The sequence below is a fragment of the Paenibacillus oralis genome (genome assembly GCF_003863965.1).
Taxonomy (GTDB): domain Bacteria; phylum Bacillota; class Bacilli; order Paenibacillales; family Paenibacillaceae; genus Fontibacillus; species Fontibacillus oralis.
In genome coordinates, this window is sequence record NZ_RRCN01000002.1 from 179,911 (window position 1) to 410,596 (window position 230,686).

The window sequence follows — 230,686 nt, forward strand, 5'->3', positions numbered from 1 at the left end:
GTAGAATGGAGATGGCATCTCGAGTTTACATATTTATTATTATGTAAACCTAACGATTTTCAATGTACAATTGGAAGAGTTCTGATAAACTGATGGGAGTAATTAGTTTTCTCAAGGGAATGAATAGTCGTGGATGAAAAGGCGTTTCTAATCGATATTTATAATAGATTTCCAAAATATTCTTCGAATCGGTCCTTTCTTGAACGAATGATGCTGGATGCCCGCAGTGAACCTGGAATACTTCTTAATTGTGCCGTAAAGTTCGGTTTGTCTTTCAGTGATATGAGTTCAATTTTGGATGAAGAAGGAGTTTTCACGGAAGATGGGAATCTCAACGAGACTCGGCTTATTGAATTAGCAGCATCATTCTCTAAGTGGCGAAGAAAACGCGAGGAATTCGCAAAGAGGCACTACCATCAAGCCATGAATCGTGGTGATTCGACGGAAAGAAGAAGGTCGATAATAAAGATTTCAGAAGTTCCAAAGATATTGGTAGGAAAGATGGATGTTAATTCTTATATTGAGTTGTTAGGTAAGCCCTACGAACAGATACTTGAAGTTCTTGTTCCAGAACAATCAATGGTTAGTGGCTATACAAAACTTTTTGATAAATTTACGATTAACTACCGCGTCCCGGACGATGTTATCACGGCAATGATCCATTTTATGCTAAGTGAACAAAGAAGATGGTCATATGCATATTTCGAAGCACTAGCCACAGATTTGTTATTGCATCGTATTGAAAAATTTGAGGCAGCTCTTCAACATTTTCATACCCGAGTTAACAGGTACACCGATCAGATTCATGTTAATGGGAATAATAAACGTTACCCCAAATGAGAAATGCTCAATATTTTAGCCGTCTAACATCAGTAGGCGGCCTTGTTGGATTTATTATTTTAAATGCTTCTGTTTCGATTTGATCGGAATCGTCTATTGGGTTGATTCCTTCTCCTGATTTTTATATTTCCATATCGATGAAACATATACGAAAAAAGCACAGCTCCTAAAATATTGATACCTATTCGCATAAATAATCCTCCTATTATAACCGCACAAATAATCAATATCAAAGACCCAATACCAATAAGAGCTTTTAATCTTTTAAATTTAAAAACCTCATATTTTATCATTAAAATTATAAGAGCGAAAGTTAATACCAAACCCATCAGAAACATGACCAGTTCCTCAAAGTCCCCCAAATTCAGCCCGTTCAATAATACTTATACTACCTATGGTTTTAAGGATGCACGTAATGAATAATTCATTTTCATAAATTCTCGTTGGCTAATAACCTTTTTAACCTGATTTTTAAGAGATATCTTAAGTAACTCACTTTCCTTATCACTATCCTTTTTAAATACTTCATCAATTAAATGAAGATGGTTATTGAGTTGTATGATAGACATATCCCAGTACAAGCGTTCCAGTATATCGTCAATTTCAATTGCATCGCCCTTTCGATCTTGGGGTTCAAGCTTAATTTTCATTCTAATGTCTACCTTTCAGTGATTGATTTAAATGATACTTTATTTGGATAAGTAGTTTTTCCTTTTGTTCAGGTGAATTGTTGCTGTTCATGCGATTTCGATTTCCCTTTTTTCAAGCGCACAAATTATATCATCTAAGATAATTGTATCAGTCTTTAGTGGTTTACCTCTAAGAGTCTTTATCTTCCTAATTGCTATTTTATCTTATCTTAGAGATCTTGGCGAAACAAATAGTGGCATATTTGAATTTTAGATACCGGTAAGAAAACCGATTCAAAAACCGTCACCAGAGTCATAATCTCACACTCCAACCATTCTCCGCTCACTTTTGTTCAATGGATATTTTTAAACATTTACAAGAACATATGTGCTATAATAAGTACGCAAAAGACGGATTTTGCGTACTTTCGATTCTAAGCGATTTCTCATGCTAATTTAAGGGGGGTATATCGATGTATTCCAATTTAAAGGAGCTCCCAGATGGAGTAATTGAAATCAAAGCTGATCTCTATGACGTAATAAATGATGTAGCTAAAAAAGCAGGAAATATAGAGGATGCAGCGAATCGCTTACTCCAGGTATATATTCAAGATGGCATTCTATATATTCAGTTGAAAAAGGAGAGTTGAATGAAATCGAGTACAGGGTATTTTGAAAAGAATAAAGCAGAACTCACAGAAATGCGCAAGTTAGATCTTTAAGACCTTAAGTTAATGAGGTTAGCTGTAGAGGTAGATCACTTCAATAAACAAGTTAGTGAGAATGCGTCTGCTCTTTTGTGATTTTGGGTGCGTTCAATATTTAGTTTGTTTGGTCGTTCGGTATGAGGATGATTCGTGCCATTCAGCTCATATAGCTAACCCGATACGTTTGTCGATATAGTTTGGAGACAATTATAGCCGAAAAAGTGGTTTGGACTTGATAGAACTTTTTCAAATGGAGTGTGGCGACCGATGGAAAAGGGGTTAATCGTTCGTGACCCTTGGATTGAAATGCTACTCTCTGGGTTCAAAACTTGGGAGATTCGAAGTAAACCGACTTCGATCAGGGGGAAAATTGGTCTTATTAAAAGTGGGACTAAGAAAATATTTGGGGAAATCAACATTATTGATTGCGTAGAAATTCCGGTGACAGATTTTAACCGCTACTTTGAGTTTCATCATGTACAGGATATTTCGAGTTTTGGCTATTCAAAGATTTTTGCTTGGGTGATGCAGAACCCAATACGGTATGCAGAACCAAAACCATATATACATCGGCCGGGTTGTGTGGTCTGGGTCAACTTTAAAGATAATCGTGGACAATCTGAAGGTGATACAAAACATGTTTCGTAGTATCTTCAAAAAAGAAGGAACGGCAAGTTTCAAAAATACATGCCTTTAAGGAACCTGGATTAAACCCCTTTGAGGATTTGGATTTGAATGAGCATGAAGGATAAAGGGCACATACACACCTCACGTTACTCAGTTTTTCAAGATAAGATCCCAAGCAACTCAGTTCCAGTAGCCTCCTTTTTTTACTGTCATTAAGAAATTTGAATTCTATTATGTGAATCTAGAATTGGGAAAGAGAGGTTTATTCTTAAAGAAGGTTGAGCCTGACGAAGCGAGAAAAATTTGCTGTTACATACAAATGAATGAAAGAGTGATACTCCTTGAAAAAAGAAGATATTAGGATTGGGCTGTACTTCAATAAATCGTCTCACTCTTTTAGAGAAGTCATTTCATATTCGGAGTATTACGATAATGTGGAGTGGAGACGGCCTAATGGGATGAGTACTCGACTATGTAAAAAATGCTCCTTCGCTGCATGGGCAGATTATCATGTGCTTTTCCTTGTTTCTTGACTGAAGGATTTAACTGTCGGGAAAACAACAATTTTAATTGAGGGAAAATTATATCCCGTAATTGCAGAAAACACGATGGGCATAACCTTGATTGATGTGGAAGGGAATGAGCAGGGTATTCAACTCGCTGGCAGCCAGTATGTGTCTAAGATGTAAGGTTATTTTTCAGCGGCTTAACATATAAAGGATTACGAAAATATCATGACTGCTAGGGAACTTCTAAGACATTCAGCAGGATTGATCTTGAAAAAACTGTTCAAGATTATATAGAGTTTCGGGGAGTAAGTACAAACATCCTTCGAACATCTGATCCTCTGTTTCAAGAGTCCCATGCTGAATCCTAATGTGATAAGAGGAAACCAATTCTGCTTGACATTCCTGTGTCTGACCTTTCATTCGCTTTTTCTCTTCAAGTATTGCAGGTTTAATGTTCACTTTAAAACCTCTTCGATTTCAACTTCGATAGCTTTATATCACAACATAATTGTCCCGTTCAACCAGGTGTGCCTGAAGCGTAGCGCGTACGAATATTACCATCACGATGATTTATACTGTGCCGGGCGTGGAAGATCTGGAGGATGCAGCGATCAGCTGGACGTGAAGGGAGAATAATAGTGAGTTTAAAATATTTAAAAACAAGATTCATCATATTTCTTACTACATTTGTCTTTATAGGTATTCTATTTAGTTTGCAGGGTTACCTAGATAATCAGCGTGGATCGATTTTTCTTGGAAAATATATTCCTACATCAAAAAATGACCCGCTAATTTTCTATGATACAAAAGTCTTGCGCGCCTCAGGGATACATAATGCACAGAAAATATTTGCTCAGAAAGTATTTGAAAACAAAATAAAGATTGTAATTGTAGATGAAGTTGGTCAGAAAGTGGATGAGGAGAGTATACATCCAGGAGATAAGGTTACATCAAAACTAATAGTAGATGACACTCGTAAGGTAATAGGTATCAAATTTATTTTAATGAATTAAGCTTGGCGTGGAGGATCTGGAGGCTGCGGTGGAGTAGATCAGCTGGACGTAATGATACACAAAATAAACAGGGTGGTATTGGTTATGGGGAGAACTATATTATTTAACGATGAAATCTTGGGTCAAAAAAAACATGTCTTTCACGTTTTTAATCAACATACGAGTCTATTGATTACTTCGATGTTCAATGATCAGGAATATGTTCTTTCTCTTGCAAAAAAATATCTGGTCAGAGAGTGTGAAGCAACCCCTGAAGAACTTGAAAATTTAAACTGCGAGTATCACCATTTTTTCGAACGTGAATCTATCATGAATCTGGATTATCTGAATAATATTCGGAGTTTCAAATGCAATAATTGCTAAACGTTTCTACTCCGGGTGCCTAGGCTCTGGAGGATGCGATGGAAGCGATCAACTGGGCATAATGCAAAGGAGTGCAACAACTATGGCTAAATCTGTTACATGGACCAGGCGAGAAAGCCCATGGATTTATTCGTTGGGATGAATCGCTTAAGATGTGTATAGTTCATTAATGTATTTGGAGATGAAATCATGCAGATCACTATTCAACTAAAGTTGCAGCTCACAAAGGAGCAAACTCAGTGGTTAAAAGAAACTAGCAAAGAGTATATTCGCTTGGTGAATCAAGTAGTTGCCGATTGGGTGGGAGGAAGCCAAGTGAAACATAGTAGCCGTACTGTATCAGCTGCCCTTCCTAGCGCTGTAAAGAATCAAGCTCTTCAAAACGCCAAAAGCGTATACCGGAAGATTATTAAAACAAACATCCCGACTATTCTCCGGAAGCCAGTATGTATTTGGAACAATCAGAATTGGAAGCTCAAGGACGGAGTGATCAGCTTTCCTTTATGGATTGAGGGGAAAAGCAAAAGGGTTGCTGTGCCGGTTAAAATCACCGAATACCAGGAAAAAAAACTCATTGGAAAGACAGGCACGCTCCGGATCACGGAGAAGTCACGAAAATGGATTGCCCAAATTGCGGTAAGTGGATTGGAAACAGGCTTATCCGGAACAGGTGTCATGGGCATTGATCTCGGGCTTAAGGTTCCAGCGGTTGCGGTAACGGATACCGGGAAGACGAAATTCTTTGGAAATGGACGGCAAAACAAGTATATGAAGCGGAAGAACCGCAGCAAACGCCGTAAACTCGGTAAATTAAAAAAGCTCTCAGCGATCCGGAAACTCAATAACAAAGAGCAGCGCTGGATGAAGGATCAGGATCACAAGGTAAGTAGGCAGATTATTAATATGGCCATACAAGAGAAGGTTGGTGTGATCCGACTTGAAAAATTATCTGGCATCCGGCAGACGGCAAGAACAAGCCGTAAAAACGAAAAGAATCTGCATAGCTGGTCATTTTATCGACTTTCACAGTTTTTGGAGTATAAGGCCGCATTAGCGGGCATCCGGATCGAGTATGTTGATCCAAAATATACAAGCCAAAAGTGCCCCAAATGCGGAAGCTTGAACAAAGTCAAGGACCGGGATTACCAATGTGGATGTGGGTACCATACTCACAGGGACCGACTCGGCGCGCTTAATATCATGCACGCGCCTGTGGCAGATGGTAACAGTCTGTCAGCATAGGGAGCTAAATGCTCTGCCCTATGAGGCCCGATGGCACGGCCTTAACTTGCACGTCAGCGATACCAGAAATGGACTTCGCCTTTGGTAGCAAGAATCCCACGGCTTCAGCTGTGTGGAGTGTCAATCGGTGGTTTTGTGAAAAATGCAATAATGAGTATAAATCTGAACAGGAAGCCAGTAAATGCGAATCTAAACATTTCGATGTTTTAAAGATTCAAGAAGTTGCTTATAGCAAAGGTAAGAAGTGTCCTATCAGAATTGCAGTCGATATCGCTATAAATGCCGATGATGTCAAAACTGTATATTATAACCTGGATGAATCAGTTGGATGGGGAAGAGAATAAGCAGATGCAGTGGAGGCGATCAGTTGGACTTAGTTATGTGAGAAGGGATTGAAGTGAATGCTTGAACCAGTGGAGTTGCAAGATATTCTGGAAACTTACAGTTTGCAAGCATGTCAGTAGTTATTGGAGTTCGTGAATAGTGAGAATTTCAATTACACTGAGCAACCAAAAGAGCTGCAAAAATTCCATCAAGCTAAATTGTATAGATGTTTGGTAGAGCGTGTAGATAAGGGGGGCATCAACGTCATGTTTTAAATCCCACCTGCTGAGTATTTGTATTCGGCGGTGAAAACGATCAACTGGGCGTGATTAAAAATGATTGGGAGCGTGTTTTATGAGTAAAAAATCAAAGGAAACGAAATGGTTTGAAAATCAACAAGAAATTCCGGGCATTGTGTCCCAATTAAAGAAACATTATTACGACTACAAGGGCCTTGCCGGAGTGTTCCAAGCGTACCCCTTCGAAGTTGATTATGACAAGCTACTTGAAGTTTCGGAAGGGAATCAGCAACTAGTAGATGCAGTAAAAAAATATATTAATAAATGCTATTTCGATGAAGAAGGAAATTCAAAAGAATATGGTGGGTTTAAAAGAATTCATATTTCTCATTATCGGAAACGTGAAGAGATCGTCCCTGATCTACATGCTAAGGATTGGATTCATGTAGCTTTTGACCATGATTATTCAGTCTATATGATTGCTGGGCCAATCGGCGACGATTATGTAATTGATGACTTCGCGATGAAAAAGTCATTCTTATACAGTATGTCTAAGATGCTGTAGTGAAAGGGCTGAGGCGGCCGTGGAAGCTATCAACTGAACGTAAATAAAAGGAGTGGGGTTCTTGTTCAAAAAATATAAACAAGATAACAAGATATTCGTGATCGGAAGACACTTTGATCAGGGGGGGATAGTTTGAAGATACCCAATGAATTTTTGGGGGAAATCGAGTGAAACAATCAAGGTGAAAATGTATTTGTACCAATTTCTTTTGAGTAAAAAGTATTTGTCAGTAATTCGTTCTGAAACGGATTTTTATGAGGAGCTCAAAAAGTTTTTTGAGGAATTAGATATCAATGAGGATAACATTACTTTTGAAAACGGATTTGTTGAAGTTTTTTTATAATCCTAAAGGAGTGGCAGTGATAGAAACGATAGACTTGAGAAAAGGCTCAGCTAGACGTATTTTTTTAAAATATGTGTAGACGAGTGAAAGATATGAGGATGAATAAGTCGAAAAGAGAGCAAAGAGCTTTCAAAAGAATGCAAATGTATTGAATAGGGTAAAGCGTAAGAATTGTGTAGCGCTGTAGATAGTTTAAATCGAAAAATGTGTTTCTATAAACATATATTCAATTTTATGTTATGAATGAGGGGTGGTTGTTTGCCACGCGATTATGAATTAGAAGAGTTGTACGGAGAGCAGATACGTGCCTTTAAGATATGGATGATGCAAAGAGGCTTTACTGATTCAACGCATAACGAATATTTGAGAGAAGTGTTGGCGTATCTTAAATCATTAAAGGGGCTTGAAGTTACTGAAGCCAGTAAGGTGAATGTTATTGGATTTCTGGTATCAAAAGAGAAAGTAAAGGATCAGACAAGGAATCGGACCCTTTCAGCAATTCGGACTTTTTATGTGGCTTTAATTGACTTTGAAATGGCCACACGAAATCCTGCATTAGAAGTCAAAAAGTCAAAAACGGAGAAGAATAAAAATCCGGTCTATCTCGAAGAAGAGGATCTGGTTGATTCATTACAATATATAGAAGGGCGTTATCGTAATAGGAATATTGCGATCTTTCTTTTGATGGGATACTGCGGCTTGCGGGTAGGGGAAGTACATCGACTAGATCTTAAGGATTTCAAGAAAACAAAGGGGACTATCGTTGTCTTTGGAAAGGGCAGGAAGTGGAATGAGATCCCGGTTCCAGAGCTCTTGGTGCAATATTTAATTGAGGTGGAGCGAGAGAGGATTACTCCTTATAGTAAAAAGGAAGAGGCTTTTTTTGTTTCTCAAAAAGGAAAACGACTCTCTATAAGGCAGATTCAGAAATTAGTTTCTCAGACGTTTAAAGCCTTTAAAGAGAATAATCCGAAAGTGACCGATATGAATCTTTCTTGCCACAAGCTGCGTCACTCGTTCGCAACAATGCTGCTCAAAAATGGTGTTGATATTCGGGTTGTAAAGGAATTGCTTGGGCATGCATCCATTGAAACCACAATGATTTATACTCACATTAATGATGATCAGAAAAAGCAGGCCATGTCCACTGTAAACATTCCTATTTCAATCGTCTCATAAGGCATTATTGACCAAAATATGCTGAAATTGATATGCTTGTGTTAATCGAATATATGAAAATAAGGGAAGCACCCTTGATGTTACAAGCATCTTGGTGTGCTTTTTTTGTTTGATTTCAGGAGGCGAAGTATTTTGTCCAGCATAAAAGTAGAGTTTCCCAATGGCGACTATATATTTGTAAGCCCACAGGACCAGCATCTCTTTGAAGGAAAGCTCATTAAAAGACCAGATGACAGTAGAAATATCATTTATAGCCCTGTACACAAGAATAATATTAGCATTCAACGTTATATTTTAAATCCTCCCAAAGGCTTTATGGGCGTTCAGAAGATTAAAGATCGATACAACTTTACACGAGAAAATCTAGAGATTGTTGATAAAAGGGATGCTGCAAAAAGGCAAAGACAAAAATACCTGGAAAGAAATCCTGGAAGAAGCAAACAGCCTGTTTATACTACATCAGATGATAAGGTGATAGTACACTACTCTTACGGAGAAGATTCTTTCTTTATTATTGATCTTGAGGATCAGTCGAAAATTGAAGGATTTACTTTTCGAAAAATGGGCACTCCTAAAAGAATAGAAGCAATAAAGGAAGTTGATGGAGTTAAAACATATAGGTCCTTGGAAAGACTGTTGCTATCTACTGATAAAAGTTCTCGGGTTATGCAAATAAATAAGGACTTGTGTGACTTTACAAAAAGCAATTTGATGATTGAATCAAAAAAGAGATCTCAACTCCAACGAGGTCCCAACAAAACCGAAGGAAAATCATCGCAATACAAGGGAGTCTATCAAGAACGGAAACGCAAAGGGATATGGAGAGCCAAATTAGTAGTCGATGGGATAGCAAATCATCTTGGGTGTTTTCCTACTGAAATAATGGCAGCTCAGGCATATAATAAATATGCAATAGAGCTTTACGGGGAAGGTTACGTTAAACTCAATGAGATTGATTAAAATATTTTCTATAGCATCGAAAATGAATGGAAAAATTGGGTATTCAGATGATATTATAGAAATACTAATTGCAAATATACTCAATTGAACAATAATGAAGAGAAAACTAAATGATGATTTAAATTAGGTAACATTGACCAAAATATGCTGAAATTGATATACTTGTCTTAATCGAATATAAAAATAAGGGAAGCACCCTTGATGCACTATGCATCTTGGCGTGCTTCTTTTTTTATTTCAAAAGATGTCTGCATGGGAAGTATACGGGGGTGGGGAATGTGAAGGCCGTCATCCTTGAAATGTTGCTTGAATTAGTCTTACCTTATGTCTTGTTTAGTTCATGGTTCTTTGGGACTGCTTCAATAAATGTATGGGTTATGTACTTTACTGTTATGCATAATGACACAATGCATTACATTATGGTTTTTCATCACCTTGCAAATTCCAAAAAGATTAAAAGAAATGTAACATGACTGTTTCAATAACTTGTATGAGCGATTGGGTGCCGGACCAAACGCTTGTAATCCAGGAGTGACTGAAATGTTCAAATGGCTACAATCTTTAAATTTTTATAAGAAAAGGCATGAAGAAATTCGTATTCGAATCGAGTTTCTTACCGAACTGGAAAAGGTATGGACACGAGCGTGGGACTATCGATTAGGGCAGCTAATCGAAGACCTGGTTTCTTATGAAAATGATCAATTCTATTCAGAAAAGTCAATAAAAATGATGCATACAGAAGACTGGCTCGAACTGATTGAATCGATTGGACAGCGTTTTTCCTCTGGACATTACGAGGTGAACTCTCAATCGTCGCGAACTCCATTGCGTATCCCAATTGCCATGAGGCGACTACGTGACGAGTGGATATATAGTCGACTATCGTTCGGTGCTTATCTGCTTAAACGGCTGAAAGAAGAGAGGCCAGGTGGGACACTATATGGCTATGATTTTTCGGATGAGGTTCAGAAAGTAAGTTAATTAATCTCTGAATGGTGGTGGTGATTTGCTTTTTATATATTATATTCTTGTGTTCGTTACTAGCTTCATTTACATGGGATTTGAAATCGCTGCAGTGCGCGTATTAACGCCTTACTTCGGGAGCACCATGTTTACTTGGGGTGCTATTATATCAACGTTTTTAACTGGCTCCACGATCGGTTACTGGATAGGTGGAAAAAATGCCGACAAGGAAAGTTCCAAGCTGATAATCATCCTTTATCTCGTTGGTGGGGCTGCAACTGTAGGGGCTGTTCCGGTTATCTCAACTCTTTTGACGAATTTTATTTTTTTACCTGAGCGTATTGGAGTGTTACTTGGATGCGTCATGCTCTTTCTTATCCCAAACGTATGCTTAAGTGCGTTGGTACCTGCGATTTCAAAAGAAGGTCTATCGTTGTCGTTTAGCGGATCTCAAATCGGCAAGTTTCACACCATTTCGGCACTTGGTAGCATCGCTGGAACCATGGTCATAACCTTCTTCGTTCTTCCTGTGATGGACTTAAAGCACATCTTCGTCATTTTTACTTGCGGGCTAATCGCGGCGCTATTCTTATATACAGGAAAGGAATATCCCCAAAAGGTTGCCTTTCTTATGCCCTGTATAGCCCTGTGCTTTCTCCCATTCGCACAGTACGGAAGTTCGTTGGTTCAAACCCAAGGAAGTGTATTGGTCGGGGAAAAATCAAGCCAGTACCACAACATCTATGTGGTTGACCACGATAAACTAGCCGGAATAAATGGAAAGTTCAGGGTGATGATGTTCGATCCTAATGGTATACAGGGAGCCATTAACCTTGATAACCCCAAACAGGTAATATTGCCGTACAATCAGAACCTTATCGAGGTCGCTGAGAAGACAGTTCCCCAGTTATCAAATGTATTTGTAATTGGTCATGGCGTAGGGACATCAACTCAATACTTCGAAGATCATGGGACGAATGTTATTACAGCCGAAATTGATCCGGATGTTTTATCAGTTAGTAGAAAGTATTTCGGGTATAAAGGGAATTCAGTGAGAGTGGGCGACGGTCGAAAACTGCTTTTTGAACAAGATGACAATTCGATCAGTTACTTGATACTGGATGCCTACAATAACGAGACAATTCCATTTCATCTTACCACCAACGAATTTTTTAGGATCGCCAGCCAAAAACTCAATGAAAATGGAGTCCTGGCAGCGAACGTCATTGGAAAAATGAATAGGGATGAATTTTTAAAAGCGATTCATTCCACGATTCAAAAAAATTTTGCATACGTTAGGGTCTATGCCAGTTTGCACGATGAAAATGTTCTTCAGAACCTGACGATCGTTGCCAGTAATTCCTTACTCGAAAAGGTAGGTTACAGCAATTACTTTGAAGTACAAGTTGGATCGGGTGAAGTCATTACTGATTCCAGTACGAGATTTAGACGATTGAATTAAAAGTGTGCAGGGGCCAGCGCTGAACAGAAATTCACTTTAAAAGGATAACAATCATTTGCAGGTGCTTAAAATAAGTAATATTTGGAGGAAAAATACTTGAAAAAATCGAAGGAAATCTTACTAAGGAAATGGAATCCGAAGTTTCTAATCTGGATGTATGGAATCGTGCTGATTTTATACAATGTGGCAGTTACCTTGATTTTTGGAAGCAACTTGTTAGGGTATGTTGCTACCGCACTTGGTTCGATGTTAATTGGTAGCCTTGGGTTTCAAACGGCACGGTCAGCTAAGCGTAAGGAAAAGGTCTCTCTGCTAAAAATTTTGGTGTTTGCGGAAAGAAGCCTATCGGATATTTGGCAGGTCGGAAAATATTTCTATTATCACTTAAGAAGATTTCGGCGGCCAATTCTATTGATGGTGCTACTCTATGCTGCGAATGCAGGTGTAGCAGAATGGGCATTAGAGAAATGGGGAAGTTCGTTAGCTAAAAATACTCAAGGAACCATTCTGGAAAGTATTAGATTTGTTTATACAGTAGCTTCCATACTGTTCTTCTCAGCAACTATTTCTTCAGTCCTTTGGTTATTCTTCAAGGTCGCAATTAGGAACCATTTATTAGGCGCAGAAGATAAGGTCGATTCTATTATGTGTCGTTTAAAACAAGAAGGTATTAAGACATCTTTTGTTCATGGCCAAGATGGCCGGTGTTATTTGGATGTAAAAAGGATCTTGAATAGACTTGCAAACCAAAAAGAAACGACTAATTCGAAATATGAATTGTATTGGGACATAAAAAACAATTATAACCTACTGTTACGCGTTGAATTTTTTCCTTTAGGGAAGCCCAAAACGCTTGTTCAACAATTTGCTGATCACATTCAGGGTGTAAAGATGGCTCAACTTGGGAAAAGAGATCAAGCGTGAAGAATCAACTCCCAAAAGGCATTACACACTACGTCAAGTATTTGAATTAGCCGGCTCATGGCGATACTATGCGTAAACGCATCCAGGTTAAGCTTTCGAAGTATGGGTAAGGAGGAGGGAGAGTAGGGGGACCCAGCTCTCCCTTTTATGTTAAAACAGCCCCCTTAATTTACGAGTCAGAAGAGGTCTGCTATAATTAAAGTATATCTTATTCTGTATTTTATTCTTTTGAGTGGGGCATGAGCCAGACCACTGATTCTAATTCCTTTAATGCACCCTGTGGGTTATTTTTCTATGTCCTCTGACATAACCCCCGGGCGCTTTTTATATATTTTCAAAATTACGCTTGACCAAAGTGTCTGATGATTAAATTCGCTATTGCGAGTAATCGGATGCTTTGGTCAGGCGTTTTTTAGTCCTGAACAACCCAAATTTCACTGGAGGAGTGTTGTCTGATGATTCAAGGTGAACAAATGTATCGTGTGTTGTATGACTTCGCGTATAGCTCGGGAACGCGGCGGGAAGATGAGCAGATCACGCAGTCACGTCTGGACCGCATGCGCGAGATGGCAAAGAAAGGCGAGTATTACAGCAATATCGATGTCATAGAGGTTCTGGGGTACGAGGATCGAACATGGTGGGGAACATGGTACCAGATTGGTATGGCAAACCAGTGGATACGTAAGGCGAACGATCCGCCATTCAAACCTGACTCTTTCAGCGAGTGCAAGAGCATCGCATGGCTGATCGATCGTATGGAACGCGGGAACTGGTGTATAGGCACGGCATTCACGTACAAAGACCTGTGCTTCATCAACCAGATTGAGGGTGGCAGCGAGTTCCTAGTCATACGAAAGGACATCGCCTTTGAGACCTGGTCAACCTATGATGTACTTAAGGGGCGCAACGGACGAGCAAAGTTCACGGAAACGGTAAACCGCATGCTCGCGGCAACGGACGAACAGCTACGCACACTGACGTACATGGAGGCAGGCCCGGTTGTTCACTGTGCTCATTGCCAGGCCAAGCTTTACCCAGGCGAAGGCGATATCTTTAAGGATTCCGCTGCTGACGTGTGCAACACTTGCTATTGTGGCAAAAAGCTGCACATTCGTGATGCCGCCAATAAGGTCAAGCGCGGGGAACGACTTATGAAAGATGATCTGCGATTCGTTGAGTACAGGGACAAGTTCGTTGCGTGTGGCGTGAATCACACGGGGATGTGTATTCATTGGGACGAAGAGTTGGCCGTCGCGCTATCGTATGACAATGACACCGTGACGCTTTATCGACCTCATGAGGGCGGATGGGTTGAGTTTGAAGAATATAAACCACAGTAACACATGGAGGCGACGAATATGGCAAATTTCAAAATGGTGCGGAGCTATGAAAGCCCGCGCGTACTCGACACGCAGGACTTGCTGACCGCAGTCAAGACCGTTTGCAATTACGAGGGCGATCTGTACGATGGCAACCGTCTTGTCATGTCCTGCTTGGGCCTAAGCAGGACTGAGAACACCAGACGCCTACTGGAATACGGTATTACGTCATATGTTAACCAGCGCAACCAATGCTGGAACTATCGCTATTCAGACCCGAGTAAGAATCTCGGAAACTATTATGTGAGTGCGTATCATTATCCGTGGGGTGATGAGCACAAGATCGATTTCACTATAAAAGAGTACCGCGAATCCGAAAAAGATCACATGTTCACGTCCCTAGCTGGCGTGATGGAGTTCGTACGAAATACAGTTGCCGCCTCCCCATTCTCCCATAACATGGATGAGGATATTCATGTAAGGCTGTTCGGAGGGGATGGTCTGATTTACTTCGCGGCAGGGGATTGGGAGGTCAATGGTGAACCTGAAATGTACATGCTTGTAAAAGATGGTCATAAGCCTGAGTTCGGGGCTAAACATTACCTGCAGAAGCGTTACGAGAAGTTGCAGTCAAAGTTTGGCGGTTACGAATTTATCCCTGCAGACACGCTGATTCGTAATAAGTTCGAGGACGGCGATGTCGTTTTGCTTGAGACTGCCGTTGATGGCCTTGTGAAGGGTTGGTTGTATTTGATCACCGAGATCGATAAATCTGGTGAGCAACCAGTGATTACGATTCGCGATCTGGACGACTACGAGGTAAGCGCGAACGTGTCAGCTGGCATGATTACAATCCCGGTAAATACAGGGCAGATGCAAATGGTATGATTCAGTGACAAATTCAAATATTAAGAGAAGAGGAGCGGTTTCATGTTGCTCCTCTTTTTTGTTGACAAAACAGTTCAAAATTTACGTGCTTGAGAAAGTCTGTTATAATCAGCGTATATCTTATCTTGAGTTGTTTTTGAGTGGAGGCATGAGCCAAGCCACTGATTCTAATTCCTTTAATGCGCCCTTTCAGGTGATTTTCTCTGTCTTTAGACATTAAATCCCCCCGAAGGCACTTTATATATGTGTACGAAACTACGCTTGACCAAAGCGTCTGATGACTTAATCGCACTTGCGAGTAATCGGATGTTTTGATCAGGCGTTTTTTTGTGCCTGAACAACCCAATAATCATTTTGAAAGGAGAGAACTAAGTTGCAAACCGTTTTCTTAAACAAGCTACAGCAAGTTGACACCAAGAAAAAAGAATCTGGAAACGTAATTATCAAGGAATCTGAAGGGAGATGGATCGCGGGATGGAGCACCAAAGGCCCCGATAAGATTGAGGAGACATGGTATGACGGGGAAAGTTGGGAAGATTTGTTGGCCGCTTTCCGGAAAGGTGTTGCCGAAAAATTCAGCCAGGGTTTTAAGCCCGAACTGGAGATGCAACCCCAACTTCAGATCTTATCTCGATGTTATCGGCATACTACAAGCCAGTGAAGATCTTTTCAAATCACATGCAAAAACTCGAGGAAAAGTATAGTAATTACGAGATTGGTTATCTGAGTTTGACCAATTCCTTCGTGCGAAAGGGTGGAGAAGAGTTTGAAAGTCGTCCATAACAAGCAACTGCAGCAAGGCTTGGAGAAACTCATGAGCTCAATTGTGGTCCGTTTCAATGAACAGTGGGGAACCAAACTCCATGTCGTTGAAGTGGAAATCACCGATACCACCTTGGAGGAAGTCGTAGAACATAACTTCATTTATCTCCGAACTATGATAACGGACGGAGCAAAAGAAGCTTATTGGACTTCGAAGCTGACTCCAGTGGAATACTCTACCGAAAGTATTGAATTTGTTTATCTACCGGTAGTGCATCCCCGGTTAGAGATCGATCCGGGCACAATCCAGTATTGGCATGGTGAGATTATCAGCCATTTTAGTCCAAAGTTTTTCGAAGCCGGATGGGATCGCTCCTTGTATGTAAAAGCGGATTGGTGAGTCAATCGAGCAAATATATGGCTAGAATCGAGGTGAAACCAAATGGGAAAGCCACGACCGATTGAACTTCATGTGAACAGCAAAGGGGTCAAGAAACATCAAAAGCTCCAAGAGCTGATTCATGATGAGGAAAAGTATCTTTTCCTGCCGATCGACGGGCGAAGAAAGACAGACCTATACAATAAGGGTCTGCTGGATGGTCGAAAGGAAGCAATTCCTCTCTATAAGTCCTACTCTGAGTGTAGCGAACTTCATGCTGCCGTTATAGCGATTCCGAGAGAGACCATAAGCTCATTCTTCACACCTAAAGGTGTGTTCATCGGGGTTATCCAGTTGGACCGCACTTTTCTGATTGATACGAGGGAAGCTAACCGTTTCATCCAGGATTTCTGTAACGAGTGTGAATATGTTGGCACACCACAATGCTTCAAGGAGCTTGATTATGACTGTGCAGAAGAGGATAGAGACAAGTATCGAGATACCCCTTACCTCATGAGACAACAAGAAATAAGAAAAGCTCGTCGCAAACGTACGCCATTTCCGGTCTAACCGGTTGAGTGAACGATACCCCTCCTTGCCACGGTAAGAAATGATTTCTTGAGGGCTGTATCGATTCTAAAGTAACTCATAAAACTGTTGTAGCATGGGGGAGGGTTAAAAAGCCCCCATTGCCAGTGCAGAGTGCATGCCCGAATGCATTCCAAGTCAGTTGTCCTCTGTAAAGCTGTGAGCTTTACACATAGGGGACTTATAAATGGCATTTCAGGAACTAAACAAATTCAAGGTTTGCTCATTCTTCGCTGGAGGCGGTTTGTTGGACCTTGCGTTTAAAGATGAATATCAAATCATATGGGCAAATGAGTTGCATGAGCAGCCTGCACTGAGCTACTTGCACAATATTGGCAGGCACATTAAGGTGGGGGACATCCTTCAATATCCTAACCATCTAATACCATACGGAGACGTTTATATTGGCGGCCCGCCTTGCGTGGATTATGTGCGTCCGTAAAGATATGCATATCGTATCGCGGCGCTTAGAACATACCTGCCCTAGCAAGCAGGTGGGTGAAAGACACTAACGCTTCAACCCAACATCAGCTGACTTATCCCGGAGGGAAACCGTAAGGGAGAACACAGCATGTCAGCATAGCCAAAAAGTTGGTCAATTGCCAGACCACGACTGAAATGGCGTGATGTAAGGTCGTGAACGAGGATGAAAGCTGGATTGCTTGAACGATAGCTCAAGGTGGGCCCACGCAACCGGGATCGAAAGGCAATTGTGACGATCCACCGCTAGGCCAGTCTGTTTGAGTAGTCGACAGACCGGAAAGTGTCTCCTTAACGGACCAGCCTCAATAAGAGGTCAACGAGCGAAAGTCGCATCCGACATCACGACAGGCTCAAGTGTTCTAGGTGCTAAACGGAGATTACCTAAACCAGAATGCCACATGGCTATGACCAAAGGGTCTGAATATCTGGCATGGTAACGGAGTCTTCATAGTAGTCTGAGCTAGGGAAAGCCTAGTACACCCATATCTTCTGATCATGGGACAGTTGCTATATCGAGATCTGCCCTTTCACGGGAATAAACTATTCCCTGAGAAGGGAAGAATCGAGGAATATTAATGAACATTGAATTTTTGCCGCTCATTGAAACTCATATTGATGCTCTACGGTCAAATATTTGCTACGAGGAATTACCTTGTGAAGATAAGGCGCTCGCATCGCTCATCGGTCCTGATTTAGTTGGGGCAGATGGTATATGGGTTGATAAGCTGCTAATAGGGTTCTACTCCCTCACTGAGAAACTCTCTTCTGTGGGATTAAAATCAGGTCACATTAACTTGCTTTACATTCTAACCCATTACAGAGGGCACGGGTTTGGATCTGCTCTGTTTGATTTACTCAAATCGGAGTGTCCTTTCGACTCGCTGTCAGCAAATCCATTTACCGATAGGTCCGAGCGCTTCTTTCTCAGCAATGGTTTTATCGTTGATGAAGAATTCTTAACCGAGGATACCAATACGGTTGTCTGGCATAAAATTCAATCACCATTACCTTCCTAATGAGCAATTGCTGGCGAAGGAAGACAGATGTTGATTGATTAAACAATTTAGGAAGTGGTGCGAGACCATGAGAGATCCCAACATTGTATTAGTCAATCTAATCAAGAACGCCCAAAAGGAAGAATACCTCTTCACCGATCTCTACCGCATTCTTTACAACCCTGAGTTCTACCTGAAGGCATATGCCAAAATTCAGGGGAAGGATGGGAACATGACTTCTGGTACGGACGGAGAAATGATCGACGGCTTCAATATGGACCGGGTAAGTAGGCTTATTGATAGCTTACGTGACCAGTCATATCAGCCAAAACCTGCTAGAAGGAAAATGATACCCAAAAAATCAGGTGGTCAACGTCCTTTAGGCATTCCATCCTTTGTGGATAAGCTCTTACAGGAAGTTCTTCGAACCATCCTGGAAGCAATCTACGAAGGCAGGTTCTCCGGCAACTCACACGGGTTTAGACCCGGAAAGAGTTGCAGAACGCTGCTGAGTAAAATTAAGCTGGAATGCACAGGGGTCAAATGGTGGATCGAGGGAGACATCAAAGGCTTCTTCGATAATATTGACCACCACATTCTTATCGGCATCCTCAGAAAACGAATCAGAGACGAACGATTTCTGGCCTTGATATGGAAACTATTAAGAGCAGGGTACGTCGAAGACTTCGTTTTTAAGGAATCATTTAGTGGCACACCGCAGGGCGGTACCCTGAGCCCTCTTCTCTCTAATATCTATCTCAATGAACTCGACAGCTACATGGAAAACATGGCCAAGAGCTTCAATAAGGGAAACGAGAGAAAGAGGAATCCAGAATGGAAGCGGCTCGAATCGAGAAGATACAAGCTTAAAAGAAAACTCGACGAGAACTGGGACAAACTCTCCAAGGATAGCCGTAAGGCGATCGTAACGGAACGGGCGCAACTCCTCAACGAAATGCAGAGGATTCCCTCCCGAAATTCAATGGATGAAGGATTCCGCAGACTGAAATACTTCCGATACGCCGACGACTTCATCGTAGGAGTCATTGGCAGCAAAGCAGACGCGGTGAAAATCAAAGGAGCGATAAAGACCTTCATTCAGGAAAAACTGAAGCTGGAACTCTCCGATGAGAAAACCTTGATTACCCACGGACAAGACCGGGCGAAGTTTCTTGGCTACGAAATCTACGTGGCACAGGATTCAAACTCCACTCGCAGAAATGTTCTGGGAATCAAACAAAGAAATATTTCCGGGCACGTCATGCTCACGGTCCCCATGGATAGAATCGAAAGATTCCTCAAGTCCAAGAAGGCTCTAGGGTTCGACAAAAACGGAAACTGGGTATCAATCCATCGGAAAGGATTAACCAATCTTTCCGACGCAGAGATTATAGAGGCATATAATTCTGAAATCCGTGGACTGTACAACTACTTCAACCTTGCCCATGACGTAAGTCAAAAACTTCACGCGGCAAGGTACATCATGAAGTACAGCTGCCTAAAGACACTCGCAAACAAGCACAAGTCAAGCACGAAGAAATTGCTTGGCTCAGAAGCATACCGTCTAAACGGTAGCTTCGGTGCTTATTACAAGACCAAGAGCGGCAAGAAGTTTAAGGAATTCCACAACGCACCGCTAACTAGGCAGGAACCTGTCCAGAAGGACGATGCGACTGTGGACCTGATCCACAACTTCGTGATCGGAAACAAAATCACGAGCTTGGAACAGAGAATATCCGCTAACAAATGTGATTGTTGTGGCAGAACGGATGGCAAGTTCGAAGTTCACCACGTCAGGAAGCTCAAGGATCTGAAAGGCAAGAAAGCCTGGGAGCGGGTTATGATAGCAAGGCAACGAAAAACGATGGTACTCTGCGTCCTCCCTAATGGACAAGGGTGCCATCACAAACTCCACGCGGGAAAGCTTGATTAGATGTATCAGCATTGGAGAGCCGTATACAGGGAGACCTGTAAGTACGGTTCGGGGGAAGGGGCTTGGAAACCTGTCTGAGGAATCAGATAAGGCGCTGGGCTCCCATCCTACTCCTCAGATGGGAAAAACCGTGGAGAAGAGGGGCTTACCGGCCGGCTCATTTGGAAGTATCAGAGCACCATTGCCCATAATAAACCGATGGCATTTCTCATGGAAAATGTTTCAAATCTAGCTCGGCGGCACAAGGATACCTTATACCGTTTACTCACTTCCTTTACGGATTTGGGTTACAATATGGGGTACCAATTACTAAATGCTGCCGATTTTGGGGTTGCACAGAGTAGAGTACGGGTGATCATTGCTGGAATTCGAAAAGATCTCGGATTCTTTTATGAGTTCCCTAAACCTCCGCAAATAAGAAGGACTGTGCGTGACGTGATCGGAGACCTACCTGAGGCTGCTACGGTTACCAAGTTTTTGTACGAGGAACCGTTAATCCCTAATCATACGACCAACTGGGAGAGTCCGAGTCCAGAACGGCTTTATGATGTCATTCTTAATCCAAGGAACCAAAGGAGAGGGATGCGCCGGCTTCCATGGGACGATGTTAGCCCTACCTTAACGGCCCATATCGCCAAGGATGGACGTGAATTCCTTCATCCAACCGCCGATCGACGGTTAACGGTCAGGGAGGCACTTCGGATCATGTCGGTACCCGATAGTTACGTCATTCCGGGATCAGTAAAGCTCAGTCACCAGTACCGTCTAACCGGTAACGGCGTTCCGTATTTGCTTGGTAAAGCTCTTGCACAGTCTCTTCGGCTGCAGCTGCTTAACGCCAGGGATAATAGAATGGTTGGAATCATCTGACCATATGTGCCAAAAGAATAGAGCCGTTCACATTAATATGTGGCGGCTCTTTTTCGTTAAGCTATCACTTAGGCATCTAACTTCACGTTGTATTTCAACATACAGTGATAAACGTTGCCCAAGTCTACGATCATATTTTTCGGAGACATGTTTCTCTTATCTGCATATTCTAAAAGCCAATGATTTACTTCATCCATTTTACCTTCAGCAATCAGCAAAATATTGAGATGCAAGAAGTCCAATTGTTCTTTCACATCATAAACTTCCGGTTTAAAGTTATGAATGATGTAATGAATGGAATCAAGAACCTCTTGTTCAAAAGTATCATCACCGTGTCTGGACATAGATTCACCTCTCAATTATATTTTACTACCCCTGCCGTTCACATAAGATGTGGGCGGTATTTATTGTTTTTGAGATTCGTCACCAGTACCTGGTAAACGAAAAAATGTCGGTACCAGAAAATTCTTCACGCGTGCGATCAACGACAGGTGACTTCTTTTCGAACCTTCACTTCTCAGAAATACGATAAAATCTCCGAGTGAATATTTTCCGTTCATGCGGTTTTCAAATAATCTTGCCATTTTATTTAGCAGTTTTATATGCTTCACCAAATAATCGAAACTTCCTTCAAAAATAATACCATTCCGTACGCGACCTTTATTTTGAGGAATCGCATTAATTAATGAAACAATTTCCTCCAAGTTCCTCTGTACATACACATCAAACTCTTGATATGTGTAGAGATAGACCAAAAGATCACAAGAAATTCGCTGAATCCTTTTACTATAATGCATCTATATATACAACCTCCAGCTCACTTTGATCTTACACATATTGTACCGTAGAACCGCATTAGACTGCATCCATCGTTTCGAAAGAGTAGGATAGGGTGACTTAAAGTAACCCAAAGGTCACCCTATTTAATTATTAAAACAAGTGAATAAGGAACTCTGGATTCTTATTCGGATAGATCATAGCATTAAGGACGAGTACAATTTTGGTCGTTTGCTCTGTATACACTTGGCTATGATACATTCCAACATTGACGACAGTCTGTGCGTGGCAGGATTGTGGATCGCTAACCACCATATGAGAACGACATGTCTGTGGCCGGACAGGGTAAATGCCGCATGTATTATCCTCTGTTGAAAGAAAAGGGCAGGGTCTTCCTTCGAAAAAGTACTTGCAAGCTCAGTGAAGGTTGAGTTCCCTTTGGCTTTAGGGTAATGATCATTTAATTCATTGATTTTTTTGAGCCATTCGTCTCTTCTTTCGTGATTGGCAATGAACTTCTTAATTCGGGCCGTTTCAAGAGCAGTGGAGGGGATAGCCTGATAACAACAGGCAGCGCACCCTTTCCGGCAGGACATTTGATTCGAAATAGCGTTGTAATCTGGAGCGATCACTTCATACATTTCATCCAGTAGATCCAGAGCTTCTTGCTTAGTCTCGACTTTATAAGCACGTTGTTCGATCTTGTCCAATCTTTCTTTAATTGCGGATTCCAGGGATGGATCGGTATAAATCGGCTCTCCAAGGTAGTTGTTACCCACGAATTCCCATTTTGCATTTGCTTTCTTATGGCATTCGGCAATTGCTTTCCCGCTTCCACATGGACAGAAGGTTGCTTGGTTTATGGTTCGGTGCATTGTCATCTGAATATCCTCCGTTTACTTGGTAGTTTCATTGTAAAGCAAACGGAAGGTATCTTCGAATCCCAAGAGAGCAAAAATAAAGCCCGCCCCTCTGGGAGAGCGGGTGGGAGAGATTACGCTTCGACTACTTCTTCGTTTTCGGGTTGCCATAGGGTGATCTCTATAATGGCTTCGACAACACGGATAATTGTAAAAATGGTCAAGACCAAAGCTGACGTATAGGTATAGAAGTTGTTACCGGTGAGATATCCAAGAAGAAGTCCTCCAAAGAGAACTACCACTTTTAGAATATTATCGACGCTCGTGAGTCGGAACCCATATAAAAGAATACCAAGCAAGAAGTACGCGATTCCTGTAAAATAAGCAGCTGCGCAAAAGGCCAAGCATCCAGATATTAAAGCAGTCTCGATAAAGTATGGACGCAGGTCCATTATTTTTAGTAAGACGAGAGAAACAACGTTCACAGCGATCAATATACAAAAGATAATCGCAAGCCCAAAATTCAGTTCCATTTTGCCCTCCTGGTTTCATTTTCTTTTTTCCACGAGTGATCGACAGTCCATCCTGTCACTTGAATGGCAATCACTTCAGTTTCAAATTCCTCGATTGGATTAAAAATAAGGCGAGAAAAATCGCAGATAACCATATCGAATCCATGAACTTTTAACATGTTGGTAAGTTCGCCTAATGTAGGGTTCCGAAATCGGTCGAGCACAAGTGGATATTCACTTTGTTGTGGTTCACTGGCCCTCATCGTGTGTTTCGTACGAATAAGATAACGTATCCCCGTCATTTTTCCTCCTACGAATTAATTGGCACCCGCGCATCCATAAGCTGATCCTCCCATAGTGATACGGGAATTGATTTACCATGAATGCGACAATTCCTGTATAAAAGGGCAATAGTATTGTTGTTTCGTTCGATTACAAAATCAATAACCCACCAGAAGTGTAAACCGCCTGCTAATCCCAATATCCACTTAATGTCGCTCGTTTTATTAAATGTAATGGTGAGTCTCTCTTCGTTATTTTGGTCGGCCGCGTTAATAGCATCCCGGATCTGAAAGAGAATTTTGACCTTATCCATGGATTGATTGAGTTTTTTATACGATGTGTATCGATCCCAGGTGTATGGTGTTACTTTTACAGGTTTGTCATCATGCGAATGATTGGTGCCGGATTCAATGCTATTCATAAGAAGGGAGGTCAAATACTTTACGATGACGAGTTCTTCATTCGTGAAAGTAGCGAGATTCCCGAGCTTGTTGTCCTGAATAAAATCGTAGAATTCATGAAAGGCGGGGAAGTGCTGCCCCTTAGAAATGCATCCTACGCAAACATCTACTCGGTGTCTTTGTGTCGGGGTAACGCTGTTTAAAACGTAAGTCGGAAGTTCTGTTAGGTTTGAAGTCCTGACGAATCCCAAAGATTCGGCAAGCCAGCTCAACAGACGGTAAACTTCGGTGTCACTAATTGGACTGAAAAAGTTATCTCCAGCTTTCAGACAGTTCAAAACCTCTCTTCTTGATAGTTTCATTTTCCATGTTCCTTTCGTATTTTATTTCGACATAGCGTATAAAAAAAGAAAACACCACACGAGACCCAAAGGGTCTACGAGTGGTGCTTCCACTTTCCAAGTATTCAATTAATCTCATAATAACATAATTGTATCGTGCCTCAAAAGACTAATTTATGCTTGCTCTATAAGGGGGAACTCCCTTATACTATCATTAATCAAATAATCGAAGCTGGAAGCACCAGACCTGCCCAAGGGCAAGTTTGGTGCTTTTTTGATTTTGAAAGGAGAGATGCTTTATGTATTACAGCAAGGCGAGAAAACTTCTATTTTCTTTGGTCATTGCAATACCAATTATATCTGCGTTGTCACTATTATATATTCTTCAGGTTGAAGGGCAGTCAAACGAGCCCCAGATCCTTGAAAAACATCGAGTTGTAGTCATGGCAGATAACCAAAACATAACGGTTGATACTCATGTAGAAACTGTTGGTGAAGTGCTACAGCAACTGAAGATCGATGTGGGAAGACAAGATCTTGTAGAGCCGGCTGCACTCACGAAACTGTCTGCAAACACTGAAATCCGGATAACTCGAATCTCGCAAAATGAATCAGAGATCATAGAGGAAATTCCATATACAACCGTTAAGTATGATGATCCGGAGCTTTTGATTGGACAGGAACAGGTCATTCAAGAAGGGGTTTCTGGTAAGGAGAGGATTAAGAAATCCTTGCGAGTTGAAAACGGCGTTTCCGTGACAGAGAAGATCCTCTCCCGTAGCGTCATAGCACCTTATATTCCGAGAGTTGTTGCTGTAGGAACAGCTGTTTCATTTCAGCCTATAGAGCCAGAGCCTGTTATATCGGAAAGGAATGAAACAGGGGCAGGGGAAACGATTCCTTCTCCTACTTCTCAAGGGCAGACTAGCTTTCCTTCTTCGAAGTCAAAAGTGATTACCATTGGGGCCAGGCCGGTGAATTATGAGTTCAAGCTTGATGAAGTTGAGCTGACGGCATATACAGCAGGTTTTGAATCAACGGGTAAATATCCGGGTGATCCTGAATATGGAATTACATCTTCAGGAACCACCGTATCGGAAGGAAGGACAGTTGCTGTCGATCCAACCGTTATCCCTATGGGATGGTGGGTGTACATCGAAGGGGTTGGTTATAGAAAGGCTGAAGACACGGGGGGTGCAATACAGGGGAAAAAGATTGATATATATATCGAGGATCTAGAGAAGGTAAATAATTTCGGACGTAAGCGCGGCAATACGGTGTATGTTATCGGTCCCAAGAAACCGAATTGAATAGTTGGTCGAAACAACTACTCCGAGTTTAGCAAAAGGTTAGGATTGTTGGAAGTTAGAGTTTTGAAACTCTATCCAATAAATAAATACGATGACCAGGAGGCTAAAAATGAATTCATTCACGAGGACTATTACTCCAAATGGCTTTACAGAAAAGCTTGTTTACGAAGGGAAGGTCTATGAAAAGAGATATGTAAAGGACAAGAGTGGCTGGACCGGGTTGAATAAAGCATGGGATCTTGAGAATTTACCTGACGATTTGATATGGGCCCTTAAAGGAAATGAGGAACTTGAGATCATGGAAGCATTGGCCAGAGATTGAATCACAAGTCTAAAAAAATTAAAACTACACATATTTGCTCACTATCAAGCTGAAATGATAAAATGGATATGTATATTATTTTTACATTTTTCACATCACTCCCCAGCCTGGGCATAGGGAGCATTCTAATCCTTAATTCATTCTCTCACAAAAATGGGGGTTAGTCTGTCTCAAAATTCGCTTATGGCGATCGTGCAAAATAAAAACCTTTGGTTATTAAGACACCATTACCATTCATGACTGTTTTTTTGAATGTCATGATCACGTTTTGGTGTCTTTTATTTTTACAAAGAGTTTCGTGAGAATTTGCTTTATACTAATTTCCTGAGAGGACTGATATTGGATAAAGTGTACAGAACGATTTTCCAAAGGAAAAGCAACGGATTTAGTCCATAACGGTAAAGTAGAAGGGTGTTTTGATGGAGAATCATGCTATTACATATTTCTCCTGAATATCTCGTTATCAGCTGGTTGGAAAGTAAGGGTCGGAAGGTTAACCATCCGAATAATCGTCTTTGTGGTATAATAAGGAGGAGTTCATTTCATGAATACTGACTTTTTTAAGGCGAATTCAGGGGAAGCAGCAGATTGATGTTTTGATCGATGAGCTTACCCCATGTTTAATCCACCGGCAATCAGGCGAACAATATAAGACTGAGTATAGTTGGCTGTTGAGTTCTGATTTGAAGCAGGTTAATGCCAAATCCGGCTGGTTATTCGACTGGAATAAGGAACACAGATCTTCCGATCGGGAAGTATTCAAGCTGCTGGTCGTCGGTTCAGACGACATTCAAGGTTTGGTGAGCTTAACGGTGGATCAAGGCTTCGTTTTCGTAAATCTAGTCGAGAGTGCCCCTGCGAACAAAGGGAGCGAAACGAAACTCTTTAGTGGGGTTGGCGCTCACCTTTTCGCAATCGCATGCAAAATCAGCTTTGAGACTGGCTGCGAAGGCTTTGTAGCGTTCAAATCCAAATCCAGTTTGGTATCCCATTACGAACAAGCCATTGGAGCTCAACGTATTGGGAATGGGCTGTTAATGGAAATAAAGCCTGATCGTGCAAAGCTTCTCGTAAAGCAATACTTTCAGGGGAGTGAGTAAGATGAGAATAGAAAAACGTGATTTTTTCGATGAAGTCGAAGACTTAATGGATAAAGGATATCAGGTTGCGATGCCTGTTGAACCGGAAGAGATGGAAGACATCCGTCGAACCATGAAGAAATCCATTGAGGAGTATAAGGCCGACAATACAAAAAAAGAGGAGATCCGCCGATAGGATCGCGTTGGGAAGGTTAATGAAAGTTTGCTGAACTGTACGCTTTGGATTATAATGATCTCAATTGAATAAATAAGAAGTGGAAGTACCACTCAGATCTTAAACGATCTGTTTGTGGTACTTCTTTTTTTATTTCAGGCTTTTGGGGATAAATGAAATGATATTTAAGATAGGTGGGATTGGTTTGAGTAAGGGTCTGTTTCACATGTACAGTTTGGTCTATGTGATATTTGCTTATACAGTGATGTATGAGTTCAGCTATCTCAAGCAGCAATCTTATCAAGGATGGATTGCAATTTGTATTTTAGTTGTTTTAGGAGTCCTGCTGATGAAACCTGTTCAAGCCATAGCTTCAAAAGCGGGGCAGTTGAATAAGTTTGTCAAAATTATTATCTTTGTTGAAAACATTGCCGTATTGATTGCTGCCTGTCGGTATGAAAACGATTTGCTAATTGCTCTTTCCGGGCTATTAATTGTGTCCATTACAATTCTCATAGGTTCAAGAAAATGGAAAATGAGAGATCAGCGCTTGTAGACTGAGTTGCAAGGGAGGGGTAATCGCGTGGGGTGGGTTCCATCTATACCAACGATCACCAAAGCTCATGGCAGGGACGGGAAGGAACGTTTTTATCTAGTTGCTCACCATTCATATGACATTGAAGTAATGCTCCGCGAGGCTGGCCTTGCTTCAATCGGTATTCATGCACAAGATAACGACTATCTCACTGGACATTATCGCATACTCCGGTCTTGGGAGTACAAAGAATTGAAGAAACGTTTTCCATGATTATATGCTGTAACATCTGAATAACGGTTTATTTAAGAAGCGGGGGACAAACTTGCGTAAATTATTACACAAATGGTTTAGTACGCGCCAGCGCGATCCAGAAGATGGAATGGATGAATACCTTGATGCTCAAGAAACAGTAAGTGAAAACTTTCCTCGCATCCATCCCACATTCTCCGATCAGATCCTCGGGGCCGTAGTTGGCTCCTGTGTGGGAGATGCATTGGGTGTTCCGGCCGAATTTAAAAGCAGGGACGCACTTTCGGCAAAGTCCATTGAGGGGATGACAGGATTCGGAACCTGGAATCAACCAGAAGGAACGTGGTCAGATGATAGCTCAATGAGTTTATGTACACTCGAGGCCCTTGTGGATGGGTATTCCCTGACCTCCATTGCCGGAAGGTTTTTAATGTGGTATAGAGAGGGATATTGGACTCCTTACGGGAATGTATTTGATATTGGAAACACTACCAAGATGGCGTTGGATAATCTCAGCACAGTACCGTCACCTGAACTTGCAGGACTCTATGATGAATACAGCAATGGGAATGGTTCCTTAATGCGGATTCTGCCGATTTCGTTCATCACCTACAAGATGCCATTTGAGAAGCGTATTCAGATCATCTCGGAGGTTTCGAGCATAACCCATGCCCATAGGCGTTCAATCATAGCCTGCATCATTTTGGTTGAATTTGCTTCTAATTTGCTTTGTGGAAATGATCGATTTATGAGTTATAAGATGATGCAGGATACCATTAAGGAACATTTTGGGTCTGAAATGGAAGTCACTCATTTCCCGCTCGTTTATACGGATATCTCAAGGCTGCCGGCTGATTTTATTCGTTCTGGTGGCTATGTGGTGGATACCTTGGAAGCAGCATTCTGGTGCGTGTTGAACTATCACTCTTATCGGGAAGTCGTTCTTTCTGCAGTAAACCTGGGGGGAGATACTGACACCACTGGCTGTGTTGCTGGTGGGCTTGCCGGATTAGCATTCGGTTTCGAAAATATTCCACCAGAATGGGTCAATGTTCTGGCAAGAATGGATGAAATCAAGGATCTAACTCATCAGTTTCTTAACTCCTTGGATTCTTAATCAAAAACAATTCTTGCGGTGCAGAGAATATGCCTGAAATCGTACTCTCAATAGAGGGGATATAATGTGTCTGGATGAATTGCCACGTTCAGGTAGGACTTTTTCAAGGAAGAAGAATATATCAAAATGAATAGGGAGCATGCATAACAATGGATGAGAAAGAACTGCTAGAAATTAAGCAAATGGCGATTAATTATAGCGATCCTGTCCGCGGAAAGTTGCTGGCATTAATCACTTATATCGAACTTATGACTATCGAAAGAAATACCTTAATGGAACAAATTGAGCGGCAAAATTCCAACTAATTCAATGAATAAGATGGTGTATTGTTAATGGATAAAACTTATGTAACCTGTATTATCTCAGGTTCTTAGCAACACATTTTTTATGCGGATCAAGATAATGATGCCTCAATTAATACAAAGCCTGATAACCTGCTAGTTTATGATGGAGATCCGTATGTCAGGGTATTCGAAAATGGAAAAGAGATCGGTTTAATAATAAATGAAGAGTTTAGAAATAAAGGTGGTTGTCCGACGTAACTCATTGAATAGGAGAGTGAATTATGGAACAGTTATTACTTGTGGAAATGTACGACACATGCTTAGAAGTGTCCATTCGTGCGGGTAAGTATAATGAGATTCTTGAAGAAGTGGAGCAGTACGCGATCGGAACTGAAAAACATTCAGTTAATGTAACTCCAATAAAAGAAGTGGACGGGTACAAGATCATTATCAAAAAAAGTGAAAATGAATCTGGAAGCTACCTTCAACACTTTGAAGAAAAGTTGCATAAAAATAAGATTGATCCGGAATATGATCCAAGGGACATACTGCTAAATCTACTGATTGAAATTACATCAAATGAAAATCATGATGATGAGACGGTAGGTACAATGGCGAAAGATCTAGTAAAAGCATATAAAGCTACATATTAGATAATCAGCTGTATGAAAGAGAGAGACGAATCATGAGAAAAACAATTTTTTTACTAAGTCCGATAGGGATGATTTTCATTCTTGGGTCTGTCAAGAATTTTGTGTAAACGAATGTAGAGGGTGATGCTTAGAGGGGGACTCCGCCCCCCTACCTCAAGTGCTGACCCACGCGATCAGGGAAGAAAACCGAAAACTGTAGCAGCATTTGTCCCCAGTTCTGAACACGGCCCGTCCATTTCCGTACAACGTCCATTGTGGATAAATACAGCATTTTAAGGAGAGCCTCGTCGCTCGGAAAGATGCTTTTGCCTTTCGTCACTTTGCGCAGTTGACGGTGATAACTCTCGATCATGTTCGTGGTGTAGATCAACTTGCGAATTTCCGGCGGGTACTTGAAGAATGTAGCGAGCTCGCTCCAGTTGTTGCGCCAAGAACGGACGATCAGTGGATACTTTTTGCCCCACTCCTCCTCAAAGCGATCTAGCTCCACAAGCGCCGCTTCTTCGGTTGCTGCTTTGTAGATCGGCTTCAGATCGGCCGTCACCTTCTTCAAGTCCTTGTAGGACACGTAGCGCGTTGAATTACGGATTTGATGGATGATGCACTTCTGAATCTCTGTAGCGGGATAACAAGCGCTTATCGCTTGCGAGAAACCGGTTAGATTATCGACACACGTAATGAGAATGTCTTGTACGCCGCGGTTTTTTAACTCGTTCAAGACATTGAGCCAGAACTTGGCCGACTCGTTTTCGCCAATCCACATGCCTAGGACGTCTTTATTCCCGTCCAGATCGATGCCGATGACCATGTAAGCCGCCTTGTTGACAATAGCTCCGTCTTGCTTCACTTTGAAATGAATGGCGTCGAGAAAAACAACGGCATATACGCTCTGTAGCGGCCGATTTTGCCATTCCTTAACCATAGGGATAACCTTGTTCGTCACGTTCGAGATCAGTGTCGGGGAGACTTCGATGCCATACAACTGCTGTAGATGATCTTGAATTTCACGCGTGCTGACGCCCTTCGCGTAAAGCGCAATGATCTGTTCCTCAATGCCTGTGACATTGGACTGATGCTTCTTCACCACAAGCGGTTCAAACTCGCCCAAGCGATCACGGGGTACGATTATTTCTTGCTCACCATACTCACTGACGACAGTTTTCTTGCTTTTGCCATTACGGCTGTTTGACGTCGCTTTCGCCGTGATGTCGTGCTTGGCATAGCCCAGATGTGTTTCCATCTCCGCTTCGAGCATCTCCTGGATTGTTTCTGCAAACAGGTTCTTTAATGCGTTTTGAGCATCCTGTGCCGTTACCAGATTATTCTCTTTAATGAAGTCGCGCAACTGTTGTTTCGTCCAAAGTCCCATGTATTCTCCCAACCTTTCTATTAGTTCCATTTTAATAGGTTTTGGAGTTTACACAAACTATTTTACAGACTCTCATTCTTTGCATACCAGCAATTATAATCCAATCCCTCAAGGGCCAAAGCATAGGAGATATTTATTTCGCAGCAGCCCCTTTCATTCGGTTTATTTTTTTTCTCGACATAAAGGAAACAGGAAGTTCTATAGCGAATGCCATGCTTCATTCAAATATAGGACATGGAGTCAGGATTGGTTACTGGATCGTAGCTTGTCTACTCTTCACTATCGGTATTTGGAGTAGTAAGTATCCGATTAAAGCACTATTCAACAAGAATGCATTTGTGGCTGGTTTGGTTGGATCGCTTACAAGCAGCCTAATTATAAGCATAGTATTTATTATCATGAACATTGACTGAATATTTAAGGTAAAGGTCTATTATTTATGATGAAAACCGTTGAATAATTTGATCACTTGAGTAAAATGTGATAAACAGTCATAATTGAAATAGAAGCCATACTCCGGATATCGAGGAGGGGTGATGCCAATGAAAGACCAAAAAGTAACTTTTGAAGGCGAGAAGACGCCTATTTTTAAAACCTGTATTGTTTGTGGAACGACGAAAAGTGCAAATGACTTTTTAAGGCCCAAAAAAAACGGCGGATGGAGATCCGTAACTTACTGTTCGAATTGCGCAGGTTTGGACGATCTGGAACAGCGTATCCAAGAAGCAAAAAAATTAAAGGACCAAATGGATGCGCAAAGTTCATATAACTTTAACATAGAAGATTTAGATCCATCTGCCCCCTCAATTATTCTCATATCGAAAAAGCCTAAGTATAGAATGGAATTATCCTATAATGAGGCGGTCAAATATGTTCATCAAAAAGCTGCAAGGGTCGTTAATGAAACCAAGATTTTGAAGATCTATGATAAAAAACAACTTAGGGATTTCGTAATCGAACGTGATAGTGGAATATGTTACTTTTGTGGAGAGCAAGGGGAACAAATATACCGATTAGTTCCAAAGGATAAGGGTGGTATATGGTCGCCAGCAAACTCGGTTTGTATTTGTAGATTGTGCAATTTGCTCCCAATTTCGGAGAAATTAAAGAGAATAGACAAAAATCCTCATAGGGAAATAGGTGCTCATTCTCACCTTAGAAAAGCTTGCTCAGTTTGCCAGGAAATGCGCAATAAAAATGAATTTGTATATAGTTCGATCTGCAAAAGTTGTTGGAAAACCCGTCTTAACCTTAAAGAGCATCCGTCACTTAATATGGAAATCAAAAAGTCATTGTCCGTTATAGATCGCCTTAATATTAAGAATGTTATTCGATCCATGGAATTTATTATGCAAAAGCGGCAGTTGATCGACGATGTTAGTTTGTTACATTCAAATTCACATATCATTCAGTTATTCAAAGGCGGGAATAATAGGTGGGAATGGCGTTTCATACACACCGAGTTAGCCATTCTACTGATTGAAGAAGGGTTTTGTAAAATAGTTCCGTACTACCCGAATATTATTATTAACGTGTTCAGTCAGAATTACAAAACGTTTCGTAAGCAAATTTTACGGCGTGACAAACATACATGCCAATACTGTGGCAAGCCTGGGCATACCATAGACCATATTCATCCAGCATCACAAGGTGGGTTCACATCGCCGCGAAATTGTGTCACGGCGTGCCTAAGTTGCAATGTTTCTAAGGCGGATACAACACTCGATCTTTTTTTGGTTAATGAACAGATGGAAGAGGATGGGGTACAAGAATGGAATATGGAACAGTTGAGTTTTTCAAGGCTGAGATACTAAAAGAAAATGAACGGAAATTTCAACAAGCCGTAGTCATTGGATATACAAGGTCTATCCTATTTGTATTGGACAGGACGAAATCAGAAAAGCTTAAAATCTTGGAGAATCTAATGACTGCTTGGGATGAGATTCAGTAGATGTAATGAATAGTACGAAAATGAAGCGCACCTGGCAGTGGCCTGGATAGTTCGGCTGTTGCGAAGGTTGTTTAGTTTGCCGAAATGAATACAAATCTAATAGCAAATGTGGAAGCACCTCTCAGACGCGTTATTAGTCTGTAGGGTGCATTCTTGCTTTTTCATGAACCCGTAAGGTGGTTGGTGTTTACTGAACCATAATACATTTGAAGAAGCAGTTCTAGCTGCTGTAACCTGGGTGGAGACACTGATACCCCCAGAGCAGTAGTAAGGCTGCAGAAGTAGCAAGAAGGAGAAGAACATTGTGACAAAGTTTGTACTTACGAAAGACTGGATCATTAATCTCGAACTGTGGAGCCGAAGCACCTCAGAGTGTTATGCGAAGAGGGAGAGATAACAGAGCATATTATAGTTCACTCGATTATGTGGAAATGATCAAGATTTCGGAATACGACAAATACTAAGAGAGAGCAAATATTATTCCGTATTCAGGATTCATATGATAAAATAATGGCATACCTTTATTTTTTCATTGCTTCAATCCTTGGGCATGAGCCGAAAAGGACATTCTAATTGTTAAATAGCGCTTATTTGAGCGGTTTATTTTTTATTCGCATTTATTGCGTCTAAAACAACCAATCAAATTAGCGCTTTTTTTATTTTCATATTGGTAAAGGAGCGATTAGTATGCAATAATTCTCAGGCGGTAGAGAAAGTCATTTTGTTAACGTTCCTGTGGCTGGTATTTTGCCAGGTTGCGGCAACCAGAGGAGGATACCTAATGGCCGATGATATTTATTTGACGTATTTTAACAAATATAGCCGGATCTTTCTTGTATAGGTATGTTTTAAATAATTCAATACGAAGTGTCATCAAATAGCGGCTCCTGTATAAATTACAGGTCCGCTTTTTCTATTTCAAAAAATATGAGAGTGAGGAAATTTCAATGGATTTAAATTGTATTACATACGAACTTTTTCCTAGTATTAACTTTTCTCTTATGCAGGAGATCATTGCTTTCTCTGAACAGAAGAATGTAGCAGTTTTGAAATTCTCGAAAATGTACAATCTAGAATACATCGGGGAGCTTGCAGAGCGTTGGCAGGATCGAGGAATCATTAAAGATAATCGGGATCTTCTCGCATTGATTTTGGCCATTATGCAATCCTCATCAGGAACTTTTTTGTATGACCAAAAGAAATTGTTCATCAAGAGCGTATGCGAGTATTTGAAAAATCATTGGCATGCTCCATCTGCAGCTGCCATTTTGAACTATGGCCGAAGAGACCTGGAAAGTGTGCCGGAATTGAGTCATATTCTCGACGTGCTGGTTACGTCCTCAGAAACGTTCGATAGTGAATCGGAACGGGTATTATTAATTTCTCTACTTTCCGATTTCCACGCAGCTCAAGCAACAAACCATGAGCTTCGTAACTACATCCTAAAGCAGATCGATGAAATGCAGCTGAGTCTTACCAACATTCATGTGGAATATCCACTTTTGCTTCTTTTAAGTGGGGTATATAGAGATCTTAACAAGCCGACTTCCAAAGAATTTAAAACGAAAGGTATGTCCCGGCTCCTTCAGGTTATTTCGTCTCTCCGGACAAAAGAGATCACCAGAGATAATAACTACCCTGCAAGCCAGGTTCTAGGTGTCAAGCGCAACGACATTACGGTCATTAATTTCTACCTTGCATATGAAAATACGCCGAGGAACCATTCCATTACAAATCCCGGGTTTGAACGGATCAAGGATAATTTCCTCGATGTCCATTTTACATCAGAACTCGATGTACCAGAGCAAGTTATCCGTATACTGGATAACATGATCCTGGAATTTGAGAAGGATAAAAGTGAAGGTCATCCTCTGCGCTTCCTTCTTCGACGGCTTACGCACCAGGAAACAAAAATATTTCCGAACCGGAATAATTTAAAACTTCTCGTCGAAAAAGCTAAAGATATCCTTTTCCTCCATCTGAACGAATCCTATGTATCTTTACTCCAAGAAGAGGTTGTAGAGGGCAAGTTGAGGCTTGAAATCATCGAGAGACTCTTAGAGTCGTACAAAATGACCAAAGAGCAGTTTGACTACCTTGAACATCTTAGGGAGATGCTCGGTATAAATTTTGAGGTGACGAAGACCTACACGGAAATGTGCTTGGAGCATGGTTACATTTTTTTGGACCAAATTGACGACTTGGAAGAGCGCGGTATGACGAGATTTATTATCGAAATTCTGAAAGAGAAAGAATCGTTCGCTGAGTTACTTGATTTCTTGGAGCGGGTGAAGGCTATTTACCACCGTTTTTTGGCTGAAGAGGTAGTGTTCAACCGGCTAAAGTCTAAGATGTCAGACGACCTGAAGAAACGCCTATATGTGATTTATTTGAATGCCTTGTATACATACAATGCAAGCAAGTATCCGGAAAGAGTCTTTGACATGCTGAAGAATGTTGAGTTCATCAATCTATTCGAGCTTTCAGATGCAGATATTGATGGCATTGAACGGAAATTGTATAACAGCAAACTCCTTTCGGAATACCAATTAAAAATGATTCGAGAAAAATATATGACTCCGGAGGAACTTGAGGAGCTTCGGATTAAAGAGCTGTGTAAAGAATTGAAGAGTTGCTCGCGGTATAGTCTCTCCACCTTTGCAGGAAAGCATTGGAGCAAAATGATGGAAAACGAAAGCCTTCGAACTGCCTTTATTGAAAGTCTTATTTCTCTTGAAACGAAAGATAATTTTGACGTAGGTAGAATGCTATTCGTATTCTATAAATTACGTTCGAAAAACGTCTTTAATCCCGATGAGATTGCCCGAATTGAAGTTGCCGCATTGGAAAAAACCCAAAAAATCAAAATAGCTTAGTGGAGGTAATAATACATGATCACATCGCTAATAGGAGATCATTTGAATTCGCTTTTTGAGGCTTCCATAAAAGGAATTTCTTCTTATGATTTTGAGTCAATAACGATTTTAAATCGTTTAAAGATCACGGAGATCACTCGGAAAGTTGAATTGGGAGGGACATCGTGGAACAAAGTTCTTTCTTCACAAAAACTCATTGACTTTGTAAACAACACCACAATTTCTGATGAGATTTTGGACCAGTTGTTTAAAACCAGGTTTCCGGCATCTGAAATTGAAACGGTCCTTGATTCCTCCTTTTTTCAGGAAGTGTATGATAGGCTGAGTGAAGGATTAAAGGCAAGGAACACCTACTATTACTCGAATAGGGACCGTCTTAGTTTTCCTGACTGGTTTTTAGATACTTTGGCTTATCTTAGGGTCTATTCCGATACGCCATTGGAAGAACTGGTCGAAACAGTTTCCGGCATGAATTCAATAGGTTACATGGAATATCATTATCCGAAAATGAGAATTGACGAACGAGTAAGACTCATTCGGCTGTGGGGATCATCCTACTTAAACGTTGAAGAAGTACCATGGGATGAACGGCTTGAAATTTACAAAGACTGCATTCCTCATATCGAATTTTTTGAAGCTCTATATGAGGTGGTCGGTGAACCTACATCAAAGAAGATTTTTTCAGTACTTCAGGGAACACTGCGAAATTCGGAAAATGCCGAATCCCTTTGTGAGGATCTCAAGAAGCTCTTGTATACCGTTAGCCCGCCTCTCCTTGCTGAATGGTTTGAGCAACTGTATGGTGAACAGGACCTTGTAGTACTGGATTCGGAAATCCAGAAGTTGTCGGAGAATGTCTATTCCCGAGATTCCACCAACGTATATGCCGTTATCTATGGAGAACAATCACTTGCCTCTGATGCGCTTAAGCATGCACATGAATATGCTCCCCATCATATCAATCTGCTGAAGCATTGCATTGAATCCAGGAAGAAAGGATTCCTTCGCCTTATCTTGAATGAGAAGGCGAGAGAGGTATTCGTTAAATTAACTAGGTACAATCTCCTTTTCACCGAGGAATTTCGGACGATTATTAATCTCAACAGCTTGAGTGAAAGGAATCTTGTGGCACTGTCTATCATGATCAGAGAAGAGGAGCATCTGAGACTCTTTAATATGGATATTCCTTTAACCTTCGAGGAGTTTCAATTCCTCTATGGCAAATCGAACATGGATATCGATTTTTACTACAGTCTCATTGAGGATTTCACTGTTGGGGAACGGCTTCGGATTGCACGGGAACTGCCAGAGTTGAAGACGGTTAGGAATTTGTACCAAACTGATGAAGACCTATTTGCTGCTGTCAAAGATTTGGTAAAAGTCATGCCGATGAAACAATGGGTAAAAGAAAAACACCTTTGTCTTTCAGGAGCGGAAGACCACCATTTCCTTAAGGTATTGCTTCTGCCGTCACTGTTTGAAAAGTTCCTGACGAGTCTGAAAAAGGGCAGTGATGTAGACTTTATTCTGAATGAAAGGGAATTGTTGGCTATTGCTGACTCGCTTGATGAAGCAAAGCTTATGTTCGTTCAAAGGAATAAAGCCTGCCAGTTCCTGTTTGAGAAACTGAATGTTTCCAGCGATTTCATTCAGAAGTATAAAGTCAACATTGTCGATTATTACGAACGCGGGCTATGCGAAATTTTTCAACATCTGTACCAGAGCAAGAAATTTGAATCGTATCAACTGCAAAATCTAAACTTGATTACGAAAGCGGAACTTTCTGGAAAGCTAAAGGAAATCAAGTTCGTACAAGAAGACTTTGAACTCGAAATTGGCATGCCAGTGACAAATCAAGTCATCAAGGAGTGGATGAGAAACCGGAGCATTCAAATGAAAGAGATATTGGTCCATGAGACATATGATTACGAGACAACGCTACGCCTCGGTCAATATCCGGTTGAAACTTGTCAGCATTGGGATGACGGGAAGTATTCCCGCTGTCTCCTCAGTAACTTTGATACAAACAAGAAAGTGATTGTGGCCAAGGGGCGCAAAGGTCATGTTGTGGCCCGCGCGATCATTCGTTTAACAAAAGGCTCCGAAAAGTTCATTACGAAGAAAGAACCTTTCAAATCTAAAAGGCTTGGTTTCAAAGACGTAGAGGCTCATCAAGAAGGGGAAGTGATCGAAGACGTAATCGAGCCAAAAGAAGAGCTAATTTTGTTCCTGGAACGTTGCTATACAAATATGGATGGTGAACATGGAAGAGCGGTTCGCCGAGAAATCGTTAAGTTGGCAATGGAGAAGAGCAAGGAGCTCGGTGCCAAGTTGGTTTTAGCTGACGAATACGCTTCTGATGATTTGGAAGAGCTCAATTCCTTTGTAACGGATTACTTCCACATCTTCATTTCGTTTTCGAAGAACGGTTTTCAATACTTGGACAGCCTCTCTGGTCAAGCTATTGAAGAAAACGAGGGACACTTTAACAAGGGGAAGGTCATGTTCCAAGTGGCAGCATCCTAAATCGCTAAATACAAAGCTCGACCCCTTTGGGAGCGAGCTTTGTTTATTTACTATAATTAATCGACCATTTTGATTATGCATCAATTATCGCGAAAAGTAATTCCGCTTGTAGGGCGCTTCGTTTTGCGACCTTATCACGAGATAAGGGAATAATGTTTTACTCAAGATTATCTATTGGTTACTCCGCGAATCATCTTGATCGTCAAGGAGGCTCCTGGAATATCGCAAATTGAGCGGCCGTATTTTTGTAAAGCGAAATCCATAGCCATAAAAAGATCATCATCAATCGTAACATTATACAGGTAATGCGGCGCATAAGCAATCATGTCTATTCCCTGGTCCTCATATTGATTTGGTGTAAGCGGTGTGCTTCCCACAAGCAGCGTTTGAACATCTCCAAGACAGGCCAGTAAGGTAATGTGCGTATCAATCTTCGGATTGATGAAATATAGAAGATGGGGGAACAGACAAAACAAGGAGTAAACCCAATCCCGGACCTCTTTTATCTCGTAAACTTGCTCAGACGTGTCATTATACCCATCGAAAATAAACACCACGCTTTGATAAGCTGCGCGGCCTTTTGTAGTTAGTTGATGAAAATATCTTTCAATTCCAGTGGTGCTTTTTTGCTCGATTACAGCTCGTGTTATGGTCAGACCCACGACATCTTTCATAGAATTCCCTTCCTGTGTGTTATGGAGAAGATACCCCCGCTTCCGGAGGAAGAAAAGACACTTTCTTACCTCGATTTAAAATTAAGTGGAACCACGTTCGATCCGCCTTGTCCAGGCCGGTTAAAACGCTTTGGGCGATTATCATGATTGATGCTTTGATGTTGAAGGGTTGTACAGGATACTTGCTTTTCAGAGAGCCATTTGCAGAAAGAAATGATGAACTTCGGCATAGATACGACAAGCCCAATCAGAAGCGAAAGCACAACGGTAAAAGCGAACACCACCGGGAACAGCCAGAAAACGACAACCGAAGTGAGGTTTGAAAATCGAGGGGAAGCAAATTTCCAAGCATGATAAAGGGACAAGATTAAATAGCCCCCGAGGAAGGCGATACCGATGCGATCTATGGACGGCATCCGTGTGAACAGATCTGTACCAAAGACAACCACACCGATAAGAAGACAAATGAGATACTGCTGAATTTATTGTCCATTATAATTCACCTGCCTGATTAATATAACTAAAGTATAAAGGAGACCGGAGGGACCTGTCACTTTTCTATTGTCTTGATTTTACACGTTTGACTTGCTATTTTGGAGCTACCACATCTACTAATTTAAATTCATCTTACAAGTTGAAACTGCGGTCTTGTAGCGGTTTCTTTATGCACGATTATCCTTCATGATTTACATAGAGAATGATTTTTAATATAATGAATTTAATTACATACTAGGTAAGGGGAAGCACCCCTAACAAGGTTATTGTGCCTTGTTAGGGGTGCTTTCGTTATGTCATCCGGAGTAGGTAAAGTATTCGTTACGGTATTGGTGGAACATTAGAGGGAGTCTGAGGCTACTTACGAATTTTCAAACATCGAAAAGTAGGCCCATACTTCAGGCATCGTTTATTCATGATTTTACAGAGGAGGAATGGAAGGGATGTTAAAACGAATTGGTTCTTACTTTTTTTCCTTATTTCCAAAGAAGAATAAAAGTGGTGAAGTTATTGTTGAACGCGATATAGAATGTGAGGTATCCAAAAATCTAAGTGAAACAGAACAGACTGAACCACTCATGGATGATAGTTTAAGAAACGATTATGGCGACGACGAATACGACCCATATGAAGAAAAATATCAACCAATGTTTGATGTGTTCTCTGATTTAGTAAAGGGTACTCGTTATGAACGATTTGCAGGGAGAACCACTTCTCTTTGGGCATTCGAATCTCTTTTATCCGACTCTTCTGCAGGAAAAACAAGAATATCGGCAAGATTTCGGCTCGAACCGGAGATCCGGTTCGAAATTGATGCTTATCACATAAGTTCGTCGGACTTTGAAGTTTTAAAACGTGTGTTGGAGATTGCGGATGTAGAGGCCAATGATCCTGAAGAATTTGAATACGCTCGTTTCGAGTTTGAGATTATTCAAAATGCAGATGATGTTGCATTCCAAGAATGCTATCATCCTCATTACTCGTCGTACAATACAGTAAAAGGGAATATGTATGACGATAATATTGACACGTACGGCACATGTCTCAGGATTATGGCGGTAAGAAGTTATCTTCTTTATAACACGGATACCAACGAATTCATCCTGACGGATGGCCGCTATTGGTGTCTTTAAAGTCTGGTCCCATACATTTATGGAATGTATATATAAAGGAAACAGGGGCGTTAAAGTTGAAAAGAATCGTGCTATTACTGAGTATATTCCATCTTGTTTTTCGAACGGTAAAATGAACACAAAATAATAAGGATATCAGTAAACTCCCGTATTTCGAGACGATTTGTACTCAGCTTTTTGAGGCAGTAAAACTTAAAAATACACAGAAAGAAAAATGTACATAATTCTCAGTATGACCAATGATTCCATATACCTTTTTGGTGCACCCTCATGTTATGTTCATTATGGAGGGTTTTGCCTATGTTGAATCAACCATTAAAACCTATGCTGCTTCATCCCCTACATCCGACCCAGATAAAGAAGAGCTGGAAATCAAGCATAAAATGGGATGGATTTAGGATTCTGATACACTATGATCACGGTAAGGTTAGAGCTTTTACAAGACACGGGACAGATGTCACATCAAGGTTTCCCGAATTGATGAATATTACACTTCCCGTAAAGACAGCAATATTGGATGGGGAATGTATTGCGTTTGATTTAACGCAACCAAAAGATCAGCCTCCGAAGTTATGGTGGGATGATGCAATGGCTAGATTTAATACGAAAAAGGAAGCTGCTGTTAAGCAAATAGCTACAACACTAAGAGCACACTTTCCGTTGTGGGATATATTGTTTTTAGATGGAAAATCAATGTTGAACATGGGCTTTATGCAGCGCAGAGAGGCGCTTACAGCGGTAGTAGAGCCATCGGAAACTCTATCTATAACTCCTTTATATGATGACGGTGAAACTTTATTTTTGAAATCTAAAGAGCTCGGATTAGAGGGGATCTGTCAATATAATCCTAATGGACACTTGGTATTAAATAGCCGGTCAAAAGATATCGTAAAGATAAAAGCTTATCAGTATATTGTTTGCCAAGTAGCTTCAGTAAGAATCAAGGGTGGTTTTGGCTGGGGATTATCAATCAATGGCTCGTATGTTGGTGTAATGGAGTTCCCTCCACGTTCTGAAGAGATTCGCTCATTTAACCGGATGTCAAAGCAGTTTATTCGGGGGGAAAAGAAAGACTGGCGTTTTCTAGATCCGGTAATAAGTTGTAAAGTTAAATTTCAATGTTTCACAAAAGACGGCAAACTTCGGTCACCAAAATTTGAGGAATTCTGTACACCTATTCTGTATAATTCGGATCGTTTCATAAGTAAAGGCGGAATGGTATAGATGCCGTTTCGTCCTTTAAGTGATTTGAAATTAATAAACTTACACGGGGCCGGCTATCTTCAGGCCGATACTCCTCTTCGAGAGCTTATTTTCTCTGGTTTTGTATAATGCATTAGGATCGTCTTGATAGGCAACTGAAGCCTTACAAATCCACATCTTGCGCCGCCGGATCAGGATTCGTAGATTGTTCGAAAATACCATGTTTCGTTTAAATAAAATAGTAAAACCCTTTAAACTGCATTATTACTAAGGAGATTTCTGTCATTTTGTTCGTTTTTATGGTAAAGTTATAGAGAGGTGAAAAAGATATGAAACAGACGAGCCGCTTCATGCGATCGCTTACTTCCAATATCCACCTTTATACCGCGCAAATGGAACGGACGCCCATCGCAGTTTTTGTCGCGGGTGAACTTGTAGGAAGCGGTAAGATCCAAGAAATAACGGAGAATAGTGTTAAGATCGGTGATGCGCGGTATCTTCGCACAGTGTGCGAATTTAAATACGTGGTATAGGAATGTACAGACCCACCAGCGCACGGTCGGTGGGTATCTAGTTGACAAACGATTATTTTTTAAGCTAAAATCGTGCTATCTTACCTAAAAGGAATTGCAATTTGATTTTTGTTTTTTAGATATGTAATTGCATATTATTAACGTACCTATAAGGATTTGAAATTTGGTTTTTATTTTTCAAAAATGTGTTTTATCGTACCTAAAAGGGGTAAGGGGCCTGCGATTGCAGGCTCTTTTTCATTCCAGATCAATCATCGCATTTTCCACCATTTCTGGCACGTTTACGTCCATCCAGACCTCTTCCCAACGGGCCAGCGTAGCCTGCCAGCCTCCAGAGTTTGCAGACGAATATTCTTCCCAAGTCATTTCGCCAGCATCATCCGGTTTATCATTTGTCCACCACTCGCCCAAATCCTCTTTATCGAGTGGGCGGAAGCTGGTTATGCGGTAGATCGGTACGTATACCTCACCTTTCCGGTCTCCAAGTGTCGGACGATTGTTCTCCGTGTTTGGGAACGCTACAACCCGGATTACTCCGTCTTGGTCGCCGTAAACCTCTACTTGAGAGCCATATTTGATCAGAGTCGCCTTTTCAATCGCTTTTTTAATCGAGTTTTCGACTTCGTCCCGTTCAAAGACGGTGCTGTCGATTACAATTTCGTCCATTTCTATTCTTCCTCCCCATTTGTGATGAGCTGATATCCGCGCCGGTGTAACTCTGCAATTAGATCGTCCGTGCTGACATTGGCAAGCCGGGATTCTATCGGTGCCGTCCGCTGCGTCTCCCAATGTTCGAAAGCGGATACCTTGTCGACTTGTTGCAACACACCGTCATTTTGGACGATATAGAGGATGTTTTCTGTGTTTTTCCCGCTCCGGTTATCTTTCTGGCCAGAAGCGATCACGTCCCCGGGGGTGCACTCAATGTAGAGTTTGCCTCCGGCCTCGTCTCCCAGGTAGCTGCCGTTACTGAAATCGTATATCAACTTGGGCCCGTTAAAACTAACGTGTGCGATCCACGGTTTGCCGTATCGGCGGGAATTGTACGGTTGAATATCAATAGTCACTCTCAAAGCCATCTGCTCCTTATCAAATATTATTAAAGATCAATCTATGTGAAGGTAGCCCGGCCGGGCCGACTCGTGGTGGATATCCGCGACCATCACTCCAGGGCGTCCGCTTCCGCTGCGAGCGTCAGATGGTCGTTTATATTCATCTCGCATTCCATATTCATGTAATCGTATATTGTCATGTATCCATTAGCAGGCTCCCGCAGTACCGGCAGTGTTTAAGATCATTCCTGATCACTACCAGGATTGATATCCACCATAACGCTCAGGCTTGCCGTAATCGACCACTTATTACAGTCTCCCCATAATGTCACCCTCCTTAATATAACTCTACTCTACCAAATTGTTGTTTGTATATCCAAATTCATGACGGCAATAATACAAATGATATAAGCGGCGTCACTGATTTACTTCTCGGCCATAACTACCCTTGTATTGGGATAGTATAGGAATTAACCTCGCTTCGATATCTTTCAATCGCGCCTCATCAGCGACGCGGGTATCAATGTCTTTTTGTACCACTTCCAAAACGGATGAAACCACCATCCAGGGTAACGGGAATATGATTGTACACATCAACGAAGCGCTAGGTCAAAAACGTTTTAAGAACGCTTGAACTCTGTTGACTACGTATCCTACAAGGAACGTAAACCGGAGTGGGATTCCTGTTAAAGCAAAATGTGGCGCTCAGGTGGTTTAATTCGTGACCCCGACGTCCACCTGGTTAAGTTGAGGCAAGAATGTGGCGATACATGTAGTTCGTCAAATTTGCTTTCGTAGTTTTAAAAAAAGCCCCTCCGAAAACGGAGCGGCGAGTAATTTCATTAGTTTTCCTCTACTTCACATAATGTTCATATCGAAACCAACAGAATGCAACTAGTTTCATTAAAAAATAGGATATCTTAAATAGTAGATTTATATAAAAATCAAAGGGGGAAATCAGGATGAAAATGTTGTCCTTTTTAAAATCTAAGGAGCCCTGTATTAATATCATCACTCTGGTCTTGATCCACTTAACATTAGGTTTCCTTGATCGAGTCTACTATAATTTCACACGAGAAGCATTGATAAATGAACAGGTTGAAAAGATGAGGCTTGAGGCTTCAAACATCAGCATCTCAATCCAGTTATCAAGAAAAGGTGAAAAAGTAGTAGAGGACCTTATTGGTCAAAACCTTCGGTCAGCTGCGCTATTTGCCCAGTCTAATCTTAATCCAGATATTGAAAAGGTATCTAACGAGGACCTTGATAAAATTAGTAAGAAAATCGGTGTGAGTCACATTACACTGATGAAGCGCTCAGGGAATGACATTATCGGTTACAAATCTGACGAACCAGAAGAAATTGGAATGAGTACAAAAGGGTGGCGGGGATACTGGTATCAGGCATTTAACGAGTTGTTGAATAATAAAAATACGACCGTACCTGTTGGTCAAATCTTGCCAAATTACTGGGCAGGCCCAATTAACACTTCAATGACAGATCCTCATTACGTCAACATGTGGGGTTACTATTACGACGGGACAACCAATTACATCATAGACCCATTCGTTCATGATACAGTATTTAGGAATTATCAAAAGGAAACTGGCGTAGATGCGCTGATTAATCAAGTGGTCGCAGACAATTCAAACGCAGTAGAAGAAGTAACCGTCTTTAATCCTCTGACATTTCTAAAGGAGCAGGAACAATTCAAAAAGAACGGTGTGGTTTGGTATTCAGATAGAGAGATACTTTTTGGTACATACAACTACCAAGACCAGCAGGACTCACAATATATAAAGCACGCCTATGAAAGTAATCGAGAAGTTTCCTTCGAGTCGAACATAAACGGCAAGGATGTGTTGAAATCGTATATTCCGCTTCACTTGGAATTACCTGTTGTAGTGGGTTTGGTATCGAATACCGATCAAATCGATGCATATATGTCTACCTTGCTTAGTAAAATGCAGGTAACGATCGGGATTGCCACGCTGATTACTGTTATCGGTCTTTATCTGATTTCAAGGTACTACACTAGAAGTAGATTGGCAGCTGCGGAGTCCGTACAGGATGTATTTGTTAGTAATGTCGATCAACTCTTCACTTCCATTAAAGAGCAGCGACACGACTTCAACAATCATATTGCCACTATCCAATCACTTGTTACCAATGAGGAATACGATGAACTGAAGAAATTCACGAAAGAACTCGTTGGAGAAACAACCGTTATAAATGACATAATCAAGATCAACTCGCCGGCACTTTGCGCCTTGATACAATCGAAAATTACCGAAGCCTTGGATCGGAAGATTTCCTTTGATCATGAAATGATTGGTATGGATCGAATTTCGCTAGATGTTTTGAAAAGTACAGACTTGGTGAAAATTGTTAGCAATCTGATAGATAATGCCTTTGAAGCCGTAGAGCAGCTGGAAGAAATAGATCGAATAGTTGAGTTGACAGGTTCTGTGGAAAATGACCGGTTGTGCTTTAAGATTTATAACAAAGGAGTTCCTATCCCTGATGCTCATGTTGAGAAACTCTTTGAAAAAGGATACAGTACCAAGAAAGAAAAAGGGAAAAACTCCGGGCTTGGTCTTTTCATTGTGCACAAGATCCTTGAGCAATATAACGGCAGGATTACCGTAGATTCTAAGCAGGACGGGAATACTTTCTCAGTAGAAATCCCAATGTAGCGAGTTTCAATAATATTAACTTTAAAGATCGTACTATAACAGGCTATGCTCAGAAATTATTTGAGGATTATGTTTCGGATGCGCTGTTCGATGCTCAAATCATGTATTTCGAGTCAGGATTGGAGGGCGCTCCGTGAACTTGTCAAGGAAGATAGTCGACCTATCTATAAAAAACAAAGCGTGATGTAAGGTTCTGGGAACAGATCACGCGGCCGAAGCGGTTACTGGCTTCTATACCAAGTTTGGAGACGGCGCTGCTGATCTTACACCAATTTATCGCTTGAACAAACGGCAAGGAAAGATGATCCTGAAGGCCATCTGCCCGGAACAGCTTTTTATGAAAACTCCAATCGCAGATTCGGAGGATGATCAGCCCCAGTTGCCGGATGAGGTTGCTCTCGGTCTAACCTATGATGAAATCGACGACTACTTAGAGGGGAAACTGGTGCCGATTGAGACGAGAGAAAAGATCGAGGGACGGTACCTGCATATTGAGCACAAGCGTCAGCAACCCATCACCGTATTTGATGACTGGTGGAAATAAATGAAGTAGGTACGAGAGAACTCGCTTTAGAAGCGGGTTCTCCTTTTTTGCATTGGAGGAATTATGAACCTTAACCTCAAATGTTTACCACATTTGTTTCGTGTGATATTATGAGACTAAAGTGAATACTTCAAAACGCGAAGCACGCGCAACCCATGTGGTATGTTCGTGCTTCTTTTGCGTTCAGAACTTGAATCGGAAGGAGATTAATAAGTGATGATTGCTCTTGAAGCGCTGTTTGTGAATCAGTATGTAGAGCTTGAAGATGCTGAAGGAAATATGCTGGTAGCCCAAATTGATGATATTGGATCGTACTCTTTTCAGATTGGTTCGATTCTTAGTAAGCACCGGGTGTCGATTCCTGGTTTGGTTGCACAGGAAGTCTTTGTCTATTTTCAGGGAGGAGCTGGAATTAAGTATCAGTTCAAGACTAAGGTAATTGCTCAGAATGGAACTTCTCCGATTAGACTTCAACTTACTATGCCTCAAGATGGAGAAATCCTGAGAGTGCAAAAAAGAGAATATTTTCGTGTGCCCGTCGAATTGAATTTTGAATTGGAAAATAAACAAATCGGACATCCCAACCGTCAGTATAGAACAAGAGATATTAGTGGAGGAGGTCTATCTTTCATTACATCCGAACGTCCATTCCAGGATGATGAGACGGACCCTAAAGGTATACTGTTTATCGAAAATGGGGAATCTACCAGTATGATTCCATTCGAAAGTCGTGTTGTATATCAAAATCCGACTACCCTTGGTTACCAAGTGGCCCTTAAGTTCACGAAAATCCGGGAATCTCATAGGGATACGATTATCAAATTTTGTATGAAGGAGCAGCTTAAACGAAGAAAACTTTGAACAATTGTCATCTCAAAGCTGTAGTTTCATACGGTACCGGTCGACGAGTCAGCCGGCTCTTTAAAGACAACCTAAATTTGGATTGCTCATCTCAGTAAATGATGAGAAAGAAGCGTAAGTGGGGTAAAAGTGCCCGCGGTTTGTTGTCGTTATGAATTCCTTATGGTAAGATAATAATAAGAAAGACGGGGTGCCAGCCCCGTCCCAGGACAACTTTGTGGGCTAACTACTCACGGAGATTCGTTATTTCGTGTGAAACAAGCGAACCCTGCCGCAAGGCGGTCACCCTTTTGGGCGGTGGGTGTTCGCTTGTTTCTTTTTGCGTCTCCATCTGTAAAGCTTCCTTAAGCTGAGCCAAAGGCTCAGAAGGGTTGCTACAAATTTGAGCAGCAGGTAAAGAAAATTAAGCGTGGTCATTGGTACATCACCTCCTTTACAGGAAGTTTCTCCATGACCAGAGCCCACCGTTGTCCTATCATTCATTATAGCAAAGACTCTATTATTTGGCTCGTTTTGCTAATACATTCTGGACATTGGACAACAGTAGCTATATAATATGGTTAACTAAATACCCGAATGCGAGGAAGCACCCGCACTTAGAGGATCTAAGTGTGGGTGCTTCTTTTTTTATGGGTTTTCCGGGGTGAGGAGGGAAACAATGAAAGTTATTGATGTCCTAATTGAATTGCTTGAGACTGGAAAAAAAATATTTGGTAGTGGAGAGTGCGAACTCGTGACGAGCGCTTTGGGGACTGAAGATGAAGCGCTCCGAACATTCGTACAACTCATTAATCAAATTGTGCGTTATGATCGCAGCGAGACCATTTACGCATATTTTGAGGGGAAAATAAATCAGAATAATGCCCTTCTACAATTGGTTATTGATGAGCCTAAAGAGCCTATGACCGATTCACTAGCTACCTTGGTAGATACGGAGTCTAATAAGCGACGTAAAGGCAAGGTAATATCAATCCAAAGCAAACGAGGAAGAAAATCCATCTACAATAAAAATACTTGTATTCAAGCATTGCGTACTGCTTCTGAACACCTCGGAAACCGTTTCAGCCGAATGGATTATGTGAATTTCACCAAGCAACAAAAGGGCTTTCCGAGTGCTGACACTATTGCAAAACATATCGGAAAAAATACAACTTCTTGGGTGAAAATTTTGTCTTTTGCAGGCATTGATTGTAATGCGAATAAAGTTGCGAAGTGAAAGGTCGTACGGCATTTATAACTGGGAACAGGGGGGAGACGTTAATGCCACTGTTACTATGTATGAGCAAGGCTTTTCAGTCTACGAATAAGTCTCGAGATCAGTGAATTCGATCTCCCTGTCCTCAACTAAACATTATTTAAAATTATTTACTTTAAACACATGTAAGTGTATAATCTTACTAACTGAATACTTTCAAACGAGGAAGCACCTCGATATAGGCTAAGATGCCTAATATCGAGGTGCTTTTTTGTTTTCTGGTCAAAACGGGTGTTCAGAGTTCATAGCTAAAAGCTATACACTAACTTACATGTGAATGCAGAGGGTGATTCGATGGCAGCAAGAACTACGTAGTAGGAAGGCAAGATGGTAACTCATAGGAAGTCCAGTGAGGTATAGATATCTATCTCTAAGCCTCGAATAAAATGAATGAAGAGGTGAGTAGTAGTTGCATAGCTTTAAAAAGTTGTTCTCTATTATGTTGTCAGCAGCGTTGCTAATAAGTAGTTTTGCGGGGTTAGGTTCAGCAAAGGCATCGGGATCTCAATATGACGTATCCGTTAAGCAATTTACTCCTGATAATGATAACTTTATATCGGTTCGTTCAAACTCTGACGGTAGCAAAGCTATTGTTCGTGGCTCTTATTATATGTATTTGTATAATGACTCAACTAGTCAGCTTGAGCCTATGTCATTCGTTGGTGGAATTCTTGCAAATACAAAGGACTTTTCTAAGTTGGCTTATATCAAGAGTTCAAAAACGTATATTTATGATTCAAATTCTGATACGCATACTGAAGTGGCTAATTTCTCGGCAGATTTTGCAGATTTCTCGGAAGATGGCTCTAAATTAGCTTTTTCGCAAAAGTCTACAGGTTTCTTTTATTACGACCAATCAACTGGAGTAACTACACAAATCAAACCATCTACTGTAAATTCGGGGTATAGTAATTTGCCTGCGGATATAAAATCTGCAGTGGGCAAGCCCATTATGATTACTCCTGACGGAAGTAAGCTGATTTTGCTTTTGTATCGAGATAGTAATGTTTTGCAAGCACTTTATTCATATGATTTAGGAACAAATAAAATGAAGTATCTCAATTATAGATCCTTCCCTAATTCATGGCTTGCAGACGGGAGATTGTTTTATAGTACAGACTGGAATGGGGCATATGACTATTATGCCATGGATGTTGGCACTGGAACATCTGAGAATTTTAATATTAAGTCCGGAAAGTCTTCTCCTTATACAGCGCCAAATGTTAAGATTAGTGCAGATGGAAAGCTCTATTTCAATGGTTCATATTTCATTGTTAGAGACACCGGAACCAGACTTTCTGCTAATAAGATGAATGAGGAGCTCTCGAGGGAGGGTTACATTGCTTATTACACAGAATCCAAAGCTCTATATAGAGCAGACTTTTCCCAGTATGTTGCCGATGAGAATAAAGAAGCTTCCGACACTGTTACAACTCCATCTTATAGTCAAGGTAGAGTAACGCTGTCCTGGCTACCAAATCCGTCGTCAGCATCTTTGGGGTACACCATTTATCGTAATGGTACGAAATTGTCTACATTAAATCATGCTTCTCTTACTTACACAGATCAAACCCCGGTAAGAGGGGAAGTTAATACTTATTCTATTGAAGTGGACGGTCATAAAACAGATATACAAGTTGCAGTGCCTGCCGATACAGAAGTGGCAATTGGTAATAAAGTTACTAGGATCGGGGATTATGTGATTTTAGGTTCTAAAAGATTTCAGGTCTTTGGAGATAACACTTTGATTGCTGAGCCTGGACAGTTCTCTGATTTAGCTGGTCCTACTGGAACTAGAGGAGGCTCCAGCGATACAAGTGTATCAGCCATCACAAACTTGTCTTCTAACTTTTATAATGGTCTGGATGATGAGACTAAGAAATCTGTAACTCAACATAAATATACTTTATATGAAAAAGGGGATACGCAGCCATATACCGTTGTATATAGCTATCTTGGTTTACCAACTGCTACCCAACTTCAGTCCTCTGAGTTGTACGTAGCGGGTACATGGACATGGACGTATAATAGCTCAGAGTCAGCTTTGAGATCTATAAACTCTTCTGGCAGTTGGGGTAATACAACTTATCAAACAAGTCCTGTTCGCCCTATTTTGCATCTCAATCCTAAAGCTAATGTACTTTGGGGCACTGGAGATAAAATTGATCCTCTCTTCATTAGCGGCCTATCTGACACATCGGCGCTTGTAGCACCGACTAATGTTCAGATAAAAGACATTACTTCTAACAGTGCAACGTTCACTTGGGATTATGCAGGCAATGCAGGATTTGAACTAAAACTGAATGGTTCTGTAGTTTACTCTGGCATAAATAAGACTTTTACAGCTACAGGCCTTAATCCTTCGAATGTTTATATGTATTCTATAGCTGCAACTGATGGTTCTTCTGTGTCTCCAGCAGTTACTGGTAACTTCAAAACTCTTGACGGACCTGTTAAACTACATGCTCCCGCTAACTTTGTTGCTACAGACGTAACAGAAACATCAGCAACTTTAAAGTGGGATGTTGTAGAGGGTGCAGAAAGTTATGTTCTCATGAAAGATGGTGTACAGGTGTACTCCGGACCTTCTACATCATATACAGTAATGGGGTTAAGTCCTTCTACACCTTATCGTCTTTCTCTGAAGGCAACAGCTACCGGCAAAGAAGATAGTTCGGAGGTGCTTTTAGAGGTTACTACCAAAGGCGAAGAAGTTATCCCATATCCATCTAATTTTACTGTTACTGATGTAACTTATAACAAAGTTAAGTTGGCCTGGAATCTAGTGCCTGGTGTTGAAGGATACATCCTTCAACGTAATGGTGAAGATATTTACATCGGAACTAATCTTTCATATGAAGATGAAACTGTTGAGCCTGAGACAAATTATGTTTATGCCTTGAAAGCGTATAAAGGTTCAAAAGAGGGTTTGCAGACTGTAAAGAGCGTTAAGACTCCTAAAAAGCCAGGTAAAGCACCCACAGAGTCTCCAGTTCTTAAAGTTACTAGAGCCTACCACGATAAGGTGAATTTACAATGGACTTCAGTAACTGATGCAACCTACTATCGTATTTATAGGAATGACGCATTAGTTGGTGAAACAACTTTGAATGTATTATCTGACCAAACTGTAGGTCCTGAATCGGTATTTCTTTACAGAGTTGTAGCTGGGAACGATTATGGTGTTACAGAATCTCAGATTGTTCAAGTCTCTACTCCATCTGAACCTGCTGTAATTATCATCAATCCTTCTGTACCTTCTGAAGGCACCATTAGTTGGGAATTTAAAACTATTCCAGAAGTAGATAATTATTATGTGGAAAGAAACCCCGAGTGGCATTATTTTAAGAACCCAGATGGAACTTTCCATGTATCGTACAAAAACGAGGCCACTGGAGAGACTAAAGATCTTGGGAATGTCGAGGAAGTGAATGGTAAGTTGCCCTTCACTGAATCTGGAATAATTCCGGGGCAAGACTATCATTACGATATTCTTGCGGTAGTTAAAAATCCTGACGGCTCGGACACAGTTGTTGGTCAGACTCCAGTAGATGTTACAACACCGAACGATGGTAGTGGGGTAACTGTCCCAGGTCCTGGAGATGATGGAAGTACACCAACTGATCCGGACAACGGCGGTTCCACTCCAACCGATCCAGGCAAAGGGGGAAACACTCCAGATGATGGAACTGGTTCAGGTGGATCGGATGGAGGTTCTTCTGGCGACGGTTCCAATAACACGGGTTCCGGTGGTTCTGGCGGAAGTTCTGGAGGGGGAAGTTCAAATGGAGGGACTTCAAATGCTGGTACAACGGCACCTTCAACAGAAAACCCGTCTACGGGTGATAGTCCATTGGAGGAAGGCCAGTCTTCTGGAGATATTCCAGCGGGTGTTAATGACCAGACAGGCGAAACTCCAATTGAGTTTACAGATGTGATTCCTGAATATGCTAAGGATGCTGTTGACTATCTGTCCGCTAAAGGAATAATCAAGGGACGTGCAGATGGTTCGTTTGAAGCAGATGCTCAAGTGACTCGTGTTGAATTTGCAATAATGTTGGTGCGCTCTTTAGGTAAAGAAAGTTCTGTTGGATACCAAGGAGGATTTATTGATGTTGACACATCTGCTTGGTATGCAAAGGAACTTGCAGCCGGCCTTAATACGGGCGTAACAAAAGGTTTTACAGATGGCACCTATCGTCCTAACGCAATCATACCTAGAGAACAGGCAGCTATCATGGTGGCTAATGTCTTGGATTACAAAGACCCTACTAAGTATGATTTTACTGACTATAGTAGAATTATCGAGTGGGCCAAAGAATCTGTAAATATTGTAGCTAACGCGGGTATTATGACCGGGGAGCTAGACGGTTTCTTCAATCCAAAGAAGCCAATGACTCGTGCAGAAGCTGCCGTAGTAATTTACAGACTTCTTCACAACTAAGTGTTGTTAAGAGGGGAAACGAGATTTCCCCTCTTATAGAGTACTTAGTTTGAGTACAAGCTGAAGTTAGCTACTGGCATACGCAGCAATGGTTATTATTGGTGGTATCGAATCCGTGATAATAGAAACTAACTCTATATATATGAGGTCACAAAATGAACCCAGCTCCGTGCTGGCCGCGCTGAGCGGCAATGCATTAGGGTGGATGGGCCGGGCGAGGACAATGCGGAAGGAGGCCGGGGACGCCGCCGAATCCGAAGCAGTGCAGCGTGCTGAGGTGGAATATATCAAGCGCGGCGTGGGCGATATGAAAGTTGAACAAAAGCTGCAGGAAGCAGTTCGAGGCGTTCTCCGAGCGTCTGACGCGCGTTGAGGAATCGTCTAAACAGGCTCCCAAGCGGATCGATTGCTTGGAAGAAGGGAGAGGTTAACGTGTAATCACTTAAACAAGGAAATACCCAAACAAGGTATTGATGTAAGCCATCACAACGGCACGGTAGATTGGGCAAAGGTAGCGGCGTACGAGATCTCGTATACAAAGTACTGGGGCCTGCGCTTGCAGGCTCTTTTTCATTGTCTATACCGATCCTGAAAGTAATTTTGACATCCGGCACAATAACGAGGCTTCGCATTCGAAGAGCGAAGGGGCGAAGGCGCCGCCGCCGGTAGTCATAGGTTTTATGCGTTGCGGAGCAATATTTTTGATGTTCTACATTTGTTGTAAACTCCTCCCCGCACTAGGGACAAGTCTTGTTGTAGCGTCCAATCATTCTTAAGATCAGCCATCGCCGTTAACACACGAGGTAAGGCTTCAAACCGTTTTTTACCGTCAGCCTTAAGCCAGCCAGTTGTTCGGACCAGCAGATCATAATCCTTATTGCGAATCGCCCGCTCAAAGTTCTGTACGTGTTTCTCATATTCAGCTTGCCATTCGGCGGCCCAATTGACTGCTATTTCCCGCTTTAGCTCCGGCGATTTGGCCTTGTCTAGTCTACCACTTATCGACAACCTTCCCATTACGTCACCCTCCAAATTTGCTATAATCCTAATCTACCAAATTTTCGGAATTAAATCCACGGATCATACTTAAGATTGTCTTTTTCAAAACCGCGTTCTACAATTTGATTTAGATAATCTAATTCAAAAAGAGAGCCGCATATGCACCGCAAGGAATGGATGGGTATTTTGGCACAAAATCAACGTGAGGTCGAACGCCTGTTATCGACGATCAGAATGGATGGACGTGAAGGGGCGCGTATGTTTGAAGCCCTGGCTAACGACTTGGCCGAAAGCTTGTTTTTGTTACAAGAGCGAAAAGACCTAACGCTAAATAGCCTGCGATCGCAAGCAAATGGTTCGATAAAACAAGTAGCATATCTGCAGCAGACTACTTGTGGTTCGACAAAAACCCGGAGAAGTTTATGCAGGAGTATCGCGAACGCTCCGAGAAGGTCGAGAAGCGCGGCGGAACGCGAAAAGGAGCCGGCCGGCCATCGATCGGCATCAAAAAAATGGTCACAATAACACTTGAGGCTGATGAATGGGCCGAGATTGACGCCCTGATTGCTGTCGGCGAGTTTAAAGGCTACACGGATTACTTTCGATCCCAGCATCGAGCGAATAAAGAAGCTCACTAACCAATTGGTCGGTAGTCAGTCTTCTTTATTTTTAAGTTCTCATCGTGCATTCCTTCACGACCATATTTTGACCTTATTTGTATCAGAACGGACCTGAATTAATCGGAATTTAAAAATCGTTTCCTTCATAATAGCGGAAAACCGAAACTTATCCAAAATAAAAAATTACGATAGGAGGGAACCGATTACTCTTCAAAACTTAGTAGAATTGAACGCCAGTTGTGAGAATAATAGGACACGAATAAAAGAAAATCGGATACAAATGCCGGACGCGGTTATCACAATAGAAGAAACGATAGCAAGTATAGGAGGGTCACGAAAACTGCAAGAGATCCAAATGCGAAAATATCCTTGCTAATCGTGAACGGGTTCTTAAGACTGTCAAGTCTTAGTCGGTCAGATTCTGTCAGATCGAGATTTTCTAAGTCGAATTCAATCCGTTTGATCTTTAGAGTTCTTGACATGAGACAACCTTACCTCCTTTCAATTCATCTCCATAAATACCACAATTCATGTTTTGGCGGAGAGAAAGTGCAATATCTAAGAAAAGATGTTGAGGGCTTACTACACTACCAACACTACAAAAAAATCCTTCCATTTTGGATTGGTAGGAGTATAATTTTAAGTAATCAAATACAAAAGTGAGGAAGCACCTCAAAATAGACAATCAGGTCTGTTTTGAGGTTTTTTGCATTTTTGTGCGTATTAAGACTTAGGGGCATATCCCAATTAATGTTAGGAGGTATATGATTGATGGTTGGAAAAGCGGTGTTGAAAATTCTTAGTATGTTGTCTGGGGAGTTTGAATCAAAAGTATTGGCTGATGGATTTAAGAGGGTACTGATAAAGCAAATGGGTAGGCCCTTTCCAAGCAGACAGTTGTCCAACTTGCTCCGTGAAATGCCTGTACAGAAAAAGAGGTCATTCTCTTTATTCATGAATATTCCAATCCGTCAGAATACGAATCATCCTTTTCCAGACGATAAATTCGTGACGCTTGTGAGAGTAAAAATGAAGAGTCAATCGGACAAAGCTAAGTTCATTCAGGGCATGATTAATATCGTGATTGACATATATGGGGACATCGAACAACTCTCAGCATCTAACTATTTACTGAATGAAGAAGAAAAAACAAAGGAATTTGGACCATGGCATTATTACTGGGGGCTACGGCTATTTCCGATTGAAAGTGATGCGATCGAAAAGCGTCTTACTGACCTTGAGGCACTACTTCCGGATGCGTCATCTCATGATGAAAAAATCCATGACATAAATGTTATTCGAATAAATCCTAACCAGTGGACGAAGGAATCCAAAGAAAACTCACTTGTATCCAAAGAGCGCGAGCTGCGTCAGAAAGCAGAGCAAGAGGCTGCAAGGTTAAAATCTCAGGTTCGCTTACTAGAAAAGAATAACGATCGGTTAAGGCAGGAAAAGGAAGTGCTTTTTGTTGAAAAAAATCAACGTGATAAAAAGCTCAAAGATACGGAAGAGCTATTGGGATTAGAGAGGAAGAAAACGCATTCCCTTGAGCGTGTAAAAATTGAGCTACAATACGAGATCAAAAAGCTTGAGAGGTCTGTAAAACATCTTGTCGAAAACGAAAAGAAATTGCTGAAAAAGTTTGAAGAAGAAATGAAAGCATTAAGAGAAGAGATGTCTGTACCTGATCTGCAGATGACTGATATGGTAGAGAAACTGATAGTTGCTTTGAATATTGACGTGGATACCTATTTTGCTCAACTTAGATCTGGACAAGCCTCACGTCAAGACCAGGCAATCTTTCGAAAGAAGGTCAAGGACTATTTTGATCTGATCGAATCCTTGGAGGCATATTTATCACTTGTTGCGGTGCCAGCCCTTATACCGCTACCAGATGAAACCGCTCTTGAAACGGTTCAATCCGAAACAATCGATTCTCAAAATGAATTCCAACAACATTTGAAGGAACGCCCGACTGTTGAAAACCAGGAGACCCCAGAGCGGTTTCTGGGGACGTTTTATCGGAAAGATCATGGTGGCTACATCGCTTGCGAGAATAATGAAATTTTCAATATAACTGAATCCATGGTGAATTCCATTGGCCTGGAGCATGAGGCAGAAGTGGAATGCGAGCCATTCCGTAGGGGAGATGGGTCGACACAATACAACATTCGTCTGCTTTTCCAAGGAGATGATGCTTATGCTCCGATAACTCGATATATGGGTTATGTAGAGCTGAGGGAGCACTTTTCTTACTATTGCGTCGACATAAATAACTCGAATAACCGTTTCCCTATCTATGAAAAGGATGTTGAAATCCAACAACCGAAAGACGGAGATCCATGCCTGTTTAACGTAGCGATTGATGGGGAATATGCAAGACTCTCTAAGATTTATAAGCAGCCTTCTGTTGGAAGTGCATCAAAGGACTTAAAGGTGAAAGAAAAATCTATACGTACCACAACAAGTAGAAAGAATGAACTCACAAAACAAGAGGCATTCCTGCAGGGCTGTAAAATAGTTATTGTCGGCGGGTTGGAAAAGTGGTTCGAAACTGTGGTTAAGGAGACTGGTGCTGAGCTCTATCATGAAAATGGAGATAGACCTGAACGGATTCATCCAAAATTACGCCGTGCAGATGCTCTATTTTTACTTCAGACAGCCACATCTCATGATGCCACTTGGAGTTGCATTGAAATCGCGAAGGAGTATAATGTGCCGCATTTTAAAATAGAAGGCTCAAAGTCGAATCTTCGCAAATTACTTTGGGATAACCGCGATAAGATCAGAAATGAAGCCATCAGAAGTGCATAGATATACTTGTTAGACGGAGCAAATATTTTTTTTGCTTTGAAGGAACGTCGCTGACTCGCAGGAATATAGCATTCAAATGGATCAGGGGGACTATACCAACTTATTTAAATCTTTGTATTGAATTGTGATACGAGGTAGCCCAAAAATCGAAGGTTGATCCTTGGATTTGCTTAAATATTGTTGTATGATATTAACTAATCAAATACCGAAAAGAGGAAGCACCTCTAACATGGGCAATATCCTATGTTTGGGGTGTTTTTTCATTTTCAACGAGGAGAGAGTGTACATGAAGATGGTCTTCAAGCGAGTTGTCCTTTTGTCGGCCGTCGTCCTGATGGCTGGAGGTTGTAGCAAAGCGACAAAGTCTTTGCCCGGTGTCTACGAGATGAGCAATAGTGCCTATGCTGCCTATGATGAAACAGTTCTTTCCGGGCAGCAGGTGGATATGGCATTGAACCGATATAAAGAATTTCTGGCCATCATCGTGGTTAAAGACGGGCAAAGTTACGTCTTTGGTGACAATAAGGCCGCATTGAAGGTTGCCGGTGAGTCTAAAACAGTTGATCTTTCTGAAAAGGAAGAAGTCATTGACCGGGATCGTACTTATAAGAGTTTTGTCCTGAGAGACAGCAATAACGAAGTCGTTGGGTTACAACTTACTGAACGGAAGCAATAGCGTGAAATTCACAGTTGGCTCACCTGACTTCTTGAAGTTGGCTGGTAGAACGAATGTCTTTCAACGACTATCTGTGAAAATTACGACGTTTATTCGATTCTCCCTCGCCATTAGGGGTGGAGCCGAATGAGATCTTTGTCTATTACACTGCCGTGGAGTATAAGGTGATTATATCGAAGTAATGCAAAAAAATAGACCTAAGATTCGTCTTGGAATACCGGAAGGCATGTTGTATAATTATACTAATCGAATATCCGGAATGAGGAAGCACCTCAGAAGAGAACATCTCTTTTGTGGTGCTTTTTTTTCGTCCGAATTTTAAAATAGGAGAGATTTCATTTATGGTAGTAAAAAAGCTAAGCAAAAAGAAGGTCGGCATCATTGCTGGGGTCGGCGTACTGGTCCTTGTCGTTATGATCCTGCTCTTTGTTTCCGGATTTAAGAATAAGGAGGAAGTGTTTCCGACTTTCCAAGACGTAGGCGGCAAAATCGAAACGCAGGTTGGAAATTACAAACTGGACAACCAGCCGTACCTTGGGGGCCCGAATTCACCGGTGAAAGTGATCGAGTTCGTCGATTACAAATGCCCATACTGCGCGGCTTGGACTAACAATCACCTTCCGAAATTCAAAAAGGACTATATCGATACTGGTAAAGTTCAGTTGTATGTAGTGAACTTTACATTCCTTGGCCCGGATAGCATAAAGGCAGCGATGGTTGGAGAGATCTTGTGGAAGCAAAATCATGAAGCTTTCTGGGAGTACCACGATGCGTTATATTCTCACCAAGGCGAAGAGAAACGCATTTGGGCAACAGAAAAATACCTCCTTTCGATCGTCAAAAAATATGTTCCTCACGGGGATGCTACAGCTGTAAAGAAGAGCTTGGAGGAGCTGGATGGACTGCTTGAGGTTAAAGAAGACTTCAAGATCACAACGACCAATGGTATCTCCAGTGTTCCAACCTTTGTCGTAGATGGCCAAAAATTTGTGAATCCGGACTTGCCTGAGCTGTCTCAAGCAATTGATTCAGCCCTTGCTACAATAACGAATTAAAGTGTTAAAAGGTTCCCCAACGGTTTGAATCCTAGTAACTCAACTTTCACTGCATGAAATTGGCAAATAAGCCTTGAAGTGACTTGGTAGAGCGGTAAAAGTGTTAATCCTTTACTTTCAAGTATTCTACAAGGTATAATATTGTCAATCGAATAATTGGAAGGGGAAGCACCTCTAACTAGGACTCGTCCTATGTTTGAGGTGCTTTTTCTGTTTCTCGATCTTCTTATGAGAAAGGATTGATGACATGGAGACTGTAAAAGGCTTGTTTGACATCGAGCTCGGTTACGACATGACAACAAAGGAGCCGATCTTCCTCACGGAGCAGGCACGCTTAATGCATGAAATGATTATTGGGCACCCGGGCAGCTTTAATCAGATTAAACAGGATCTAAAGGGCATTTCCCGAGGAGGCAAAGCCGGGTTAATTGTCTTGGATATCAAAGATGAAATGCTGAAGGATATTATGAAGGAATGTGAAGTCCTTGGACTCCAAAACATCAGTTACCTTGATCTTACCCAGCCCAATCCTCATTTGAACATTAACCCGTTCAAGGGACCCGCTCGTGGTGTGGCGGCAAACTTCAAGGAAATGGTGTCCAATGAAATGGGAAATCAGGATGAATATTTCAAAGGGATTCAAGACGAGTTCGTATTCCACTGCATAATGCTTGGCAAGACCCGCTTCGGTAACGCGTTTGACCTTCATATTCTTCTCCGCTTGATGACTGAGGTGCGGTATCTGGCCGTTGTCGTGGATGAAGTGAGAAGATATGCAGACGAATTCAGTGAAGAACTGTCTTTCTTCGAGGATGCAGATGTCTCTAACATCGTTGAATATTTCAATAATGAGGTACTGCAATACCAGTGGAACGATTCTTCCGATAATCCATTTGAAAGGCTCCCTGTTTCTTACCCTAAAGGGCACAAGTATGAAGGTATGCAAGTGGTTCAGAACCGAAAAGAGAATTATATTATTGGGATAAGAACGTGTATCAGCGACATTTTAAGTAACCCAATAATTGCTTCTAGTCTTATGCCGGCCGAAGGAGCTCTTGATCTGGATTTGTTTCTCGCAGCACTTTTTAAGGAGGGGGGTGTGCTGCTGGTGGACACTGGCGAATCTAAGGTATCCCGATTTATGGGGCAACTTATCAGCCAAAAGATTCAGTCTGCAGTATTTGAACGGTCCCCCTTTATGGCTAAAATCCCTATATATCTGTATGTGAATGCCATGAGGACTTACATGAACTATGGACTAATCCGTCTCCTATTGCAAGGACGTTCTTATAAAGTCGGGGTTATCTGCTCTATTAAAGAGCTTCGAGAGATAGAGAACGATTCTGATGACTCATTATTACTGAAGAACATCAAAAATGTGGTTTACAGGGGTATTAACCCGAATGATGCGAACCGGCTTTTTCGCAGAAAACCACACCTTAATCCCGAAGGAGTAAAGCAGTCGGTTATTGCTCCAGAGGAGTTCGCGAGACTTGATTTCGGGCATTTCTATGTTGAATCTGTCAATGAATCGTTGGATGAAGTCAAAATCCGGTTAGCGTATTTCAAAAGCGACCAAAATACCCCTTCACACAATTGGTGAAAGTCTGTAGTATCCTTTTCCATCATGGGGGAGGGTGATTGAGGCGATGCGGCAGTTCGGCAAGCCGTATTGGACTGCAGGAAAAGATATTTCGATCACCGTCCCCCTTTTTCACCTCTGGACAATCACGCTGGATTCCAGCCCCTGACTAAGGTACCCAATCGACAGACAATAATAGAAAGGTAGTAAGGGGCACGGTTGTTTTATTAACAAATCCGCGGAACCACCTTACGCCTATATCAAGGTGACAAAAAGCTTTTTTAAAGTTCGTGTTAGTTCCACTCTGGTAGTATGGCCGGTATCGAAACGGGATGAGTTTTCGCTAGGAATGCCGCCTTAAAGCCCAAACTATTCGCCAATCGTACATTTTTTGTTGTTCGGTTATCCTTGTTCAGGCCAAGAGGGGTCCAGCAACTCTCGTAAAATGCGGTACGCCTGGTATTGCTTTTTTCCAGGATGCTTGAGCAGGAGCAGCATGCTCTCCCACGCCCATTGTTGCTTTCGCAAAAAGCCTTCCAGTTCATCGTCAAATAAATCATTAACGCTCATGTCCAGTGCATGGGCGATTTTTTCCAGGGTACTGATGCGTACATCTTTCTCGCCGCGCTCAAGCTGGCCTATGTAGGAAGCAGTCGTACCGCTTAATTCCGCGAGCTGTTCTTGAGTCCAATTTTTTGCCACTCGATGTATACGAATTTTTGCACCAATTTGTTCTGCAAATGTTCCCACTCCCTACCACAACCTCTCCTATTATGAAGTGTAGACGAATGACAAAAAGGGGTATAGGGTATATTTACGACTATTGATATATATTAATTGTCGTAATTATTTTTGTGAGTTATAATTTCCCATGAGTCGGCATTACCCGATGTGTATTAAACCAAGTGAGCGGATGGAGGAGGAATCATTTGTGCATCTGCTATCTGACGAACAGTTGTTGGAGAGTTTTGGCCGTGCAAAACAGCTAGGCCTAGATGAACATTTCTTGGAGCTTCTCATGGAGGAAGTAAAGCGCCGCAAGATTGATTTAAAAGAAGAAGAGGAGGCTTAGCACCGGGAAGAAAAAGACTTGTTCGAAAAAACAGGACAAGGTAGTTCTATCCGATTGCTGAAAATTGAGTACGCTATCAGGAAGCGGAATATCTGTGCGATGTTAAGTGCCTTTCAGTTGACGAAAGCGCCGCGGCTCATATATTTGATTTGGAATGACGAGAGTTTTGAAATATAGAGATTTTCAATTGTAGGAAATTAGATTGGAATATTCCGATGTCACGTCCTCTGATAAAACCGGCAGAAAGTGCTACAGATTTGCCATATACTTCTCATAACGCCAAAGCTGGAAGGCAAAGAGTTGCGACACAAAGATGGAAAGTCGCAAAAATACATGTAGCTCTTTTTATGCTTCTAAACAAACACTTGTGTTGAAAATGGGCCCAAAAGGCAATCTTTATTGAGTGAATACTTGCCTTACTTTCAATTCGGCATAAGAGGAGCGAGAATTGGGTCTGGCCGTAGGAACTTGCGTCGCAGGTTTAGATAGATTACAATAATGATATTAAATCGAATACTGTTATCTGGAAGCACCAGACCCCTGTGAAACAGGCGTTGGTGCTTTTTTGCTTTTACCGGAAAATGAGGAGGTTAAGGTCAGGATGTTTAGCAAAAATAAAAAGTTTATTGTTACCATGCACCCGGTATTCGAAAATGCCATCAACCGAGCTAAGGAACTGGAAAGTCACCTGCCAAGGGCAATGCTTGAGTTCATTTCAAACGAGAGCGACATGGCTAATGACAGACGGAAGAGATCCCTCAACGTGGTGACAGCAATTGCAGAAGATGTTATCCATATCGTACATCCTGCTCCAGAGGATGCGGTAAAGCTAGAAATGTCAATCCGGACAGACATAGGTATCGAAGGTATTTATTGTCCAAATGGATGGTTTGTGAAGAATGGACCAGACTCTTCCCCCCAGAAATATCGAGTAAATACCATTGTGCCCCCCAGATATCTTGCAGCTCTGGTATGTAAGAATATGTTGGAAACGCTTAAGTCAGACCGGCAGGGGACGGTAAGCATCTTTTCGGGAGAAATTAAATCGGAGGAATATAAACAAACTTTCCGTGTTACTCGGGAGTTCGGCGTTAAATTTTACGATGGTGATAAAATCCTTGATATTCTTGTTTTCGAAGAAACTGGGGAAGACAATCATGATTTGTTCGTGCGTAAGATGAACAAGGTTACTGCTCTCATGGATCAGTTTTATTACGAAGTGTCTGGTATGCATCCGTCGCTAAAGATGCAGATAGAGGTGGATTTCGATAAAAGCGGCTTGCTGTGTCCGACCAATTTCGAATTCGTCGATCCGGAGGCGAATTTAACATTTAATCAATAGCCAAAACAAAACCCGCTCTTTTTTCAAGATGCGGGTTTTGTTGAATTAACCATCTAATTCTTTGAGGATGGGCTGCAGCAAATCATCGGGATGTAATCCTGCCTCATGGAGCCGTTTGGGTATTACGCCTTTATTTAAGTTTGCCCGTAAGGAGCATTCCGTACATGCGGCAATAACTCTTCCTGCGAACATTTTTACAGCTTCCGGTAAGTGGGGGGAGGCCCAGCATCTCTTACCACATAGGGGACAATCAACCTCCTTAGCGCCGGCAGTAGACATATGAATGTTGGAAACCAAAGGCATACCTACGATCATTAACTCTCCCGGATTATCGTTGTTCTCGGCAGGCTTTATTTCTCCTTTCAAATTTCCAAACTTGAACCGATATGATTGGCTCATTACATTCTCCTCATTTCTAAAAGGATATGTATCAGTATTCATAGACTAGAGGAATTACGCTAATTATAGCATAATTTTCAGATTAGGGCGGTGAGGTTCAGCCTTGCCAATGTTAGAAAAAAATAAAGTATATATTCGGCAGTAGGGATTTATAATTGCACACAGAGTCTATCGACAGTCACTTCGGGTGTTTTATTGATCTCATGGATGAAGCCTTGAACGGCCTTGCGAATTTTCTGAACCGTATCAAAAAAGACGTTATTAATGACCGATTCCTTGAGCCAGCCCCAGAGTCCTTCGATGAGATTCAGCTTCGGGCTATAGGGAGGAAGATACAACAACGTGAGAACGGACTGATGCTCGGTCAAAAAGGGTTGGATCAACGCCGCGTGATGTATTTTCGCATTGTCCAGTACAAGGACGATGTTCTGATTTTCGTATTTCTGCAACAGTTTTTCCAGGAAAGATAAAAATTCTTGTGCGGTATATTGGATTTCTTGTGTGCAGAACACCTCTCCTGTCTCGTAATCCAGCGAACCAATCAACTTGGCTCCGTGATGCTTGCCGTAGGTGGGGACGATTCTCTGTTGGCCTTTGGCAAACCAGGTTCGGGATAGCGCTTGGTAGTCACGAATCATGGACTCGTCAATAAACAAGATGCGGTCGATTTCACCGTTCAGGAGTTTTTTTATAGGCTTCAAACTCCTGCACAAATGCTTCCTGCTTCGCAGGGTCTGCCTTGGCCAGGGTGTACGTTGGCACCGTGAAGCTGAGCTTCAATCGATAAAGCAGTTCTCGGGTTCCGCGGTCCGAATACAACACGCCAAACTCTCGCTCAATCCATTTTCGGATGATCGGTGAAGTCCAATTCATTTTTGCAGGAAAGCCAACATCCGCAGGTGTCTGATTGACAACCGTTTGATAGACATATTGCTCTTGTTCGGCGCTCAGAAAAGGCTGACGTCCCGGAGGCGTTTCGATTCTCAACCCTTGAATGCCTTCTTGATGATAGGCATTGGTGTAATTGTAGATAGTGGAAAGAGAACGTCCGATGATCTTGCTGATGTCTTTCTTGGACACGCCTTGTAGATCAAGCAAGATCGTTTGATATCTTTCGTGCATTCTCAAGTCTTTGTTTGCTTTCATGGCCGCTTTAATCGCTAGAATTTCAGGATTGTTCCGATCTTCTTCAAGAAGTTTTGGCAGTTTCACTTGTCGTACCTCACCGGCTCATAGAGTAATAATTTTACGATATACGACTCTGCTCTCACTGTCCAGAAAATTATTCCAACTATCTATTGCCGAATATATAGTAGGCTTGGAAAATAACGTTGTTTACTAGGATGAGAGCGGATACGATTGGTTGGTTCTTCTGGGTTCGGCCTGGTCGTACCAAGGTTTGCGGAAAGATCATTGCGTCGCCGGTTAACACGTACAGCAGAAAAAAAAGGAGACGGCCAGCGGTGTCGTTCTCCCTTTTTTCATTCTCAAATCTCAATCCATCTTCTGAAAGATTGACGCGAAGACTGTCCTCTCGCCGCGGAACCAACTTCTTACCTCGTTTTTCGCATCGTCTGTACTCAGGAGAGACAGTATCTCGCTTAGATGAGCATCGCTTGGCGTCTGTAATAATTTGGCGTCGGAGATCGAGCGTGGTGAAAACTCATCTAAAATTCTCATCTGATAATAGTCCTGCATGCGGTTCAATAGGTGTTGCGGGTATTTTTTGCTGGACATTCTGACCCGAGGGTATAGACTTGGAGTAATTTCCCCTGTAGTCGGATCGAAATCATCACATAAATAACTCACCGCAATTCCGTACTTAAGAGATTTACCGGTGAGCCGTAAAAACTGGTGCTGGAAATTCTCTACTTCAATAACTCCATTCTCTCGGCAGACAGCACATTTATGGTCAACTATATTTCCAGATCCGGCACAAATCGGGCACTTGAGTAGTTGACGTCACATATTTATTCTAAATAAAGCGTAGAGTCAGCCAGTTGCTGAAAGCTCTGACCAGCTGAAAGCAACATATCACGTAAATTGCTGGAAACTCGTGGTTTGATAATTAGTTCCGAATCTACTGTCGAAATAATGATTCTGCCGCCATCACTAAGCGTATACTCAATAATTCCGGTTCTCTCGTCTTCATCCAATCGGCCACCTATCTCCTCTTCAGCGTCCTCAAACTTTTTTACCAATTCATCATAATCGAGTTCTCCACTAATTGGCATGACGATCTCATTTGGAGTGACCGGAAAAACATCCTCCCATCCTTCGGGCAAGCTACTCTGTGGCATGTTTAGTACTAGTTTGCGCGTTGTTAGTGCATTTTCGGGATCGTCCGGATCTTGCTTAGTATCAATAGAAAATCTAAAGTATACTGTATCAATGTTTCTTTCTCCTCTTGTGATATCTCTACGTCGAAGTTTTAGAGCTTCTTTGCAGTTATCGTAGATAGACTGGATTTCATTTTGAATAGTCTGGTCCATCAATTCAGAAATAAACATATCAACTTTGGGGGATAATCTGTCTGGAATGAAGTGCCCTCTCTTTTTATTAAATCCAGGCAATCGGGAAATAGGTTGGTTGTCTTGTCTACGAAAATACATTTCGTCAGTATCAAGTCGGAGTCCCGCAAGAGGGGGTGAAAATGTATCTTCTTCAGTGAGTGGTATCTCATGGATTACGAATGTGTTGTTACTGGATACTTCTGACCAAGGGGTTTGCGTACCTTTAATCTGAGTTCGTTCACGGATAAAACGTGGGACAGCCTGTCTTAAGTAATTTTGCAGAGAAGCGTTAGTAATAAATTGCCCACGTTCAAGTGCTTCAGGAGCATTACCCTTAAGCGCCTCCAGAAGATGGTATGTCCAAATACCATGCTGTAAAGTTTGATTTCCGTATGATTTTTCACCACGGGAACATGACAAAAACATAGCTCGGTAATTACTTGATCGTATAAAATCAATGAACTCATCGTTTCGCATTTCAGAAACAATATCGCGGCCGATATTAATGTCCCGTAGAAAGCTCGAGCACGAATCAATAAAGAGGATGCTCTTATTACAGCGAGATTGGCGAAGGGGATTAATCAGAACATCAAGTAGAGACACAGACGTCCCCCTAAGATTACTTGGATGTGTATCTGAAGTGGTAATTTTATTATGTCCTTCATCAAATAATCCGTGGCCGGCATAATAAAAGATAAATCGATCGTTATCTCCCAATCTACGAATTTCATAGGGGAGTTCGTTTTCAAATAGGCTCTTTGTAACATCGCGATTTACCCATAGTTTTATATTTTCCTCTGGAACACCGGCATTATCCATAAGCCAACTTTTAAATGCATGTGCATCGCAGGCAGCAAAATCAACATTTTTAATATCAAATTGGTAATTTTCAACGGCGGCAATAAACGCATATGTATTCTCTGGGAATTCAACTTGCATAATCAGCCCTCCACTTCAACAGATGCTCCTAGTATTACAAATTAAGGAATATTGGTCAATATTCAACGAGGTCGATAAGACTTGACATTATGGTGAAAACGACGAGGATATAATACTAATAACGTTCGTTGCTGAATTCTTCACGCTAAAGTTAGTGGGAGGAGCCGGACAACATGTTATGTGGGGGTGATTACCCAAAAATTTGATGACATGTGTTGCAGTAAATACATTCTTGCTTTAGAATAAAGATGTATATCGTTCTCCCTGCGAGGGCGTGGATTGTAACAATTTTTCTTTGCTCACAGATAAAGCTTGGCCTTTTTGCCGATTTAACCGTGCGCACGGTATCGGCATGGGTTGGGCCAAGTTACTGCACGCTGGAGAGCCGGGATTTTAGCCCAGCTCTATCCATTATTAATTCCGTTCTAAATGTAATAAGTCATACCATTTAATAATCGAAAAAAGATGGAAGCACTAGCTACCTGAGAACCAGGGGTTGGTGCTTTTTGCTTTCCAGAAGTAGGAGGATGAACAAAAATCCTTTTTTGTAACAGACGAGCCGTATCATCAGTTCATCGAGCTGGATAAAACGATATTTGATCGAGAAGAAATGCAAAAGCTGATGGTTTTCATAACGTTTACGAATACCTGCGTTGGAGAGCAGGGCAACAATAAATAGAGGTAAGGGTTTATGCCGAATCCTATTGTCTGAGTTAAGGCAATATAGAAAATGAAAAACACCCTAGAAAACATAGGGTGTTTTTCAAATGAACGCTTAGTTATTAAGATTGTCATTCATTCTCTTCAGCCAACATTTCGCGAAGAACTCGGTATATCTTCCGTTGTTTAGTCTCGCTTTGTTGTAAAATAAGGGTCAAACTTTCCCAAACCCATGCTTTTTGATAGAGATATTCATCGCTTTCATTTTCTAGTAAAGCAAAAATACTAATATCAAGTGCATCTGCTATTTTTACAAGTGTTTGTATACGGAAATTTTTCTCTCCGCGTTCCAACTGACCGATATAAGATCCAGTGGAGCTTATGGCTTCAGCTAACTGCTCTTGTGTCCATTTCTTGGCCAATCGATACAATCGTATTTTCGCTCCAATATGTTCAGTTACATTAACCATCTTTACACCTCTTGTAAAACAGTGTATTCGATGGAAGGCAATTGTTTGGAGTTTCTATAACGACAGATTTTGTTATCTGGTTGTCGTTTTCTATTGATTTAGATATAATTTTCCATGAGCCTCCATTTACTTGCTGTGTTCGCCTATCTGTGGGAGAAAAGAGAAGATATGCGTGAAGGGGGATCTTACCTTGTTTTTTCAATTTTATTCTTTAACAAACCTTAAGTGGTTTTTTCTTGTTTCGCTTATTCTATTATGCTTCTCTTTATTTATTTCAATCAAGTTAGATAAGCGTGGTAAAAAGAACCAGGAAACTGAAGAGGGAAATAATGATGAGGTATAAGATTGTACGGGGGAGTAAAATTTATGTTGGTCATCGTAGGAAGGTTCAATTGAAAGAACAAATAGAGGTCCTACGTCGTGATCTTCATGAACTTGCGGAGAAATTCGGAATCATGTCACCTATTGTTTTGAAAAAATCCGAAGAGCTTGATAAGGTGCTTAACAAATATAATCTCTTAGTGGTGAAAGGAATCTTAAAAACGGAGATAGTGAGGAGGACGCAAAAACTTACGGCTGGTGATGCAAAAAATTAGCCGGTTAATCAATCGATTGACCGGCTACATCAAAAAAACGGCATCTTATCACCCTGCTGGGGTCTGTCAAGAATTTTGTGTAAACGAATGTAGAGGGTGATGCTTAGAGGGGGACTCCGCCCCCCTACCTCAAGTGCTGACCCACGCGATCAGGGAAGAAAACCGAAAACTGTAGCAGCATTTGTCCCCAGTTCTGAACACGGCCCGTCCATTTCCGTACAACGTCCATTGTGGATAAATACAGCATTTTAAGGAGAGCCTCGTCGCTCGGAAAGATGCTTTTGCCTTTCGTCACTTTGCGCAGTTGACGGTGATAACTCTCGATCATGTTCGTGGTGTAGATCAACTTGCGAATTTCCGGCGGGTACTTGAAGAATGTAGCGAGCTCGCTCCAGTTGTTGCGCCAAGAACGGACGATCAGTGGATACTTTTTGCCCCACTCCTCCTCAAAGCGATCTAGCTCCACAAGCGCCGCTTCTTCGGTTGCTGCTTTGTAGATCGGCTTCAGATCGGCCGTCACCTTCTTCAAGTCCTTGTAGGACACGTAGCGCGTTGAATTACGGATTTGATGGATGATGCACTTCTGAATCTCTGTAGCGGGATAACAAGCGCTTATCGCTTGCGAGAAACCGGTTAGATTATCGACACACGTAATGAGAATGTCTTGTACGCCGCGGTTTTTTAACTCGTTCAAGACATTGAGCCAGAACTTGGCCGACTCGTTTTCGCCAATCCACATGCCTAGGACGTCTTTATTCCCGTCCAGATCGATGCCGATGACCATGTAAGCCGCCTTGTTGACAATAGCTCCGTCTTGCTTCACTTTGAAATGAATGGCGTCGAGAAAAACAACGGCATATACGCTCTGTAGCGGCCGATTTTGCCATTCCTTAACCATAGGGATAACCTTGTTCGTCACGTTCGAGATCAGTGTCGGGGAGACTTCGATGCCATACAACTGCTGTAGATGATCTTGAATTTCACGCGTGCTGACGCCCTTCGCGTAAAGCGCAATGATCTGTTCCTCAATGCCTGTGACATTGGACTGATGCTTCTTCACCACAAGCGGTTCAAACTCGCCCAAGCGATCACGGGGTACGATTATTTCTTGCTCACCATACTCACTGACGACAGTTTTCTTGCTTTTGCCATTACGGCTGTTTGACGTCGCTTTCGCCGTGATGTCGTGCTTGGCATAGCCCAGATGTGTTTCCATCTCCGCTTCGAGCATCTCCTGGATTGTTTCTGCAAACAGGTTCTTTAATGCGTTTTGAGCATCCTGTGCCGTTACCAGATTATTCTCTTTAATGAAGTCGCGCAACTGTTGTTTCGTCCAAAGTCCCATGTATTCTCCCAACCTTTCTATTAGTTCCATTTTAATAGGTTTTGGAGTTTACACAAACTATTTTACAGACTCCCCTGCTGCATAACGTTCACGTTCACCAGCAGTTGGAACGATCATCAATTTTTGCTCCTGCCAAGCCCCAGACCTTTTTTAACATAGCTTTACCAGAGACAAGTGATTCTCTTTTTAAAAGGTGCACCTATCTGGAGTTCGTTCTACAACCTTATGGCTTGTAGCTTTGATCTTGCTGTTACCGCCGAAAAGCTGAACGAAGTCTACTCGCTGCTTGTTAATCCAATTTAGTTTGATTTCCTCCTCTTTAGCTCGTCCAGCAATGTTCCGTACTACACGACTCCAGTGGGTTAGAAAGGGCAACTTCTAACTGTTGTACGATCTCATTCCGAACCTTCTGGGCCTTATCTTTCCTATCTGCTTCCATGATCTGTTACAACCCGCAAATAGCCGTTAGTCTGATTCGAGGTACTTTTTTTCGCTTACATTCAAATAAAATTAGGATAACATTTCGCTACCAAAATTGATACTATATTGATAGATAGCAAGTATAACTGCGACTATTTTGTGGTTTGTAGACATTCAATTCAATAAGGACTTTTTTATGAGGGTAGGGGTGATGGCTGCAGCCAATGGGAAAAGACTATCTACCCTAGCTCTATTTTAACCTGTACTCCCGAGTATCCCTGAAACCTTTCAACATAGCCCAGTATTAGGGATAAGTGAAGAGGATAAACTGCGTGTAAAAATAAACGAAAGGATGGTGGACTGGAGATGATACATTTCACCGATCATGCTCTGAAAAGATGTAAAGAACAAGGCATAAATAAGTTTGCGTTGCTAAAAGAGTTGAAGGAGCTACCTCCAACCACTGGTCGCTGGATATCAAAGTACGGCCATACAATTATATTAAAGATTGACGGCAATGACATGATAGTTGTAAATGTAATTGGTTTGAATAAATACAATCGTAGAAGTTTGCATAAGGGAAGAAAAACATTTTAAAGAAGCATTTCGTTGTTCATTCTCTTGAAGATCACTTGAAGGGACAAGCACGAGAGACTTTATTGGTATCTTACTCGCTACATTAATTATCTTTGTAAAATAAAATTATCGCGTTGATACGAATATCAATACGATTTCATGATTAAATAAAGACTTGGGAAGAGTGAGTGTATAAGTATGAAGAGAAGAAATAGATTCTGTATTTTTGCTTTAGGGCTACTGACGTGCGTGTTTCTCTTTATCCATATAATAAGTTCTGATGATCTTCATACAAGTGCCGATGGTAGCGATTTTCTTGTATGGAAAAAGCATGCTGATCAGGCTCATCTCCAAATAAGAAGAGTGCCTACATCTTTTCAATTGTTATCATTGGAAACATATTTTGATGTTTCTGTTTCACCTAGTGATTGGAATCGTGTCTCGGAGGGCTACATTGCCAGACTGGTGATAGATGAAAGAACTATGGATAGCAAGGTCATTTATGTTTATGATGGCCCTTGGGACCCTCTGACCCTTTTGCGTTTTTAAAGGCTCATATCTATTTTATGAGGAGCATAGATATCATAACAATATAAAAACAAATTATAGGGGGAATGGAATTGGAATTGTCAAATCTTAATTTTGTTAATGATATAGAAGAGGGAGCCAAAGAATTAATTACCCGCTACCATGAGACTGGGAACACTGACGGTTTTGACATAATTGAAGCCAAAAGCGCACATGGGATAATATATCGTGTCGTAGGTTATCCTTATGTAATTAAGGAATATAAGCAGCAGGCGGAGAGTTATCAGGAGCGGTTTATCATAAGTCAATTAGAGGACTGCCCCTACAGTCCGCGATTGTATGCATATGTAGAAAATAAATTTATAGTTTTGGAATATATTGAAGGTTTAACGATACAGCAATATCTACAAGAATTTTATACATTACCCCAAGGATTCTATGACGACTTAAGAGATGCCTTGTATGAAATCGCATGGGTAGCAAATTTCATACTTGGTGACATGAAAATTGAAAGTACTGTAATTATAAACCGAGAAACAGGATCTATAAAACTTATAGATTACGTGGTTGGAGACACAGTTGATTTTCCGGATGAAGTAGTTCTTTACATGGCACATAAAAATTACCTTCAATTTCTTTCTTTAATGAAGGAATCCAACTTGTTTAATACTAATCAAGAGGCAAAAGAATTATTACTTGATGCTTTGTATAAACAAGAAGAACGTGATGTAGATTACTTTATTGCAACTAATTGCAGAGATATACTATCCGTATTTGAAAGGCGTAAATTACATAACATGGGATAAGCGGATCTCGTAGAGTACTCTCCCCATGAGACAAGGTCACCCCCCACTTCACCTTAGGAAGAGGGGGCTTTTTTGTTCAGAATCCGAGATGTACCTCAGTTGTGGATATACCTAATATGCTGATTGTTATAGCGAACCCACTCATCACTTGTCGGGGCAAATCTCAACGTGTGATCCTGCCATTCTCCATCAGTTTTCAAAAGTGCTTCACCAGGTAATAGATGTTCAGAATCAGTATAATACTTGGATCGGAAAATAAGAACGTTTTTAAAATGCTTGTCGACCAGGGAAGAGTAGAATTCAGAAATTTTAGCAACCTCATTGCTTGTGCCGATTACAGTGATATTGCTCTCATTAAGAGTGTTAAACCATTTGCTTAGATCGTCTGGTTGGACTGAAGAAAACAATAGATCAACCCTATCAATAACAATGTATTGGTATTGTGCAGGGCTAACATTAACTAATTTCGAAAGAAATTTTTCAGCCCAATCATTTTTGTCCGGCGGTAAAAACGTAACATTAGTTATTCTATTTTCACATTGAAGGTCATTAGTAAAATTCGGTGCGGGAACGTTCTTACCGCCTACTGATTTGACGTAAGGAATAAACTCTCCACTAAAATCAATCGAAAGAACGGTACGACCGTCAACTACCACTTGATCAATTACATTCTTTATGGCCAACATACGACCACTATTGATGTCTCCGACAAGCAATAGGTTAGTAGAAAATAAGTCTGCTTTTAAAGCACCCTTGACCGAATCAGAATAAAAAGCATTTTGTGAATTAATTTTGATGCTGTTCATGAGTAAGCTTCCTCCTATGTTTTTGTGATAAGAAGATAAGAAAGAAAAAGCACCTCGGAATAAACCTAAAAAGGCTTTATCCGAGGTGCTTCCCCGTTCAAGTATTCTATTATTAACATTGTAACATCCAAAATAATGTATGTCACTATTCATAGGGATATACCTCTGTTTGAAACAAACTGTTTAAATGAGTAGGCACTTCATGTGCAGAATATTAGGAGACTAGGATGTTGTTCAGATGTCTGAATATTTAAATGTGACCGAAGTGATCTGAGCAATAATTACTTAATGAAAATTTAAAAGACGCTTACCAGGGCAATGTTCCCTTAGCGTAAGCGTCCTCTTTTTGATACAACTCTACTCTGCTTTAATGAGTAAGCGCTCCCGTGTCAGAATATAAGGAGGCCCATCCCCCGTTAGAATTCAACCTGCTCCTACCCCATGATGATTAGTAGTAATTTCAGGTTTGGTCATGTTCCCGATAGGAGTAAGAATTGTAACAACCGGGGTTATTGCGAAAACAGCAAAGTTACACAGGGCTACCAACAAAATCAGTTTCTTTTTCATTCAGTTTTTGCACCTCGCTAATTAATGTTTTATACCGAAATTTTGCATCTTTATTTGCGAAATCTCGATATTGTTCAAACAGCCCTACACATTTAAGCATATCGTGTTCACTGTGAATTTCAATAGCGAATGCTAAACTATCCAAGACATATTTTAGCCCTCGATCATACTCGTTTTTCTTCAAATAATAGGTTCCTAAACCTGATAACAAGCCTACAAAACGATCATCAGTATATTGCACGCTAATTTTCCCAAGACGACTTTGTTGTTCTTGATGTCTTAAAAATGACTCATATTGTTCAAGTATAGAATCAATGTTAATATTGAATTTGTTAGCTGCAATCACGATTTCACATAAAGCTATAAACACTTCATTTTCCCTGGTTGAAATATAGTTCAAGTATTCTGGTAGAACCTCGACCTTCCCGGACAATAATTGATACGTGTAACGGTTGCCTTCAGCCCATTCCTGAAACTGGTAGATTACAGCCTTTTCGTCTTCATTCGGCTTCTTAACCCAGCTACAATCCGTATACAAGGAAACATAGTGCAATGCGTCCTCATATCTGCCAAATTCAAAATGGGTTACACCTAATATCAAATAAGCATACAAAATATAAAAAATAATCTGATTTTTTATTTCTTGCGGTTTTTTACTTCCATTCAATTCATAGTGAACCGTCGCTCTGATTTTTAGCTTTTCCGCCAGTCCCGCTAACTTGTCCCAACGGCGAAGTGAAGCAAACACATTGATTAATCCAATTAGCGCATCCAATTGGTACTGCTCTTCCAGTCGATCGACAAAATACTCAAAATGTAAAGCCTGTGCTAAATTCTTATTCTGGTCCTTAGATAGCCCTAACGTAAATAACCGGTATTGGCAAAGCGCCAGACGTTCAGAATGCTGTCTCTGTTCACTTTCCGCAATAGATTCGTAAAGTATAATAGCCGCTTCCCGCTTTCCTTCTTGAAAAAACTTTTCAGCCAGATTAAATAGCAAAGGTATGTAAGAAAGATTATCCATCATTAATCTAACTACTTGCATGATACAATCGAGCTTGTTCAAGCCGGCACTACGTTGCAAAAAAGGACCAATCCTACGCCAATCCGGGCTGGCATGAAAAAAACATTCATCGATATACATTTCATAAAAATATCCTTCCGGTAGTCCCATTCCCGCTGTGATCCGGTCAAGCTGCTGCATGGCAATGGGGCGATGACCGTTGATAATACCACTTAACGTTCCGGAATTGATCTGCGTTAGTTCTGAAAATTGATTTAACGTCATGTTATTACTTCTCAGAAAATCCTCCAGCCGATCACGAATCGTTGTCGTCACTTTGTTTAACGTTTTCAAACGGACACCTCCTTTGCTCATTTATGGAATATAAAACCATATATTTCTATATTATTGTTTTATTAAACAACGGTCAATAGGTAAATAAGGAAAAATGTGTAACATCACCAAATAAAATTAAAGTCTGTTCCGTTATCCATACCAAAAAAGATTTAAGCAGAAGCTAGTGCTATATCCCCCTCGCAGCTCATAAAACATCCAAGCAAAAATTTCCTTTGTATAACATTGTGACCTTGACATATAATATAGGAACAAATGTTCTTGCGGGGGGAGGAACGTATGAAGTTTGATATCGCCAAGTTTCCGCGGCATGACATCTTTTGCATTGATTTTAAGTCCTATTATGCTTCAGTTGAATGTGTCATAAGGGGCCTAGATCCTCTTAATGCTTACCTTGTAGTGGTTGGCGATTTATCTCGTCGGGGTTCTGTGGTTCTGGCCGCAAGTCCTCGGATGAAAAAGGAGTATGGTATTAAAACTGGTTCCCGACATTATGAAATTCCACAGCTTCCACATATTCATGTAGTCGAAGCACGGATGCAGACCTACTTAGATTATTCGATGCAGGTACCGCGAATCATAAATCGCTATGGTCCCGTGGAGTGCATATCAATTTACTCCGTTGACGAATTATTTTACGTATACGACTCACATAACCTATTCGGTGACAAGTGGACCGTCGCTAAGTCTATACAAGACTCCATAAAATTTGAACTCGGACTGCCGATTGCGATCGGAATGGGACAAAACTACTTCCAGGCAAAAAGCTGCCTTGATTGCATTGCAAAAAATAGCGTAGAGAGTAACTACATTGCCGAGGTCACCTACGAGACATTCCCAACTAAAATGTGGCATTTCCCTATTCGTGATTGCTGGGGAGTGGGGCGTCGTATGGATCGCAATCTCAATCGGCTTGGTATTTACACCATTGGAGATCTTGCAAACGCCAATATCGCCAAAATGAGATCCAGATTTGGCGTCATCGGTGAACAGCTAGTCCTGCATGCCCGCGGGATTGATTTCACAGATCCTTATTACCGGCCCGAACTAAAGCATCATGCGATCATACAAAAAGGACATGGTAGCGGGATAACACTTTTAAGGAACTACTACGCCGCAGAAGTAATCACAGCTCTGCTTGATCAAGTAGATGAAGTCGCTCGTCGGGCGAGGGCAGTTAAGACGGCTGGACGGACCATTAGCCTTGCAATTGGTTATTCAGACGACGTTGGCGGCGGGGGATTTAGTAAATCTCGAACAATAGCATCACCAACGAACTTAACTCAAAAAATATTTGCAGTATGCAAAGAACTGTATTATGAGAACGCCGATATTGGCCGGCCAGTACGGAATATTCATGTTAGCCTAACCAATCTTACTAATGATGATATCGTGCAACTTGATTTGTTCGAGGATGATACTAAGGATCGTAAACTTGCTTCGACCATAGACGATATTCGGAAAAGGTTCGGTATTGGTTCAGTGTTCTGGGCCCGTAGTCTCACCGATGGCGGAACAGTCCTTGACCGAAGTAAAAAAATTGGAGGTCATAAGGCATGAATGATCGAGGCCGAATTAAGTGGAGTCCTTTTCTTATTCCAGAGCATAAAAAACTTATAGCACAATTTTACGAATCCGAAGAGGATGTAAATCAACCGGAACTCGATGAGCAAGTGCTTGAAATTCTTCAGGAAACCATTCAAAACGCTATTGAACTATGCAGTGAAGTGCGGATTAATTATTATCGCGGAAGGCGAAACAGATCAATTTACGGAACAATAAAAAAAGTCGACCCATTAACAAAGGTACTTACCATAGCTGAAGTGGATGGGGCAGAATTCCGGATTCCATTTCAAGAAATTACAGATATAGATATAGTATAGTCTCTGTTTTCTAAGCTGCTATAGACGCGTAGCTGCGGTGAAGAAGACGGTAAAAGGGGATATCTCATCGCTTTACTGAAGTATGAGTGTTAAACTATCCCAAATCACCTAGAGCAATAACTTCAAATCATGCGGTGGACTATTAATCTAGGTGGATTGCCGATTGCCTTCCTAATCTGATTACGGGTATAATTAGATCGATAAGCTTCTATGTTATATCATTAAGCCTTTATTCTGGTCTAAAAGCTGTAAAACTACCTCGTGGGGCAGCGAGAGTGGTTTTACATAATTAATGAGGTGTGTTTGTGGATAGAAATAAAATAGAATTAAATTTAGATGAACAGATGTATCCTCTTTCTCTTGATGGCAAAAAAGTAACACCAGCAGAATGTGTAATCATGATTGAGACAGTAAGGACAATGAGAAAAGAAAAAATGTATAAAGAACAGTTGAAGAAAAATAAAAAAGAAATGTAGGTTACCGAAAAAATTTCATTTTGAGAATCCTTATTATATAAGGGTTCTTTTTGTATATTAAGGATAATTGTATCATTTTTTTTGTGATGCAATTATCCTCATGTAATTGGAGAATTACACAGCCACGGGTATAATGACGTGAAATTTTTTGACGTAATTATAATTTAATTTGAAAATCATGAACTGCTAACATACATCCCATAAACACTTCTTTCTAAGATCATTTTACCAGCCATACATTTTTTTAACATTACTATGATATTATTGAATATAACTAAAACTATTTGAAGATGCGGGAGGGAGAGTATGAATGAACTAACAGAATGCCCATCGAGCGAATAAGGACCGCATCCGGCGCCGGCGATCGACACGTGCACCGCGCGGATGACTCATCGGAAGGAGCGATGGGCGGCAGCCTCGCTCCCGCATGCCGGATACACCGTATGGGACTGCCTATGCACCGGCACCGCGCCGCGTTCGAGTACTCCAAGCGGAACGAACGGGCATCGCAGCATCCATCGCACCACCGCACACCATCACCGGCGGTCTGTTGTGCCGCACATGAACTTTACTCTTTATTTCACATTTAAAGGCATGAACATATGTTGAAAATAAACCTGTGTTGAGTCTTGGCGAAATAAACAGTAAACAATGGATACAAGTGTTTTGCCAAATCTATGAATAAGGTTCTATTCTTGAAAAACAGGGGGAACAAAATGCAAAAGATCTATACAAGTGCCATTTCTATACGAGATCAACTTCGTTCTCTGGGGGGGTTACAGCAGAAATTCATAAAGCGGCCACCGACCTATATCTTGAGTTGCAAAAAGTAGACTCTTCGCTTTCTATCAGAACCAGGCAACCTATTATAAACCGATATACTTTCCCAAAACATGTTGTATGTGGGGATGGTGAAAGTGAAACAGTTACAGAGGAACTCCTCTCTAATTATTTTAATGACCCCATTCGAGTAAATTATCTGGTGGATTGGATTCTGCTGGTGTTGCCGATTATTAGAGCGGTTAAGGCTGGAGGAGACTTGCCAACTGATCGTGATGATAGTGGTTACCAAGCCTTTTTCGATTGTTTGATGGATACTTATGCAAACGAACTGCATCATCTGCCGGTTGATAACGTAATCGCTTCTGCCGATTTGCAAATTCTTCGATTACTTTGTGACTCTTTAAAAAGTGCAGTTGCCCATTACTTGAAAGGGCAACCCAGCATTGCTTACATGTACTGGCAGCCGCTATTGACAAATTTGACGACCATTTGCCGCTTGACTCTATTGCTTCCGATATTTCTAGTCGAGCAAAGGATTTGTATAAGATTCGAGTTAGTGATGATCTTGCACTTAATAAATATGACATGCTTCATATTCCATTCGAACAACGAGGTAGAGCGAGCACGACTCGTTACAGTATTCCTGGGTTGCCATGCCTTTATCTCGGAAGCTCTCCACTAATTTGTTGGGAGGAGCTTAATCGTCCGAACAAAGACAAAATGCATACATCACTGTTTATTGCAAAGGATGAATTAAATTTTCTTGATTTTTCTGTGCCACCGATGGTATTTGTCAAAAGGGCTCAGGAGATTTTTGAAAGAGTATTTGGACCACTCCAAGAAGACGTCGACAAATTAAGTGAGTTGTACAATACGATGAAATTATATGCTTTGCTCTGGCCATTGATTGCGGCTTGTTCAATTCGTGTAAAAAACCGAAATGACCCATTCAAACCTGAATATATAGTTCCACAGCTCTTGCTTCAGTGGGTGCAACAGTCTGAGAAGTATGACGGCATATGTTACTTTTCTACCAAAATTAAACATTATAACTTTCAAAATATCGCTCATTTTCGCAATTATGCTCTGCCAGTTAAGAGCTGCAAGGATAAGGGATATTGTACCGAAATTCAGAATTTGTTCCATGATTGGACGGCAGGAGTGCCTTGGCCGATTTTTGAGCTTCATAAGGGCACGGTCCCGGGTGGCAGCAACGGGAAAGGTAGTGCGCTGATCGAGGTTGTAGATAATATAAGAATTTATTATCATCAAACGGATTTTTGCAAGTTGGAATCTTTCCTTCACTCAGTTTTATATCCTAACATATAATTTTGAAGCGTTTGTAACATAGTCAAGAGTTACTTTCCTAAGTGGGTATATAGAATGGGTTTTCTTCATCAAGCAATAATGGGACAAGGAACCGGAGTGCACAATCGGGGCGCTCGCCGGTGGCGCATACTGCCAGACCATCCTGGTAAGCTGAAGAGCAGGGAGGATTGGAGAGGCCAAGGCGTATTTCCGTTCCTGTAGATTGAAACAAATGTATCATTGTGAGAAATCTTATTTAATAGGGATTATTTTTATTTACTAGGGGAGAATTGGTCAATACTATCTGACGCAATTCACCCTTTATTATTGGAAATTGACACAATTGTACCCCTGTTGATCGATCGATTCAGCAATAAACTAAAAGTGGGTGTTTTTGTAACAAAAATACTGGGGGTTTTGTTTCAATCAGATCCGGAGACAGCCGCAGAAGCGTTCAAAGGCAGAACTGTTGACCGAAAAAAGGAACAACGGGAGGGCCTGAGCGGTGGCGAATTATAATTACGTATTTGACGTATTTAAACTGAATTTGTACACGTGCCTGCTTGTGAACGGGAAAGCCGCTCCTGGGAAGGTCGTCCGGACGATTACCGGGGCTCTGTAATGGCACTTCTACAATGACACATAATCCCGACAGACGCAGGTCCTGAATGCGGCTCGTGGGACGTAATAAGGGCCAAAGACCGCATCGCTTTTTTATGATCTTCTCAAACGCTTTCCTCGGCCACACTGCTGATAATCTCCAACCTTGTATTATGCACTTCTTGGCTTAGGGCAGTAAAGGTGATCTGTGACAGTGTTAGAGGAAGCAATGAGACCGGAGGCCGACTCCAGCGGAATGTCCGACGAACGCCAGGGCTTTGTAATAGCGGCTATAGTCGATGTCACATATTAGTTGGAAAGAGAGACTCGGTGAGCTCTCCTACCCCGTAAGCGGCTGGACAGACGCCTTTGTACACCTTACGAATCAGCGCCCCCAGGCGGATCGGCTGCTTTATGCTCATCCGTCTCTCTCCGATTGATCCCTACAGCTCGTTGGCCATGCTGGAGACCGCAGCCTTGGCGATGGTCACCTTCCGTAAATGACCAGTTGCTTGACACCAGGAGCAGGCATAAATCAAACTGATTTCGTCAAATACGACCTGTATTGAGCTGCTCCATGGTAGAAATCGTAATTTACTTGTGGCAAATTTAGTCTGTATTCACCCTTATCATTGAGTCCTAACCAAGTCGTTTTTTTATCGAAAGGATCTACACCCAAGCGAATTGTTGTAAATCGCAAAAGGAGCGGAGTGAGGAACTTTGAGATATACTCATCATACGTTTTACACAAGGGTAACTGCTCTTTGTACCGTTCGTAGTTATTAAGGTAGATTTCATAAAATCGTTTTCCATCATTCTCGAGAAAAAAACTGAATTCTAGTTTTTCTTTCCCTTTAGGCGGAAAGTGAACGAGTATATCATTAATCAAGAGGCGCTCTCCCTTCTATTCTGTTCAACTAATCAACTCCCCCGTAACTTCAAGTTAAAGGGAGTAGTTACACCCAAACTTCAACAATTACCGGATCATCATTAACGCTGCGTTCAAGAACTGAAAAATGTGGGGGTATTTCTTGGCGTAACTCCTCTAAAGTATTCCGAATGACAATATAAGGTGTTGGCTGATCCAAATCAAATAGTCGTCCTGCATACTTATGGGGAAAATCAGATGTATTATACGTAATTGAGATGATAGGCACTCTAAATCTATTGAAATGATGAAAATCAACAAATGTATGTAAGGGAACATTAATCATTACGTTCATATCCAAATTTCCTACATCGTCTGCACTCATTTCAGAATAACAAGTGCTGCACAAATCGTGCTCTTCATTCACCCAAAAACAGGGGCCGGCCTCTGTTACACAAGCATTCGTATCCGTACAACCACAAATTTGACAGATACCTCGGGGAAAAATCGACAATCCGATCACTTCCTTTCTCATACTTCACATATGGAACTTGTTTTTTCTTCAAGCTTTGCTGCGGCGTTCTCAGCACGAACAAACTTGGAAGTATAATTAAATCATAGAGTATATATAAAAAAACAAGCAGTGCTATTTAGCATAAACTCAACAACTTGATCATTAAGGAGGGGATGACACTAATCTTCTGATAGATGTATAAAATATACAACTGTAACCCGTACATAAAATATAGGAAACCACGGCAGGTGCTTCAGGCACTTCCCGTGGGTTTTTTAGGAAAAAGAGCTTACATTAGAATTACTCCGATTTAAGGCTCGGTACTTATCCGCCGTCACGGTCATTTCATGCAACAGGCAATCATTGAATTCCTCCTCGCTTTTGCAAGAACGGCTTTTTTGATAGATATTATGTATTTCAAAGTCCATCAATGAGCACGGATTCCACTTCCCTTCCGGAGATTCGGCATAGATTCTAATTTCATTCCGCATCCGATCGTAGTGATTTCCATTATCTCGCTGCAAGGACAGTTCAATACATTTAGACGTTAACTTCTCTATAATATCCTGGTGTTCCTTCTCCGTTAAGCAGGTCAAGCCCAACCTTTCTCTATATATCGCTTTATCAATGACCAGCAGATCCAGCTTGAGTTTGTCAGCAATTTCCCGGGCCCGTATGAAACCACCGTTGTAATACCTGTCTCCGCTTATAATACAGAAAACCGCAAGCCGGCGGTTGGCCTCGTTATTATATAATAAGATTTCACTGTAAATGCGCCGGTTGTCGTAATTGAGCAGTTCTCCATTTTCTGCCTGGGTTCTGTTGAGACAGTCCAGCTCTACTTGCTCTGGTGTCATCGTTTTGGTGGAACGCTGATCCGTGAACATTAGGATCTGGTTTTCACCGATATGCTCATGATAAAAAAAGTCTACTGCCGAATTCTCTGTTTCAAAGATGTTGGAATACAGATCGGCTTTGGAGATGAGGAACAGGTTGTCGAAATTCACTGGATAGATGAATCCGTAATTATATCGGTAGGTTCCCAAGTGTTTTTCTGTCAGTAGGCTTGCAGAAAGAAGGGGCTGAGATATGGTCTCATCTTCGAGAAAATTGATGTCTTGAGTAAGACAGTGCGCAACGAACTTAAATGGCTGTCCTTCCTGATATTGGTGAGGGCTAGTTAGCTGCTCTTTCCATATTTTGACCGTAAAGTCCTTTATTAAATTTTCTGAACGCTGAAAAGCATTAAGCTCCTCCATCAGTTTCACGCACTGCTGATCATCAATGGACAAGAGCTGGAGTAAAAGGTTTATGGGCTGCTCACTTTGGGTAGTTTTTCCGTCCATAGCATCTGCAAGCTCTTCTTTCCATAAGGAGATTTGTTCTTTACGAAAGTTAATGATTTCGGTTATATTCGCAAAGCTTTCGCGGATGGAAATTGTATAATTGTTGAGCAAATGCAGCTCAGCTTCAGTAAACAAGTGGCTATAACTCTTTTGAATGAATCTGACATCTTCGATGATCTGTTCCAATCGGTAGCCTTTGAAGGAGAGGCACAGATCTAAGCGATTTATATTGAGCTTGCCGCTTTCCAGAATAGAATCGGGGAGGAAGTTCATTCCGTTGTCATCAAGGTAGGCGCTTCGCTCTAGCATATTGAGGCTGCGCAGCATAGTATCTTTTCTAGAAGTGAGATAGCTCTGCAAGTGATTCATAGAAGGCGTCATTTTTGTTCATCCTTATCCGATTAGAATTGTTAAGCATCTTCGTTTCCTTTTTTACTTGTCCGGCAAAATAGCCATACATCTAATCTTTGCAGTCGATATTCTACCCGGTAAAGTTGATGGTGTTCCCGCTGTGTTCGGACAAGCGAATATAGTCCCTAAAAAAATACCAACTTAATCACGAAAGCCTTTAAATGCAGTTTTCGCTGCGGCTCCGAGATTCCCTAGAAGCAAACCATAGCAGAACTTCTTCTGCTTATGATTTTAATGTAAAACTTTAGAAATTCAACCCTTACAATATCTAGAAGAGGGAGCCTAGCTATAATATAATTACTATGAATAGAATATATTAGGAATTGAGGGACCGACATGTATTTGAAAGAACTGAGAATTTGGAACTTCAGAAAATATGGGGTAAATGGTGTTGATAATCATTTGCCCGGAACTACTGTACATTTCCATCCAACTTTCAACCTACTGATTGGTGAAAACGACTCCGGTAAAACGGCAATAATTGACGCAATTAAGCTTACTCTAGGTACAACGAGTGATGACAATCTGTGGATTACGGATGAAGACTTTTTTGTTTCTAAAGATGGAGTAAGTGCGACCGAACTAAAAATTGAATGCATCCTATCAGGATTAACAAATGAAGAAGCGGGGATTTTTTTTGAATGGCTGACTTTCGACGTTAAGGGTAACTATGAATTGCAGGTGAGGCTAATCGCCAAAAAGAAAGCAGCAGAAGCTGGTGTTGCTGAACGGATCGAAAAATACATAAAAGCAGGTCCGGAGATCTCATCCTCCCGGATTGAGGGATTGGCAAGAGAAATCCTTCGTACAACTTACTTAAAACCTTTGCGAAATGCTGAAATTGAACTCCAGCCAGGCATTCGCTCCCGCTTAGCGCAAATTCTTAGAAGTCATCCTGCATTTTTTAAAAAGGATCGTTCAACTAAGCACGAGTTGGAGCTAACCTTTGAAGAAGCCAATAAACAAGTAGAAGCGTTCTTTGACAAGCCTTACAGTGAAGACACAGACAAGACGATCCAGTTACAACTCAAACAATACTTGAAAGAATTTTTCAACACGTCTGTTGGGGACGAACCTGAACCTGAATCCATTTTCAAAATCACATCAGTGAAATTGAATGAAATTTTAAGAAGGCTAAGCTTGCTGCTTGAAGAAGTGCCCTCTGGTTTAGGCAGTTTAAACTTACTTTTTATCGCTGCTGAGTTGCTGCTCCATGATGACAATCTTGCCATCGGCCCCAACTTGACATTAATCGAGGAAATCGAGGCCCATCTTCATCCCCAAGCTCAATTACGTCTAATCAAGTATTTGCAAGAAAAGGTAGCTAATGAATCCGGAAGCGCCGGAAGTCAGTTCATTTTGACTACTCATAGTTCTACCCTTGCAGCATCTACCCAATTAAAGCATATCATTCTACTGTATGGTGGGGTCGCCTACCCCATGGGGCCCAAACATACTGACCTTCATCCAGATGACTACGAATTCCTTGAACGTTTTTTGGATGCGACCAAATCGAATCTCTTTTTTGCAAAAGGTGTTATTTTTGTAGAAGGGGACGCTGAAAATCTTCTTCTTCCAACAATTGCAAACCTGATTGATCGCCCATTACATAAATTCGGAGTATCCATCGTCAATATCGGTAATACGGCATTTAAAAGATATGTGAGTATTTACTCCAGATCTAAGGCTTGGCTGGAGAACTATCCTGAAGCGGAGCTGAAGATGCCTGTTTCTGTGGTGACGGATCTTGATGTGCGGCCATTAGCCTATTATGAAGACAAGAAGAGCAAGAGTGATGAGACTCCTGCAATGCGAGACATCTACATTATAAACGAGGGTAACATTGATCAAGTTGCTCATGAGATTGGGGTAGAAACTGAACAAATCAATCACCTGTTGAACAAAGCTTTTGGCACGCAATCCAGCTTTAAAGAAGAAATTCAGAGTTATGCTAAGATAGGTGGAACCACATTGAAACGTATTATCGAATTGATTAAGGAGCCTCTTTCCGCGGAAACTATATTATCCTTAAGAAGCCATAAAGCGAAAAGCCTCACTGACACATATGGTTCTTTACAAGGGAATATCGGTCTTTTTTTTGCGAAAAATTGGACTTTAGAGTATGAAATTGCATTAAGTAGTTTAGGAATGATGTTAGCTGAAGCTATTCATAGCATTCAACACAAAGATATAAGTTCCCCTGAACGAGAAGAAAAGTTTGAAGCGTATAAGCAATTACTCGAAGATCTTCCTCAAGAAGAAAGAGCTTATCAGATTTACAGACCATTGCTCAAGAAGAATGTATCAAAAGCAACTGCAGCTCAATACTTAGCAGTTCTTTTGCAAAAGAACTCAGAAAAAGCGAAATGTAGCTTATTAAATGATGGAACTTTGAGCTACTTAAGAGATGCTATATACCATGTCACTGGAGGGGCACCGCGTGATGCTAATCAATGATGTAAACCGTGGAAATATAGAATCCTTGCTGCTTGGCGGCAGCCGGCAATTTCAACCTGAACAAATCAAGGTCATAAATTCGACTCATTCAACGAACATTATGGCTTGTCCGGGAAGCGGGAAGACTACTGTACTGATTGCTAAGATTGCTTTGCTTTTAGAAAAGCTTAAAAAAGAAGGATCGAGAAAAGGGATCTGTGTATTAACGCACACGAACGTCGCCGTTGAGGAAATAGTTAATAGTCTTGAGAAGTTAGGGATAAGTAATATTGCGTACCCTCATTTCATAGGAACCATTCATGAGTTCTTTAATACTTTTTTTTCTTTGAAAGCGTACGGTATTTACACCCAAAAGGATACTTTTTACTTACTGGATAATGAAGAGTATAAAAAATATTTTGAAAGATTCTTTGAGTACCACAAACCAGGGTATTGGAGTTACCCAACTCCTATTAATGCAGTTGATAAAACAGATATACACATTGATAAAAATAACCAACTCCGCATTATTTCCAGAAAAGAAGGTAAGGATTACAGCGCTCCTGTTTTAAATACGATTCGGGACATGTTTTATAAAGGTTTTATAAGGCATTCCGACACTGTGGAGCTTGCAAATTGGTATATCCGAAACCATAAAGAGGCTCTTCAAAAAGCATTTCAGAGCCGCTTTCAATACTTCTTTATAGATGAAGCGCAGGACACCAGCATCGAGCAATATGAGAATCTCAGCATGTTGATCGAAAATAACGATGGTACCATTGTGCAATGGTATGGGGATTCTTATCAAGCACTCTATAGTCTGTATGGTAAGGACGATGCCTGGAAGCCAGATCTTGAAGAGAGTCTCCAAATTAACTATAGCAATCGCTTTGGAGAGAACATAGCCAAAATTCTTAGAACCACATGTATCGAGGAATATAGTCGCTTAGAAGCAAATAATGCGATCAGTTCCGCCATTCCACACCTTTTTATATATAATGATGATAACAAAGAACAATTATTGAGAGTTTATTATCGAACTGTATCTGATTTTAAAGCTGCTTCTTTCGAAACTGCCCGCATCAAAGGGAAGATAGCGGCTGTTTGTCATCATCATGATTCGCTCGAAGGGTATTCAGAAACATATCAACGATCAAAAATTAACAAGCCATTACAGTCAGAAATGCAAGCTTGCCTTCATGAATGTCATCAATCATTGTTGGCCGGATTAAGAAAAAATGATAGAAGAGGAGGGAAAGAACGAAGTGAGTACCTGAAGAATATCTCTCAATTCTTAAATGATAAATATCCATCAAAATATAATGAACTAAAAGTACTCTGGGCGAGGTGGATTAGAGCCATAATTGAAGAGGGCGATGAATCAATACTCTTAGTTGACCTAGAAAGTAAAAACAGAGAATTGATTGCAACTACTTTGAATAAAGATATTGATGAAATCGACGTAACAAGAATTCATGACTTGAGACCCCGCTTAGTAAAGATTCTTCATAAGAATACACAATCGGAACCAGCTGAAACGGTAACCGACACTTTTCCCGTTGAACTGGCCGTTGAATTAAACACTATACATGGTGTTAAAGGTGAGACCCATTTCGCCACTCTCCTATTAGAATCAGTAAGAGATGGAGTCTCAGACATGCAGAAAATCTTCAGTTTTCTCACAGGTACTTACCAGTCTGATTTGATTGAAGAATCGCTTGTGAAAGATACATTAAAACTGGCTTATGTTGCGTTAAGCCGGCCACGTTATTTCGCAGGCGTAGCGATGCACGAAGAAAATCTTTCGGCTCAAAATATTCAAGAGGCAGTAAGACATGGCTGGAAGATCGTAAATGTTGAAGAACACCTTAACACTGTTTAGGCATAATCTAGTAAGGTCACGATGAGCAAATGCGAAGCAGCTCTTTTTGTCTTTCAGCGACTTCATTTAAATCTAAGTGTCGATAGTTTTTTAAGCTCAACCGCTTAAGAATCCCGTCATCCCCCTTGAATAGGGATTAGTGACCGTATCTCAAAAGAACGGAGAAGCACTCCAAAAAGTTGTTAATGTAGCTTCTTGGAGTGCTTACTTATTCGGTAAATATCAAATTGGAGGGGGGAGATACAATTTACTCCATATTTGAAGAGGGAAACAAGTACTAATCGCTTATGCTGGGAGAATATGAAATGTTTCGAATCGGACGCCGTTATTCGTAACCTAAAGGAATTGGCGAGTCTTGCTCACGGCCATGCTGTCCCCAGGCTACACGGCGTTGCCTAAGCGCCCGCACGTACAAACGCTGCTGCTGGGACTTGGAGGACGCCTAGGATGTCGTGTCGGCCGCACTGTTGCGGGCTCGGTGGCTAGACCTGTTACAGCAGTCCTCGTACCGAGCGCTGGGTTTAGGTGAGATCATGACGCCGGTGCTGCTGGGCGAAAAGACGTCACACCGAGCGAGGCGCTGGTCTGACATCACAACGCGCTGCCGATTTGTATTACGTAAAATATTGTTTTGACGTAATTTATCTCGAAACTTTATTGTTAAATTCCAGTTTGCTTTTGGATTGTTTCTATAAAGAAGTATCCATTGAATACGTTCACGCATATAACGATAACAAGAAAACGAACAAAAGGGAATCTGTATGCATAAACCGAAATTAAAACGACAAATTTCTGATGCCAAGAAATTAATTGGAGTCCGATTCAAATGGGCGGCAGATCCATATCAAAAGTCTAAATCATTTGACAGCTCGTCTTTTACACAATACCTCTTCCTACAACAAGGTATCCGTATCCCCCGAACCGCTAAAGGACAATCCCAGATAGACATAGAAAGAGTCCAGTAGGTACATGTTAATGGGCTGCGGTTCAAGCGCGGGTTCTGCAGTGATCTGGAATTAGGTGAAGTAAGCAGGTAAAAGTTTCTTGAGAATATAACCTAGGGGGTTAATTTCTTCGGTTAAGGATATGGTACATATGAAGTCGATGTGACGGCTTGTGTCTTGTCGACGACACCCTACATCTAAACGCGGCTCCAACTGGCTAAGGCGCGCTCTGTTCCTGAAGCAAACCCTGATTTGTGCGAAGGTAAAATTATGAATTCATATCGGTTCGATCTAGGGCAAAACTAATGTTATTCAAATCGTAGGAGGGATTTCATGTCTAAATTCGAAGACATTAAACATCAAGGATCATCTGAATTGGATATACCATTGCCCGCAAACGGATACTATGGAGAAATGTCCTCACGTGATACGGGAGCACTTGGTGGATTCGTTACGAGGAATTTGGTTCAGATTGGAGAGCAGATATTATTAAACTCAACGAAAATTTTAAGCGGTGGCTATCCTGTAAAAGGATCAAATGTATCTTTGATGGATATGGGACATGAAACTCCAAAGGACCCTGGTGGAGCTTCCGGTAGTGGTGGTGAAGAGCCAGATGATAGATCTGATGAACCTGTTCCGGTAGGTGGTTCAAGTGGTATAGGTGACCATGTTACGCCAGGTTTAAGTCCAGATAGTGGCCCAACAAGTCATCGCGGTCACTCTAGCCCTTCAAGAGCCTCACACGGAAGTCTTAGGAATTAGTCGATCCGTAACGCGACTACTAAGGACTTTTCGGAAGTGCTAAAAGCGACACGACACTAACTAAATGTGTGGGGTCGCTTTTTTATTTATAGGCCGGCGTACGGGAGCGAGAAATGTCGAGTCGACGAGAAATGTCCCAAAGTTCTTGTCATCCTGTAGACGGACACAAAAGAACCCTTTTAAGGAATCCTTATTTTATAAGGGTTCTTTTTGTTAATGATGGGAGAATTGTGTCATTTTTTTACTGGCTGGAGTACAAGGGAGATAGTAAACAAATGTCTATTTTTGGATATATGTACAAAATACACTGTAATATCAAGTATACAAGACATCAATTATGGGTTGTCTTAGTGAGCATTTTATATAATGTGACACAGTATTCGGTTACCAACTGTAGTATCGGAGTGATTTTGTCTGCAGTGGGTAGTCGACGACGATGCGGTCGTTAAAGAACTCAGCATGACACGCTAATTCCTGTGATTTGGTACCGCTTTGATCGGCCTGATCAGACCTCCGCAGCACATTCGTCAACTGGTTTGCCGATCCTACAGGTAACTGGAGCTTTAGATGAAGGAGAATATCAAAAAGCACCAACTCGGAACCCGGGCAAGCGCCTGCCGTTGTCCTGATCGGCAGGACACTTAATTACGCATAACAACAGTTAGACGAAATCATAGTAAAGGGAACTCATGTTTGGTATAATGATGATAAAGGTAATCATAATCTCTTAACATCATTAATAATTACACAGACATTTGATTATACGTAATTAAATTAGTTGTATTATCGGAGGTTATTTTATGCACATTGATGAGCGCAAACGTCTATATGAAAAGACTGAAAATAAATTGATTGAGCTTCCATGGTATGCTCAGGAATACATTGAACGAAATAAGCGTAAAAAATCACCTAATACTCTCTTGAATTACTGCCTCGATTATATAACATTTTTTGATTGGTTGATTGCAGAAGGATTCTTTGGCGGCTCTCGAGGTGATGTTCCCCTCGATATTCTGGAATCCTTACGTGCATCTGATATAGAAAGATTCATGGATTTTTTGTCAATCGAACTACGCAATTCAAAAGATTCTATTGCTAGAAAAATTGCATCTCTCAAATCTCTTTTTCATTTTCTATCCTTATTATCCGAGGATGATAACGGATATCCTTACCTAAAACGAAATGTGATGGTCAAGATTGAGACAGAGAAGGAAAAACTCACGGTTGAGGCAAAAGCAGCCCGAATAGAAAATAAAATTCTGCGTGATGAAGAGATCTTTGATTTCCGCCTGTTCGTTGCTGAAGGATTCCAAGCAGTTTATGCAGACAATATACGGATTCTGAATTCTCATATAAAAAACAAGGAGCGCGATTTAGCATTGATCAGTCTCATTCTCGGTTCAGGCCTCCGTATTTCTGAAGCCCTATCGCTTGATCTTGTTGACATTGATTGGCTTAAGGGAAAAGTAGATGTTACGAGGAAAGGCAACAAAAAAGATACCGTTCCTATCAGCGATATTGCTCTAGAAGATCTTCAGTCTTATTTGGCCATTCGAAAAAAACGATATGGCGTTGATGATAAACAACAGGCTGTCTTTCTTTCCCTACCTACTGGACCGAATGGTAAAGTAAGCCGTTTAACTGTTAGGGCTTCTCAGAAAATGTTTGAACGTTATGTTGATTCTTTTGGAAAGCCGTCTCTCACGATTCATAAGCTGAGACATTCGTTTGCGACCAAGTATCATAAGGAAAATAATGACCTTGCTTCATTGAAGGAACAACTCGGCCATGCCGACATGAACACAACCATGATTTACACACACGTAGGACAGGAAGAGCGCCGAAATTCTGTTAATAGAGCGGATAGTTAAAACGAATCTGCAATTCCTTCAAGTGGCGGCTGCTCACCTTCTGGCCGCCACAATGATCTTTCGTGCACGTTCTTTTCGTTGTTCCAAAGTATTACTTCCTTTTTTATATACTCCCTCGCAGCCACAAATATTGTAGTAAATCCAAGTACAAAATAATAAATAGGTGGAAGTTCTTGAGTGGGGATCGCTATAATGTTCATTTGACTCCCCCCTTCCGCTTTGTTATAATTTAACCGTAATAAGCATAAAATGTAAGGCAAGGGGCAAGTATATAGTAAGCTGGGGCTTTTACCCTGCTAAAGCGGTAAGTAATCCGTCAACTTTCCTACGGTTGGGGCGGATTACTTTTTTTGTACACATCTTTTAGGACTTTCGCAATCACTTTCAAAAGTGTTACCGCAAAGGTCGCCCCTGCGATAAAATAAGCTACTTTTTCATACTCTCCCACTAACCCCTCTAAAGATTGACAAGACCCCGAAGAAGAAGCCGGCTAAGCTCTGCTGCAGGTGACGAATATTTAAACTCTTCATCTACCAAAGGCCATATACGGCGATTCATTTTTGTGGATATTTATGTCTCTCAGAAATTCAGAGGCAGCTTATAATATTATGAGAAGTAGCCTCTCAAAATCTGAGAGGCTGACTATAGAATTTTGAAACGCTTCGTTTCTCAAAATTTGAGAGTCGGAATATCAACAATAAATTCGCATCTCAAATTTTGAGAATCAGACTTTCAAACATGTTAGGGAGTAAAAGGCCATAATTAGGATAGTATGGATGCCACATAAAGGGATCATTTGCCACATGGTTGGGAAGTTTAAAGTGCCACATTTTCAGGAGTGTCAACGGAGGTCAGTAGGTTCATCGTAATAGATTTTGTGGATAAATCGATCAATTCCTCCCATTCAAGTGGCCTTTTTCTCTATTATAAAACAGAACTCCATATTTATTGTCCTTCGTAGCCTTCAATCACTCCTAACGGTGTGGCCTTTCTATTGATAAAGTACCGATATGACTGTGTATTTTTCCCATTAAGAATGGATTGTGAATAAATAACATCAAGTATTCCCTTTGATGTGGCCTTTTTTTTGTAATCAGAGGGTAGTACCTGTCCTGTCGGATTAATCTTTCCCTCTTCAGCTCCTCATAAGCTCTCTTAACCGTATTCGAGGAATGGCCATTTTCTAATCCATTGACATCTGTACGACTTTTGTGTAAATGTACCATAGTTAGGTACTTTCAATGAGCATAAGCAGCTGCACAGACGCTGTCGGATGACAAGAACTTGATAACATTCCCCTAGAGTGAGTTCGTTACATTATTCTTTTTGAGCTTTCCATATCCAATAATAAAAACACCATTCAATTTTTTGAATGGTGTTTTTATTATCTATAATGGTCCTAACTCGCTTGAATTTGCTATCAATTATAACGTTCCTCGTTAGTTGAATATTGATCCTCTTATATACTGTGTTACCTTGTTCTTGTCACCCGACAGACGCCTTTGTACGCCTCACTAGTCAGCGTCCCCAGGCGGATCAGATGCTTTATACTCTTCCGGCTCTCCCACGATTGGTCCCTACAGCTCGTTGACCATGTTGCAGACCGCCGCCACCGGCGAAGTCTCCATCTGGGAAATGACCAGTTGCTCGGCTCTTCCTGATTGGCCACGCGCCACCGGGCGGTCGGCCACTTTGTGCTCTCTTGTATCTACCAACCGTTCCCCACAACCCGGTGGCCACGCTGCAGCCACCCGGCGACGTCTCTACGACCAGCTGGATTCTGGAACATCCGAGATGGTCCTATGGCAGCATCTGCTCTGCCAGGAAAGAGCATAGCTGCAAAACAAAATAGTAAAATGACTGCAATTATTGACATGGTCCATTTCTTTATCTTTAACATCGTGTCTGCTCACTCCTTTCACTTAAAAGGATTAGTGAACGCGACAATATAGTTTTCTGGGAAAATAGCGCTAAAAGCAATATAATCCGCAGACTTTAATTTAAACTTTGTCCAATCTATACCTGTATCTTTACCATCAATCAAAGTATCATTTCTACTTTGGACTGGGTAATAATTAGTAATGGTTCCATCCCCATTAATAGTTCCCCCATTATGTACATCCCGGCGGTAATGAGCATAATTATTCTGTTCCATAAAGTATATTGGATTTCCGTTTTCATTACTACGAACGGCTAAGTAGTCATTCCCATCTTTTTTTACCAAATACATATCGTAGATAATAAAATCATCCGCCAATTGGAGTGGAAGTTGTGAAATATTAAATATCTTTATCCCCTCGTACGGCTTATCTGAAATATTCTTTAAAAGAAATGGAGTTTTATTGTAATACTTGCTGAAATCACTCAATTTCTTCATTTTAAACTGCTCATCATCCGTACTTGGAATATTCTTCTCTCCGATCCAGACCCATTGACCGGCTTTATCCCAACTCACCTTTTCGCCTAGGTTTTCGCTAACAAAGCGCAATGGGACATAGGTTCGTCCTTTCACCGCTTTAGCCTTGGTATCCATTGTTATCCTCATACCGTCTACCGTAGCTTTGTTGCTCCCCAGTGTCAAAGAAATAGTTTTATTCCCTTTAGTATAAGAGACTTTCTTCCCTTTATAGCCAACTTTCGCGCCTAGCTCTTCCCCAACTCCACGGAGAGGAACTTGAACACGCCCATTCTCCATAACCGGATCACCGCTATCAAATTTCACTTTTTTCCCGTTAACAATGACAGCCAGTTCAGGGCCACCTACAATTACGGGAGTATTCTTGCCTACTGCATCAACAACCGGCGCAGTTAAAGAAAATGAACTAAATAGAATTGCTCCACCCAATAGTACTGCTATTAATCTTTTCATACCTTTACTTAGCTCCTTGATATTTCATCACGGTAATTTTGGCTTCCTGAAAAACCTTCGCCACCCGTAAGAAATGGGTCCCCATAAGGGGGACCCATTTCCCCTTGCTTGGCTCCTCCTCGGTTGGCCACACGTGCACCCGGGCGAACCGGTTGCTTCGTTCACTTCCGGATCTCCCGAACGTTCCCTTAAGCTCGTTGGCCACGCTCAAGCCTGCGGACGCCGCCAGCATCTCCACCCGAAAAATGGCCAGCTGCCCGCTCTGTATCATTTGGCCACATGCACCAGGTGGGCTTGCTGCTTCTCTGCTAGATATCCCGATCGTTCCCCACAGCTCGTTAGCTAGGCTGCAGAACATGGCCGCCACCGGCATCTCCATCCGAAAAAGCAACCAACTGCTCTAGTCCTCCTTGTTTAAGCGCCCCAGGCAAACCCGGCTGCTTCGTGCTCTTCCAGAGCTCCCGATCGTTCCCTGCAGCGCAATGGCCATGCTATAGCACGCAGCTACCGCCGGCATCTCCATCCGAAAAACGACCAGCTACTCGGCGCCGCGGTTCGCCATCAATTCCCTATTAGGGAACAATCGGAGATGGCCGCCACCTTCCTCCCATAATAAATACTCCAACTGTTGACCACTAGTAATCTTTCTTAAAGTGCTAACCATACAACTTCCCTTAAATATCGAGATCATTTATTTCGGTTAATAGCCCAAAAAATCCAGGCTCGTAATTTAAGGATCTGAAATGCTCTATACTCCCATTAAGTAAAGGATTAATCCACAAAATTTTTCCTTGCTCTACTGCTTCATCTAGTTCTACCTGAAACCCATATTTCTCATAGAAATGCTGATTTCTCTCTACATGGTGCCAGTCTACGGAAGAAATCCAACCAGTTATATATTTGATTGGGTGAGTGAATTTACTTACAAGAAAAAATAAAGCCTCCATAAATACAGAACCATATCCTTTATTTGTGTCTATTTCTTCTATTCGAATGTCAGCAATCTCCAATATCTCGTGTTTTCTTCTAAATGTTAAATACATACTGGGTGTCAATGAAAGAATGCCTTCAACTGAAAATATACGACTCCTTAAAATGATGTTACTATACTCATCATCCACATGCTGTCGATATATTATAATATTCTCTCCTAATTTTGTTATACTTGATAATACGATTTCATTTCCGTGGGAACGGAGCTCCGCCTCTAAACTTTCAAGTTCAAAGTCAATATCACCTTTTCTTCGAAGAGGCCTCTTCCTTGATTGACTAGAGAATAGATCCTCAAAAATCGATCCAAATAAATCACTCATTGTTTTCACTCCGTATCTGGGCGATATCAAGGTTACAATCAATAACCTGGGAAATTATAAAAAAGTAAGATATTAGCATTTATTTGCATCCAATACTTCCCTCATTATTACACAGCGGAATAGAGATTGCTATTCATTGGAGAAGGTTTTGGTAACTCCGCTTGTAATAATAGGGGTTTTGTGTCACTACCGCTAATCATAAGGGGACATTTGTGTCAATCTCCAACCACAAGGGGAGAATTGTATCACAAAAAAATGACACGATTCTCCCCTTTTAAATGAATAGAGTCCTTTAAAATAAGGATCTCTCTTGTGAGTGTCTTCGGAATAACGACTACAAAAGCTTACTCATTCTGACTCACGGATATGTAGTTCGACGTAATATTTCTGATCTGTAAACTAAATAACAATTGAAGCTTTGTAGACAAATCCGAATAAGACATGTTTCCTTCAATGGAGACACTTATCAATTACATCAGAGACCTCTACATATTACGATAATAATACTTTTTTTCTATTGACTGTTGAACTTAAACTTGATGTAAGTCTGAAAAATGGATTTTATTAACTTATTGCAAACCCCTTAGATGATTCCACGTAACTCGACGTCTGGATTTGAAAACGACTAACTGCTCTGCAATTCCTTCATGTGGCCCAGTTGACGGGCTTCCACCTTCTGGCCGACACAATGATCTTTTGTGCCCGTTCTTTTCGTTGATCTAAACGTATTACCTTCTTTTTAAATATTCCCTTGCAGCCATAATCACAAATATTGTAATAAATCCAAGTACAAAATAATAAATAGGCGGAAGTTCTTGAGTTGGTATCTCCAAAATGCTCATTTGACTCCACCCTTTCAGTTTGTTATAATTTAGTCGTAATAAGCATAAAATGTAAGGCAAGGGCAAGTATATTGTAAGCTGGTGCTTTTACCCTGCTAAAGCAGTAAGTAATCCGTCAACTTTCTCACGGTTGGGGCGGATTACTTTTTTTTGTACACATCCCTTAGGACTTTCGCTATCACTTTTAAAAGTGTTAACGCAAAGGTCGCCCCTGCGATAAAATAAGCTACTTTTTCATCCATATACTTTCACCCCCTCGCCTACAGAGTGAGAGTAGCCCCAACCACTATATTCTTGCTTGTCTCTATTATACCTATACCGTTATTCCCATATGATTGTAAGGCGAGTGTTGAATCAGTTTTGTTGAACAATACAATAGTCATATCTGCTCGCGGCCAGTACTTGTCCCGCTGCCCAAAGAAAACACTTTATTTTCTCCGAACACCCGCAGTTCCTGGATCAAACGACCGGTTTCCTTTATACTCCAACTTGACCGTAGCAAACGGGTTTGTCGTTTCAAATCAGGTCGTACCTAAATGGTTTGATCACCATGCGCACCTGGTAACGCTGGCAAAATTCGTCCCGACTAAACAAATACTCTCCCACTAACCCCTCTAAACATTGACAAGACCCCGAAGATGAAGCCGATTAGCTCTGCTGCAGGTGACGATATTTTATACTAATCAGCCTCTCAAAATTTGAGAGGCTGACTATAGAATTTTGAAACGCTTCGTCTCTCAAAATTTGAGAGGCGGAATATCAACAATAAATTCGCTTCTCAAATTTTGAGAATCAGACTTTCAAAAAATCTATAGACGGATTCGCTTCTCAAATTTTGACTAATCTTCTTTCAAAATTAGAATAACCTTTTTTCATTAGTTGAGAGACTCGCCTGTATTTTTTTTATATACCCTCTATCAAACTTTAGGCCACAATTAAGTGAGTATGGATGCCGAGTGGTTGGGAGTTTAAAGTGCCACATTTACAGGAGTGTCAAAGGGGGTATATAGGATCAACGTGATAGATTTTGTGGATAAATCGATCAATTACTCCCATTCAAGTGGCCTTTTTCTTTATTAAAAGCAGAACATCCATATTTATTGTCCTTCGTAGGCTTCAATTACTCCTTTTGGTGTGGTCTTTCTATTGATAAAGTACCTACAAGACTGAATTTTTCCAATTAAGAATGGATTGTGAAAAAATAACTTCAAGTACTCCCTTTGATGTGGCCTTTTTTTGTAATCAGAAGGTAGTACCTGCCCTGTCAGATTAATCCTTCCCTCTTCAGCTCCTCATAAGCTCTCTTAACCGTATTCGTGCCTTGAAAAACTCAGCTGTTCCATATTCCACTCAGACGGGTTCCACTTACTGATTCTTTAACACCATGCCGCCTCTTCTAGATATGATAGGAGTTGACTTTCTATAGTGTTACAATAAAATCATAAGCAGAAGAACTATGGTTTGCTTCTAACTGCATTTAAAGGCTTTCGTGATTAATTTGGTACTTTCTTAGGGACTATATTCGCTTGTCCGGACGCAGCGGGAACACCAACAACTTTAACGGATAGATTACGGCCGGCGCAATGGAAGGATATTACGGCTATATACAAATAAGGAGTGATACGTAATGCAAATGATGACATTTCAAGAGTTTCTGGACCGCTGGATTCCTGGCTCTCCATTAATCGGCCCGAAAGATTATGAAACTAGGGATCGTAACGAACTTGGCGTCATTGATGGCGGGAACTGGTCCCCCATCACTTTCTCCCCAGTCGTCGAAAATTTGATCGGCGAATATATACGTAGTCAGCTCCTGGAGTATTGCGATAATCTTCCTGATCACATTGACGGAAGAACAGCTACAACTGTTGATTGACTCAAAATTTCCCATATTAACTGGGGATAAAAAAATATCTCCTAATTATTTGTTATCCCTTCAATAAAAGTAAAAGAGACAACCCAATTGCTATTCATTTGGGGAAGGTTATGTTAACCCCGCTTGTTATAATGGGAGTTTGTGTCACTCCACTATTCATTAGGGGAGAATTGTGTCACAAAAAAATGACACAATTCTCCCCCTTCTAATTGAAAAGAGACTTATAAAATAGGGATTTCTCACAATGGTACATGTGTGTCGCTCTACAAAAACGCCGGATTCCGTTGCGACCTACAGGAGTTTACAACAAACAAATAGTTTACGTGTTTTTCTGATGTCCGATCTGCAGATAACTTTCTAAATCCAATAGGGCCTGTATGCAGAAAACGCTAGGTGAAGAAGTATTCAACCAGTCCTGGTCCACGCACAAGTGATCACCGTTATCTCTGTCGTTGAAATTAGCGATTAATCACATTACCTGCAGCTCAAAGCACGTTCCCCTTTCTGAGCATGTTGGCTTTGTGATCAAATTAATTATGTATCTATTCTAAGACCATTCGCATTCTTTTGCGTCATAGGAATTTATGTCCAGAATTCACATAACGCTTATGTCTACCTCAATATACTCCTTAGCCATGTTTCATGATTTACATAAATTTGATTTTGAGTCGATAAATAATATAGGGGGGATACCAATGATTAAAAACTCAAGAACTGTTAGGAATAGAAGTAGATCCAGGAATAGAATCTCTGTATCTGATGGGACAAAACATTCGGTTACAGACCAAAAGTTGAAGCAGAAATTATATAAGATCTGTTTTAAGGAGAATTCTAGAAGATCAGTCTTATTGGATAAGCGGGCTATAGCCTTTGAAGTGATTGCAATTAGCGCATTGAGTACTCTTATTATTTTTGTTATGCAAAGTACCATTAACATAGCTGTAAAGAATGTTGATCCGCCTACTTATTATGGCCTAGCTTTCGCAGGACTTCTGTTGATAGCAATCTTATGTTTGATCGGTACAGGAGTATCATCAAACCTGTATGTAAAAAGAAAGTATTCTGATCTTTCATTTCTAGTCAGTAGATTCTCCATCAATTTCAATACAGATATTCTCTTTTCTGTCCGTTGTGACGCAGTGTATGAGTTTTTAAAGAATGAAAGTAAATTAGATTGTGATCACATTGATTATTTGATTGGACATTACACGGAAAGGAGCGAAACTATCCGGAAACAAAAATGGTTGCCTTTCGCGATTCTCTCTGCGTTCTTATTTCCATTTTGGAATGTAACAGTAAGCAAAACATTGAACTGGTCTGATTTCGGGACAAATATCCTGTTATTCATTTTTGCTATTTTGTTGTCATCTTGTATGTGGATTTGGAGAAGAAATATTGAATCTACTCTTTTCTCAAAATCAAACAATTACCTGTATATAGCTAGTATTTTGCGTACAATCAAGTCTTATCCGAAGAGAAGATATGAATAATTACTTATATGAATGAACAAATTTCGCCTCAGTTAACAACATAACTCAATACGAGGTTGTTTGGATTCGCTGTCAAATTAAACCAATATATCGTGCCGACTTCATTTTGATTAATACAGCTGGCAAATTAACGCCAGGTCTGTAATTTACTCACTCAGACTCTCGAATTCGTAGTTCGACGAAATATTTCCGATCTTTTGATGAACTTAGTAAACTAAAAAGCGTCTCAAGCTTTTTAGATAACTCCGAATAAGACATGCTGCCTGCAAGAGAAACGCTTAAATTATTTGTATGTACGTCTTCGGGATGAGTATCTACTGAACTATCTTGTTTAGTAGATGGTCCACCATTTTGCAAAACAGGGTCCGAATTATCATTTTGCGATTGATTTTCAGAAGTAGTTTGGCTACCTGTGTTACGTTTCGGAGTATCTAGTAGTTTGAGTGCTACCTTAACTTCATCCAAAGACTTCGACCTAAATTCCTTCATGAATGAATCAGGATCACCTATATCAGGCATAGTTGTATCGCGAAAATAGGTTCTCTTTTTAGGTTTAGGGATACCTAGCGTGTTATACCATTGATATATTGCGCCTTTTGAGACACTAAAATAATCAGAGAGAGCTGAAACACCATAACGTTCTCGAAAGAATAAGATAAACTCTTTTTTATCTTCAGAATCCATGACCTTAAACTTTTCATAATATCCGTTCATAAATTTAACCCCTCTACTCTATTACAGTATATAACTATTATATCAGGGACTGTTACTTTATACGATAAAAATCCTCCTTTTTTCCTATAAAAATACCGGCTGGATCGTCTGCAACAATTGTCCAAGCTCGTCATACACATACTGAGTCAATCGGCCATCTTCGTCCGTTTCGCTCAGCAGGTCAGCCGTATCGCTATAGGTATATTCGTATATCTGAAATCGTTACGATTCTACTCACTGTCTTAAGGTTGGTTGGTGAACAACTGCTACAGCAGTATATCAATTGCAAGTAGAAGGAAGGTAAGTGAAAAGCAAATTATCGTAGATGTGGGGTTTTCTGCAGACGAAAAAAAACCACTGTTCCCCGCCAAGGTAAAAAGTGATTTTTTTCGTTGGTATTAAGTTTGTATTTGGGCTCACGTAATAAAAACCTTTAAAGACCACGATCCTGGTAATTAAATCATAACATTATTGCTTGTATAAATAAAGAAGAAAAGTCGAAATAAACTACAATATAGTGGCCGAACGGATTAGCAAGTTACTTGGATTTTTCTTCCACTTTTTGAGGGATGCTAGCTCATCATTTTAGTTAGAACTTCTTTAGAGAATACCTTCTCGACACACTTATCGACAGATAAAAGAAACAGGCCTATCCTTGCTTCTAAATAGGCCCTTCCACATAACATAAATTTACCGCTTTAATAAAAGAGTTCAACCTCTCCTCCTAGCTCATTTCTTAAATGCTCAACAATTTCTTCAATGGTAAATCTTCGTTGTTCCTTTATAGTTCTCTCTACGAGTTGAAATCTTACATCTCGACCTTCTTCGTATCCAGTTGGGAGAACGGGGGACTTGGCCATTGTTGTTTGAAAAAGCTCATGCTTAATCTCAGGCACATCCAACCCTAATTTTTTTCGTACCTTGAACACATTTAATAGCTCCATAGGAACAAGTCCGTAAGCAATAAATTCTTCCTTTTCCCTCGTTGCCCCCGTTAAACTTAGCCCATTTAAGTGATATTCACACAGGCTGTTCCAGTAATCGTCCTCTATTTCCTGAAAAGAGTTATCCCATTCATCCACGATTCTTTGGTATATCCCTAGTCCCTTACCATATTGCATTACCTTATCTTTTACGGGATTGTCCATACCCCATTTTTCAATTAAAAAATGTATCAAATAGGTACTTGGGTATACTGGCTGTTTGATGTAGTCTTCCTCTGTTTTGTATTCCTCCCTTGCCAAATATTCTTCCGCTTTTCTTAGTAGAATTTTTAGTAAATCCTCTCGCTCTACATATAAAGCGTAATTCAATTGGGGCGCAATATGGTCAATAAATTCATCATTGATATGTGCATACGTCCATAAAAGGGCCGTTCGCTCAAAATACTTCCAACAATCCGGATTATCTTGAAATAGTAGGTTCTTAGCTGCAATATGAGTTCCCTCAGGTCCCCATTTCAAAATACCATGTAAATTTGTTAGGCTTTTCTTAAGCTTTTTTCCTTCTGTGCGAAATAAATAAGTGTTGTATACTCCCTCAATCCCTTTGTTAAAATCCGGGGTTTCATAATATTTATATTGCTTAACTGCCTTCTGTAAAATTTTATGACCAAAGTTCAATGACATCGTATCCCTCTTTTTTTTACATTTATTTGGAGGACCTTATTCTTTAAGTTTCCATTCGTCTGCGCATCATCTAATATATCTAAAAGCTTTTCTTGATAATCTAGTTTATTTAACCATCGACCGTTCGTATTATTTATTATCTTGTTTATATTCTGTCTAGTCCATTGAGCCATGTTCTTTTTATCTATCCAGGTTTTTGTACCTGTCTTAACCTCAACAACCGTTATTAGTTGTGTCTTTATCTCTTTTGCAATCAGGTCAAACCCATGGTTAGAAGCATTTTGTATCGAACCAAGCACTTTATAACCTTTTTTGCTTAACCATTTTGCTGCAACCTTTTCTCCCCAGTCTCCTAATCTGGTGTTTAATCCCAACTCATCTATCCAAGTTAACGGATCAACCACATACCCATACAACGTAGGGTTATTCCCCGCCAGCCCTATCGGGTCCTGCTGCGTGTACATTCCCTCATGCGGTAAGTAGTAGCGGAAGCGGTTGTAGTATAGACCAGTTTCCTCGTCCTCGTATTGACCTGGGTAACGGAACGGACAATCGGACCTTTTACCCTTGAGATAAATATTTTGGACGTTACCGTAAATGTCCAGTTCGCAAGACCATACACGTTCCCCACGTTCATTATATATTTCTACCGGGGTGCCCAGGTGATCGGTGATGATGCTGTACGTCCCATTGGCCGTAATTTTGGCGGCCGGGCGGAAGGTTCCGTCTTCAAACACCCAGGTCGTGAGCGTGGCTGGGTCAGGTTCTTGTGAAGCAGCTGGTTGAGATAGCAGGTATTTAAATTTTTCTGCCGCTCCTTGAGGTCCAGCTAAGTCAAGCTCCGGTTTTTCCTCATGCTCGTCCTGCTTGCTCTCCGCTGTCCATTCATGCAAAATTTGGTTGCCGTCCCACATATAACAGTATACTACGCCGTTGAAGCGCTTCTCAATCCGGCGACCTAGGCTGTCATAAGTGAACACCACTTCCTGTTCGTCCGGACGTACGACCTTGCTCATCATGCCGTTGCCGTAATACTCATAGCGCCAGCGGCTGCCGTCCTGCTCCAGCTTTTCGATCAGTTGGCCTTCTTCGTCATAGCTGTATTTCGTTCCTTGGAATTCGAGCAATCGCCCGCCTGCGCCGTATTTCCGGTCCGTGCGATGGCCGCTGCTGTACAGGTTCCCGACATCGTCCGCCATGCGGAAGATTTTATCGAACTCGTCGCTGGCCCCGATCAAGGTGCCGAAATCGTCATAGTTATAGCGAATTCCCTTGCCTGTAAGTTCGTTCGTCAGCGATTTCAGACGGTAGTTGATATCCCAGGTGTACCTTCTTTTTCGGCTTTCGCGGCCCCCGCTGCTCACACTGTGCCGTTCCGGTCTTCCGATGATATCGTATTGCCATTTACTCACTACACCGCCGGGGAGCAGTCTTTCGATTTCTAGTCCCAGCTTGTTATAGGTCATTTGCGCAGTCCATGGCATGCCCGCTCCGGCTTGGGACGTGCCGTGCCCATTCTGCGCTTGCTCCTGAACTTTTTGCTCCGCCTGCAGTTGGCTAATCCGACCCAACATATCCCGGTCCATGTTGATGTGAGCGCCCAGGCTGCTGCTTACCACCGACCGGTTCCCGAGTTCATCATACTTGCTGGCAATCCAATATTTATCCCGCCATTCCTGGATCAGACGGCCGGTTGCATCATACTCCAGCTTGACCGTGGCAAACGGATTGGCGGTCTCCAGCAAAGCCCCGATTCGGTTGTACTTGAACGTTTCGGTCATTTCGTCACTGTAGGCTGTTTGCGTTATGCGGCCCATGTCATCATAGTTAAATGCCGTCCACCGGCCGCCGGGACGCTCCACCCTTTCCAGTAATCTGCCAGGGCCGCGTACATATTGCCTGACGATGCCGTCAAACCCGGTTTCTCGAACGATTTCACCGTTGGCGTCGCGTTCCAGCTCATACCGCTCCCCATGCTCATTAACGACTGCCGTCAGCTCTTCCTCGTTGTTATATGCCAGCTCAACCCGCTTGCCTTTTGCTTCGCGCCAGGTCATTTGTCCGAGCGGTGTATACCCGAACGTGACGCGCTGCTTGGAATCCTCTGCGGCGATGACTTCTTCGTACGCATTATACTGCAGCTTGATCACGTTGCCATCCGGGAGTTCGGTCCGGACTACCCGTCCCAAAGCATCGTAGGTAAAATACTGATTTGCGCCCAGCGGGCTCGTCGTTTGCAAAAATTCTCCCCGGTGATTATAACTCCACTCGGCACCCGTTCCATCCGGCAGCGTCATCCGGGTCAAATTGTAATGATCGTCATACTCTAGCATCGTCGCCGCGTCCTGCGGGTTTCGCACCTCGCAAATCCGGTGGCGTTCATCATATACTAACGTCGTAGCCGTTCCATCCGCGCTGACGACCCTGTTTAATCTCCCCTGTTCATCATAATCCCAGGCTTGGCTCCCGCCTTCCGGGTCGGTTACTTGCAGCAATTGCCCCTGCTCGCTGTACATATACTGCCAGCTGCCGCCGTCCGGCTGGATCGTCTGCACCAATTGGCCCAGCTCGTCATACACATACTGCGTCAATCGGCCATCCTCGTCCGTTTCGCTCAGCAGGTCAGCCGTATCGCTATAGGTATATTCGTATCTGCCGCCTAGCGGGTTGGTGATCGCTGTACAATAATACTCCGGCGTATATTCATACTTTGTCGTATGCCCCTGACTGTTCGTCACCTCATTGTATCCGTCAAAATAAGCGATGCGCCCTTCAAGCAGCCCGTCTTCGCCCCATGTATGAACGCAGCGCGCTCCCGTGGTTGGGCCGTCATAGCGCCAGTAGAAGCTATACCCGTTGCGGTCCTTTTTCTCGGTCATAAGATGCTGGTCATAGGTTTGATACGTCGTCTGGCCCAGCGCGTCCGTAATGGCGGTCAGATCGCCCGCTTCGTTGTACCGGTATTGCACCAACACTTCGCGTCGTTCGCTCAGCGGGCTATCCGGATTCGTGCGGTACACATGGGCGACCTTCGTGATCCGTCCCGCAGTATCCGTAGTGATATCCAGCACCCTTCCCACGCTGTCGATGACCTGCTGCAAAAAGCCCTGCTCGTCATAATGCAGCTCAATGCGTTGGCCGAGCTCATTTTCCACCCGCACCAACTGATAAGGCACGGAAACCTCATCTTCCATTTCAGTGTCTATATCCGCTTCAACTTCCGCCTTGGCTCCCGCTCCTGCCTTTGCTCTTGCTGCTATAGCCCATGCCCTTGATTCAGCTTGTTCCTTCGCTACTGCTTCGGCTGCTAGCCACGGCTTCGTTTCTGCTTGCGCCTTCGCACCCGTTTCCGTTCCCCAAGGCGCCCCTTCGGTTAACGCGGCAGGCCCCCGCAAATCTCCGCTTTCCGTCACAGGTGCAAAATAATACGTCAGCCGCCGCTCATGCTCAAACATTGCGTAGTTGTGCCCCAGACGGCGCAGCGTCAGCCGTTCAGACCGGTTAAACGTCTCCACGCGGCCCCGGTGCAGTAGTTCAAATGCCGCCGCCCGCCCATCGCCAAGCAGCACCCCGATGCCCTCCTTCAGCACGGCTAAACGCATATCCAGCACATGATGCACGCCATGACCCAGCCATCCGCTGAACCGGCTGTCGCTGATCCAACGGCGCTCCCAGACCAGGGGCAGCGGGCCGGGGAATTCAAAGTCCGTCGCTTGGCTCATCATCCGTCCGGTGATCAGATCCACAGGCTCAAAGCCCCATTTACAAAACTTTTCACTCAACCCTTTCGTACGATCGAAATTTTTTAGTACCTTGTGATTTAGAGCGGTCAACAATTTATCCGTACCTGTTTTCTTCGCCGCGGCTTGCAGCAGCTTGCTCGTTCTCTCCGCCAGCTCGTCCTGCATTTTCGCCAGTTTTTCCGCAACCTGCTTCTGAATGACATCGGTCTGGCCCATGACCTTTTTCGCGGCCGTAAGCACCTTGTCCATCTGGCTTTTGCCTAACTTCAATATTTTTTCCCCGCCAACCTTCATCACCGCTTTGCCGATCTTGCTTGCGGCTTTCCCCGCCAGGCGAGCGGCTCCAAAGGCATCTCCGACCCCGGGAATCATACAAACGAGTGACAGACCCGCGCCGACAAAATCGCCTCGCGCCAGGCTGATCCCCGCATTGATCACGTCAAATACGGCCCCGACGCCCGGCAGCATGCCAAGCACGTCCAGCCCCATCTGAACCTTATCCCAAAATCCTTCCTTCTCCTTATCGATCTTCGCCTGTTCGGCTTCCGGGTTGGTCAACTTCGCAAACGACTGCCGATCCCGGCCCTCGGCCACAATGACCTCGCCGGATGTTTCCACATAGTCGTTAATGATCACGCTGCCGCCCTTGCCGACGACGATGATCTCCTCCTCCGCGATGGCCTGAAACTGCTTAAATCCACTAAAATCAATCTCCTCCGGTGCCATCCAGATGATGTCCTGTTCACTATGCAGTTCAATCCCCGTATCTTCGTGAATCGAAAGAAACAGCGATCCCTCCTTGGCCGTAAAAGAAATGTCCTTCTGCCCCAGCATAAAATCCTTACCATAGCTGGTCGTAAACGACTTTACCGTGGAGTCGGCCATTTTCTGATTGGCTTTGGCGGCCGCTTCCCCGCCGGCGGACAGAGGCGTTCGCACCGAATTGATCAGCATCGCGTCGTCTTCGTCTTTCCCCGGAAAATACAGCTTAACCCGAGCCCCAACCTGCGGCATCGTATGCAGCAAGTGGCTGAACGGCGAAGAATAAGGGAACCAGACGGCTTCCGCTTCATCCTGCTCCCAATCGATGTCCAGATGCACTTTGGCCCTATTCGGCGCGACCCCAATGACTTTGCCTTCGACCGCAAGCCCGACCAGATACGGATTATACAGTTGATTTTGCCGAATCCCTTCCGGAAGAGCACACAAATAATCAAACTCCAGGATTCCCTTGTGCAGTTCCGCTTCCAGCCCCATCACCGTAAACCATATTCCGTTCAATTCCACCTGATCGCCTAACTGCAGCAGTTGCTCCAGCCTGACCACACAGCGGGTAAAAGACCTCTCCTGCAGCCTTTCGTTCGGTGCCACGATCGCGGTGAGGAAAGAGTCCACCTTCCGCCCGATCCGGTAAGCCGTCCCTTCCGGCAGCTTCAGCCGCCCCGATCCGGTCGGGGCACCGATCCAGATCCGCGCCTCATGGCCAGCGACATCCGGGGTTAACACCGCTCCCGCGTGGGAAGCGACTCGCTCTAGAAACTCCCAATCCGTCTCTTCGTACTGCAGCAGCAGCTTGCCGATGGACCGCGACGTATCGAACGCATTTTCCTGAAGCTGGTGCCGGTAAGGCGATAGCACCTCGTCAATAACTTCGCGGTAGCGCATATTCATCTGCTGGAACGAGCGGCTTTTGCGCTCGATATCCAGTTGATATGTAGGCGAGATCACAACCAGTTCCACGTGTTGATTATTTTGCACCTCATGCAGGTCAAGCTGATGAAGCTGCCCAAGGAACAGCGGATAGTCCTGCCGGCCGTACCGGCCATGCCCCCATAATCCGATAGGATCGTCACTGCTGGCCCGCTCGACAATTTGCTCGCCGTTATGCTCCGGCAATAGGCCCCGCAGCAGCATTCGCGCGTGATCCCCCGGATGGCGGATAATCTTGATCCGTTCCAGGCGAAGCTGGCCATATGGCCATTTTAGATAAAGATCCTGGAGCGTCAGACTCTCGTGCTTTCGTTCTTTTTGATCCAGCATCCCGCTCCTCCTTCCTTTTATTTCTGACCGTCGTCTTCCACATAAATAATGCCGTTCTCATGATGCACACAATTGACGTAAGAGCAGCTCAGCAGCGCGGGCTTGCCCTCGACCAAGAGGTCCGGCTTGCCGTTCACCCACTCCATATGCACCTCGGGTTCGCACGGCTTATCCCTCGCCTCGCATACCCCGAAGGTGGAGATATTGTCGTCTACCTTGCTATCGGCCACATTCATTAGCGGCTGGCCTTTAATATACATACCGTGACTTGTCGGCAAGTTCAGCATGTTCGGATGACTGCCGCATACGCAGCGCAGCATCGCTCCGCGCACTACGTAGCTGAACTCTTCGCTGGCCCCTTCCTGCACGACGGTGCGTGCCATTTTTGCAATTGCCATCATCTGGCCCCCTTACGGTTCATTTAAACTTCTGGTCCTCCGTCCACTGTCACCGGCACCAAACGCAGCCCCATATAAGCCCGGCGCAGCAAGCTTTCGGCAACGTCCAGATGTACAATCACATGCCCTTCCGCGCAAAACAGCCGCTCCCGCCGCAGCCGCTTTCCGTCCAGCACCATCGCGGTCACGTTGCCGGACTGATCGCGTTTGCTTTTATTCGATAACACATCCCGTTCTTTCGGTTCCAAAAACCAGTATAACTCCTGCCGCTTCGCCTCTTTTGCCGTAAGAACAACGGAAGTCCAGCCTAGACCTGCTTCATATAATTCCAGCAGCTGCTTCATCCGGTTAGACACCAAACGCCGCGGCCCCTCCACGTAGTCGATAAACTCGACCTCCGCTTCCTCCCGGACATACAAACTGTTGTATTCCTGCCCGCCGTTACCGCTGCCGCTATCGCTATCCCGCTGGCCGCCGATCACCAGCAACGGCTTGCTCCGTTCATCCTGCTCCAGTAAAAAATAATGCATAGCCACCCTTCCCTTCTTATCTCCCGGCCGGTACGGGAACGCCGTTTTCGTCTTCCTCCATCCAGACGACGCTGCGCTTTTGTTCCTCGCTGAGCCGCCATTTCGCGGCATCTTGTTTCATCACCGCGGCCCCGGCTAAATTCGTGCCCCGAAAATCCGCCCCGGCCAAATCGGCATAAAGCAGGCTGGCTCCCTCCAGATTGGCATCGTTAAAGCGGACGCCGCCAAACCCCAGCACCATTCCTTCGTGGATAAAACGCTCGCCGCCCACGGCTTCCGTCAACCGGGCCCCGCGCAGATCGCTTCCGCTGAAATCGGCATCGTACAGCAAGCTTTGGCTTAAGTCGGCGCCGCTCAGGTTGCTGCCGCGAAAATCGGTGCCGATACAGACGCTTCGCTGCAACCGCGAACCGCTAAAATCGCTCCCCGCGCAGTGGCTATAGCGCAGATCGATGTCCTCATAGCTCCCCTCGCTCAAGTTCAGTCCGCGGAAGTCGCTGTTCATATAAACGTTCGGCAATTTTTGCTCCAGCCACCGCTTCAGGGCCGCCGCATCCTTCTCCGAAACATCTTCCATCCAAACCTGTTCGCTGAAGTCCTTGTACTCCCCGGTGCGGAACCTAAGCACATCAGCCCGCTCCACCAGCCGGAACTCCGGCAGGGCTAGCAGCTGCGGCATAAGCCGCCGTATCCACTCTTTTACAAACTGGTGGAGAACCGTGATCTCCCGCAGCAGGATCGCATCCTGTTCCAGCTCAGGCACGATTCTGAGCAGCTTCTTACGCAATTTTTGCTTGAAATCCTGTAAAAACAAGTGCAGCCACGGCAGTTCAACCAGCTCCATACACTCGCTTCGGTCCATATACCAGCGGTCATCGTAAGCCTCCAGGCTGTAAACCAGCTTCTCCTGCAGCAGCCAGGACCGTAAATAAGAAAAGTGAATAAAAGCGATTTTAGCTTTCGTCCCGCCTGCCTGCTGCTCGCGGATACGCAAGCAGAGCTTGCGAAACGCTTCGATCAGCTCGGCGGAATGCGCCTCCATCATCCTGCTGCGCCAAGCCCGGTCGGCTTTAAACAGCAGTTCGTCCCGCATTGCGGCAATCTCCCGTTCTAATACCGGCTCCGTCAAGCTCGTCCCCCCTGTCCTAGTTGTTTCGCACCTGATTTCCTTTCAGCACGACATCGTTTTCGATCACCAGCGAACTGTCCTTGCAGCTCATCTCCACCTTCTCGCTTGCCGCCAGCGTAATGTTCTTTGACTGTAAAATCACATTTTCCGCCGCGGTTACTTTAATATCCTTGCTGCTGGTCAAGGTGATGCCGTTTTCATCCTCCAGCAGAATTGATACACCGTCCCCGGAAATCATAATGTAGTCCGGTGCCAGCACGATCATTTTCCCGTTCTTCGTCTTGAGCGTTTTGATTTCCGGGTCCTGCATCGGATCGCCGCAGCCCGCGCCGGCCGAGCCGCCAGAGCCGCCGGCCCCTGTCCCCGCACCCGCGCCTACGCCTGAACCCCCTGCCGCGCCGGAACCGCCTCCAGCTGCTCCGCCGCCCGAAGCGCCGCCGCCGGAGCCTCCCGCTTTCGCCACTGAACTGGTGGCAAAAGCGTCCTTCTCCTCATGCGTTGGAAAATAAATCCGCACATTATCCCCCTGCTCGGGCATAAAGTACCATCCCGCATTGTCCGCGGACGCGTAAATCGTCGAGTACGGCAGCCAGCAGGCCGTTCCTTCATCCTGAGCTGAATCCATGTTCAGATGCACCTTAACCCGATCTTTGCTTACGGCGAGAACTTGCCCCTGAACCGAAGCGCCAACGATCGTTTTGTTGTACTGTTTGGGGATCACCAGCCCGCCTTCTCTGGCTAATATATATCTGCGTTTTAAAACCCCTTGTTCCAGAACCATCCCGACCTGGCTCACCAGCAGCTTTTTTCCGTTAAACTCCACCTCATGCCCAACATCCAGCACCTGCGGCGACTCCACCTCATAGAACACAAAATCATGCTGCGAGACCCCCGGAATCCTGGCGCTCAGCGCCTGCTGATACAGGTCCATCCGTTTTTGAACGCGGTAATTGTGGACGGTCAGCTTGCCTTTGCCGCCGAGCTGGGGCAGCCCGAAATAACACAAGGTCCGCTCATCCATGGCGGCGGGGACAACCCCCGTATGAAAATGCGAAGCGAGCCGCTTGAGCAGCTGCCAATCGCTTTCTTGATACTGCAAAATCATACTTTCCAGCGAAGACCCGTTCGACGCGTAATCGATTAAGTCCGCCTGGGGATAGGCGCCGATGATTTTTTTCATCAGGGAGCTGTAGGCCAATCCGATTTGCTGAAAAGACCGGTCCACCGGCTGCAAGTCCAGCTTGTAGGTGTTTGACATCGCGGTCACGGAAATGAAATACACCCCTTGAACCATCTGGATTTCCACATCCAAAATCATGCCGTGGAACAGCGTCACCTTCTTGCCTTGCTCATCGACCTCTTTCACCACGATCTCCGTCTGTGCGTCGGCCATTTGCACATAACTGTCCTTGCGGCTTTCCGGAACGATCCCTTTAAACGTCAGCTTGACATGCTCGTTCATCCGCTTGTCGATCTTCAGTTCCTGCAGCCGCTCCAGTTCAAACGGCTCGATGACGATGTACGAATTCAGCGCCTGTTCCACCGTTTATCCCTCCCCTTTGCGTTCCTGGCCCATCACCTGCAAAGATGCCATTATGCCGTGTGCGATCGGACGCCATAACTTCATTTCCTTCTCCATGCAATTCACCCCGAAGAAAAGTCCTTTTTCTTCCCAGGCCATAAAAAAAGTCAAATTATAAATGTTGCCGTCCATCGCCGGGGAAACAAACTCGTAATATCCGACGCGCTTCTTACCTTGATGCTCCATCTGCACGGACTGTCCCTGGGAACGCTGCTGCCCTGCTTCCGGTTCAAGCTCACCCAACGCAAACACCCCGTCGGACAACCAGGAGGCATTGGGCTGCATGCGTTTCAGCATCTTCAGCAATTCCGCCTGATACACCTCCATCTCATCGTCAAACAGCCGATTCTCCGTAGGATTGACCGTCACGTTGACCGTCAGGGTATCATTGGTGTAAATCAGCTTGGGACGCCGTTCGGACGGGTATTTGATTTTCGCATAGTCCTCTGGCATTTCGGTAAAAGACGCCGGCAAACGTAAGGCAACCTGCCCCGGGAACACCTCCGTTACAGTAAACTCGATGCTTTCCTCTGCAAATTCCAGATCCCCGGCAAGAACCGCTCTCGTTACCTCCGGAATGGAAAGCCGATTCTCTCGAATCCGTTCTTGTTCCTGCTGCTCTTCCTCCCGAATCATCCTCAGAAACTGCTCATCGATAAAGTTGGACATGTACGCACCTCTTCCGCCATATGAACTCGCTTAAGCCCTATCAATTTCCGCCGTTTCCCCCAGTCAACACCCCGACAGTTACAAAAAACAGCGACCCCATCCCGATAAAACCGTCGAGAAAGCAATCGCCGTCTAAGGTGCAAAGATAAATCCTTTCTTACACTAACTGCATGGAGATGTATAGGAAAAAGGGATGATAAAACTCTTTCTTATGTATATCGGTATAAACTTCCAATTGCTTTACATCCATCTACTTAATATGGGTTAATCTACAAGCAGACACAAAAAAAGAAACCGCCCCTTTTGGAGCCGGCTTCCAGTGAAAATTAGTAGAAAGATCCTTAAATAACGATTTGTTTATTTAGAGACAAGGATTAGGGGGGGAGTGAAGATGCGCAACTGGACTAAATCCCTAGACGATCCGCTCTTTACGCGGTTTGTTATTTAGGCACCCTATTTAAACTTGCAAGCGTCGCGCACGTTATATACATCGCCGATCTTTAGTAATATTGTCTGTGGTTTGCTCAATTTTCCCGCTCCCCATCATTTCCTGGCCTATAAAAAAAGCCACTGGTGGTTGTTCAACCTCGAGGTATTGTTGAGCCAATGGTTTCATAAATTTATTACCCAATTGCACTTATTCTCCAGAAATTTTTAAATATTAACAACATTGTCCCATTCAGTTTGCATAAATGATGAATACCCTGCTGAAATTTTGATCAGCAGGGCATTCAAATTTAGATAGTTTTTTGTGCCGAATATAAAGTTACAACATGACCTCCAGAGCCATCCTCATCAATAAATCTAATTTGGCCAGTTAAGCGTACTCTATAATGCCCTTCCCCTTCAGATGGAGTCCAGGTATGCTGATTGTTTTCATGATCTGATAAACTTCCTGCGTAGTCAAAAGAATATGAGTCCACGTCGTCCCAAGTTAAATTATACCAATGTTCTTTGTACTGAAGTGTCATTGTTAAATCTACTTCAGTAACTATTTTTCCTTTAGATTTATAAGACCAGTTGCCTTCAAGATTACCATTCGAAAGCACATCAAGCCATAGGTCAAATGGATTTGTTGCTTGTATACTGATTGACTCATCAGTTGTTGATGCATCTGTAGCCGGAAATGTAGTATAAGCATCAATACTACTTCCTTCTAAAGAATCACGAAACTCATAAACTGATGATTCCTGGCTTGCCGATGCCTGTCCTTCTACATCTTGGGCAGACGCTTTAGCTCCCGTGAAAGAAACCATGGATACTAACAAGGTTAGTGCTAGTAGTATAGAGCCAAGTCTTTTCATTCTACCAATCTCCTTTTCTGTTTTATTTTTCCTTCCCAAATTTAATCTTATTATTGGTTATATATTTAATCAATGGGAAAAGTTAACTATTTATCCTTCCTTTATGGGGATAAAGTAGCAAAATATGTCAAGAACAATAAGTTTTATGGCTTTGACTTTATGGTTCTGGTTTTGTAATATGAAAGTTATATATATTGTGTAAAAAGTTTACATAAAATAAAGTCAGGGAGGACTTACAAAAGTGGATCTGATTAAGATTTACAAACAAATGCGTGCATGGGAAGAGGTTCGAGAAAGAGAGAAGAAAATGCTAGATGGAGTTATTGAATTAGACCCCCGTATTCTTAAAATATGCAAAGAGCAACAAGAAACTATAAAGGAGAAATTACTTCAATTTGGTGTGGATGTAGAGTATGTTTTAACAAACATTTTTCCATATTTAAAAAAAGAAGCTTGGATACTCGATCACGGAATTAAATTAAATAAAATTGAAAATGGTGGTTACGAATACGAATTGTATAAAGCACCGTTAAATGGAGATGCGAAGCCGCTTAAATTATTTTCCACACTAGAAGAAGCAGTCACTGAAATTCTTTCATGCTATCCTGAACTGGCACGCATTAAAACTGTAGAACAGGTTATTTCTGAATTGGAGTTCAAATAATTTATGAGTCAAAATATTTAAAAAGGCCCATCCCAAAGTTCAAAGTCTGTAGTGCTTTAATATAAACTTGCAGTATTTTTACCTGACCTACAGAATAAACGTCTTCCACTGCGCTGGATAGCACAAACTGGAAAATATACCAAGGTCATTAACATGAGAGAAAATGAACACAAAAAAACTTTACGCTTATAACGCGTGTCTGTAAAGGTATAGAGTCAGTAAGTTGTGTGAAGCTACTTGGCATGAATATGCGGATTGAATCTTAAGGCCCCTTCGAAGGGAATGTATGACTGCGCTTGACTCCCCAACTGTATGCGATATGCGTCATAGGCTTCTCCTGCTCCTCTCACTTCAAACCCGCAATGCGATGACAATACGATATTTTAAAAACCGAGACACTTTCCGCACAGCGCTTCATACTCTCAAACCGCAGCGGCAACATCGCTGCAATTCCTCTGTGTCTGCAGCCAGGTGAAGATAACGAACATGGCCGCGAAAGCCAACTCTCCAAAACCTAGCACTCCTACTGACTATTTACGGACACGCTTAAACGACTGGTCGACCGTTCGTGAGCGTAGACGATTTCCCCAGTACAATCTTCACAATCAGCTCATGCTCTTCGCCGTTCACCTTGGGAATGAAATACCGCAAAACAAACTTCCCTCGGGCCTTGTCGATGGATACTCCAAATGATACGTCTCCCCGAACAGCCGCATCCTCAGCGCATATCACCCGCCCTAAACGGCGGAATTCATAGCTCCGATTCGATTTTGCTTACTCGTTCGGAACTCAGGACAGCCTGGTAATTTGGGTCACGATGTGGTTGAATTGTCCCGCGGTTTGCACGATCGGCATGGACTCGCTCGGTGGGACTGTCCGAGGCGGGGCACCTGATCAACCATGCCCATCCACAGTAACTGACTGGTTGCAGGTAAGTGAATAATAGGTAGAGCGGCCGTTTATATGTCCGCAAATGGTAAACAGAATGTCTTGCGACCCTGATACTGCATTATAATGATTCCAGCCGGGATTATTAACACGAGCAATCAGTATCATTAAAGCCAGGCACACAAAAAAGGGCGCTCCCAGTGATTCAGGAGAACGCCCTTACGTTGATGAATATTCGCCTCTAGTCCAAGCCGGATTACATATCATACATCTAAAGGCGGCTTTTCATTTAAAATCAGTGATCCGAATTAACCCCCATAATGGAAGTCGAGCGTCCCAATAAGTGGTCCTACACTTATCACCAATACGACAAAAAACCTCTGGCCATACAACGATCCATTCTTTGTAGTAATATAAATATACCGACAACCGCAGAGAGTTGGGGTGACAGCGTAACTTACACTTAGGGTATCACTGGAACCGATGAACTAAGAAGAGCCTTAATTTACTTTAAATTAAGGCTCTTCTTAGTAATCGAAATAGTTACCTGCGTCGGTGGTTAACCTGAGTTTTAAACTCAATACTTCCATCAACATCACCATCATCCATTAGCTCGTAATTGATTAAAATGGTTCCATAATCAATAGGTGGATGTTGAGTAATCTTGTATTCGATTAGGCTCAAAAATGTCATTAACCGTTTTCTTGTCATGCCCACTCCTTGAAGTGCATTTGGTTGCTCTCGCAACCCGGTTTTGACATTATGATAATTTATTGCAAGTTCACCGTCACGAATAAAAAATTCCATTACTCCCTTAGGTAACTTAGATAAAGTCTTTGGGTAATAATCAGAGATGATGCATAGTTTTATTTGGTCAGATAATTTTAGGTTGTTTTGTGATAATCCAATCTTTTTACTTTCATATATAGAAGTATGTACTAAATTCATGATGCAAGCTCCTTTTCTGCCATAACCCTTATGACCTAATATATGTTGATGTGTAATCTTGGATCGCTAGGACCAAATGCTCTCATAGATCATGTGAACTAGAAAGTCCACTTAAGAAAATCCTACCAAGGTATTATCTATTAGTAAAGAATAATTCATTTTGTGAATAGGCGACATTTAGTGTATTATTTCGACAATTTTAGCGCTTTTTTATCGACAAATTTAGTAAGAAAACCAGCCTTATTGAGGCTGGTTTTCTAGTTCCCGAATGTATGCATTATGTTTCATGGTTAATTCGACAAATTCGTTAAAGCGGTGTCGTGAAATATAAATAAATTTGGACTTTGCGTCTGGGCAATCAGTGAAATATGCGCGTGCCCAGTCTTTATTAAATTTCCTGATTTTTGTAATATCAGGGATATCACCACGATCTGACCGATAGAAATGACATCCACTTGAATTTAGTGCACTAAGAAAACGATTAATCTTTTCTCCTCCAACTAGGTAGTATTTATCCGTTGAAGTATGGGCAATTAAGCGACCACTTACAATGCGAAAAAAAAGGATATCATCCACACTTAGAGAGAATAGTCCGCTTTTACCATCAGCATCTTTTGTCACTGCTAGTGTTCTATTCCATTCCATTACTTCATTTCTCTTTCATTTGGAGTAACTCTACTGGAGGCTTCGGTGAGTGAATCCAACCGATGCAGGCTATCTGCTGAGTCTTTTTTATACCGATTTTTCCAAGGAAATTAGTAACTCGGTTTAAGTCCATTAAATCACCACCTTTCTTTTGAATGTGATTAACGATAAGGCTTGTAAGAGAAATGTAACTGATAAAGGAGATGAAATGAGAAAAAAATTAAAAAAAATGATTAATGCTGACTTGCTCTTAAGCAAACTATATTTCTCCTTGGGAATAACCGTATCTTCTTCAATACGGGAAGGAGCATATATATAAACCAGAATGATGGATATAATGCAAAGTAAATAGTTTACATAAAAGGACAACGAAACATAAGGAATAAGATTCGACAAAATAATTGTTGTTGTAATGCATTTCCACGATTTAGACATGTGGTAACCACCTGAATATTGCCGTAAGAAATAAGAAGCAATTAATAGAACAAGCGTATCAACTGTATGACCTAGAATATAAGCCAGAATTAAGGAAAAAACAAATGTAAATAGGACATTCAAGAGAAGTATAAGAGAGAACTGTATAGTAGCAATGGAATAAGTATTTCCGGGACTCCTTTTCAACAAGGCAACAGCAAGGTTATAGGCTATTTTTGAAATCATACTCTCGCTCTTTCTTTATTCCGAAGACGGTCATGACAAGAATTAACACAGATAAGGTTGCAAAAGCAAAAATCAAGTTTTTAAGAATAAATAGGTATCCCAAAATTACAAATGATGCACTGATCAAAAAAATAGAAAAAATAATTTCACCTTTGAACGATAATCTATCAAATTCACGAGAGTACCCATATCCTTTATTAAATAGGTAGAGACTTGGGACAACGAGAGTAATCGCGGTTAGAAATTGTCCAATAAACTGATCAGATGAAGCGTTTTGAGCAGTCTCCAGAGAAAGTAAGCCAGTTGACGTTAATAAGAGCAAAATGCCTGTTTGCACTAAAAAGAATATGGCGTAACTTGCTAAAGAAATAATTATTGACCAGGTTATGGATGTCTTGAGAACAAATTTCACGAAAAATATAAACACAAGTAGTGCAATTAAAGGGAAAATTGTTTTAATTCCCATCTCTTCTCGTACAAAATAAGATAAAAAAGAAATAACTATGCTCACTGATGTGCTTTCTATAAGATATAACTTTGGATTAAATCTGAAGACACTTTGTAGGAGAACGAAGTAAGAAAAGGTCTCTACTGTTGAGAATACAATGTAACCTAATGCCAAAAAAAAAGCTTCCAAGAAAAAAATCCTCTCTACTTAATTTATTCAACTTAGTATTTACAAATACATTCTAGCAAATTGAAAATAACTATTCCATCAAATAAATATCTTGGAAAATTCGACGGCTATCCGGTGTATGTAGGTTTAATTTTTCAAATTATATAATGTGTTTAAAATCACATTTTAGGACAATTCTACATTTTTTTATGACCCCATCTATTTTAGTAGAACAAAGTGATCAATTCTATGTAATTCATCTCTTTTATTCGATTAATTTTAGTTGAAATTTAAAGATTTCTTTAATTCACTACATTCAATTATTTTAGTGCCAACAATGTAGTGATCAATATCTTCATAATTTATTATTTATTAACTCCCCTCTAACGTCATTACGCCTTCTGTGTTAATCATCATCCGTGTCATCTTCCTCGTTATATATTTCATCAGGGTGTATGCTACCGCTCCGAATATCCTTTATCATGCATTCGACAACCTTCAACTCGGCTAGCATACCGACTCTTCCGGAATACTTTAGCCTTGACTGCTCTTTAGCCCGTCCACGTACAGGTCGCGGGTCGTTATCCTCTATCCTACGGAGTTTCCGGCGAAGATACTTTCGGCGCTTTTCGATAGCAACCTGAAGGAGATTCAGTGTTTCTTCAGCATTTCTCACTAAAGAACTTTCCTTTCCGGTTCTTAATTGAACTACATGTGTTTTAATGGCATTAAAGTCGCAAATAAATCATCATTTGGGAACCATCTTGATACACTCTTTAGGGATCTCCGAGAAAAAGCTTCCGAAGTCGACCACATATTTGTACTACCAGCTATCAGCCAGAAAACTAGTACAAATAAACAATTCCCAATTTCTATTGTTTTCTTCCCTGGGCAACTTGATCAGTGATGTGCCGAATTAATACTCCGTGGCTTGTAGGAATTTCATACCCTGCATCACTGTGAAAAAAGTTAAGTATTAGCACCAGTCATCCTTTTTCCGCTTTGTCTAATAACCCAGGGTACGAGGATAAAAGAAAGTTAGCTCTGTGCTCCGTGGCGGCAATATTCATGTACGCCGACTCACTTCCATTAGTATGATTCTTGGTAACGGCCTGATGGTTAACGCTTAATCCATTCCTTGCTCTCCATCCTAATCAATCGCACTCCTAAAAATTCTTTTCTTTACTCTTTGTTTCTTATGACTCCTTTCTACCTTTTTTGAACATATCTAGCAAAAGTGTCGCAGCACCAATTAAAAAAGGTGAGCAAACTATAATTAGTATAGACATTTCTAATGAATTCAATTAATTAGCCTCCTCATTGATTTTGTCACCCAATGCGTACAACCAATTGTGCATTACTGGATTAATTCATAATCATGTTCAATCTCAAAGTCCCTAATCTGTACTCTTCTCCCTTAATAACTCTGGGATATCCCACGCATTGACAATGACTTGCAATTTGACACCGCGCTTCTACCCACTCATCGTTATTTATTCTTTTACTTCGCTCTTTAATCTTTACTGCATCAAATTATTTGGAATGTACATCAATCATAGATGCTCTTGGATGTACATTTTAATTATTTGCTCCTTGGTAATTGCCCCTGAGCCAACCATTAAATCCACATTATACTCACCGTCGCCAAACCAATGTTTTGCTTTGGGGTAAATTTTTTCGCATTGTGGGCAACTTTCTCCAGTGGTGAACATTCCCACGAAATCGTCTCCTGGGTGCTTACAAACAGTACAAATTTTAATTGACAATGCGACCTCCTCCTTTTGATTTTTCAACTACTTCTTCATCGGCCGAAGCGTAGATTTTCACGTCAGGAAGTTTCTGTATTGAGTGGCTCCAAAAGAATTTGGTGTATAGGAATCATCTTCCAAAAAGTACATGAAACTGTTTTTCATGCGGATCGCCCTTACAGTTGATCCTCCGGAGAAAGTTTTTGGGAAGTATCACATGAACCCACAACCCATCTCCGGACACCTTAACCCCTTTCTTTTGTTTACTACCTCTTATCAAAATATTGGGGAGTAAACATATTCGTAACCCACTTTGGTCGTTGTCTTTTCACGCTTAATCAAACGTAAATCAAATAATTTAGACAGGTAGGTGCTGCACTTATTCTTGCTAATACCTAACCTTTCAGCAGCGCCAGTTGATGTTATACTTAAACTGCCACATGAATAAAGATACTTAAGAAATTGACCAAGATATGGTTGCATAGGCCCTACAATATACACTTCAAAGGAACCGAGTTCTGTCTTTACACGAGCGAGCAGCGGCAATTCTGCATCACGAAGAGCCCGATCGATGTTAAAAATATGCTCATAGTTATTCACTTCTGTTTCAACGTAGAGATATACCTCTTGCGGTGACTCCTTTAAAAAACGTAAAGCCTGTCCAATAACCTCATCAGCTCCGGAACTATTTATCCACCTTATTTTTGAAAGGTCGAGGCAAAGTATGGTACCCGGAGTGGACGATATTATTTCGCTAACCATTTGCTCTCGGAGGTTTTTTAGCTCCGCGCGATCAAGTAAATCAGAGGTTTTCGTTTCCGAAAAAGTAATCTTTCGAGTTTTATATGCTGTATTCATCAACGAATTACTCTCTTCACTTCAGGATCAATTCCCTTCTCGTTTTTATCAGGGGTAAACTCTTCAAAATCTTTCCGGATCACCCGTATACCTGAATCTGATTGGTCTTGTATCGGATATGCATTGGCACTGGTATGGATAGTCGTCGTTTTTGATGAATCCAGTGTATTTGACTTGGCAAGCATGTTTTCCAGTGCATCTGCTACCGAAGCAGGTCGATGTGGACGTATGGGATGATTATTAGATTGGCCTATAGCTGTCTCCTGCCCACCTTCCCAAGGAGCAGATATTCGGGATTCGATAGAGCTTCGTGCATACGGAAATATTAGCCTTCCCAATAATAGTCCAATTAATAATGCAGGAATAATAAACCAAAGAGCTCTAGTAAATGAACGTAAACCACTTGATTTGTCGGTTACTTGCTGTTTGCCCTTGGTTTCGGAGCTCAGCGTTGGAGTCGTAGTCTCTATGGTATCTGAATTCGTTGTTGTCGAGGATACAATTGAACCGAGTGCTTGAATACTCTTTGAAGTCTGTGTCGTTACGCTATTGCAAAATAATAGAAGCGCTGTTATAAGTGAAATCGTTAGAAGAAAAGCGGCCGCCATTTTAATTGAGTTTTCCATATAACAAACCACCTACCCACGAATGACCCGCTTTACTTCTCCAGAAGAAGTATCTGCCGGCTCTTCGATCACAGAATTTGAATTGTTTTCACGAATTACCCGCGTAGCGGGGCTTGAATTGATATCCTCTTCTACCTTCAGACTATGTTGGCTTTTTCCAAGCTCCAGCCCCGTCCCAACTTGAGTTGGTACCGAAGTGACTGGTGGAGACGTGTCTTGAGAAACCAACATCCCTTCAAGTGCATCAGCTACTGACGGCTGGGGAACTTCTTGTTGTCGTCTTGCACGAATAGGTTCCGAAGAAGATCTTCTCGTAACTGATTCCCCGTCAAAGACAATTCTTATTCCTGTAAAAAGTATACCGAGCGTACCGAATGTAACAGCAACACCCTGAACAAATTTGAGGGACTTCTTTAACGGCTCAGCAAGGTTAACAGCTGATAGATCCACGTTGTTTGGATCGTAAGTTTGACTTTCACTGGCTGCCGAAGATTCGGTCGTTTGTTCACTGGATGATAGGGAAAACACTATATCAACAAATTTTGGCGCGGACACAAAAAACATTACCATGAACAACTGCATGATCAAGGATTTAAAGAGTTGCGCTCTGCGTTCCATAAATGCTCCTTACTATGCAAGATTTTGAATCTCTCATGGCTAAAGCCACGAGATTCTTGGGTAGTCCGTTCTGCTGAACAGAATTAGCACGTAATATGCCACCAAGCTATCCCCGAAGTTCCTGCGGTTCCTGCAATTATGCAGATAGGAGTCTCTTGCCTTCGGCAAGGATGTTTTTGCTTGCATTGATATCCCGATCATGGCGGGTATGGCAGGCCGGACATATCCACTCCCGAATATGAAGATCTTTAACTTCTTTATTTTGGTAACCACAACACGAACAGAGTTGAGAAGAGGCGAAAGTTCGGCCTACGACAACAACCATTCGCCCGTACCACTTTGCCTTATATTCAAGCATCGTTCTAAATTGATACCAGGACACTTCACCAATCGCTTTGGCCAGATTATGATATTTCATCAGGTTAGACACCTGCAAATCTTCAATCGCAATCATATCGTGGTTTTTGACAATATGCGTTGAAAGCTTTTGCAGGTAGTCTGTTCGGCAGTTGGCAATGTATTCATGGATTCGGGCTACCTTCACTCGTTGTTTATTCCAGCCCGAGGAACCTTTCACCCGTCTGGAAAGAATCCGCTGTTCCCGAATGAGCTTTTGTTCCATCTTCCGCAGGAATTTCGGATTCTCAAACACTTCGCCGTTGGATAATACCGCGAATTCTTTTAGCCCCATGTCTATACCAACTTCTTGGTTTGTTTTTGGCAGGGGATGTACATCGGTTTCTACTAACAAGGAAACAAAGTATTTTCCAGAGGAATTCCTTCTAATCGTCGCATGCAATATACGACCATCTACTTCTCTTGACTTGGCAAACCTTACTAACCCTAATTTAGGGAGTTTCATCTTGTTGCCTATGATCGAAATATTTCCATTGGTATAGTTGGTTTGATACGACTGTACAGGATTCTTTTTACTCTTAAATCTCGGTGCGTCAGTTTGTTTCCTAAAAAAACGGTTAAACGAATCCGCCAGATTTTTCAAGGCATTTTGCAAAGAAAATTTGTCTGGTTCTTTTAACCATTCGAGTTCTTGCTTCAATTTCGTGAGTTCGGCAGAACATGCAGCATACGACAATCCTTTTCCTGTGCTGCGGTAAGCTTCATTCCATAATCCCAAAAAGTGGTTAAATACAAAACGGGAACAGCCGATCGTCTTGTTGATGAGAACAACCTGATCTTGGCTTGGATAAATGCGAAATTTATAGGCTTTATGTACAAGCATGCACTCTCTTCACTTTCTGATCTTGAATATACTTTTGGATTTGTAGGTTCGCTCACCGTAGTAACAAAATAGGATGATTCATCACCATAATAATTTTACCATACGTAACAACCATGTCGGTCCATTGGCATGTCAAATGACATGACTGAACCAAAGTTTTCTTACTCATGAATAAAGTCGCGAGTTTGCGAAAACTCGTTATCAATGCCTTGCCGAAAATCCATGGTGGGAAATCCAGTAATGGTTAGTTTTCCTTCAACGTCGATGGTTATTTCGACGTTTCTCTCTTGAAATTCCTCCAGACGATGGTGATCGGTAAGAAGATGGATCGTTTGATTCTTAGATCCGCGCAATCCGTCTTCCGCGATTTTATCCATTTCAAAACGGCCGTCAATAAGCACATCGACATGTTTCAATATTTCAGGTCCGAGTGGTATTCTTTGAATTTCATTCAGGTAAAACCCACTGAAGATAACAATTGAGTCGTACTGATTTCGTAGCGCGATTACCAACTCCAATAAACCCTCTGGTTGAAGAAAAGGCTCGCCGCCACTAATAGTCACCCCATCAACCGTGAGAGGAATTCGGGTTATCAAATCGTTCACCGAGATTTCCTCTCCACCATTTTTAGAATGAGTTAAAGAGTTGAAGCACCCTGGGCAAGCCAGGGTACAACCTTGGAAATGAATCATCGCCCTATTTCCGGGGCCGTTAACAAAGGTGCTTGGGGTAAATGAATGTATTCTCATTTTAACTACCATTCACCTTCGTGGATTGAATCGAAGTATCTACGTTGAAGTATTCCGCCTTGCGCTTTTTATCGATCGTTTCGCCGCCAAGTGCCTCCTCGTATGGGGCAGTTGCTTTTTCACATGTATTTCCATCGAAGCCGAATGCTTCGATGGAAAATGTTCCGTCAGTTTTGCAGGTAATAACAATGCTCTTTTCTTTCATGGTTTATCCCCTCGCTCCCACTTTAAGTACCAGCCTGATGTCGCCGTTTTCGACACGCTGCATTTCCACGGGATGACCTTGGGCTCGAGCTACTTTTACGGTCGCAGCAGCTGTATATGCCTGCTTTAAATTATTTCCTTCTTTCCCGATCGCTCTAGCAACAGAGCCGTCGTACCAGTCGGCACTAATGTCATACCCATCTCCATTGTTGATCAATGCGACATCGTACGAACCATTCAGCTTTATGACGTAATCTGCTTGGATGGTATTACTGCTCCACCCGCGCGCTTTTGCATTTTGAATAAGCTGCAGGCCGAGCATAGTGCAGGCTTCTTTAAGAGCATCAATGTCCTTAAAATTCGCTTTCTTTTCTACCCAGTGTGACATGTAAATTCCTCCTTTAATTTGCGATCTTCCGCAGATTGGAATAATTATCTTCCAAACTTTCGGTATTAACCTGAGTTGTGACTGAGCTTGCATTTCTTGCACGTCCTTCAGCCCATGCCCGAGTTGCTTCAATGGATTCTTTCTTCGTAATCGATATGGGTTTGGTGGCTGCAAGGGCATGAATTATATCATCGGTTGTGAGATCTCGTTTCCCTTCGTTAAAAGCAGTCCAAAGGCTGGATTCAACAGCACTCTCAATTTCAGCACCACCGTATCCTTCACTATGTTTTGCCAGAGACTTCAAATCGAAGTTTTCAGGATTTCTACCACGTTTATTGATGTGGATTTTAAAAATAGCTTCCCTTTCTTCTATTGTAGGAAGATCGATGAAGAAGATTTCGTCGAACCTCCCCTTACGTACTAGTGCCGAATCCAGTTTGGAAATATCGTTTGCGGTCGCAAAGACAAAGACAGGCTTTGTCTTTTCCTGCATCCAAGTCAACAATGTAGCACCGACGCGGGATGTCGTACCGCCATCAGTCGAATTGCCACTAGATATCCCAGCTAAGGATTTCTCAATTTCCTCGATTTGAAGGATGCAAGGAGCGAGAGCTTCCGCTGTACGAAGGACTGTCCGGAGTTTTTGTTCTGTTTCCCCCAGAAGACTTCCGAAAATTTGCCCAATATCGAAACGAAGCAGAGGAATTCTCCAAGCAGCGCTTGTAGCATTAGCGGCAGTAGATTTACCTGTTCCTGGCTGGCCGGTGCAGATAACTCCTTTTGGAGTTGCAAGGCCAAACTCGGCCGCTTCCTTAGTAAATGCCTTCTGGTACATAATCAGCCATTTTTTCAGTTCATCCAAACCGCCAATGTCATTGAGAGAAAACTTGGGCGGAATGTACTGCAAGAGCCCACTGCTATTAATGAACTGCGTTTTGATCTTCTGAACAAACTCAACGGCTTCTGGGCTGGTAAAGGATTCGTTTTCTACCCAGGTCAATGCAAAAGCATTTTCGGCTTCAGAGCAGGTTAGACCCAGTGCGGCTTGTACTAGTCTGTAACGATCTTCTTCCGAGACTCCCATCTTGTTAACAGCATCTTTGATCAATCTGGGTCTATCTTCAGGCGATTTCCTTTCTAAACTAAGTTTGAATTTCGATATAGCTACTGAGGATAGCACATCGTATAGAACAGAGTCGAGAGCATCGGCATCCGGCAGGTCGAATTGAAGGAAGGTAATGTCCTTAGATAGCTCTTGGGGAAGGTTAACCTGAGAGCTTACGAAGATGAGATGTCGTTCCGTTCTTTTGGCTATTGGAATTAAATCTTTGATCAACTGAACAATCATGTGTTTCGAGTTTGGGTTATCTAAGAAAAAGTGCAGGTTTTTGAAAACATACAGGGTTTGCTTGGGCGATTCACCTGTCGCAACATATGTCAAGGCAGCGATGGGATCTGTTGTATCTTTGTGGACTTTGTTATTTTCCGCTGGATCAACAAATCCTTTTGTACAGCTCCACTCTAGGTATCTAAGCTTTACGTCGGTTCCCTTGCCTTCTTTAGCAATTCGCTGCAGGTCTTTGCAGATCCTTTCCTCTTCCCAATCTTGAATCCATATAGCAGGATACCCCGCCAAAAGGTATTGCTTAATTTTATCTCTCAAAGTTGGTCCTCCTTAGAAATAAATCTTTGTAGTTTAACTATACTCTTTCCATATTTAGGTTTCAATTATTTTGTTGAAACCTAAATATTCAGACCTTTTCGCCTCAACTATCTACTATATAAATACGTTTTCATGCATAGTGCGTTTCTGTAAGCTCTTCGATTTTTTGATATATTTCGTCAGGGTTCGGGATGTCAAACAAGTTTATTGTTTTTGAACGGACTCCCGTTGAGATAGAAACCGTTCCAAGGCCGAGACGTTCCTGAAATGGTGAACAGGTGTAATCAACTGCGGATATGCTTGAATATTTTATCGTAGTTTTTATTTTTTTTCTGTAGGACTCGAAATACGTCATATGATCTTCAAAGAATGAATAAACCGTCTTTTCTTTATTTTGCTTAAGTGCCCTGTATACAAAAAGAGTTACTGTGAAGTATAGGACCATTCCCACGATTATTGGTAGGGAGGAAAAAATAAATGCCAATGTATGGGTGTTACCAGAATCAGTTGCAGATGCTATCGATTCCTTTAATCCCGGAGATGATTCTATGATGATGGCACCAACTATAATTCCAAGGATCGGGACAAGGAATGAGCCGAAGAACATTGTGATAAAGATGCTGATAATTAGTGAAAATACTAGCGTCTGGAGAGGACGGAATACAGGTTTTACCTCAAATAATGGGCTCAGTTGATTGTACAAATGAGTTACCTCCTTCTGGCAAGTGATTAAAAAAATGATTTACCTGGACGTAATTGAATACCCAAGTAAAAAAGCACCTCTAAAAATGGCGATACCGCCGTTTTTAGAGGTGCTTCCTCGTATAAATATTCAATTAATGAAAGCATATCAAATTATCTAATAAACTACAATGATTTTATTCCTCATCAATCAGCTCATATTCTTTATTTTCGAATAACACGTAAACTCCCTGTTCGATGTATTCTTCGATCGGAAGCTCTTGCGGTTCCTCATAATCGGAACTATCTTCCGGAATCGATCCTGCGGCCTTCTGTTCTTTCCATGCTTCAATGTAAAAGGCTTTTCCTACCGCTGAAGCGATCACCTCTCTTCCCGTTTCAATATGCCGGAAGCGTTTGTCTAAAACTCACTTGATTTGAAGACGAGACTTAAAATAGATCTCTACAAGCTTGAGGTAGGCTGCTGGAAGATTTAAAGAACCAGAGACGTGAATTTGTGGAACACCAGTGTCATTTTCTTCTGTATGTAATGTTATTCCAAACTTTCTGGCATTCATGGTAACCGACGCAAATTCACCCAAAGCTCCCATTGGGTGGAGTCTCATTTTGCCCGTACCATCGCATACTATACAAGGGTGACCCAACAGGGTCCCGGCAGATTCACAGAGTTTACAACCGATCTCAGGCCCCACTAAGGACACTATCAGGTAAGGCTCTTGTATATGGAATGAGACCTCCCCTTTCCCTGTTATACCCCATGATCTAAGTATATTTGCTGGAATAGTAAATTGGCCTTTATTAGTGATTCTTCTTCTAGGAAGTAGCTTATCTAGTTCTGAATTTAGGCCAACGATTCTAGCCTGGAACCTACCCACCTGCTCAATAATTATTTTTCCGTCATTCGAGTCCAAGCCGAGGAATTCTCGTGCCTCTTTTGGAAGAGTAACCAATCCGGATTTTGAAAATGGACGATAAATCACCGAGCACCCCCTCTATATGATACATAAATAAATGAATTGGCAGCGATTTCTTGTTTCATTTTAACTTCCGCTCCGTGTAAATCACTTGAGTTTTTTGGAGCTGATATGTCATCAAGGTCTTCAGGGGAAGCTTCAATTACGAGGATTTGACGATGGCTGCGGCCGATGATAAGAATTTCCCTCACTTTTCCCCAAAGTGCCGCGTTGGTTACCTGGTTAACAGGGTCCGCAGTGTTCAACATAATGTCTTTCCAATGAACAAAAAATGGCGTGAAATCGGAGAGACTCTCCTGCATCCTTTCTTCCGCATCTTTTCGAATGGTTTCCCACTCGGTTGGTGATTTCGTAGTAATAATGTGTCTAAACAAAAAATCCTCTTCCATTCGAATCTGCTATTTCCATTCATTACTTACTTTTATTATGCTACTTTTCTATTTGTTAAAGGAATTGGCTGTTTTCTCGCCTATGTTAACAGATCCTTAGCCTTGTTTTCTTCGTTCGAAGGACCAGTTTTCCTTAACCATGCATAGTAACCAGAAAGACATGACAAAAAGGATTTTACAATATAGTTAGTTGCTTCTGTCCGTTTGTTAAAGATGCTGTCCCAAAAAGTATCATCATCAAACTGTTTGAAGTCGCTCGCCATAAAACCGGGTATGTTATGAAGGGCATTTGCTAAATCTGAAAGATACTTAAAGTTGTAGATTCGTTGGTTTCGAATTTCCAATAAGAATTCCCTTATAAGAGCACTATACGCATACCTCTTTGCTTCAAGTGGCTGGCCGGAAACTTGTTCGATGAAAGTAGGATACGATAGTTCCAGCACCTTATTTACATCGTGAATTGTCAATATAGTACGCTTTGCAATGTCATCAATGGAAACAAATCCGGACACCGGGAACGGAGTCGGAATACTCAGCTTATCGATGTTGCACTTACCTTCCAAAGTTTCTTGAATCATTTCCAGAACGCTTTGGACTTCATTAAGCAACTGAATTGAAGAGGGGTGATTAGGAAGAAAATCCTGCTGGGCTTTCAGAGTATTGTAGACAGCAACAACAGCGTTATAACGGTCCTGAAGTTCTCCACTAGATAGTTGAGTTGTTTCATGATTTTCGAGTACCTGGAACCACTCCAAGAGCCCTTCTGCCTCCCTTTTGAGATCAGTTAAGCTCTTGGTCCAATGCTCTTGAAAAAGCTTCATCTTTTTGTTGAACATCTTATCACCTCATTTTATTACTACTCAATGTACTAGCAGGGACAGCGATGGTACTAAAATAAAACAAATTAAATAATTAAAGCAATCTGACCCATAAGTTCCCGATGCATTCTAGTACGAATCCGACTGAAATTCACTCAAACCCGATATTTTCCAGAACTAGCGAATCGACAACCGATTTAAGAATAGCCTTTGCTTTTTTTAGATTTCCACTTTCTAAACACAAAAACGCATCTATCCCCAGAGATAGATGCGTGCTTCGCATTTTTTGCTTATTTGATTAAGTATATCGTATCATAGGAGTCGAACCCTGTAAATGTATATTTATACTAACAGATCGGCCGTTGACTTCTTCATTACAGGTGGGGATATAAATAAAAAAGCTCCACTAAGGTTTCAGTGAAGGAAGTGATCGATGCAATCAATTGCGTACAATCAACAATAGCCTCTTTTCCAAATTTGGAAGAAAAGGCTCTTGTTGATTACGAAACTAAGAAGGATTCAGTAAACATTTTCTTCATGAGATAAAAATTCGCAGTTGCGTCGGGCAATGCTCTGTGTGGTCGTTCGTTATGAATATCATATAATTTCAAGAGCGTTTCCATTCGATAATCTTTAACGATGAGGTTTGACTTTTTTGCTAATCGCTTTGTACAGATAAGTTCTACATTTAATCGAGGCAACCTAAATCGCTGGCAAAACGTATCAATAAGTGAGAAGTCATATAGGATGTTATGCCCTATCAAGTATCTGCAATCCTTTAAGTAATAAACCAGTGCTTTAATGGCATCATAACTTCTTGGCGCTCGGTCCACATCCCTTTGGGTAATACCGGTGAGTTCTCGAACAGCTTTGGGAATTTTCATATTAGGGTTAACAAATGATTGCAACTTATCGGTTATCTGGCCGTCAGTAAATTTTACAACACCATATTCGATCACCCGAGCATATTGAATCACGGTGGAAGTCGCTTCCAAATCTAAACATGCACCTGTAGCCGGCATGAAAACTCCTTCATAATAGATAGGAGAAACCTCAAACTTTTTCTTCTTGTTTGATTTAAAACCAATCAATCTTGTTTCGTATTCTGAGATTGTATATCCCCTCAGCACATTAATGGGATGATTATCCTCTAGCCCCAGTTTATTAACCTTATCAAGGTTCCCTTGATATTCGAAAAAGGATATGTGCTGAGAAGCCTTAAAAGAATGAAGAATTCGTAAGACATGATCTTTTGTCCTGCCATCACCCAGTTGTAGATAAATAGGGGAAAAGGCCATTAGAATAGTTCGGTTACAGTATTGGCTAGCAAGGCGTGTAAGCACTGCAAGGAGTCCTTTCCAAATCGCATTTTCCGGCAGTTCGCTGCCCATTTGTATGAACATATAGCCTTCCTTGATACCGTGGACATTACAATAAAATGCCATGCTTACTAGCCGATCTTCTTGGAAAAGATCCATAGCCAATGTTATTTTATCATTCATCGTCATCACCGGATTCATTGAAAATTAATTGACTTAAGTTAAGCATATCTTAAGAAAGGCTACCTAGTAAATTTTGACGATAGTATATATTAAGAAACCGGCCTTTAATCGAGCACCTTGCTGAATAATGGGTCCATAATTGGGTCTAATTTAACATGGGTTATAATAACCCTGAATGCTATAATGCAATTGTGTTTTTGAACTTGTCTAAGTAAGGAGGGGAAGTTATGGAGCAACAAGGATATAAAGTTTTAATTGCCGAAGATGATATACATCAAATGTCTTTGTTGAAAAAGATAATCAACGACATGGATTTAGTCATTGTCTCCACAGTATCCTCCGGAATACGCTTGATTGAAGAAACAAAACAACATAAACCGGATATCATATTACTGGATATTAGACTCAAAAAGCTAGATGGGATCTCTGGCATTAAGGAAATTCATGCTGCAGGCCTCCACCCGCAAGTGATCTTTGTAACAGGTTCATTAAAACCAGAGCATCTTTTGGCAGGTTTTGAATTCGAGTCTGTGGACTATATCACAAAACCAATCAACGAGATCAGATTAAAAAAGGCTATCAATAAGGCGAAGGATCAGATTCACGCAAAAAAGCTTCTGGATGCAGATGTCCAAGAATCCATTCATTGGGTCATTCTAAAGCAAAACTACCGGGATGTAACCGTTGCGGAAAATCAAATAATTTATGTCGAAAAGGATAAGCTACACCGGAATAAATACATAGTTCATCTTAAGGACGGTACTCTCCTTGAGACCAGTACTCAGTTGAAAGAAATCAAAGAAATGTGTTCGGACAATCTTGTTTACTCTCACCGTAGTTATTTGGTGAATGCCCTTTATATTGCAGCGATCCAACCAGATGGGCACATCTCCAAGAGTTACACTATTTCCCTCGAGCACACATCCGATAAGGTGCCTCTTACAAAGAAGAACATCAATGAGGCTTCGGATGTTTTTTTGAAATTTCGTGCCCAACTTACTTTTTAAAAGGGTCATTCGTAAGGCAAAGGAGCAAATACGCGCAAAAAAACTTCTAGATGAAGATGTCCAAGAGACAATTCGTTGGGTCGTTCTAAAGCAAGACTATCAGGCTGTAACCGTTGCAGAAAATCAAATTATTTATGTCGAAAGGGACAAGCTATACCGGAATAAGTACATAGTCCATCTTAAAGATGGTACTTTCCTTGAGACCAGTACCCAGTTGAAAGAAATCAAGGAACTGTGTTCGGACAATCTTGTTTATTCCCATCGTAACTACTTGGTGAATATTCTTTATATAACGGCAATCCAACCAGAGGGGCACATCTCCAAAAGCTACAACATTTCCCTAGTGCATACATCCGATAAGGTTCCTCTTACAAGGAAGAATTACAGTGAGGCCCCGGATGTTTTTTTTAGATTTCTTGTCTAACTTGTTAGCGGCGGCGATGGTTGACTTGAGTTTTGAACTCAATATCTCCGTCGATATCTCCGTCTTCAAGAAGTTCGTAATTAATAATGATGCTTCCATATTCAATTGTCGGTTGTGCCGTAATGTTGTCTTCTACCAGCATCAAGAAGGAGAGCAGCTTTCCACGGCTCATGCCAACTGATGTATTGATTGGCACTGGTCCGCGAAGATTCGCCTTTTTTATATGATAATTTATTGCAAGTTCTCCATCACGAATGAAAAATTCCATGGTGCCTTTTGGCATCTTGGAGAGGGTCTTAGGAAAATAATCAGAAATGATGCAGAGTTTTAACTGATCATAGAGGTTTTGGTTGTTTCTTGGGAAAAGATTATTGATATTCTCGTTCCCTGACACTTTAGACATATCCATAATGATCGCACCTCTTTATTCTATATAATCCCAAAGAACTATCTCGCATAATTTAATATACCAATAGTCTTAGGGCCGGAAAAGAGGTTGTGCATGAAATGTCCGAAGTTCTGTCTGAAATCGACCATTCGACAAAACTCCCTATATTGTGACATGTTATGATTTATTTAACTTGAGAGTTTTTGGAATATTCTATAAGTTTTTATTCCGTAATGTCGAGAAAAAGGAAGAGACTGGTATGCCTCTTCCTTTTGCTTCTTGACTTGTTATAAGAGCATTTGTTCCTGACGAATAACCATATCATTGAATTTTTCTTTTAAATAATCGATCGTAATTTTGGGCTTGGAGATATTAAAAACTTTGTGGCCTTCAAACTCATACTTACTAATCCACCACGCCTCCATACTATTTAAGTATTGCTGGTTTTGAAGGTCATTCCATCTTTTGTCTCGGTAAATTTCTGACAGGACGCTGAAACTCAAATCATTAATATGACCTTTCTTTCCTTCTTTTACGTGCTCCTGCCAACGAAAGAAGGGCATATACCGAGTTTGGCCAATGTAATAATGGTCTTCGGCGCGATTATATATTAGGTAGATGTATCCAAAAATATCGCCATTATTGCCTTCTTCTTTGATTTGGAATTCTCCTTCATCGCTCTTCTGGCTCCGCTTATAATGAATTTCGCAGTCCGTAGTACAAAAATATGCCGTTTGCTCTAAGTCAGTAAAGACTGAATCCCGGGATTCGTAATAATGGCCATCACCAATGTAAGCCCGAGGAAACTCGCTTGCTTTTCCTTTGACGGGCTTCGTACACCAAAAGCAGAAGGTATCGATTTGTGCGTAAAAACGATCATACCAATATTTTTCACTATCCATGACAATAGCGTAAATCCCATTCTTCTTTTTCGGTTTGGCGAATTTCAATTCGGTAGAGGTGTTCGTACAGAACCTATCCAATACTTTTTGCTTAGCCTCATCACGTCCTCCTGTTATATCCGATAGATAGAATTCATCCAGAAGAGTCCCTTTCTCACCTCCGTCACGCTCGAAAGAATAATCATATACGCGTACCCAATAATAGGTGTTGGTTGTATTCATTACTGCTCCCTCCTTTTTCACTATTCGTTGACAATGTAATGTTCTAAGAAAAAAAGCATCTCCTCCAATTTTAAGGCCGATGGGGGGATTCATAATGCAAAGGTGAACAACGCCTGTATAATGCAGCGGTTTCAGGCCCAATTACTGCATCAATTGTTGTAGAAACAGTATTCATAGAAAGTTCCCCCTTTCTCTCGACTGCAGCAGAAGGAGATGGAATGGATTTCAGGTGACTGATGAAATCTTTGAACGAGAAGGATTAAAGAAAATCTTTTACTCCCATATCTATACAACTCCATTCTCTTTTTTCTTGCGTTCTTCGTCGATCCAAAACCGGACAGGCTCAACGCCGTACCGCTTACACAATTCGATGAAGCCGGATTTACTGAGATAGAAGCAGACGCTGAAGTTCATATCTCTCCACGGATTCTTGACCACCCATTCCATAGGATCAACTCGATCAAGGATGGAATTGCCGGAATACTGTTCTTCCTTTGCCCAGTGCTGGAGTACGTCTGGAAGGTCGCCTAATTCTATTCCGCACATTTTAGCCAGGGCGGCTGCCGTGGTAGGGCTAAACTTGGCGTAAAGTGAAGCTTTACTCCGATTAATATAGCAGTAATATTTGCTCGCCCAACCTTCCTGACCATTATGAAGGCGCAAACCGGTATCGTACGTCGATTCTGAAGAGTTGTATTTGCCTTTGTCCCCGGCTTTGCTAAAACGAAAAAGGATGTTTTCATCGTCAGTGAACTCGTAGCCGAATCCATGCTTTTTATATCTCATGGACGGAGCCAGGAACTGGCCTTCGACGATGGCTTTATAAAGGTTCTCTTGGTTCGCTACGATGGCTTGCTCATACCAGTCGAACACTTCCTCCTTACGCCGCTCATATTCTTCGTGTGCCGCCCAGTTGATCTGCTTCGCCATGTTGTAGCGAGCGACCCAGCGCTGGTCAGCAATAACCTGTTCGGCTGTGCCGAACATCGTAGAGTCCATAGCCTGAATCTTTGCCGAGCTATGGAGAATAGCGTTTCTGTCATAAAACCATACCTTTTGCTCCACAACGTCTTCCCGAATGAGGGCTATTTTGTCATCACCGACTTCGATGGTGCGGTAATCGCCTTTCAACTGCTTCAGTACATCTTCTTGACGCTTGCTCCCAGTGAGTAATAACTTAATCTCGGTGCCATCATCCACCAGGTTCAGCATCTCGTCTTTTACCAAGTGTTTGTAGCGCTGCTCCAGCCAGTAGTGCTGCCCAGTAGGCACGAACTGCCACTCGTCCTTCATCTTCTCGAAAGTCACATCCGAAGACTTCAGCGCCGGGGCCTCCAGCACTTTGTAGTTATCCATGACAGCCGGAAGGTGGGCGGCTCCTGCAACCAGAGCGTGCTGTACCTTCAGCATCTCTCCGGTATAGGAAAGCTGCGGAGTCTTATAATTTTCCTTCCAGAACTTGCGCTCAATCTGGCTGAACATCATGGCAATCCATATCGTCTCGTCCGGATTGAGGTCGGCTATTTTCTGCAATGGATTGGCCTGAACATTGTATGGTGCCAAGGCGGTGGATTCCTGTTGCTCGATGTACGCCGATCTGCCGTCCTCAGACATGGCTATGCCCATAAGGTCGTAGGGGAAATGGTAGCGCCAGTATCTGGAGGCGAAAGAGCGATCAGGCCGCCTAGACATATACTTCGCCAGCGGGTGGGGCTGCTTGTCGCGGTCGGTAAGAATGGATAGCGTTCCGCCGTTTCTGATCGCAAAAATAAAGAAGGAGGAAGTCGCCAACGGATCACGAATCAGGTTCAGCGTGATACCAGACTTCTTTGTTTGCGTCATGGACTTTATCAGGCTGTTGATGTTCCAGAACTCGAAAACTGTTTCATTATATACTGGCCTCCCTCCGTCAGGGTCGCCTTGAAGGAATTGATGGCACTCCAGAGCTTCGATGGCTCGCAGCGCATCTCGCCGTAGGAAGGCGAGGGAGTGAAGGTCGTTTGCCATATCGAAGGTTTCTTTATTGGTCACGCCGTAATGTGTCAGAGCGGCTATGACGCTGTCTCTGAACTCATTTTTGGCTTCGGACACTGCTTCCGAATCTAAAATGTCCAGTAGCTCGCGGCACTTCTCCAGGTAATCGACTAGGATGCGGTAGTCGTCAAGGATGGACTGCACGGTGAAATTCCGATTTTCCAAGTAGTCTCGGACGAAGTAGTCCAGCATCATCATCGTGGTGATCTTTGTGGGGTCGATCCGAAGGGATTCCTTTAATTCATCATTGACACTTTTAATTTCCCATTCTCTGGATGTGAAAGTACCGTACTCCTTGGCAGGATCAACGCCAGTAAGCTCTACCCATAAATCAAGAGCGCGGACTATGTTGTCAAGGTCCTCAAACTTCTCCTTGTTCATATAAATCCCTCCTGTAATCTTTGCTTGCTAATAAAAATGAGATGTTGACATCCCCTTTTTGGAACACCGTTTCACTAAGAATCAAATAGATTGTGTGGAGTTTTTTCGCCTGACGTCGCATTGAAATTTTCATAGAATGGTTTGTTCAGTTTATCTGAAATTTCCAGTACGACATTTTCCCAGGTAAAGAGAGCAGTTAGTTTCCCTTGAGTTTGCCTTGATTTGGTGTCTTCATTTTCTCCATAGCTAGAATTTTTTGATTTAAAAATTGTATGAAATCATAGGCGGATTGGAGGTCATCATCGTGGAGATTTTTCACGATCGATAGAAGTTCCATTTTTCTTACCATGATTTCTTCCCCGCCTTTTCCTTTTAATTATCTACCCTTGTGAAAATGGAAGCGAATTTTAGAGGACCCAATTTCTTATTCGAAGAGCTTGAATCTGCAATCATCTTGGGTAATAGCTATCTTCCATACTTTATCTGCCGAGGAAAGTGAACTGAGAAATATACAGATCTCAGGATAGAATTTAGGTTTTCCCGTAAGGAAACGATCCTCTGGAATAACCCCCTCCTCAATTAATCTTTCACAGATCGCTCTAACGCTCTCTTCGCCGGCATGAAGGTGCTCCAAACATTTCAATTCAATTGTATTTAGAGCGTTATCCGCGTCTTGCTCTCTTATTTTAGAGACAGGTATTGGTTCATCAAATAACGTTGCTCCTTCGTATAAATCTATCTCTTTACGCGGCATTAAAGTATCCCTCCGACTAAGAACGGGTGCCTATGGGGTACCTGTTCACAATTTGAGTATCAGCTTTAGTAGATAGTAAAATGTCCCAACATTAAGGCATAACAGGAGCGGAACACCAATTCTAAATGACCGGTGTTTTGTTTTATGATGGAACACATACATTCCACCTAATACCCCCAATGCACCGCCCAATAAGGCGAATCCAAATAGCCGCTTTTCCGGGACCCTCCATTCTGAATTTTGGGAGCGCTTTTTATCGACTCCCATGACGATATAACCACCAAGGTTAACGATAAGATGGTAGACAATAAAAACAAGAAACCCACTTTGAACATTTGGGATATAATTATTCAAGTCAACGCAATCCTTTCTATTTGTAGTTATGAACCATTAAGAATGAACCTACAAAACCGATCACAATTCCAGATAATCTTATATACTCGAACCAGATAAAGCACACTCCTTCTTCAATAGAAAAAGCACCGAAGACTGGCCGTTCGGCCAGTCCTGGTGCTTCCAGGTTTCAGTATTCGATTACCATAATTATACCGGAAGGCTCGGAAATACGGAAGGGTGCATTCTGATCTTTCGAACGGATTGCAAGCTTTTTTCGTTCATGATTGATCTTACATATCGATGATCAACGATTTCTTTTTCGCTATATTTTGAAGAAGCAATGCCATTATCGTAATGTACGTTCTTTACCAATGCCAATATGGCTTCATCGTTTCGTAATCAATTTAGGGGCCCTGTTGGAATTGAACCAATGTATGGCCGGTTATGAGCCGTCTGCTTCGCCACTAAGCTAAAGGCCCTTAAATATGGTGGGAATGGAGAGACTTGAACACCCACGAACTTTCGGTTCGTAGCTCCTCAAACGAACCATCGTTTTTACTTCCAATGGACGGAAAAACAATTTTGCGGAACGTCCGGCAGTGAACCGGATCATCGGAGTTACCGAATGCACTTTATGAGCGTTCCGATGGCAGGGGCATCCGGATTCGAACCGGAGATGCGGGAGTCAAAGTCCCGTGAATTAGGCCTCTATTCTATACCCCGATATTGGCAGGGAGCGTGGGTATCGAACCCACCACAATCTGCTTTGGAGGCAGACTCGCCGGCCAAGGAACATGGCCCCCTAAATAGATGGTGGAATCGAGAGGATTTGAACCTCTGACCTTCTGCTTGCAAAGCAACTGCTCTACCAATTGAGCTACGACCCCATGGCAGGGATAACAGGACTCGAACCTGCATTACACGCATTAACAGTGCGCTGCCTTACCAAATCGGCTATATCCCTAAATATTGGTGCTGTCGATTGGACTTGAACCAACGACCTCTCGGTTATCAGCCGAGTGCTCTAACCAAGACTGAGCTACGACAGCATGATTGGCGGTCCGAAGGGGACTTGAACCCCTGACCTCTGCATTGACAATGCAGCATTCTAACCAACTGAACTATGGAACCAAGATGTAGCCATTGACGGGATTCAAAGCCACGAGCACTTGTTCGAAAGACAGGTGTTTTATTCCCTTTCACCACTACACTAATATTGAATTATGGTCGGGATGACCGGATTTGAACCGATGGCCTCTAGTACCCAAAACTAGCGTTCTACCAAGCTGAACTACATCCCGTAATGGTGGGAAAGGACGGATTCGAACCGCCGAACCCGAAGGGGGCTGATTTACAGTCAGCTGCGTTTATCCTCTTCGCTACTCTCCCATATTTGGTGCCGGCGGAAGGAGTTGAACCTTCAACCTACTGATTAAAAGTCAGTTGCTCTACCGATTGAGCTACGCCAACATGTATACAAAGTAAATCCTTCTTGAAGCGGGTTTATCTCCCTTAGATCTTTTTTAAAGCTAATAAACCCGAACTAATTACCGACTCACACTCCGCGAAACTTTAAAATTCTAGTTTATGGTGCGGCCAGTGGGACTTGAACCCACAGGTGAGCTTTCACTGCACGAGCTTCTGATGCCCGCATGTCTGCCATTCCATCATAGCCGCGTGGCCCCCCTCCAGGACTCGAACCTGGGATCGCGGCTTCAAAGACCTCAGCCTTACCAACTTGGCTAAGAGGCAATTTGGGGAGATCAACCGGAATCGAACCGGTGATAACAGGGCCACAACCCGTCGCGTTGGCCATTTCGCCAAGACCTCCATGGTGGTTGGAGCCGGGATCGAACCGACGACGCATGGTTCTTCAGACCATCGCTCTTCCAACTGAGCTACCCAACCATTGGAGCGGAATACGGGAATCGAACTCGTACTGAATGCTTGGAAGGCACTCGTTCTACCCTTAAACTAATTCCGCAAGATGGTGACGCATGCCGGATTTGAACCGAGCGAATGTAGGATTGAAAGTCCTGTGGCTTAAACCGCTTGCCCAATGCGCCGTTTATTGGCGGACTGAACAGGTTTCACACCTTTTGTATAACGTCGCGTTACCAGCTTCGCTATCATTCGTGTTCTGCCACCTCTCCAAAAAGGAAAAAGCTACTCATCCGCAGTGGTTCCATTTTAATTACTTGTCTGACCCGGCTCGACGGAAGAAAAAGACAAGCACAAATGGGACCACATGCTCAGATGCAAGTAGCCTTTTACGTACAAATTTATGGATCAACGGATTTTAGATTCAGAACGGTCCGTGATTCATAATCACCTTAGCACCGTTCCTCCTCTCTTAAGGATTGAACGGACCAAACGTGGCACGTAAATGCTACTGATGATTGGCTGGAAATAAGTTATGAAATAAGTGCTAAACAGCCCTTTAATACCGTTATCGTGCCAAATATCCGCGTGCTTTTGATTGATCGATATCTCTTGATAACCAAAAGTCTGCTGATAAGGCTGCTCGCAGTGATTATTAAATAACTGGTTTCTCATAACTTATCCCTTCCTTTCTCCGTAGTTTTCGTACCGATAAATTTTTAAACTTTATCGCTTTAATGTTTTACCGCTTTATTGTGTATGAATATATCACAGGATATTATTGCTGTCAACACCTTTTTTTATCATTTTGCCAATCACGTATAAAACAAAAAGACCGCTGAAGTTCAGCGGTCTTTCCAAATCCAGACAAACATGCATCAGTAGATGCTATTTTGCCTTAAGTTCTCCCCATTCATCAGGAGAATTTTGGATATCGAAAAAAGGCCGCGTGGCGAGGTATAAGGCTTTTGGGCATTAAGAAAGAAATGATCACCTTTCGACAGGCTCCACTGTTGAATGCTCTCGTGTCCAAATAGATATAACGCCTTGTTCATCCTTGCTCACGCTCCTCTCCCTGTTCCTGAATTTTCCTTATCATAAATCACCCTGATGTTACCTGTCAAGCAAAGAAAACTTCTCCGCCATTAGGCGACCTCGACTTCGGAATTCTTAGATTTCTTGCGTCTGGGTGCTAAATTGAAATACTCCACAAATTGGAGCAACTCTATGCGGCTTAAAACGTATCCGTATCTTTTTAGACGTTTTAGGATAGTACTGCGAGGAACCTCCTCTTCGCACTGGATTTTGATGAACTCTTTCAGATCCTCCAGTTCCTCACCCATTACAAGCGGCAAAGGGTTGTCTATCCCTAACTTTCGGTTCGGGTTATTTCTTCTATGATTCTGCACTTCTTGGTCCGAAGCCACCATAAGATCGGCAGTTGTAATTTGATAGGAGCCATCGTCATTACGACGGATGACATCGTAGGTTACCAAACGGCGAACCAATGAATTCAACGTTGAGTAATCAATACTGAGGCGGGATGCGATCTGTTTGAAATCGTTCTTCCCTTTCATCAATTCGAGAATGATGCGATGTTCAACTTGCCTAATCAGCATTTATTACCATCTCCAGTCTTTACATGTATTAATTATACCCAATATAGGTGAATTGTGGTAGTTTCGTAAAAAATCGAATAGGTTTTTTTATAGAAGGTCGGCCGCAAGTTGCGCGAGGTTCGATCGCTCACCTTTAAGAAGTTTCACGTGTCCTGAGATATCTTGATTCTTGAAGCGTTCAACAATATAGGTCAATCCATTCGTAGTACTATCAAGGTAAGGATGGTCGATTTGTTCAGGGTCGCCAATCAATACAACCTTACTGCCTTCGCCCGCACGGGAAACAATTGTCTTTACTTCATGCTTAGAAAGATTTTGTGCTTCGTCGATTACAATGAACTGGCCGGGGATGGATCTTCCTCGGATGTAAGTCAGAGCTTCGACTTGTATGCCCCCCATCCCCATCAAGATTTTTTCAATATCGCCGGGCTTTTTTGTGTCGAACAAATACTCGAGATTATCGTAAATCGGTTGCATCCATGGGCGGAGCTTCTCGTCCTTTTCACCAGGTAAGTAACCGATGTCTTTACCCATAGGAATAACTGGCCGGCCAATTAACAGTTTCTTGTACTTATGTTCGTCCTCCACCTTGCTCAGTGCTGCCGCGAGAGTGAGTAGAGTTTTTCCTGTACCAGCTTTACCAATTAACGTTACCAACGGAATTTCGTCATTTAATAGGAGTTCTAAAGCCATACGTTGTTGAGCATTTTTTGCGGAGATCCCCCAGACGGGTTGGTCGTTTGTAAAAAGAGGTATAAGCATCTTTTTGTTGATATCGACCTTTCCAAGAGCGGATTTAGTTGTCCCGAATTCATCCTTCAAGATGATAAATTCATTGGGATTCACTTGATGATTGAGTTCCGACAAACTGACTCCCCGATTGTTATAAAAAGCGTCGATGATACCAGGATGAATCTTAAGTTCGTTATATCCCTGGTAGATGTCATCAGATGCCACAACTCGATCGTTTTCGAAATCCTGTGCAACAATCCCCAAAACATCTGCCTTGATCCGAACCAGGACATCTTTACTTACAAGAATCACCGGCAGAGGATTGATCTCTTCCTTTTGCTCCATATGAAGGTTAAGGGCAACGGCCAATATACGGTTGTCATTGGTATATTCCCCAAATGCCTCCTGAACGTTTGAAAAGCTCCGATGATTCATTTCTATTTTGATGGTACCCCCTGCAGCGGTCCGAATTCCTTCATGCAATTTTCCTTCCTCCCGAAGAGCATCAAGCATTCGAGAGAATCGACGTGCGTTACGGCCAAGATCATCGTCACTACGCTTTTTGGCATCGATTTCTTCAAGTACAATGGCGGGAATGATTACATCATTATCTGCGAATGCTTGAAAAGGAGCCAACGGGTCAGCTAATGGTACATTGGTATCCAGCACATAAATTTTTTTCATCTGAAGGTCATCTCCATTTTAGAATTGGATTAGCCAAAAATCTCGACGTTTTTTAACACTCAATCCTTTGCAGATTATGATCTCCTACTCTGATCCTCCCTTAAGTTTTAAAGAATGGCGATGAATTTTACTGATCACTTTTATATGTCTTTTGGTATGACTTACGCGGACTCGAAATTCCACGATAACCGAATCACTGCCTTTAAAGACTTTCTTTACTCTCCCAACTAAATGGTCTTTGGTTATAACAAAATCGTTTCTCTTCATATGATCTCCTTGTAAAACAAAAAAAGCACCCCAAAAGGCTTTCGCCCTCGAGGTGCTTCCTCAGTCGTGTATTTAATTAGTTTTATTATCTGAAATTAATTACCTGCTGTCAATCAAAAATACCTTCAAGTTTCCTCATTTAATTTACAAGCCACATAAGACTTCCAAAAAACGACCACGATCTGCTATAATTAATTTAATCAAATAAAATGAAACGTGGAAGCACCACGGTAACCTCTCATGGGTTGCTGTGGGCTTTTTTTGTTTTTAGGAGGGCAGTTAGTACATGGCTATCCGCATAAAATTAGCCACACTTTTCAGCTTTATTGCAACTGTATTTCTCATAATAGTACAAGCGGCTACGGACTACTCGTCCATGGAGCTCAAATCGCTAATAGAGAATCTACCAAGAGAATCAGTTAAATATTTAGCTACCTTTATTTTCTTAGCGGCATTGAACTATCTTATAACCGGCCCAATTGTAAAGCCGCTATTGATGATTATCAATAAAGTGGATAATGCGACCAAAGGTAAGGTGGAACTGGATGACCGTTTTAATGGAGATGAGATTCGAATGTTAGAGCGTGGTCTTGAACGCATAACCAACACAATTCAGCATCAAGATGAGCAAATTGATCATATCCACGCCGAGCTCGTTCAAAAAAAGGAAGATTTGAGTACGCTTTTCAAAAACACGATCACTGCTCTTGCAAAGGCAGTTTATGCAAGAGATCCGTATACAGCCCTTCATTCGAGAAACGTAATGAGATATGCTCGAGCTCTTTCCAAAAAGTTGCAACTCCCTGAATCGGATATTTACTATTTGGAGATTGGAGCCTTACTTCATGACATCGGAAAGATTGGAGTCCCAGAACATGTACTAATGAAATCAGGAAAATTAACTGATACGGAGCTTGACGCGATTCGACTGCATCCAGAATACGGATATCAAATTATTAAAGAGATTGAGGAACTGAAATGCAAAGGGGTGCATGATATTGTTTTGCATCATCACGAAAGGATGGATGGTAAAGGATATCCTAAAGGATTAAAGGGCAAAGAAATCCCTTTGCAAGCTCGAATCGTATCTATCTGTGATGCGTTCGATGCCATGACAACAAGTCGTTCCTACCGGCAGGCACTCGGTGTCGAAACCGCTATTGAGCAACTGAAGAAAAATTCTGGTGACCAATTCGATTCGGATATCGTAGAGGCCTTTATAAAATGTCTTGAAGAAGACCCAACTTTATACATGGAACAAGAGGTTTTTCCCGAAAATATGCTCGCAAGCTCGTAACTTGTGAGTGTTTTTTTGTAAGCAGAATAGAAGCTCCCGTGATAGGCAGCTTCTATTGAAAAATCATGTTACATAGTCTGTTTGTTGACCTTTCATATTCAACTTCGACAACTCTTTAATAAGCCGATCCCTATCCCATAGTAAGACATCGTTTGCTTTAGCTAATTCCTTGGCAGGTTCGGTAAAGTAGGAGTTGGTGACTACCCAGGCTTCCGTTGCTTGATATACCGCTTTCGAAGCTACAACCTCTTGTACGGCTGAATTAGATACTTTTCCTTTTTCTCTCTTAGCTTGAACAACAATTCGCTTTCCGTCTGCCTTCAAGACTACATCAGCACCTTGATCACGAGTTCGTTTTGTCTTTTTGGCCGAATAGCCTTGCATGCGAAAGAAGATAACCAAAAGCTCTTCAAATTGATCTCCGGACATGACATCAATCGAGTGAATGTTCGATCTTCTGACCATCCGTATCTTCCGGTAGTAAGGTATGACCTTCATTAGCACAAGTGTTAGGATAATCACAGAGATGAAGAACACTCCCCATGTTTTGATCCAATCGAAAATTGGTTCCACGGAAGTTGTGAGCTGAGACAAGTCTGGCACAACTTTATCAAGAAACGTAACACCAATCGGGCCTGAGGAATACCTTTTAAATAAAGTGATCGCTACGGTCAATGCTGAAATCAAGACGATCAGATTGACGATGTTTTTTAATAATCTCCTAGCTTTCCTCTGTACACGCCACATATTTTACCTCCTACCGAATACGTCTTTATGTGAGAATAACTTTGAAAGATCTTTTTCGGTCATTCCCAGGTCATTAAGGGCCTGGTGTGCGGCAAAGACATGCACTTTATGGTTGGCAGTACCGTAATAATAGTTGGCGCATACTTTGGATCGGTTTCTTAACGGAATACTATCGCTTAGGCCAGCTTTGCACAAGAGATGCATTTCTGCAAGCAAAACTGCCGCGGCGTTTTGCGTTCCTTGAAGCCAAAGGATGTGTTCTCTTTCATTCTCCATGTCGCAATTCTGAATCAGTTCGTCAACGATTGGATATTTGGAAAAATCGATACCACTCATCTATGTTCACCTTCCTAATTAATGAAAATTGTCAAAATACCTACCATCATTATGGAGCGACATTTCTCAGTCTGCAAAAATCGGGTAGGTATTTTTTTGTTCTAGTTCCTTTGTGCTGCAGAAGGCGTGATTCTATTGCCACTGGAGCTTACATATTGAACGACTTTATCAATCTCATCATCGGATACATACGCAGATACCAGACGGCGTTTTGCGCCATCTTTTGGAAGGTAGAACATATCCCCTTGTCCAAGCAATTCTTCCGCGCCTGGTTCATCAAGGATGACCTGTGAGTCATGGTGATTGGCGACTGCAAAGGCGATCCGGACAGGAAGGTTTGCCTTTATAACTGGGCTGATGACCTGTTTAGAGGGCCGCTGGGTTGCAATAATCATATATATACCAGCAGCTCGAGCCAGTTGGGAAAGGCGCTGAATGCAGTCTTCAACTTCGGGACCGGTCTGAATCATTAAGTCAGCCAACTCGTCAATGACAAGAACTATGTAGGGCATTCTCGGTGCGGTATGGTTTACCGAGAGCACCCGCTCGTGGTAGGACTCGATATTACGGACCCCGTACTGACGAAGAATTTCATACCGTTTTTCCATCTCAACGACAAGCTTTTTCAAGGCAATCAAGGCCCTGCGAACGTCGGTTACAATCGGCCCGAACAAGTGAGGGATGGTCTCATAAACAGAAAGTTCCACCATCTTAGGATCGATGAATAAGAACTTCAATTGGTCCGGAGTGTGCCCGTACAGGAGACTCACAATTAGAGAGTTCAAAAATACGGATTTACCTGATCCTGTTGTTCCCGCAACAAGTAAGTGAGGCATTTTTGGTATTGCTGCAAAGACCGGTTCTCCTGACATGTCCATGCCGATCGGAAACGACAAGTCCTTTTTTGAAGCAAGAAACTCTTTATTTTCCAAGAGAGATCGAAGAAATACCGTATAAGGGATTTTGCTTGGTACTTCAATGCCAACAACGCTTTTTCCCGGGATCGGAACGTATACCATGATTTTTTCGGCTTTAAGAGCCAATTGGAAATTTGCTTTATATCTCTTGAAGTGCGCGATATTTAGCCCTGCTTCAGGTGCCAATTCGTAACGAGTAACTCGCGGCCCATAAGTAGCTTTGATAACTTTCACTGGCAACTTCAAGTTAGCCGCTTCTTTTTCGATTTCGGCAAACTCCTTTTTCTGTTCTTGCTCCGAAGGGGGAGCAATCGTAGGTGCCTTAAGCAAATAGGTTGGAACTTTCAAAATATCCAAGGTCGGATACTTAAAGCAAAGCTTGCCTTGTTTATCGAAAAGAAGAACTGCATCGAATGTGGAATCCGGCTTATTGGGGTCCTTCGATTTATGAATAAATCCCCGGATTAACCCACTTGTTCCACCTCGAAGGAGCTTGGCGACAACATGCCGTTCAATCAGTACCCCCTTGATGGTTTTGCTAATTTTAAAATCGCATTTGGTATCTTCCCACGCACTACAGCCATATAAAACGCCTTTGTCGATTACCGGCCGGCCGCATTTTTTGCATGGCCCCAAATCCTGTTCAGCGGGTACTTGACGTAATGGCCGTTCCGGAACACCATTAACAGGAGGGGGGGGGCCTGTAAATTCACTATCTGGCCCATCAACAGGTCGCAATTTCTCCTCTGATCTATGAACAGGGCTTGCAGGAGGTGAGGCTTGTGTCGTGACTTCGGGTGGCTGTTTTCCCGGTTGAACGACGGTTCCTGGGTGATCTTTTAATCTGCTCATATACTGCTCCATTGTCATGAGAACCCGCCTTGGAGAGTTTCCTTGGTACGGACCAACAATCCCTTCTTGCTCCATCTGGTCAATAAGACGAGCGCATGTGGTATATCCCTGGGCCAATTTCCTCTGCAGAAGCGGAACTGATACCTGACCTGCTTCAATCACCATTTTGACTGCAGAAACATACAAATCTTTCATTATAGGCTGACGATGTTGTCCCCTACCTGCATCCGTCGCTGGTCGATTGGAATTCTCTAATGCAGGATTAGGATGTTGCTTTGGTTCCTGTGTTGTTCCGCCAGTTTGTTGTAAACCACGGTTTGGTGTCTGCTCCGTTGGTGGTGTATCTGAAGGTGTGGAATTATTCGATTCAGATCGAGTGACTGGTTTTTGCTCGCTTCCTGATACTGATCGAGTTTTACCTAAAGATCCAGGTCTTGATTGGGCTGCGGACGCTGGTCGACTGGATGTTCCTGATTTCAGTGCAGTCGCTGCGGTATCAAGGTCCAACGAACGCACCGAATCAATTGCATCCGATACCAATTTGGTGGCCAATTTTCGAGCTTGATCAATGAAACTGGTGTGTGTAAACCGACCTTCACCTATTTCACTTAATTTCTGCTCCCATTTTGCAGTTGTTTCGGCGGAAGACAAGGCGGATAGACCGATAGCCTTTATCAAGGTGCGGCCTTTTTCTGTTGGATAAACCAGATTCTTTTTGATCTCGATATAGCTCTGGTCTTTTAAACGTTTGATTATGTTCGCGCGCGTTGCTTCAGTACCAAGTCCATGGGTTTTTCTCATGATGCTTTCAAGTTCTTTATCCCCCAGGTTGCTGCCGGCTGATTTCATCAGAGGAATCAGATCACCCTGAGTCAGCCGCTTCGGCGGGGTGGTCCAGCCTTCCTTGGCATAACATGAAGCAGCGATGCCTTCTTCTCCCTTTACCACATCTGGGAGCGCAGGTGTATCTTCTTTCTTTTCATCTGGATCTTCTGTCTCTAGAACAACGCGCCACCCCTCACGGATAAGTCGTTTCCCCCTGGTAGAGAATGAGAATTGGTCACCAACATACGTCAAGATTGTTGTGTGTTTGAAGATGGCTGATTCATAGTGTGCCGCAATGACCGATTTCACCACTAGATCATAGATCAAGCGCTCGTTATCGTTCAGTTCATTCAGTTCCGGAACGTTTTCGGTCGGAATTATGGCATAATGGTCTGATACCTTAGAAGCATCAACATATCGTTTATTACCGATCAACGTCTGAATAGGAGTAGGAAAAAATTTTGCATATGGCACCAGTTTGCTAATTTTCTGAAGAATACATGGGAATTCCTTAGCCTCTTCTTCCGTTATCCGGTTGCTATCAGTACGGGCATAGCTTTGATACCCCTTTTCGTAGAGACTCTGGCAAGAATCAAGGACTTGTTCAGGACTTAGCTTATACAGTTTATTGGCAAGCGTCTGCAGAGCAGAAAGACTGAATAAATGAGGTGGCAACGTCTCCTTGTCCTCTTCCAGGATGTCTTCAATTAAAGCTGATTTGCCGGAACACCAAGCGGCCAACTTTTCTGCTTTGACTTTATCCGTAAGTCGATTTTGTTCGCCGGTAAACCATTGTCCTGTGTACTTTCGTCCATTGAAGTCGAATCCGGCAAGAACTTCCCAAAACGGTGTAGAAACAAAGTTTTCAATTGCCTCCTCCCGTTCCACAATAAGTGCGAGAGCCGGTGTTTGAACACGGCCGGTAGAAAAGCTTTCGCCCTTCTCAACCTTAATCCCCTTCTCACTGAGAAGTATTGAATATGCTCGAGTTGTATTCATGCCGACCAACCAGTCAGCACAGGACCGTGCGTATGCTTCGAAAAACAAATTCTTTTTCTCCGATTCCGGAAGTAGCTTTTGGAATGCAGCAGCTACAGCATCTTTTGTAAGCGAGGAAGTCCAAAGACGCTTAACCGGCTTTTTACATCCACTCAGTTGATAAATTAATGTGAAGATCGCTTCACCTTCACGTCCAGGGTCACAAGCATTAATGATTTCGGTAAAGCTCGGATTCAGTAGTAACTTTTTTAGGTGTGAGAAAAAACGTTCTTTCCCTTTTGAAGGTTTCAACTTAAACTGATCCGGGAGTATAGGGAGATGCTCCATTTTCCACTGTTTGAATTTCGGATCGTAATCTTCAGGTTCCATCAATGAAACAAGATGGCCTGCTGCCCAAGAAAAATAAGCCCCCTTGGGGAAGGTTGGGCATGGCAAAACCTCTACATAACCAGAACCGTTTCCTTTTGTCGGAAAAGGAGCAGCGAGCTTTTGGGCTTGGTCTTTTTTCTCTGCTATGACAAGTTTCATTACTGCCCTCCTCGTTAAAAGCACGAAATAAAAAAAGCACACTTTCCCTAAAGGGGAAGAGCGTGCTTCGCTTTTATGAGTATTCAATTACATTTATTATACCTCAATTTTACAACGAGGTCATCTCTTCTCATCCGGAGGTGTCCCGGTCAGTTCTTTTTATTGCCGTACTCTGAATAAAGATACTTGAGTTTCATGTAGTCTTGTTCGTTTATGATGGACAGTTGATAATAGAACTCAACTTCATCGATATTGATTTCTGAAGGGATTGCTTCCCATTTGTCCTTTTTAAGTACGAACATGTAATCATAAAGCAACATGTATTCTGTCTTGGTATCCCGATATTTCTGAATCCTGGCGGTATACTCCGCCTCTGTTAGGAGGATTCTTTTCCTCTCACCTGGGAGATGATATATTCGGCCAGACTCGGTGTAGAAGATTTCATATGCAAGTAGTAATGGAAATGATGGTGTTGTCATGGTTATTCCTCACGTTTTAGATTTATCGTAAAACAAGCGAATTTTGCGGTGGAGTAATTGGTTTGCCTATATATTTAGCAACCCTTGCTTTATCCCATCTTCTGTTTTCCAATGTTCAAATTTTCTCAATTTATCTGGTGATGTTAAATCAACATTGTAAACACAACGGTAGAAGTGACTTCCATATATATTCCTTTTTGAATACTCAATTCCACAATAAAATTCGATTACGTTATATTTCTAAGAAAGAATGTTCATGAAACAGATGAACCTTTTGTAACTTCATGAATCCACGAATTTCTTTGACCTTCTTCAAAACTGAATCTGTATCAGCCTTTGCAACTTCGATACCGATAACTGGGATAAAGGGCGAAACCCGCCATCGAATAGATGCTATCCCTTCCAGTAAGTTAAGCGCACGTTGGTTCCTTCTTCAAATCGAACCAGGTATATATCATGGTTTTCGTCTTTGGCTTTAATCGGCTTATTCATCAAGGAAATTAAGTTCTCGATTGAATTTGAAGGGAATTGCATGAATCCAGTAATTGCATTCGCTTTTAGTTTTCCAATCTCAATTTGTAGGGAGTCAGCCTCCTCATGCTTTCCCTCACTTCGAAGGGTTTCTAAGCGAGATTCCAATTCGGGTATCTTCATAAGAGATTCTCCTCTATTAATAAATGATCATTTGCGACTGTATTTGTTTCTTTTCAATTCTGCTTTCTTTTTTCGGCGGATGGCTTCACGACATGTTGGGCAATGGGTTGGATGATTGTTATTCAGACGCATGAAATGATCTTGTGTGACACTGAAAAAGACTTTCCCGCAAGTAGCAATCTCGCACTTTTCTGAGTAGATAATTGGCGTGCCCGGGTCGCGGCCACCTGCAAGGTTGATGGCAGAGACCAGATCGTCAATTGTAACGCCTGCTTGTTCTAGGATCTCAGAGATATTTTTTTTCATGAAAAATCTCCTTTACCGGAACTTAACAATACGATCCGCAGTACGTTTCGATTCACTACGTCCTACAAGGATTTTGGTAGATATCCCTATATTCGGACTTGTGCTACCGACGAAGTGAGGATAATGGAATAGCTCAATGTAATCGTTCACAGGGATGATTCCCTCGTATCGGAAGTGAAGCGGGTGGCGATAATCAGCTTTTTTAATCGGCACTTCACCGGGTTTGAGAGAAAATTCATCATCCTTATAGAAATCGTTAAGTACAGATAAGGCTTGATGTTCGTCCGACGCTAATACATATTCCTCCCCGTCCTCTTCGGTCGAATGGTCCCGGAAGATGAATGTAAATAGGGTCAACTTCACCTCTGGACCAACGCTCTCGAATGGTTGTCGGTGTAGCCCGTCCTTGATTTCGGTTTGAATGACGTTAAGATCCCGTACCAAATCATTCGGACCATTTGACCTAAATTGACGGAGCCTGTACTGTCCATAAGCTTTCTCCTGAATAACTTCCTCATAACAGGAGGTGCATGTGTCGTATGGAATTTTGTAATAGCTTTGCCCGACCTTAATTTCCATGTGGCACTTGGAACAGTAGTGATGGGTGCGGGCCTTGATGAGCGGATATTTTTCATTTTTATTCACAAGTTTCAACCCTCCTTAGCGTCAATTACTATTAGCCAGCTTTAAATCTAATCCTAATAAAAAAAATGCATACTTCAAAGATCGAATGTAGTCTATGTAAGGAGCAATTGCCGTTGATAAGGATAATTGATTGTTTTCATTTTCAATATCAACCACAATTACAGTTACAAAAGGATAGTTATCTACGGATTCCCCGTTTTGTAAAATCGTTAGCCTTTTCTTGAGATCTATAGTTATATTGAGGAGGAAAGATTCAAACGCACTTTCATCGCCGTAGTAGTAGCATTCTGGGAGTAAACCATCGAATCGATCAGAGTCGGTGGATAAATCTAAATAGTGAACCTCACCTTTATCTAGTAGTACTTGTTTGGCATACGCCTTTAAAATAAGTTTATAGCTTGATCTATTTTTATGATTAAGATAGACGATATGATTTTTCATAATACTTCCCTCCAATTCCAGTAACAGAGATTTCATTGTACTTATATGATTGATTCTACCATAAAGCAAAGTCTAAGGATTAAAACCAGATGTCAATCTTAAGCGGAGTTTTCAAGGGTAAACCCTTACCATAATGTGTTGATAATAAGCAGTTAAAACGCTGCTGTATAATCCGACGCACTGATTCAGATGTGAGAAGGTTTGAGACCTAATGCCGGGCCTTTTTCAAGGCGCAGGGTGTGCTTTTCAACTTCCTTTGACAGTGCACGGAATTGTTCGATCGTTTCCCGCATTTTATATATTTGGTCATTATGAGGGGGATTTTATAAAAGTTACGCGCGGATCGTCCCCAGGGAGTGATGCCAGATTTCTTCTTCCATCATTTGTTCAGCTAGCATGGTGGAATCCTCTCTTTAAAGTAAATTCGAATGAAAAAAAGCACCAAAAAAGAGATGTTCCCTTTTGAGGTGCTTCCTCATTCCAGTATTCAATTAGTATAATTATACATCATATCCTTTTGAATTCCTAGGTTAGATTGAAATAGCCCTCTAATTCGTCCATCATAATTAGGTTTTCCCTCTGAAAGGTGCCTGCAGACTTAAGGTACGTAATGTGAAATTTCGGTTGGCTTTCTAAAACGTCGCAGGAAGCGCCGTAAATTGAAATATGTATTTCCCTCTAATTTGAGCCTTCAAAATGCTTATTTTCTTGCCTGATCACAAAATCTATAAAGTCCTTTAACGTCCAGTTTTTGTTCTCTTCAAGATAAGCAAATGCAATGCAGACAGGCCCTTTATACCATCCGTATCCTTCATGGAGATTCAGTTCATATCCACGATTCTCCATCCATTTGATGGCTTCGATGTAAGTTCCCTCGACCTGGAATAGATGAATGCAGTACGGATCGAGACCGACACCATTCCGAACTTCCATTTTGACCTCAAGCGGTATTAATTCGCTTAGTGCGATAAAGACTTGTCGTGGCGAAGGTTTACGACGATTTCCTGAAAGGCTTAAATGCCAAAGACCATTTTCCCTGGCGACAATTACACTTACCTTAAAAATCCAAAAACCCATGGTGTAAAGCCGGGCACCGTTCGGAGACTCTTTTACGAATTTGCAGTTATAGGGATTCCGATTCAAATATCGTCTCTCTCGTTTATGTTCTTCATAAAACTGATTGACCATCATCTTTAGCGTCACCTCATTCCAAGTTGGGGTGGGACCCCCACAGGTTTATATATCGTTTAATCGCATTTTGTAGGTAAATCGTACCAAGAACGTTTTCCTTTTCTCGTATTTCTCCGTCTTGTAACACAAAGAGATATGACCAATCATTTAACTTCCTTCCTCCCCTTGTTTAAAGAGAACGTGCGAAATGTTCTGATAGGACTCAACCACAATAAAGAGGTCGAAGAAACTTTTCAAATACATATTGATATAATCGAGATCATCCTTGTTATATGATTGGAACGTCGCGATCATCGGCAACTGAATATCCTTTTTTATGCGACTCACGATATTTGAGAGGTCGCTACGATGAATATCATCGATCACAAAGAATTCCGGCTTCATCCAGTAACGCGGATCTTCAGAAGGAATGCCTCTTTTCAAAATGTGAAACGGCATTTTTTCCATGTTAATGGAGTATTCAATGCGGTCATGAAATTCAGTCTGCATCTCATAATCGTGGAATGAATCTCCTGTGGAACGATAGATATATCGGAACTTTTTACTCGGGTCAATCATTCCGAGGAGCTCGTTCACGAGTTTGGTTTTCCCGCTGCGACATCTTCCAAAGACTAGTATGTTCTTCTCTTGGCCAATTGCTTCGGCAATCCAATGAGCAAACGCGGGGTCCTCCGTCCATTTGAAAGCCAGCTGCAGGTTTTGAACGAATCGCTCCCCATGTGTATTTACCTTCATGTCATAGGCAATGGCGTCTTCAATTATATTCTTCATGTTTGGATACCTTTCTTCGGGATCACCATATGTTTTATTGTACGCTAAATCGACATTCAACGTCTAAATAATGCTGCTTCGTTCAACGAGGCATTGAATTAACTTCGAAGATCAAGCATCTTGAACCCGCTGTTTGTTTTCATTGAGATGTTGCTCGTAACACATATTGTCTAGCAGTGTCATACAGAGATCCATGAGGTCTTCATGTGTATGCTTTAATTTTTTGGCGTAAAGGAAGGCGCTCTCCGTTAATTTTCGAATCGCCGGCGTGGCATCTGCACCATTTAATACGAGCATAGGGGTTCCCATGTATCTCTGCAACTCATTTGGGATAAAGGATTTGACTGGATTAACCATACAAAGGGCCATATCATGAACATAATTGTCGCTTATGTTGACCATGAAGTAGAAGAGGTGAGGCTTGTTTTTTACAATCTTCTGAACCCAAGATTTAATCTCAGGCACATCATACATTTTACGGTTATCATTCTCACCATAACCATCAAAAAGGATTATAAGCGAGCTTCGACCCTTTTGTTTCTTCTTTTCAAGAGATTCAATGACTTTGAGGTACGTTTGAACGTGGCCTTTTAAGACATGTTCTTTGGAAACCTCAAGGCGGGTGACCTTCAGTTCTTTTTCGGTACGCTCCTCTCCATTAAGCTTAAAAGGAACCCCGTATTTTTTGAAAAGCTCGAGCGTAAAGTTTAATGATTGCAATGTATTCACTCTCCCTGTACTATTGGAAGCTCGTAATCCGATCACACCGAAGCGTGATTGTTCGGCTGATTATGCTCCGGAAAGAGATTAAGGATGAAGTTGGTGTATTTCTGCAACTGACGAAGGAAATGGAGTGCAGCTTCCGCTTCTTTATCGATAGCTTCTATTCCTAGATCAGTGAGGCGGTAGATGTAGGAGCTTCTTCGTGCTGTTGTCCATGCTCCTCTGATATAGCCTTGGTCGAATTCCATTTCATGAGCTAGTTCATAAAAGTAACCTTGAGCCGGTTGCCACTGGTGACGTTCCTTAAGGAGATACCATATATTTTTTCCGGTCTCCTCCCGATGGTCCGGTTCCGTAAGGATTTTCAGGATGAGATAACGACTCAGATAGCGGACGTTTATCAGACGACTAAACATTTTACGTTGTGCTAAAGTGAGCTCCATCGGTTCCGGGTTTCCAGTACCGGTGATATGGGATGAAAAATGGTCAGCCATTCCTTTAAGGCTCTTAATGGAGTCTAAACATGATTCCCTAAAGCTATCAACCTTCGCCCGCCCTGTACTGGTGATAGCATAATACTTTTTATTGTTTTTGTTCTTGGTTCGGATGGTTTCGATCCAGCCAAAGGATTCCATTTGGCTCACTACATGATACAAGTAGGAGCGGGCCCGGCCGCGATCGATGGTACTCAATTCTTCCCGAACAACATCGTACATCTCAGAAGGTGATGCATTGTGCTTATGGAGTTCACGAAATACGAGCAGATACATGATGTCTCGCTCGCTAAGGCCAAGCCGTTCTGGTCCAAGCTGGAAGTCATCCTTGGCAGGCATGTCTTTCATCCCTCACTTTCTTTTTGGTTTACGGTGTTGTTACCTGGTTTCGTCATCCAACATACGTTGAGCTGTTGCACGAAGCTCCTTAAGCTCAATACGTATCTTCATATATTTGCCCAGCGTCATAAATACTGCATAAAAGCCTATACTATAGGACAAAATCCAGACCCATCCCAGTGCAATAATATTTGGGAGGTAGAGAATTGTGCAAATGCCCAATGCGATGGCAAAGCTAAGGGCAGCCGAACGATAAAATTGGGTTTTGTCATAATCATCCGAAATGACTTTTTGTTCGATCATGGTCTGAATTCGGCGGGCATTTGTTCGCCAAAGGTAATACATGGCGGTAATTTGGAACAATCCTATGGTTGCAAAAATACGAAAGATTTGTTGCGCGATAGACTCACCCACATGGTTGGCCATAAAGAACATCGCAATGATAAAGGTCGTTATTCCCAATCGAAGGAGTAATATTTGCAAATAGGTCATCCTTTCCCAACATCTAATATGAGAAGCAGGTGCTCATTTTTCGAAAACGCATCCCCGGCCTTCAGGTCATCTAAAACACGCCGCTTAGAGGCAGTTACTTGCAATTGAAAACCACTTAACGCTCAGAGAGTTTTGGTGTGCGCGGGCGTCCGAACTGCCGCTGCGCCTGTTCTTCGCTGTACAGATCCATCTTATAACCTGTTAGCTTGGCTGCGAGGCGAGCATTTTGTCCTTTTACTCCTATAGCCAAGGTGAGTTGGTCATCGGGTACCACCACTAGAGCAATTGGTTCATTTTCATCCTCATTTTCAAATAGCTGAACGTCAAGAACTCTTGCAGGGGCTAAGGAATTAGAGATGTATTCTTTCTCGTCGCTTGACCATTTTATGATATCAATTTTCTCGCCGTTTAGTTCGGCGGCAATAGATTGAATGATTGCCCCTTTTACTCCAACACAGCAGGCAACCGCATCGACTTCCGGTGCCGCGGCAGTAACCGCAATCTTAGATCGAATACCGGCTTCGCGAGCAATGGACTTGATCGCAACCTTGCCTTCTTGTACCTCCGGAATCTTTTTTTCGAACAATTTCTTCAAGTGACCGGGGTGAACACGTGACAAAATGACTGAAGTCCCCTTTGTAGTCGTCTCAACCCGTGAAATGTATGCCGAAACCATGTCTCCGAGTTTGTATCGTTCACGGGAAGGCAGTTCAGACAAGGGAAGAATCGCCTCAATACGGTCCAGAAGAATGTAAAGGTTGTTCGAATCCATCCCTTGAACTTTCCCCGTAACAATCTCCTCTTCTTTACCTGAGTACGCTTCAAAGACCAACCCACGTTCGGCTTCTTTAATTCGCTGCATAACGACAGTTTTTGCTGTCTGAGCTGCCATACGTCCGAAGTCTCGCGGCGTTACTTCGATGTCAATGACTTCGTCCACTTGCGCCTCCGGATTTGTCTTTTTCGCTTCGTCAATGAGAATCTCCAGGCGCTCGTCGATGATATCTTCTACAACCATCTTTTGCGCCACAACTTTCATTTGACCGGTTTTTCGATTGATATCGACACGTACATTCGTAGCGGTATTGAATTTTTTCTTATAGCTTGAAACCAAGGCATCCTCGATAGCGTTCAAAAGCACTTCCTTTGATATCCCCTTTTCTTTCTCAATTTCGCTTAATGCTTTTAAAAAATCTTTATTCATTGCATTTAGTTCTCCTTTTCTTTAGAAGTGTGATTACCAAGAGCCGCCGCCAATTATCATATCCGTTTGAATGCTGTTATCCCCGTCGTGCTCCGTGCCACCTTTAATCGGCATATCAACTTTAAGATGAAAGTTAAATTGGGCATGCTTTAAACCGAACCCGTCTTTTATATCCCCAATCCGTTCAATATAAGACGTGTCAATATCATCTTCGAGATAAACATTGGCCGGTGTTACATACATCCATACTAATTTTTTATCTGTGTCTCGTAATCCGACCTGATAATTGTCATTGGTGCTATGTTGCAGATACCAGATCTTTACCTTCTTTCCGATCGGAATAAAGCTCTCCGCGTCAGAATTAGTGTTCGACGTATTCATGGTGGAGGTTTCGTTAGCCGCCCCATAATTATTTGAATTGGATGCCAGTCCCTGGGCTTCAGTCAGAGTACCGGAAACGGAACAACCGGACAAAAGGGAAACGACTAAAAGGCCTAATATAACGGGTGTAGAAACCTTCAAAAGTAGATTCACCCCTTCTTGATTCTTTTTTCCTTACACATTATTTCGGTATTGGAGGCAGCCAGATGCGAAAAAGGCCATTTCATGCTTGATTATGTACATTCGCCTAGTCTTTACCAACGTCTCATTAAACGGCCAGTTCAGGGACACAATTTATTACCTCTAATCTTCGTGAAGATTATTCGAATATCAGGATTATCTTCTCGCTCGGATCTTTCTCCGGACTTTTTGTTAATTGCTTGCCCATTATACAAAACCATTTCGACACCATCGTTCAACGCTCCTTCCTCAACACAAAAATGGCGGATCACTCGGGGATTTAAGTGTGACAGTAACATATTCGAGCCGCCGTTGACCCCCTCTTTTTTCGGCTCCAGGTGAATCCATCCTAAAGCAACCGCCCCAAAATGCCCCCTCCAAATCAAACGCGTATCTGGATGGCCACAGTCCTCCAAGTTGTCCCCATATTCAAACGGTAGTGCTGCTGAACGCACGTATTAGTTACGTTCACGAACCCTGGTTTAATAACAAACAGCACCCGACATTCCCCCATTTTAATGCCAGAAAGACAACTATGGTCGATGGGGGAGAGGAAAACATCTCATAATTTCGCCTTATAGTGTGTAGATCATTCAGAGGCCACACTACCTACTTCATATAAAATCTCTTTCAAGTCGAACTTTCGCTCGCTTTTCATATACCATATTATACCGTACAACTCGCTCAGAGGAAAGCAATTCCGTTCTACTGCTACAGCTCATGCTACGTGCCTTTTCCTTCCCCTTTTCACCCGATCTTCAACCGAGTCCTGCTAAACACGGACTTATACACTTCCAATAATCCTGCAACCTAGATACGTATCTATTTACTTTTTACTTGGTTGGTGTGGGGGTGAGCCGCGCGGGCTTAGATCGAGGGCTACATGCGAATACAAAAGTCGAAGCTTTCTAAAAACAAATCTAAAACCAGGTATAAAAGGCCGAAAATACAACAGGCAGGCCAAATAGTCAAGAGTAAAGTTAGAAGCAAGATAGGTGCAGGTATAGAAAGGTTTAAAAGAGAGAGACAGTCCTATGAACGAGTTGTACGTTATAGTGGGTAACTTGGACTGGACGGGAGAAAAGATTGGGAAGAGAAATAGCTGGTAAAAAGCGGCGTGGAGAGAGGTTTAGTCCTGTGAACGAGTTGTCTTTTATCATGCTTATTGTGGAATTTTTCTAGGTGTTCTCAACAGGTTAATCGTTTTGTTGCCTCTTAATTTCCAAGTGTCCATGCCGGCTCAGTTTCGTTTCCCCTCCCTTCTTTTCAAAGATGACGTGCCCTATTATGAGGCATAATAGGGACGAAATGATAGAGTCACCTTTGGGTGACTTTAAGTGACCTGTGGGTTAGTTAAAATGATAAATTATCCTCATATCCCTCAACTTCAAGATTTATTTAACGTTATCGTTTTAAGAGGCCCGAACCCAAAGCTAATTATCGAACAGTAAAAGAAGTTAATTTTGAGGAAAACAAAAAAGCACACGTCACCCATTCTAAATAATGCACAAAGCCGACCTCGTGCAATTGCTCCGAAGGAGCCTTAGAAATGGAATAAGCGTGTGCCTGTTCCTGCGTAAGTGGTCAATCCATGAAGAAGGTATGGACTTATTATACATGGTCTTAGAGAGAAAAGCCATTCATCGTATCTTGTATCTCTTTACCCGAGACATAAGAAAGCCCGCGATCGCTCCCCACTTTCGATAGGTTGTCGGCAGCCAATCGTTCCTCTCCTCTTTGCTGAATTTGCCCCCCCACTCACTTTTCCTTATATCGTCTAAATAGGTCAAGAAATACATGTAAGCCATGCTTCTCAGCTAATCCCAATGCCGTCTCACCCCCATTTATAATTGGTTCTTCAGGGGAGGCACCTGCTTCCAATAAAGCTTCGGCATAATCTTGTTGCATTTTAAGAACACATGTAACCAACAACCAGTTGAGTAAGTCCTGTCTGTATTCGGCTCCTTCAAGAAGCTTAATTCCTTCTCTTAAGCACGAAAGTGGTCCTTTTCTTTTTATCAGGAGGGTGAAGGTTTCCCCTACAAGATATTGATTATCTAATACAGACGACAATTCAAAAAAGACAGGCAACAGTTCAGGGTTATCCATCTCTATGGCTAAAAGAAGCGGATGCATTTCTCCCATATCATCTAAAGAATCTACTTTTAAGGGTAAGACGATTCCTTCAAGTTTGAGTAACGAGCGCACCATTTCAGCATCATTGGCAATCGTTGCAATTTGAACTGCCATCATGTTGTTTTGAGCAGGTATTTTTGCATTAAGGAAATCGATAGGCGGATGATTACTCTGTAATAAAACTTGTAATGATGATTTGAGATGTTCATCATACCATAAAGATATTTTTTCTTTAATCTGTTTCTTTACAAGTACAGATTTTTCTTCAAAGAATGCTTGAATATCCTCGAACTCTTCTTTCGTTAAGAGAATGCCGACTTCGTGTAATTCTTTGAAGGACTTTTTCAAGGTAGTAATTTTATCAGTAGACCACATAACCAAATCTTCTGGATTCTCCATTCCGTTTAACTCAATCCAGGTGTTGATTCCCTTAGCCTCCCAAGACAATTGAGTATCAGAAAGAAAACCAACAAAAGGGTCATATGAATCAACTAAAACAATGTTGTTATTCTCCGGTTCGTCAAAGTCCATCACCAGAAGATTCCCATATTCCTTTTTAACGGAAAGCAGACCAAGCTCCAACAGGTGGTTTACTGATTTACGAAATGCTTGTTTTGAATGTACACTTACGTCCTCGATCTCATCCAAGTCAATATACCCGCCGTTCACAAAATATGCGTATGCAAGTAATCCTTTTTCACTCAATGAAAGGTTAGTGTTTCGAAGGATATTTTCATTAAAAAATCGCTTGTAATCTTCGATGATCAACTCTCCTAGCCCTTTGTCGACGTCTTCATCGATATCGAACAACTCGTCGTGATCAGGCTTCTCAACTGCATCCTCTTCAAAGTGTTTTGAAATAAGCTCGTGCACTAATTCAGCCGCGAATAGAGGGTGGCTTAAAAAGATATTCTCCAGTTTTTGAAGATCCCCAAGTTCATTCAGAAATATGCTTAGATACTCCTTCATTTCTTCCCCGATCTCACCTTCATCTTCAACAAGCAAGTGCTCACTGAACGAAGCGGAGACCATCGCCTCATGAATCAATTTAATCGGATTGTATTTCGCAAAGTAAAGTTGGAGCATGGTTTGCTTTTGTTGTTCAGTTAAGTGACCAAAGATGTTTTTGGGGCCACCTTCGTTACTATCTCTGAAAAGGTCTTCCAAGGTAGATTCTCGTCGATTGAATGCAGGTTCCTTATTTGGTTTCATGAGAAGGAACAACGGTTTCATTTGTAGGAAATCCCGCTCCATTTTTGATATAAAGTCGTTATGTACCTTTTGGATATCCGGGTGCTTCCGAAGGATCTGATAACATTTCGTGTAAGAGATTTCATCAAAATCCAGAGGCTCCTTAAAAAAGGGAGAATACGGATCATTAATCCATGCATTCAATTCTTTTTGCATGCTACTCAAAAGATGTTTAGAGAGCGCCGCACCGACATGTGATAAAACTTCATGCTCCATCCGGTCTTTCATCGCATCAGTAGCCGGAACCACAGTGAAGTTTCCATCCCGAAGAGTGTTCGTTTTGAATACCTGAAGCAGTTGCTCAACAGACTCATATTCCGCTAGATCTTCCACCAGATTACTTTGTCTAATGATCTGGGTTAGATAAGAGATAAGATCGCTTGTAATTGCTTCGTATTTCTGCTCCCATAGCCAATCCAAGTAAGCAAATGTACGTGCCAAAAACAGCTCCTTCAACGAATCTTGCTCATCAAATTGCACTTTGCTTTTTAGGTACACCTCAACTGGGTATCCACCTAGTTTTAATCCTAAATCATATAACTGTTCAAGAGTGCCAGGAAAGTTTTGAACGATTTGGGGGCGGATCGTAGCTACCCGCTTCTCTCCGATAATAGCAACGCGGCCACCTTCAAGGTCTAATTTTGCTTTCGCTTCATCTAGCGATATAAACTTTTTTCTACCTTGGATAAGGTACATCCGGCTCACCTTCTATAAATAATTAAAACCCGTTTTCTTCCTAACATATTAATTATCCCATAGTTGAATAGAGAAGGTTAAGTGAACTCAACCAAAATTGTTTAAACTTATTAGGAACAAAAAAGAGCAGGATGAATGCCCGCTCTATTAGCAATGCTACATAGTCCCAATCTGCAGAAGACCATTGTTAGAATAAAGGAACCTTGGCTTAGGCCCTTCACCACCATATTATGAAATTGCCCTGCCGCTAGAAAGGGCAATTCAATTAATTTAGTATGTACAAATTGTGATAAGAGCAAGCTAGCTTTCGAGAACTTTACGAAACTCCTCAATCTTATCAGATGCATGTTTCCACTCTTCATAAGAAATGTCGATATAATGGGATACTTCATCGTAGGGCTTAATAGTCCCCCATGGACTGATGATATCGGCAGGTGTGAGTTTACTCTTCGTTTCTCCGTCCGGATCGAGTGGGTTAATGAAATGAAATCCCGTTTGGGAGAGGTCGATATGAACAATCTCACCTCCGAGCTTCTCAATCAATTGCTGCCAATCCCGTTCCTCCATGTTCAAAAGATCCTCCCCATCTAATACTTCGGTCAAGGTTGGAGTCTCGTACTTATCAATCTGTCCTTCTCCCTTACATACAGGACAGTCTTCTCCATTGATCTTTTTCGCTCCCAAGCATGCAGTACAAATCACGAATTACGTCCTCCTAATATTTGGATTTTGGTTTCGGGCTCATTTCATGGAGTATTTTTGTGGCAAGTTTCGTTCCCCCTGGAAATTTACCGTGGCCGTTTTTTTGGTATAAATAGTAGTCAAGTAATCACAAGTAAATTATTGCATTCTTCCGCTTGGCCCATCTTGCTCCCATTGCGTCCTTGCTGCCAAAAATTCATTTTGGTCAACAACTTCGTAGAACTTTAGTAAATTAGAATGATGTACACAAGTCTTGAATCCATTATCTAAAACAACATCAATCATTTCACGAGAAAATTTTGCTTTCCCCCTTAAACCGTTGAATTGTGGGAGCGCCTTTCCTTTATTGATGACTATAAACTCTATCATAGGATAATTCTATCCTTTCGAAATAATATCAATCTATTGAAAACATGTACCCAACACGGCTCAAAAAAGTTTCCCAATTAAAACTGGATATCTAATTCTCTTTGTAGCCGGTTCAAAAAATACGCCCCACTGATAGAATTACATCAATGGGACGAAGTTAAGTAAACCAAAAACGATTTACCCAGATCCCTAACAATGTACTTCTTCCCTTGATGTTCGATCATTTCACCAACCGAATATACCCGCTCTGGCAAGAGTATGTTGTAGTCAAAGGTGATACCTACCATTTATAAACCTCCTTCATTAGCCTTGTCATTATTCTTCCACGATTCGCGCCTTATATTTGGATTCTTCCAAGATAACTTCGCCAATATTTTCGAATTTACAATTAGGACATACAAAGACAGCGTGGTCGCTAACCGGATCACCAATAGGAAAAATATCTTCCCCCCATTTAGCAGCCGTCTCCTGGTTCCATTGTTCTGTTGGACTCGAAACTTTACATTCAGGACATACCCAATTACACTCTAAGTCCTTGTCTAGTAATGAGTTACCTTTTTCGAGTAGGCCGTAAGTAGCCGGATTTAAACCCTCAACCCGTGAGATATCCTCTTGAATGGTCTCGTCTGTAATTTGAAATCGTTTGCGGAGTCCAGACAACGTGTGTACGAACATAGTCCGTTCTTGTGTTTCCCAATTCGGAGTTAACTTCATGAAAGGGGTTCGTTCGAACACTTGTTTAGCCCTCGATGTCTCCGGCATTTCAGAGAATGCTTTTTGAAAAACATCTAAGGAGAACTGGAAAATCCTCGGGTTCTGAAGCAGAACATCGAAGGCCACCAAATCATTTGGAAAGGTGGAAGCAAATAAATCCTCCAAGTAGTAAAGTAAAAGGCTTAGAACCGATTCCTCCTGCCGGCTAAAAAACGGGTTGGGGATGGCATGGCGTTCTGTTAGCTGCATAATCCCATTCGCAAGAGGATGAATAGGGTATTGGAATATCTCTTTCATTAGGGCATCTGCCTCCTATCAATTGAATTCTTTAAATGAGATTTCGAATCGGTCAAGCAGTATAGGATCGATAACACCACGCATGTATGAGCTCTCTTCAGGTATTGTGAAACTGCCTATGGCATCCGTCGAAAGAACCTTCAACCCCTTGATCACGACCGTATAGTATTTCTGTTGAATCGTTTTGACCTCGAACCTTCTTTTGCTCTGCTTGGCCATGGATTCAAGGATACGGAATTCAACCGGCTTTTCATTCCGTTCCCTAAAATGCGAGAACAAAGCATTGAGGATTTTTGAAGTCTTGTGAGGGCGGACTAAAAAAAATTCGAATAACCACAAGATCACTAATACGAAGATCATTGCAGAGATTAAGATGACATAAATAAATTCCATGATCCTTCCTTTCGATTGATTATTTAGCGGAACCGGCTTCCTTTATTTTGAGAACTTCAGACAACTCTTCTTCTGCCATTGCAAGATCATTTTTGACATTCTGAATGTCAGGTGCTTCAGGTTCGGTTTCAATGCGGAACTGCAACTCGTTGATAAACTCACGCAGAGCTCTTTCTACAATATGAGGATGTTTCATATCCATTTTCCTTTCATTATGAATTGACGGGTTTGTGGCCGAGACCTACTCAAAGCTAATATCTTCATAGAACATGCTCAATAAAAAGGCTACCCCGGCTATTTTATGATCATGATCCGGTTTAAAACTATTTAAGATTGCCCGAATGTGCCGCAGTGCAGCATGAACATCAATGCCTGCTCGATCGCTAATGGTGATGTTCAACGGCCTATCATAAAAAAGATCATCCGCGAGCTGGTGCCATTTCGTCCAATCATTAATAAATTCCTTTGGGATCTCAGATAACGGAGGCAGCAGGTTATCGATATTCCCACCAAACGCGATATCGGTATCTGTGACAATTTGAGGTGTGTCCCATTTACCACTCATTTTTGTACTCCACCTTTCTATATAAGTCTTCATTTGGGTAATATGTAACCAAAAGAAATTGCTTTTAATTTCTGATAGCTCCTCTTATTCGGTACTCATTAAAACAAAAACCTTAGTTTATTGAAGAAACGCAAAGCAATAAAACGGTTTTTAACTATCACATAAAAGGGTAACGCTAAAAAAAATGAGAATGTTTATTACAAAGATTTTTTTATTTCTTATATAAAAGACATTCATAGGGTGCTTCAAATTTATCTCCAATCAATATGTTCAAGTTTACGTTTCATCAAACTAAAGATAATGCTTTAAGATAATCATTCCTCACCTTCCATGCCTCATTATGCAGCCTTATCAACTCTTTTTCATCATCATCATTATCTATATAATTTTGGAGCGCTATCATGTAATTGTTGTCACTACTGATTATACCGTCCTGTTGTTCTTTCGTTAATTTACTCATGTCAATTATCAGTGACACTGTAGCTTTAATTTCTTTAATCCCTTCGATTCTACTATAATATGCACGATGATTTCCTTCGCCATTAACAATTAAGGCGCCATTTGGAAGCTTCCACAGTAAAATGGTTTCTGGGCTTATATCTTTCCAACCATCCTTTTCCACTTTTTCACGCAATCGATTCAATTTATCTTCATCGATAGATCTCGAAAGTGCAATTATCTTCTTTGGTCTTACTGTTTGAATTCCCAATTCAACCTGGTAATATTTTTGCTCTTTATTTTCAATATATTTTTTTTGGATTCTCTGAGCGCTTTTCCATTTAACCTCTTCCATAAAATCACTCCAAAAATTGTTTTATCGTCCTTTTTTCTCGTTATAATATGAAATTGCTTCATTAATATCGCCCTGATACATTGTTCTTTTAGCTAGAAGTTCAACTAATTCAATAAATATTTGCTCCATAACTACTGTATCGTTTGATGATTGAATACAAGATACCAGATAAGCAACGTCCTCTCTTTTACCCAAACTACTCCCCTACTTTCTTAAACAAAACCATATTTATTTATATCTTGGCCTATAGCAGTATTCATTGACAATGCTTTGACCATAGGACAGAGAACCATTCGAGCAAGTTATGTAAGCGTGAATCCATCTTCTGTTTTTGATCTCTTCTTTTAGGTTTATTAGTGAATCAGAAGCAATAATTTGACCGTTAAGAGATTTTGCTTGATATATAAAATTCCACATTGAAAAAACATCTACATCACAAACTGGCTTTCTCTTCTTCGCGATTTTCTCTTCTTGTCTAATTTTTATATACTCATTGTCTACCGCAATCCAATACCTCTTCTCTTCTTCTGAGAGTGAATTGTTCATTTATGTAGCCTCCCCTATTTTGACAAAAGCCATATTTCATTAGATTAATTTGCGTACTTATCCCTGATACATGCTTTAGCATCCTCTTTTGTTGTCCAAACTTGCTCCCCTCTACTGTATGAGCAACTTCCGTATTCTACATCTTGAAGTAATTCAACTTGAACAAACCCCAGGTCTTCGTATCCTTTTGAATCCACGCATCCATCTTCCTTTCTTTATAAAACTCACTAAAAATTGATTTATCGTGTCACTTCAATTCCCTTTTTCTCAAGATACTTCATTAAAGGTTCAACCATTGTTTTTAGTGATGTCGTTCTGTATTGCTTCTTTTTTAAAGGAGCTCCAGGCTATTCAAGTAGTATCTCAGAATCGAGGCCGATGATTCTCTCCACTGTGCTAGTTGAGGATGTTATTCTATCATTCCAACTGCATGCACCGCTGTAAATAGGTACGTGCTCGATACATTCTAGATTTGATTGTACTCACGGGTATGTTGTTTGCAATGCTCATTTCTTCATAGGTCATTTCAAGGATATAATGCTGGTAGATGAACGGCTTCCACTTGGAAGGGAGCTCATTTAATAGTCTTTCAATCTTTATTATGAGTTCATTTTTAAGAGCGGCATCTTCTGGAATATCATCTTTAGACTGGAGTGTGTCCATCACAGCATAGGTCTCGCTTTCTACGAGTTGTGTCAGCGATATATGCTGTTGTACTGTTCTCCTACGAAGAGTATCAATGCAAATGTTTGTACCGATCCGATAAATCCAAGCCTTAGCATTCTTGCTATTATCGAAACGATGTAGATTGGTGTAGACCCTTAGAAAAGTCTCTTGGACAATATCTTCGCGGTCAGCGCGATTTTTGAAAAACTTGCCAGCCAAACGATAAATCTTATCCTTATAATCGCCAAAAAGCGCAGCGAATTGACTATCGCTATTGGTATTTTCATGCACTACTGAATCGCTCATGCATTTTCAGCCCCCCACCGTCTGCAGCTATTCTTAAGAAAAGTATATCAAGATAGGATAAACCACGACGGATATGAGAGAGCTAAATTTAAAAAGGAAGCGGGTTCTGTTGTCACCCGCTTCCCATACTCCTAATTCTGGAGTTTTTTTAACAGGTATCGCTTATTAAAGACTTGGTTGAGGCATACCAAATGATCTCGATGCAGATCCATGTCCTTTTGGAGAAGCGACTTGATTTCAATAAAGGTGTTTAGTTTACTAACAAAAATATTGTAGTCGTCACGCATCCCCCTAACACGAAAGGCCTCGATTGCCTGTTTGAGATAACTAATTTCCTGATTGATATTATCCTTATAAAATTGTCGGTGACTACGGATAGTATCATTCGTTATTGGAAAGTAATTTTTTATCTCCCGCTGCGCTATTATGTGAGTCAATCCTTTTGGTATCATGTAGAGAATAAAAATAGTAGATGCACCTAAAATAATAACAGGTACGTCAGGTAATTTCGTATAACCCTGCCAATGTAAGATTGAAACAATACCAAGCCCAGTAAATATTGAGGTGGGAATGAATAGCATAAAAATAAAAAATCTGAGTACAAATCTTTGCATTCGATGTATGTTCATCAAAATTTGATCCTCCTTTCAACCTCCCTCGATGCTAGAATCAAGGTCAATATACAGCCCTTGTTTCCTCTGATAATCCGAGCTGTGCCCATTTGGCGCGTATTACCTGTAATGTGGATCGGCAGTCTTCTCTAGCTCGATGAGCTGTGTAAATACCGGAAGCATCGGCTAGACTGATCCACTTTTCAGAACCGGCTGCTAACCGGTATGCTTCCATAACGCACCCCCATTTAAGCTCAATGGGTTTAATCCCGTTGCGTCTACAACTATTCGCAACCATTGTTTTATCGAAATCTGCGTTGTAAGATAAAATGAGCTTGTTATTCAATACTGAAAGTACCTGATCCCAAACATCAGACCAACGCGGTGCGTCTTCCAAATGGTCGTCCGTGATACCGTGTATTGCCGTCGCCTCGCTATCGTCAACTACCGGAAGAATCGGCTTGATAAGTGAATGAAAAACCGTTTGGCCGGAACGATCCATAATTCCGATCTCGATGATCTCCCCGTTTAAATCCGTCGTTTCCGTGTCCAGTATAACGAAATCTTCATAAAACCAAGATCGGAACACTCTCTCCCCTTCAACAATCATGTCCGTTTTCCTTTTCTCTAAGCGTATCCATTCAAGACAGAATTTGCATATCCGACTACCGTCCTCCTGTTTAACAATATCCTTAGCACTTACAATTTCCTCGCACTCAGAACATGTTCGATTTGCTTCCGCCGCCGCTCTAGCTTTCTCCAGAGCTGCTAGTTGCTTCACTGTGACAGGCTTCTTTTCCGTAGTCTCATTGGCATCGTAAAGCTTTGCCCACTGATAGCTGGTCCATACTTCTGCCTTTGGTTCGCCAGTAGGTTTTTTCCCTTCCTTGGCTAGCATCGTTTTCGTTTTCAAATTCGGCGGGACGTTGGCCCATCCGCCGCGTATTCGTTCCAAACTCCTCACCTCCAATTGAGGACGGGCTAATGGCACAGCCCTATACTTTAGAGTTGCCCGAAGGATAAATAAATTGTGTGGACGTGTATTGACGGCAGTCAATCACCGATACGAGTGTAGCTATTGATCCCCATGACCATAAAAAAACCAATCGCATTCCGAACAACTCCGGAGAACTGCCTTCATCTCATTTAGTTAACTACGGATGAGCGAATAAATGGACTCATGCTATTCAATGAATTACCAACTATTCGGATAATCCTTCTCATAAAAGAATTTCGATTCTCTGATATCTGCAAGCACATCTCTTTTTCTGGAATCATTCAATTCCTTCACTAATAGTACAGCTTGCTCTAGTTCATTTAAAGGTAAATAAATCTCCAATATGTCGGTACAGGTCCAAATCGTGTTTTGAAAGCTAACTGACAATGCTACATCGTAACTCCAACCACTAATTGTCCAAAATTGAAACGCCCATCTTTGTACAGACAGTATGCATGCAATCTCCATTTTGTGCATGACTCTCCAATTGGTTCCGCCTCTGGGCTCTATGTTTACCGGAATCCATGTTTGGTTAGAATCCAATATAGCTTTGATAATCAAATTTTGATCAGGCATAAAATAGTTAGCATCGGGTAATGCTTTGAAAGAAGTTCGGAATTTTCATGCAACGCCCTCCACATATTTGTGCGAAGTTTTTCATTAAGCTTCCTAAAACTCAAATTCTTCAACCTTACGAGAATCTGTATAATAAATAGTAAGCCTGTATCCATCTATTTCATGAGTCTCATTGCCGTCAAGTCTAGCGTCTGTTTTTTTATATTTCTCATTTCCTTTACGATAATAGAGCTGCTTAAATCCTATTTTAGTACTTATTGAAATGCCCAAAAGCTTCTCCCAATTCCAGGTATCTATTTGCTTATTCATGAAGTTTATTTTTAAAAAACCATGAGTAGATTTGATCATTAAAGATGCAAATTCTAAGAACTTTTTGTTACCTTTAAAGAATTTGTTCAACTCGTTTATTGCCTCTTCTTTGGTCATGGATTCAATTTCTTCAAACTTCACCTCGTCATACCCCACGCTTTACAACCTCCTTACTCAATATGATTCTTATAAGCGGTGAATACCAGTCGGCAATGCTGATAATCTCGATATTCATAGTAAAGGATGGGGGTTAAGTGATTGATACAGCAAGAACATAAATCGCAAAACTAATTCCTATAATTCCACTACTTAACATTGCTATAATATCAGCTATTTTTATTTGTACTCCTGACCCAGTTGTAAGTCTTAAGGACAATGCAAAAATAAAGCCTGTTACACCTACTCCTAACGAATACCAAAATAATTCCATATGTTATGAACTCTCCATTTTTATTAAGTTTCAAAAACCGCTTACTTGCATTTTTCAATTAAACTCAAATTACTTGAATTTTGGACCTTGCAATACATAGTCATTTTCGCGTACTGCTCGTGCTAAACCGTATGAATCATCGCTGACCTCAATGATGCGGACAAGACCATCGTATACAGCACTCTGCCAAACATCATTTTTATAGATAGGAAGTAATTTTTCATTAAGTGCTGTTAAAGCTTCTTCGAACGTGTTATTCTCGTTGAAGAAAAGACGCGAAGAGCTACATTTCATGTGAAGAGATTCGTCATAGCAGTTGAACTTTCAATTCGGAGATAACCCGTTCAACTTCAATGATTTGTCGGTCAAGCTCCGCTATTTGTCGCTGTCGACTCAGAAGCCTCATTGATCGCAACGGCAAACTGCCTCCAATAACGGCTCCGCCAATATTAATAAGATCACCTTCCAGTGTTACGACACGATACTGTTGCTTTACATTTTTCAAGATATTATCAGCTGATGAAAGGTTATCAGTGATAATAACGTTGCCAATAAGGTGATTGATAACTTCTCGATATTTAGGATCAAATGAGATTAAATCAATGGCCAGTCCAATGTATCCCTCTGTGTTGGAAACTTTTTGCTTATCATCCTCAGATATTGATTTTCCTTTAATCCGGTTCAGAGGAAGAAACGCCGCCCTGCCCAACTGACGTGCCTTTAAATACGAAATAGCTGCTCGTGCGCTATCTTCTGTTTCTGTAACGATATGTTGTGCTGAGCTGTCCAGGATAGTTTCTATAGAAATTTCATACTTTTCAGGAACAGTAACGAGTTCCGCAATTACTCCACATATCCCTGAAAGTGTCCCGCGTCGCTTAGCCAAAAGAATATCACGAGCCCCCTTTGCGAAACCCTCATAGGACTCCATTAGCTCTTTGAGAGCCTCCCTCCGCGACTCAAGCGCTTCTTTCTTTCTTCCCCACTGCAATAGCGACGCTTTTATTTCCTCAACCGATGGAGGTTTGTCCATAATTCGCCCCTCACATTCAAATTTATTACAATATTATGATTGCTTAAGATTAATGCAATATCTTATGATGAACCAGGACCAAAACTTATATAATCTTAAATGCTTTATGTTTATTTCTTTCAATTCTGATTGCAAAATGGATCATACGATTTTTCTGCTTTCATTGTATGTGATTTAGTAGTAAACCGGCTCTTCCGTTCTTTGAACAATTCGATCGTCAATGTTGTTGACCTTCCTTGAGTACCCCTTATTGCATTTAGGACAAATTCCTTCTATACGAGGCGTATTGTCATACGAGGGGTAAGTATGTTCTAAAACGTTATCGCAGGTATCATTGAAGCACTTTACACGAATGGTGACTCTGTAATAATCAATCTGTCCTGGGAATCCGTACATTCAAATACATCCTCCTATTCGATATGATGTGTCGTTAATTCGATCTTTTACATACATGATCCATCTGCTCAGTTACATGACAGAAACCTCTTTCTAAAATTTTCACTCATTAACTTCCATTCGATGCTTTCGCATTTATATACCGCTTTTTATATAGACAAGTTATTTATTTCATACCTTTTATTACGCATATATAATTAAAAAGATTCTTTATTAAACCCTTCTCCTCTTCTATATCAAGTTCCTTCCTGAACTGGTTGTAAACTTTGGGAAAGAACTTTTAACTAAGTTGATCACTAAAAAACCGTTCAGAAAGTGGCTTCTCCTCCAAAACCTCTAGCGTGACACTGCTTATTGTCACATGATAGATCGTTCCTTTCCCTTGGTTTTGTCTCAAAAGAACGAAGTTTGGTTGTAAGATATTGGGATTTATCATGTGTTTTCACCCTACCCTATTAGCTGTTTGGAAAAGTGCGAGAGCTCTTTCGGAGCTTTCTTTTTTTTGGATAAGTATTGTTCCGCCAAAGCTTGTATACGTGTCTTATCCGAATGCTTGGGTTCGAACTGACAACCTGGGTCAACAATTCCACTGGCTTGTGTAGACTTAAGGCCAAGCAACTCAACCATAGGAGGATCTGATCCCTCATCAACATTCAAGTAAATTGCTGTAATTTGTTCCATCTGGCCTTCTCGGTCTAACCTTCCAACCAGTTGTTCGTGTACCTTTGGTGACCAATCCAATTCACCAAAGAGGATTGTAGAGCATCGATGTTGCAATCCATCAAGACCCGCTCCGCTCCGTAATGAGATAATGAAGACGTTGGTTTCTCCCGCAAGGAAACGCCGAACCGATTCTGCTTTTTGTTTTTCGGATTCACTGCCTGTATACATTGCCGGTCTATAGTCAGCCAATTCGCGGAGCCAAATATCGTATACGTCTCGGTGCCAGCCGGCAAGCAAAATAGGAATGTCAGCCTCAAGCAATATTTTTGCATATTGGGCAACGCCCATTGCTTTGGACACGCCGGTTGCATGCCGCATAAGTAGATCTAATTCCCTGCCTGCACGACCACGTTCCATGAAACTTCCTATGGTTGTCTTTATGGCCAACTGCCGGGCCAGATCCTCAACCGATTTCAGTGTTGCTTTATCAGACTCTACATATTCAATAATGGTATTAATGGGTGGTAATTGCTGTCCAACATCTTTTTTCGTTCGTCTTAGGAGTATGTTTTGTTCTCTCAGAAATGCTCCCAGCGCAACCGGATCGCGAACTTGTTTATCATTAATGCACCATTCACGTATGAATTCATCAAATGAACCCAGAATTCCATCGTCCAAATATTGCATAATATTCCATATTTCTATACCAAAATTATAAATGGGGGTCGCGGAAAGACCGAGACGGTATTGAGAGGCATCCGACAGCTTCTTGGCCGCTTCTCCCTTCCCACTCTTCGTACCGGTCCGCAACTCTTGTATCTCGTCGTAAACAACGGCTTTAAAAAATCCATCACCAAAGGTATCGATCCATCCTAGTAACTGGCTATATTTGAATAAGTAGATATCCGCAGGCGGCAAATCGTACGGGCGAGTGCCTTTAATTTTATGTACCTTGAGCGTTGTGAATTTTTCGATCTTTTCTTTCCATTGACCCTGCAGATGAGTCTGGACTACAACAGCAGCTGGAAGGGTCCGTGGGTCAAGTAACATACCTGCTGCTTCGTATGTTTTCCCGAGGCCAAGATCATCTCCTAAGAGTAACGATTTTCGAGCTAACGCAAGATCTATCGCTTGGTATTGATAGTGACGAAGCTCTTGTCCTTCTCTAAGTCCGTTACGGGGAGATGGTTCATAATCGGGACGCAAGATCTCCTCCATGATAGCCAGTTCTCGCTCATATCGAACACGCCGGCTTTCCAGAAGGGTAAGATCCTCTTCGGACATCTTCATAGGGTAGCGGGACAGAAACCAAGACAAGTCAGCACAATGGTTTGTATCATTGGGAAAAGTATACGTCCCTGTCTGCCATTTCGGTATTCTTGGGAATAACTGCTTTAACCTTATTGCTACATGAGGCATAATATCAGATAACTTCCACTGGCTATTCACCAAGGCTAATGATCCGAAGGTTTTCTTCATAGCCAACCCGCTCCCAGTGAAACGACAATTGCGGGTTTGTCGTTTATAATGCCCGGCAGATGCATGCTCGTCCCTGTTAATAGAATGAGTCCTTTCACATTCTCATGTACTGCATACCTTTCGAGCTGGCGATAGATCGCTCTTTTGGAATACCGGTTCTTGACTTCTAGAACAATGCAGCCATACTTACTCGGAATGTAGAAATCTGGTATGTCTTGCGCAGACAAACGTTTTTCCCTTTCAAAAGCAACATTGGCATGAAGCATGAACTGCTCAACTTCATATTGAGTCTGTTTTTCCTGAGCAACACTAAAACGCTGAAGCTGGAGTTTCTCTCCTAGAATGCACATATACTCGAATAATTTTTCATTCGATGGAGTTTCGATCATGACCTAACCTCCTCTTGTAAATTAAATTGAAATTCGATTGGTGTTTGGAAAAACAGCTTTGCCTTCAACCAAGTCAAAACGGTGTTTACATTATTTGCTCGATATATTTTGATTTGAAGTAAACTTGAAAACCCTTCTCTTTCGCTTCAAAAATGAAGTTTACTCCATATTGAAGTTGTTCAATTATTTCATTCAGCTCCATATCTCCTTCATTACTTGTTCTCTCGAATTCGTTCGCGAGGTACTTCGCGAGTGCTGAAAGTTCATCATCGTTGATACTGCATTTGTCGAGAACATTATGAATAATTTCGTCGTCTCCAATAACTACATAAAACTTGCTATATTCCTCCACTACTTTTTTGAATTTTCCTAGCTCCACAAGCGCCTCCTGTGTACATGTATTTCAGAAACACAAAACTAAAAAAAGAACACATCATCCCCTTAGAAAGGAGTAGATGCGTTCTTCGCATTTTCGAGTATTCAGTTGATAATATCGTACCATCTTTCCTTGAGTCATTCAATACAATGGGAACCTCGGAGTTGAAAAAGAACACTTACTGCCTGGCTTGTTCACATGAAGTCAACTTCCCACTCTCGAATAAACCTCTATAATTCTGCTATGACCGAATCTTCTAGGATATGTTTCAATGCAAACATTTCTTCGTGCGCCGGGCAGTAGACGATAACACTTTATTTGGCTCACAATCTTTCATGTGTAGTGAAGAGTTACATTTTCACACCCATCACAAAAAAGACAGCCCTACATAATTGTAGGGCAACATTTCCGAATTTGTGAAGTTTATTTGGCTTTTCGCTTCAACGCTCCGGTGATTCCCATTTCTTTCTTCGCCTGCTTCATTATCTTGGCCAAGGCGCTCGCTTCTGTTTTTGACATTGTATTGGAAGAACACTTCATCAGTTTCACCCTTACTGTATATATTATTATTCTCTATTATCTCCTCTATTCAAATAATTAAACTTGTCATATCAAAAAACTTTCATTCATAGACTGTAATAATTCAATGCTTGTCCCTTGGAGGAATCTAATAATGCGAAAATATGAATTGATTCGTTCGGAGATCGTGACCATGCAAAATAGAAGTAATGTTAAGGGAATTCTAAGCTCAATCCTGACCCTTCCCTCTCGGCCGGCCGCTGTTTTTATAAAGATTGACTTACCCGAATATGAGGTGCTTCGAGCTCAAGTGTTCTTAGAGGACTTGTCAGAAAAACTCGAAGATGCTTTCCAATTAACAATCGTTGATCTTATTGCACTTTTGTTAAAAGACTTCCTACACGTTGCCTCAACGACTACGAAAATGGAGAAACTCAAAGACTCACTGCTGGAGAAGAAAGCCCAGTTTCTTTCTAAGACGGAGCGGATAGAAGAGTTTGTTGAAGTTACTCCAGCACATTCTTCCTTACGAGTACGGGATAAACCTAGACGAATTCGTTATTTCACTCTTGAATTAACTATACCGCGAAAAACTGCTTTGAGACTTGAAATTGTTCTTTATGACCTGGAGCAACTGTTTAAATCTTTCCGGATGAGTGTCGAGGAATTAGTGTCTATTGTTTTCCTTGAATTTGTACACCATCTCAAGATTGGGAAGCAAAAGGATATGATAAAGCGATTCATTCAATGTTTTGGATAAACAGAAAATCCGCTCCTACAATTACGACCAAGGAGCGGGTTTTGATTATACTGAGTAAGGGGGAATTTTGAATAAGCATTCGATTTGTCATTCCTGAATTGAGTATATCGGGGTTGAAAGGACGCATAACAAAAAAAGCGTCCCATTAAATAGGGAACGCTAGTTGTATTTGCTGTTGCTGCGCTTGTTTAACGCTGTTGCTCGAAAGAAGAAGAAGGCTTGACGGTTTGATTTCAAGGAATGTTGCTCCGGATTCATCTTCATGAAGATCATAGCCGTCCAGGAGAGAGATCTCCTTCATATTTTCGCAGGCTTCTTTAACTATTTCTTTCTTTTTGGCAGGCCGATTCCCCTTTGTCCCCATCAACAAGGCAATTTCGTCTAAAGGCCAACGTGTAATCCCTTGTGCAATTTGTGCCGGCAGGAAAAGGTAAAGATTTTGTGCTGTATTCGTCTTCAAATCCTCCAAGATGGCGAGACTTAAGTAAGCAATAGCTCCTGATTGAAGTGATCTGTATATCGGATCAGAGAACATAATCTTAAAGGTACTGTTTCGATCCCGGCGGCCAATCGCCTGGAGGATGTTGATTCGGTCCAGAGAATCAATCATACCTTTATCATAATAAAACGTGAATTCAAATTTACTGTCTTGGAGAACCTCAAGGGATTCCCAGATTTCGTTATAGGTTTTGCCACCGGTATCTCGATTCATCGCTTTTGCCAAAGAGTATATGGTGAATTCAAATTCCTTCTGTTTCCCACTCTCTTCCCAAAGCTTATGAATTCCAATCAAGACTTTTGCATCTTGTAGAGTTAATTCCTTTTTTCCAGGGTGATAAATTTTCGTTCTTCGATTATCTCTAACAAGATTGTCTCCATCCACGTTAACCGTAGCCTTGCTTCGAGACTTCGCAATAGAGCTAATTGCACTTTCTGAGAAAATATTCCCGTATGGATGTGACGGCTTACTATAATAAGTAGCCCTTCTGATTTCTTGTGCTGTCTTCCATATCTTTTGTTTTACCTGGTGCTTGTATATTTCTTTATTAATATTCTCTTTTTCTTCATCCGACAGACCCTCACTCGTCAATGAAAGCTTTTTTTGAAGTTCCAGCTCACCTTCGTTGCGAATGTGTCGTTGCGATTCTTCCTTGGATTTCGTCTTTAATTGATCAGCAGCTCTATTTATCAAATCCAAAACTCTCGGATCATCGGCAGGCAATTCCATGGCTGTTATTTTTGAGACCCATAGCTCGATATTCTGTCTTTTGGCCACCATGAATAACAGTCCCTCCTTGTTCACTACAATCAGTATATTTATACTATTAGAATACCACAGGTTTAATTTCCTAGGTATATGTTGATTTAAATGTTCTTTCAACCCCGATATTTCGTCCGCCAACCCCCGACATTCCGTCCTTTCAACCCCGATACTTATATCACTTTTCCCTCAATACTTATGTTTGATGTTCTTTCAACCCCGATATGAAAGAAATTTGAAAGTTTATATTCAACATCCTTTACGTCCTTTCAACCCCGATACTTTTATATTTGTATATTGCTGTTGGTCATACAGCCGGGATGTCCTTTCAGCCCCGATACTTTATGAATCTCTGAGATGATTAGATGTCCTATTGTTCTCGATACCTATTTTGATTGCCTACGTCCTTTCAACCCCGATACCCATCTGCTGAAGGAGCCCTGTCCTTTCAGCCCCGATACTTTTCTTGGAGGCACGTCCTTTCAACCCCGATAATATGTCCGATCAAGCCCGATAGGGAAATTTCAACAAAAAAAAATTATATTATTTTTTTTCGTCCTTTCAACCCCAATATAATGTCCTTTCAGCCCCGATACCTTGTCCATTCGGCCCCGTTAATGCGTCCTTTCAACCCCGATAGATTGAAGCGCGTCCTTTCAACCCCGATATCTTGACGCGCAATTTATCAAAAAATACAATGACCATAAGGCATGAAATTAGTAGTTTATGCCACATAACAGAAAAATATACCCTATATAAAAAAAGAAAACTCCCAATAAAGGGAGCCTGGCCTTAAGGCCGAATCACAAAAAAACTTCATGCGCTGACTCGAGCCGCTAACTCAAGGCAGCAACCGAACAATTCCACAGGACCTGTTTTCTGCAAAAAACAGCGATCCTGGGGCCGTGTTAAAGTCGCTTAAAAAACGACATAAACAATGCCGGTGCTCTTATTATACGGAAAATGTATGGTAAATTCAAGAGGTTACCGGCATGAAGAAACGTTTAGGAGGCGTTATTCATGCATGTGAATCCAAGTCTTAATGAACAGAACTTATTAATTGGGTTGAAGACCATTTTCGAAAGTGAAGAACTTAAGACATTTGAGAAGATGATCTTAGTCGTGATTAAAGTATTCCAAGCCGAACATGGCGATGTATTTCCAGACTACGATACCATCGCATCTGCGGGTGGAATGTGTAAACGTAAAGCTCAATACGTCGTTAAGGATTTAGTTTCTCGGAATTTTCTTGAAAAGAAACCCCGTTACAAGGAGCTTACTGATGGTACGCGTAAACAAACTTCGAATCGATATGAGTTGATCGAACCGTCCTCTACTGCTCCGGAAAGAAAGATTGTTCCCCCGGAACAGGATGCATGTGATGCATCTCTGGATAGCTTATGCGCATCACATGCACCCTATAATGCAGGGTTTAATAATCAAGATCATTTAGGTTTATATCCTGCTACTGAAATAAATAAAGAAGATGACGAATACATCACCCGCACGCGCGAAATCGAAGCCCAAAAATATGCATGTTATGCAGATGTGTTCGAGAAAATGTTGAAATTCCAAGGAAGCGGTGTACTTTGCTTTCATCAGACAGAATTTCTAGATTGCTGCAAAATGTTCAGACTCCCCAGCTGTGTAGTCACGGAGTTATACCCACACATCGAACTGGCAATACAACAATATCACGTTGATTCCATCTACCGTACCATAAAGAAATTTGCGAATCGGTTGCTTAGAAACCGCATTGATAATCCTATTAATTGGTTCGTGGCAACTTTTAGGAATGAGAACCTCAAAGTACGGTCGGAAATCGAACTCAATAAAATCGATAAGGTATCATAAAAAAAGGAGCCCCTTGGGCCCCAACTAAGCAAACAAAAAAATCATCCTTACAGATCGGCTGGTCTACCTATCCCAGGATAATTGTAATTCCCTTTCTGGACTTCTTGGAGTTCAACTTCAACAGCTCTAGAATACTCCGGATGTCGCTTCTCCAAGTTCTCGCAGGGAATACAAATGATATCTGTGTTGAAACGGCTCATCGTGGTTACTTTTGCTTCCTTTTTACAACGACTGCATTTCGGCACCATTTCATTTATTCTCTCGAGGCCCATACTTGCAGTATGGTTTTCAGCGAATGCTGAGGCTTTCCTGGAGCAGCCGGGTCCGTTTTCGGGTAATACATATCGATGTGGTATTACTTGATGTTGCTCGAAAAAGCGAACATTGGACTCGTCACTACTAAGAATGTTTCTTGGTTTCATGGTTAACACATCCTTTCGATTTTTTAGGTTTATTTGGGCGCAAAAAAGCACCCAACATTGTAAAAAAGGAAACCACAACCACGTGTGAATTAACCTTAATCACCTTGTTAGGTGCTTCGCTTTAGAATACTCTCCATCGCGCCTGCAGGAGAGAAAGAAAAGGTGTGAATTGGTATGGTTAAATCATACCATGCAATGTGCGATCTGAGAAGTGATGGTCATTACCTTAGCCCGTCTTGTCTTGATGCAAATCAGAAAAAGGTTCGTCATGCATCAATTGATTGGCATGCTGTAAGATTGCCAACAATGCTTGGTAATTCTCGTTCACTTCACCCGATAACACGGTTTTTTCTGGTGCAGCAAGAGACAGCAACCTCTCCCTCTCCATTTTGAGTAAAGAGATGCTTTTATTTGCTGATTCCAGATCGATTTTCAATTGAGTGAGCCGTAATTGTGCATTGCTATACGTTACCTTGAGACTTTGAAGAAAAGTGATTAAGGAGTTAAAATCAGTTTTTTGATCGAGCAGCCTCCCCATCTTCATTGGTTGCGAACTTCTTTTGTTCTTTTGAGCCTGTCTAAATGTTTTTGCTAGTAGAATTTCCCGCTCATTTTTTTTGCGAACGGTACTATTCCAACGAAAACCACATGCAGCTGCAGTTCTGCCCAGTTTCTGACCTACTTCATCAAATGCTCTTAGCTGAGTGCTACAGTGTTTAATGTGATGAATAACGATCTGAGCAAGAATTGAATCGTCATGTTCGCTCCAAGCATCAGAACGGGTTGTACTCATTATCTGCACCATCCTTTGCTGTTTTCCCTTAAGTCAATATATGTATCGGTCATCCTAAGTATTCAGCTAACCGATTCTGTTCCCATTGTTAACCAGCCATTTGTTTTCTAAACATAAATTAAGGCCCCCTCCGAAAAGGGGACCTTTCATATCACAGTTTTAATGGATTTGCGGTGTATAATTTTCTGATGTTTGAAAGAAAGGAATAAAGTCTATGGGTTCGTCCCAATCGCCAATCTTAAATCCAATCTTTGTATCTTTCTCCATACCCATTATAGTTGTCCGCGGCTTAAAGGAAAGTCCGACCACTTTAAAAATGCTAGGATTTTTTTTAAGATATCGTTTAGGTACTTTCATCGTATTTCCCTTCTTAGCTCATTTTTTTTAACCGTACATGTATCTACATATAGATACTATTGAAAGGACATTTATGATTTAGTAGGGTGGATCTTTCTAACATTAATACCCTAAATTTCACTATCAGAAACAAAACTCATTGACTATAGTCTCATTTTATTCGAGGAATTCGAAAAAGACAACCCTCCAAAGGTTGCCTTCTTGCATTTTTATACATCTTTTGATCTTATTTTAAGGCCGCCTGTAGCTGAAAATCAAAATTCTTATATTATATTCCTTCTCTTTTCACCACATAGGATGCACTCTTCACCATTGGGTTCAAGAGTGCTGAAGTCTTCTGATATACAAAATGCTTCAGCCCACTCGTGAGGGCACACCTCATCAGTTTTAGGTTCTTCAATCGCTTGTAATTGTTGAGGCAGTTTAGCCATGACTCATTGCCGAATTCCCAACACCATTATTTGTAGCTGGACTGGTAGTAGCTGTTGTTTGATTACCCCTTGTATATCGAACAACGCAGTTCTTGCCGTTCTCCTTGGCAATATACATTGCTACGTCGGCCTGTTTGATCAGCTGGTCTGGAGCCACTCCTGCTTCGAATAAACGATATCCGATACTTGCAGTAACAATCGTCTCCTTTTCGATCCTCACCCGCATTCTTTCGGTAAGCTCATTCATGTCGATGTCGGTATCTTGAATGAGCATAACCATCTCTTCTCCACCATAACGGCCGGCCACACCAATGCCTTCGACTTCTTCCATAAAAATAGTTGCGACTTGCTTAAGTACTTCATCGCCCACTTTATGTCCTTTTGTGTCGTTTAACGTCTTAAAATTGTCGATGTCGGAGAAAATGACGTTTACCGGATAATTTCTTTCGATGTAAGTCGTTATGAACCTGGTTAAATACCTTCTATTAAATAGTCCGGTTAATGGGTCTGTAATAGCAGAAACATACGAACTCTGCATGATAACCATCGAATGTACAAGAAGGTTAATCAGAAGAAGAGTGTAGGCTGCTGTTGGTAGGATTCGGCCAACCATATAAACAGCACCATGAATGTCTGGAACTAAATTCGTAATGGATGAAATTAAAAGAGACAATCCAAAAAGACTGGAAGAAATCAGGTTTTGCTGTCCCCGTCCAAGCTTTCTTCCGTGTAAAAAGAAAATGGCTCCAATAGAAAGCAAACAAATTACATTACCGAGCAAAGGTAATACTATGCCTGTAATAGCACTTAGAGCTGCAGGTCCAATAAAGACGAGTAAAGTCTTAAGATCAGCTTTATTATGAATTCTAAAATAGCCGAATAATAAAGTTACATATGCCGCGTTAGAGATGCCACCTATAATAGAAGAAAAAAGTTGGGTTTCTCTTCCCAAGGCAGACAAAGTGAGTGCGGCGAGGACGGTGATCCCGGTGAATATCGCAAAAACCATCGATATATTTGACAAGATCACATAAGACCTCCTTTTGCGTTTTTTATGCAGTTCCAAGGAAAAAGCCCATATGAGCAAAATAACAGGTAAGAGGAGAAGAGCTTGAAGAAACTCCCCCTTCACCCCAATGAAGAAATTGAAGATATTCACCCAAAGTCACATCCTTATCATTGATAAAAATTATTGAACCAATCACGGTGGAGTTTCATCGGATTCTTTAGATACTCCAGCCAAGCTGAAAAACCATTGTTGGATTCTCGTTTGCGAAATTTAAGTTTTTCACTCTGCTCAATAATAAAAGGAAGCAGAACGGGCATCCATAAAAGGCTGCCACTAATTATGAAGTAGCACATTCCCTGGGTTGTATTTAAAACGAAATACCATCCATCGTAACTATTGTCCAACTCCTTAGCTTTGGCCCAGCAGAAGAAAAAGACATATAGAATGAATCCAATCGAGATATAAATTGCTGGGACAACGATCTGTAAATTAAATGCAAATAGGAGGAAGACCCCAAGCGCAATCCATAAAAATTTGTACCTCTTTTTCATATTCCACCCCATCTTTCTTTAGAAAACAAAAAAACGCGAACTACCCACCAAGGGTGTTCGCGTGCTTCGCGTTTCGTACTATTCGATTAGTATTATTATACAACAAGACGCCCCCTTCCTCAATGCGGACATTTAATCTTCGAAGAGTTCGTCTTCTAGTTCCTTAATCTTCTGCCGCCGTTTTTCGGTTTCTACTCGGTTCGGTTGCCATATTCCGTCATGGAGTTCCACGACATCTCCATGAGCTACTTCAGGAGAAACCATAACACGCGGGATATCTTTTGTATGGCTTCCTTCAAACTCAATGACCACGAATTCATTCTCGAAGCGATCAACAATCCCCTTTTTCACCTTCTTAAACACCCCCATTTATTTATCTGTTGCGACTTTTAATGAACTTCCATCTGTAGTGAAAGTAATTGAACCATTCTTGTCGGTGCGTAAGATTTTGACTTTTTGATTCTCAAGTTTCTTTAACGTTTTCTCGGTAGGGTGGCCATATTTGTTATCCTCCCCAACTTGGATGACAGCGTACAGTGGTTTAACCTTTTTAAGGAAGCCAACACTGGTGCTAGAATTCGAACCGTGGTGGCCAACTGCAAGAACAGTTGATCCAAGTTCGGCTCCAGATTTAATCATGTCTTGTTCACTTTTATATTCAGCATCACCTGGGAACAAGAAGGATTGCTGACCATATGTAATTTTTACCACGGCGCTCATATTGTTTGTATCTTCATACGTATCTGCCGGTGCCACCATCACGACTTTGATTTTTTCATCAAGGTCAATCGTCACGCCAGTTTTTGCCGTCTTAATCCTAAGACCCTTATTCTTGATTGAAGTAAGCAATGCTTCATACGTCTTAGTATTGCTGGAGGCTCTGGGGAGATATACAGCTCCAATATCCAATGCATCTACGAGTTCCGGAAACGTTCCAATGTGGTCCGCGTCCGGATGGCTGCCGACCAATACGTCGATTTTTTTTACGTTGTATTGCTTGATATAGTTAAACATATCCTTCTCTCTACCATTGTTCCCCCCATCGATCAACATCGTTTTGCCGGAGGGTGTCAAGATCAATTGTGCATTCCCTTGTCCAACATCAAGGAAGATCACTTTTAGTTGGCTGTCTTCGCTTATCACGGAAGAAGCGGAAGTGCTGGATGGTTTCGATGCGGCAAAGCTTGCATTGTCTTGAAATGAAGTGCATCCACAAAGCGTCAGCAAGATGAAAGCCATGCAAGCTGCAAATATCATTTTACTCTTTTTCATGATTAGTTCTCTTTCCCCTTCCAAAATTCATTTCGTTAATTTTACTTTAACATCTAATCTATACCTTGTATAAAATCCATGTACTTAAATTGTAGTTGCGTAGACGCTACAAGATTATGGATTTATAATAGAAATAATTGAATACAGTCAATGCGAAGCACGCATCTGATCGGTCTGCCGATTTAGGTGCGTTTACTTTTTAAGGGGGCCATTTATTTGGAAATATCTGAACTAACTCGTTGGTTACTACTTGGTTTTATTTCGGAGGACGAGCTTCTTAAAGATTGGAAATATCACTGCTCCGCGAATTATGAAATATTGAAAAAATATATTGATGGAGCCCGTTCATACGGGAATGGAGATTCCGAAAAGGAAATCTCTTTTCTCGAGATCAGGCTCCCACTGGTCTTGTATACGAAAGACAGGGTAGCAGAAGAACAAAAATTCTGTATAGAGTTTTATCGAATGGAAGGCAACAAGGTACGTTCAACCATTCGAACTCATGCACTCGATTTCAAACCATCCCCTGAATATGCCGAGCAGCTAATGAAGCATTTGAGGGCGCAATGCTTTATGGTAAAAGATATCGAATATTAAGGGATATAATTAATGGATTGGGCATCTTTAAGAGCGTCCTCCGCTTTTTTCAGGCTGTCGTTTGTTTCATCGACGGCCTTTTTGATCTTCGTTAAGTTAATCAGGTCTTTCCATCCACCATTAATTAACGACTGCAGAGAGGATAGAAGATCTGATGCACCGGATTTGACCTTCGAAAGAAGTTCCGGATCGCTTACTGACGACTTCACATTGCCGGCGAATGTTTTAAGTTTATCTGCCAAGGCGAGATCTGACAAAGTTGAGGATAGATTCTCGATTGTTTCCGAACTCTTGACCGCTTCAGCCATATGAGAAAAGTATTCCTGTAAAGGATCGTGAATATTTTTAGCTTTCTCTACTAGAAGGATGGCATCGCCCATTGTTAAGTTGGTTTTAGCATTTGTTAGATTAATAGAAACACCAAAATCGCTCAAGTTAACGTCTTTGCTTATTTCATTAAGATGAAGGGCTCGGCTAATTATGGTGTGTGCATAAGAAAGCGGCACCGGATCGTTTCCATCTATTATTTCGTCTTTTGCAACAAGACCGGCTTTAATAGCGTATTGAAGAATCTGCTGGAATTGTTCATCTTGGCTGAGATCATAGAATGACTTGGCCAAGAATAAAGCCTTAGTTTCTGGGTAGATGGCGATAATAACAAACTTCAGAAGCATCTCTTCCGTGATCAATTGATCCGGTTGAAATTCGCCATTGGAATAACCATATTCAGAAGCTTTCTTCTCAAGAAAACTCATCAGTTCAGAATTGGTATTGGAGGTTGTTGCATCCGAACTCCAGAGTCCCCGCCGCGAAGACTTAGCATCTGCTTCAAGATAAGAGAATAAATCTTTCCATTGGGTATTCGGCTCGATTGCAAGTGCCCTTGCATATCCCTCTGCAACGAGATCCGCATTATACAATGAACCATCTTCCAAAAATACATAGGCGAGTGTCCGCCCGTATGGATCATCCGATTTATCATTTACAATGTACACAGATTTGTCTGTTAACATCTTTTTTGTATGATCGGAACTTTCAGGACCGTAAAACTGAACTGGTGTATTTTCCTTTACGGTTTCTGGAGTGTCCATTCCAATCATCCGAATCACCGTAGATTCACCGGCATTTGGTCCTTCCAGATACTTCCCCTCGAAAGTGTCTCCATCACGGACATGAGTTACTTTGAACTTTTTCTTAAGGGCAGTGTTGATCGTAACAGTGCTTGTTTCCTTAATCCACCCCACATCTGTACCTAAGGACTCGCTTACAAAGCGAAGCGGGACATACTGTAAGATGGATCGTGCTTGCTTCCTTTTTTGCTGTAATTGCTTGTGTTTCTTTATCCCATTCCAAGGAAGCACCCAGCTCTTCGAAGATGACTCTCATGGGTACCATTGTGCTTCCATTTCGAACTTGAGGAGCTGCATCGAAGTTGATGCGTTTTCCATCCAGATATACGTAGACTTGGCTACGTGCCGCCGCACCATTCTGGAATGGAGCTGACAATGAAATAATTGCAACCATGGAACTGATGATGAGCCTTTTAATCATTTCGATTTTCCCCCTAGAAAAAAATAACGCACAACTCCAGAGGAGTGTGCGCGTGCTTCGTCGCTTAAGATATTCAATTAACCCCATTATATAGGAACTTGAGTATTGGCGGCAAGCATTCAGAAGAGAACGGCTCTTAAACCAACGAGGGTTGCTCTTTCAAAAGAGTTTTGATCGAGTGTTACGAATTTTACGTTAATGAGATTTGTTTTTTCCGCATACAAATACGAACCGATTGCACGATCAGAGACGTTTTTGTAGTCCAGGCCGATCTTCCGTACAAAAGAATCATTTACGACGGAAATGTTCAATGTTTTGTCTTGTTGGGACATTAATCCCTTGAAATGTTGAATGCCAACCACGTTATTTTCTATTCGAGCAGCTTTTGCGACTTCTTCCGTAACCAATAAAAGTTCATGATTAAGGTACTCAGTAATTTGTGGGTATTTCGACATTAGGCTTGCGTCCAGGCCAACCATAAAGCCATGATCGAACATTTCATTAATCTGCTTCAAAATGTCATCCAATGAAAACTCTACCTTAGTAGAAGAAGGATTATTCGCTACCAATTCCTTCATTTTTTTCTCCTCTTCTTTCTGACGCCATTCGTTAACTTCATTTCTGAACTCAATTTTAAATACAATGTATTGGTAAACGAAAACAGCACAGACAATAGCTGCAGAAATTTGTAGAACCCATTTTGCGGTTTCACTCATGGTATTCACTTCCTCATGAAAATGATCTCATGGGGTATTATACCATGATCAAATTAAAGTCTGTCGTCAATTGAATTGTGAATTTCTTAATGCGTGGGATTCCAACAGAATACTTGATTTTTATAGTACAAGGAACCGATTTGAAACATTCCCCTATAAATACAAAAGGCTTCTTAATTACCTTTTAATCGTGCCCCCGAGATTCTTATTAAACCTCAGTCTCACTATGTAAAATTATAATAATTTTTTTGAATACAATTCGTTAAGAATTGCAAGTTCATCATTCGTAATCTCTTTCTCTGACTTCAGTTTATTTAATATGCCTTTATATGAATCAGCCTCTTTTTGGGAATCGTCATACAACTTTTTTAAACTTTCGTTATCATCATGATCTTTTAGTCCTTCAAGGAAACCCATGAGATAACTGATATGTGTTTCAACGCAGAGGATTAGAACTTTCCGGAAGACGGACATATTTTCGTTTGTTATTGGGTATATTTTGCTTAAACGGCGTCTTGTCTGCGCTTTTTCTAACTTGTACATCAACATAAATGAACCAATTAGAAAAAGAGTAGCCCCTGTTCCCCAATACATCTGATGTTCAGCGGGAATTATTAAAGAAAACCAACTTGCGACTTCCTTTAGGCCGATTCCGACGAATGTGATTATCAATAACAGGAGTCCGACTATTATGAAATAAAACAACGTATTCGCGATTATTTTTCTCATGAGATCTATCCTTTTATCCTTTAAGATTTTCTAATCAAAGTATCTGGCTCGAGTTGGTCAATGATCATTTCGAGGTCTATTACGACATCAACGATGTTCCTAAGGTGAAATGCAGCTTTTTCCCTTCCTAACAAAGCAAGAACCAATGTGCCATTTTTTTTTGCCCGTTCAACCGCAGGAACAAAATCAGCATCACCGGAAAAGACAACGACATATTCGTACTTATAAAACGCGAATTCTACTAGGTCTAAGCCAATGAGTAAATCAATTCCCTTCTCCACGTACCTGTTATCTTGAAAATAGCATTCGCCTCTGTAAACGTTTATCCCATCATGTTTCAAGGCCTCTAAAAATTTGTAGCGATTATTATACTTCGTTTCATCAAGTTGTTTCGGGGGGAGGGTCCCATAAAAGTTGTAATCGGTCAACATCTTATCTCCGTAGTTTGCTTTAAGATAATCCTCAACTACCTGATAAAATTTTTTCCATGATCTGATTCCGGTGATTCCCATATCATGTAACTGGTGTATTGCATTGCTTTCATCAATAAGGATGGCGCTTTTTAAGCGTTTGCCAATTGGTCTCATGTTGTCACCCTGCCATCTTTCGGTTTTTTGAAACTAACAATAGATGTATTTCCGATAAATCAAGTAAATCAGCAATAAGTGGTAAATGTTGCTCTTTAGGGAATCTCACGTCCCGTTCCCACGCTGAAATTGTCGTTTTAGATACACCTAATTTTCTAGCAAGTTGTTTCTGCGAGAATTTCCTTCTTAAACGCTCTCTTTTCAAGTCGGCTGCAATGGTAGTAATTCTATCGTCTTGACCATTTGACAAGATCCTTCACCTCACGATTCATAAAAATTAAGTTGAAGATTGGGTTGAATAGCGAGGATTTTCTTCTTCAATCCAGCATAATTATTTGCTAAATCTTCTTTGAACACATTCATATAATAGCAATCCTTTCGGTTTACAAAATAGTCTCTCTTAAGCTCCAATGGTCCATGAAGTATATCGTTAGGCCTTTCTGCAAAGTCCACTACCACTGGTGCTTCTTTAAGAAAGATCACCCAATCAGGAACCAGTATCGAGTTCTCTTGTTGAAAGTAAAGCTTGGCCATAGTAGGATTGGGGACAGTATGGATAATATTCCTAGTATAAAAGAAATCATCAATTTCTCTTTTTTCGCTGTTGTCTAGCCAATCTCCATCCATGCTTGTGTACTTTCCAAAATCAAAATCATCCACATCGCTAACAAACGAGATGATCTCTCTTTTATTCTCATTCATTTTGTATTTTGCATAGACGATGATCGGTCGATTCTTATAAAAATCACCAATATGTAGGTTCATAACATCTAAGGCTCGTTTCATGAAAATTACTGTGTGATTAATATAGAATCCAGATTCTGTTTTTTCGCCGCGAAGGGTAACTTCAATGTTTTTCTTAACTGTTTCTTTTGCTGAAAGAATAGAACCTACAATGAATCTCTTTCGATTGCTTAGTTTCCCTTTAGCATCCAATTGAATAATACTCTTATATGAAGGTATAAGGTCTTCAGCTTTGATTTTTGCTAAAGAGCCTCCTTCTTCGAGCACGAATCGGAATTGAAGAACATGGTCATGTTCATTCTTCAAAAAATTATTGTGGATATCGAAGATGAACTTAAAAAGTTCCTTTTCCTTTACACACTGATGAAAGCACATGTTTCGAAGCGGTAATCCATCAGCAGAATGGTTTACTGCCGATTCTGCAAATGATTGGTCCCGTCCTTTCGACTTCATTTTTAGTTTGAAGATTGGGCTTTCATTATTCTTCCGATCGAGTTCTACAACCGAGGAACAGGCTGAAACAATTTCTTCGATATCATTACCGAAGTATTTGCAGGTGTGAGTTTTTCGATCACTAACACGAAAATGCGGTGATCTATTCCCTGTTTTTACATAAGTCATCTTGCCATTACAAAATCTGCAGAACACATCACCGTGCTTTGCTTCACGGTAGTACATTGCCGAAATATTCTTTTTTTCTGAACCGTACCTTGCCCACTGCATAAAGCCTTACGCCTCCTAATTAACAAAATGGAGATCGTCTGTTCTTCTCGATGCAAACGAAAAAGCACCGGATCACGTCATAATTGACGTAAGCGGTGCTTCCACTCATAAGGTATTCGATTACGAATATTATACCATAAACACTCGAATAAATTAAGCATTTCTTCAACGATCACTTATGTAGTGACCACTGAAGACTTCACGTTTATCTTTTTGGGAAAGTTTCTTCATTGCTCTGGGGTTGTGACCTAAGTTTTTAATTAGTTCTTCATTAATGAAGACTCTACTGTATTTTTCGAATAATACTCTTCTGTCCATCTTATAAATGTATTCCAGATCGGACTTTGTTTTTCTGGCCCATAGAGAATAGAAAATAAGAAATAGTGCATGCACCATCAAAAATAATCCAGTTACACTCATCATGAAAGGACCTTTTAATTTCCAGGAAGGATTCGGAACACCAAAAAAATTAATTCCGTTTATTATGGTCCAGATAAAGAAAAATACAGATCCGACAGTGGCAGCAGATACAGCAAGGTGTCGAAGCATTTTAGTGGATTGTCTGTGTAACTGCATCAATATCCTCTTCTGAGAAACCAAGGTTTCTCTGGGCGGTTTCAAATGCTGCGCTGTTAAGATGTTTGTGGATGATTTTGTCTAGCACCTTGATATGTGTCTTGGCGACATGTTTCTGTTCAGGAGTACCGTAATTAATCATTCCTAGTAGTGTTACGTATTTTTTCATTAGAACTGCAGCGTCAACGGGGCTGAGTTCATGAGTTGTTGGTTCCATTGTGTATGTCATTGCCACTATATATCACTCCAGATGAGGTTTTGATTGATTTCAATGTAAAACCAAATTAGATAGTTTGCAACTTTTGCTTTATTCAAAAAAATCGGATTACTACTCTCCCGGTTGAGCTTTCAAGGGTGTTTCGTTGTTAAGAATCGCTTTTTTGAAAATATCCTCGATTTCTGCTTTTCTGATTATGTTGTCGGTAAGGTGATATTCTTCGAAGAGATTGGAATATTCGTCGATCTTCTCAATCAACTGCTTTTCCTGTTGAGTTAGCGAGACTTCATCGAATCTTTTGCTCATTTCAAGCAATGAAGTATATTTATTTTGAAGTTCTTCTTTCTCGATAATATTATCAGATACGTAATATTGCCGGAGTATTCTCGCCATTAAAGATTTAATCGCAATATAATCTGTAACAGAGCTATCATTATTCATAAAGCAATCCCTCCTATGAACCTCCCCTACTTACGCTTCGCATAGAAGTAGGGGTTTCTTACCAGTTCATACCGTTACTTTCTGCAAACAAGTAGGTTGGCTACTTGCTTTCGCTACCAGAGGCGGAAATCTAACGGTATGATTCAGTAAGCAACACTTTTGCAAGTGGGTGGGAACTCACCGTCTACTACTTCTCGCTCAGGCTATGCGATCCGTAGATACTTGATCGATTTCGTTTCGCCCAAATATCGGATTTCTCTATGCAGATATTTGGACAAAATTCCTTTGCTTCCATGAACGTCCCGATGTTCTTTGTAGCCGCAGGAACAGCTATAGTTTCTTGTAGAAGTCTTTTTTCTTCTACCGCAACAAGGACATTGTTGACTCGTGTAGCTTTCATCTACCATCTTCACGCTTGTTCCATGTTCTTCAAGTTTGTATTCGAGTTGTTTCCGAATCTTGCCGAAACTCCAATTGGATAACTTTTGCGTGACGGTCTTTCCTTTCTTCTTTTTCGTATGACGCTCTACGCCTTCCACTTGACCAATCACGACTTCTCTGATCTCATTTTCCGTACACCACTGAACAAATTGCTTGGTTGTTTTATGAATGACATCATGGAGTTGGCGTTCGCTTTTGCTGAGTATGTAGGTTTTGGCTCTCTTGTACTTTTTCCACTGCCGACTGCCTTTTTGGCATTTGCTCATAAGCTTCTGGATCTCGGCCAGCTTCTTGTTTCGAAGCCGATGAATACTTCTTGCTTTCCTTCCCGTGATGATGATCGACTGGTTTGCGGTGGTCGTTGCTGTAATCGAGTGGATTTCACCCAGATCAACTCCTGCAACCTCGCTTCCATCGTTTTCCATTGCTACTTTCCCATCCTCATAGCAAAGAGAGACCGTGAGTTTTTGGTCATACACCAGTTCTATTTCTTTGATCTCGGCATCGGGCAAATCGGCAACAATAATCTGAATCGGCTCTTGGCGCTTCCCATTCTGGATGCCAAGACTTAATTGTATCGTGTTGCCCTCTATTTTGAATGATTGGTCTACCCATTTTGTGTTGAAATACTTCTTGTTTTTATAGGGGTATTTGGCATTCAGGCCCTGGTTTTTCGCTTGCCTTGCACTCTCTCTGGCAAACAGATATTTATGACAAACCGCCTGTACGGACTGTGAGTGAAGGGGGAACTGATTTTTCAAAGCGGTTTGAAGTTCTGTTTTTCCAATCCATTTTCCATCATGCTGCAGGGAATAGTTCTTGGCGACCGACAGACACTGGTTCCAGATTTCGGCTGAAATCCGGTTGCACGCAAACAGTCTGTCCAGGTCGGCTTTGGAAGTTCGAAAGGTTGTTTTGACACATCGGATCACTCCGCTTTCACCTCCTTCCCTTGACTCTCAATATAGGATAGTTCCGTGTGGGATGCGCCATGAAAAGCACATGAATATGATCGTGATTCCATTCGCTGATCGCAATACGATAGTTTGATCCAATGCGTTCAAAAACGCTTTTCGCATACTCGGAAATCTCATCCGTTAACACCTTTCTACGGTATTTGATACAAAGTATGAGATGGTAGTTCAAGGAGAACACTGAATGATTATTGGAGTCTAATTTCATCAATACACCGTATATCTAGCTAGGACTGATTATATCGAATTACCACAAACCAGCGCAATAAGAGCTTCCAGGCTTCGCCTGGCCGATATTCATCCCCTCCCTATAGAGGAAGGGGACTTCTCTCGGAAGGCTGTTAAACAAGATAACACTTCCCGGGCTTTTTTCATAAAATATCCGTCGCCCTAATTAGCTATGGACGAGATTTGATCTGCCACCCAATTTGTTGTGAAATTCTTTTAAGGTCATCTTCTTAAATCCATGTTTGGTTACTTTTAACCATACTCGAATTCTTTCTGGCAAATCCTTGAGTATTTTGTTCGCTCCAATTTCGATTGACTCTTTAGTCCCGAATAAAGCGGACAAAGGAATCTCCATTGGAAAGGCACTTTCACACGAATTAAACTGAATTAGGGCATAAATCTTATCTTCTGAGTAGGTGAAAATATTTTTTACTTCGGCCCATGAAATATCTTCGAGGTATACCTTTTTAATCAGTAATTCGGCTAAACAAAAGGCACGAAAATGTATGACACCTTCATGAACAGGTGGTACACAGAACGATAGCTCTCCAAATTCCACATTTACCCCAAGCGCCCGACAATACTCTTCGAAAGAAACTGAATTCATCATTAAACCTCCATAAATTTAGATAATAAAAAACCCTTAAGGCGGTCATTGTCGTCAAAATAGACAGACATAGACACCTTAAAGGTGGATTCCGTACATAGAATGTCCCCCATCGCTTGACCAGGGAAAGAAAAAAATGGATGCAAGGTATGAAATTATTATACCATACGCCTTGATCGGAATGGAATAGAGCGCTACGACAACACGAAGTCATCCCAAAAGAACGGAGGAAAATCACCAATACGAACGAGAATTTGCCTATCGTTTTCATCGATTGCAAAGTCATCCATCCAGATGCCGACGTTTTTATTTCCTCTTTCCCATTCATGGAGCAATGCTGGGTCGACCATATTTTTGATACCTTCGTTTGTGAAATCTAGATCGGCATCAGCAGTTTGGAAAAGAAGCTTGTACCTGAACGCCAACTCTGGAGCCGGATACAGCATTTCTGAAGATAGAATGATTGAGGTCGTTGTTACGGCCGATACGTATTTAAGAATACTAATGGCTTGAAATATCACTTTCTCAATTAAGGGATCTATGCCTTTACGCAGTAATTCCTTCGGAATTTCGATTACAAGAAGCATTTGCTGCGGTTCTTCTGTTTGGCAGGTGTATGCCCAGAATGACCAAGCAGCTCGTAAGAAAGAAAGTGCCTGTTCGTATAACGATTGATTAGGATCAATAAAGTATTTACGGCCTTGATCTTTTACAGAGACCCAAGGAACATCAGTAAGTCCAGATAGATAATTGATCATATCTTGCTTATAAGGAACGTCGTCGCTCAATGCTTCAATCGCCCGCTTATACCCAATTAATGGACCTTCAATGTGTGGTTTGAAGCTTATTGGGGGCAGAAGTTGGCTTCTAGGAATACCTTGAATTTTTGCAATCAAGTTAAAGTAAAAGCTGGAGAAGAAGTGTCGATTATCAATGTAAAACTGACGGTCATTAAAAAACTCTGGAGGATCGGGAAAATCTTCTACCCATAGAATAGCTTTTATATTCGCAGGTTCACCCAACTGAGGTGGCTGATTTGTAATCGTGAAAACTGAATTCGGGTCACGCCGGCCCATGAGTTCCGTAATCTCGGCCACAATCTTCTTCCTAGGGGATAGATGTAGGTCGCCAACAATGGACAAAAGTCCGTGTTCTTCCAGCCACCATGCCCAAGCCATTTCTCCCTCACCGTTGTAGAAGTTGCCTAGAATCAAAGGCTTTTGAACGCTGTTTTCCATATTTTCCTCCCTAAAAAAAAATAGCACCGCCAATTCAATGGGTAATAACCCTGAATGGCGGTGCTTCCGCTTTTTATATTCGATTATGTTAATTATAAACTATTCAAACCCTTTATACAATGTAATATTCAACTGATGAAAGTTTTAGGAAACGTAAGGGGGCCTTGAACTTAGTGTGTTCCTTTTGGTGCATAATCGTCATACGAGGAGCGATTTGCATCATAAAAGATCACGTCTCCGTCTTCGATTTTAAATTGCACACCGTACGGATCGGTGATGAGGTGGTCGCGTCTGCCACCTGTACTATCATAACCTTCCATATCCCACCACTGATTATTAAATGGTCCATGGATGTATTGTAGATAGGGATGCGCAAGATCCGCGTTCCGGATGGTCTCGATATTGAAGTTAACGGTAATATAACCATTCTTCAAAAATATAGGAGATTTATCATCTAACCGATTTTTCCGGCCATAAACTGCCAGGTCAGTGCCCTTTGTCACTACATATACTGATGCCGGAAGGCTGTATTCACCATACCACTGCTGAACAGAAGCATTTACTCGAGCAGGTGTAGCATTCGCGTTAGCTGGACGTTCAAAGGTATTAATGAACGTTCTAAGAGGCGAAGGCAGAATCTGTACATCATAACCTCCGACGTATGTCAGCTCTGTTGAACGCTTAACGAAGGCACTCACATACTGGTCTCTGGTCATTGACCATCCAGTTGATAAGTCGTAAATCGATCCAGCGGTGTTTACGATATCTGAGTAGGGCACATTGCGAAGTCTGTTGTTCAAAATGATCTCCCGACGTTCAACATCTGCTGCGGAACCAACCTTTACAAACTTGTTAGTATCAGAGTGATAGTAAAGGTCAACTGGAATCCGATTTGGCTGCGTGGATGGATCGTTGTCTTGAAAATAGAACGTTGGTGTAATCCGGATCGCATCCTTGTCATTGTACATGTTGCCCTTTGTCTTCAAATCGAATTTTAAATGGTAGCCCGTTTTAACAGAAGCGCTTTTGTAATTTGCCAACGGATGACTACCTCTTAAAATAGGCAGAACGTACGGGAATTGAGTGCCCTTTGCAGCTCCATCAATTCCGTTCAAACCGACCCAATAGGAGGTCCTTTAGGGTTACTACTCCCTTTTGAAGTTCTGAACACAGTTTCCCAGCTTGGATCAGCGATATCAGTGATTCTGAAATCATAGACACGTCCAATTACTTGAACGGGAACGGTGTTTGTTGCAACGTAATTCGCCAAGTCTAAGTTAGCATCCTGCTGGGTAGTAAATCCTGAATTTGGTGAGTTTTCAGCAAAATTTCGGTAATATACTGTATAGTCCCCTTCATTTACCCACTTCGGAAGATAGAAAGTTGTGGTAATCTGTGGCACAGGAATATCAATCCACGTTTTGGCCGGGTAGAACTTGCTAATATCTCCCGAATAAACATCAAACTCGAATTGGACCTGTTTTAACTTGATATATTTTGCGTAGTCACGGTTGCCATATCCCGGAATGTTTCGATGCTGCCCCGATGTTGGAATTGTAACTGTAAAAGGACGATCAAGAATAAAGGCTCGTCTTGAGTAATCAGGGCTTGTTCGTTAATTATGCTCTTTGTCATCCGAAGCATTTGAATAGTTTACAGTCGGGGTATGGACCGTAACAGTATTTATACCATTGATTGGGAACTGCACATCTGCTCCACCGTTTACGTTATTTGGTAACAATTCATAGAAAATAGTTCCTGTCCCTATAGTATTTGCTTTGTTCAGAAGTGTATTGCTAATCATATTGTTGGCTTTATAAAGCACGTCACGACTAATTTTGGTAGGGTTAGGGATATTCGTAGGTGTTGGTCCATCTTTCAATGTCACATTTGGACTCATAATCGTTGTTCCGTTGAAATTGACCATATCGTTATTCACTTTACTTTGGTCGGTATTACTTTCAGCCATACTTTTCAATAAATCTGTATCGTTAGGAATAGCAGGAGGTTGATTTAATCCCCCTCGAAGTATAGGTGGTGTGTAAGTAATCGCCCTAGTATTCGCAGGGTTTACATGATTGTTGACTGCTTCGTTGTGTGTTGAGTCGAGAGATGGTGGTGTATATCCTGTAGGTGTCATAGTGACTTTTTCGTGAGGTAGGGCGTAGTTACTCATTTCAGCACGATTTATAACGTACACTTCCAGATTATTAATCATCCAGTAAGAGTAATCACGGTACATTTGAAATGTGTATGTTTTTGACTGCGTATCTGCTTTTTGGACAGGTGGGCCAGGTACACAACCTGTTTCTGAGCATCTAGGAGGTCCAGGAACTGTCCATGTACGAGAATACTTAACTTGAACAGTGCAGTTATATGTTGTTTTACCGGACATCTTAGCCCACTCTTGCTTAAAGAGATAATTATCTGATGTCGCATTTATATATAGAGATTCAGATGTTGGAATTCCTTGAAGTACATCAAATTTCTCAGAATCTCTATTGTCAGCTCTTATAACGCCATTTGCATCCGGTTCCATATCACTTTGCCTCATGAGAGATGACTGAGTAGGAGTACCAATGATCCATGTGCATTGACCGGAGCCTCCAGGCTGTTCGGGATTCTCATTGCCAGGGTTATCCCCTCCATAATCTATGCACGTACATCCGGTTCCAACTGTCATATCAAATGTGTCTTGTTCGTTAAGTGTTTGAGCCTGGTCAACAAAATGGGCTGTGATTGTAGCTGTTCCAGAAGTTGCAACAGATGAAACTAGCCCAGAATCATTAACGGTCATTATACTCGGAGCAGAACTCGTCCATGTTAATTTGTCATGCTTCTTCAATGGCCATATACTTCCGTCAACTTTTGTAAGTGTAGCGGTCAGTTGTGTGGTTCCCCCTGGAGCAACGCATGTATTTCCAGTTATTTCGAGACCGGAAACACCATCTGCAAATGTTGCTCTAAGAACTTTATCCTTGTATCGATAAGTAAAAGAGTTGAAATCAGCATAAAACTTTGAAAAATACCAGACTTGTTTAGCACCAGGACTTGACCAATCTCTATGGTACGTGTCGTTGTTAAATGTTTGTTGGAAGTATATTGTAATTTTATTTATGCTCTCAACATTCGCAACTTGTCCGCCTACTGTACTTGGATCGGAAGTACCAGTCGTTCCGTGTACGTCGGGAATTTCGGTGCTATCGTCTACCACTACATTTGCAACAGTTACATCCGTAACAGAGATAGCACCGTCTTTAATCCAAAGATCATTTAGTGGGTCAGTTGGGTCATTAATATAAAAAGCCTGTGATCTGGGAATATCTGCTTCCAGATAAGGGTCTGTACAACCAGGATAACGCGGAAGAGCTTTTCCACCAAATGTCTCAGTTGGTACATTATCATCACAGCCTATACTATCGGTTTTACTGACGCGCCCACCGCCTGCTCTCCAGTGTTCACCATACCAATTTGCTGCACTGCCAACTGACCACCGATCCCAGTAATATACTCCTCCGTAGTTTGAGTTATTACGAGAAGTGACTTTGAGTTTTGTTCCAGATAGAGTATCTTTCAACCCATCAGCTGAAGTATATTTTGACTTTCCTGGAGTGAATCCAGATAGCAGGCGTAAAACTTGCCCAGTAGATTTATCTAACCATTCAAGTTTCTTAATGATTTTTCCTGCAGGAGCTTCAACTACAATAGGTTTTGTACTTAAGGTGGCTTTATCTGAAAACAAATACCCTCCGTAATCGTAATCATTGCTTTCGCCTTCCATTTCATAAGTAACATCTCGGGCCTCTTCACCTGCAGCCCTAGCTACATTCAAAGATGGGAAGATAGCCATTGTTCCGGTTAAAAATGAGACAAGTAATGCAATAGACACGACTCGAAGAAACTTCAATTGATCACGTCCTTACTTTGAAAGAACCGAAGAAGATAACGTACTGCTATTTAGTGGTGCACCAAATGGCATTGTCTCGACAATAATTTGAAGCATACCACTGGTTTGGAATTTCGTCTTTGGGATGACAAGTCCGTAAACTTCCTTTTTCGGATCTTTAGATTTTATTAGTGTCGGTTGATTGATACCGTTACGCTGTCCAGAGTATCCACGAATTGATAAGGACAGACGGTTCGTAGGATACAATTCTGGTTTTTTATTTACAACCAATGTTGAATCCAGTAAAACTACATACACGTCCATATCATCTGTAAATTTTGTTTCTTTGCCACCCAGCACCCAAACGAGTTTGTCTTTAATAGGCAGCAACTTACGATTCGGATCTTTTAGGTCGTTCCAGTCAATAGCGGTAATGCTATTCACTTGGCCTTTGACATGTCCATCGCTTGCTGCAACCGTTAATTTTCTTTCCTTCCAAGAATTGATCCCGTGATTCTGATTGTTTTGATTTCCTGGAGCATTAAATATGTCCTCTGCCACAGTGAAAATATTGGTTTTATGCCAATACATTTCTGCAGCGGCAACGGCGTATTTATCGACTGATAGCTTCTTTCCATCCTTTATGGATAAGATACGTTCAATCACTGTAATAGATTGGGCTCTTGTAGTTGTTCCATCAGGAGCTATAACTCCAGGAGCGGTTCCAGTTATAATCCCTTGTTTTGTTGCTAAATACATCCATTCTTTTTCTTCTACATCAGTTATACCAAGAGATCTAACAGCGATTTTTGCCATTTCTTCACGACTCATTACTCTTGTCCAATCTGAATCGCTAAAGTCTCCGGGTGCATAGATACCCGCTGATTGTGCAGCGCTTACATATGGCGCATACCAACCACCACTTGCAGTACCGACATTTAACCCCACTGCGGAAACAAGCATTTTAACGAATTCAGCTCGGGAGACATTGTTATTGGGGAGGAAATTACCATTAGGATAACCATCAACATAACCTCGATTAATTGCTTCGACGATACTTTTTTCAGCCCAATGGTCGACAACATCTTTAAAGTTTTTATCGACATTTTCAATGGGACTTTTTGAAGTATCACTACCAAAATCAACAGTTGCATTGATATCATCGTAAACTGCAGCGTTTGCCGTCTGGTTACCAACAGGTGCTTGTGCATATAAGAGAGTAAGTGCTGTCAAGCATGCTAATAGTGACTTTTTCACATTTTTCTCCTCCTAGAGTCTCTTTTTCTCCATAATACTCCGCTTTAGCCTGAGAGCACGAATGTTGGAGCTTATAATTTAATATCGGAAAAGATGATCATTTTTGTTGTTCAAGGTATTCCGATTGGGGAGAAATATATTGTGGCGGTTGTCGTAATCTCGCCGAGAGACTTCAAATCATATTGGCATCAGCAATCTGGAACAGGGGTTTATACCTGAAAGCCAAATTAGGAGATGGATAAAGCATTTGGGAAGATAGAATAATCATGTTCGTAGTCAAGGCAGATACTTATGTTAGAATTCTCATGGTAGATTCAATTACGGTATTTACACCTGAGTGAAGAAAATACTTCGGAATGTGGGCAATGCAAAGCACTTGATACGCTTCATCTGTTTGTCAGGTGTATGGCCCATAACACCTATACAACTCGCAGGAATGACAGAGCTTATTAGTATAACGATTGATTGCTATTCTCCATACCTCCTCCCTCAAAAAAAAGCACAGCCGATTCATTGGGTATAACCCTGAATGGCGGTGCTTCCGCTTTAGAATATTCGATTAGCTTCATTATATATCATTCAAGACCATAATACAATATATTCCAAGATTGAGTGATCCTCACCAATCGACAAACTTAGTGTGTTCCTTTTGGTGCAAAATCGTCATACGAAGAAAGATTTGCATCATAGAAAATTACATCGCCGTCCTCGATGTTAAACTGTACACCGTATGGATCGGTGATAATGTGATCTCGGCTGTCATCTGCACTATCATACCCCTCCATATCCCACCATTGATTGTTCAAGGGACCATGAATGTATTGGAGATATGGATTAGATAGGTCCGCGTTTCGAATGGTTTCGATATTAAAGTTCACAGTTATATATCCATTCCTCAGAAAGATTGGAGACTTTTCATCTAACCTGTTCTTCCGGCCATATTCTGCCAGATCAGTCCCTTTAGGCACGACATACACCGCTGCAGGAAGACTGTATTCACCATACCATTGCTGTATTGATGCATTTACTCGGGCAGGTGTAGCATTGGCGTTACTTGGACGATCAAAAGTATTGATGAACGTTCTAAGAGGTGATGGAAGGATATGAACATCATATCCCCCTACGTAGGTAGGCTCAGAGGAACGTTTAATAAAGTTTGACACATACTGGTTCCTGGTGATGTTCCAACCGGTGCTCAAGTCGTAGATCGTTCCCGCCGTATTCACGATATTTGTGTATGGAACATTTCGAAGACGTTCGTTTAAAACGATCTCCCGGCGTTCAACATCAGCTGCAGATCCAACCTTCACAAACTTTTGAGTATCCGAATGATAGTACAAATCAACAGGAATCCGCTTTGCAGAGGTTTTTGGGTCATTATCCTGAAAATAAAAAGTTGGTGTTATCCGAATTGCATCGGTATCCCCGAACATATTTCCCTTTGTTTTCAAATCAAACTTAAAATGGTATCCACTCTTTACTGATACGTTCTTGTAGTTAGGTAATGGATGGCTACCTCTTAAGATTGGCAACACATAAGGATAGGTAGAACCGTTTGCAGCACCATCAATTCCTTTTAAGCCAACCCAATAAGATGTTCCTTTTGAGGCGCTACTTCCTTTTCCTATTCGGAAAACAGACTCCCAATTGAGATCCGCTATGTCTGTTACTCTAAAGTCATAAACGCGGCCAATTGCATCAACAGGTACCGTATCATAAGCGATATGGTTTTTTAAATCCAAGTTAGCGTTAGTTTCGTTTGTAGCACCTGAGGGTGCATTGTGAGCAATGGTTCGAAATTCAACATCATAATATCCTTCGTCGACCCAAACTGGTAGGTAGAAAGTGAAGGATTCCTTCTCTTTGTCAACCTCGATCCATGTATGTTTAGGATAAAACTTTGTTTTTGAACTATTATATACGTCAAAGGGGAATCGTACCTGCTTGCCGCCGATGTACTTGAGATAATTTCGGTTTCCGTATCCCAGGTAATTCGTGTGCTGCCCACTGTTTGGCATGTCCACTGTAAACGGCCGATCTAGGATGATCGCGGAACGCCCTTTAGCCGGCTTTGTCTTCTGGTTGTGCGCCTTATCGTCGGAAACGCTGGGATAGATCACAACCGGCGTATGTACCGTAACCGAATTGATGCCGTTGATCGGGAAATTTTTATTGGTGTCCCCGTCGGTACTCCCGGCCATGAGTTCGTAATAAATCGTCCCACTACTCGGTTGATTCGCTTTATTTGTTTTGCTTGTTGGAATTGTATGATTTGGGCTGTACAATACGTTGTCATTAATGATTTTCGCTTCCGGAATTTTACCCGGCATTTCAGTTTTCTCCTCTGCCCAGGCGTCATTTATAATTGTTTGACCTTCAAATTCCAGCAAATCATTTCGGACAAACAGTTTGGGCGCACGTTTACTGCCTTCTGCTTCCATTTCCCCTCTCTCGCGAGTATCGTTTTCAATATCCGGTCTTTTAGTTCCGCCATCGATGTCCTTATCATTCAAGACAATGGTTTTAACCGGAGGAGATTTGATATGGGTAGTGTAAGACGCCAACACAAAATCGGGCGGCTCATAACCCGTTGGCACAATAGTAATTCCACCACCATCAAAAGCATAGTTCAATAACGTCGCCTTGACTATCTCATAGATATGAAATTCATCTACTGCCCAGTAAGCATAGGGCTTTGTAACCTTAGCGTCATAAGTCAACGTTACATCTTCAGACTTGTTCCTCCAGCCGACACCGAATACGAGTTCCTTCCAGTGCAGATTAAAATTTCTAGTTACAGGCACAGTAAAGGTGCAAGTCCCTACCATTTTATTGTATTTGTGGTTATACAAATATTCTTTTGTCGTGACATTCCCATACAAACTTTCCGAGGTCGGTATACCATCTGCTACATCAAAGCGTTCATTCCCCCGGTTGTCTGCTTTAATGACCGCGCTCGCGTTAGGGCTAAAATCCTTGCCGACCATAGACTGCTCCGGCGTAGGCTTGGTACACTTCACATCCGGCTGCTCATCCGTATCCTTTTCTTCGTAGTAAAAATAAAGATAATATGAAGAAAATTCACCCTTATAGGTGAACTCCGGGGGATCTCCTGTCGCGTTTGGACCACCTGAAGGTTCTCCCTGCGTGCTTTTACGATAGCCTTTATACTCGTAATTTGTAGTACCTGGCGTCGCCCTATACGCATAAGTCTTGTTTTTTATCAACTTTTCCGTGTAATCCTTAAACCCTTCAACCCCGTCGAGGGGTTTGCCGGTTGTAGTAAAGTGCTTGATGATCGCATTGCCTTCTGAAGGTTCAAGGGTGATGGTAAATAGGGTTGGAAAGTAGTAACGATACCCCTCTACCCCATCCGCAAAATGCTGACCCTTTTCTTCTTCTTCTTTTCTACGATCAATCGGTTCGACTTGAGCCCCTAAGTAACCTGCCGTAATATAAACCGGATACGTGGCAATGTTGGTTCCAATACCTGAAGGAGTATATTTGGTGTACTTATAAGTTCCAGTTGAAGTGGCGTCTTTATAATAACCAAGATTTTTACCTTCCAGTTCTCCAGTTCTTGATGCATTAAAAATTTCTTCCCAGTAGTTGCCTGAATACGTGAATTGGCTTGGAACAACGCTTTTTATTTTCCGGTTAGAATTAAATTGAAATGTATAATCGAACCCATCAATCGTTGGAGACATTCCTGGTGCTACTCCATTTGTCCATGTACCACTAGCATTTTTCCAAACTTCGTAGTATACCATTCCAAGGAAATAGTATACATTTTCATCATTTGGATCCTGGAACATCCGAGATGGCTCAATGGCTGCATCAACCTTGCCAGGATAGATCATTACCGTAGAGCAAAAAAGTAATATGGCTGCAAGTATTGATATAGTCCATTTCTTTAGCTTTAACATCGTGCCGCTCACTCCTTTCACTTAAAAGGATTAGTGAACGCGACAATATAGTTTTTAGGATAAACGGATCTAAATGCAATATAATCAGCTGTTTGTAGATCATACTTTTTCCAATCAACATTATCCATATAAACTCCATTAACAAATTTGTCTCCTGTACTTAACACTGGATAATAGTTCGTAATCGTTCCATCTCCATGCTTAGTCCCTGAATTTAATCCGTCCCGACGATATTTCACGTTATTGTTAGCAACCATATGATAGATGGGTGAACCATTTTCGTTACTGCGTACAGCGATATAATCCTCCCCATTCAGTTTAACCAAGTACATATCATAGATTATAAAGTTATCGGCCATTTGAATTGGAAGTTGTGAAGTATTAAATATTTTAATCCCTTCATACGGCTCGTCAGAGATATTCTTTAACAGAGCCTGACTTTGCTTAAAATACTTACTGAAATCACTCAATTTCTTCATTTTAAACTGCTCATCATCCGTACTTGGAATATTCTTCTCTCCGATCCAGACCCATTGACCAGCTTTATCCCAACTCACCTTTTCGCCTAGGTTTTCGCTGACAAAGCGCAATGGGACATAGGTTCGTCCCTTCACCGCTTTAGCCTTGGTATCCATCGTTACCTTTTTACCATCCACCGAAGCTATGCTACTTCCCAAGGTTAGTGAAATAGTTTTATTCCCTTTTGTATAAGAGACTGTCTTCCCTTTATAGCCGACTTTTGCGCCCAGTTCTTCCCCAACTCCACGGAGAGGAACTTGAACACGCCCATTCTCCATAGCCGGATCGCCGCCATCAAATTTCACTTTTTTTCCGTTAATGATGACAGCCAGTTCAGGGCCACCTACAATTACGGGAGTATTCTTGCCTGCTGCATCAACCGGCACAGTTAAAGAAAATGAATTAAATAGAATTGCTCCACCCATTAGTACCGCTAACAATCTTTTCATACCTTTACTCAGCTCCTTCATATTTCATCATGATAATTTTGGCTTCCTAAAAAGCCCCTTGATAACCCCAAAACATAGCCTTTGCACACGCTACCCAAAGTCCTGCCTTCACATCAGAAAACCACTGTCTGCAAACCACTGTCTGCCGGTACAGTACTAAGTGCTCCGAACGCTCCAAACGTAATCTCACCCGCCAAGAAAATAAAAACATTAAACCAGAAACAACAAGCTTAAAACAATACAACCAGAGATTATAATGAGTATTTCCTGGGTATCAGACTTCCGTTTAGCATCTCTGGGATAAAGGTCTGATCCGGGAGATCGTGAGCCGCCTACTCTTCCTTTGTACCACCACCTGTCTCCTAACTATATGGTAAACTAAATATCTTTTGCGCGCGATTTTTGCTACCCCCAATATATCGGAAAGATTGGTGAAATTCTGTAAGACTCTTGATTATAAAAACATTGGAGGCAAAAAAGCACGCAAATTACCCAAAGGTAATAAGCGTGCTTCGCTTTAAGGACCCAACGGTCATATTCAGTTTATTTATACAAATATATTAGAGGATTTACTCCTCTATGTCAAATAGATATTCCAACTCCTACCTAATGCCAATGGTACACTCTAAAGGAATATAGCCATTAGCAGCTGCTTCCTTTTCTGAAGTAAAGACCTCTACTGTAGTAAACTCTGATATACATGACTTTTTGGAGTAATAATACTTCCTCCCATTTGCAATAATTCCGTTGTATACCGGTTTTTTAACAATTCGGCTTCCACCAAGAGCATAGTTATTGTAGTATTTTTCACCCATCGGAATACCTTGGACAAATGATAGAACTCCAACGTCATTAATCGTATTGTTCCATTGTTCTTGGCTTATTAGTGGGAGTGTAAATGTGTACGCTACACCGATCCGCTTTGCATAATTGTTGTATTGATTAATGTAATATTCAAGATCACGTTGAATTGAATTAACTATGGACGATCTTCGTACTTGATCAAAGACCTGAGAATCACTTAGTAAAGAAATTCCTGTATCAGATGAGATTTCTCCTCTGAATCCCTCAAACCATTTTTGATCTGAGTTCCGATTCACGGTGACATAATCATCTAATGTAAAAGCAAATGTGTTCCCTTTTTGATCTGCATGGGCGTATGGTTTCTTCGGACTCCACACATGTTTAAGCTCCTTTTGACCGGCAGCATTCGTATACTCATCCATGTAATAGACGTAATAACCGTCATAGCCAACAACCAAGAGAACGGGCACATAATTTTGAATTACTCCTTGGCCAATCGGATCGTTGAATACGTTGAAATTCAAGTACAATGAATTAAAAAATGTCTGTGCTGCTTCTTCTTTATTAATTCTAAGACGTTTTTGAAATTCGTACTGAGCTTCGGCACTTTGACTTGCGTTTGTAATCAGCGCTTTGGCAGCATCTTGAGTCGCGGTATCCATTGCATGGTTATACCTTGTTTCGAGAATTTGATGTTTCCGGTTATGCGAAATATTGATGTTATTTATAATAAAAAATGGGAGAAGAATCAGAGTGAATATTATTACAAATTTAGTAATCCTCATTTAGTACCATTCCTCCATAAGGTACCACGATCTTTTCGTTTGGAGCATTTATGGTTCCTTTTAGAATATCATTAATAAGGGTAGCAGGAGTACGGTTTGTATTTTTAACAGTTACCGTGAAAAAGTCGCCGGCAGCTAACTTATAGATACGATTAGGGTTATCGATTTTTTCAGATGAGTTTCTTGGAAAAAGCTTGTCGTTAATTTGTGCGTTATAAAAACCTTCGTAGTTAACGCTAAAACCGCCCTGAAATTCACCGGCATCATTGTAGTTCGGATCATATCGTTTATGAAGATGCTCCATCTGAATATTATAGGTATTTCCCGTTAAAGCCATTTGATCGGCAAACTCATTGTACATCGAAGGAGTTATAAAACCTTTATCCCTTACCGAATCAACAAACTTGGTGACAGCGTTCATAACGACAATTTCGGATATATCATCCTGATTATCAAAAGCTGAAGAAATGGGCCACATGTAAAGGAGTAATACGGCTAAGATTAGAGTAAATACTTTTAATATATGATTTCCCACGTTAAATACACCCCCTCTTCTAATTAAACCGCAACAACGTTAGATTTCCTTCTGTATCCCGAACGTATGTAGGGGCATATTGTTTTGTCAAAGAAATGCTGGAAACATTGATAAGCGTCGGATCTAAGCTCTTGGAATAAGTAACACCATCTACCACGATATCTACTCCGATGTCCTTAATCTTATAGATGGACTGTCGAACCTCTGCACCGGATACCGTGTATTTGGTAGGTATTTTCAAAGTTGAAGTAATGTTTTTATCAGTTTGAGTCGACATTTTATAAGTTAGATCATTAGTTTCAGAAACAGATTTAAACATATAAAAACAGATCGTTAAAGCAGTTACAAAAGTAAGTGCAGCAAAAGATAAATATAAAGCGGATCTTGTATTCTCACCCAATCCCATGATAATCACCCTTATAATTCTGAAAGGAAACTTCAGAAAGTTTAATGTTACTCCCCTCTTTCTCTTTGCCCAACATAATGCCTATTTGAAAGGGGATGCCGTCAGGTGCACATCCCCTTTCAGTTCAGGATTAGTTTTGTTCAAAGATGATGCCGCGGATTACGTTGCTGTTGTCTTTAATGATTTGGGCTTTAAATCGACCAGATGGATTGATATAATCATTATCCGCTTCATCCAATGCATCTTCAAGCGTTCCAGACGGTGTGGTACCAATGATCGAACCGTAACCAGAGCTGCCTTTAGAGACAGAGATATTAACCGTCTTGAAGTACCAGGTGCCGGACTGGTTTTTACCGGTGATAACTTGGATACCGAATTGACCTTTGTCTTGGAACTTCCGGAGAGCGTTAACGACTTGACTACCACTAACTGTGGTGTTGTCGTAGACCGTGAATTGCGTTTGGTCGAGCTCTTCTTGGATGGAGGAAAAGTTGCTTTGAGCTGACTTGGTCGCGTCCTGCGCGTTGATAAACATCACTACAGCAATGGTGATAAGTGCGATTGCAAGAAAGAATCCTGCAGCCATTTTTAGTGCGCTTTGAGCGTTGTTCATACTCTTTTTTTGTCTCCTTTATTTTTAAAGTTTGTGAAGCTGTTCGTAGTACGTTCCCATTTGTTGAATACTCATGTACACAAACGGGAATACGACATACAAAAAGATAACTGCGTACATAGGTGCAAAACCAATCATTTGACCCCAGCCGGCCTTTGAGTCAATTGTGCGATCGTAATTATGTTTCCGTTGTTCGAAGTTGTAAGCACGCTCGCTTTCAAGATCATCAAAGGCTTGTTTTACCGGAATTCTTTCCACTGCCAGTTGCAGCTTTTCAACTGTTCTTACCAATGGAGTAAAAGGCGCATCAAGTTTTAACTGCTCCAACGCTTTTAATGCTCCACTCTCGTAGTTCATGACACATTTATGAAGCGGAGCTTTGAAAATTGAAGCGAATCGCTCCATCCATTCGAGGATAACCTCAACGGATACTCGGTCAATTTCACTCAACATTGCAATGATTGTATGGAATTGGTCTACCTCATTTTGCATATCCATTTGACGCATCTTCTTTTGGAATAGGAGTAACCAGTACGGTCCTTGATACCCGACCCATCCCATCAGGAGAGAGATAAGGATTTCCCACCATTTGAAATACTCAGCATCGATCTTGTTAATCTTCGCAAGTATTCTTTGCGTTGTTGAATTGAGCAGTGTATCATTGTTTGCAACCTTTTGGTCTTGCTTAACCATCTGTACAATTTTGTCGTGCAGGCTGTTTTTACTCACCCCCTTCAATTGCTCAATGATCTTTCTATCAAAATCAGTGGTGGATTGGGCTTCCTGCAATTCTTGGCTCGACATTCTGCCAAACATTGAATCGTTTTTTGTAGGAGCCTCCAGCACGTTTTTGACTGTAATGGTGTGCATGGTTGCAAAAGAAACTAACAAGGTTACCGAAAACAATACCGATAGTACAAGCCGATGGAGGTAGTGCCAATCCATTGGGAATCCCGCGTTAGCATCTTTGAGTAGCCTACTCACTTTAAAGTGCTCTGCAGTTAGTTTTGCCGGTACAAGTCGATCAACCAACCATTTAATGCCTCGCCATTTCAAAACCGTTTTCTCCCAATGCCGCTTTTTAACTTTAGCTACATAGGTCCCCTCTTGCTGGTCTTGCATCTTTTTGAGAAGCACATACGATAGAAGGATAATTGCGAAAATCACAATTTTTGTTATAAAGCCAAATTTGCTTGAATAAAACTCATCCATCGCAGGGAACCGTTCCCGCGCCCATATCTCGATCGGTTTTGTAAATATGATCGGGGTCACGGCTATGACGGTTAGGCCTTTGAATAGATAGTTAAGACGTGATCGCTTCAAAATTTCAAGGTTAATCTCACCAGTCAACTTATTCAGGTTGTCCAGATAGAGAGAGCCATTCTTTACAATCTTGTCACCATACTCTTTAACCAAGAAAGACATCCCAGCAAATGCCTTTAGGAAACGATTTGGAGCCTTTTCATAGTAAGCACCAAGGCTTTCGATGGGTTTGCTGGAGACAAGCACATCATGAATCTTCTTTGCGTGAAGAGAGGCTTCATAAGATGAACTCTCTGATGCTTCAAGAATGGCTACTTCTACCATCCCATGTTGATGGTAATGATGGCGTACGTCCTTGTTCAAATCACGCAGTTGAACCAGCAACCGATCCTCAACCTTATGTACAAAGGTATCGATCAACATTCCATTCACGACAAGAGCTCCTAAGAAAAGCATGAAGAGAAACGTTATATCGTGATTCATCAATAATAGAACCAAAGTGTACGCAGCTATGATGCCGAGAGTGTAGAATACAATTTTCATCGTCTCGCGGCGCATCGTGAACTCATCGTAGGAGTGAATAGCCTGTAGTCTCTTCCGTATTTTTTGGATGTATCCTCGGAGTAACGGAACCCTGTTATAAGCTAGGTAAGAGTCTTGCATAAGTGCATTGAATTTAATCATGAACTTGCTTTTTAACGAACCGTCTTCTGCATATTGTTCATAGCTTTTGTAGATGTCCTGCGTGCCATCTTGTTGAGATTTTCTGGACAAAAGCTTCATAATAACGAAGAATATAACGCTGAGAAACATAGATGACACAAGAACAATTGTTGCTAATGTCTTAGCATCCACTGAATTATCACCTCCATGTTTCTTCGATGAATTGCTTAAAGTCTGCCTGATCCTTGTCAGTTAAAACGTCCATCATTTCTTCAATATGCCTTTCCGAAATAGGGTGAACTGCAACGTATTCACCGTTCCGATATTCAACAATGTTACGTTCATCAAACAATTTGCGGTTCCCGTTTTTTTTGAAAACCTTCATAAAGGATTCCATGAATACGGCCATTCTCTCTTCAGGATCTTTAATTTCTCGAAACGATACAGAAAAATCGTTGTTATCTTCAATCAATGGAATACATTCAGTGATTCGTTCAATATAACGTTGACCATTACGTTTCCTAACAAGGTGGATGTCGAAATTCAATACACTCACAATCTGTTCTTCTGCAATCAACTCATTGGAAAAAATCCTCATTTTGAGCAATGAATTACGAAGATACTTTACGAGAGCTTTAAATGTCTTCGCATGGTGAGTGAAGAACACATCTGCCTGCTGTGCCATTTGAATCATCCAGGGGACAACTTCATCTTGTGCGATCTCACCGAGCATATATGCTGTCCCATCCAATTTCTTAGTTACATCCAGTCCTTCTTGACCCGAAATGGAGTCCGTTTCTCTAATGGTGAGTACGTTCCAATCAGAAAAGATTTTTCGAAGGTGAAGTTCAAATGCCATTTCAAAAACTCGAAGAGAGTGAGTTTTATACATCTCTCCAGCCATAGCCATAAGGAGTGTTGTTTTTCCGGAACCAGTTGGCCCTGTTACAGCCGTTATACGCCCGCTTCTTACAAGATAACGGATTGTCTTAATAGCGATTTTTCGCCCTTTTACATCTTGCGGAATATAATGCTCTAAGTCTGCTTTTGCTGTATCAAATTTTCGAACGAAAAATGCCCAAGACTCCGAAAACCCCGGACGTACGACAACAACCCGAGAACCATCTTTCATTTCATTGATCTTATATCCATTGGTTTCTGAAAGCTGACCAGGGTTATTATACCGGTAGATATTTTGACAAACTCTTCTAAGTTCAGCCTCAGATTCAAAACTCAAAAATTCAAGATGGATTGGTTTCCCCTTAAAAAGAATCCAAACACTATCGTAGTTCAGAGGTGTTTTCTTTGTATTCATTTGCTTCGCGAGATAGCTCATGTCGTCCCACGGTTCAATTTTGTCGATCGGGACTCCAGAAACCCCGCCAGATAGTCCATCGATTTTCATATCTCTAAGTTCATCAATAACACCGAAACCTTTGTATTCTTGATAAATTCGCTGGACAACAATCATAAGCATGTCCTCAAAAGAGAGAGACTTATATTCATTCTTGAAGATTTCGTCAATTTTTCTACCTGTAACCTTATATGACACTTCCGCCTCGTCATCGATGTCGGGATCTGATACCAACTCAGCCAGGGCGTATGCTTCAAAAAGGACATTGACCGCATCGTAACCGTGTTTCTTCTTATATAAATAAAGGATGATTTCAAACTTATCCTTTGCTGTAAGAGCTTTTTTGTTATCAAACGGGATAACCTGATTGATATTTTTCTCGTTTAAGCCGTAGGTCTTAAGCAAAAGGTCGAAAATCGTGTTTTTGACGTAATTCTTATCCTGAAGGTCACCTGTCGAGCAACTCTTTAAAGCTTTCTGGAGCTGTAGACGCTGGTTCATCCGGCGGTTATATTCATCTTCCGTTAAGCCAAGATGTTCGATGTTACTCGTTGTCATATCGTTTAACGCAGCTTTTACGTATTCAATCATGCCAGGGATTGTATACTTACTATCCAAATCATGCGGATCTCGCCGGGGATGGCGTTTCTCAGTGAGTTTAAAAAACACCAGTACCCCAGCAAGAAAGAGCATGAGAATGATTAGAGCATAATTGATAAGGTGGCCGATACTCATTCATTAAGCCCCCTGTTCGCTATATATCTTGGTGTCCACGCCTGCGGCTTCAAAAATCCCTTTTGCGAGCTTTCGCACTTCTGCCATGAAATAGTGGTTATCATGATTTCCGCCGATATTTTTGTTCCGAAGAAAAAATTCAACTACCGACTTATCGTTGAGTGCATCCATAAATCCAGTGCAATGAGGGACAGTGAAGATTGGAGCGTTGGGCTTATACATTCGCTTGATGTTTGAGACCGAATATTTGGAGTGTCGGTCGTATTGTCCAAGGACAATCACATATTGTTTCTCTTTTAAAAAATCCGGCTGCTCATGATCAAAAAATTCTTCTAAGACTGCGATATTCTGATTCAGATTCACAACGATGACATCGGATGTTGCAAGAACTATATTTGTAAGTTCATTTTGGGTTCCGCTACTAACATCAATCAATGAGAGGTTATAGTAACCTTTTACCGTATCGAGGATCGACTCAATGACATCGTGAATAGAACTGAACATTTCTTCGTTTGGTTTAGCTGTACCTCGAAGCAACTCAAGACGATCCCGGAGGATGGTGTCGGCATAATCTTTCACCATATTTGGTGTTAGACGATTGCTTCGTGCAAGCCTCTCGAGGGCATCAATACCGACATTGGAATACTCAATGTCGTTTACAGTTGATGTCTTTCCCTTCAGAAATGTTGATTCTAATGAGGACATGGACCAATGTGTGTGGCTAATGAGCGTCCTTGTCACATATTCCATACCGATCAAAGTTGCAACAGCGATCATATTTGTAGAATTACCGGACTGCCCATATCGGTTGCTCCAGAATGCTACTTGCCCCATGCGAAAGACCTCCTCATTATTTGCTTTATCGCTAGTTTTACTTCCTTATCTTCAAGACCCGAAATTTCTTCACTAATTTGTTGAACCACTTTCTTGTAATTTCGGGAGAGGCGACGAATGTTAATCTTACCTTCATGTTGGTTGTTAATTTTCGTGGAATAATCGACTTCATCGAAAAATAGCTCGTACGGTTCTTCAGACCAAGTGATTGGCAGTTTTTCAAGGATCATCTCAAGGTAATCTTGAGCCATATTCACCTCAACGTAGTTTACGAAAATTTCGGTGAATAACATTTTCGTTGTATTTTCGTCGGTATGATAATCCTGCTCAAGAATCGATGTAATAGCGTCTACCGTTTTGTCGATGCTCATTTTCTCCGAAGACGTTGCAACATACTTGAACTCGAACTTATTCAGATCTTCTTTCTTAATGAAGGAACTTTTATCGCAATGGACAATCAACAGATCGTATTGCTGGTTTTTTTCGAGGAATGATTCAAGTTCATTAAAGCTACTAAAGTCAATACCAACATCGAAACTTTCAAATTCGACGATTTTAAGTTTGGAACTCGGAATGGGAGTTCCATATTGGATATATTTTTCGTTCGTACCATCGACTAAAAGTACCTTCTTGCCGGAAGCCGCAATAACCTTGCTTACATATTGCAACAGATCACTGATATCGGAGGCTCCGAAAAAAAGTGCTTTATTCATGCTTTCTCCCCCTTTCTATTTAACAAGTGGCTGTTCAAAGACATCCTGTTGTTTTTGCTCATTCGCAGCCTTATCTGCTTCCGAGTTAGGGCGTACGATTTCTTCTTTCTGTACTACGTTATTATCACTGGTAACCTCCGATCCGTTTGTTGGAGTCGATGGCACGGGTGTTAAATTTGTAGAATCTACACTGTTGTTGCCTGACTGTGTTTGAGCACCCGTTACCGCTTGATTGTTTTGTTGATTAGTAAGTTGGTTATTTGCGACTTCCTGCTGCAAGATCAAGTTACCGTTTTGAATTCTCGCTTTATCCGCTTCGCTAATTTGAGAAAGATTGCTCTCAAGAGTTTTTCTTGCAACTTTCCGCAGTGTATCTTTCGCGGTTTCAAGAACATTCGGATTCGATTGAATAAGGTCGATAACTTTAACGTTTGCCGGATAGTTCGGAATTGCTTTGCCTTGCATGTAAGGATCAACATATGTGACGGCAGAAAGCTTTGCCCCTTGTAAATATGCATCCACAATCGCGCTCGACATCAAGAGCATTTCCGATTCAGAAACATGGAACCATACGGTAGTCCCTGAATATTCTTGCACTTTCTTTTTGGCCAAAACGATGAATTCTTCCCCTGTTGGGAAGGTAATACGAACGTCAAGAAACTGCCCTTGTTGAATTTTCGTCGGTAAGATGATGACGTTATATTCTTGACTTCGAAGATCCCTGGGTGTCGGTCCCTCATCAAAGACCATAGAGGTGATTAACGGCGTGTTTTTGCCAACATCGATTTTGACCACTTTTCCGATAAGTTCGTTTTTGTTCAGAATCATGTTGGTTGGAGCTTCTGTTTCAGGAATTTCAATCGTTTTAAGGTCTGTAGACGTTAACTTTACACCCGCAGCGAGTTCTTTCGACGTAACGACTACAGATTTCATGGTAGCTTTTTGTCGTTGGAGTAGTTTTTCAGCTTCGGCCAATCTCGTTTCGTATTGAGCTCGAATAGCCTTTTGTTCTTTTGACTGTTGTTTGATCAGATAAACACCACCAACCGAGGATATAGCACCCATAGCAACGGCCCCCACCACACCTGCTACTATCAGGTTTTTCGTCCGCTGTCTCATCTTTGACAATTAAATACACTCCCTCACCTAAAAATAAAAAAAAATATAATGCCTACTAATAGAAGCCCGATACAAAAGCCGGCTACATATCTTGCCATTTTTAATCTGGTGGCTTGTCTGCCATCAAAAAGTTGATTGAACTCCTCATCCGTATCCGTTTGGCATTCAAATGGATCTGGATGAAAGGGGAGTTTGTATGCAGCAATATCCTCATTTTCACCTCTGATGTCACTAATCGTTTGTTTATCAACCAAGGGTATAAGGAAGATCCATCTACTTTGATCAACACTTCGATTCGTTTGAATGAATCGTTTGATCGTGTATTGCTTCCATTCACTTCCCTGTGCAACTAGGAACTGTCTTCCAGCTCTATGAAACTCTTCAATAAAATCGGAATGCTCATAAGGGCCCATATCTAGGACGATGTGTGAATGATCAGAAGTAACATGGTAGGCCATGTCCAATTCGGAACTTGCTTTCACATAGGTAACCCCGTTTATCTCAAACTCGTCTGTTTTTTGTGTATTAACGTTTTTTCCTTCGTAAGCTCTTTCGATATATACAAATTCCTTGCTGCCATTGCATTCAATTAATTTGACTGAATATCCCCTACCAGCTAAATAATTTGCAATTAGGACCGAGGTATGCGTTGTTCCTGCACCTTTTTCTATTCCTGCTACAGCAATTATTGATTTTCCAACAATACGATCGCGAACAATGACCTTCGGAATTATTGGTGGAAGCTGCCACAGGAACTCATGATCCTCCAGTTCTTCTTCCAAAATGTCAGGAAACTTCTGCGGCTTATTTGTTTTGGTTTCTTGTTTCTCGCTTTGTTTTCTACTCCCATCTCCGTCAGGTACGAATTCCGGTTTGGATATTTCTTTGACAACAGGTGTTGGTGTATCATCCGGATCTTGAATTGGAGTAGTTCGTCTTGTAGTTTTTTCCTTTCCTTGTCCTTCAATATTAATTGTGATTGAGTGGCCGCCATTAACGAATGATCGTCTCCATGGAATTCCGGTATCGTAATTCCGGTATTTCTTTACCTCGTGATATAACATCGATTGGTCAATGCATCGTATGAGTTGTTTTATATTCAGGGGTTCTGATTTCTGAGCAGACTTGACGAAGATGTTATATATCCCCATCGAAACCAACTCTGCCAATAACGGGTGACCTTGCGATTCGTCGGACAAGAATATAATAGAAGTCTCACTAAATTCGTCCCGAATCTTTTCGACAACATCAGCGAGGAATTCGAGTCTTTTATCTGAAAGTTTTGTTGCTATTGCACTCGAAATAACGATGCCATCTAGTTTTATTGAAGGTTCTGACTTTAGTTCATGAAGCTTTTCAAGCAAATGGTCAACAACAACACAAACTTCTAGAACATTGAGCCCCTCGTTTTCGAAGTGTTTTCTTAGTCCATCAGCAAAAGCAGGCGTTGGGATGGCTATGATGACATTTTTTTTTCGACTTATATCGTTATTAGGCTCCATTCATTGCACCCCCTCTCTGTTGAGTCCAAATGTTCACTTCCAATGCATCTTCTATTTTTTCGATTTCTTCAGAAGTCGGTATCTCGATTTCATTCTCTAATCGACTGACCCGTACTTGATAAGAACCAATTTTTTCCGCAAGTGCTTCCTGTGTCATATCTTTTCTTGTCCTGTGGATTCGCATTAGTTCGCCAGGTGTAAAATCCACTTTAATCCCCCCTTTCCTTCAGGGTTGGAGAAAATAAAAAAAGCACGCTTAATGCCTAAGGCATTTAGCGTGCTTCGCTTTTTGGACCCATCAGGATCATATTCAGTTTATTTATACACTCAATATAGATGATAACCGTATCTGTGTCAACCATCCACAAAATAAAATTAAGGCGTTCTGTTTTTTACGAAAATTCAAATAAACTACTTCGATATGGATATAATTGAGGAAAATTGTGCACCCCAAACATGTCCTTAATATAAAACTGAGTACATTAATGAATATAAAAATGAATAACTGCATATTAAGATATTTGTTTAGAACTATTTGATAATACTCAAGTATTCAGTTTTGTGATTAATTGTTTGAAACATTATCTTTGTAATTTCCTGTGCATTTGTCTTGACTCTTACTTATTTATCTTTCAAAATAGTAATCAAGTATATTTATACAAATTGGAGGCCGACATGGGTACTACCGTATCTATTGGAGTTCAAAAAGGTGGAGTTGGTAAAAGTACTACGACTTGTATAACCAGCTTCCTATTAGCAGAAAAAGGTTATAAGGTCTTGGTCGTTGATTTTGACTCTCAAGGGAATACAACTCAAATTCTCTCCGGGGAAGATATATATTCATTTGAGGAGCAAACTGTCCTGAATGCTATCATCGATTTGGATCCCCAAAAATACATTATAAATGTCCGAGAGAACTTAGATCTATTGCCGGCCGATGACATCCTTTCAACGTTAGGTAACCAAATGGGTGCTTTTAAGCGCTACGTTCCGACTTCGTTAAAAGAAACCCTGGATATCGTAAAGGACAATTATGACTTCATAATTATAGATACCCCCCCAAACTTGGGTGAACTTTCTGTATCTGCCTTGGCTGCGAGTGATTTTGTTGTTGTAATGCTCCAGTCCGAGCCATTATGTTTTAAAGCAATACCTAGATATCTTAAGTTTATCGAACTGGTAAAGGACCGAATTACTCCATCACTCAAATTAGCAGGAATTCTTCCGAGTATGTCTGATACTAGAACAAAGATCGATACCAGTATTATTGAACAAGCTCGCGAAGATTACGAGGATTGGGTCTTCAATACCTTGATTAAACGTAGGAATCGAATCAAAGAATTTTCTATACTAGGGATTCAAAATTCCACGAAAGAAGACAGAGAAGCGCTTGAACAATATCAGCAATTTTTAGAGGAGTTGTTGACCCGTGTCCAGAAAAAAGGAATTTAAAGGTTTGCTAAGTGATAGTGGAGATACGGGAATTAGTCAAAAGGAACGTATACTTACCACTCATCTACTGTCACCTAATTCAGATGAAGTCAAGCCAATAAATTCGCAACAGGAAGGCGCAATGAAGGACAGTGAGAGTACAAATGTGCCAACTGAAGCAAAGAAAATCGATGGCCCTTTGGATATTCCCCCAGTTATATTGCCTGCGGATGGTAATAAGACAGGTGATCCAGTATCATTGCTAGATGAACGAGGTACTCCTATCCCAACCGATGATCCACTTTATCCTACAGGACAAACAGTTGATCAGATTGGTATTTCTACATTAGTAAGTCAATTGAAAAACACAGATGAATTGAATGTGGAAGATACACACACGAGAAAGACTTATCTAATAGATAATCTCCTGCTTGCTAAACTGGATGAAATATCTGCTGGAAAGAAAAAGGGGTATAAGACTAAAGTAATTAATACAGGTCTTCAGATAGTATTAGATCTTTTGCGTCAAGATAATAACTTTAAGTTGTGATCGTATGGATAATCGCTGGACGATTTTTTTTCAAAAGAAGGTGCTTTGAGTACGATCCTCAAAGCACCTTCTTTTTTTGATTTATTTATTTTTCGAGTTCTTGTTCCAATTTGCCCACGGATTGGACGTACCCGGTTCAGTTGATGATCCTCCGAATTTCTTCTTTGGTGCTTCTTGAGCCGGTGTTTGCAGTGCCGCGACACTTTCTTGCTCAGCACCCTGTTCTTGTTTTCTGCTAAATACCGATCCTCCGCCAACACCTGCTGATCGAGATCCAAATTTATTCTCTGTACGTCTTTGATACGGATTGAAGGTGGACTGCTTTACAGATTCCATTGCGCCTGAGATGTCAACATTTACTTCCTTACTCTTTATTTGCTTTTGTCGTTCCTTGATTTCATCATATTCTCTACTCATTTCAACCACTCGATTTGGCATTATCATACCGGAAAACATGGTATAAACTACTGCGTATGCTTCATTCCAGATCGGATCACCGTACTTACCCTGTGCAGCTGGAGTGGACTCCAAGATAGTCTTCCGAATGGTTTGTTCCATTTTCACATCTTTGAAAATCGATGCGCTAGAAGGTCTCAATACAAATCCGCCATACATCTGGGCTGTGTCATAATTATGGCCGCATGCGAAGTAACCACGTTGGATGCTGTTTTTCATTTTGTTCTTCAGATCATCCGCATCGAATGGTGCTTCAAGACTTGCCTTATGAATGCTCAGGAATCCACCGGTGACTTGCATTAATCTTACAAAGTCCGATGGATCATATGTGACGTTATCCGAACCAAAATTTGCTGGAATTACATTAGCTTCATGAATGGTACTAATTATTACATCATTGCCTTCATCTTTCCACGAAATTAGAATATCGTTATTCTTTCGGTTTTCTTTCTTTCCGGAGAAGTCATTAAACAACTTTTTGTTGTCAGTAATGATAACACTACCGAGTGGTTTAACGTCACCTGGATCAAAATGATCTTCTTGAAGCTTAATGAATTCGTTAATTTCCGACATCAAGAGAATTGCATTGGTCATTTCCGTTGGATCATCAATTGGGATAGATACTAATAAGGTAACAGGAACAGGAAAAAATTGTTCTTTGATTAATCCAAGAGCCAATGAAACAAAACCAGTACCAAATCCACCTCCGGCGCCTGCACAAATAAACAGATGATCAACCTCGCTGAACTTTCTTTCCATTGCATCAATGAGTTGTTGACGATACTTATTAGCATTTTCGTTGACCTCAGGGTCAAATGCTTCAATAACAAGTGATGGTGTTCTCGCGGCACCTTTGAAACCATCAAAGTGAATTCGATCTTCTTCATCGATGTGTTTCAGATGGATCATATCCGTTTTTGAGAAGTTAATAGCCAGGCTTGGGTAAATTTGTTTTCCGTCTGCGTATGTATATGCAGCAAAAATGTCGGCATCCTTATTTCCCTTTTGACCTGCACCTATTACACCAAAGCGAAGAGACACATCTTTGATCAAAGCGTTTTCGTTCATAAATGATAAAACTTTACTATTAGAGAGTCCCACGGTTTATTCCTCCTTCATCATTCTTGTTGCATAATCATTAAATGCTTTTCCGTCTTCCGAAAGATAAAACTGATGTTGCTTTTTGACATATTTGAAGGAAATCAATCCTGCAAATAGTAGAGCATCAATGGCATTAACTATTGGATTTTTTGAATAAATGTCGCTCAACTTATCAATGATATCCTTTTTTGGTATAAGGTTATTATCTGTAACAATATTCAACACTGATACATGTGCTTGGCTCAATCTATCCAAAAACCCCTGATAGTGTATTTCGGAATACAATCGTTCCGGCATAAAAACACCTCCTCCGTAATAGGGTGACCTTTGGGTGAGATAAAGTGACCTCTAGGTTACCCTAAGTATAAATGCAAAAGTGATATTTAGCAAATTTAACCTTCATATGACCAAACATAAGCACAAACGTCTTGATAAGTATAACTCTAGGGTCACTTTAAGCCACTCTTTCTTGTAATAATATTACTTAAAACCATGACTATTTGAAATAATTTGCTCTTTAAGGGCATTTTAAGGTCACCTTTGGGTGACATAAAGCGACCTTTGCGTTACTTATATATATCATTAACTCGTATTCAAATGAGTAACATATTAAAGAAAGTTGCTATTATTCTTCGTAATCATAGATCTGTGTAGTTCTGTCATAAATGTTTTAGTAGATTAAATATTATCTATCGTACGACCGACTTTAATGATTGATTGAAGTATCCTTATTTTATTAATACCTCAGAGGCAATATTTATTAGTCCGTTTGGATTTTGCCTGTCTCTAACTAATAACTTTGAGTCAGAACGTGCAATTTATTAATTATTCCTTTCAGCGAAGAGTATCTTTAAAAAACTCCTCAAAATTCAGTGAGAATTGACATGAGAAATAGGGTGAGAATTGAGGTGACCCACTCACCTTGATACTCACTTAGTTTCTCACTTTATTTCTCATTCATTATTCGAAATAAAAAGGTCGACAAATCCCTTGATGTTTAAGGATTTACTCTGATATTCTTTATTTAATGATTTTAGTGAGAAAAGTTAGTCGCCAGAAAGGCGAGTAAATATGTGCTAAAGTCGAGAGAATTTTTACTAAGGAGTTGTTCTGCGTATGGACCTTCGAAAAGCCCATAAATTATCACCTACAAAATGCTTAATAATAGAGCGCCTTTTTGAATATCGTGCTTTAACTGCTTATCAAGTTTATTTCCTTTTAGATCCAACCAATATTCCTCTAACCTACCCCCATTTTTCTTGGGAACAAGCTGATACGCCAAAAATGCGTAGTTTATACAATCAACTTTCACAACTCCAAAAGCTGGGAATGGTTTACGTAGTTGCCAAGCATGATAATGGGCAGCGAGTTTTTAGCTTAACTGAAGATGGGTTATCAGTTGCTTATTCCCTTCTTGATATCCCTCAGGTCGAAGGTTATCAGAGAACTGGATGGGATAATGAACACGGTTATTTTCCTTATGAACTTTATCGTCCTCCGAAGGATCGGTTGCTTAAGCATCACACTCTTGGGGTGGATTTCAACGTTCTTATGGAGCTGTTGGCAATTAAGCACAATTTCTCTTATGACTTTATTGATAACCGCTATGCTTCAGTCGAGTTTACGTCAACGGATATTAACTCCAAAAGGGAAGTGGAAAAGATATTCCGTCCCGATGGAGAGTTTATTGTTAGGTCTAACATCAATGGGAGAAGGTTTCATTCCTGGATCGAGTTCGATATGGGTACAGAGAAAGGAAATATGTTGCATGACAAGTTTCTGAAGTATAATCAGTTTCTCACTTACATTTCGTCAGGATTAGATCACTCATCGTTAGCAAACTCAATACCAGATACTATTTTTTTCGTTACTACTGCGCGTCAGAATATCTGGTCACGGTGGCAAAACATATTTCGTAATTACATGAATACGATTGGGCGGTGGGGGACCTATTTGAATTTGTACGTTGGTAATCTTGAAAGTTTGGAGAACCTTGTAATTTCACACATCAATGTAAATGAAATTTACAGGCGACAGCTTAATTCAAATTTGCGGCCACTCTTAGATGATCCTCGCTTCGTAGGGCAGCCAAAACCTTCGAAGAATCTAGTTAATACATCTCAAGTATCCAGCTTCTGCTTTCTTTACGAAAATGAGATGAAGGCATTGGGATGGAATCCTTTTTTTACAGTTACTCAGATCGATTCACACTCCCATCAGATTTATTTATACGTCAAATTCGAAGAATATGAGACATCTGGTATTTCTAAAGCAATTGACTTCGCACATAAGTTTCGAGATATTGATTCAATGAGGCGCATTAATGCTCGTGAACTTATTCCAGTCTTAATCTACTCAGAAAACAAGCCGCATTCTCTAAATTTTCTTGGTTGTGATCAGAAAGAAGCCTTTGAACAAGTCTTTGTTAACTTTCTTTGGCATGATGTTCTAGGAAATACCTGGATGGATAAGGACGGAAATGAACTCGATTCTAATAAGGTTAATCCGTTAACCTATTTTCTGAGGTACCGGGGGTAACTTCCCCCGGTTTTTTTGTTCGCTGTGGTGGTTTGGAAGAGGTCAGGCGCTTCGCACAAATCGTAGTCACATTAAGGTGTCTACTCGAAATGATTTTTGGAAGGTAGACATGTTGAGGTGTTTACATTTGAACCGGAGACCCGCTCCGGTTATATTCAGTCTTAGATACATACACACCAGTTAATATATTTTCTTGTATCTTTAAGTATATTTTCTATCAGAGGACTATCTTTTTCACAAGTACCTAAGAGTATTACTTCACAAAACTGTCCTTCCACTTCTTGTAGGTCGACATGAACTACTATTGGTCTTATAATACTGAGTTTCTCACTAAGTCTAGTGAACATATCTGTGAAGGGCCCGTTAGTACCCTTATAATACCCTTTAAAGTAAGGTTTATCCACCTTTATACCGGCAACTGCACACCCTAATCTAAAGTCATTGCTTGTTCTATTTGTGTCAATCCCCCCAATTAATGTTCGATGTATTTTATAATCTTCTTTTATCTTCAATTGTTCCCCCCCCTTTTGTAATTATGATGTTGTATCCCATTATATCGAATAAATCGAGGCGTTTGTGTGAACCCGCTCTCCCCGTAAAACAATAGTTAAATTATATGAATATAAAACTGAACGTATTTATGTTCAGAAAAAGTATTATATAGAGGATCTCACACCTCTATTCAATTTAGTCCCATCCATTCTCTCCAGCACATATATATTTAATCAAGTAATAATCATAACATTTGTTACGATATATAAGAATTCATATTACTGATCAAATAAATATTAATGAACATATTTCAAAAACTGAACAGTTGATTAAATATCTAATTGTTCTCCATGGATAATTTTGAAAAAATGTTTTCTTCTCATTTTATTGCTTCTCACTTATCTATTATTCCAAACGCTAAATCAAAGTATTGCATAAACTGAATACTTGCCCATATAAAATTCTATTCATTTAAATTCAGCATATCATCAACAACATATTTCTCTAAAAGAGGCATTGTATTTGATTTTATTTATAAGTGTATCTATGAATATAATACTTAATATATTTGTAAATATAAAACTGAATATATTAATTAATATAATTTCATAATTGAACTTAGACTATCATTAGATATTCCTGTGCACTTTTAATATCAAGTCGTTTTTTAGATCCATTATTATATAAAGTCTAGTGAATACATTTTCAAAGTATTCGTTTCAAACCTAACATCCTTACTAAATATATGAATTTCCATATCGCAGAGCGTTTGATGTATTGTTGCGAGAAGTCATGCCTGATTATAAGCTACAATTAAATGAGAGTATTAAATAAACGGAATATATAACTGAATATATGAAATAACATTAATATATTTAGGGAATTAGAATGGACGGGGGATTTGTAGGGAATATCGTGTGTATTTAATCCGAGCCGCAGAATGGGTTTGACAATCTGTGCTCATTGACAGCCAATATTGGTCGACTCCGCTTCTTCTTCACTTTCTGTGGCCTATAGCCTTTAAAGACTTAAAACTGAACATATAACTGAATATATAAAAGAACATTAATATATTTAGGATTTTAGAAGGGACGGGGAATTTGTAGGGAATATCGTGTGTTTTTAGTCCGAGCCGCAGAATGGGTTCGACAATATGTGCTTATCGACAGCCAATATTGGTCGACACCGCTTCTTCTTCACTTTCTGTGGCTTATAGCCTTTAAAGACTTAAAACTGAACATATAACTGAATATATAAAAGAACATTAATATATTTAGTAGTTTATTAGGACTGGTGATTAATAGGGAATATCGTGTGTTTTTTATCCAAGCCGCAGAATGGGGGTATTAATATGTGCTCTTCGGCAGCAAATATTGGTTGATCCAGTTTCTTCTTTGCCTTCTTTGTCTCATATCACTTTAAGTCAAAAACTGAACATATAACTGAATATATGAAATAACATTAATATATTTAGGATTTTAGAAGGGACGGAGAATTTGTAGGGAATATCGTGTGTTTTTATCCGAGCCGCAGAATGGGTGTATTAATACGTGCTCTTCGGCAGCATATATCGGTCGAACCCGTTTCTTCTTTGCCTTCTGTGTCTCATATCACTTAAAGTCATAAAACTGAACATATAACTGAATATATGAAATAACATTAATATATTTAGGATTTTAGAAGGGATGGGGAATTTGTAGGGAATATCGTGTGTTTTTTATCCGAACCGCAGAATGGGTGCATTAATACACGTGCTCTACGGCAGCAAATATTGGTCGAACCCGCTTCTTCTTTGCCCTTCCTGGGCGATAGCCCTTAAGAAAATAAATTTAATATATAACTGAATATATTACTGTTTATATATATTAATAAATAATGTTTCCTTAAAGTTTCTTATTTCTGAATTGCAAACTAGCCAAATTATTTCTTAATACATCAATTGGCAAGTGCTTCTTAAATAAATTTTTTTATGAATATAAAACTGAACCTAAAAATAAACATAAAACTGAATATACATATATAAATTAAATTTTATACATTTTACTGGAAACCTAATCTCATTTAAAATATTCCTGAGTCGATTTCGCTCAAGGCAATTTACATTCATATATGCATTCATTAGTTAAACAGAATACGTCTCTTATTATCTGTTGAATCTTATAATATTTTTATGGGTCACGTAGGTAGGTGAACAACTACTCCTAAAAATTCAGTATATCAGATTAAATTAGAGATTGAACAATAAACTGAATATATTCCTGAACATATGTATTATCATTATTATATTCCCATTTGAAAAAATACATTTTATATTATTAGGCCAGTATTACTTACACTGTATTTTTACAAGACCTCATGGTATGATAAAAACATACCATTTACTTAACGCCTTTTATCATTCATCAGCTCCTAGCATGCGCCAGAGGAGTCATTCTAACTAAGAATGCACCTAACAGGTGATCAAAGATTAATTACACACGATAAGTGTGTCCTTATCTTTGATCGTTGTTAGGTGCATTTTTTGATTTGCGCCAACAACCCAATTAATTCTTAGGAGGAATCGATCAATGTTAGTAACTGTTCAAAACAAATCTTTCGTCAAAATGACTAATGTCATGACAACTCAGAACCTTACCTACAATGCAACGGGAAAAGAGGAGTTCAAACGTACCAGTACGGCCGCACTTCGCCAGATTGCAAAAGACCTTTCATTGAAGGAAAAAAAGGTTTGTTTTAATCCAGGTGGCATTGGAGTAAGTGGTGACGCATCTTTGTATGGTATGTGGGAAGATAACAAAGGCATTTACGTTACCATCAGTCAATTTGGTGGAAACCGAATTATGTTTCGAACTATAAAGCACATTTCTGATTATACCGGTGGTGTAAACCAATGGGACGACGTGGAGAACGCGAATGCTGATTATGGAGCCTTCCTCAACCGGTTATCCCGTTTGAGAACGTAGGCTTAATCCACTTACCAGTTGAAGGGGGTTATTCCATATGGGAGAACCCCCTTCAACTGGGCTTACTCAAGGGGAGTACCAATATGCGAGAACTCATCATCAAAGAGGCTCAATTACCAGGTATGAAAGTGTGTATCGAATGGATTACGGGTTCTCTTGACCAGAATCTGGAACGTTTCAAGTGATTTGACCGAGATATGTTTGACCGCTATGTGCAATTAATTGCAACGTCTATATGCTGAAGGCATAACTACGCTTAAAAGATTATTCCATTCAGGAAGTGCGCGATATTACAGACGTTGCTCACACTGCTGGTTGTTAAGGAAGCACATGCGTTGGTTATACGGGATGAAGGTTTCAATGATTCATAACGTTGCTATCCTCTCTGAAGACAGGAAAGTCGCTAGGATGTTCAATGAGGGTACAGATCCATTAGAACATCAGATTGTGTACGAAAAGGGATCGCTTTTCTCGTTCATATGACCCATATAAGGTTATTCATGCCGTAGATGTGAGAAAACATCTACCAATCGTATCTTAAACAGTTTTTATAGTTTTTCAATTATCGGAGGTTATGATAATGAGCCAATCGAATTATAAACACACCTATCAGGAGTTTCTTGACTTTTGTAAGGCAGCGGAAGAATACAATAATGAGATCTTTGATGAAGCCAGGCTTGTAGAGGAACCAGATGGAAGCACCCAGTATATCGGCACTTATCGTGACACTTATAACTACAAGCACTCCTTTCATGTGACGTTTAATGAAGGAATGGGTTCGATCGCCTATGTAGCTGGTCCAGATGAATGCATGACTGAACTCGATGCCATCTACATGGAGATGTTCCGATCACAGTTATTCACGGATATGACGGTTCCTGAGGATCAAATTGCTTATGTACCAGTCACCACATCTGGAACGGTAACCATTCAGGATACTTCAGTGCTCATTCAGATCATGGAGGCTATAAAATTAAATATTTCCAAGGTTCTGACTGGTGATGATAGTCCGGAAGAGTTGCTAAAACAGTCACAGCGCTTACTTTTTCAAGTTATTGACTTCCTAGCAGGTATTCGCACTACAGGTGAAGCATCTCGGGATGACTCTGATAATCGCCGTGAGCGATTTAACGTATCTCAAGGGCGCAAAATCCTCAAGCGAGATGATATAAGCGGGCGGGATCATGATTTTGCTTCCGACGAGAGTGCATTATTCGCCTTAGGTAATAGCTCGCTAATCGTTTTTGGAGATCCATTTGACTGTAACCAGTGTAAAGAGATCGAGACAGACCTTCAAAATGGGGAAGCAATCATTGTCCAACAGAACTTGGTAGAAGCCTATGGGTACAATACCTTGATTCGGACAAGTGAAGGCTGCTATTGCCTTATATCTCTCGGCGGTACCATTTAATAGACCTCAGTGGTCCAGATTAATGAGAGGAAGCAGATACCCGCTTCTTCTTCATCATTTTATCCTATCGATGGGAGTGAATTGTCCTTGAAGAACATACAAAGCATTCTGAAACAATGGGCTTCCGATGTGCTTGAACAAACAAAGAACTTCGATATTGAGGAATGTGTTACCGTCCAATATGGTGATACTCCTCATTGGGAACGATTCTTTAAGGAAATGCGTGAGTCGCGTGGCTGGGACAAGGTCAGGATGGAGTTTCGACTGAAAACAACAGAACAGGCTCACTTCAAAATGATTGACTTGTTGAACCAGGAGATCGAGATTCAATATATAGCTCGAGTGCAGGCAGTTCTCCCGCCGAAGGAATGTTCATCTCTGGAGGAGGGGATTCCGGCATGCAGCTGACGATCGATCATCTCAATGGTCCAGGGACTTCGATATTAAAAATACTCCAGAAGTGGGCTATGTTCGAATTCTTCGACAGCAGCTTCGAGAAAACCGGATTGATGGTCTATGAGGGGAAAGGATACCGCTTCAGAATACCTTTTCAGATCGGTGAAATGCACATTGACTTAGCTTCCAAGGGATTTGGCCGCAACCAAGTGCGTTTAACGCATTGGGCAAGCAAGCATTCCTCTGTGTTTCTGAAAAACAACCTCACCTCACTGATTGAATGTGAGTACGGGTATAAAGCGGTCTACGCTCGAGAAACGGGAAGCGGAAGGGAGCGGGCCTTAGAAGAGAATCTGGTTGGGAAGACGTACTTTTTACTTAGGGACTACCCGATTGGCGTAACCCGCTTCCTCAAAATCGAAACCAATTGGAATCACTCAGATGCATTCAAAGCATTGCATGGAGCTCATGTGCAACTGAAGGCACGCGTCAATCAGGATTGGATTCAGGAAATCACGAGCATTCCCTTTGTCGTGGAATATATCGGAATACAAGGGGACGAAATCACCCTTACTGGCTCCAATGATACGGAGATAATGATAAAAGGTTTCAAAGGGATTCGTCCTAATCCGGACCTTGGTTTCATCATTTTTGATGTCTACGATCAAGCCAATGGGTATTCGCTCTCATTCCACCTAATGAGCCAAAAAAGCCGTTAACATATCATTATTCTAATCCAGGTGTGATTTCACAATGATTCTAGTTAACAAACCTTACCAGACCGGGTTAATTCATTTGCTCAAAGCCTTCTGAGTCCCGCTACTATTTATAAAAAGGAACAAGGAGTGTGACAATATGTTAGACTTGCCAGTCAGGAGTAATAGCAAAGGGAACGTTTACCGTAAACTTATTAAAATTCCATTAAATGAAGTCAATAAAGCCGATGAAATTCTTGCAATTGAGTCTGGTTATTATCCGAACTACGCTGAGACGGAAAGGATTGCGTGTTATTCAGCAACCTTCAATATTAAGGAAGGAACTTATCGGATTGACATTGGTTTAAATAATGGAAACACACCTTGGCTCGATCCTTCATTGTTCAAACTCACAAAGAATGGTTCCTGGTCACTAATACAGGCACTTGACTTTAAAGACACCGTCAAATCTATTATTGGTAAATACAAGTTTGAGATCGAAGAAAATGGACTATCCATCGTATTCATCATTTATGTACACTCGGATGATATGAACCAATCACAGTAAATTTGCATATGAGTCATGTATTAAGGAGTTCGTAAACCCGGGATTCTTGTTCCTTTCTCGGAGAAAGTGTTCAGGTATTCCACGAAAGGTTTAACGTAAGTGGTTAGTACGTTCCCTAATACGTTAGGTCCACTATCTTCGATGGGCAATAACATCAATATAATTCTTGATCGAAAAGAACGAGGAGGATACTATGGAAAATCGAAAAAAAGTAAATCCCACCCCTTCAGTTAACTGCAGGAACGAGTCTAATGATTCCTCGAGTATATATGGAGTGGATCTTGAGAAAGTAGAGCTACGGTATCAGGAACTGGTGGCAAACGGAGACGAAAAGCAGATGGCAGACTATGCACAGCATGTAATTCCGTTGCTACTCAAAAATGCAAGGAAAACGAGATTAGTCTTTAACTCTGAGGCGGAAGAAATTGCTCGCCGCTGTTCTGCATTCGGACGAATCTTCACACACTGGGGAGATAATGTTGAGGAATTGCTCGATCAGATGGAGATTTTTCTCACCCGTTTCATGGAGGTTGAGACAAAGCTGGTAGTTGTTTGGGAGCGGATAGAAGACTGGCGTCCGACCGGCGATTTTGATCTTTGGATTGTTACCAAACAAGCGGATGGATACGTAGGGTCTCCGATCACTACGCCTTCCTTGGACAGTTTTCTACAGGACTTGTATAAGTTTGGGGAAGGCAAATTGCCGCTTCAACCGATTGAGTTTCATTGGATTTCCAGATGCAATATGGTACAGAAATATTAAACACTAGGTCAAACAAACGGGAGTGCTTTTAGTTATGGAGACGGTCCAAATGAACTTTGTTGATATGGTAAAGGATTTATCCCGCCGCTTTGAGGCTTGCGGGATTTCCGCCACTCAGTGGGATGAAGGATATACGAGCGATGATGTGGAGGAAGTGTTAGAATACCTCCAGATGGTCCTCACCCGCTCCATGAATATACAAGTGGAACTAGTAATGGTATGGGAGTATCTCGACAAGTGTGGGAAGTTCCCTGCTGGCGCTTCCGAGGTTTGGATCTTATCCAAGCTCTCTGACGGCTATGTCGGTTCTTCGATCACTACACCGTTCATTTCATCGGAAGCCTTAGAAAGCTTCCTGAGAGATGTTATTCAATTTCGCGATGGGACATTGGCTTTACAGCCGGTATCCTTGGAGCGGTTCTCTACCTTTAACATGATACTGAAACATTAATTACTGAGATATCAGGTATGAGGAGCAGGCGTCGTCAATACAGGCGAACCCGCTTCTCATTTTTATTTTCTTTAAAATGAGATTCCATGAAAGGAGACTGACTACTTGGATAAACAGCAAGAGGTGTTTTTTCGGTAACTTTGCGCGGATCATTTGAGAATTCAGGGAGCCAAAAACGCTGATGATCTTGAACTCAAATCCACACATGACCTGTTTATAGAGGTCTATAAGTCATTAGCGTATCTTATTGAAAAAAAGAATGCTGCTAGAGATACAAATGACTTCCCTCGATTCAGCAAGGCAGATGAGGAACTCTGGGAAAACGGATTTGCAGTCATGGTGTATGGTTTGCTGAGAAGCTTGGATGGGTGAAAGATACGAAGCCAGTTTCCTTAGAGCAAATTCACGCTTCACGGGATGAACGATCCTAAGCAAAGGACGGAAGTTATGAGTATAAATCTACAAATTCTGGATGATTTGTGAAAAGGGAATTTCCGAATGTGAGTGCCTTCAATACGGCAGGCGTTTGTGGCCATCACCTCGATTTCTAAGGCTTCGAAGGTGAAGATCAGCTTGGAATGCGATAGGGTCACCTTTGGGTCACCTTTAGGCTACACAAAGTGACCTTTGGGTGACTTTATCGAAATCCCACGTGTAGCAAGGGTTTTTCGGATTTATAAAGCTTAGGGTGACCTTATCTTTTCTTTTGTTTTACCTCATTGAAGAACTCATGCTGCATATCGTCAAAATACTACACAAAATAAGGAGGACAAATTTATTATGGCTAGATATGTGATTGGATACGTCCCGGGTGGGGCATACGCCAACGGAATTTCTTATTTGGAGTTATCGGATACGATGCATATTCGTGGGTACGGGCACGCCTCTTGCAGCACGTCGGACGAAGCGCTGACCTGGCTCTTTGATGAGCAGAAGGTTAGTCCCAATGACGTGATCTGTGCCGGCATTGACACCTTGATGTCCTGGGCGACAGTGGGGACGTTCCGGCCAATGGATTACTTTCTGAAGCAGGAGTACCCGGAAGTGGAAAACCTCATCTTCTCAGTGAACTCAGCTTATGGGGCCATGGCGATTCATGGCATGGTTTTTGCTCACGCCCTGATCCGTTGCGCTCCCCATATCCATTTTATCAATGAGTCCCATCCGAAGGTCGCCTATTATGCCCAGACCGGTTTTTGGCATGATTATTTGACTCGAACCGACCAATTGAACATAGATCCAAAGGAAAGCCATGAATCGGCTCGTTGGACCTGTAACAAGATGTTTAATGAGGTGGGGGCGGTCCGGATGTGGAAGGAGCTTCTACAGTGGATCAATCACGATGCCGGTTATTCCATGGTTCAGTCTTCGGACATCACCATACCGATTGACGACAGTGAATGGGATGCTCTTTACTCGGCGTGGTTCACCTATCACTTGGGGTTCCGTTCCACTTGCCGCGACTTGATGAAGCTTGAGGAACAAGGGCTACTAACCATCAATCTGAGTACGGACCAGTCCTCACGTATTAAGCTGCTTCGTCAGCGGTTTGCCGGGGAAGATCAATCCATAGTTCGGATGATGGAAAACAGGATTATTATTCCTTGCGAACTTGAGGAGAAAGTGAAGTACCTCTGGTTACCCGCTTCGGCAGGCGACGCAAATGAGAGATTTACTTGATTATGAACGGGAGCGGGAAACCTGCTCGTTTCGATCAACCATGTAGGTGAGGAGCATCTTAAGTTACACCTACCTAACGTGATCCGAAGCGTACTAAGGAGTTCATTAAACGAAAGTATACAGAGCACTTTTAGTAACCACGTTCCCGCCGTCTAACTCACACACATGAGTAACCGCATCCATCGTTCATTTAAGAAGAGCGACGTATATAACTAACTCACGATGCAAGGC

Annotated in this window: 212 protein-coding genes, 16 tRNA genes and 4 pseudogenes; 78 read left to right on the top strand and 154 right to left on the bottom strand. The window is 41.4% G+C overall.

What is annotated here, in order from left to right; genetic code table 11:
* The first annotated feature begins 129 nt into the window (after nt 1-129).
* On the top strand, nt 130-840 hold the full coding sequence (locus tag EHV15_RS34505) for a hypothetical protein (protein WP_128635801.1): 711 nt from the start codon (nt 130-132) through the stop codon (nt 838-840).
* A gap of 392 nt (nt 841-1,232) precedes the next feature.
* Here EHV15_RS34505 and EHV15_RS34510 read toward each other — a convergent pair whose 3' ends face one another.
* Nucleotides 1,233-1,490, bottom strand: coding sequence for a hypothetical protein (locus tag EHV15_RS34510; RefSeq protein ID WP_128635802.1), 258 nt, complete (start codon nt 1,488-1,490; stop codon nt 1,233-1,235).
* A 452-nt stretch (nt 1,491-1,942) separates the two neighbouring features.
* Between EHV15_RS34510 and EHV15_RS36845 the strand changes: the two genes are divergently transcribed.
* From EHV15_RS36845 to EHV15_RS34565, 12 genes are all read left to right on the top strand, one after another.
* Nucleotides 1,943-2,119 carry a hypothetical protein gene (locus EHV15_RS36845; RefSeq protein WP_178076111.1) on the top strand — a complete coding sequence of 59 codons (177 nt, stop codon included), beginning with the start codon at nt 1,943-1,945 and terminating at the stop codon, nt 2,117-2,119.
* 324 nt (nt 2,120-2,443) lie between these two features.
* On the top strand, nt 2,444-2,824 hold the full coding sequence (locus tag EHV15_RS34515) for an ASCH domain-containing protein (protein ID WP_128635803.1): 381 nt from the start codon (nt 2,444-2,446) through the stop codon (nt 2,822-2,824).
* A gap of 1,090 nt (nt 2,825-3,914) precedes the next feature.
* Nucleotides 3,915-4,325, top strand: a complete 411-nt coding sequence (locus tag EHV15_RS34520) for a hypothetical protein (protein WP_128635804.1) — start codon at nt 3,915-3,917, stop codon at nt 4,323-4,325.
* A 552-nt stretch (nt 4,326-4,877) separates the two neighbouring features.
* A complete protein-coding gene (locus EHV15_RS34525) occupies nt 4,878-5,930 on the top strand; it encodes an RNA-guided endonuclease TnpB family protein (protein WP_128635805.1) in 1,053 nt (350 codons plus the stop codon).
* A gap of 678 nt (nt 5,931-6,608) precedes the next feature.
* Complete coding sequence (locus tag EHV15_RS34530) at nt 6,609-7,058, top strand: hypothetical protein (protein WP_128635806.1); 450 nt, start codon at nt 6,609-6,611, stop codon at nt 7,056-7,058.
* A 601-nt stretch (nt 7,059-7,659) separates the two neighbouring features.
* Entirely contained in the window at nt 7,660-8,580 is a 921-nt protein-coding gene (locus EHV15_RS34535) for a tyrosine-type recombinase/integrase (protein ID WP_246062088.1), read from the top strand.
* 132 nt (nt 8,581-8,712) lie between these two features.
* Complete coding sequence (locus EHV15_RS34540; RefSeq protein WP_128635808.1) at nt 8,713-9,540, top strand: AP2/ERF family transcription factor; 828 nt, start codon at nt 8,713-8,715, stop codon at nt 9,538-9,540.
* A 540-nt stretch (nt 9,541-10,080) separates the two neighbouring features.
* Nucleotides 10,081-10,521: a hypothetical protein gene (locus tag EHV15_RS34545; protein WP_128635809.1), complete on the top strand. Its 441-nt coding sequence runs from the start codon at nt 10,081-10,083 to the stop codon at nt 10,519-10,521.
* 25 nt (nt 10,522-10,546) lie between these two features.
* Entirely contained in the window at nt 10,547-11,965 is a 1,419-nt protein-coding gene (locus tag EHV15_RS34550) for a fused MFS/spermidine synthase (RefSeq protein WP_128635810.1), read from the top strand.
* Nucleotides 11,966-12,061: 96 nt separating this feature from the next.
* The gene (locus tag EHV15_RS34555) at nt 12,062-12,889 is read left to right on the top strand and encodes a hypothetical protein (RefSeq protein WP_128635811.1); all 828 of its coding nucleotides are present in this window, start codon (nt 12,062-12,064) and stop codon (nt 12,887-12,889) included.
* 455 nt (nt 12,890-13,344) lie between these two features.
* Nucleotides 13,345-14,229, top strand: coding sequence for a hypothetical protein (locus EHV15_RS34560; protein ID WP_128635812.1), 885 nt, complete (start codon nt 13,345-13,347; stop codon nt 14,227-14,229).
* A gap of 18 nt (nt 14,230-14,247) precedes the next feature.
* Nucleotides 14,248-15,096, top strand: coding sequence for a hypothetical protein (locus EHV15_RS34565; RefSeq protein WP_246062089.1), 849 nt, complete (start codon nt 14,248-14,250; stop codon nt 15,094-15,096).
* Between the two features lie 40 nt (nt 15,097-15,136).
* Here EHV15_RS34565 and EHV15_RS36850 read toward each other — a convergent pair whose 3' ends face one another.
* The gene (locus EHV15_RS36850) at nt 15,137-15,313 is read right to left on the bottom strand and encodes a hypothetical protein (protein ID WP_178076112.1); all 177 of its coding nucleotides are present in this window, start codon (nt 15,311-15,313) and stop codon (nt 15,137-15,139) included.
* A 156-nt stretch (nt 15,314-15,469) separates the two neighbouring features.
* Here EHV15_RS36850 and EHV15_RS34570 point away from each other — a divergent pair, with 156 nt between their 5' ends.
* The 7 genes and pseudogenes from EHV15_RS34570 to EHV15_RS37790 all read left to right on the top strand — a co-directional run.
* Complete coding sequence (locus tag EHV15_RS34570; protein ID WP_128635814.1) at nt 15,470-15,757, top strand: hypothetical protein; 288 nt, start codon at nt 15,470-15,472, stop codon at nt 15,755-15,757.
* A gap of 105 nt (nt 15,758-15,862) precedes the next feature.
* A complete protein-coding gene (locus EHV15_RS34575) occupies nt 15,863-16,258 on the top strand; it encodes a hypothetical protein (protein WP_128635815.1) in 396 nt (131 codons plus the stop codon).
* 42 nt (nt 16,259-16,300) lie between these two features.
* Nucleotides 16,301-16,807, top strand: a complete 507-nt coding sequence (locus EHV15_RS34580) for a hypothetical protein (RefSeq protein WP_128635816.1) — start codon at nt 16,301-16,303, stop codon at nt 16,805-16,807.
* A 205-nt stretch (nt 16,808-17,012) separates the two neighbouring features.
* Nucleotides 17,013-17,267 (top strand): DNA cytosine methyltransferase, encoded by a 255-nt coding sequence (locus tag EHV15_RS34585; protein WP_128635817.1) that lies wholly within the window; start codon nt 17,013-17,015, stop codon nt 17,265-17,267.
* A 616-nt stretch (nt 17,268-17,883) separates the two neighbouring features.
* The gene (locus EHV15_RS34590; RefSeq protein ID WP_128635818.1) at nt 17,884-18,324 is read left to right on the top strand and encodes a GNAT family protein; all 441 of its coding nucleotides are present in this window, start codon (nt 17,884-17,886) and stop codon (nt 18,322-18,324) included.
* A gap of 67 nt (nt 18,325-18,391) precedes the next feature.
* Nucleotides 18,392-20,236, top strand: a complete 1,845-nt coding sequence (locus EHV15_RS34595) for a reverse transcriptase/maturase family protein (protein WP_128635819.1) — start codon at nt 18,392-18,394, stop codon at nt 20,234-20,236.
* A gap of 117 nt (nt 20,237-20,353) precedes the next feature.
* Nucleotides 20,354-21,106: pseudogene (locus EHV15_RS37790) on the top strand (DNA cytosine methyltransferase); the annotation flags it as partial.
* 68 nt (nt 21,107-21,174) lie between these two features.
* Here the strand turns inward: EHV15_RS37790 and EHV15_RS34605 are convergent.
* The 6 genes and pseudogenes from EHV15_RS34605 to EHV15_RS36855 form a co-directional block, all read right to left on the bottom strand.
* Nucleotides 21,175-21,450, bottom strand: coding sequence for a hypothetical protein (locus EHV15_RS34605; protein WP_128635821.1), 276 nt, complete (start codon nt 21,448-21,450; stop codon nt 21,175-21,177).
* A 60-nt stretch (nt 21,451-21,510) separates the two neighbouring features.
* Nucleotides 21,511-21,903, bottom strand: coding sequence for a hypothetical protein (locus tag EHV15_RS34610; protein ID WP_128635822.1), 393 nt, complete (start codon nt 21,901-21,903; stop codon nt 21,511-21,513).
* Nucleotides 21,904-22,036: 133 nt separating this feature from the next.
* A pseudogene (locus EHV15_RS38510) lies at nt 22,037-22,240 on the bottom strand (hypothetical protein); the annotation flags it as partial.
* Between the two features lie 637 nt (nt 22,241-22,877).
* The gene (locus tag EHV15_RS34620) at nt 22,878-23,276 is read right to left on the bottom strand and encodes a hypothetical protein (RefSeq protein WP_128635823.1); all 399 of its coding nucleotides are present in this window, start codon (nt 23,274-23,276) and stop codon (nt 22,878-22,880) included.
* Nucleotides 23,267-23,557 (bottom strand): hypothetical protein, encoded by a 291-nt coding sequence (locus EHV15_RS34625; RefSeq protein ID WP_128635824.1) that lies wholly within the window; start codon nt 23,555-23,557, stop codon nt 23,267-23,269. Before EHV15_RS34625 ends, EHV15_RS34620 begins: the two co-directional genes overlap by 10 nt.
* 8 nt (nt 23,558-23,565) lie before the next feature.
* Entirely contained in the window at nt 23,566-24,300 is a 735-nt protein-coding gene (locus tag EHV15_RS36855; RefSeq protein ID WP_178076113.1) for a hypothetical protein, read from the bottom strand.
* Nucleotides 24,301-24,578: 278 nt separating this feature from the next.
* On the opposite strand from EHV15_RS36855, the gene EHV15_RS34635 reads away from it, so the two are divergent.
* From EHV15_RS34635 to EHV15_RS34660, 8 genes are all read left to right on the top strand, one after another.
* Nucleotides 24,579-25,589, top strand: coding sequence for a G5 domain-containing protein (locus tag EHV15_RS34635; protein ID WP_128635825.1), 1,011 nt, complete (start codon nt 24,579-24,581; stop codon nt 25,587-25,589).
* Between the two features lie 109 nt (nt 25,590-25,698).
* Nucleotides 25,699-25,911: a hypothetical protein gene (locus EHV15_RS34640; RefSeq protein ID WP_128635826.1), complete on the top strand. Its 213-nt coding sequence runs from the start codon at nt 25,699-25,701 to the stop codon at nt 25,909-25,911.
* Between the two features lie 596 nt (nt 25,912-26,507).
* Nucleotides 26,508-27,011, top strand: coding sequence for a hypothetical protein (locus tag EHV15_RS34645; RefSeq protein ID WP_246062092.1), 504 nt, complete (start codon nt 26,508-26,510; stop codon nt 27,009-27,011).
* Nucleotide 27,012: 1 nt separating this feature from the next.
* Nucleotides 27,013-27,186 carry a hypothetical protein gene (locus EHV15_RS36860; RefSeq protein ID WP_178076114.1) on the top strand — a complete coding sequence of 58 codons (174 nt, stop codon included), beginning with the start codon at nt 27,013-27,015 and terminating at the stop codon, nt 27,184-27,186.
* A gap of 184 nt (nt 27,187-27,370) precedes the next feature.
* The gene (locus tag EHV15_RS34650) at nt 27,371-27,721 is read left to right on the top strand and encodes a hypothetical protein (RefSeq protein WP_128635828.1); all 351 of its coding nucleotides are present in this window, start codon (nt 27,371-27,373) and stop codon (nt 27,719-27,721) included.
* A gap of 304 nt (nt 27,722-28,025) precedes the next feature.
* Nucleotides 28,026-29,069 carry an ADP-ribosylglycohydrolase family protein gene (locus EHV15_RS34655; protein WP_246062093.1) on the top strand — a complete coding sequence of 348 codons (1,044 nt, stop codon included), beginning with the start codon at nt 28,026-28,028 and terminating at the stop codon, nt 29,067-29,069.
* Nucleotides 29,070-29,218: 149 nt separating this feature from the next.
* Entirely contained in the window at nt 29,219-29,374 is a 156-nt protein-coding gene (locus tag EHV15_RS36865) for a hypothetical protein (RefSeq protein WP_178076115.1), read from the top strand.
* Between the two features lie 260 nt (nt 29,375-29,634).
* Nucleotides 29,635-30,006 carry a hypothetical protein gene (locus tag EHV15_RS34660; protein WP_128635829.1) on the top strand — a complete coding sequence of 124 codons (372 nt, stop codon included), beginning with the start codon at nt 29,635-29,637 and terminating at the stop codon, nt 30,004-30,006.
* A 148-nt stretch (nt 30,007-30,154) separates the two neighbouring features.
* On the opposite strand, the gene EHV15_RS34665 is transcribed toward EHV15_RS34660, so the two are convergent.
* On the bottom strand, nt 30,155-31,375 hold the full coding sequence (locus tag EHV15_RS34665; protein WP_125081887.1) for an IS256 family transposase: 1,221 nt from the start codon (nt 31,373-31,375) through the stop codon (nt 30,155-30,157).
* Nucleotides 31,376-31,917: 542 nt separating this feature from the next.
* Here EHV15_RS34665 and EHV15_RS37085 point away from each other — a divergent pair.
* The 3 genes from EHV15_RS37085 to EHV15_RS34680 all read left to right on the top strand — a co-directional run bounded on the left by EHV15_RS37085 (nt 31,918) and on the right by EHV15_RS34680 (nt 38,728).
* Nucleotides 31,918-33,189 carry an HNH endonuclease gene (locus EHV15_RS37085; RefSeq protein WP_218571297.1) on the top strand — a complete coding sequence of 424 codons (1,272 nt, stop codon included), beginning with the start codon at nt 31,918-31,920 and terminating at the stop codon, nt 33,187-33,189.
* Nucleotides 33,190-34,273: 1,084 nt separating this feature from the next.
* A complete protein-coding gene (locus tag EHV15_RS34675) occupies nt 34,274-36,202 on the top strand; it encodes a hypothetical protein (protein ID WP_128635830.1) in 1,929 nt (642 codons plus the stop codon).
* Nucleotides 36,203-36,217: 15 nt separating this feature from the next.
* Complete coding sequence (locus tag EHV15_RS34680) at nt 36,218-38,728, top strand: hypothetical protein (RefSeq protein ID WP_128635831.1); 2,511 nt, start codon at nt 36,218-36,220, stop codon at nt 38,726-38,728.
* Nucleotides 38,729-38,895: 167 nt separating this feature from the next.
* Here the strand turns inward: EHV15_RS34680 and EHV15_RS34685 are convergent, their stop codons facing one another.
* Nucleotides 38,896-39,402: a hypothetical protein gene (locus EHV15_RS34685; RefSeq protein ID WP_128635832.1), complete on the bottom strand. Its 507-nt coding sequence runs from the start codon at nt 39,400-39,402 to the stop codon at nt 38,896-38,898.
* A 938-nt stretch (nt 39,403-40,340) separates the two neighbouring features.
* On the opposite strand from EHV15_RS34685, the gene EHV15_RS34690 reads away from it, so the two are divergent.
* Complete coding sequence (locus EHV15_RS34690; RefSeq protein ID WP_128635833.1) at nt 40,341-41,030, top strand: hypothetical protein; 690 nt, start codon at nt 40,341-40,343, stop codon at nt 41,028-41,030.
* 300 nt (nt 41,031-41,330) lie between these two features.
* Nucleotides 41,331-42,254, top strand: a complete 924-nt coding sequence (locus tag EHV15_RS34695; protein WP_128635834.1) for an ATP-dependent DNA ligase — start codon at nt 41,331-41,333, stop codon at nt 42,252-42,254.
* Nucleotides 42,255-43,003: 749 nt separating this feature from the next.
* Here EHV15_RS34695 and EHV15_RS34705 read toward each other — a convergent pair.
* Together EHV15_RS34705 and EHV15_RS34710 are read right to left on the bottom strand one after the other, a co-directional pair.
* The gene (locus EHV15_RS34705) at nt 43,004-43,432 is read right to left on the bottom strand and encodes a hypothetical protein (RefSeq protein WP_128635835.1); all 429 of its coding nucleotides are present in this window, start codon (nt 43,430-43,432) and stop codon (nt 43,004-43,006) included.
* Nucleotides 43,433-43,434: 2 nt separating this feature from the next.
* The gene (locus EHV15_RS34710; RefSeq protein ID WP_128635836.1) at nt 43,435-43,839 is read right to left on the bottom strand and encodes a hypothetical protein; all 405 of its coding nucleotides are present in this window, start codon (nt 43,837-43,839) and stop codon (nt 43,435-43,437) included.
* Nucleotides 43,840-44,780: 941 nt separating this feature from the next.
* Here EHV15_RS34710 and EHV15_RS34715 point away from each other — a divergent pair.
* The 6 genes and pseudogenes from EHV15_RS34715 (at nt 44,781) to EHV15_RS34740 (ending at nt 53,991) form a co-directional block, all read left to right on the top strand.
* The gene (locus EHV15_RS34715) at nt 44,781-46,514 is read left to right on the top strand and encodes a sensor histidine kinase (RefSeq protein ID WP_128635837.1); all 1,734 of its coding nucleotides are present in this window, start codon (nt 44,781-44,783) and stop codon (nt 46,512-46,514) included.
* A 190-nt stretch (nt 46,515-46,704) separates the two neighbouring features.
* Nucleotides 46,705-47,058, top strand: a pseudogene (nadE, locus tag EHV15_RS34720) (NAD(+) synthase); the annotation flags it as partial.
* 216 nt (nt 47,059-47,274) lie between these two features.
* Nucleotides 47,275-47,919 (top strand): flagellar brake protein, encoded by a 645-nt coding sequence (locus tag EHV15_RS34725; RefSeq protein WP_246062139.1) that lies wholly within the window; start codon nt 47,275-47,277, stop codon nt 47,917-47,919.
* A 658-nt stretch (nt 47,920-48,577) separates the two neighbouring features.
* Nucleotides 48,578-49,135: a hypothetical protein gene (locus EHV15_RS34730; protein ID WP_128635840.1), complete on the top strand. Its 558-nt coding sequence runs from the start codon at nt 48,578-48,580 to the stop codon at nt 49,133-49,135.
* Nucleotides 49,136-49,583: 448 nt separating this feature from the next.
* Nucleotides 49,584-53,618 carry an S-layer homology domain-containing protein gene (locus tag EHV15_RS34735; protein ID WP_128635841.1) on the top strand — a complete coding sequence of 1,345 codons (4,035 nt, stop codon included), beginning with the start codon at nt 49,584-49,586 and terminating at the stop codon, nt 53,616-53,618.
* A 142-nt stretch (nt 53,619-53,760) separates the two neighbouring features.
* A complete protein-coding gene (locus EHV15_RS34740) occupies nt 53,761-53,991 on the top strand; it encodes a hypothetical protein (RefSeq protein ID WP_246062096.1) in 231 nt (76 codons plus the stop codon).
* Between the two features lie 305 nt (nt 53,992-54,296).
* Here the strand turns inward: EHV15_RS34740 and EHV15_RS34745 are convergent, their stop codons facing one another.
* Entirely contained in the window at nt 54,297-54,635 is a 339-nt protein-coding gene (locus EHV15_RS34745; protein WP_128635842.1) for a hypothetical protein, read from the bottom strand.
* A gap of 404 nt (nt 54,636-55,039) precedes the next feature.
* Between EHV15_RS34745 and EHV15_RS34750 the strand changes: the two genes are divergently transcribed.
* From EHV15_RS34750 to EHV15_RS34770, 5 genes are all read left to right on the top strand, one after another.
* Nucleotides 55,040-55,255, top strand: a complete 216-nt coding sequence (locus EHV15_RS34750; protein ID WP_128635843.1) for a transcriptional regulator — start codon at nt 55,040-55,042, stop codon at nt 55,253-55,255.
* 753 nt (nt 55,256-56,008) lie between these two features.
* A complete protein-coding gene (locus EHV15_RS34755) occupies nt 56,009-58,051 on the top strand; it encodes a DUF2325 domain-containing protein (protein WP_246062140.1) in 2,043 nt (680 codons plus the stop codon).
* Nucleotides 58,052-58,337: 286 nt separating this feature from the next.
* Nucleotides 58,338-58,727: a hypothetical protein gene (locus EHV15_RS34760; protein ID WP_128635845.1), complete on the top strand. Its 390-nt coding sequence runs from the start codon at nt 58,338-58,340 to the stop codon at nt 58,725-58,727.
* Nucleotides 58,728-59,068: 341 nt separating this feature from the next.
* Nucleotides 59,069-59,782 carry a DsbA family protein gene (locus EHV15_RS34765; protein ID WP_128635846.1) on the top strand — a complete coding sequence of 238 codons (714 nt, stop codon included), beginning with the start codon at nt 59,069-59,071 and terminating at the stop codon, nt 59,780-59,782.
* Nucleotides 59,783-60,029: 247 nt separating this feature from the next.
* Entirely contained in the window at nt 60,030-61,385 is a 1,356-nt protein-coding gene (locus EHV15_RS34770) for a hypothetical protein (protein WP_128635847.1), read from the top strand.
* Between the two features lie 381 nt (nt 61,386-61,766).
* Here EHV15_RS34770 and EHV15_RS34775 read toward each other — a convergent pair whose 3' ends face one another.
* Nucleotides 61,767-62,114: a helix-turn-helix domain-containing protein gene (locus EHV15_RS34775; RefSeq protein WP_128635848.1), complete on the bottom strand. Its 348-nt coding sequence runs from the start codon at nt 62,112-62,114 to the stop codon at nt 61,767-61,769.
* 181 nt (nt 62,115-62,295) lie between these two features.
* Here EHV15_RS34775 and sda point away from each other — a divergent pair, with 181 nt between their 5' ends.
* A complete protein-coding gene (gene sda, locus EHV15_RS34780; protein WP_128635849.1) occupies nt 62,296-62,436 on the top strand; it encodes a sporulation histidine kinase inhibitor Sda in 141 nt (46 codons plus the stop codon).
* Nucleotides 62,437-63,037: 601 nt separating this feature from the next.
* Entirely contained in the window at nt 63,038-63,778 is a 741-nt protein-coding gene (locus EHV15_RS34785) for a hypothetical protein (RefSeq protein ID WP_128635850.1), read from the top strand.
* A 45-nt stretch (nt 63,779-63,823) separates the two neighbouring features.
* On the opposite strand, the gene EHV15_RS34790 is transcribed toward EHV15_RS34785, so the two are convergent.
* The 4 genes from EHV15_RS34790 to EHV15_RS34805 form a co-directional block, all read right to left on the bottom strand.
* Entirely contained in the window at nt 63,824-64,177 is a 354-nt protein-coding gene (locus EHV15_RS34790) for a hypothetical protein (RefSeq protein WP_128635851.1), read from the bottom strand.
* 149 nt (nt 64,178-64,326) lie between these two features.
* Nucleotides 64,327-65,323 (bottom strand): IS630 family transposase gene (locus EHV15_RS34795; RefSeq protein ID WP_218571273.1). Its coding sequence is split into 2 segments (ribosomal slippage): nt 64,327-64,882 and nt 64,881-65,323, totalling 999 coding nucleotides; the frame shifts between segments, so codons are not numbered across the junction.
* An 824-nt stretch (nt 65,324-66,147) separates the two neighbouring features.
* Nucleotides 66,148-67,629: a caspase family protein gene (locus EHV15_RS34800; RefSeq protein ID WP_128635852.1), complete on the bottom strand. Its 1,482-nt coding sequence runs from the start codon at nt 67,627-67,629 to the stop codon at nt 66,148-66,150.
* 791 nt (nt 67,630-68,420) lie between these two features.
* On the bottom strand, nt 68,421-68,759 hold the full coding sequence (locus tag EHV15_RS34805; protein WP_128635853.1) for a helix-turn-helix domain-containing protein: 339 nt from the start codon (nt 68,757-68,759) through the stop codon (nt 68,421-68,423).
* Between the two features lie 392 nt (nt 68,760-69,151).
* Here EHV15_RS34805 and EHV15_RS34810 point away from each other — a divergent pair, with 392 nt between their 5' ends.
* On the top strand, nt 69,152-69,355 hold the full coding sequence (locus tag EHV15_RS34810) for an aspartyl-phosphate phosphatase Spo0E family protein (RefSeq protein WP_246062104.1): 204 nt from the start codon (nt 69,152-69,154) through the stop codon (nt 69,353-69,355).
* 124 nt (nt 69,356-69,479) lie between these two features.
* Here the strand turns inward: EHV15_RS34810 and EHV15_RS34815 are convergent, their stop codons facing one another.
* Nucleotides 69,480-70,700, bottom strand: a complete 1,221-nt coding sequence (locus EHV15_RS34815; protein ID WP_125081887.1) for an IS256 family transposase — start codon at nt 70,698-70,700, stop codon at nt 69,480-69,482.
* 1,194 nt (nt 70,701-71,894) lie between these two features.
* Between EHV15_RS34815 and EHV15_RS34820 the strand changes: the two genes are divergently transcribed.
* Together EHV15_RS34820 and EHV15_RS34825 are read left to right on the top strand one after the other, a co-directional pair.
* Nucleotides 71,895-72,245 carry a hypothetical protein gene (locus EHV15_RS34820; protein WP_128635854.1) on the top strand — a complete coding sequence of 117 codons (351 nt, stop codon included), beginning with the start codon at nt 71,895-71,897 and terminating at the stop codon, nt 72,243-72,245.
* Nucleotides 72,246-72,316: 71 nt separating this feature from the next.
* Nucleotides 72,317-73,030, top strand: a complete 714-nt coding sequence (locus EHV15_RS34825; RefSeq protein ID WP_128635855.1) for a serine/threonine-protein kinase — start codon at nt 72,317-72,319, stop codon at nt 73,028-73,030.
* A 95-nt stretch (nt 73,031-73,125) separates the two neighbouring features.
* On the opposite strand, the gene EHV15_RS34830 is transcribed toward EHV15_RS34825, so the two are convergent.
* Nucleotides 73,126-73,836: a hypothetical protein gene (locus EHV15_RS34830; protein ID WP_128635856.1), complete on the bottom strand. Its 711-nt coding sequence runs from the start codon at nt 73,834-73,836 to the stop codon at nt 73,126-73,128.
* Nucleotides 73,837-74,365: 529 nt separating this feature from the next.
* Nucleotides 74,366-75,760 (bottom strand): helix-turn-helix domain-containing protein, encoded by a 1,395-nt coding sequence (locus tag EHV15_RS34835; protein WP_246062106.1) that lies wholly within the window; start codon nt 75,758-75,760, stop codon nt 74,366-74,368.
* 279 nt (nt 75,761-76,039) lie between these two features.
* Here EHV15_RS34835 and EHV15_RS34840 point away from each other — a divergent pair, with 279 nt between their 5' ends.
* The 4 genes from EHV15_RS34840 to EHV15_RS34850 all read left to right on the top strand — a co-directional run bounded on the left by EHV15_RS34840 (nt 76,040) and on the right by EHV15_RS34850 (nt 80,231).
* Nucleotides 76,040-77,320 (top strand): Y-family DNA polymerase, encoded by a 1,281-nt coding sequence (locus EHV15_RS34840; RefSeq protein ID WP_128635858.1) that lies wholly within the window; start codon nt 76,040-76,042, stop codon nt 77,318-77,320.
* Nucleotides 77,317-77,643 carry a YolD-like family protein gene (locus EHV15_RS34845; protein WP_128635859.1) on the top strand — a complete coding sequence of 109 codons (327 nt, stop codon included), beginning with the start codon at nt 77,317-77,319 and terminating at the stop codon, nt 77,641-77,643. The genes EHV15_RS34840 and EHV15_RS34845 overlap by 4 nt, the downstream gene beginning before the upstream one ends.
* Before the next feature lie 305 nt (nt 77,644-77,948).
* Entirely contained in the window at nt 77,949-78,119 is a 171-nt protein-coding gene (locus EHV15_RS36870; protein ID WP_178076116.1) for a hypothetical protein, read from the top strand.
* Between the two features lie 1,320 nt (nt 78,120-79,439).
* Nucleotides 79,440-80,231, top strand: a complete 792-nt coding sequence (locus EHV15_RS34850) for a hypothetical protein (protein WP_128635860.1) — start codon at nt 79,440-79,442, stop codon at nt 80,229-80,231.
* Nucleotides 80,232-81,766: 1,535 nt separating this feature from the next.
* On the opposite strand, the gene EHV15_RS34855 is transcribed toward EHV15_RS34850, so the two are convergent.
* Both EHV15_RS34855 and EHV15_RS34860 read right to left on the bottom strand, forming a co-directional pair.
* Entirely contained in the window at nt 81,767-82,201 is a 435-nt protein-coding gene (locus tag EHV15_RS34855) for a hypothetical protein (protein WP_218571298.1), read from the bottom strand.
* A gap of 266 nt (nt 82,202-82,467) precedes the next feature.
* On the bottom strand, nt 82,468-83,919 hold the full coding sequence (locus EHV15_RS34860) for a hypothetical protein (RefSeq protein ID WP_128635862.1): 1,452 nt from the start codon (nt 83,917-83,919) through the stop codon (nt 82,468-82,470).
* A gap of 366 nt (nt 83,920-84,285) precedes the next feature.
* Here EHV15_RS34860 and EHV15_RS34865 point away from each other — a divergent pair, with 366 nt between their 5' ends.
* The 5 genes from EHV15_RS34865 to xerS all read left to right on the top strand — a co-directional run bounded on the left by EHV15_RS34865 (nt 84,286) and on the right by xerS (nt 91,847).
* Complete coding sequence (locus EHV15_RS34865; RefSeq protein ID WP_128635863.1) at nt 84,286-86,406, top strand: ATP-dependent nuclease; 2,121 nt, start codon at nt 84,286-84,288, stop codon at nt 86,404-86,406.
* Nucleotides 86,393-88,267, top strand: coding sequence for a UvrD-helicase domain-containing protein (locus EHV15_RS34870; RefSeq protein ID WP_246062141.1), 1,875 nt, complete (start codon nt 86,393-86,395; stop codon nt 88,265-88,267). The genes EHV15_RS34865 and EHV15_RS34870 overlap by 14 nt, the downstream gene beginning before the upstream one ends.
* Nucleotides 88,268-89,028: 761 nt before the next feature.
* Nucleotides 89,029-89,232 (top strand): NlpC/P60 family protein, encoded by a 204-nt coding sequence (locus EHV15_RS38515; RefSeq protein ID WP_128635865.1) that lies wholly within the window; start codon nt 89,029-89,031, stop codon nt 89,230-89,232.
* 312 nt (nt 89,233-89,544) lie between these two features.
* A complete protein-coding gene (locus EHV15_RS34880) occupies nt 89,545-89,976 on the top strand; it encodes an alpha/beta-type small acid-soluble spore protein (protein ID WP_128635866.1) in 432 nt (143 codons plus the stop codon).
* Between the two features lie 800 nt (nt 89,977-90,776).
* A complete protein-coding gene (gene xerS, locus EHV15_RS34885; RefSeq protein ID WP_128635867.1) occupies nt 90,777-91,847 on the top strand; it encodes a tyrosine recombinase XerS in 1,071 nt (356 codons plus the stop codon).
* Here xerS and EHV15_RS34890 read toward each other — a convergent pair.
* The 5 genes from EHV15_RS34890 to EHV15_RS34905 all read right to left on the bottom strand — a co-directional run bounded on the left by EHV15_RS34890 (nt 91,844) and on the right by EHV15_RS34905 (nt 96,029).
* On the bottom strand, nt 91,844-92,047 hold the full coding sequence (locus tag EHV15_RS34890; protein WP_128635868.1) for a hypothetical protein: 204 nt from the start codon (nt 92,045-92,047) through the stop codon (nt 91,844-91,846). The genes xerS and EHV15_RS34890 overlap by 4 nt on opposite strands.
* A gap of 1,377 nt (nt 92,048-93,424) precedes the next feature.
* Nucleotides 93,425-93,562, bottom strand: a complete 138-nt coding sequence (locus tag EHV15_RS36875) for a hypothetical protein (RefSeq protein WP_178076119.1) — start codon at nt 93,560-93,562, stop codon at nt 93,425-93,427.
* 203 nt (nt 93,563-93,765) lie between these two features.
* Nucleotides 93,766-94,716, bottom strand: a complete 951-nt coding sequence (locus tag EHV15_RS34895) for a copper amine oxidase N-terminal domain-containing protein (RefSeq protein ID WP_128635869.1) — start codon at nt 94,714-94,716, stop codon at nt 93,766-93,768.
* Nucleotides 94,717-94,720: 4 nt separating this feature from the next.
* Entirely contained in the window at nt 94,721-95,107 is a 387-nt protein-coding gene (locus EHV15_RS34900) for a hypothetical protein (RefSeq protein WP_128635870.1), read from the bottom strand.
* A 283-nt stretch (nt 95,108-95,390) separates the two neighbouring features.
* Entirely contained in the window at nt 95,391-96,029 is a 639-nt protein-coding gene (locus EHV15_RS34905) for a hypothetical protein (RefSeq protein WP_128635871.1), read from the bottom strand.
* Between the two features lie 2,469 nt (nt 96,030-98,498).
* On the opposite strand from EHV15_RS34905, the gene EHV15_RS34910 reads away from it, so the two are divergent.
* A complete protein-coding gene (locus tag EHV15_RS34910; RefSeq protein WP_128635872.1) occupies nt 98,499-98,747 on the top strand; it encodes a hypothetical protein in 249 nt (82 codons plus the stop codon).
* 695 nt (nt 98,748-99,442) lie between these two features.
* On the top strand, nt 99,443-100,237 hold the full coding sequence (locus EHV15_RS34915) for a hypothetical protein (RefSeq protein ID WP_128635873.1): 795 nt from the start codon (nt 99,443-99,445) through the stop codon (nt 100,235-100,237).
* A 150-nt stretch (nt 100,238-100,387) separates the two neighbouring features.
* On the opposite strand, the gene EHV15_RS34920 is transcribed toward EHV15_RS34915, so the two are convergent.
* The 9 genes from EHV15_RS34920 to EHV15_RS34970 form a co-directional block, all read right to left on the bottom strand.
* A complete protein-coding gene (locus tag EHV15_RS34920) occupies nt 100,388-100,951 on the bottom strand; it encodes a hypothetical protein (protein WP_128635874.1) in 564 nt (187 codons plus the stop codon).
* Between the two features lie 698 nt (nt 100,952-101,649).
* The gene (locus EHV15_RS34930; RefSeq protein WP_128635875.1) at nt 101,650-102,579 is read right to left on the bottom strand and encodes a hypothetical protein; all 930 of its coding nucleotides are present in this window, start codon (nt 102,577-102,579) and stop codon (nt 101,650-101,652) included.
* Nucleotides 102,570-108,362, bottom strand: a complete 5,793-nt coding sequence (locus EHV15_RS34935) for a YraN family protein (protein ID WP_128635876.1) — start codon at nt 108,360-108,362, stop codon at nt 102,570-102,572. Before EHV15_RS34935 ends, EHV15_RS34930 begins: the two co-directional genes overlap by 10 nt.
* 17 nt (nt 108,363-108,379) lie before the next feature.
* Nucleotides 108,380-108,763, bottom strand: coding sequence for a DUF4280 domain-containing protein (locus EHV15_RS34940; RefSeq protein WP_246062108.1), 384 nt, complete (start codon nt 108,761-108,763; stop codon nt 108,380-108,382).
* 20 nt (nt 108,764-108,783) lie between these two features.
* A complete protein-coding gene (locus EHV15_RS34945) occupies nt 108,784-109,290 on the bottom strand; it encodes a hypothetical protein (RefSeq protein ID WP_128635877.1) in 507 nt (168 codons plus the stop codon).
* A gap of 16 nt (nt 109,291-109,306) precedes the next feature.
* On the bottom strand, nt 109,307-110,419 hold the full coding sequence (locus EHV15_RS34950; protein ID WP_128635878.1) for a pentapeptide repeat-containing protein: 1,113 nt from the start codon (nt 110,417-110,419) through the stop codon (nt 109,307-109,309).
* A gap of 16 nt (nt 110,420-110,435) precedes the next feature.
* Nucleotides 110,436-111,962 carry a phage baseplate assembly protein V gene (locus tag EHV15_RS34955; protein WP_128635879.1) on the bottom strand — a complete coding sequence of 509 codons (1,527 nt, stop codon included), beginning with the start codon at nt 111,960-111,962 and terminating at the stop codon, nt 110,436-110,438.
* Between the two features lie 3 nt (nt 111,963-111,965).
* Nucleotides 111,966-112,670, bottom strand: coding sequence for a hypothetical protein (locus tag EHV15_RS34960; protein ID WP_128635880.1), 705 nt, complete (start codon nt 112,668-112,670; stop codon nt 111,966-111,968).
* A gap of 737 nt (nt 112,671-113,407) precedes the next feature.
* Entirely contained in the window at nt 113,408-113,974 is a 567-nt protein-coding gene (locus EHV15_RS34970) for a hypothetical protein (RefSeq protein WP_128635881.1), read from the bottom strand.
* 241 nt (nt 113,975-114,215) lie between these two features.
* Here EHV15_RS34970 and EHV15_RS34975 point away from each other — a divergent pair, with 241 nt between their 5' ends.
* Nucleotides 114,216-114,638, top strand: a complete 423-nt coding sequence (locus EHV15_RS34975) for a hypothetical protein (RefSeq protein WP_128635882.1) — start codon at nt 114,216-114,218, stop codon at nt 114,636-114,638.
* Nucleotides 114,639-116,069: 1,431 nt separating this feature from the next.
* Here EHV15_RS34975 and EHV15_RS34980 read toward each other — a convergent pair.
* The 19 genes from EHV15_RS34980 to EHV15_RS35070 form a co-directional block, all read right to left on the bottom strand.
* Entirely contained in the window at nt 116,070-116,474 is a 405-nt protein-coding gene (locus tag EHV15_RS34980; protein ID WP_128635883.1) for a hypothetical protein, read from the bottom strand.
* A 240-nt stretch (nt 116,475-116,714) separates the two neighbouring features.
* The gene (locus EHV15_RS34985) at nt 116,715-117,119 is read right to left on the bottom strand and encodes a LytTR family transcriptional regulator DNA-binding domain-containing protein (RefSeq protein WP_128635884.1); all 405 of its coding nucleotides are present in this window, start codon (nt 117,117-117,119) and stop codon (nt 116,715-116,717) included.
* A 132-nt stretch (nt 117,120-117,251) separates the two neighbouring features.
* A complete protein-coding gene (locus EHV15_RS38520) occupies nt 117,252-117,779 on the bottom strand; it encodes an accessory gene regulator ArgB-like protein (protein ID WP_128635885.1) in 528 nt (175 codons plus the stop codon).
* Entirely contained in the window at nt 117,757-118,416 is a 660-nt protein-coding gene (locus EHV15_RS34995) for a hypothetical protein (protein WP_128635886.1), read from the bottom strand. The genes EHV15_RS38520 and EHV15_RS34995 overlap by 23 nt, the downstream gene beginning before the upstream one ends.
* 1,532 nt (nt 118,417-119,948) lie before the next feature.
* A complete protein-coding gene (locus EHV15_RS35000; RefSeq protein ID WP_128635887.1) occupies nt 119,949-120,161 on the bottom strand; it encodes a hypothetical protein in 213 nt (70 codons plus the stop codon).
* A gap of 258 nt (nt 120,162-120,419) precedes the next feature.
* A complete protein-coding gene (locus EHV15_RS35005) occupies nt 120,420-121,004 on the bottom strand; it encodes a hypothetical protein (RefSeq protein ID WP_128635888.1) in 585 nt (194 codons plus the stop codon).
* Entirely contained in the window at nt 121,001-121,627 is a 627-nt protein-coding gene (locus EHV15_RS35010) for a hypothetical protein (protein WP_128635889.1), read from the bottom strand. Before EHV15_RS35010 ends, EHV15_RS35005 begins: the two co-directional genes overlap by 4 nt.
* A 12-nt stretch (nt 121,628-121,639) precedes the next feature.
* On the bottom strand, nt 121,640-122,245 hold the full coding sequence (locus EHV15_RS35015; protein WP_128635890.1) for a hypothetical protein: 606 nt from the start codon (nt 122,243-122,245) through the stop codon (nt 121,640-121,642).
* 136 nt (nt 122,246-122,381) lie between these two features.
* A complete protein-coding gene (gene tnpB, locus EHV15_RS35020; protein WP_128635891.1) occupies nt 122,382-123,485 on the bottom strand; it encodes an IS200/IS605 family element RNA-guided endonuclease TnpB in 1,104 nt (367 codons plus the stop codon).
* A gap of 161 nt (nt 123,486-123,646) precedes the next feature.
* Nucleotides 123,647-124,246: a 4Fe-4S single cluster domain-containing protein gene (locus EHV15_RS35025; RefSeq protein ID WP_342774101.1), complete on the bottom strand. Its 600-nt coding sequence runs from the start codon at nt 124,244-124,246 to the stop codon at nt 123,647-123,649.
* Nucleotides 124,236-124,439 (bottom strand): DUF2997 domain-containing protein, encoded by a 204-nt coding sequence (locus EHV15_RS35030; protein ID WP_128635893.1) that lies wholly within the window; start codon nt 124,437-124,439, stop codon nt 124,236-124,238. The genes EHV15_RS35025 and EHV15_RS35030 overlap by 11 nt, the downstream gene beginning before the upstream one ends.
* Before the next feature lie 3 nt (nt 124,440-124,442).
* Nucleotides 124,443-124,826 (bottom strand): DUF1257 domain-containing protein, encoded by a 384-nt coding sequence (locus tag EHV15_RS35035; RefSeq protein ID WP_128635894.1) that lies wholly within the window; start codon nt 124,824-124,826, stop codon nt 124,443-124,445.
* Between the two features lie 13 nt (nt 124,827-124,839).
* Entirely contained in the window at nt 124,840-126,489 is a 1,650-nt protein-coding gene (locus EHV15_RS35040) for an AAA family ATPase (protein WP_128635895.1), read from the bottom strand.
* A 130-nt stretch (nt 126,490-126,619) separates the two neighbouring features.
* A complete protein-coding gene (locus EHV15_RS35045) occupies nt 126,620-127,192 on the bottom strand; it encodes a PH domain-containing protein (protein ID WP_128635896.1) in 573 nt (190 codons plus the stop codon).
* Nucleotides 127,193-127,367: 175 nt separating this feature from the next.
* A complete protein-coding gene (locus EHV15_RS35050) occupies nt 127,368-127,556 on the bottom strand; it encodes a hypothetical protein (protein WP_128635897.1) in 189 nt (62 codons plus the stop codon).
* A gap of 42 nt (nt 127,557-127,598) precedes the next feature.
* Nucleotides 127,599-128,171, bottom strand: coding sequence for an AbrB/MazE/SpoVT family DNA-binding domain-containing protein (locus EHV15_RS35055; protein WP_128635898.1), 573 nt, complete (start codon nt 128,169-128,171; stop codon nt 127,599-127,601).
* Nucleotides 128,168-128,554: a hypothetical protein gene (locus EHV15_RS35060; RefSeq protein WP_128635899.1), complete on the bottom strand. Its 387-nt coding sequence runs from the start codon at nt 128,552-128,554 to the stop codon at nt 128,168-128,170. Before EHV15_RS35060 ends, EHV15_RS35055 begins: the two co-directional genes overlap by 4 nt.
* 80 nt (nt 128,555-128,634) lie before the next feature.
* Nucleotides 128,635-129,390, bottom strand: coding sequence for a hypothetical protein (locus EHV15_RS35065; protein ID WP_128635900.1), 756 nt, complete (start codon nt 129,388-129,390; stop codon nt 128,635-128,637).
* A 482-nt stretch (nt 129,391-129,872) separates the two neighbouring features.
* Complete coding sequence (locus EHV15_RS35070; RefSeq protein ID WP_178076120.1) at nt 129,873-130,874, bottom strand: 3'-5' exonuclease; 1,002 nt, start codon at nt 130,872-130,874, stop codon at nt 129,873-129,875.
* 227 nt (nt 130,875-131,101) lie between these two features.
* On the opposite strand from EHV15_RS35070, the gene EHV15_RS35075 reads away from it, so the two are divergent.
* Entirely contained in the window at nt 131,102-131,881 is a 780-nt protein-coding gene (locus tag EHV15_RS35075; RefSeq protein WP_128635902.1) for a LytR/AlgR family response regulator transcription factor, read from the top strand.
* On the top strand, nt 131,862-132,305 hold the full coding sequence (locus tag EHV15_RS38525; RefSeq protein ID WP_128635903.1) for a LytTR family transcriptional regulator DNA-binding domain-containing protein: 444 nt from the start codon (nt 131,862-131,864) through the stop codon (nt 132,303-132,305). Before EHV15_RS35075 ends, EHV15_RS38525 begins: the two co-directional genes overlap by 20 nt.
* A gap of 4 nt (nt 132,306-132,309) precedes the next feature.
* Here the strand turns inward: EHV15_RS38525 and EHV15_RS35085 are convergent, their stop codons facing one another.
* From EHV15_RS35085 to EHV15_RS35190, 23 genes are all read right to left on the bottom strand, one after another.
* Complete coding sequence (locus EHV15_RS35085; protein ID WP_128635904.1) at nt 132,310-132,714, bottom strand: hypothetical protein; 405 nt, start codon at nt 132,712-132,714, stop codon at nt 132,310-132,312.
* 266 nt (nt 132,715-132,980) lie between these two features.
* Nucleotides 132,981-133,817: a GIY-YIG nuclease family protein gene (locus tag EHV15_RS35090; protein WP_128635905.1), complete on the bottom strand. Its 837-nt coding sequence runs from the start codon at nt 133,815-133,817 to the stop codon at nt 132,981-132,983.
* Between the two features lie 285 nt (nt 133,818-134,102).
* On the bottom strand, nt 134,103-136,232 hold the full coding sequence (locus EHV15_RS35095) for a hypothetical protein (protein ID WP_128635906.1): 2,130 nt from the start codon (nt 136,230-136,232) through the stop codon (nt 134,103-134,105).
* 424 nt (nt 136,233-136,656) lie between these two features.
* A complete protein-coding gene (locus EHV15_RS35100; protein WP_128635907.1) occupies nt 136,657-136,986 on the bottom strand; it encodes a DUF3895 domain-containing protein in 330 nt (109 codons plus the stop codon).
* A 45-nt stretch (nt 136,987-137,031) separates the two neighbouring features.
* Nucleotides 137,032-137,340 carry a DUF1294 domain-containing protein gene (locus tag EHV15_RS35105; RefSeq protein ID WP_342774102.1) on the bottom strand — a complete coding sequence of 103 codons (309 nt, stop codon included), beginning with the start codon at nt 137,338-137,340 and terminating at the stop codon, nt 137,032-137,034.
* Nucleotides 137,341-137,729: 389 nt separating this feature from the next.
* Nucleotides 137,730-137,801: transfer RNA gene (locus tag EHV15_RS35110), tRNA-Ile, on the bottom strand.
* A gap of 168 nt (nt 137,802-137,969) precedes the next feature.
* A tRNA-Gln gene (locus EHV15_RS35115) sits at nt 137,970-138,045 on the bottom strand.
* 4 nt (nt 138,046-138,049) lie between these two features.
* A tRNA-Trp gene (locus tag EHV15_RS36880) sits at nt 138,050-138,126 on the bottom strand.
* Nucleotides 138,127-138,133: 7 nt separating this feature from the next.
* Nucleotides 138,134-138,209 (bottom strand) — tRNA-Ala (locus EHV15_RS35120).
* A gap of 1 nt (nt 138,210) precedes the next feature.
* Nucleotides 138,211-138,286 (bottom strand) — tRNA-Asn (locus tag EHV15_RS35125).
* A gap of 6 nt (nt 138,287-138,292) precedes the next feature.
* A tRNA-Ile gene (locus tag EHV15_RS35130) sits at nt 138,293-138,371 on the bottom strand.
* A gap of 5 nt (nt 138,372-138,376) precedes the next feature.
* Nucleotides 138,377-138,453: transfer RNA gene (locus tag EHV15_RS35135), tRNA-Asp, on the bottom strand.
* Between the two features lie 93 nt (nt 138,454-138,546).
* Nucleotides 138,547-138,623: transfer RNA gene (locus EHV15_RS35140), tRNA-Pro, on the bottom strand.
* Between the two features lie 3 nt (nt 138,624-138,626).
* A tRNA-Tyr gene (locus EHV15_RS35145) sits at nt 138,627-138,711 on the bottom strand.
* 5 nt (nt 138,712-138,716) lie between these two features.
* Nucleotides 138,717-138,792, bottom strand: a tRNA-Lys gene (locus EHV15_RS35150).
* 118 nt (nt 138,793-138,910) lie between these two features.
* A tRNA-Leu gene (locus EHV15_RS35155) sits at nt 138,911-138,999 on the bottom strand.
* Between the two features lie 2 nt (nt 139,000-139,001).
* Nucleotides 139,002-139,073 (bottom strand) — tRNA-Gln (locus EHV15_RS35160).
* Nucleotides 139,074-139,077: 4 nt separating this feature from the next.
* Nucleotides 139,078-139,152, bottom strand: a tRNA-His gene (locus EHV15_RS35165).
* 2 nt (nt 139,153-139,154) lie between these two features.
* Nucleotides 139,155-139,230: transfer RNA gene (locus EHV15_RS35170), tRNA-Phe, on the bottom strand.
* A 2-nt stretch (nt 139,231-139,232) separates the two neighbouring features.
* A tRNA-Gly gene (locus EHV15_RS35175) sits at nt 139,233-139,306 on the bottom strand.
* A gap of 4 nt (nt 139,307-139,310) precedes the next feature.
* Nucleotides 139,311-139,388: transfer RNA gene (locus EHV15_RS35180), tRNA-Glu, on the bottom strand.
* 960 nt (nt 139,389-140,348) lie between these two features.
* Nucleotides 140,349-140,822, bottom strand: coding sequence for a hypothetical protein (locus EHV15_RS35185; RefSeq protein WP_128635908.1), 474 nt, complete (start codon nt 140,820-140,822; stop codon nt 140,349-140,351).
* Between the two features lie 87 nt (nt 140,823-140,909).
* On the bottom strand, nt 140,910-142,238 hold the full coding sequence (locus EHV15_RS35190) for a PhoH family protein (protein ID WP_128635909.1): 1,329 nt from the start codon (nt 142,236-142,238) through the stop codon (nt 140,910-140,912).
* 553 nt (nt 142,239-142,791) lie between these two features.
* Here EHV15_RS35190 and EHV15_RS35195 point away from each other — a divergent pair.
* On the top strand, nt 142,792-143,802 hold the full coding sequence (locus EHV15_RS35195; protein WP_128635910.1) for an HD-GYP domain-containing protein: 1,011 nt from the start codon (nt 142,792-142,794) through the stop codon (nt 143,800-143,802).
* Nucleotides 143,803-143,865: 63 nt separating this feature from the next.
* On the opposite strand, the gene EHV15_RS37800 is transcribed toward EHV15_RS35195, so the two are convergent.
* From EHV15_RS37800 to EHV15_RS35355, 34 genes are all read right to left on the bottom strand, one after another.
* Nucleotides 143,866-144,549: a restriction endonuclease gene (locus EHV15_RS37800; protein WP_246062111.1), complete on the bottom strand. Its 684-nt coding sequence runs from the start codon at nt 144,547-144,549 to the stop codon at nt 143,866-143,868.
* A 3-nt stretch (nt 144,550-144,552) separates the two neighbouring features.
* Nucleotides 144,553-144,885: a hypothetical protein gene (locus EHV15_RS35205; protein WP_128635911.1), complete on the bottom strand. Its 333-nt coding sequence runs from the start codon at nt 144,883-144,885 to the stop codon at nt 144,553-144,555.
* 101 nt (nt 144,886-144,986) lie between these two features.
* Nucleotides 144,987-149,006 carry a DNA topoisomerase 3 gene (locus tag EHV15_RS35210; RefSeq protein WP_128635912.1) on the bottom strand — a complete coding sequence of 1,340 codons (4,020 nt, stop codon included), beginning with the start codon at nt 149,004-149,006 and terminating at the stop codon, nt 144,987-144,989.
* A gap of 149 nt (nt 149,007-149,155) precedes the next feature.
* Nucleotides 149,156-149,485 (bottom strand): hypothetical protein, encoded by a 330-nt coding sequence (locus EHV15_RS35215; protein WP_128635913.1) that lies wholly within the window; start codon nt 149,483-149,485, stop codon nt 149,156-149,158.
* A 393-nt stretch (nt 149,486-149,878) separates the two neighbouring features.
* Nucleotides 149,879-150,139 carry a hypothetical protein gene (locus EHV15_RS35220; RefSeq protein WP_128635914.1) on the bottom strand — a complete coding sequence of 87 codons (261 nt, stop codon included), beginning with the start codon at nt 150,137-150,139 and terminating at the stop codon, nt 149,879-149,881.
* A gap of 27 nt (nt 150,140-150,166) precedes the next feature.
* Complete coding sequence (locus tag EHV15_RS35225) at nt 150,167-150,445, bottom strand: FmdB family zinc ribbon protein (RefSeq protein WP_128635915.1); 279 nt, start codon at nt 150,443-150,445, stop codon at nt 150,167-150,169.
* A 12-nt stretch (nt 150,446-150,457) separates the two neighbouring features.
* Complete coding sequence (locus EHV15_RS35230) at nt 150,458-151,090, bottom strand: hypothetical protein (RefSeq protein WP_128635916.1); 633 nt, start codon at nt 151,088-151,090, stop codon at nt 150,458-150,460.
* A 21-nt stretch (nt 151,091-151,111) separates the two neighbouring features.
* A complete protein-coding gene (locus tag EHV15_RS35235; protein WP_128635917.1) occupies nt 151,112-151,531 on the bottom strand; it encodes a hypothetical protein in 420 nt (139 codons plus the stop codon).
* A gap of 678 nt (nt 151,532-152,209) precedes the next feature.
* A complete protein-coding gene (locus EHV15_RS35240) occupies nt 152,210-152,722 on the bottom strand; it encodes a hypothetical protein (protein WP_128635918.1) in 513 nt (170 codons plus the stop codon).
* A 147-nt stretch (nt 152,723-152,869) separates the two neighbouring features.
* Complete coding sequence (locus tag EHV15_RS35245) at nt 152,870-153,493, bottom strand: P-loop NTPase family protein (RefSeq protein ID WP_128635919.1); 624 nt, start codon at nt 153,491-153,493, stop codon at nt 152,870-152,872.
* 111 nt (nt 153,494-153,604) lie between these two features.
* The gene (locus EHV15_RS35250) at nt 153,605-154,213 is read right to left on the bottom strand and encodes a hypothetical protein (protein ID WP_128635920.1); all 609 of its coding nucleotides are present in this window, start codon (nt 154,211-154,213) and stop codon (nt 153,605-153,607) included.
* Nucleotides 154,214-154,254: 41 nt separating this feature from the next.
* Nucleotides 154,255-155,049 (bottom strand): helix-turn-helix transcriptional regulator, encoded by a 795-nt coding sequence (locus EHV15_RS35255; RefSeq protein WP_178076121.1) that lies wholly within the window; start codon nt 155,047-155,049, stop codon nt 154,255-154,257.
* A gap of 39 nt (nt 155,050-155,088) precedes the next feature.
* A complete protein-coding gene (locus EHV15_RS35260; RefSeq protein WP_178076122.1) occupies nt 155,089-155,532 on the bottom strand; it encodes a hypothetical protein in 444 nt (147 codons plus the stop codon).
* Nucleotides 155,533-155,656: 124 nt separating this feature from the next.
* Nucleotides 155,657-156,745, bottom strand: coding sequence for a transcription termination factor NusA (gene nusA / locus EHV15_RS35265; protein WP_128635923.1), 1,089 nt, complete (start codon nt 156,743-156,745; stop codon nt 155,657-155,659).
* Nucleotides 156,746-156,778: 33 nt separating this feature from the next.
* A complete protein-coding gene (locus tag EHV15_RS35270; protein WP_128635924.1) occupies nt 156,779-157,267 on the bottom strand; it encodes a hypothetical protein in 489 nt (162 codons plus the stop codon).
* 1,797 nt (nt 157,268-159,064) lie between these two features.
* Entirely contained in the window at nt 159,065-161,389 is a 2,325-nt protein-coding gene (locus EHV15_RS35275; RefSeq protein WP_128635925.1) for a hypothetical protein, read from the bottom strand.
* 300 nt (nt 161,390-161,689) lie between these two features.
* Nucleotides 161,690-162,091, bottom strand: a complete 402-nt coding sequence (locus tag EHV15_RS35280) for a hypothetical protein (protein WP_128635926.1) — start codon at nt 162,089-162,091, stop codon at nt 161,690-161,692.
* Between the two features lie 138 nt (nt 162,092-162,229).
* Complete coding sequence (locus EHV15_RS35285; RefSeq protein ID WP_128635927.1) at nt 162,230-162,460, bottom strand: hypothetical protein; 231 nt, start codon at nt 162,458-162,460, stop codon at nt 162,230-162,232.
* Nucleotides 162,461-162,775: 315 nt separating this feature from the next.
* Entirely contained in the window at nt 162,776-163,471 is a 696-nt protein-coding gene (locus EHV15_RS35290) for a hypothetical protein (protein ID WP_128635928.1), read from the bottom strand.
* Between the two features lie 18 nt (nt 163,472-163,489).
* Entirely contained in the window at nt 163,490-163,864 is a 375-nt protein-coding gene (locus EHV15_RS35295; RefSeq protein WP_128635929.1) for a hypothetical protein, read from the bottom strand.
* Between the two features lie 19 nt (nt 163,865-163,883).
* The gene (locus EHV15_RS36885; RefSeq protein WP_178076123.1) at nt 163,884-164,060 is read right to left on the bottom strand and encodes a hypothetical protein; all 177 of its coding nucleotides are present in this window, start codon (nt 164,058-164,060) and stop codon (nt 163,884-163,886) included.
* Nucleotides 164,061-164,105: 45 nt separating this feature from the next.
* Complete coding sequence (locus tag EHV15_RS35300; protein ID WP_128635930.1) at nt 164,106-164,429, bottom strand: hypothetical protein; 324 nt, start codon at nt 164,427-164,429, stop codon at nt 164,106-164,108.
* A 286-nt stretch (nt 164,430-164,715) separates the two neighbouring features.
* Entirely contained in the window at nt 164,716-165,222 is a 507-nt protein-coding gene (locus tag EHV15_RS35305) for a hypothetical protein (protein WP_128635931.1), read from the bottom strand.
* 21 nt (nt 165,223-165,243) lie between these two features.
* A complete protein-coding gene (locus EHV15_RS36890; RefSeq protein ID WP_178076124.1) occupies nt 165,244-165,417 on the bottom strand; it encodes a hypothetical protein in 174 nt (57 codons plus the stop codon).
* A 33-nt stretch (nt 165,418-165,450) separates the two neighbouring features.
* Nucleotides 165,451-165,768, bottom strand: a complete 318-nt coding sequence (locus EHV15_RS35310) for a hypothetical protein (protein ID WP_128635932.1) — start codon at nt 165,766-165,768, stop codon at nt 165,451-165,453.
* A gap of 417 nt (nt 165,769-166,185) precedes the next feature.
* Entirely contained in the window at nt 166,186-166,740 is a 555-nt protein-coding gene (locus tag EHV15_RS35315) for an RNA polymerase sigma factor (protein WP_128635933.1), read from the bottom strand.
* A gap of 131 nt (nt 166,741-166,871) precedes the next feature.
* Nucleotides 166,872-167,372: a hypothetical protein gene (locus tag EHV15_RS35320; RefSeq protein WP_128635934.1), complete on the bottom strand. Its 501-nt coding sequence runs from the start codon at nt 167,370-167,372 to the stop codon at nt 166,872-166,874.
* Between the two features lie 43 nt (nt 167,373-167,415).
* Nucleotides 167,416-168,306 (bottom strand): 3'-5' exonuclease, encoded by an 891-nt coding sequence (locus tag EHV15_RS35325; protein ID WP_128635935.1) that lies wholly within the window; start codon nt 168,304-168,306, stop codon nt 167,416-167,418.
* Between the two features lie 711 nt (nt 168,307-169,017).
* Nucleotides 169,018-169,389: a hypothetical protein gene (locus EHV15_RS35330; protein ID WP_128635936.1), complete on the bottom strand. Its 372-nt coding sequence runs from the start codon at nt 169,387-169,389 to the stop codon at nt 169,018-169,020.
* 94 nt (nt 169,390-169,483) lie between these two features.
* Complete coding sequence (locus EHV15_RS35335; protein ID WP_128635937.1) at nt 169,484-169,663, bottom strand: hypothetical protein; 180 nt, start codon at nt 169,661-169,663, stop codon at nt 169,484-169,486.
* Between the two features lie 307 nt (nt 169,664-169,970).
* Nucleotides 169,971-170,696, bottom strand: a complete 726-nt coding sequence (locus EHV15_RS35340; RefSeq protein ID WP_128635938.1) for a hypothetical protein — start codon at nt 170,694-170,696, stop codon at nt 169,971-169,973.
* Between the two features lie 843 nt (nt 170,697-171,539).
* Nucleotides 171,540-173,234, bottom strand: coding sequence for an SNF2-related protein (locus EHV15_RS35345; RefSeq protein WP_128635939.1), 1,695 nt, complete (start codon nt 173,232-173,234; stop codon nt 171,540-171,542).
* Nucleotides 173,231-173,623: a hypothetical protein gene (locus tag EHV15_RS35350; RefSeq protein ID WP_128635940.1), complete on the bottom strand. Its 393-nt coding sequence runs from the start codon at nt 173,621-173,623 to the stop codon at nt 173,231-173,233. Before EHV15_RS35350 ends, EHV15_RS35345 begins: the two co-directional genes overlap by 4 nt.
* Before the next feature lie 85 nt (nt 173,624-173,708).
* Nucleotides 173,709-174,002 (bottom strand): hypothetical protein, encoded by a 294-nt coding sequence (locus EHV15_RS35355; RefSeq protein WP_128635942.1) that lies wholly within the window; start codon nt 174,000-174,002, stop codon nt 173,709-173,711.
* Nucleotides 174,003-174,672: 670 nt separating this feature from the next.
* On the opposite strand from EHV15_RS35355, the gene EHV15_RS35360 reads away from it, so the two are divergent.
* Nucleotides 174,673-175,278, top strand: a complete 606-nt coding sequence (locus EHV15_RS35360) for a hypothetical protein (RefSeq protein WP_128635944.1) — start codon at nt 174,673-174,675, stop codon at nt 175,276-175,278.
* Nucleotides 175,279-175,423: 145 nt separating this feature from the next.
* Here EHV15_RS35360 and trfA read toward each other — a convergent pair whose 3' ends face one another.
* Nucleotides 175,424-176,557 carry a plasmid replication initiator TrfA gene (gene trfA, locus EHV15_RS35365; RefSeq protein WP_128635946.1) on the bottom strand — a complete coding sequence of 378 codons (1,134 nt, stop codon included), beginning with the start codon at nt 176,555-176,557 and terminating at the stop codon, nt 175,424-175,426.
* A 1,002-nt stretch (nt 176,558-177,559) separates the two neighbouring features.
* On the opposite strand from trfA, the gene EHV15_RS35370 reads away from it, so the two are divergent.
* Nucleotides 177,560-178,393, top strand: a complete 834-nt coding sequence (locus EHV15_RS35370; protein ID WP_128635948.1) for a helix-turn-helix domain-containing protein — start codon at nt 177,560-177,562, stop codon at nt 178,391-178,393.
* Nucleotides 178,394-178,440: 47 nt separating this feature from the next.
* Here EHV15_RS35370 and EHV15_RS35375 read toward each other — a convergent pair whose 3' ends face one another.
* The 7 genes from EHV15_RS35375 to EHV15_RS35405 form a co-directional block, all read right to left on the bottom strand.
* Nucleotides 178,441-178,815 carry a hypothetical protein gene (locus EHV15_RS35375; protein ID WP_128635949.1) on the bottom strand — a complete coding sequence of 125 codons (375 nt, stop codon included), beginning with the start codon at nt 178,813-178,815 and terminating at the stop codon, nt 178,441-178,443.
* A gap of 226 nt (nt 178,816-179,041) precedes the next feature.
* Entirely contained in the window at nt 179,042-179,608 is a 567-nt protein-coding gene (locus tag EHV15_RS35380; protein ID WP_128635951.1) for a hypothetical protein, read from the bottom strand.
* A gap of 159 nt (nt 179,609-179,767) precedes the next feature.
* Nucleotides 179,768-179,965, bottom strand: coding sequence for a hypothetical protein (locus EHV15_RS35385; RefSeq protein ID WP_128635953.1), 198 nt, complete (start codon nt 179,963-179,965; stop codon nt 179,768-179,770).
* A 423-nt stretch (nt 179,966-180,388) separates the two neighbouring features.
* Entirely contained in the window at nt 180,389-181,555 is a 1,167-nt protein-coding gene (locus EHV15_RS35390; protein WP_128635954.1) for a GGDEF domain-containing protein, read from the bottom strand.
* 17 nt (nt 181,556-181,572) lie between these two features.
* On the bottom strand, nt 181,573-181,956 hold the full coding sequence (locus EHV15_RS35395) for a hypothetical protein (RefSeq protein ID WP_128635956.1): 384 nt from the start codon (nt 181,954-181,956) through the stop codon (nt 181,573-181,575).
* Nucleotides 181,957-182,088: 132 nt separating this feature from the next.
* Nucleotides 182,089-182,307, bottom strand: coding sequence for a DUF3006 domain-containing protein (locus tag EHV15_RS35400; protein ID WP_246062112.1), 219 nt, complete (start codon nt 182,305-182,307; stop codon nt 182,089-182,091).
* A gap of 18 nt (nt 182,308-182,325) precedes the next feature.
* A complete protein-coding gene (locus EHV15_RS35405) occupies nt 182,326-183,228 on the bottom strand; it encodes a ComEC/Rec2 family competence protein (RefSeq protein ID WP_128635960.1) in 903 nt (300 codons plus the stop codon).
* 216 nt (nt 183,229-183,444) lie between these two features.
* On the opposite strand from EHV15_RS35405, the gene EHV15_RS35410 reads away from it, so the two are divergent.
* Nucleotides 183,445-183,825: an aldo-keto reductase family protein gene (locus EHV15_RS35410; RefSeq protein ID WP_128635961.1), complete on the top strand. Its 381-nt coding sequence runs from the start codon at nt 183,445-183,447 to the stop codon at nt 183,823-183,825.
* On the opposite strand, the gene EHV15_RS35415 is transcribed toward EHV15_RS35410, so the two are convergent.
* From EHV15_RS35415 to EHV15_RS35560, 30 genes and pseudogenes are all read right to left on the bottom strand, one after another.
* Nucleotides 183,822-185,168, bottom strand: a complete 1,347-nt coding sequence (locus tag EHV15_RS35415) for a thermonuclease family protein (protein WP_425464497.1) — start codon at nt 185,166-185,168, stop codon at nt 183,822-183,824. The two genes, EHV15_RS35410 and EHV15_RS35415, sit on opposite strands and share 4 nt — an antisense overlap.
* Nucleotides 185,056-185,376, bottom strand: a complete 321-nt coding sequence (locus EHV15_RS37805) for a copper amine oxidase N-terminal domain-containing protein (protein WP_246062116.1) — start codon at nt 185,374-185,376, stop codon at nt 185,056-185,058. The genes EHV15_RS35415 and EHV15_RS37805 overlap by 113 nt, the downstream gene beginning before the upstream one ends.
* 119 nt (nt 185,377-185,495) lie before the next feature.
* The gene (locus tag EHV15_RS35425; RefSeq protein WP_128635964.1) at nt 185,496-186,092 is read right to left on the bottom strand and encodes a hypothetical protein; all 597 of its coding nucleotides are present in this window, start codon (nt 186,090-186,092) and stop codon (nt 185,496-185,498) included.
* 234 nt (nt 186,093-186,326) lie between these two features.
* Nucleotides 186,327-186,821: a hypothetical protein gene (locus EHV15_RS35430; protein ID WP_128635965.1), complete on the bottom strand. Its 495-nt coding sequence runs from the start codon at nt 186,819-186,821 to the stop codon at nt 186,327-186,329.
* Between the two features lie 20 nt (nt 186,822-186,841).
* Nucleotides 186,842-187,408 carry an NYN domain-containing protein gene (locus EHV15_RS35435; RefSeq protein ID WP_128635966.1) on the bottom strand — a complete coding sequence of 189 codons (567 nt, stop codon included), beginning with the start codon at nt 187,406-187,408 and terminating at the stop codon, nt 186,842-186,844.
* 4 nt (nt 187,409-187,412) lie between these two features.
* Nucleotides 187,413-187,658 (bottom strand): helix-turn-helix domain-containing protein, encoded by a 246-nt coding sequence (locus EHV15_RS35440; RefSeq protein ID WP_178076125.1) that lies wholly within the window; start codon nt 187,656-187,658, stop codon nt 187,413-187,415.
* A gap of 11 nt (nt 187,659-187,669) precedes the next feature.
* On the bottom strand, nt 187,670-188,875 hold the full coding sequence (locus EHV15_RS35445) for a hypothetical protein (protein WP_128635968.1): 1,206 nt from the start codon (nt 188,873-188,875) through the stop codon (nt 187,670-187,672).
* Between the two features lie 165 nt (nt 188,876-189,040).
* On the bottom strand, nt 189,041-189,451 hold the full coding sequence (locus EHV15_RS35450) for a hypothetical protein (protein ID WP_128635969.1): 411 nt from the start codon (nt 189,449-189,451) through the stop codon (nt 189,041-189,043).
* Complete coding sequence (locus EHV15_RS35455; protein ID WP_128635970.1) at nt 189,426-189,686, bottom strand: hypothetical protein; 261 nt, start codon at nt 189,684-189,686, stop codon at nt 189,426-189,428. Before EHV15_RS35455 ends, EHV15_RS35450 begins: the two co-directional genes overlap by 26 nt.
* A 93-nt stretch (nt 189,687-189,779) precedes the next feature.
* Nucleotides 189,780-190,109, bottom strand: a complete 330-nt coding sequence (locus EHV15_RS35460; RefSeq protein ID WP_128635971.1) for a hypothetical protein — start codon at nt 190,107-190,109, stop codon at nt 189,780-189,782.
* 203 nt (nt 190,110-190,312) lie between these two features.
* Entirely contained in the window at nt 190,313-191,482 is a 1,170-nt protein-coding gene (locus EHV15_RS35465) for an RNA-guided endonuclease InsQ/TnpB family protein (protein ID WP_128635972.1), read from the bottom strand.
* A gap of 49 nt (nt 191,483-191,531) precedes the next feature.
* Nucleotides 191,532-191,732, bottom strand: a pseudogene (tnpA, locus tag EHV15_RS35470) (IS200/IS605 family transposase); the annotation flags it as partial.
* Between the two features lie 186 nt (nt 191,733-191,918).
* Nucleotides 191,919-192,362: a hypothetical protein gene (locus EHV15_RS35475; protein ID WP_128635974.1), complete on the bottom strand. Its 444-nt coding sequence runs from the start codon at nt 192,360-192,362 to the stop codon at nt 191,919-191,921.
* Nucleotides 192,363-192,553: 191 nt separating this feature from the next.
* Nucleotides 192,554-193,597, bottom strand: a complete 1,044-nt coding sequence (locus tag EHV15_RS35480) for a hypothetical protein (RefSeq protein WP_128635975.1) — start codon at nt 193,595-193,597, stop codon at nt 192,554-192,556.
* A gap of 170 nt (nt 193,598-193,767) precedes the next feature.
* Entirely contained in the window at nt 193,768-194,637 is an 870-nt protein-coding gene (locus tag EHV15_RS37810) for a hypothetical protein (RefSeq protein ID WP_128635976.1), read from the bottom strand.
* Nucleotides 194,638-195,212: 575 nt separating this feature from the next.
* Entirely contained in the window at nt 195,213-197,504 is a 2,292-nt protein-coding gene (locus EHV15_RS37815; RefSeq protein ID WP_246062118.1) for a DUF5704 domain-containing protein, read from the bottom strand.
* A 12-nt stretch (nt 197,505-197,516) separates the two neighbouring features.
* Nucleotides 197,517-198,740, bottom strand: a complete 1,224-nt coding sequence (locus tag EHV15_RS35495) for an S-layer homology domain-containing protein (protein ID WP_128635977.1) — start codon at nt 198,738-198,740, stop codon at nt 197,517-197,519.
* 635 nt (nt 198,741-199,375) lie between these two features.
* A complete protein-coding gene (locus EHV15_RS35500) occupies nt 199,376-202,666 on the bottom strand; it encodes a DUF5704 domain-containing protein (protein WP_246062120.1) in 3,291 nt (1,096 codons plus the stop codon).
* A 17-nt stretch (nt 202,667-202,683) separates the two neighbouring features.
* Nucleotides 202,684-203,634, bottom strand: a complete 951-nt coding sequence (locus EHV15_RS35505; RefSeq protein WP_178076127.1) for a copper amine oxidase N-terminal domain-containing protein — start codon at nt 203,632-203,634, stop codon at nt 202,684-202,686.
* A 602-nt stretch (nt 203,635-204,236) separates the two neighbouring features.
* Nucleotides 204,237-205,223 carry a hypothetical protein gene (locus EHV15_RS35510; protein ID WP_128635979.1) on the bottom strand — a complete coding sequence of 329 codons (987 nt, stop codon included), beginning with the start codon at nt 205,221-205,223 and terminating at the stop codon, nt 204,237-204,239.
* Nucleotides 205,210-205,758, bottom strand: a complete 549-nt coding sequence (locus EHV15_RS35515; RefSeq protein WP_128635980.1) for a hypothetical protein — start codon at nt 205,756-205,758, stop codon at nt 205,210-205,212. The genes EHV15_RS35510 and EHV15_RS35515 overlap by 14 nt, the downstream gene beginning before the upstream one ends.
* 19 nt (nt 205,759-205,777) lie before the next feature.
* Complete coding sequence (locus EHV15_RS35520) at nt 205,778-206,164, bottom strand: hypothetical protein (protein ID WP_128635981.1); 387 nt, start codon at nt 206,162-206,164, stop codon at nt 205,778-205,780.
* Nucleotides 206,165-206,294: 130 nt separating this feature from the next.
* Nucleotides 206,295-206,777, bottom strand: coding sequence for an ABC transporter permease (locus EHV15_RS35525; RefSeq protein ID WP_128635982.1), 483 nt, complete (start codon nt 206,775-206,777; stop codon nt 206,295-206,297).
* Between the two features lie 24 nt (nt 206,778-206,801).
* Entirely contained in the window at nt 206,802-208,895 is a 2,094-nt protein-coding gene (locus tag EHV15_RS35530) for a hypothetical protein (protein WP_246062122.1), read from the bottom strand.
* 7 nt (nt 208,896-208,902) lie between these two features.
* Nucleotides 208,903-210,792 (bottom strand): ATPase, T2SS/T4P/T4SS family, encoded by a 1,890-nt coding sequence (locus EHV15_RS35535; protein WP_128635983.1) that lies wholly within the window; start codon nt 210,790-210,792, stop codon nt 208,903-208,905.
* A 3-nt stretch (nt 210,793-210,795) separates the two neighbouring features.
* Entirely contained in the window at nt 210,796-211,626 is an 831-nt protein-coding gene (locus EHV15_RS35540; protein ID WP_128635984.1) for a chromosome partitioning protein ParA, read from the bottom strand.
* Complete coding sequence (locus tag EHV15_RS35545; RefSeq protein ID WP_128635985.1) at nt 211,614-212,339, bottom strand: hypothetical protein; 726 nt, start codon at nt 212,337-212,339, stop codon at nt 211,614-211,616. Before EHV15_RS35545 ends, EHV15_RS35540 begins: the two co-directional genes overlap by 13 nt.
* A gap of 15 nt (nt 212,340-212,354) precedes the next feature.
* On the bottom strand, nt 212,355-213,458 hold the full coding sequence (locus EHV15_RS35550; protein WP_246062144.1) for an SAF domain-containing protein: 1,104 nt from the start codon (nt 213,456-213,458) through the stop codon (nt 212,355-212,357).
* Nucleotides 213,459-213,481: 23 nt separating this feature from the next.
* Nucleotides 213,482-214,960, bottom strand: a complete 1,479-nt coding sequence (locus EHV15_RS35555; protein WP_128635987.1) for a P-loop NTPase family protein — start codon at nt 214,958-214,960, stop codon at nt 213,482-213,484.
* Nucleotides 214,950-215,168 carry a helix-turn-helix domain-containing protein gene (locus EHV15_RS35560; protein ID WP_128635988.1) on the bottom strand — a complete coding sequence of 73 codons (219 nt, stop codon included), beginning with the start codon at nt 215,166-215,168 and terminating at the stop codon, nt 214,950-214,952. Before EHV15_RS35560 ends, EHV15_RS35555 begins: the two co-directional genes overlap by 11 nt.
* Before the next feature lie 467 nt (nt 215,169-215,635).
* Here EHV15_RS35560 and EHV15_RS35565 point away from each other — a divergent pair, with 467 nt between their 5' ends.
* Entirely contained in the window at nt 215,636-216,412 is a 777-nt protein-coding gene (locus EHV15_RS35565) for a ParA family protein (RefSeq protein ID WP_128635989.1), read from the top strand.
* Nucleotides 216,390-216,941 (top strand): hypothetical protein, encoded by a 552-nt coding sequence (locus EHV15_RS35570; RefSeq protein WP_128635990.1) that lies wholly within the window; start codon nt 216,390-216,392, stop codon nt 216,939-216,941. Before EHV15_RS35565 ends, EHV15_RS35570 begins: the two co-directional genes overlap by 23 nt.
* Before the next feature lie 81 nt (nt 216,942-217,022).
* On the opposite strand, the gene EHV15_RS35575 is transcribed toward EHV15_RS35570, so the two are convergent.
* Nucleotides 217,023-218,498: an FtsZ/tubulin family protein gene (locus EHV15_RS35575; RefSeq protein ID WP_128635991.1), complete on the bottom strand. Its 1,476-nt coding sequence runs from the start codon at nt 218,496-218,498 to the stop codon at nt 217,023-217,025.
* A 3-nt stretch (nt 218,499-218,501) separates the two neighbouring features.
* A complete protein-coding gene (locus tag EHV15_RS35580) occupies nt 218,502-218,795 on the bottom strand; it encodes a hypothetical protein (protein ID WP_128635992.1) in 294 nt (97 codons plus the stop codon).
* A gap of 819 nt (nt 218,796-219,614) precedes the next feature.
* Between EHV15_RS35580 and EHV15_RS35585 the strand changes: the two genes are divergently transcribed.
* Nucleotides 219,615-221,036, top strand: a complete 1,422-nt coding sequence (locus EHV15_RS35585) for a replication-relaxation family protein (protein WP_128635993.1) — start codon at nt 219,615-219,617, stop codon at nt 221,034-221,036.
* A gap of 161 nt (nt 221,037-221,197) precedes the next feature.
* Here the strand turns inward: EHV15_RS35585 and EHV15_RS35590 are convergent, their stop codons facing one another.
* Nucleotides 221,198-221,548 carry a hypothetical protein gene (locus EHV15_RS35590; RefSeq protein WP_128635994.1) on the bottom strand — a complete coding sequence of 117 codons (351 nt, stop codon included), beginning with the start codon at nt 221,546-221,548 and terminating at the stop codon, nt 221,198-221,200.
* Between the two features lie 2,547 nt (nt 221,549-224,095).
* Between EHV15_RS35590 and EHV15_RS35595 the strand changes: the two genes are divergently transcribed.
* The 8 genes from EHV15_RS35595 to EHV15_RS35630 all read left to right on the top strand — a co-directional run bounded on the left by EHV15_RS35595 (nt 224,096) and on the right by EHV15_RS35630 (nt 230,455).
* Complete coding sequence (locus EHV15_RS35595) at nt 224,096-224,491, top strand: hypothetical protein (protein WP_128635995.1); 396 nt, start codon at nt 224,096-224,098, stop codon at nt 224,489-224,491.
* Between the two features lie 580 nt (nt 224,492-225,071).
* Entirely contained in the window at nt 225,072-225,902 is an 831-nt protein-coding gene (locus EHV15_RS35600) for a hypothetical protein (RefSeq protein ID WP_128635996.1), read from the top strand.
* 87 nt (nt 225,903-225,989) lie between these two features.
* Entirely contained in the window at nt 225,990-226,310 is a 321-nt protein-coding gene (locus tag EHV15_RS35605; RefSeq protein WP_128635997.1) for a hypothetical protein, read from the top strand.
* On the top strand, nt 226,301-227,017 hold the full coding sequence (locus tag EHV15_RS35610; protein WP_128635998.1) for a hypothetical protein: 717 nt from the start codon (nt 226,301-226,303) through the stop codon (nt 227,015-227,017). Before EHV15_RS35605 ends, EHV15_RS35610 begins: the two co-directional genes overlap by 10 nt.
* Nucleotides 227,018-227,153: 136 nt before the next feature.
* Entirely contained in the window at nt 227,154-227,561 is a 408-nt protein-coding gene (locus tag EHV15_RS35615; protein WP_128635999.1) for a hypothetical protein, read from the top strand.
* 193 nt (nt 227,562-227,754) lie between these two features.
* Complete coding sequence (locus EHV15_RS35620) at nt 227,755-228,324, top strand: hypothetical protein (RefSeq protein ID WP_128636000.1); 570 nt, start codon at nt 227,755-227,757, stop codon at nt 228,322-228,324.
* A gap of 49 nt (nt 228,325-228,373) precedes the next feature.
* Entirely contained in the window at nt 228,374-228,775 is a 402-nt protein-coding gene (locus tag EHV15_RS35625) for a hypothetical protein (protein WP_128636001.1), read from the top strand.
* 780 nt (nt 228,776-229,555) lie between these two features.
* Complete coding sequence (locus tag EHV15_RS35630) at nt 229,556-230,455, top strand: hypothetical protein (RefSeq protein ID WP_128636002.1); 900 nt, start codon at nt 229,556-229,558, stop codon at nt 230,453-230,455.
* Nucleotides 230,456-230,686 lie beyond the last annotated feature (231 nt).

What these genes read in the sequence shown, in the direction of transcription:
- EHV15_RS34510 (WP_128635802.1), bottom strand. Translation starts at nt 1,490, where the DNA reads ATGAAAATTAAGCTTGAACCCCAAGATCGAAAGGGCGATGCAATTGAA.
- EHV15_RS36845 (WP_178076111.1), top strand. Translation starts at nt 1,943, where the DNA reads ATGTATTCCAATTTAAAGGAGCTCCCAGATGGAGTAATTGAAATCAAA.
- EHV15_RS34515 (WP_128635803.1), top strand. Translation starts at nt 2,444, where the DNA reads ATGGAAAAGGGGTTAATCGTTCGTGACCCTTGGATTGAAATGCTACTC.
- EHV15_RS34520 (WP_128635804.1), top strand. Translation starts at nt 3,915, where the DNA reads ATGCAGCGATCAGCTGGACGTGAAGGGAGAATAATAGTGAGTTTAAAA.
- EHV15_RS34525 (WP_128635805.1), top strand. Translation starts at nt 4,878, where the DNA reads ATGCAGATCACTATTCAACTAAAGTTGCAGCTCACAAAGGAGCAAACT.
- EHV15_RS34530 (WP_128635806.1), top strand. Translation starts at nt 6,609, where the DNA reads ATGAGTAAAAAATCAAAGGAAACGAAATGGTTTGAAAATCAACAAGAA.
- EHV15_RS34545 (WP_128635809.1), top strand. Translation starts at nt 10,081, where the DNA reads ATGTTCAAATGGCTACAATCTTTAAATTTTTATAAGAAAAGGCATGAA.
- EHV15_RS34560 (WP_128635812.1), top strand. Translation starts at nt 13,345, where the DNA reads ATGATTCAAGGTGAACAAATGTATCGTGTGTTGTATGACTTCGCGTAT.
- EHV15_RS34565 (WP_246062089.1), top strand. Translation starts at nt 14,248, where the DNA reads ATGGCAAATTTCAAAATGGTGCGGAGCTATGAAAGCCCGCGCGTACTC.
- EHV15_RS36850 (WP_178076112.1), bottom strand. Translation starts at nt 15,313, where the DNA reads ATGTCTAAAGACAGAGAAAATCACCTGAAAGGGCGCATTAAAGGAATT.
- EHV15_RS34580 (WP_128635816.1), top strand. Translation starts at nt 16,301, where the DNA reads ATGGGAAAGCCACGACCGATTGAACTTCATGTGAACAGCAAAGGGGTC.
- EHV15_RS34585 (WP_128635817.1), top strand. Translation starts at nt 17,013, where the DNA reads ATGGCATTTCAGGAACTAAACAAATTCAAGGTTTGCTCATTCTTCGCT.
- EHV15_RS34590 (WP_128635818.1), top strand. Translation starts at nt 17,884, where the DNA reads ATGAACATTGAATTTTTGCCGCTCATTGAAACTCATATTGATGCTCTA.
- EHV15_RS34595 (WP_128635819.1), top strand. Translation starts at nt 18,392, where the DNA reads ATGAGAGATCCCAACATTGTATTAGTCAATCTAATCAAGAACGCCCAA.
- EHV15_RS34605 (WP_128635821.1), bottom strand. Translation starts at nt 21,450, where the DNA reads ATGTCCAGACACGGTGATGATACTTTTGAACAAGAGGTTCTTGATTCC.
- EHV15_RS34610 (WP_128635822.1), bottom strand. Translation starts at nt 21,903, where the DNA reads ATGCATTATAGTAAAAGGATTCAGCGAATTTCTTGTGATCTTTTGGTC.
- EHV15_RS34620 (WP_128635823.1), bottom strand. Translation starts at nt 23,276, where the DNA reads ATGGAACTGAATTTTGGGCTTGCGATTATCTTTTGTATATTGATCGCT.
- EHV15_RS34625 (WP_128635824.1), bottom strand. Translation starts at nt 23,557, where the DNA reads ATGACGGGGATACGTTATCTTATTCGTACGAAACACACGATGAGGGCC.
- EHV15_RS36855 (WP_178076113.1), bottom strand. Translation starts at nt 24,300, where the DNA reads ATGAAACTATCAAGAAGAGAGGTTTTGAACTGTCTGAAAGCTGGAGAT.
- EHV15_RS34635 (WP_128635825.1), top strand. Translation starts at nt 24,579, where the DNA reads ATGTATTACAGCAAGGCGAGAAAACTTCTATTTTCTTTGGTCATTGCA.
- EHV15_RS34640 (WP_128635826.1), top strand. Translation starts at nt 25,699, where the DNA reads ATGAATTCATTCACGAGGACTATTACTCCAAATGGCTTTACAGAAAAG.
- EHV15_RS36860 (WP_178076114.1), top strand. Translation starts at nt 27,013, where the DNA reads ATGAGAATAGAAAAACGTGATTTTTTCGATGAAGTCGAAGACTTAATG.
- EHV15_RS36865 (WP_178076115.1), top strand. Translation starts at nt 29,219, where the DNA reads ATGGATGAGAAAGAACTGCTAGAAATTAAGCAAATGGCGATTAATTAT.
- EHV15_RS34660 (WP_128635829.1), top strand. Translation starts at nt 29,635, where the DNA reads ATGGAACAGTTATTACTTGTGGAAATGTACGACACATGCTTAGAAGTG.
- EHV15_RS34665 (WP_125081887.1), bottom strand. Translation starts at nt 31,375, where the DNA reads ATGGGACTTTGGACGAAACAACAGTTGCGCGACTTCATTAAAGAGAAT.
- EHV15_RS37085 (WP_218571297.1), top strand. Translation starts at nt 31,918, where the DNA reads ATGAAAGACCAAAAAGTAACTTTTGAAGGCGAGAAGACGCCTATTTTT.
- EHV15_RS34675 (WP_128635830.1), top strand. Translation starts at nt 34,274, where the DNA reads ATGGATTTAAATTGTATTACATACGAACTTTTTCCTAGTATTAACTTT.
- EHV15_RS34680 (WP_128635831.1), top strand. Translation starts at nt 36,218, where the DNA reads ATGATCACATCGCTAATAGGAGATCATTTGAATTCGCTTTTTGAGGCT.
- EHV15_RS34685 (WP_128635832.1), bottom strand. Translation starts at nt 39,402, where the DNA reads ATGAAAGATGTCGTGGGTCTGACCATAACACGAGCTGTAATCGAGCAA.
- EHV15_RS34690 (WP_128635833.1), top strand. Translation starts at nt 40,341, where the DNA reads ATGTTAAAACGAATTGGTTCTTACTTTTTTTCCTTATTTCCAAAGAAG.
- EHV15_RS34695 (WP_128635834.1), top strand. Translation starts at nt 41,331, where the DNA reads ATGTTGAATCAACCATTAAAACCTATGCTGCTTCATCCCCTACATCCG.
- EHV15_RS34705 (WP_128635835.1), bottom strand. Translation starts at nt 43,432, where the DNA reads ATGGACGAAATTGTAATCGACAGCACCGTCTTTGAACGGGACGAAGTC.
- EHV15_RS34715 (WP_128635837.1), top strand. Translation starts at nt 44,781, where the DNA reads ATGAAAATGTTGTCCTTTTTAAAATCTAAGGAGCCCTGTATTAATATC.
- EHV15_RS34725 (WP_246062139.1), top strand. Translation starts at nt 47,275, where the DNA reads ATGATTGCTCTTGAAGCGCTGTTTGTGAATCAGTATGTAGAGCTTGAA.
- EHV15_RS34730 (WP_128635840.1), top strand. Translation starts at nt 48,578, where the DNA reads ATGAAAGTTATTGATGTCCTAATTGAATTGCTTGAGACTGGAAAAAAA.
- EHV15_RS34740 (WP_246062096.1), top strand. Translation starts at nt 53,761, where the DNA reads ATGAGGTCACAAAATGAACCCAGCTCCGTGCTGGCCGCGCTGAGCGGC.
- EHV15_RS34745 (WP_128635842.1), bottom strand. Translation starts at nt 54,635, where the DNA reads ATGGGAAGGTTGTCGATAAGTGGTAGACTAGACAAGGCCAAATCGCCG.
- EHV15_RS34750 (WP_128635843.1), top strand. Translation starts at nt 55,040, where the DNA reads ATGCAGGAGTATCGCGAACGCTCCGAGAAGGTCGAGAAGCGCGGCGGA.
- EHV15_RS34755 (WP_246062140.1), top strand. Translation starts at nt 56,009, where the DNA reads ATGGTTGGAAAAGCGGTGTTGAAAATTCTTAGTATGTTGTCTGGGGAG.
- EHV15_RS34760 (WP_128635845.1), top strand. Translation starts at nt 58,338, where the DNA reads ATGAAGATGGTCTTCAAGCGAGTTGTCCTTTTGTCGGCCGTCGTCCTG.
- EHV15_RS34765 (WP_128635846.1), top strand. Translation starts at nt 59,069, where the DNA reads ATGGTAGTAAAAAAGCTAAGCAAAAAGAAGGTCGGCATCATTGCTGGG.
- EHV15_RS34770 (WP_128635847.1), top strand. Translation starts at nt 60,030, where the DNA reads ATGGAGACTGTAAAAGGCTTGTTTGACATCGAGCTCGGTTACGACATG.
- EHV15_RS34785 (WP_128635850.1), top strand. Translation starts at nt 63,038, where the DNA reads ATGTTTAGCAAAAATAAAAAGTTTATTGTTACCATGCACCCGGTATTC.
- EHV15_RS34790 (WP_128635851.1), bottom strand. Translation starts at nt 64,177, where the DNA reads ATGAGCCAATCATATCGGTTCAAGTTTGGAAATTTGAAAGGAGAAATA.
- EHV15_RS34800 (WP_128635852.1), bottom strand. Translation starts at nt 67,629, where the DNA reads ATGCAAGTTGAATTCCCAGAGAATACATATGCGTTTATTGCCGCCGTT.
- EHV15_RS34805 (WP_128635853.1), bottom strand. Translation starts at nt 68,759, where the DNA reads ATGGTTAATGTAACTGAACATATTGGAGCGAAAATACGATTGTATCGA.
- EHV15_RS34815 (WP_125081887.1), bottom strand. Translation starts at nt 70,700, where the DNA reads ATGGGACTTTGGACGAAACAACAGTTGCGCGACTTCATTAAAGAGAAT.
- EHV15_RS34820 (WP_128635854.1), top strand. Translation starts at nt 71,895, where the DNA reads ATGAAGAGAAGAAATAGATTCTGTATTTTTGCTTTAGGGCTACTGACG.
- EHV15_RS34830 (WP_128635856.1), bottom strand. Translation starts at nt 73,836, where the DNA reads ATGAACAGCATCAAAATTAATTCACAAAATGCTTTTTATTCTGATTCG.
- EHV15_RS34840 (WP_128635858.1), top strand. Translation starts at nt 76,040, where the DNA reads ATGAAGTTTGATATCGCCAAGTTTCCGCGGCATGACATCTTTTGCATT.
- EHV15_RS34845 (WP_128635859.1), top strand. Translation starts at nt 77,317, where the DNA reads ATGAATGATCGAGGCCGAATTAAGTGGAGTCCTTTTCTTATTCCAGAG.
- EHV15_RS34860 (WP_128635862.1), bottom strand. Translation starts at nt 83,919, where the DNA reads ATGACGCCTTCTATGAATCACTTGCAGAGCTATCTCACTTCTAGAAAA.
- EHV15_RS34865 (WP_128635863.1), top strand. Translation starts at nt 84,286, where the DNA reads ATGTATTTGAAAGAACTGAGAATTTGGAACTTCAGAAAATATGGGGTA.
- EHV15_RS34870 (WP_246062141.1), top strand. Translation starts at nt 86,393, where the DNA reads ATGCTAATCAATGATGTAAACCGTGGAAATATAGAATCCTTGCTGCTT.
- EHV15_RS38515 (WP_128635865.1), top strand. Translation starts at nt 89,029, where the DNA reads ATGCATAAACCGAAATTAAAACGACAAATTTCTGATGCCAAGAAATTA.
- EHV15_RS34880 (WP_128635866.1), top strand. Translation starts at nt 89,545, where the DNA reads ATGTCTAAATTCGAAGACATTAAACATCAAGGATCATCTGAATTGGAT.
- xerS (WP_128635867.1), top strand. Translation starts at nt 90,777, where the DNA reads ATGCACATTGATGAGCGCAAACGTCTATATGAAAAGACTGAAAATAAA.
- EHV15_RS34890 (WP_128635868.1), bottom strand. Translation starts at nt 92,047, where the DNA reads ATGAACATTATAGCGATCCCCACTCAAGAACTTCCACCTATTTATTAT.
- EHV15_RS34895 (WP_128635869.1), bottom strand. Translation starts at nt 94,716, where the DNA reads ATGAAAAGATTAATAGCAGTACTATTGGGTGGAGCAATTCTATTTAGT.
- EHV15_RS34905 (WP_128635871.1), bottom strand. Translation starts at nt 96,029, where the DNA reads ATGAGTGATTTATTTGGATCGATTTTTGAGGATCTATTCTCTAGTCAA.
- EHV15_RS34910 (WP_128635872.1), top strand. Translation starts at nt 98,499, where the DNA reads ATGCAAATGATGACATTTCAAGAGTTTCTGGACCGCTGGATTCCTGGC.
- EHV15_RS34915 (WP_128635873.1), top strand. Translation starts at nt 99,443, where the DNA reads ATGATTAAAAACTCAAGAACTGTTAGGAATAGAAGTAGATCCAGGAAT.
- EHV15_RS34920 (WP_128635874.1), bottom strand. Translation starts at nt 100,951, where the DNA reads ATGAACGGATATTATGAAAAGTTTAAGGTCATGGATTCTGAAGATAAA.
- EHV15_RS34930 (WP_128635875.1), bottom strand. Translation starts at nt 102,579, where the DNA reads ATGTCATTGAACTTTGGTCATAAAATTTTACAGAAGGCAGTTAAGCAA.
- EHV15_RS34935 (WP_128635876.1), bottom strand. Translation starts at nt 108,362, where the DNA reads ATGCTGGATCAAAAAGAACGAAAGCACGAGAGTCTGACGCTCCAGGAT.
- EHV15_RS34940 (WP_246062108.1), bottom strand. Translation starts at nt 108,763, where the DNA reads ATGATGGCAATTGCAAAAATGGCACGCACCGTCGTGCAGGAAGGGGCC.
- EHV15_RS34945 (WP_128635877.1), bottom strand. Translation starts at nt 109,290, where the DNA reads ATGCATTATTTTTTACTGGAGCAGGATGAACGGAGCAAGCCGTTGCTG.
- EHV15_RS34960 (WP_128635880.1), bottom strand. Translation starts at nt 112,670, where the DNA reads ATGTCCAACTTTATCGATGAGCAGTTTCTGAGGATGATTCGGGAGGAA.
- EHV15_RS34970 (WP_128635881.1), bottom strand. Translation starts at nt 113,974, where the DNA reads ATGAAAAGACTTGGCTCTATACTACTAGCACTAACCTTGTTAGTATCC.
- EHV15_RS34980 (WP_128635883.1), bottom strand. Translation starts at nt 116,474, where the DNA reads ATGAATTTAGTACATACTTCTATATATGAAAGTAAAAAGATTGGATTA.
- EHV15_RS34985 (WP_128635884.1), bottom strand. Translation starts at nt 117,119, where the DNA reads ATGGAATGGAATAGAACACTAGCAGTGACAAAAGATGCTGATGGTAAA.
- EHV15_RS38520 (WP_128635885.1), bottom strand. Translation starts at nt 117,779, where the DNA reads ATGATTTCAAAAATAGCCTATAACCTTGCTGTTGCCTTGTTGAAAAGG.
- EHV15_RS35010 (WP_128635889.1), bottom strand. Translation starts at nt 121,627, where the DNA reads ATGGAAAACTCAATTAAAATGGCGGCCGCTTTTCTTCTAACGATTTCA.
- EHV15_RS35015 (WP_128635890.1), bottom strand. Translation starts at nt 122,245, where the DNA reads ATGGAACGCAGAGCGCAACTCTTTAAATCCTTGATCATGCAGTTGTTC.
- tnpB (WP_128635891.1), bottom strand. Translation starts at nt 123,485, where the DNA reads ATGCTTGTACATAAAGCCTATAAATTTCGCATTTATCCAAGCCAAGAT.
- EHV15_RS35025 (WP_342774101.1), bottom strand. Translation starts at nt 124,246, where the DNA reads ATGGTAGTTAAAATGAGAATACATTCATTTACCCCAAGCACCTTTGTT.
- EHV15_RS35030 (WP_128635893.1), bottom strand. Translation starts at nt 124,439, where the DNA reads ATGAAAGAAAAGAGCATTGTTATTACCTGCAAAACTGACGGAACATTT.
- EHV15_RS35035 (WP_128635894.1), bottom strand. Translation starts at nt 124,826, where the DNA reads ATGTCACACTGGGTAGAAAAGAAAGCGAATTTTAAGGACATTGATGCT.
- EHV15_RS35060 (WP_128635899.1), bottom strand. Translation starts at nt 128,554, where the DNA reads ATGGAAGAGGATTTTTTGTTTAGACACATTATTACTACGAAATCACCA.
- EHV15_RS35065 (WP_128635900.1), bottom strand. Translation starts at nt 129,390, where the DNA reads ATGTTCAACAAAAAGATGAAGCTTTTTCAAGAGCATTGGACCAAGAGC.
- EHV15_RS35070 (WP_178076120.1), bottom strand. Translation starts at nt 130,874, where the DNA reads ATGAATGATAAAATAACATTGGCTATGGATCTTTTCCAAGAAGATCGG.
- EHV15_RS35075 (WP_128635902.1), top strand. Translation starts at nt 131,102, where the DNA reads ATGGAGCAACAAGGATATAAAGTTTTAATTGCCGAAGATGATATACAT.
- EHV15_RS35085 (WP_128635904.1), bottom strand. Translation starts at nt 132,714, where the DNA reads ATGGATATGTCTAAAGTGTCAGGGAACGAGAATATCAATAATCTTTTC.
- EHV15_RS35090 (WP_128635905.1), bottom strand. Translation starts at nt 133,817, where the DNA reads ATGAATACAACCAACACCTATTATTGGGTACGCGTATATGATTATTCT.
- EHV15_RS35095 (WP_128635906.1), bottom strand. Translation starts at nt 136,232, where the DNA reads ATGAACAAGGAGAAGTTTGAGGACCTTGACAACATAGTCCGCGCTCTT.
- EHV15_RS35100 (WP_128635907.1), bottom strand. Translation starts at nt 136,986, where the DNA reads ATGCCGCGTAAAGAGATAGATTTATACGAAGGAGCAACGTTATTTGAT.
- EHV15_RS35185 (WP_128635908.1), bottom strand. Translation starts at nt 140,822, where the DNA reads ATGCTGATTAGGCAAGTTGAACATCGCATCATTCTCGAATTGATGAAA.
- EHV15_RS35190 (WP_128635909.1), bottom strand. Translation starts at nt 142,238, where the DNA reads ATGAAAAAAATTTATGTGCTGGATACCAATGTACCATTAGCTGACCCG.
- EHV15_RS35195 (WP_128635910.1), top strand. Translation starts at nt 142,792, where the DNA reads ATGGCTATCCGCATAAAATTAGCCACACTTTTCAGCTTTATTGCAACT.
- EHV15_RS37800 (WP_246062111.1), bottom strand. Translation starts at nt 144,549, where the DNA reads ATGTGGCGTGTACAGAGGAAAGCTAGGAGATTATTAAAAAACATCGTC.
- EHV15_RS35205 (WP_128635911.1), bottom strand. Translation starts at nt 144,885, where the DNA reads ATGAGTGGTATCGATTTTTCCAAATATCCAATCGTTGACGAACTGATT.
- EHV15_RS35210 (WP_128635912.1), bottom strand. Translation starts at nt 149,006, where the DNA reads ATGAAACTTGTCATAGCAGAGAAAAAAGACCAAGCCCAAAAGCTCGCT.
- EHV15_RS35215 (WP_128635913.1), bottom strand. Translation starts at nt 149,485, where the DNA reads ATGACAACACCATCATTTCCATTACTACTTGCATATGAAATCTTCTAC.
- EHV15_RS35220 (WP_128635914.1), bottom strand. Translation starts at nt 150,139, where the DNA reads ATGAAGATACCCGAATTGGAATCTCGCTTAGAAACCCTTCGAAGTGAG.
- EHV15_RS35225 (WP_128635915.1), bottom strand. Translation starts at nt 150,445, where the DNA reads ATGAAAAAAAATATCTCTGAGATCCTAGAACAAGCAGGCGTTACAATT.
- EHV15_RS35235 (WP_128635917.1), bottom strand. Translation starts at nt 151,531, where the DNA reads ATGAAAAATCATATCGTCTATCTTAATCATAAAAATAGATCAAGCTAT.
- EHV15_RS35240 (WP_128635918.1), bottom strand. Translation starts at nt 152,722, where the DNA reads ATGATGGTCAATCAGTTTTATGAAGAACATAAACGAGAGAGACGATAT.
- EHV15_RS35245 (WP_128635919.1), bottom strand. Translation starts at nt 153,493, where the DNA reads ATGAAGAATATAATTGAAGACGCCATTGCCTATGACATGAAGGTAAAT.
- EHV15_RS35255 (WP_178076121.1), bottom strand. Translation starts at nt 155,049, where the DNA reads ATGCCTGCCAAGGATGACTTCCAGCTTGGACCAGAACGGCTTGGCCTT.
- nusA (WP_128635923.1), bottom strand. Translation starts at nt 156,745, where the DNA reads ATGAATAAAGATTTTTTAAAAGCATTAAGCGAAATTGAGAAAGAAAAG.
- EHV15_RS35275 (WP_128635925.1), bottom strand. Translation starts at nt 161,389, where the DNA reads ATGTACCTTATCCAAGGTAGAAAAAAGTTTATATCGCTAGATGAAGCG.
- EHV15_RS35285 (WP_128635927.1), bottom strand. Translation starts at nt 162,460, where the DNA reads ATGATAGAGTTTATAGTCATCAATAAAGGAAAGGCGCTCCCACAATTC.
- EHV15_RS35290 (WP_128635928.1), bottom strand. Translation starts at nt 163,471, where the DNA reads ATGAAAGAGATATTCCAATACCCTATTCATCCTCTTGCGAATGGGATT.
- EHV15_RS35295 (WP_128635929.1), bottom strand. Translation starts at nt 163,864, where the DNA reads ATGGAATTTATTTATGTCATCTTAATCTCTGCAATGATCTTCGTATTA.
- EHV15_RS36885 (WP_178076123.1), bottom strand. Translation starts at nt 164,060, where the DNA reads ATGAAACATCCTCATATTGTAGAAAGAGCTCTGCGTGAGTTTATCAAC.
- EHV15_RS35300 (WP_128635930.1), bottom strand. Translation starts at nt 164,429, where the DNA reads ATGAGTGGTAAATGGGACACACCTCAAATTGTCACAGATACCGATATC.
- EHV15_RS35305 (WP_128635931.1), bottom strand. Translation starts at nt 165,222, where the DNA reads ATGGAAGAGGTTAAATGGAAAAGCGCTCAGAGAATCCAAAAAAAATAT.
- EHV15_RS35310 (WP_128635932.1), bottom strand. Translation starts at nt 165,768, where the DNA reads ATGAACAATTCACTCTCAGAAGAAGAGAAGAGGTATTGGATTGCGGTA.
- EHV15_RS35315 (WP_128635933.1), bottom strand. Translation starts at nt 166,740, where the DNA reads ATGAGCGATTCAGTAGTGCATGAAAATACCAATAGCGATAGTCAATTC.
- EHV15_RS35335 (WP_128635937.1), bottom strand. Translation starts at nt 169,663, where the DNA reads ATGGAATTATTTTGGTATTCGTTAGGAGTAGGTGTAACAGGCTTTATT.
- EHV15_RS35340 (WP_128635938.1), bottom strand. Translation starts at nt 170,696, where the DNA reads ATGGACAAACCTCCATCGGTTGAGGAAATAAAAGCGTCGCTATTGCAG.
- EHV15_RS35345 (WP_128635939.1), bottom strand. Translation starts at nt 173,234, where the DNA reads ATGAAGAAAACCTTCGGATCATTAGCCTTGGTGAATAGCCAGTGGAAG.
- EHV15_RS35350 (WP_128635940.1), bottom strand. Translation starts at nt 173,623, where the DNA reads ATGATCGAAACTCCATCGAATGAAAAATTATTCGAGTATATGTGCATT.
- EHV15_RS35360 (WP_128635944.1), top strand. Translation starts at nt 174,673, where the DNA reads ATGCGAAAATATGAATTGATTCGTTCGGAGATCGTGACCATGCAAAAT.
- trfA (WP_128635946.1), bottom strand. Translation starts at nt 176,557, where the DNA reads ATGGTGGCCAAAAGACAGAATATCGAGCTATGGGTCTCAAAAATAACA.
- EHV15_RS35370 (WP_128635948.1), top strand. Translation starts at nt 177,560, where the DNA reads ATGCATGTGAATCCAAGTCTTAATGAACAGAACTTATTAATTGGGTTG.
- EHV15_RS35375 (WP_128635949.1), bottom strand. Translation starts at nt 178,815, where the DNA reads ATGAAACCAAGAAACATTCTTAGTAGTGACGAGTCCAATGTTCGCTTT.
- EHV15_RS35380 (WP_128635951.1), bottom strand. Translation starts at nt 179,608, where the DNA reads ATGAGTACAACCCGTTCTGATGCTTGGAGCGAACATGACGATTCAATT.
- EHV15_RS35385 (WP_128635953.1), bottom strand. Translation starts at nt 179,965, where the DNA reads ATGAAAGTACCTAAACGATATCTTAAAAAAAATCCTAGCATTTTTAAA.
- EHV15_RS35395 (WP_128635956.1), bottom strand. Translation starts at nt 181,956, where the DNA reads ATGAAAAAGAGGTACAAATTTTTATGGATTGCGCTTGGGGTCTTCCTC.
- EHV15_RS35405 (WP_128635960.1), bottom strand. Translation starts at nt 183,228, where the DNA reads ATGAAAAAGAGTAAAATGATATTTGCAGCTTGCATGGCTTTCATCTTG.
- EHV15_RS37805 (WP_246062116.1), bottom strand. Translation starts at nt 185,376, where the DNA reads ATGATTAAAAGGCTCATCATCAGTTCCATGGTTGCAATTATTTCATTG.
- EHV15_RS35425 (WP_128635964.1), bottom strand. Translation starts at nt 186,092, where the DNA reads ATGAGTGAAACCGCAAAATGGGTTCTACAAATTTCTGCAGCTATTGTC.
- EHV15_RS35430 (WP_128635965.1), bottom strand. Translation starts at nt 186,821, where the DNA reads ATGAGAAAAATAATCGCGAATACGTTGTTTTATTTCATAATAGTCGGA.
- EHV15_RS35435 (WP_128635966.1), bottom strand. Translation starts at nt 187,408, where the DNA reads ATGAGACCAATTGGCAAACGCTTAAAAAGCGCCATCCTTATTGATGAA.
- EHV15_RS35445 (WP_128635968.1), bottom strand. Translation starts at nt 188,875, where the DNA reads ATGCAGTGGGCAAGGTACGGTTCAGAAAAAAAGAATATTTCGGCAATG.
- EHV15_RS35450 (WP_128635969.1), bottom strand. Translation starts at nt 189,451, where the DNA reads ATGCAGTTACACAGACAATCCACTAAAATGCTTCGACACCTTGCTGTA.
- EHV15_RS35460 (WP_128635971.1), bottom strand. Translation starts at nt 190,109, where the DNA reads ATGAATAATGATAGCTCTGTTACAGATTATATTGCGATTAAATCTTTA.
- EHV15_RS35475 (WP_128635974.1), bottom strand. Translation starts at nt 192,362, where the DNA reads ATGATGAATTCAGTTTCTTTCGAAGAGTATTGTCGGGCGCTTGGGGTA.
- EHV15_RS35480 (WP_128635975.1), bottom strand. Translation starts at nt 193,597, where the DNA reads ATGGAAAACAGCGTTCAAAAGCCTTTGATTCTAGGCAACTTCTACAAC.
- EHV15_RS35500 (WP_246062120.1), bottom strand. Translation starts at nt 202,666, where the DNA reads ATGTTAAAGCTAAAGAAATGGACTATATCAATACTTGCAGCCATATTA.
- EHV15_RS35505 (WP_178076127.1), bottom strand. Translation starts at nt 203,634, where the DNA reads ATGAAAAGATTGTTAGCGGTACTAATGGGTGGAGCAATTCTATTTAAT.
- EHV15_RS35510 (WP_128635979.1), bottom strand. Translation starts at nt 205,223, where the DNA reads ATGAGGATTACTAAATTTGTAATAATATTCACTCTGATTCTTCTCCCA.
- EHV15_RS35520 (WP_128635981.1), bottom strand. Translation starts at nt 206,164, where the DNA reads ATGGGATTGGGTGAGAATACAAGATCCGCTTTATATTTATCTTTTGCT.
- EHV15_RS35525 (WP_128635982.1), bottom strand. Translation starts at nt 206,777, where the DNA reads ATGAACAACGCTCAAAGCGCACTAAAAATGGCTGCAGGATTCTTTCTT.
- EHV15_RS35535 (WP_128635983.1), bottom strand. Translation starts at nt 210,792, where the DNA reads ATGAGTATCGGCCACCTTATCAATTATGCTCTAATCATTCTCATGCTC.
- EHV15_RS35540 (WP_128635984.1), bottom strand. Translation starts at nt 211,626, where the DNA reads ATGGGGCAAGTAGCATTCTGGAGCAACCGATATGGGCAGTCCGGTAAT.
- EHV15_RS35545 (WP_128635985.1), bottom strand. Translation starts at nt 212,339, where the DNA reads ATGAATAAAGCACTTTTTTTCGGAGCCTCCGATATCAGTGATCTGTTG.
- EHV15_RS35550 (WP_246062144.1), bottom strand. Translation starts at nt 213,458, where the DNA reads ATGAGACAGCGGACGAAAAACCTGATAGTAGCAGGTGTGGTGGGGGCC.
- EHV15_RS35555 (WP_128635987.1), bottom strand. Translation starts at nt 214,960, where the DNA reads ATGGAGCCTAATAACGATATAAGTCGAAAAAAAAATGTCATCATAGCC.
- EHV15_RS35565 (WP_128635989.1), top strand. Translation starts at nt 215,636, where the DNA reads ATGGGTACTACCGTATCTATTGGAGTTCAAAAAGGTGGAGTTGGTAAA.
- EHV15_RS35580 (WP_128635992.1), bottom strand. Translation starts at nt 218,795, where the DNA reads ATGCCGGAACGATTGTATTCCGAAATACACTATCAGGGGTTTTTGGAT.
- EHV15_RS35585 (WP_128635993.1), top strand. Translation starts at nt 219,615, where the DNA reads ATGGACCTTCGAAAAGCCCATAAATTATCACCTACAAAATGCTTAATA.
- EHV15_RS35595 (WP_128635995.1), top strand. Translation starts at nt 224,096, where the DNA reads ATGTTAGTAACTGTTCAAAACAAATCTTTCGTCAAAATGACTAATGTC.
- EHV15_RS35600 (WP_128635996.1), top strand. Translation starts at nt 225,072, where the DNA reads ATGAGCCAATCGAATTATAAACACACCTATCAGGAGTTTCTTGACTTT.
- EHV15_RS35610 (WP_128635998.1), top strand. Translation starts at nt 226,301, where the DNA reads ATGCAGCTGACGATCGATCATCTCAATGGTCCAGGGACTTCGATATTA.
- EHV15_RS35615 (WP_128635999.1), top strand. Translation starts at nt 227,154, where the DNA reads ATGTTAGACTTGCCAGTCAGGAGTAATAGCAAAGGGAACGTTTACCGT.
- EHV15_RS35620 (WP_128636000.1), top strand. Translation starts at nt 227,755, where the DNA reads ATGGAAAATCGAAAAAAAGTAAATCCCACCCCTTCAGTTAACTGCAGG.
- EHV15_RS35625 (WP_128636001.1), top strand. Translation starts at nt 228,374, where the DNA reads ATGAACTTTGTTGATATGGTAAAGGATTTATCCCGCCGCTTTGAGGCT.
- EHV15_RS35630 (WP_128636002.1), top strand. Translation starts at nt 229,556, where the DNA reads ATGGCTAGATATGTGATTGGATACGTCCCGGGTGGGGCATACGCCAAC.